Origin of the sequence: Streptomyces sp. NBC_00989 (assembly GCF_045162655.1) — a bacterium.
Taxonomy (GTDB): domain Bacteria; phylum Actinomycetota; class Actinomycetes; order Streptomycetales; family Streptomycetaceae; genus Streptomyces.
Map to the genome: position 1 here is coordinate 6855001 of NZ_CP108728.1, position 230686 is coordinate 7085686.

The 230686-nt window shown below is 69.5% G+C and carries 201 protein-coding genes, 4 tRNA genes, 2 rRNA genes, 1 other RNA gene, 3 pseudogenes and 1 riboswitch (2 of these 212 running past the window's edge); of the genes and pseudogenes, 126 read left to right on the top strand and 85 right to left on the bottom strand.

The window, feature by feature from the left end; translation table 11 throughout:
- Positions 1-1056, top strand: a 23S ribosomal RNA gene (locus OG714_RS30540); it begins 2067 nt to the left of the window's first position.
- A gap of 91 nt (positions 1057-1147) precedes the next feature.
- A 5S ribosomal RNA gene (gene rrf / locus OG714_RS30545) occupies positions 1148-1264 on the top strand.
- A 98-nt stretch (positions 1265-1362) separates the two neighbouring features.
- On the opposite strand, the gene OG714_RS30550 is transcribed toward rrf, so the two are convergent.
- From OG714_RS30550 to OG714_RS30570, 5 genes are read right to left on the bottom strand one after another with little or no spacing between them, the layout of a single operon-like run.
- Positions 1363-2673: a DUF58 domain-containing protein gene (locus OG714_RS30550; RefSeq protein ID WP_406125769.1), complete on the bottom strand. Its 1311-nt coding sequence runs from the start codon at positions 2671-2673 to the stop codon at positions 1363-1365.
- The gene (locus OG714_RS30555) at positions 2673-3662 is read right to left on the bottom strand and encodes an AAA family ATPase (protein WP_406125770.1); all 990 of its coding nucleotides are present in this window, start codon (positions 3660-3662) and stop codon (positions 2673-2675) included. Before OG714_RS30555 ends, OG714_RS30550 begins: the two co-directional genes overlap by 1 nt.
- On the bottom strand, positions 3662-4855 hold the full coding sequence (locus OG714_RS30560) for a DUF4350 domain-containing protein (protein ID WP_406125772.1): 1194 nt from the start codon (positions 4853-4855) through the stop codon (positions 3662-3664). The genes OG714_RS30555 and OG714_RS30560 overlap by 1 nt, the downstream gene beginning before the upstream one ends.
- Positions 4852-5637 carry a DUF4129 domain-containing protein gene (locus tag OG714_RS30565; protein WP_406125774.1) on the bottom strand — a complete coding sequence of 262 codons (786 nt, stop codon included), beginning with the start codon at positions 5635-5637 and terminating at the stop codon, positions 4852-4854. Before OG714_RS30565 ends, OG714_RS30560 begins: the two co-directional genes overlap by 4 nt.
- Before the next feature lie 4 nt (positions 5638-5641).
- Positions 5642-7015: a hypothetical protein gene (locus OG714_RS30570; RefSeq protein WP_406125775.1), complete on the bottom strand. Its 1374-nt coding sequence runs from the start codon at positions 7013-7015 to the stop codon at positions 5642-5644.
- A 140-nt stretch (positions 7016-7155) separates the two neighbouring features.
- On the opposite strand from OG714_RS30570, the gene mtnA reads away from it, so the two are divergent.
- From mtnA to OG714_RS30610, 8 genes and pseudogenes are all read left to right on the top strand, one after another.
- On the top strand, positions 7156-8295 hold the full coding sequence (gene mtnA / locus OG714_RS30575) for an S-methyl-5-thioribose-1-phosphate isomerase (protein ID WP_406125777.1): 1140 nt from the start codon (positions 7156-7158) through the stop codon (positions 8293-8295).
- A gap of 8 nt (positions 8296-8303) precedes the next feature.
- A complete protein-coding gene (gene mtrA, locus OG714_RS30580; protein ID WP_187284748.1) occupies positions 8304-8993 on the top strand; it encodes a two-component system response regulator MtrA in 690 nt (229 codons plus the stop codon).
- A gap of 1 nt (position 8994) precedes the next feature.
- Positions 8995-11079, top strand: a complete 2085-nt coding sequence (gene mtrB / locus OG714_RS30585) for an MtrAB system histidine kinase MtrB (RefSeq protein WP_406125780.1) — start codon at positions 8995-8997, stop codon at positions 11077-11079.
- On the top strand, positions 11069-12901 hold the full coding sequence (locus OG714_RS30590; protein ID WP_406125782.1) for an LpqB family beta-propeller domain-containing protein: 1833 nt from the start codon (positions 11069-11071) through the stop codon (positions 12899-12901). Before mtrB ends, OG714_RS30590 begins: the two co-directional genes overlap by 11 nt.
- Positions 12902-13143: 242 nt before the next feature.
- Positions 13144-13464: pseudogene (locus OG714_RS30595) on the top strand (ComF family protein); the annotation flags it as partial.
- Positions 13465-14220: 756 nt separating this feature from the next.
- Positions 14221-15015: a ComF family protein gene (locus OG714_RS30600; RefSeq protein WP_406132016.1), complete on the top strand. Its 795-nt coding sequence runs from the start codon at positions 14221-14223 to the stop codon at positions 15013-15015.
- 313 nt (positions 15016-15328) lie between these two features.
- A complete protein-coding gene (gene hpf, locus OG714_RS30605; protein ID WP_019056767.1) occupies positions 15329-16021 on the top strand; it encodes a ribosome hibernation-promoting factor, HPF/YfiA family in 693 nt (230 codons plus the stop codon).
- A 205-nt stretch (positions 16022-16226) separates the two neighbouring features.
- On the top strand, positions 16227-16973 hold the full coding sequence (locus OG714_RS30610) for a response regulator transcription factor (protein ID WP_033287181.1): 747 nt from the start codon (positions 16227-16229) through the stop codon (positions 16971-16973).
- 19 nt (positions 16974-16992) lie between these two features.
- Here the strand turns inward: OG714_RS30610 and OG714_RS30615 are convergent, their stop codons facing one another.
- Positions 16993-18168, bottom strand: coding sequence for a winged helix-turn-helix domain-containing protein (locus OG714_RS30615; protein ID WP_406125785.1), 1176 nt, complete (start codon positions 18166-18168; stop codon positions 16993-16995).
- 61 nt (positions 18169-18229) lie between these two features.
- Positions 18230-18829: a GNAT family N-acetyltransferase gene (locus OG714_RS30620; protein ID WP_406125787.1), complete on the bottom strand. Its 600-nt coding sequence runs from the start codon at positions 18827-18829 to the stop codon at positions 18230-18232.
- Between the two features lie 268 nt (positions 18830-19097).
- On the opposite strand from OG714_RS30620, the gene secA reads away from it, so the two are divergent.
- Positions 19098-21911 carry a preprotein translocase subunit SecA gene (secA, locus tag OG714_RS30625; RefSeq protein ID WP_406125789.1) on the top strand — a complete coding sequence of 938 codons (2814 nt, stop codon included), beginning with the start codon at positions 19098-19100 and terminating at the stop codon, positions 21909-21911.
- A 370-nt stretch (positions 21912-22281) separates the two neighbouring features.
- Here the strand turns inward: secA and OG714_RS30630 are convergent, their stop codons facing one another.
- The gene (locus OG714_RS30630) at positions 22282-22659 is read right to left on the bottom strand and encodes an Rv3235 family protein (protein ID WP_406125791.1); all 378 of its coding nucleotides are present in this window, start codon (positions 22657-22659) and stop codon (positions 22282-22284) included.
- A gap of 796 nt (positions 22660-23455) precedes the next feature.
- On the opposite strand from OG714_RS30630, the gene OG714_RS30635 reads away from it, so the two are divergent.
- On the top strand, positions 23456-23971 hold the full coding sequence (locus OG714_RS30635; protein WP_406125793.1) for a DUF6912 family protein: 516 nt from the start codon (positions 23456-23458) through the stop codon (positions 23969-23971).
- An 86-nt stretch (positions 23972-24057) separates the two neighbouring features.
- A complete protein-coding gene (locus tag OG714_RS30640) occupies positions 24058-24723 on the top strand; it encodes an HAD family hydrolase (RefSeq protein ID WP_406125795.1) in 666 nt (221 codons plus the stop codon).
- A gap of 83 nt (positions 24724-24806) precedes the next feature.
- On the opposite strand, the gene OG714_RS30645 is transcribed toward OG714_RS30640, so the two are convergent.
- Positions 24807-25373 carry a DJ-1/PfpI family protein gene (locus OG714_RS30645; RefSeq protein WP_019056759.1) on the bottom strand — a complete coding sequence of 189 codons (567 nt, stop codon included), beginning with the start codon at positions 25371-25373 and terminating at the stop codon, positions 24807-24809.
- Positions 25374-26077: 704 nt separating this feature from the next.
- Between OG714_RS30645 and OG714_RS30650 the strand changes: the two genes are divergently transcribed.
- Complete coding sequence (locus OG714_RS30650) at positions 26078-31009, top strand: NAD-glutamate dehydrogenase (RefSeq protein WP_406125797.1); 4932 nt, start codon at positions 26078-26080, stop codon at positions 31007-31009.
- Between the two features lie 162 nt (positions 31010-31171).
- Complete coding sequence (locus OG714_RS30655; RefSeq protein ID WP_406125798.1) at positions 31172-31651, top strand: GtrA family protein; 480 nt, start codon at positions 31172-31174, stop codon at positions 31649-31651.
- Here OG714_RS30655 and OG714_RS30660 read toward each other — a convergent pair.
- Positions 31648-32517, bottom strand: coding sequence for an ABC transporter ATP-binding protein (locus OG714_RS30660; protein ID WP_406125800.1), 870 nt, complete (start codon positions 32515-32517; stop codon positions 31648-31650). The genes OG714_RS30655 and OG714_RS30660 overlap by 4 nt on opposite strands.
- Entirely contained in the window at positions 32510-33427 is a 918-nt protein-coding gene (locus tag OG714_RS30665; protein WP_406125802.1) for an ABC transporter permease, read from the bottom strand. The genes OG714_RS30660 and OG714_RS30665 overlap by 8 nt, the downstream gene beginning before the upstream one ends.
- A gap of 500 nt (positions 33428-33927) precedes the next feature.
- Between OG714_RS30665 and OG714_RS30670 the strand changes: the two genes are divergently transcribed.
- Positions 33928-34554: a TetR/AcrR family transcriptional regulator gene (locus tag OG714_RS30670; protein WP_328682918.1), complete on the top strand. Its 627-nt coding sequence runs from the start codon at positions 33928-33930 to the stop codon at positions 34552-34554.
- 36 nt (positions 34555-34590) lie between these two features.
- Here the strand turns inward: OG714_RS30670 and OG714_RS30675 are convergent, their stop codons facing one another.
- From OG714_RS30675 to OG714_RS30685, 3 genes are all read right to left on the bottom strand, one after another.
- Positions 34591-35553 carry an ADP-ribosylglycohydrolase family protein gene (locus OG714_RS30675; RefSeq protein ID WP_406125805.1) on the bottom strand — a complete coding sequence of 321 codons (963 nt, stop codon included), beginning with the start codon at positions 35551-35553 and terminating at the stop codon, positions 34591-34593.
- Between the two features lie 17 nt (positions 35554-35570).
- Positions 35571-36551 (bottom strand): UDP-glucose 4-epimerase GalE, encoded by a 981-nt coding sequence (gene galE / locus OG714_RS30680; protein WP_406125807.1) that lies wholly within the window; start codon positions 36549-36551, stop codon positions 35571-35573.
- Between the two features lie 89 nt (positions 36552-36640).
- The gene (locus OG714_RS30685; RefSeq protein ID WP_406125809.1) at positions 36641-37912 is read right to left on the bottom strand and encodes a glycosyltransferase 87 family protein; all 1272 of its coding nucleotides are present in this window, start codon (positions 37910-37912) and stop codon (positions 36641-36643) included.
- 176 nt (positions 37913-38088) lie between these two features.
- Here OG714_RS30685 and OG714_RS30690 point away from each other — a divergent pair, with 176 nt between their 5' ends.
- Complete coding sequence (locus tag OG714_RS30690; protein ID WP_406132018.1) at positions 38089-40248, top strand: hypothetical protein; 2160 nt, start codon at positions 38089-38091, stop codon at positions 40246-40248.
- Here the strand turns inward: OG714_RS30690 and OG714_RS30695 are convergent.
- Positions 40208-40681: a MarR family winged helix-turn-helix transcriptional regulator gene (locus OG714_RS30695; protein WP_406125811.1), complete on the bottom strand. Its 474-nt coding sequence runs from the start codon at positions 40679-40681 to the stop codon at positions 40208-40210. The genes OG714_RS30690 and OG714_RS30695 overlap by 41 nt on opposite strands.
- Before the next feature lie 131 nt (positions 40682-40812).
- On the opposite strand from OG714_RS30695, the gene OG714_RS30700 reads away from it, so the two are divergent.
- On the top strand, positions 40813-41226 hold the full coding sequence (locus tag OG714_RS30700; protein ID WP_019056748.1) for an organic hydroperoxide resistance protein: 414 nt from the start codon (positions 40813-40815) through the stop codon (positions 41224-41226).
- A gap of 123 nt (positions 41227-41349) precedes the next feature.
- Here the strand turns inward: OG714_RS30700 and OG714_RS30705 are convergent, their stop codons facing one another.
- The 8 genes from OG714_RS30705 to OG714_RS30740 form a co-directional block, all read right to left on the bottom strand.
- Positions 41350-42648 carry a hypothetical protein gene (locus OG714_RS30705; protein ID WP_406125814.1) on the bottom strand — a complete coding sequence of 433 codons (1299 nt, stop codon included), beginning with the start codon at positions 42646-42648 and terminating at the stop codon, positions 41350-41352.
- Positions 42645-44870, bottom strand: coding sequence for a CDP-glycerol glycerophosphotransferase family protein (locus OG714_RS30710; protein WP_406125816.1), 2226 nt, complete (start codon positions 44868-44870; stop codon positions 42645-42647). The genes OG714_RS30705 and OG714_RS30710 overlap by 4 nt, the downstream gene beginning before the upstream one ends.
- Before the next feature lie 7 nt (positions 44871-44877).
- Positions 44878-47070 carry a CDP-glycerol glycerophosphotransferase family protein gene (locus tag OG714_RS30715; protein WP_406125818.1) on the bottom strand — a complete coding sequence of 731 codons (2193 nt, stop codon included), beginning with the start codon at positions 47068-47070 and terminating at the stop codon, positions 44878-44880.
- A 149-nt stretch (positions 47071-47219) separates the two neighbouring features.
- Complete coding sequence (locus OG714_RS30720) at positions 47220-49481, bottom strand: CDP-glycerol glycerophosphotransferase family protein (RefSeq protein WP_406125820.1); 2262 nt, start codon at positions 49479-49481, stop codon at positions 47220-47222.
- Positions 49482-49636: 155 nt separating this feature from the next.
- A complete protein-coding gene (locus OG714_RS30725; protein WP_406125822.1) occupies positions 49637-50545 on the bottom strand; it encodes a carbohydrate ABC transporter permease in 909 nt (302 codons plus the stop codon).
- Entirely contained in the window at positions 50542-51882 is a 1341-nt protein-coding gene (locus OG714_RS30730; protein WP_406125824.1) for a carbohydrate ABC transporter permease, read from the bottom strand. Before OG714_RS30730 ends, OG714_RS30725 begins: the two co-directional genes overlap by 4 nt.
- A gap of 7 nt (positions 51883-51889) precedes the next feature.
- Entirely contained in the window at positions 51890-53275 is a 1386-nt protein-coding gene (locus OG714_RS30735; protein ID WP_406125826.1) for an ABC transporter substrate-binding protein, read from the bottom strand.
- A gap of 155 nt (positions 53276-53430) precedes the next feature.
- The gene (locus OG714_RS30740) at positions 53431-57351 is read right to left on the bottom strand and encodes an FHA domain-containing protein (RefSeq protein WP_406132019.1); all 3921 of its coding nucleotides are present in this window, start codon (positions 57349-57351) and stop codon (positions 53431-53433) included.
- Positions 57352-57695: 344 nt separating this feature from the next.
- On the opposite strand from OG714_RS30740, the gene OG714_RS30745 reads away from it, so the two are divergent.
- The 4 genes from OG714_RS30745 to OG714_RS30760 all read left to right on the top strand — a co-directional run bounded on the left by OG714_RS30745 (position 57696) and on the right by OG714_RS30760 (position 63100).
- Positions 57696-59423 carry a serine/threonine-protein kinase gene (locus tag OG714_RS30745; RefSeq protein WP_406125828.1) on the top strand — a complete coding sequence of 576 codons (1728 nt, stop codon included), beginning with the start codon at positions 57696-57698 and terminating at the stop codon, positions 59421-59423.
- A 130-nt stretch (positions 59424-59553) separates the two neighbouring features.
- Positions 59554-60792 (top strand): serine/threonine-protein kinase, encoded by a 1239-nt coding sequence (locus tag OG714_RS30750; RefSeq protein ID WP_406125830.1) that lies wholly within the window; start codon positions 59554-59556, stop codon positions 60790-60792.
- Between the two features lie 240 nt (positions 60793-61032).
- The gene (gene prfB / locus OG714_RS30755) at positions 61033-62139 is read left to right on the top strand and encodes a peptide chain release factor 2 (protein WP_406125832.1); all 1107 of its coding nucleotides are present in this window, start codon (positions 61033-61035) and stop codon (positions 62137-62139) included.
- A 346-nt stretch (positions 62140-62485) separates the two neighbouring features.
- Positions 62486-63100, top strand: coding sequence for a hypothetical protein (locus OG714_RS30760; protein ID WP_406125833.1), 615 nt, complete (start codon positions 62486-62488; stop codon positions 63098-63100).
- A 108-nt stretch (positions 63101-63208) separates the two neighbouring features.
- Here OG714_RS30760 and OG714_RS30765 read toward each other — a convergent pair whose 3' ends face one another.
- Positions 63209-63400: a hypothetical protein gene (locus OG714_RS30765; protein WP_019056429.1), complete on the bottom strand. Its 192-nt coding sequence runs from the start codon at positions 63398-63400 to the stop codon at positions 63209-63211.
- Positions 63401-63651: 251 nt separating this feature from the next.
- Between OG714_RS30765 and ftsE the strand changes: the two genes are divergently transcribed.
- From ftsE to ssrA, 5 genes are all read left to right on the top strand, one after another.
- Positions 63652-64341: a cell division ATP-binding protein FtsE gene (ftsE, locus tag OG714_RS30770; RefSeq protein WP_019065989.1), complete on the top strand. Its 690-nt coding sequence runs from the start codon at positions 63652-63654 to the stop codon at positions 64339-64341.
- Between the two features lie 55 nt (positions 64342-64396).
- A complete protein-coding gene (gene ftsX / locus OG714_RS30775) occupies positions 64397-65314 on the top strand; it encodes a permease-like cell division protein FtsX (RefSeq protein ID WP_406125836.1) in 918 nt (305 codons plus the stop codon).
- A 67-nt stretch (positions 65315-65381) separates the two neighbouring features.
- Complete coding sequence (locus tag OG714_RS30780; RefSeq protein WP_406125839.1) at positions 65382-66566, top strand: S41 family peptidase; 1185 nt, start codon at positions 65382-65384, stop codon at positions 66564-66566.
- Positions 66567-66647: 81 nt separating this feature from the next.
- Entirely contained in the window at positions 66648-67196 is a 549-nt protein-coding gene (gene smpB, locus OG714_RS30785) for an SsrA-binding protein SmpB (RefSeq protein WP_406132021.1), read from the top strand.
- A 113-nt stretch (positions 67197-67309) separates the two neighbouring features.
- Positions 67310-67697: a transfer-messenger RNA gene (gene ssrA / locus OG714_RS30790) on the top strand.
- A 70-nt stretch (positions 67698-67767) separates the two neighbouring features.
- On the opposite strand, the gene OG714_RS30795 is transcribed toward ssrA, so the two are convergent.
- From OG714_RS30795 to OG714_RS30825, 7 genes are all read right to left on the bottom strand, one after another.
- Positions 67768-70692: a glycoside hydrolase family 3 C-terminal domain-containing protein gene (locus tag OG714_RS30795; protein WP_406125841.1), complete on the bottom strand. Its 2925-nt coding sequence runs from the start codon at positions 70690-70692 to the stop codon at positions 67768-67770.
- A gap of 54 nt (positions 70693-70746) precedes the next feature.
- Entirely contained in the window at positions 70747-71757 is a 1011-nt protein-coding gene (locus OG714_RS30800) for a LacI family DNA-binding transcriptional regulator (protein WP_406125843.1), read from the bottom strand.
- Positions 71757-73997 carry an alpha-xylosidase gene (gene yicI, locus OG714_RS30805; RefSeq protein WP_406125845.1) on the bottom strand — a complete coding sequence of 747 codons (2241 nt, stop codon included), beginning with the start codon at positions 73995-73997 and terminating at the stop codon, positions 71757-71759. The genes OG714_RS30800 and yicI overlap by 1 nt, the downstream gene beginning before the upstream one ends.
- A gap of 15 nt (positions 73998-74012) precedes the next feature.
- On the bottom strand, positions 74013-74837 hold the full coding sequence (locus OG714_RS30810) for a carbohydrate ABC transporter permease (protein WP_406125847.1): 825 nt from the start codon (positions 74835-74837) through the stop codon (positions 74013-74015).
- Complete coding sequence (locus tag OG714_RS30815) at positions 74834-75802, bottom strand: carbohydrate ABC transporter permease (RefSeq protein ID WP_406125849.1); 969 nt, start codon at positions 75800-75802, stop codon at positions 74834-74836. Before OG714_RS30815 ends, OG714_RS30810 begins: the two co-directional genes overlap by 4 nt.
- Entirely contained in the window at positions 75799-77091 is a 1293-nt protein-coding gene (locus OG714_RS30820; RefSeq protein WP_406125851.1) for an ABC transporter substrate-binding protein, read from the bottom strand. Before OG714_RS30820 ends, OG714_RS30815 begins: the two co-directional genes overlap by 4 nt.
- 214 nt (positions 77092-77305) lie before the next feature.
- Positions 77306-78517 carry an MFS transporter gene (locus tag OG714_RS30825; RefSeq protein WP_406125852.1) on the bottom strand — a complete coding sequence of 404 codons (1212 nt, stop codon included), beginning with the start codon at positions 78515-78517 and terminating at the stop codon, positions 77306-77308.
- Between the two features lie 83 nt (positions 78518-78600).
- On the opposite strand from OG714_RS30825, the gene OG714_RS30830 reads away from it, so the two are divergent.
- The 5 genes from OG714_RS30830 (at position 78601) to OG714_RS30850 (ending at position 85053) form a co-directional block, all read left to right on the top strand.
- Positions 78601-79602, top strand: coding sequence for a LysR family transcriptional regulator (locus tag OG714_RS30830; RefSeq protein WP_406125854.1), 1002 nt, complete (start codon positions 78601-78603; stop codon positions 79600-79602).
- Between the two features lie 390 nt (positions 79603-79992).
- The gene (locus OG714_RS30835) at positions 79993-80889 is read left to right on the top strand and encodes a hypothetical protein (RefSeq protein ID WP_406125856.1); all 897 of its coding nucleotides are present in this window, start codon (positions 79993-79995) and stop codon (positions 80887-80889) included.
- A 164-nt stretch (positions 80890-81053) separates the two neighbouring features.
- Positions 81054-83192, top strand: coding sequence for a glycosyltransferase (locus OG714_RS30840; RefSeq protein WP_406125858.1), 2139 nt, complete (start codon positions 81054-81056; stop codon positions 83190-83192).
- Positions 83189-84502, top strand: a complete 1314-nt coding sequence (locus tag OG714_RS30845; RefSeq protein ID WP_406125860.1) for an acyltransferase — start codon at positions 83189-83191, stop codon at positions 84500-84502. Before OG714_RS30840 ends, OG714_RS30845 begins: the two co-directional genes overlap by 4 nt.
- Before the next feature lie 296 nt (positions 84503-84798).
- On the top strand, positions 84799-85053 hold the full coding sequence (locus OG714_RS30850) for a hypothetical protein (RefSeq protein ID WP_406125861.1): 255 nt from the start codon (positions 84799-84801) through the stop codon (positions 85051-85053).
- 5 nt (positions 85054-85058) lie between these two features.
- Here the strand turns inward: OG714_RS30850 and OG714_RS30855 are convergent, their stop codons facing one another.
- Entirely contained in the window at positions 85059-85916 is an 858-nt protein-coding gene (locus tag OG714_RS30855) for an alpha/beta fold hydrolase (protein ID WP_406125863.1), read from the bottom strand.
- A gap of 100 nt (positions 85917-86016) precedes the next feature.
- Here OG714_RS30855 and OG714_RS30860 point away from each other — a divergent pair, with 100 nt between their 5' ends.
- The 3 genes from OG714_RS30860 to OG714_RS30870 all read left to right on the top strand — a co-directional run bounded on the left by OG714_RS30860 (position 86017) and on the right by OG714_RS30870 (position 89460).
- Complete coding sequence (locus OG714_RS30860) at positions 86017-86427, top strand: winged helix-turn-helix transcriptional regulator (RefSeq protein ID WP_406125865.1); 411 nt, start codon at positions 86017-86019, stop codon at positions 86425-86427.
- Positions 86428-86770: 343 nt separating this feature from the next.
- Positions 86771-88156 carry a nitrate/nitrite transporter gene (locus tag OG714_RS30865; RefSeq protein ID WP_406125867.1) on the top strand — a complete coding sequence of 462 codons (1386 nt, stop codon included), beginning with the start codon at positions 86771-86773 and terminating at the stop codon, positions 88154-88156.
- A 143-nt stretch (positions 88157-88299) separates the two neighbouring features.
- Complete coding sequence (locus tag OG714_RS30870; RefSeq protein WP_406125869.1) at positions 88300-89460, top strand: uroporphyrinogen-III synthase; 1161 nt, start codon at positions 88300-88302, stop codon at positions 89458-89460.
- Between the two features lie 156 nt (positions 89461-89616).
- On the opposite strand, the gene OG714_RS30875 is transcribed toward OG714_RS30870, so the two are convergent.
- Complete coding sequence (locus OG714_RS30875; RefSeq protein WP_406125871.1) at positions 89617-90147, bottom strand: DUF1772 domain-containing protein; 531 nt, start codon at positions 90145-90147, stop codon at positions 89617-89619.
- A 246-nt stretch (positions 90148-90393) separates the two neighbouring features.
- Here OG714_RS30875 and OG714_RS30880 point away from each other — a divergent pair, with 246 nt between their 5' ends.
- The 6 genes from OG714_RS30880 to OG714_RS30905 all read left to right on the top strand — a co-directional run bounded on the left by OG714_RS30880 (position 90394) and on the right by OG714_RS30905 (position 97579).
- Positions 90394-90987, top strand: coding sequence for a CGNR zinc finger domain-containing protein (locus tag OG714_RS30880; protein WP_406125873.1), 594 nt, complete (start codon positions 90394-90396; stop codon positions 90985-90987).
- 329 nt (positions 90988-91316) lie between these two features.
- Complete coding sequence (locus OG714_RS30885; RefSeq protein WP_019056398.1) at positions 91317-91838, top strand: sigma-70 family RNA polymerase sigma factor; 522 nt, start codon at positions 91317-91319, stop codon at positions 91836-91838.
- A 38-nt stretch (positions 91839-91876) separates the two neighbouring features.
- Positions 91877-92638, top strand: coding sequence for an anti-sigma factor family protein (locus OG714_RS30890; RefSeq protein WP_406125875.1), 762 nt, complete (start codon positions 91877-91879; stop codon positions 92636-92638).
- A gap of 161 nt (positions 92639-92799) precedes the next feature.
- Positions 92800-95112 (top strand): HelD family protein, encoded by a 2313-nt coding sequence (locus OG714_RS30895; protein WP_406125877.1) that lies wholly within the window; start codon positions 92800-92802, stop codon positions 95110-95112.
- A 339-nt stretch (positions 95113-95451) separates the two neighbouring features.
- Positions 95452-96891, top strand: coding sequence for an NAD-dependent malic enzyme (locus OG714_RS30900; protein ID WP_406125879.1), 1440 nt, complete (start codon positions 95452-95454; stop codon positions 96889-96891).
- Between the two features lie 406 nt (positions 96892-97297).
- The gene (locus tag OG714_RS30905; RefSeq protein ID WP_019056394.1) at positions 97298-97579 is read left to right on the top strand and encodes an HU family DNA-binding protein; all 282 of its coding nucleotides are present in this window, start codon (positions 97298-97300) and stop codon (positions 97577-97579) included.
- Between the two features lie 109 nt (positions 97580-97688).
- Here the strand turns inward: OG714_RS30905 and murA are convergent, their stop codons facing one another.
- Positions 97689-99035 carry a UDP-N-acetylglucosamine 1-carboxyvinyltransferase gene (gene murA, locus OG714_RS30910; protein WP_033286008.1) on the bottom strand — a complete coding sequence of 449 codons (1347 nt, stop codon included), beginning with the start codon at positions 99033-99035 and terminating at the stop codon, positions 97689-97691.
- Positions 99036-99287: 252 nt separating this feature from the next.
- Between murA and OG714_RS30915 the strand changes: the two genes are divergently transcribed.
- From OG714_RS30915 to OG714_RS30970, 12 genes are all read left to right on the top strand, one after another.
- Positions 99288-99860 (top strand): YqgE/AlgH family protein, encoded by a 573-nt coding sequence (locus OG714_RS30915; RefSeq protein WP_406125880.1) that lies wholly within the window; start codon positions 99288-99290, stop codon positions 99858-99860.
- Between the two features lie 73 nt (positions 99861-99933).
- Positions 99934-100221 carry a DUF3039 domain-containing protein gene (locus OG714_RS30920; RefSeq protein WP_026178118.1) on the top strand — a complete coding sequence of 96 codons (288 nt, stop codon included), beginning with the start codon at positions 99934-99936 and terminating at the stop codon, positions 100219-100221.
- Between the two features lie 242 nt (positions 100222-100463).
- Positions 100464-101768: an extracellular solute-binding protein gene (locus OG714_RS30925; protein ID WP_406125881.1), complete on the top strand. Its 1305-nt coding sequence runs from the start codon at positions 100464-100466 to the stop codon at positions 101766-101768.
- A 4-nt stretch (positions 101769-101772) separates the two neighbouring features.
- A complete protein-coding gene (locus OG714_RS30930; RefSeq protein ID WP_406125883.1) occupies positions 101773-102654 on the top strand; it encodes a carbohydrate ABC transporter permease in 882 nt (293 codons plus the stop codon).
- The gene (locus OG714_RS30935; RefSeq protein ID WP_043679376.1) at positions 102651-103496 is read left to right on the top strand and encodes a carbohydrate ABC transporter permease; all 846 of its coding nucleotides are present in this window, start codon (positions 102651-102653) and stop codon (positions 103494-103496) included. Before OG714_RS30930 ends, OG714_RS30935 begins: the two co-directional genes overlap by 4 nt.
- Positions 103497-103506: 10 nt before the next feature.
- Positions 103507-105138 (top strand): beta-N-acetylhexosaminidase, encoded by a 1632-nt coding sequence (locus OG714_RS30940; protein ID WP_406125885.1) that lies wholly within the window; start codon positions 103507-103509, stop codon positions 105136-105138.
- A 234-nt stretch (positions 105139-105372) separates the two neighbouring features.
- Positions 105373-106266 carry a xanthine dehydrogenase family protein subunit M gene (locus OG714_RS30945; protein ID WP_019056386.1) on the top strand — a complete coding sequence of 298 codons (894 nt, stop codon included), beginning with the start codon at positions 105373-105375 and terminating at the stop codon, positions 106264-106266.
- Positions 106263-107912 carry a 2Fe-2S iron-sulfur cluster-binding protein gene (locus tag OG714_RS30950; RefSeq protein WP_406125886.1) on the top strand — a complete coding sequence of 550 codons (1650 nt, stop codon included), beginning with the start codon at positions 106263-106265 and terminating at the stop codon, positions 107910-107912. Before OG714_RS30945 ends, OG714_RS30950 begins: the two co-directional genes overlap by 4 nt.
- A complete protein-coding gene (locus tag OG714_RS30955) occupies positions 107909-110239 on the top strand; it encodes a xanthine dehydrogenase family protein molybdopterin-binding subunit (protein WP_406125888.1) in 2331 nt (776 codons plus the stop codon). Before OG714_RS30950 ends, OG714_RS30955 begins: the two co-directional genes overlap by 4 nt.
- Positions 110240-110293: 54 nt before the next feature.
- Positions 110294-110818 carry an AAA family ATPase gene (locus tag OG714_RS30960; RefSeq protein ID WP_406132023.1) on the top strand — a complete coding sequence of 175 codons (525 nt, stop codon included), beginning with the start codon at positions 110294-110296 and terminating at the stop codon, positions 110816-110818.
- 168 nt (positions 110819-110986) lie between these two features.
- The gene (locus OG714_RS30965) at positions 110987-112153 is read left to right on the top strand and encodes an SUKH-4 family immunity protein (protein ID WP_406125890.1); all 1167 of its coding nucleotides are present in this window, start codon (positions 110987-110989) and stop codon (positions 112151-112153) included.
- A gap of 109 nt (positions 112154-112262) precedes the next feature.
- Entirely contained in the window at positions 112263-112985 is a 723-nt protein-coding gene (locus OG714_RS30970) for a DinB family protein (protein WP_406125892.1), read from the top strand.
- 69 nt (positions 112986-113054) lie between these two features.
- On the opposite strand, the gene OG714_RS30975 is transcribed toward OG714_RS30970, so the two are convergent.
- On the bottom strand, positions 113055-113651 hold the full coding sequence (locus tag OG714_RS30975) for a DUF4328 domain-containing protein (protein ID WP_406125894.1): 597 nt from the start codon (positions 113649-113651) through the stop codon (positions 113055-113057).
- A 121-nt stretch (positions 113652-113772) separates the two neighbouring features.
- Positions 113773-114153 (bottom strand): antibiotic biosynthesis monooxygenase family protein, encoded by a 381-nt coding sequence (locus OG714_RS30980; RefSeq protein WP_406125896.1) that lies wholly within the window; start codon positions 114151-114153, stop codon positions 113773-113775.
- 343 nt (positions 114154-114496) lie between these two features.
- Here OG714_RS30980 and OG714_RS30985 point away from each other — a divergent pair, with 343 nt between their 5' ends.
- Complete coding sequence (locus OG714_RS30985) at positions 114497-115981, top strand: hypothetical protein (protein ID WP_406125898.1); 1485 nt, start codon at positions 114497-114499, stop codon at positions 115979-115981.
- 137 nt (positions 115982-116118) lie between these two features.
- Here OG714_RS30985 and OG714_RS30990 read toward each other — a convergent pair.
- Positions 116119-116193: transfer RNA gene (locus tag OG714_RS30990), tRNA-Cys, on the bottom strand.
- Between the two features lie 194 nt (positions 116194-116387).
- On the opposite strand from OG714_RS30990, the gene OG714_RS30995 reads away from it, so the two are divergent.
- From OG714_RS30995 to OG714_RS31020, 6 genes are all read left to right on the top strand, one after another.
- Positions 116388-117854 carry an MFS transporter gene (locus OG714_RS30995; RefSeq protein WP_406125899.1) on the top strand — a complete coding sequence of 489 codons (1467 nt, stop codon included), beginning with the start codon at positions 116388-116390 and terminating at the stop codon, positions 117852-117854.
- A gap of 65 nt (positions 117855-117919) precedes the next feature.
- Entirely contained in the window at positions 117920-118153 is a 234-nt protein-coding gene (locus OG714_RS31000; RefSeq protein WP_406125901.1) for a hypothetical protein, read from the top strand.
- A complete protein-coding gene (locus OG714_RS31005) occupies positions 118150-118569 on the top strand; it encodes a type II toxin-antitoxin system death-on-curing family toxin (RefSeq protein ID WP_406125903.1) in 420 nt (139 codons plus the stop codon). Before OG714_RS31000 ends, OG714_RS31005 begins: the two co-directional genes overlap by 4 nt.
- 190 nt (positions 118570-118759) lie before the next feature.
- A complete protein-coding gene (locus OG714_RS31010) occupies positions 118760-120559 on the top strand; it encodes a DEAD/DEAH box helicase (RefSeq protein WP_406125905.1) in 1800 nt (599 codons plus the stop codon).
- Between the two features lie 422 nt (positions 120560-120981).
- Complete coding sequence (locus OG714_RS31015) at positions 120982-121623, top strand: IclR family transcriptional regulator (protein WP_406125907.1); 642 nt, start codon at positions 120982-120984, stop codon at positions 121621-121623.
- Positions 121624-121687: 64 nt separating this feature from the next.
- Entirely contained in the window at positions 121688-122482 is a 795-nt protein-coding gene (locus OG714_RS31020; RefSeq protein WP_406125909.1) for a S16 family serine protease, read from the top strand.
- Here the strand turns inward: OG714_RS31020 and OG714_RS31025 are convergent.
- The 7 genes from OG714_RS31025 to OG714_RS31055 all read right to left on the bottom strand — a co-directional run bounded on the left by OG714_RS31025 (position 122479) and on the right by OG714_RS31055 (position 127518).
- Positions 122479-122667, bottom strand: coding sequence for a hypothetical protein (locus tag OG714_RS31025; RefSeq protein ID WP_406125911.1), 189 nt, complete (start codon positions 122665-122667; stop codon positions 122479-122481). The two genes, OG714_RS31020 and OG714_RS31025, sit on opposite strands and share 4 nt — an antisense overlap.
- Positions 122668-122678: 11 nt before the next feature.
- Positions 122679-123263, bottom strand: a complete 585-nt coding sequence (locus tag OG714_RS31030) for an ArsR/SmtB family transcription factor (protein ID WP_406125912.1) — start codon at positions 123261-123263, stop codon at positions 122679-122681.
- A 95-nt stretch (positions 123264-123358) separates the two neighbouring features.
- Positions 123359-124315, bottom strand: a complete 957-nt coding sequence (locus OG714_RS31035; protein ID WP_406125914.1) for a glycine betaine ABC transporter substrate-binding protein — start codon at positions 124313-124315, stop codon at positions 123359-123361.
- Complete coding sequence (locus OG714_RS31040; protein WP_406125916.1) at positions 124312-125115, bottom strand: ABC transporter permease; 804 nt, start codon at positions 125113-125115, stop codon at positions 124312-124314. Before OG714_RS31040 ends, OG714_RS31035 begins: the two co-directional genes overlap by 4 nt.
- Entirely contained in the window at positions 125112-126371 is a 1260-nt protein-coding gene (locus OG714_RS31045; protein ID WP_406125918.1) for a betaine/proline/choline family ABC transporter ATP-binding protein, read from the bottom strand. The genes OG714_RS31040 and OG714_RS31045 overlap by 4 nt, the downstream gene beginning before the upstream one ends.
- Positions 126364-127011: an ABC transporter permease gene (locus OG714_RS31050; RefSeq protein ID WP_406125919.1), complete on the bottom strand. Its 648-nt coding sequence runs from the start codon at positions 127009-127011 to the stop codon at positions 126364-126366. Before OG714_RS31050 ends, OG714_RS31045 begins: the two co-directional genes overlap by 8 nt.
- 12 nt (positions 127012-127023) lie before the next feature.
- Complete coding sequence (locus OG714_RS31055; protein ID WP_406125920.1) at positions 127024-127518, bottom strand: Lrp/AsnC family transcriptional regulator; 495 nt, start codon at positions 127516-127518, stop codon at positions 127024-127026.
- Between the two features lie 126 nt (positions 127519-127644).
- Here OG714_RS31055 and hppD point away from each other — a divergent pair, with 126 nt between their 5' ends.
- From hppD to nthA, 5 genes are read left to right on the top strand one after another with little or no spacing between them, the layout of a single operon-like run.
- Positions 127645-128799 (top strand): 4-hydroxyphenylpyruvate dioxygenase, encoded by a 1155-nt coding sequence (gene hppD / locus OG714_RS31060; RefSeq protein ID WP_406125921.1) that lies wholly within the window; start codon positions 127645-127647, stop codon positions 128797-128799.
- Between the two features lie 32 nt (positions 128800-128831).
- Entirely contained in the window at positions 128832-129698 is an 867-nt protein-coding gene (locus OG714_RS31065; protein WP_406125922.1) for a Teichoic acid biosynthesis protein C (Precursor), read from the top strand.
- Positions 129699-129726: 28 nt separating this feature from the next.
- Positions 129727-130017, top strand: a complete 291-nt coding sequence (locus tag OG714_RS31070) for a hypothetical protein (protein WP_406125924.1) — start codon at positions 129727-129729, stop codon at positions 130015-130017.
- On the top strand, positions 130010-130318 hold the full coding sequence (locus OG714_RS31075) for an SH3-like domain-containing protein (RefSeq protein WP_406125926.1): 309 nt from the start codon (positions 130010-130012) through the stop codon (positions 130316-130318). Before OG714_RS31070 ends, OG714_RS31075 begins: the two co-directional genes overlap by 8 nt.
- Positions 130308-130889: a nitrile hydratase subunit alpha gene (gene nthA / locus OG714_RS31080; protein ID WP_406125927.1), complete on the top strand. Its 582-nt coding sequence runs from the start codon at positions 130308-130310 to the stop codon at positions 130887-130889. The genes OG714_RS31075 and nthA overlap by 11 nt, the downstream gene beginning before the upstream one ends.
- Before the next feature lie 12 nt (positions 130890-130901).
- Here nthA and OG714_RS31085 read toward each other — a convergent pair whose 3' ends face one another.
- Positions 130902-132383, bottom strand: a complete 1482-nt coding sequence (locus tag OG714_RS31085) for a tetratricopeptide repeat protein (RefSeq protein WP_406125929.1) — start codon at positions 132381-132383, stop codon at positions 130902-130904.
- A 92-nt stretch (positions 132384-132475) separates the two neighbouring features.
- Between OG714_RS31085 and OG714_RS31090 the strand changes: the two genes are divergently transcribed.
- On the top strand, positions 132476-133882 hold the full coding sequence (locus tag OG714_RS31090; protein WP_406125931.1) for an FAD-binding oxidoreductase: 1407 nt from the start codon (positions 132476-132478) through the stop codon (positions 133880-133882).
- Between the two features lie 25 nt (positions 133883-133907).
- Here OG714_RS31090 and OG714_RS31095 read toward each other — a convergent pair whose 3' ends face one another.
- Complete coding sequence (locus OG714_RS31095) at positions 133908-134381, bottom strand: SsgA family sporulation/cell division regulator (RefSeq protein ID WP_406125932.1); 474 nt, start codon at positions 134379-134381, stop codon at positions 133908-133910.
- A gap of 266 nt (positions 134382-134647) precedes the next feature.
- Between OG714_RS31095 and OG714_RS31100 the strand changes: the two genes are divergently transcribed.
- Both OG714_RS31100 and OG714_RS31105 read left to right on the top strand, forming a co-directional pair.
- Positions 134648-136168, top strand: coding sequence for an RDD family protein (locus OG714_RS31100; RefSeq protein ID WP_406125933.1), 1521 nt, complete (start codon positions 134648-134650; stop codon positions 136166-136168).
- Between the two features lie 89 nt (positions 136169-136257).
- Positions 136258-136908 carry an RDD family protein gene (locus OG714_RS31105; RefSeq protein ID WP_406125935.1) on the top strand — a complete coding sequence of 217 codons (651 nt, stop codon included), beginning with the start codon at positions 136258-136260 and terminating at the stop codon, positions 136906-136908.
- Positions 136909-137014: 106 nt separating this feature from the next.
- Here the strand turns inward: OG714_RS31105 and OG714_RS31110 are convergent, their stop codons facing one another.
- Positions 137015-137323, bottom strand: coding sequence for a hypothetical protein (locus tag OG714_RS31110; protein WP_406125936.1), 309 nt, complete (start codon positions 137321-137323; stop codon positions 137015-137017).
- A gap of 435 nt (positions 137324-137758) precedes the next feature.
- On the opposite strand from OG714_RS31110, the gene OG714_RS31115 reads away from it, so the two are divergent.
- From OG714_RS31115 to OG714_RS31125, 3 genes are all read left to right on the top strand, one after another.
- Positions 137759-140101: an immune inhibitor A domain-containing protein gene (locus OG714_RS31115; RefSeq protein WP_406125938.1), complete on the top strand. Its 2343-nt coding sequence runs from the start codon at positions 137759-137761 to the stop codon at positions 140099-140101.
- 135 nt (positions 140102-140236) lie between these two features.
- Positions 140237-140590, top strand: a complete 354-nt coding sequence (locus OG714_RS31120) for a hypothetical protein (protein WP_406132024.1) — start codon at positions 140237-140239, stop codon at positions 140588-140590.
- A gap of 466 nt (positions 140591-141056) precedes the next feature.
- On the top strand, positions 141057-143297 hold the full coding sequence (locus OG714_RS31125) for an MMPL family transporter (protein WP_406125939.1): 2241 nt from the start codon (positions 141057-141059) through the stop codon (positions 143295-143297).
- Here OG714_RS31125 and OG714_RS31130 read toward each other — a convergent pair.
- Together OG714_RS31130 and OG714_RS31135 are read right to left on the bottom strand one after the other, a co-directional pair.
- Complete coding sequence (locus OG714_RS31130; RefSeq protein WP_406125941.1) at positions 143294-143878, bottom strand: isochorismatase family protein; 585 nt, start codon at positions 143876-143878, stop codon at positions 143294-143296. The genes OG714_RS31125 and OG714_RS31130 overlap by 4 nt on opposite strands.
- Positions 143879-143994: 116 nt before the next feature.
- Positions 143995-145341 carry a nicotinate phosphoribosyltransferase gene (locus OG714_RS31135; RefSeq protein WP_406125942.1) on the bottom strand — a complete coding sequence of 449 codons (1347 nt, stop codon included), beginning with the start codon at positions 145339-145341 and terminating at the stop codon, positions 143995-143997.
- An 80-nt stretch (positions 145342-145421) separates the two neighbouring features.
- Between OG714_RS31135 and clpS the strand changes: the two genes are divergently transcribed.
- The 7 genes from clpS to OG714_RS31170 all read left to right on the top strand — a co-directional run bounded on the left by clpS (position 145422) and on the right by OG714_RS31170 (position 150100).
- Entirely contained in the window at positions 145422-145739 is a 318-nt protein-coding gene (gene clpS / locus OG714_RS31140) for an ATP-dependent Clp protease adapter ClpS (protein WP_406125944.1), read from the top strand.
- A gap of 12 nt (positions 145740-145751) precedes the next feature.
- Positions 145752-146357 carry a DUF2017 domain-containing protein gene (locus tag OG714_RS31145; protein WP_406125946.1) on the top strand — a complete coding sequence of 202 codons (606 nt, stop codon included), beginning with the start codon at positions 145752-145754 and terminating at the stop codon, positions 146355-146357.
- Between the two features lie 277 nt (positions 146358-146634).
- A complete protein-coding gene (locus OG714_RS31150; RefSeq protein ID WP_406125948.1) occupies positions 146635-148059 on the top strand; it encodes an amino acid permease in 1425 nt (474 codons plus the stop codon).
- A 77-nt stretch (positions 148060-148136) separates the two neighbouring features.
- Complete coding sequence (locus OG714_RS31155; RefSeq protein ID WP_406125950.1) at positions 148137-148565, top strand: Mov34/MPN/PAD-1 family protein; 429 nt, start codon at positions 148137-148139, stop codon at positions 148563-148565.
- Positions 148566-148655: 90 nt separating this feature from the next.
- Positions 148656-148751 carry a putative leader peptide gene (locus OG714_RS31160; protein ID WP_019056721.1) on the top strand — a complete coding sequence of 32 codons (96 nt, stop codon included), beginning with the start codon at positions 148656-148658 and terminating at the stop codon, positions 148749-148751.
- 103 nt (positions 148752-148854) lie between these two features.
- Positions 148855-149133: a MoaD/ThiS family protein gene (locus OG714_RS31165; RefSeq protein ID WP_406125952.1), complete on the top strand. Its 279-nt coding sequence runs from the start codon at positions 148855-148857 to the stop codon at positions 149131-149133.
- A 16-nt stretch (positions 149134-149149) separates the two neighbouring features.
- A complete protein-coding gene (locus tag OG714_RS31170; RefSeq protein ID WP_328683011.1) occupies positions 149150-150100 on the top strand; it encodes a cysteine synthase in 951 nt (316 codons plus the stop codon).
- Between the two features lie 109 nt (positions 150101-150209).
- On the opposite strand, the gene OG714_RS31175 is transcribed toward OG714_RS31170, so the two are convergent.
- A complete protein-coding gene (locus tag OG714_RS31175; RefSeq protein ID WP_406125955.1) occupies positions 150210-150629 on the bottom strand; it encodes a type II toxin-antitoxin system PemK/MazF family toxin in 420 nt (139 codons plus the stop codon).
- 215 nt (positions 150630-150844) lie between these two features.
- Here OG714_RS31175 and OG714_RS31180 point away from each other — a divergent pair, with 215 nt between their 5' ends.
- Complete coding sequence (locus tag OG714_RS31180; RefSeq protein WP_328683013.1) at positions 150845-151597, top strand: MBL fold metallo-hydrolase; 753 nt, start codon at positions 150845-150847, stop codon at positions 151595-151597.
- Positions 151598-151677: 80 nt separating this feature from the next.
- Here OG714_RS31180 and OG714_RS31185 read toward each other — a convergent pair whose 3' ends face one another.
- Entirely contained in the window at positions 151678-152928 is a 1251-nt protein-coding gene (locus OG714_RS31185) for a PTS transporter subunit EIIC (RefSeq protein ID WP_406125957.1), read from the bottom strand.
- A gap of 216 nt (positions 152929-153144) precedes the next feature.
- Positions 153145-154437 carry a PTS transporter subunit EIIC gene (locus OG714_RS31190; protein ID WP_406125959.1) on the bottom strand — a complete coding sequence of 431 codons (1293 nt, stop codon included), beginning with the start codon at positions 154435-154437 and terminating at the stop codon, positions 153145-153147.
- 15 nt (positions 154438-154452) lie between these two features.
- Between OG714_RS31190 and OG714_RS31195 the strand changes: the two genes are divergently transcribed.
- The 4 genes from OG714_RS31195 (at position 154453) to rdgB (ending at position 156879) form a co-directional block, all read left to right on the top strand.
- Positions 154453-154812, top strand: coding sequence for a PTS glucose/sucrose transporter subunit IIB (locus OG714_RS31195; protein WP_281169871.1), 360 nt, complete (start codon positions 154453-154455; stop codon positions 154810-154812).
- Between the two features lie 126 nt (positions 154813-154938).
- Positions 154939-155676: a ribonuclease PH gene (gene rph / locus OG714_RS31200; protein WP_406125961.1), complete on the top strand. Its 738-nt coding sequence runs from the start codon at positions 154939-154941 to the stop codon at positions 155674-155676.
- Positions 155677-155831: 155 nt separating this feature from the next.
- Complete coding sequence (locus OG714_RS31205) at positions 155832-156245, top strand: hypothetical protein (RefSeq protein ID WP_406125963.1); 414 nt, start codon at positions 155832-155834, stop codon at positions 156243-156245.
- A gap of 31 nt (positions 156246-156276) precedes the next feature.
- The gene (rdgB, locus tag OG714_RS31210) at positions 156277-156879 is read left to right on the top strand and encodes an RdgB/HAM1 family non-canonical purine NTP pyrophosphatase (protein WP_406125964.1); all 603 of its coding nucleotides are present in this window, start codon (positions 156277-156279) and stop codon (positions 156877-156879) included.
- Positions 156880-156925: 46 nt separating this feature from the next.
- Here the strand turns inward: rdgB and OG714_RS31215 are convergent.
- The 3 genes from OG714_RS31215 to OG714_RS31225 form a co-directional block, all read right to left on the bottom strand.
- Positions 156926-157000: transfer RNA gene (locus tag OG714_RS31215), tRNA-Leu, on the bottom strand.
- Between the two features lie 10 nt (positions 157001-157010).
- Positions 157011-157868, bottom strand: a complete 858-nt coding sequence (locus tag OG714_RS31220; RefSeq protein ID WP_406125965.1) for an HNH endonuclease signature motif containing protein — start codon at positions 157866-157868, stop codon at positions 157011-157013.
- The gene (locus tag OG714_RS31225; protein ID WP_406125967.1) at positions 157865-158491 is read right to left on the bottom strand and encodes an HNH endonuclease signature motif containing protein; all 627 of its coding nucleotides are present in this window, start codon (positions 158489-158491) and stop codon (positions 157865-157867) included. The genes OG714_RS31220 and OG714_RS31225 overlap by 4 nt, the downstream gene beginning before the upstream one ends.
- A 155-nt stretch (positions 158492-158646) precedes the next feature.
- On the opposite strand from OG714_RS31225, the gene OG714_RS31230 reads away from it, so the two are divergent.
- Entirely contained in the window at positions 158647-159183 is a 537-nt protein-coding gene (locus tag OG714_RS31230) for a GNAT family N-acetyltransferase (RefSeq protein WP_406125969.1), read from the top strand.
- Positions 159184-159195: 12 nt separating this feature from the next.
- Here the strand turns inward: OG714_RS31230 and bcp are convergent, their stop codons facing one another.
- Positions 159196-159663: a thioredoxin-dependent thiol peroxidase gene (gene bcp / locus OG714_RS31235; RefSeq protein ID WP_406125971.1), complete on the bottom strand. Its 468-nt coding sequence runs from the start codon at positions 159661-159663 to the stop codon at positions 159196-159198.
- A 94-nt stretch (positions 159664-159757) separates the two neighbouring features.
- Between bcp and OG714_RS31240 the strand changes: the two genes are divergently transcribed.
- The 3 genes from OG714_RS31240 (at position 159758) to OG714_RS31250 (ending at position 160996) form a co-directional block, all read left to right on the top strand.
- The gene (locus OG714_RS31240; RefSeq protein WP_406125973.1) at positions 159758-160105 is read left to right on the top strand and encodes a DUF3618 domain-containing protein; all 348 of its coding nucleotides are present in this window, start codon (positions 159758-159760) and stop codon (positions 160103-160105) included.
- Positions 160106-160161: 56 nt separating this feature from the next.
- A complete protein-coding gene (locus OG714_RS31245; protein WP_026150372.1) occupies positions 160162-160518 on the top strand; it encodes a co-chaperone GroES in 357 nt (118 codons plus the stop codon).
- Positions 160519-160563: 45 nt separating this feature from the next.
- Positions 160564-160641, top strand: a riboswitch (guanidine-III (ykkC-III) riboswitch).
- Between the two features lie 34 nt (positions 160642-160675).
- The gene (locus OG714_RS31250) at positions 160676-160996 is read left to right on the top strand and encodes a DMT family transporter (RefSeq protein WP_405948283.1); all 321 of its coding nucleotides are present in this window, start codon (positions 160676-160678) and stop codon (positions 160994-160996) included.
- Positions 160997-161029: 33 nt separating this feature from the next.
- Here OG714_RS31250 and OG714_RS31255 read toward each other — a convergent pair whose 3' ends face one another.
- Complete coding sequence (locus tag OG714_RS31255) at positions 161030-163462, bottom strand: transglycosylase domain-containing protein (RefSeq protein WP_406125976.1); 2433 nt, start codon at positions 163460-163462, stop codon at positions 161030-161032.
- A gap of 223 nt (positions 163463-163685) precedes the next feature.
- Between OG714_RS31255 and OG714_RS31260 the strand changes: the two genes are divergently transcribed.
- From OG714_RS31260 to OG714_RS31275, 4 genes are all read left to right on the top strand, one after another.
- A complete protein-coding gene (locus OG714_RS31260; RefSeq protein ID WP_406125978.1) occupies positions 163686-164486 on the top strand; it encodes an ABC transporter permease in 801 nt (266 codons plus the stop codon).
- 70 nt (positions 164487-164556) lie between these two features.
- Entirely contained in the window at positions 164557-165333 is a 777-nt protein-coding gene (locus OG714_RS31265) for an ABC transporter permease (protein WP_406132026.1), read from the top strand.
- A gap of 2 nt (positions 165334-165335) precedes the next feature.
- The gene (locus OG714_RS31270) at positions 165336-166313 is read left to right on the top strand and encodes an ATP-binding cassette domain-containing protein (protein WP_406125980.1); all 978 of its coding nucleotides are present in this window, start codon (positions 165336-165338) and stop codon (positions 166311-166313) included.
- A 103-nt stretch (positions 166314-166416) separates the two neighbouring features.
- A complete protein-coding gene (locus tag OG714_RS31275; protein ID WP_406125982.1) occupies positions 166417-167274 on the top strand; it encodes a DUF1707 domain-containing protein in 858 nt (285 codons plus the stop codon).
- Positions 167275-167283: 9 nt separating this feature from the next.
- Here the strand turns inward: OG714_RS31275 and OG714_RS31280 are convergent, their stop codons facing one another.
- Entirely contained in the window at positions 167284-168615 is a 1332-nt protein-coding gene (locus OG714_RS31280) for an SGNH/GDSL hydrolase family protein (RefSeq protein WP_406125983.1), read from the bottom strand.
- 104 nt (positions 168616-168719) lie between these two features.
- Between OG714_RS31280 and OG714_RS31285 the strand changes: the two genes are divergently transcribed.
- The 3 genes from OG714_RS31285 (at position 168720) to OG714_RS31295 (ending at position 172140) form a co-directional block, all read left to right on the top strand.
- Positions 168720-170072 (top strand): DUF445 domain-containing protein, encoded by a 1353-nt coding sequence (locus OG714_RS31285; protein ID WP_406125985.1) that lies wholly within the window; start codon positions 168720-168722, stop codon positions 170070-170072.
- A gap of 65 nt (positions 170073-170137) precedes the next feature.
- On the top strand, positions 170138-171652 hold the full coding sequence (locus OG714_RS31290) for an MFS transporter (RefSeq protein ID WP_406125986.1): 1515 nt from the start codon (positions 170138-170140) through the stop codon (positions 171650-171652).
- A 62-nt stretch (positions 171653-171714) separates the two neighbouring features.
- Positions 171715-172140: a hypothetical protein gene (locus OG714_RS31295; RefSeq protein WP_406125988.1), complete on the top strand. Its 426-nt coding sequence runs from the start codon at positions 171715-171717 to the stop codon at positions 172138-172140.
- Positions 172141-172434: 294 nt separating this feature from the next.
- Here OG714_RS31295 and OG714_RS31300 read toward each other — a convergent pair whose 3' ends face one another.
- Positions 172435-172755, bottom strand: a complete 321-nt coding sequence (locus tag OG714_RS31300; protein WP_406125990.1) for a hypothetical protein — start codon at positions 172753-172755, stop codon at positions 172435-172437.
- A 337-nt stretch (positions 172756-173092) separates the two neighbouring features.
- Here OG714_RS31300 and OG714_RS31305 point away from each other — a divergent pair, with 337 nt between their 5' ends.
- Entirely contained in the window at positions 173093-174358 is a 1266-nt protein-coding gene (locus OG714_RS31305) for a DUF3500 domain-containing protein (protein WP_406125992.1), read from the top strand.
- Between the two features lie 41 nt (positions 174359-174399).
- On the top strand, positions 174400-175716 hold the full coding sequence (locus tag OG714_RS31310; RefSeq protein WP_406125993.1) for a HupE/UreJ family protein: 1317 nt from the start codon (positions 174400-174402) through the stop codon (positions 175714-175716).
- A 109-nt stretch (positions 175717-175825) separates the two neighbouring features.
- Here the strand turns inward: OG714_RS31310 and OG714_RS31315 are convergent.
- A pseudogene (locus OG714_RS31315) lies at positions 175826-176758 on the bottom strand (hydrolase); the annotation flags it as partial.
- 350 nt (positions 176759-177108) lie between these two features.
- Here OG714_RS31315 and OG714_RS31320 point away from each other — a divergent pair.
- From OG714_RS31320 to OG714_RS31330, 3 genes are read left to right on the top strand one after another with little or no spacing between them, the layout of a single operon-like run.
- Positions 177109-177570, top strand: a complete 462-nt coding sequence (locus OG714_RS31320) for a hypothetical protein (RefSeq protein ID WP_406125994.1) — start codon at positions 177109-177111, stop codon at positions 177568-177570.
- Between the two features lie 4 nt (positions 177571-177574).
- Positions 177575-178915 carry a hypothetical protein gene (locus tag OG714_RS31325; protein ID WP_406125995.1) on the top strand — a complete coding sequence of 447 codons (1341 nt, stop codon included), beginning with the start codon at positions 177575-177577 and terminating at the stop codon, positions 178913-178915.
- Positions 178912-179265, top strand: a complete 354-nt coding sequence (locus OG714_RS31330; RefSeq protein WP_406125997.1) for a hypothetical protein — start codon at positions 178912-178914, stop codon at positions 179263-179265. Before OG714_RS31325 ends, OG714_RS31330 begins: the two co-directional genes overlap by 4 nt.
- A gap of 134 nt (positions 179266-179399) precedes the next feature.
- Here the strand turns inward: OG714_RS31330 and OG714_RS31335 are convergent, their stop codons facing one another.
- A complete protein-coding gene (locus OG714_RS31335; RefSeq protein ID WP_406125998.1) occupies positions 179400-180266 on the bottom strand; it encodes a hypothetical protein in 867 nt (288 codons plus the stop codon).
- Positions 180267-180606: 340 nt separating this feature from the next.
- On the opposite strand from OG714_RS31335, the gene OG714_RS31340 reads away from it, so the two are divergent.
- On the top strand, positions 180607-181209 hold the full coding sequence (locus OG714_RS31340; protein WP_406126000.1) for a nitroreductase family protein: 603 nt from the start codon (positions 180607-180609) through the stop codon (positions 181207-181209).
- Positions 181210-181230: 21 nt separating this feature from the next.
- Here the strand turns inward: OG714_RS31340 and OG714_RS31345 are convergent, their stop codons facing one another.
- Both OG714_RS31345 and OG714_RS31350 read right to left on the bottom strand, forming a co-directional pair.
- Complete coding sequence (locus OG714_RS31345; RefSeq protein WP_406126002.1) at positions 181231-181446, bottom strand: DUF397 domain-containing protein; 216 nt, start codon at positions 181444-181446, stop codon at positions 181231-181233.
- On the bottom strand, positions 181447-182292 hold the full coding sequence (locus tag OG714_RS31350) for a helix-turn-helix domain-containing protein (protein WP_406126003.1): 846 nt from the start codon (positions 182290-182292) through the stop codon (positions 181447-181449).
- A 218-nt stretch (positions 182293-182510) separates the two neighbouring features.
- Here OG714_RS31350 and OG714_RS31355 point away from each other — a divergent pair, with 218 nt between their 5' ends.
- Entirely contained in the window at positions 182511-183137 is a 627-nt protein-coding gene (locus OG714_RS31355; RefSeq protein ID WP_406126005.1) for an ATP-binding protein, read from the top strand.
- A gap of 22 nt (positions 183138-183159) precedes the next feature.
- On the opposite strand, the gene OG714_RS31360 is transcribed toward OG714_RS31355, so the two are convergent.
- On the bottom strand, positions 183160-184038 hold the full coding sequence (locus tag OG714_RS31360; RefSeq protein ID WP_406126007.1) for a helix-turn-helix domain-containing protein: 879 nt from the start codon (positions 184036-184038) through the stop codon (positions 183160-183162).
- 240 nt (positions 184039-184278) lie between these two features.
- Between OG714_RS31360 and OG714_RS31365 the strand changes: the two genes are divergently transcribed.
- The 4 genes from OG714_RS31365 (at position 184279) to OG714_RS31380 (ending at position 189729) form a co-directional block, all read left to right on the top strand.
- A complete protein-coding gene (locus tag OG714_RS31365) occupies positions 184279-184977 on the top strand; it encodes a hypothetical protein (protein ID WP_406126009.1) in 699 nt (232 codons plus the stop codon).
- Positions 184978-184996: 19 nt separating this feature from the next.
- Positions 184997-186433, top strand: coding sequence for a hypothetical protein (locus OG714_RS31370; protein WP_406126011.1), 1437 nt, complete (start codon positions 184997-184999; stop codon positions 186431-186433).
- A complete protein-coding gene (locus tag OG714_RS31375; RefSeq protein ID WP_406126013.1) occupies positions 186430-188247 on the top strand; it encodes a DEAD/DEAH box helicase in 1818 nt (605 codons plus the stop codon). The genes OG714_RS31370 and OG714_RS31375 overlap by 4 nt, the downstream gene beginning before the upstream one ends.
- Before the next feature lie 153 nt (positions 188248-188400).
- Entirely contained in the window at positions 188401-189729 is a 1329-nt protein-coding gene (locus OG714_RS31380; protein WP_406126015.1) for a DNA cytosine methyltransferase, read from the top strand.
- Here the strand turns inward: OG714_RS31380 and OG714_RS31385 are convergent.
- From OG714_RS31385 to OG714_RS31400, 4 genes are all read right to left on the bottom strand, one after another.
- Positions 189682-190146 carry a very short patch repair endonuclease gene (locus OG714_RS31385; RefSeq protein WP_406126016.1) on the bottom strand — a complete coding sequence of 155 codons (465 nt, stop codon included), beginning with the start codon at positions 190144-190146 and terminating at the stop codon, positions 189682-189684. The genes OG714_RS31380 and OG714_RS31385 overlap by 48 nt on opposite strands.
- 103 nt (positions 190147-190249) lie before the next feature.
- The gene (locus tag OG714_RS31390) at positions 190250-191260 is read right to left on the bottom strand and encodes an SEC-C domain-containing protein (protein WP_406126018.1); all 1011 of its coding nucleotides are present in this window, start codon (positions 191258-191260) and stop codon (positions 190250-190252) included.
- 153 nt (positions 191261-191413) lie between these two features.
- Positions 191414-192643, bottom strand: coding sequence for an MFS transporter (locus tag OG714_RS31395; RefSeq protein WP_406132027.1), 1230 nt, complete (start codon positions 192641-192643; stop codon positions 191414-191416).
- 41 nt (positions 192644-192684) lie between these two features.
- A complete protein-coding gene (locus OG714_RS31400) occupies positions 192685-194160 on the bottom strand; it encodes a beta-1,6-galactanase (protein WP_406126020.1) in 1476 nt (491 codons plus the stop codon).
- Positions 194161-194387: 227 nt separating this feature from the next.
- Between OG714_RS31400 and OG714_RS31405 the strand changes: the two genes are divergently transcribed.
- From OG714_RS31405 to OG714_RS31415, 3 genes are all read left to right on the top strand, one after another.
- On the top strand, positions 194388-195173 hold the full coding sequence (locus OG714_RS31405; protein ID WP_406126022.1) for a class E sortase: 786 nt from the start codon (positions 194388-194390) through the stop codon (positions 195171-195173).
- Positions 195174-195382: 209 nt separating this feature from the next.
- Positions 195383-196015, top strand: a complete 633-nt coding sequence (locus OG714_RS31410; protein ID WP_406132029.1) for an RNA polymerase sigma factor — start codon at positions 195383-195385, stop codon at positions 196013-196015.
- On the top strand, positions 196012-197115 hold the full coding sequence (locus OG714_RS31415) for a CU044_5270 family protein (RefSeq protein ID WP_406126024.1): 1104 nt from the start codon (positions 196012-196014) through the stop codon (positions 197113-197115). Before OG714_RS31410 ends, OG714_RS31415 begins: the two co-directional genes overlap by 4 nt.
- A 121-nt stretch (positions 197116-197236) precedes the next feature.
- On the opposite strand, the gene OG714_RS31420 is transcribed toward OG714_RS31415, so the two are convergent.
- Complete coding sequence (locus tag OG714_RS31420) at positions 197237-198634, bottom strand: MFS transporter (RefSeq protein ID WP_406126026.1); 1398 nt, start codon at positions 198632-198634, stop codon at positions 197237-197239.
- A 70-nt stretch (positions 198635-198704) separates the two neighbouring features.
- On the opposite strand from OG714_RS31420, the gene OG714_RS31425 reads away from it, so the two are divergent.
- The 4 genes from OG714_RS31425 (at position 198705) to OG714_RS31440 (ending at position 201348) form a co-directional block, all read left to right on the top strand.
- Positions 198705-199232: a winged helix-turn-helix transcriptional regulator gene (locus tag OG714_RS31425; protein ID WP_406126028.1), complete on the top strand. Its 528-nt coding sequence runs from the start codon at positions 198705-198707 to the stop codon at positions 199230-199232.
- 54 nt (positions 199233-199286) lie between these two features.
- Positions 199287-199580 (top strand): DUF6412 domain-containing protein, encoded by a 294-nt coding sequence (locus OG714_RS31430; RefSeq protein ID WP_406126030.1) that lies wholly within the window; start codon positions 199287-199289, stop codon positions 199578-199580.
- A 90-nt stretch (positions 199581-199670) separates the two neighbouring features.
- The gene (locus OG714_RS31435) at positions 199671-200351 is read left to right on the top strand and encodes a YidC/Oxa1 family membrane protein insertase (RefSeq protein ID WP_406126031.1); all 681 of its coding nucleotides are present in this window, start codon (positions 199671-199673) and stop codon (positions 200349-200351) included.
- A gap of 139 nt (positions 200352-200490) precedes the next feature.
- A complete protein-coding gene (locus OG714_RS31440; RefSeq protein ID WP_406126033.1) occupies positions 200491-201348 on the top strand; it encodes a fumarylacetoacetate hydrolase family protein in 858 nt (285 codons plus the stop codon).
- 106 nt (positions 201349-201454) lie between these two features.
- On the opposite strand, the gene OG714_RS31445 is transcribed toward OG714_RS31440, so the two are convergent.
- The 3 genes from OG714_RS31445 to OG714_RS31455 form a co-directional block, all read right to left on the bottom strand.
- Positions 201455-202333 (bottom strand): LLM class F420-dependent oxidoreductase, encoded by an 879-nt coding sequence (locus tag OG714_RS31445; protein WP_406126035.1) that lies wholly within the window; start codon positions 202331-202333, stop codon positions 201455-201457.
- An 87-nt stretch (positions 202334-202420) separates the two neighbouring features.
- The gene (locus OG714_RS31450) at positions 202421-202939 is read right to left on the bottom strand and encodes a heme-degrading domain-containing protein (protein ID WP_406126037.1); all 519 of its coding nucleotides are present in this window, start codon (positions 202937-202939) and stop codon (positions 202421-202423) included.
- Entirely contained in the window at positions 202936-204021 is a 1086-nt protein-coding gene (locus tag OG714_RS31455) for a Gfo/Idh/MocA family oxidoreductase (RefSeq protein WP_406126039.1), read from the bottom strand. Before OG714_RS31455 ends, OG714_RS31450 begins: the two co-directional genes overlap by 4 nt.
- 56 nt (positions 204022-204077) lie before the next feature.
- Between OG714_RS31455 and OG714_RS31460 the strand changes: the two genes are divergently transcribed.
- The 5 genes from OG714_RS31460 (at position 204078) to OG714_RS31480 (ending at position 209141) form a co-directional block, all read left to right on the top strand.
- Positions 204078-205376 carry an ROK family protein gene (locus OG714_RS31460; RefSeq protein WP_406126041.1) on the top strand — a complete coding sequence of 433 codons (1299 nt, stop codon included), beginning with the start codon at positions 204078-204080 and terminating at the stop codon, positions 205374-205376.
- A gap of 166 nt (positions 205377-205542) precedes the next feature.
- Positions 205543-206331, top strand: coding sequence for a hypothetical protein (locus OG714_RS31465; RefSeq protein ID WP_406126042.1), 789 nt, complete (start codon positions 205543-205545; stop codon positions 206329-206331).
- Between the two features lie 78 nt (positions 206332-206409).
- Positions 206410-207165, top strand: coding sequence for a GntR family transcriptional regulator (locus OG714_RS31470; protein WP_406126044.1), 756 nt, complete (start codon positions 206410-206412; stop codon positions 207163-207165).
- A 132-nt stretch (positions 207166-207297) separates the two neighbouring features.
- Positions 207298-208422, top strand: coding sequence for a TIGR03364 family FAD-dependent oxidoreductase (locus tag OG714_RS31475; RefSeq protein ID WP_406126046.1), 1125 nt, complete (start codon positions 207298-207300; stop codon positions 208420-208422).
- Between the two features lie 26 nt (positions 208423-208448).
- Positions 208449-209141 carry a phosphonatase-like hydrolase gene (locus OG714_RS31480; protein ID WP_406126048.1) on the top strand — a complete coding sequence of 231 codons (693 nt, stop codon included), beginning with the start codon at positions 208449-208451 and terminating at the stop codon, positions 209139-209141.
- Between the two features lie 29 nt (positions 209142-209170).
- Here OG714_RS31480 and OG714_RS31485 read toward each other — a convergent pair whose 3' ends face one another.
- Positions 209171-209950, bottom strand: a complete 780-nt coding sequence (locus OG714_RS31485) for an HAD-IIA family hydrolase (protein ID WP_406126050.1) — start codon at positions 209948-209950, stop codon at positions 209171-209173.
- Between the two features lie 146 nt (positions 209951-210096).
- On the opposite strand from OG714_RS31485, the pseudogene OG714_RS31490 reads away from it, so the two are divergent.
- Both OG714_RS31490 and OG714_RS31495 read left to right on the top strand, forming a co-directional pair.
- A pseudogene (locus OG714_RS31490) lies at positions 210097-210633 on the top strand (hypothetical protein); the annotation flags it as partial.
- Between the two features lie 225 nt (positions 210634-210858).
- Entirely contained in the window at positions 210859-211542 is a 684-nt protein-coding gene (locus tag OG714_RS31495; RefSeq protein WP_406126051.1) for a class F sortase, read from the top strand.
- A gap of 249 nt (positions 211543-211791) precedes the next feature.
- Here the strand turns inward: OG714_RS31495 and OG714_RS31500 are convergent, their stop codons facing one another.
- A complete protein-coding gene (locus OG714_RS31500; RefSeq protein WP_406126053.1) occupies positions 211792-212535 on the bottom strand; it encodes an ANTAR domain-containing protein in 744 nt (247 codons plus the stop codon).
- 175 nt (positions 212536-212710) lie between these two features.
- Here OG714_RS31500 and OG714_RS31505 point away from each other — a divergent pair, with 175 nt between their 5' ends.
- Positions 212711-213739, top strand: coding sequence for a glycoside hydrolase family 6 protein (locus OG714_RS31505; RefSeq protein WP_406126055.1), 1029 nt, complete (start codon positions 212711-212713; stop codon positions 213737-213739).
- 105 nt (positions 213740-213844) lie between these two features.
- Here OG714_RS31505 and OG714_RS31510 read toward each other — a convergent pair whose 3' ends face one another.
- The 4 genes from OG714_RS31510 to OG714_RS31525 form a co-directional block, all read right to left on the bottom strand.
- Positions 213845-215779 carry a galactose oxidase-like domain-containing protein gene (locus OG714_RS31510; RefSeq protein WP_406126057.1) on the bottom strand — a complete coding sequence of 645 codons (1935 nt, stop codon included), beginning with the start codon at positions 215777-215779 and terminating at the stop codon, positions 213845-213847.
- Positions 215776-217746: a glycosyltransferase family 2 protein gene (locus tag OG714_RS31515; protein WP_406126059.1), complete on the bottom strand. Its 1971-nt coding sequence runs from the start codon at positions 217744-217746 to the stop codon at positions 215776-215778. The genes OG714_RS31510 and OG714_RS31515 overlap by 4 nt, the downstream gene beginning before the upstream one ends.
- 315 nt (positions 217747-218061) lie before the next feature.
- Complete coding sequence (locus OG714_RS31520; protein WP_406126061.1) at positions 218062-218775, bottom strand: FadR/GntR family transcriptional regulator; 714 nt, start codon at positions 218773-218775, stop codon at positions 218062-218064.
- Between the two features lie 104 nt (positions 218776-218879).
- Positions 218880-218953 (bottom strand) — tRNA-Lys (locus OG714_RS31525).
- 178 nt (positions 218954-219131) lie between these two features.
- Between OG714_RS31525 and OG714_RS31530 the strand changes: the two genes are divergently transcribed.
- From OG714_RS31530 to OG714_RS31550, 5 genes are all read left to right on the top strand, one after another.
- The gene (locus tag OG714_RS31530) at positions 219132-220475 is read left to right on the top strand and encodes a peptidoglycan-binding protein (RefSeq protein ID WP_406126063.1); all 1344 of its coding nucleotides are present in this window, start codon (positions 219132-219134) and stop codon (positions 220473-220475) included.
- 64 nt (positions 220476-220539) lie between these two features.
- A complete protein-coding gene (locus tag OG714_RS31535) occupies positions 220540-221667 on the top strand; it encodes an SPFH domain-containing protein (protein WP_406126064.1) in 1128 nt (375 codons plus the stop codon).
- Positions 221668-221788: 121 nt separating this feature from the next.
- Positions 221789-222394 carry a lytic polysaccharide monooxygenase gene (locus OG714_RS31540; RefSeq protein ID WP_406126066.1) on the top strand — a complete coding sequence of 202 codons (606 nt, stop codon included), beginning with the start codon at positions 221789-221791 and terminating at the stop codon, positions 222392-222394.
- 90 nt (positions 222395-222484) lie between these two features.
- Entirely contained in the window at positions 222485-222940 is a 456-nt protein-coding gene (locus OG714_RS31545; RefSeq protein WP_406126068.1) for a DUF3592 domain-containing protein, read from the top strand.
- Positions 222941-222979: 39 nt separating this feature from the next.
- On the top strand, positions 222980-224602 hold the full coding sequence (locus tag OG714_RS31550) for a long-chain-fatty-acid--CoA ligase (protein ID WP_406126069.1): 1623 nt from the start codon (positions 222980-222982) through the stop codon (positions 224600-224602).
- Positions 224603-224709: 107 nt separating this feature from the next.
- Here the strand turns inward: OG714_RS31550 and OG714_RS31555 are convergent.
- The 6 genes from OG714_RS31555 to ehuB all read right to left on the bottom strand — a co-directional run bounded on the left by OG714_RS31555 (position 224710) and on the right by ehuB (position 228926).
- A tRNA-Lys gene (locus OG714_RS31555) sits at positions 224710-224783 on the bottom strand.
- Between the two features lie 96 nt (positions 224784-224879).
- The gene (locus tag OG714_RS31560) at positions 224880-225638 is read right to left on the bottom strand and encodes an IclR family transcriptional regulator (protein ID WP_406126070.1); all 759 of its coding nucleotides are present in this window, start codon (positions 225636-225638) and stop codon (positions 224880-224882) included.
- A 220-nt stretch (positions 225639-225858) separates the two neighbouring features.
- A complete protein-coding gene (gene ehuA / locus OG714_RS31565; RefSeq protein ID WP_406126072.1) occupies positions 225859-226656 on the bottom strand; it encodes an ectoine/hydroxyectoine ABC transporter ATP-binding protein EhuA in 798 nt (265 codons plus the stop codon).
- Positions 226646-227296 (bottom strand): ectoine/hydroxyectoine ABC transporter permease subunit EhuD, encoded by a 651-nt coding sequence (ehuD, locus tag OG714_RS31570; RefSeq protein WP_406126074.1) that lies wholly within the window; start codon positions 227294-227296, stop codon positions 226646-226648. Before ehuD ends, ehuA begins: the two co-directional genes overlap by 11 nt.
- Complete coding sequence (ehuC, locus tag OG714_RS31575; RefSeq protein ID WP_406126075.1) at positions 227293-228012, bottom strand: ectoine/hydroxyectoine ABC transporter permease subunit EhuC; 720 nt, start codon at positions 228010-228012, stop codon at positions 227293-227295. The genes ehuD and ehuC overlap by 4 nt, the downstream gene beginning before the upstream one ends.
- Positions 228009-228926, bottom strand: coding sequence for an ectoine/hydroxyectoine ABC transporter substrate-binding protein EhuB (gene ehuB / locus OG714_RS31580; protein ID WP_406126077.1), 918 nt, complete (start codon positions 228924-228926; stop codon positions 228009-228011). The genes ehuC and ehuB overlap by 4 nt, the downstream gene beginning before the upstream one ends.
- 47 nt (positions 228927-228973) lie before the next feature.
- Between ehuB and OG714_RS31585 the strand changes: the two genes are divergently transcribed.
- Positions 228974-229468, top strand: coding sequence for a DUF3830 family protein (locus OG714_RS31585; protein ID WP_366091301.1), 495 nt, complete (start codon positions 228974-228976; stop codon positions 229466-229468).
- On the opposite strand, the gene OG714_RS31590 is transcribed toward OG714_RS31585, so the two are convergent.
- Positions 229449-230686 carry the 3' portion of an amidase gene (locus OG714_RS31590; protein ID WP_406126079.1) on the bottom strand. 166 nt of this gene lie beyond the right edge of the window, so the window shows 1238 of its 1404 coding nt (coding positions 167-1404); the start codon falls outside the window, past its right edge — the gene reads right to left on this strand; it ends in the stop codon at positions 229449-229451. The two genes, OG714_RS31585 and OG714_RS31590, sit on opposite strands and share 20 nt — an antisense overlap.

Below are 230686 nucleotides of genomic sequence, written 5' to 3' on the forward strand. Positions count from 1 at the left end.
AGGGGACCGGTTAGTCACTCTTCGGGGTGGCGAAGCTGAGAACTTAAGCGCCAGTAAACGGCGGTGGTAACTATAACCATCCTAAGGTAGCGAAATTCCTTGTCGGGTAAGTTCCGACCTGCACGAATGGCGTAACGACTTCTCGACTGTCTCAACCATAGGCCCGGTGAAATTGCACTACGAGTAAAGATGCTCGTTTCGCGCAGCAGGACGGAAAGACCCCGGGACCTTTACTACAGTTTGATATTGGTGTTCGGTTCGGCTTGTGTAGGATAGCTGGGAGACTGTGAACTCTGGACGCCAGTTCAGGGGGAGTCGTCGTTGAAATACCAGTCTGGTCGTGCTGGATGTCTAACCTGGGTCCGTGATCCGGATCAGGGACAGTGTCTGATGGGTAGTTTAACTGGGGCGGTTGCCTCCTAAAGAGTAACGGAGGCGCCCAAAGGTTCCCTCAGCCTGGTTGGCAATCAGGTGTTGAGTGTAAGTGCACAAGGGAGCTTGACTGTGAGACCGACGGGTCGAGCAGGGACGAAAGTCGGGACTAGTGATCCGGCGGTGGCTTGTGGAAGCGCCGTCGCTCAACGGATAAAAGGTACCCCGGGGATAACAGGCTGATCTTCCCCAAGAGTCCATATCGACGGGATGGTTTGGCACCTCGATGTCGGCTCGTCGCATCCTGGGGCTGGAGTCGGTCCCAAGGGTTGGGCTGTTCGCCCATTAAAGCGGTACGCGAGCTGGGTTTAGAACGTCGTGAGACAGTTCGGTCCCTATCCGCTGCGCGCGCAGGAACATTGAGAAGGGCTGTCCCTAGTACGAGAGGACCGGGACGGACGAACCTCTGGTGTGCCAGTTGTTCTGCCAAGGGCATGGCTGGTTGGCTACGTTCGGGAGGGATAACCGCTGAAAGCATCTAAGCGGGAAGCCTGCTTCGAGATGAGTGTTCCCACCCCCTTGAGGGGTTAAGGCTCCCAGTAGACGACTGGGTTGATAGGCCGGATCTGGAAGGCGGGTAACCGCTGGAGGTGACCGGTACTAATAGGCCGAGGGCTTGTCCTCAGTTGCTCGCGTCCACTGTGTTGGTTCTGAAACCACGAACAACCCCATTGCCATGGTCACGGTGATGGTGCGGTTGTCTGTTTCATAGTGTTTCGGTGGTCATAGCGTGAGGGAAACGCCCGGTTACATTCCGAACCCGGAAGCTAAGCCTTACAGCGCCGATGGTACTGCAGGGGGGACCCTGTGGGAGAGTAGGACGCCGCCGAACAAATATTGCGAAAACCCCTGTACCGTTTATTCGGTACAGGGGTTTTCTGCGTTTAAGGGGTCCTGCAAAGGGCTCTGCTTTTTCAAGCAGGCCCCGTATTACAGGCGTCCCGCACTCTTGAGGGCTAGATACGCGTCCGCCAGTGCCGGCGCGAGATCGTCCGGTGTCGCGTCGACGATGGTGACGCCGGCCCGGCGGAGTTTTTCCGCGGTGCGGTCGCGTTCGGTCTGGGCGCGTGCCGCAGCTGCCGCTTCGTAGACCGCCTCGGTGTTTCCACGGGCCGTGGCCATGCGGGCGATGTGTGGGTCTGCCACGGATGCCACCAGAACCGTATGGCGCTGGGTGAGTTGGGCGAGGACCGGTAGGAGGCCCTCTTCGACCGGGGCCGTGTCGAGGCTTGTCAGCAGGACGATCAGGGAGCGGCGGGGTGCCGTGCGGATCGCGGTGGCTGCCAGGCCTCGGGCGTCTGTTTCGACGAGTTCCGGTTCGAGGGTCGCCATGGCGTTGACCAGTGACGGGAGTACGTCGCGTGCCGTGCGGCCCTGGACGAGGGCGCGGACTCGGCGGTCGTAGGCGAGGAGGTCCACGCGGTCGCCGGCTCGGGATGCCAGGGCTGCCAGGAGCAGGGCTGCGTCCATGGAGGCGTCGAGGCGGGGGGCGTCGCCGACGCGGCCCGCCGAGGTACGGCCGGTGTCGAGGACGAGGAGGATGTGGCGGTCGCGTTCGGGGCGCCAGGTGCGTACCGCGACCGTGGTCTGGCGGGCGGTGGCGCGCCAGTCGATGGAGCGGGTGTCGTCGCCGGGGACGTATTCGCGCAGGCTGTCGAATTCCGTGCCCTCGCCGCGGGTCAGCACGCTGGTGCGGCCGTCGAGTTCGCGCAGGCGGGCGAGCTTCGAGGGGAGGTGCTTGCGGCTGGTGAACGGGGGCAGGACGCGGACCGCCCAGGGGGCCGCGTGGGTGCCTTGGCGGGTGAGGAGGCCGAGGGGGCCGTAGGAACGGATCGTTACTCGGTCTGCTTGGCGGTCGCCGCGGCGGGTGGGGCGTAGGCGGGTGGTGAGGCGGCGGCGTTCGCCGGGCGGGACCGTCAGGTGGTGGCGGGATGCGGCGAATTCCGTGCCGGGGAGCCAGCTGCTGGGGGGCCAGGCGTCGCGGATGCGGGCGCGGAGTGGGCGGCGGGACGGGTTGGTGATCGTCAGGGTGACGTCGGCTGATTCGCCTAGGCGTACGGAGGTGTCGCCCGAGCGGGTCAGGCTCAGACGGCGTACCGGGGCGGCCAGGGCGAAGTCGCAGGCGCAGGCCACCGCCAGGGGGGCGTTGACGGCCAGGATGCCCGTCCAGCTGGGTTCCCAGATGCCTACGGGGAGGGAGCCCAGGGCCGCGAGGAGGGCGGCGCGTCCGGTGAGGGCCATCAGCGGGGGACCGGGACGTGGGCGAGGATCGCGTTGATGACGGAGTCCGCCGTCACGCCCTCCATCTCGGCCTCGGGGCGCAGCTGCACGCGGTGGCGGAGCGTCGGGAGTGCCAGGGCCTTCACGTCGTCCGGGATGACGTAGTCGCGGCCCGTGAGCCAGGCCCACGCGCGCGAGGTGGCCAGGAGGGCTGTGGCGCCGCGCGGGGACACGCCGAGGGTGAGGGACGGCGATTCGCGGGTGGCGCGGCAGATGTCGACTACGTAGGCGGTGATTTCGGGGGAGATCGTCGTCTTGGCGACGGCCGCGCGGGCTGCTTCGAGGTCGGCCGGTCCTGCCACGGGGCGCAGGCCGGCGGCGTGCAGGTCGCGCGGATTGAAGCCCTCGGCGTGGCGGGTGAGGACGTCGATCTCGTCCTGGCGGGAGGGGAGAGGGATCGTCAGTTTGAGGAGAAAGCGGTCGAGTTGGGCCTCGGGGAGGGGGTACGTGCCCTCGTACTCGACGGGGTTCTGCGTCGCGGCGACCAGGAACGGGTCGGGGAGTGGGCGTGCGGTGCCGTCGACCGTGACCTGGCGTTCCTCCATCGCCTCCAGCAGGGACGACTGGGTCTTCGGCGGGGTGCGGTTGATCTCGTCCGCGAGGAGGAGGTTGGTGAAGACGGGACCGGGCTGGAAGCGGAACTCTGCGGAGCGGGTGTCGTAGACCAGGGAGCCGGTGACGTCGCTCGGCATCAGGTCCGGGGTGAACTGGATGCGCTTGGTGTCGAGTTCCAGCGCGGATGCGAGGGCTCGGACGAGCAACGTTTTGGCGACCCCAGGGACTCCTTCTAGGAGAACGTGTCCGCGGCAGAGGAGGGCGACGACGAGGCCGGTCACGGCGGGGTCCTGGCCGACCACGGCTTTGGCGATCTCGGCGCGCAGGGACTCGAGGGAGGCTCGGGCGGTGTCCGGATTCCCCGTGGTCCCGGCGTTGTCAGTGGTCGGGTCCATCATGAACGGCGTACCTCTCTTTCGAGGGCGTCGAGTTGGTCGGCAAGTGCGATGAGGGCCGCGTCGTCGCTGGGCGGCGGGCCGAAGAGGAGGGCGTGCAGGGTCTGTCCGTCGCCGTGGAGGTGGGCGGAGAGCGCGGGGAGCAGGGCTTCGGGCGCGTGCGCCTGGGAGACGGGGACGCCTACGAGGGGGGCCAGGCGGGTGCGGGTGGTGGAGCGCAGGGCGTTGGCCGCGCGGTCGCGGGCGTTGGCCTTGCGGTAGAGGCGGGCGCGGCCTTCGACGGTTTCGGAGGCGCGGATCGCCACGGGGAGTTTTTCGGGCACCAGGGGGCCGAGTCGGCGTGCCCGCCACAGGGCGGCTACGCCTGCTGCGATGAGCAGTTGCAGGGTGCCCCAGAGCCAGCCCGAGGGGAGCAGGTCGAAGAAGCTCTGGCTGCCGGAGTCGGTGGCCGAGGTGTCCGACAGTGAGGGGAGGTACCAGACCAGATGGGGGCGGGAGCCGAGGAGTTGGAGGGCGAGCGAGGCGTTGCCCTGCTTGTCGAGACGCTTGTTGAAGAGGGTGTCGGGCGAGCCGATGACGACGGTGTCGCCGCTCCCGGACGCGTCCGGGAGCCGGAGCAGGGTCGGTCGGCCGTCGCTGGGGTAGCACTCGTCGGCGTCGGTGGCAGTGGTCGAGTACCTGTAGTCACCGGTTTCCGCGTCGCCCGCGCGCTGGGCGGCGGGCAGGGAGCAGTCGGGGGAGAGCGCGGGGTCGTAGCTGACCCCGGCGTCCGCGGTGACCTCGGGGGCGAGCCGGGGCAGGGACGCGGGACCGGGGGCGACGAGGACCGTACGGCTGCCGGAGTTCGCGAACGCCGAGTGCAGACCGGACTGTTGACTGTTGGTCAGCAGGTCGGGGACGGCGACCAGGAGGGTGGTGTCCGGGCCGGCCGCGGCGCGGGCCTGGGCCAGGGTGGTGACCACGCGCGTGGACACGCCCCGGTCGCCGAGGAGTTCGGCGACGGCGCGGCTGCCGTAGGGGTCGGCGGAGCGCGGGTCGAGGTCGCCGTGCCGGGCGTTGGAGCGGATCGCGGCGGTCGCCACGGCGGCCGCGAGGAGGATCACGAGCGCGAGGAGGATGCCCCGCGCGCGGGTCCACACCTGGCGGGCGGTCGGCGAGGCCGAGGTGGCGGGAAGCGTGGCCTCCGCGGTCATTCGGCGGCCCCCTGGCTGGTGTGGTGGGCCGTGCTGTGGGCGCTGCTCGTGAGGACGGGCCTGGTGCGCTCCAGGTCGCGGTCGAGTTCGGCGATGCGGCGGTACGACTGCTCGCTCGCGCCGCGTCCGCCGTACGTCACGTCGTCGAAGTGCCTGGCGGCGGCGCGCAGTTCGGCCGTGTGCGAGGGCAGCGCGCGGCTTGCTTCCGCGACCGCCTCGTCGGCTGTGCGGCCGGGGCGGGCGTCGAGCAGGGCCCGTTCCTCCAGGGCGCGGACGATGGCACGCATGCGTTCCTGCACGGCGGGGTTCCAATGTCCCTGGGCGGCGTGTGCCTCGGCGGCCGAGCGGTGTTCGGCGGCGCTGCGGGGGCCGTCCTCGAACAGGGTCGCGGTGGAGACGGGTTGGCGGCGCGGGGTGCCGAGGCGCCACCACAGGGCGGCTCCGACCGCGAGGACGGCCAGGATGACGACGACCAGGCCGAGTGTGCCGCCGGGCGTCGCCTCCGATGCCCTGCCGAACAGTTTGTCGATCCAGTCCCAGATGGCATCCAGGGCCCGCTGCACCAGGCTGGGGTCGTTCTCGTGGTACATCTGCTTGGACAGTTCACGCCGGGCCGCCTCCCGCGCGGGGTCGCGCGGGATCGTCACCGGCGGCTCGTCGCCCGAGAGGGCTGATGACCGTACGACTGTGCCGTGGGCGCGCAGCAGTGCCCCCGCCGCCGATTCGACGGCGCGCGGCAGTGCCGCTGGTGCCGTTGTGAGAACTCCCCCCGCCAGGCTCACCGCATCAACTCCCCGGAGTGGGGCCGGGGGCGGCGGTGCCGTAGTCCTGGACGCCGGCGGCGCGGGCCAGGTCGAGGTCGAGGGCCTCGCGGCGGATGCGCTGGTCGATGTACAGGAGCACGGTGACGCCCGCCGTGATCGGGAACGCGATCATGCGGCCGATCACCGAGCCGAGGCCGCTGATGATGAGGAACGTCCAGCCGAGGTCGCCGGTGCCGTCCACGAGGCCGCTGAGGCCGTCGCCGCTGAACAGCCCGGCGATGAAGGCGAACGGGATGACGAGGATGGACGACAGGATGCTCGCGATGATCTGGGCGAGCAGCTGGATGCCGAAGATCCGCCACCAGGAGCCGCGCACCAGCTTCGCGGAGCGGGTCATCGACTTCACGATGCCCTGCTTCTCCAGCATCAGCGCGGGCGAGGCCAGGGAGAAGCGGATCGCCAGCCAGAGGGTGACGACACAGCCGGCGAGACCGCCGAGGACGGCGAGGGCGATGCCCGCGTCCTGCGACCCGGTGACGGCCACGACGATGCCGGGCACGGTGGGGACGCCGATCAGGACGACGGCCATGAGGATCAGCAGGCAGATCAGGCCGAACAGCTTGAGCACCTGGGGGCGGGCGTCGCGCCAGGCCTCTCCGGCGGTGACCGGCTTGCCGAGGACGGCGCGGCTGGTGACCGAGGTGAGCAGGGCGGTGGCGACGACGGTGCCGATGAGGACGACCAGGTAGACGACGCCGGTGCTGAGGAAGGCCTCGCTCATGGCGCGGGTCACTTCGGAGGCACTGGCGTTCGGGTCGTCGAGGGCCTGGGTGCTGGCGAGGTCGTTGAAGGCGAAGCCCTGGACGAGGACGACGACGGTCTGCATGACGACGGCGACGGTGAGCGAGATGCCCAGGACCGTGCGCCAGTAGGTGCGCATGGTGGAGACGGCGCCGTCGAGGATCTCGCCCACGCCGAGCGGGCGGAGCGGGATGACACCGGGCTTGGCCGCGGGCGGGGGGCCGCCCCAGCCGGCTCCCCAGCCGCCGGGAGCGCCGTAACCGCCGGGTCCGCCGTAGCCTCCCTGGCCGGCGTAGCCCCCAGGGCCTCCGGGGCCGGCCGGACCGCCGGGGTGGCCGCCGCCCCAGCCCGGGCCCGGCGGTGGGGGCGGAGGTGCCTGGCCCTGGCCGGGGGCGCCGGTGGGCGCGGACCACTGCGCGGGTGGCGGCTGCTCCTTGGACCACTGCGGGCCGGGGCCCGACGGGTCCGTGCCCGGCTGGTCCGCGGGCTGTGCGGGGCCGGTGCCGTCGGTCGGCTCGGCGGGACCGGACGCGCCGGGCTCGGGCCCGTCGGGCGGGGCGGATCCGGGCGAGGCCCAGCCCGGAGTGTCGTTCATCGTCGCTCCTTCACGGTGCCCGTCCGCGGGCGCGGCGGCAGGTTGGCAGCCATCGTGCCATGGGGTGGTCGAGCGGTGACCGGCCGCGGTATGGGCTGCACACCTTCAATTGTCCGCCGGATACGGGGCAGACTGACCGCATGGCTGATCAGTACGCGCAATCCGGCGAGGACGGCCGGCCGACCGAGATACCCGCGATCCGCTGGGACGAGCCCCCCGAAGGCCCTGTGCTGGTCCTTCTCGACCAGACGAGACTGCCGGCCGAGGAGGTCGAGTTGGTGTGCACGGACGCGTCCGCGCTGGTGGACGCGATCCGCTCACTGGCGGTGCGCGGGGCGCCGCTGCTCGGCATCGCGGGGGCGTACGGCGTCGCGCTCGCCGCCGCGCGGGGCTTCGACGTGGACGAGGCCGCGATCGCGCTGGCGGGCGCCCGGCCCACCGCGGTGAACCTCTCCGTGGGTGTGCGCAGGGCTCAGGCCGCGCACCGGGCGGCGCTCGCCGAGGGAGGCGGTGCCGAGCGGGCGGCGGGGGCCGCGTTGGCCGCGGCGCGGCTGCTGCACCGGGAGGACGCCGAGGCCAGCGCGCGGATGGCCGCGCACGGGCTGGCCCTGCTGGACGAGTTGCTGCCCGGCGGTGGGCACCGGATTCTGACCCACTGCAACACCGGGGCGCTGGTGTCGGGCGGCGAGGGCACGGCCTTCGCGGTGGCGCTCGCGGCGCACCGGGACGGGCGGCTGAGGCGGCTGTGGGTGGACGAAACGCGTCCGTTGCTGCAAGGTGCTCGCCTGACGGCGTATGAGGCGGCACGCAACGGAATGGCGTACACCTTGCTCACGGACAACGCGGCGGGCTCTCTGTTCGCGGCCGGGGAGGTGGACGCGGTACTGATCGGGGCGGACCGGATCGCCGCCGACGGTTCGGTGGCGAACAAGGTGGGGAGCTATCCGCTCGCCGTGCTCGCCCGGTACCACCATGTGCCGTTCATCGTGGTGGCGCCGGTGACGACGGTGGATATGGACACGCCGGACGGGGCGTCCATCGAGGTGGAGCAGCGCCCCGGCTTTGAAGTGACGGAGATCACGTCACCCCAAGTGACGGTGTCGGGAGCGGGAGGCGGGATTCCGGTGGCACCGCTGGGGACGCAGGCGTACAACCCGGCGTTCGACGTGACGCCTCCCGAGCTGGTGACGGCGATCGTCACCGAAGAAGGCGCTGTTTCGCCCGTGACGGCGGGGGCGCTGGCAGAGCTGTGTGACAGGTCACGACAGGTAACGATTTAGTTAATGGGATGATGTCGTTTATGAAGGGACGAGTCCTTGTCGTCGATGACGACACCGCACTGGCCGAGATGCTCGGCATTGTGTTGCGTGGTGAAGGTTTTGAGCCGTCTTTCGTAGCCGACGGCGACAAGGCGCTGGCCGCTTTCCGTGAGAGCAAGCCCGACCTGGTGCTCCTGGACCTGATGCTGCCCGGACGGGACGGTATCGAGGTGTGCCGCCTGATCAGGGCGGAGTCCGGGGTGCCGATCGTGATGCTCACGGCGAAGAGCGACACCGTCGATGTCGTGGTGGGCCTGGAGTCGGGCGCTGACGACTACATCGTGAAGCCGTTCAAGCCGAAGGAGCTGGTCGCCCGGATCCGGGCGCGGCTGCGGAGGTCGGAGGAGCCGGCGCCGGAGCAGCTCGCCATAGGCGATCTGGTCATCGACGTGGCCGGTCACTCCGTGAAGCGGGACGGGCAGTCGATCGCGCTGACGCCGCTGGAGTTCGACCTGCTGGTCGCGCTGGCCCGTAAACCGTGGCAGGTGTTCACGCGTGAGGTGCTCCTGGAGCAGGTCTGGGGCTACCGGCACGCGGCCGACACCCGGCTGGTCAACGTGCATGTCCAGCGGCTTCGCTCCAAGGTCGAGAAGGACCCGGAGCGGCCGGAGATCGTGGTGACCGTCCGCGGGGTCGGTTACAAGGCGGGACCGAGCTGACATGTCCAGGGACAGTGCCGCTTCGGCGCCCGGGGGGTCCGGGGCCCGCGCGGGGCGGCCTGTCGGCCGGAAGTCGGCGGGCTCCCGCTGGGGACGCCTGCTGGAGGGCGGGCTGCTGCAGGGCGGAGTCCAGGGCAGCCCGGTCCTCCGCCTGTTCATGCGCTGGGTGCGCCGGCCGCTGCTGCCGGTCATGCGGCTGTGGCGGCGCAACATCCAGCTCAAGGTCGTCGTCACGACCCTGCTGATGTCGCTGGGCGTCGTCCTGCTGCTGGGCTTCGTCGTCATCGGGCAGGTGCGCAACGGCCTGCTGGACGCCAAGGTGAAGGCCTCGCAGAGCCAGGCCACGGGCGGGTTCGCCGTGGCCAAGCAGCGGGCCGACGAGGCGGCCAGCGGAACCGCCGACGACGGTTCCGGGACCGGCGGCAACTCCTCCCAGAACGTCATCCAGTGGATGAGCGACCTCGTGTCGTCGCTGTCCAGCGGCGGCCAGGGCGCCTTCGACGTGGTGACACTGCCCGCGGGCAGTGAGAGCGGCGGCGGACGCAGCCCGCGCGGTTCCGGGTACGTCGACCCGTCCGCGAGCGTGCCCGAGGACCTGAGGGCGCGGGTCAACGACCGTACGACGGCTGCCCAGAGCTACACGCGCATCATCTACAGCAACGGCAAGGACTCCCAGCCGGCGCTGGTCGTCGGCAAGCAGGTCAACGACCCGAACGGTGACCCCTACCAGCTGTACTACCTCTTCCCGCTCACCCAGGAGGAGAAGTCGCTCAGCCTGGTCAAGGGGACCCTGGCCACGGCCGGGCTCTTCGTCGTCGTACTCCTGGGGGCCATCGCCTGGCTTGTCGTACGGCAGGTCGTCACGCCGGTGCGGATGGCCGCCGGGATCGCCGAGCGGCTGTCCGCCGGGCGCCTCCAGGAACGCATGAAGGTCACCGGCGAGGACGACATCGCACGGCTCGGCGAGGCCTTCAACAAGATGGCGCAGAACCTCCAGCTGAAGATCCAGCAGCTGGAGGACCTCTCGCGGATGCAGCGGCGGTTCGTGTCCGACGTGTCGCACGAGCTGCGGACGCCGCTGACGACCGTACGGATGGCGGCCGATGTCATCCACGACGCGCGCGTGGACTTCGATCCGATGACCGCGCGGTCGGCCGAACTGCTGGCCGACCAGCTGGACCGGTTCGAGACGCTGCTCGCGGACCTGCTGGAGATCAGCCGCTTCGACGCGGGCGCGGCTGCCCTGGAGGCCGAGCCGATAGACCTCAGAGAGGTCGTACGGCGGGTCCTCAGCGGCGCTGAGCCGCTCGCCGAGCGCAAGGGCACGCAGATACGGGTCATCGGCGACCAGCAGCCCGTGGTTGCCGAGGCCGACGCCCGGCGGGTGGAGCGGGTGCTGCGCAATCTCGTCGTCAACGCCGTGGAGCACGGCGACGGCAAGGACGTCATAGTCAAGCTCGCCACCGCGGGCGGGGCGGTCGCCATCGCGGTGCGCGACTACGGGGTGGGCCTCAAGCCCGGTGAGGCCACCCGGGTGTTCAGCCGCTTCTGGCGGGCCGACCCAGCACGCGCGCGTACCACCGGTGGTACGGGTCTGGGGCTGTCCATCGCCCTGGAGGACGCGCGGCTGCACGGTGGCTGGCTGCAGGCGTGGGGTGAGCCGGGCGGCGGTTCGCAGTTCCGGCTGACGCTGCCGCGGACCGCGGACGAACCGCTACGGGGGTCGCCGATACCCCTGGAGCCCAAGGACTCACGCCGTAACCGCGGACTCAGCGACGCGGGGCTGCCGAGCGGGGGCGGGGACAAGCGTGCGACGGTCCCGGTGCAGCCGATGGGCGACCAGGTGTCGCCGATACCCGCGCGGAACCCGATCGCGCCGAGGCTGAGCGGCACGACTCCGACAGCGGACCCGACGGCGCTGCCCGGCAACGGCGCGCGCGTGGTGCCCCGGCCGACCGGCGGCACCCGCCGGCAGGAGGACAGGGCGTCCGCGGATCCGGCTCGGAGCGAGGCCGCGGGCAGCACGGACCCGGCCGCCGTGCCGGAGGACTCGAACAAGCAGGGGGAGGCATCTCGTGGGCGCTGACCGCGCGGGGGGCGCCCGGCGCAGGCCGGCACGCGCGGCGGCGTACGTCGCGTGCGGCGTCGTAGTACTGGCGGGTTGTGCCTCGATGCCCGACAGCGGGGATCTCCGGGGGGTCGAGTCGACGCCGCGACAGGACACCCAGGTGCGCGTTTTCGCGATGCCGCCCCGGGAGGACGCGTCGCAGGGGGAGATCGTGCAGGGCTTCCTGGAGGCGCTGACCAGCGACGATCCGAGCTACAAGACGGCGCGCATGTACCTGTCCGCCAAGGCCGCGCGGGGCTGGCATCCGGAGCTGTCCACGACGGTGCTCGCCGACGGGCCGAGCACGGAGGCCGTCCGTCCCCCGGTCGGCCGGGAGGACACCGGCACCTTCACGTACACCCTGGCAGGCGACAGGGTCGCCACGGTGGACTCGCAGCAGGCGTACACGCCGGCGGACGGGAAGTACAGCAAGGCCGTACACCTGACGAAGGACGCGAAGAGCGGCCAGTGGCGCATCGACGATCTGCCGCAGGGCGTCGTCATGGGCGAGTCGGACTTCCAGCGCAACTACATGTCGGTCAATAAGTACTACTTCGCGTCGAACACCTCGGTAGGGGCGAGCTCGCAGCCGATCGCGGTCGCCGACCCCGTGTTCGTACGGCGGCGGGTGGACCCCGTGACGCAGATGGTGAGGTCGCTCCTGAACGGGCCCACCAGTTGGCTCGGGCCCGTGGTCAGGTCGAGCTTCCCCACCGGGACGGCGCTGCGGAAGGGGGTCACCTCGCTGACGCCCGACGACACGAACAAGCTGACGGTTCCGTTGAACCAGAAGGCCTCGCGGGTGGGGCTGGCTCGGTGCGACGAGATGGCCACGCAGATCCTCTACACGCTCCGGACCATGACGCCCACGGTGGACGAGGTCGAGCTGCAGGCCGCCAACGGCGCGCAGTTGTGCGTCTACAAGGAGAGCGACGCGGACACCCTCGCGGCACACGGTGCCGTGAACCGGCCCACGTACCTGTACTTCCTCGACGACAAGCACCGCGTGGTGCGGATGACCGCCGGCGGCTCGCACGCCGATCCGGTGCCGGGCGCGCTGGGCGAGGGCGACAAGCAGCTGCGGTCGGTGGCGGTGTCGCGCGACGAGGAGGCCGGGGCCGGGGTGAGTCTCGACGGGAAGTCGCTCTACGTCGGGTCGATGGTGTCCGGTGCCTCGCTCGGGGACCCCGTGCTGACCAGCCAGGGCGCGACGGAGGCCGACCGGCTGACGGCTCCCAGCTGGGACGCGCAGGGCGACCTCTGGGTGGCCGACCGGGACCCTAAGAAGCCGCGGCTGCTCCTGCTGCAGAAGGGCGCGGGGCAGCCGATAGCGGTGGAGATGCCGGGGCTGGACGGCCGTATCGAGTCGGTACGGGTGGCCGCCGACGGGGTGCGGATCGCGCTCGTCGTGGAGAAGAACGGCAAGCGGTCCCTGCTCGTCGGGCGGATCCAGCGGGTCGGGGCGGTGGGGGAGACCCCGGTGATCTCGGTGCTCGAACTGCGGTCCGTCACCCCGGACCTGGAGGAGATCACGGCCATGTCGTGGGCCGGGGACAGCCGACTTGTGGTGGTGGGGCGCGAGCACGAAGGCGTGCTGCAGATGCGGTACGTCCAGGTCGACGGCTCCACACCGGAGGGTCCGGCGCCCGCGGCGCTGACCGGGGTGAAGGAGATCGCCGCGTCCGAGGACGACAAGCTGCCGCTGGTGGCCTACTCGGAGGACGGGATCGTACGGCTGTCCAGCGGGGCGCAGTGGCAGAAGGTGGTCAAGACGGGGTCGGCGCCGGTCTATCCGGGGTGAGGCGTTGACGCATTGACGCGTTGACGTGTCGAGGCATTGAGGTGGCGGGCTGAAAGCGGCCGTCTCCGGTCGGGCTGAGGCTCGGTGGAGGCGGCCGTTCGTGTGTTCCGGGGTGGCTGGCGGCTGTTCCGGGTGGCTGTGCACTCGTGTGGGTGACGGCTCTTGACGGTTGTGCGGAGTTGTCCACAGGCCGTTGTCCACAGGGGTGGCCGGTCGGGCGGGGCGTTGGCACAGTGGTGGGCATGCGGGGGTGGTGGCGCGACCTTACGGATCTGGTGCTGCCGGCCGAGTGCGGAGGCTGCGGCAGGCCTCGCACGGTGCTCTGCCCGGAGTGCCGTGCGGCTCTGAACGGGGCCGTACCGAGCCGGGTACGACCGACGCCCGAGCCGACCGGGCTGCCGGCGACCTATGCGGCGGCTCCTTACGCGGACGAGGTGCGCGCGGTGCTCCTCGCTCATAAGGAACGGGGGGCGCTGGGCCTTGCGGGGGCGTTGGGTGCGGCGCTGGCGGGGGCTGTGCGGGTGGGGCTTTGGGAGTGCGGGGTGGGGAGTGGTTTGAGGGGGGCGGACGGGGGCCTGGTCCTGGTATCGGGGCTTGGGGTGCGGGGGGAGGAGAGCGACGGCGGTGACGGGGGCTTGGCGTCGGGGTTTGGGGAGCTGGGTGAGGAGTGTGGCGGGGGTGGTGAGAGTGGACGGGGTGAAGGTGTGGCAGCGGGGCTGGGGTGCGGTGGGGGAGATGCCGGGGCCGATGGTGGGCGAGTTGTGTGGTCAGGGGTTGCCGGGGCCGGAGGTGAGGCCGGAGGTGAGGCCGGAGGTGAGGCCGGAGGTGGACAGGGCGGGCGATCGGTCGGCACGGGGCTCGACCGGGTGTGGGCCCGGTCGGCGGAGGAGGGGCCTGATACCGAGCGCGGCATGACGTGGGCGGCTTCGGGGTCTGGTGACGTGGGGTCCGGGCGGTCGACGGGACTCGGTGGGGTGCGGATCGTGCGGTCGGGAGGTGTCGGGCCTGGTGGCGTCCCGGTGGGACAGCAGGCGGTCTTCGGGCTTGGTACGGGACAAGGGGGTCGGTCTCAGGCCGGGGAGGCACAGGCAGATCAGGCTCAGGCGGGCGAGTCGCAGGCACGGCTGGCTCACGCGGGGGATCTGCAGGTGAGGCAGGCTCGGGCGAGGCAGCGTCGGATGCGGCGGGTTCAGATGCGGCGAGTTCAGGTCGGGCGAGTTGAGGCAGGGCAGCAGGCGCAGGGTGGCCGGGATCAGGCGCAGGCCGCGCAGCCGTGGCCAGGTCAGGGTGGCGGCCAGGCTCAAGCAGGGCAGCGGCAGGTGCGGGTCGGGCCGATGGAGGCGGGGCAACCGTCGCAGGGTGGCCGGGATCAGGCGCGGGCAGGGCAAGGGCAGGCTGCTCAGGTCGGCCAGGCTCGGACCGCGCAGCCTCGGGCAGGCCAGGCGCGAGCTAGGCAGGCTCAAGCAGGGCAGCAGCAGGCTCAGGTCGGGCAGCACGTGCAAGGCGGGCAGCGGATGCAGGTCGGGCAGCGTATGCCCGTCCGTCGCGCCCCGTCCCGGAGTCACAGTCAGGCGCCTGTGCTGCTCGTCCCCGTGCCCTCTGCCCGGGGCGCCGTGCGGGCGCGAGGGCATGATCCGGCTCGGCGGATCGCGCTCGCGGCGGCGGGGGAGTTGCGGCGGACCGGGACGCCGGCTCGGGTGGTGGCCGTGTTGCGGCAGCGGCGGCGAGTGGCCGATCAGGCGGGGCTCAACTCGCGGGAGCGGATGGGCAATCTCGCGGGTGCGCTGGAGGTGGTCGCGGGCGGTGCCCGGTTGCTCGCGGGTGGTCCGGTGGTGCTCGTCGACGACGTGATGACGACCGGGGCCTCCTTGAGGGAGGCGGCGCGTGCCGTACGGGAGGCGATCTCGGGCGGCGGAGAAGTTGGCGCAAGTGCCGCTGTGTACATGGGTGTGTCCCGGGAAGGCAGAGGGGAACACAACGAGAGATCAATGGAGAACGGGAGGAACATGGCACTCAGTGCACCGGGAATCACGGGTGTGAACGGACCCGCTGACCTGATCTGCGCGGCGGTGATCGCTGCGTCGCCGGATTCCTTCGAAATAAACCGGAACTGACTGTGAACTTGCGTCGTTGCAGGTAATGACAGGGGCAATTCACCTGAACGGAGGTACGCCGCAGTAGAGGGTGACGACATCCGTCCGGGCGAGATATGTTCGGTTGTGAGAGAAAGGCGCAGGCCGCACCTCTCCTATCCGAATGCCGTGCTGCGGGTTTTCTGCAATCACCCGCGGCCATGGGGTGGAGATCTTGCCCATGGGGGAGGAGGAGGTGGAAGTCACCGAGTCCGAGGGTCCGGGGTGACCGGAGCCTGGTGCGAAAGGGAGACGCTCCGCAGCGAAGCGGAGCGATCCGGGAACGGAGTTCTGCGTGGACATCGTCGTCAAGGGCCGCAAGACCGAGGTGCCCGAGCGGTTCCGCAAGCACGTGGCCGAGAAGCTGAAGCTGGAGAAGATCCAGAAGCTCGACGGCAAGGTGATCAGCCTCGACGTGGAGGTGTCCAAGGAGCCGAACCCCCGACAGGCCGACCGCTGTGACCGAGTGGAGATCACGCTCCGCTCCCGCGGTCCGGTGATCCGGGCGGAGGCATCGGCCAACGATCCGTACGCGGCACTCGACCTCGCGGCGGAGAAGCTGGACGCCCGGCTGCGCAAGCAGCACGACAAGCGCAACACACGCCGCGGTGCCCGTCGGCTCACCGCCGCCGAGGTCCCCGACCATGTCCCGGGCGCCGCGACGCTCAACGGCAACGGCCACGCCGTCCCGGACGAGCAGTCGGACGGTGTGCCCACCAAGAAGATCGGCTCGCTGGAGGTCAAGGGCGAAGGCCCCCTCGTCGTCCGCGAGAAGACCCACGTCGCCTCTCCGATGTCCCTCGACCAGGCGCTCTACGAGATGGAACTGGTCGGACACGACTTCTACCTGTTCGTCGACTCCGAGACCAAGGAACCGAGCGTCGTCTACCGACGGCACGCCTACGACTACGGCGTCATCCACCTCAGCACGGACCCGATGGTCACGCAGGCGCAACCGCCCGCGGCCGGCGGCACGCTGGGCGGCTGACCCACCCGGCAGACAGCTGAGCCGGTGCCCCTGGAGCGCGTGTGCGCCCCCAGGGGCACCGGTGTGCGACCACTTCGCGCCCCGCTCCGTGACCGCACTGTCGTCCGGGCATGGAATCATGGCCGTACAGGCCCAACCGGTGGGCCGCTGCCTTGGGTTGGCGATGGCACAGGACCACAGGCCACAGCCTTCAGGGGGAGGAACGATGGCGGACAGCTTCGGACCGATGCATGTCGGGGATGCCGACGGCGGCGTCGTCGGCATGGGCCCGGAAGCGGGCTCGACACGCAAGGAGCCGATCAGAGTCCTTGTCGTGGACGACCACGCCCTCTTCCGCCGCGGCCTGGAGATCGTGCTGGCGGCCGAGGAGGACATCCAGGTCGTCGGTGAGGCGGGCGACGGCGCCGAGGCCGTGGACAAGGCCGCCGATCTGCTGCCGGACATCGTCCTGATGGACGTACGGATGCCGAAGCGGGGCGGGATCGAGGCGTGCACCTCCATCAAGGAGGTCGCACCCAGCGCGAAGATCATCATGCTCACGATCAGCGACGAAGAGGCCGATCTCTACGACGCGATCAAGGCGGGCGCGACGGGTTATCTCCTCAAGGAGATCTCGACCGACGAAGTGGCCACCGCCATTCGCGCCGTGGCCGACGGGCAGTCGCAGATCAGCCCCTCCATGGCGTCGAAACTCCTCACCGAGTTCAAGTCGATGATCCAGCGCACCGACGAGCGCCGACTGGTGCCCGCACCCCGGCTCACCGACCGTGAGCTGGAGGTTCTCAAACTCGTCGCCACCGGAATGAACAACCGCGATATCGCCAAGCAGTTGTTCATCTCCGAGAACACCGTGAAGAACCATGTGCGCAACATCCTGGAGAAGCTGCAGCTGCACTCCAGGATGGAGGCGGTCGTCTACGCGATGCGGGAGAAGATCCTCGAGATCCGCTGACCCTCGGGCCAGGTGTCCCTCATGCCAGGAGACGGACGAGTTCCCTGGTGAGGGGGGCGCGCAGCTCGGGGGCGTCCACCCGCTCCACGCGTACGTCCGTGCAGTCCACCCAGCTCGCGGCCTCGACCAGCGCCTGGGCCACGGACGGGACGTCCTTCACGCTGTCCAGGGTGACCTGCTTGGCCACCAGGGTGCGGCCCTCGCGTGCGGGGTCGACGCGACCGACCAGCCGGCCTCCGGCGAGCACCGGCATCGCGAAATAGCCGTAGATCCGCTTCGGCTTGGGGACGTAGGCCTCCAGGCGGTGGGTGAAGCCGAAGATGCGCTCCGTGCGGGCCCGCTCCCAGATCAGGGAGTCGAACGGGGACAGGAGTGTGGTGCGGTGGCGGCCGCGCGGGGGTGTCTCCAGGGCCGCCGGGTCGGCCCAGGCGGGTTTGCCCCAGCCCTCGACCGTGACGGGGACCAGGCCCGAGTCGGCGATCACCGCGTCGACCTGCTCGCCCTTGAGGCGGTGGTAGTCGGCGATGTCCGCGCGCGTGCCGACGCCCAAGGACTGGCCCGCCAGGGTGACCAGGCGGCGGAGGCACTCGGTGTCATCCAGCTCGTCGTGCAGCAGCGCCTGCGGGATCGCGCGCTCGGCGAGGTCGTAGACCCGCTTCCAGCCACGGCGCTCCACGCACACCACCTCGCCGTACATGAGCGCGCGCTCGACGGCGACCTTGGCGCCGGACCAGTCCCACCACTCGCTGGTGCGCTTGGCGCCGCCCAACTCCGTTGAGGTGAGCGGGCCTTCGGCGCGGAGCTGCTTGATGACCTGCTCGTAGGTGCCGTCGGGGAGGTCGTGGTTCCAGTGCGGGCGGCTGCGGTAGGCGCGGCGGCGGAACGCGAAGTGGGGCCACTCCTCGACGGGGAGGATGCACGCGGCGTGGGACCAGTACTCGAAGGCATGCGTCTCGGTCCAGTACGAGTCCTCGACCGTCCTGCGGGGGACGGCGCCCAGGCGGGCGTACGGGATCAGTTCGTGGGAGCGGGCGAGGACCGAGATGGTGTCGAGCTGGACCGCGCCGAGATGGCGGAGCACGCCGCGCACGCCCGCGCGGCGGTCGGGGGCGCCGAGGAAACCCTGGGCGCGCAGGGCGATGCGGCGGGCGTCGGCTGCCGACAGGTCGGTCGTGGGGCGCGGGGCACTCGTCATGTCTCCGCACGATAGAGGGTGGCACTGACAACGCGGGCTGAGCTGGGGATTTGTCGCTGCTTCAGCGCTGGGCGGGCAGGTACGGCGCCGTCGACGGCAGGCCCAGGTCCGACGGGAGCAGGGAGCCCACCCAGCAGTCCCGTCGTACGCCCTTGTTGTTGATCGCGGAGCGGAGTGTGCCTTCGAGGGTGAAACCGGCGTGTTCGGCCACCGCGCGGGAGCCCTTGTTGCCGACCTCCGCGCGCCATTCCACGCGGTCGATCGACAGGCGGGTGAAGGCCCAGCGGGAGACGGCGACGGTGGCCTCGGTGATGTAGCCGTTGCCGCGGTGCTCCTTCGTGGCCCAGAAGCCGACCTCGCCGACGCCCAGGGAGCGCATCGTGATGGCGAGCATGCCCACCAACTCCCCTTCGGGGAGTTCGGGGTGTTCGTCGGGGTGTTCGGGGAGAAAGACACCGAAGGTGAACATCGAACTGTTCGCCCAGCCCTCCGGGACCAGTTGTTCGGTGAAACTCTGCGCGTGCTCCAGGAGGTAGGGCGAGGGGATCGTCGTCCAGCGCTGGATCTCGGGGTCCTGGGCGGCGGAATACACGACGTCGGTGTCCTGCGGGCCCACGGAACGCAGGAGGAGACGGTCGGTCGTGAGCGTGACGGGTTCCATCGGCCGATTCTGCTCGGGGGCGCACAAGGACGCCATCCTTTTGCGCTGCGTGAGCGGGTGATCACATTTCGCGCAATTCCTCGGAGGGACGCGGCACCATCGGCTACCCCCGGCCGTTGTCCCCTTTGAAGCAGATTTGAAGGAGTGGACGGTCGGCGTCCCCGGCAGGCTCCCGGCGTGGCGGGGTCCTCGCATACGATGGCCGTTGCTCAGTCATGTCATTGGAAACCGACCGTCCCAGGCCCGACCGGCAAGGAGACCAACCCCCGTGTCCGTCCTCTCGAAGATCATGCGTGCAGGCGAAGGCAAGATCCTGCGCAAGCTGCACCGCATCGCGGACCAGGTCAACTCCATCGAAGAGGACTTCGTCGACCTCTCCGACGCCGAGCTGAAGGCCCTCACCGAGGAGTACAAGCAGCGCTACGCCGATGGTGAGACCCTGGACGACCTGCTGCCCGAGGCGTTCGCCACCGTGCGGGAGGCCGCCAAGCGCGTCCTCGGCCAGCGCCACTACGACGTGCAGATGATGGGCGGCGCGGCCCTGCACCTCGGCTACGTCGCCGAGATGAAGACCGGCGAGGGCAAGACCCTGGTCGGCACCCTCCCCGCGTATCTGAACGCCCTCTCCGGAGACGGCGTCCACATCATCACGGTCAACGACTACCTGGCCGAGCGCGACTCCGAGATGATGGGCCGCATCCACAAGTTTCTGGGCCTGGAGGTCGGCTGCATCCTCGCCAACATGACGCCGACCCAGCGTCGTGAGCAGTACGCGTGCGACATCACCTACGGCACGAACAACGAGTTCGGCTTCGACTACCTGCGCGACAACATGGCGTGGTCGCAGGACGAACTGGTGCAGCGCGGCCACAACTTCGCGATCGTCGACGAGGTCGACTCCATCCTCATCGACGAGGCCCGTACGCCGCTGATCATCTCCGGTCCGGCCGACCAGGCCACCAAGTGGTACGGCGACTTCGCCAAGCTCGTCACCCGCCTGAAGAAGGGCGAGGCCGGTAACTCGCTCAAGGGCCTGGAGGACACGGGCGACTACGACGTCGACGAGAAGAAGCGCACGGTGGCCATCCACGAGGGCGGTGTCACCAAGGTCGAGGACTGGCTGGGCATCGACAACCTCTACGAGTCGGTGAACACCCCGCTGGTGGGCTACCTGAACAACGCCATCAAGGCGAAGGAGCTCTTCAAGAAGGACAAGGACTACGTCGTCATCGACGGCGAGGTCATGATCGTCGACGAGCACACCGGCCGTATCCTCGCCGGCCGCCGCTACAACGAGGGCATGCACCAGGCGATCGAGGCGAAGGAAGGGGTGGACATCAAGGACGAGAACCAGACGCTCGCCACGATCACCCTGCAGAACTTCTTCCGCCTCTACAGCAACCTCTCGGGCATGACCGGTACGGCGATGACCGAGGCCGCCGAGTTCCACCAGATCTACAAGCTCGGCGTCGTCCCGATCCCGACCAACCGGCCGATGGTCCGCAAGGACCAGTCCGACCTGATCTACCGCACCGAGGTCGCGAAGTTCGAGGCGGTCGTCGACGACATCGCCGAGAAGCACGAGAAGGGCCAGCCGATCCTCGTCGGTACGACGTCGGTCGAGAAGTCCGAGTACCTCTCGCAGCAGCTCGCCAAGCGCGGCATCCAGCACGAAGTGCTGAACGCGAAGCAGCACGACCGTGAGGCGCCGATCATCGCCCAGGCCGGCCGCAAGGGTGCCGTGACGGTCGCTACCAACATGGCCGGCCGTGGTACGGACATCAAGCTCGGCGGCAACCCCGACGACCTCGCCGAGGCGGAGCTGCGCCAGCAGGGCCTCGACCCCGAGGAGCACATCGAGGAGTGGGCCCAGGCCCTGCCCAACGCTCTGGAGAGGGCCGAGCAGGCGGTCAAGGACGAGTTCGAGGAGGTCAAGGACCTCGGAGGCCTCTACGTCCTCGGCACCGAGCGGCACGAGTCGCGTCGTATCGACAACCAGCTGCGTGGTCGCTCCGGCCGACAGGGCGACCCGGGCGAGTCCCGCTTCTACCTCTCCCTCGGTGACGACCTGATGCGGCTCTTCAAGGCCCAGATGGTCGAGCGCGTCATGTCGATGGCGAACGTTCCGGACGACGTGCCGATCGAGAACAAGATGGTCACGCGCGCGATCGCGTCCGCCCAGTCGCAGGTCGAGCAGCAGAACTTCGAGACCCGCAAGAACGTCCTCAAGTACGACGAGGTCCTCAACCGCCAGCGCGAGGTCATCTACGGCGAGCGCCGCCGCGTCCTGGAGGGTGAGGACCTGCAGGAGCAGATCGTGCACTTCATGGACGACACGATCGACGCGTACATCACCGCGGAGACCGCCGAGGGCTTCCCGGAGGACTGGGACCTCGACCGGCTGTGGGGCGCGTTCAAGCAGCTCTACCCGGTGAAGGTCACCGTGGAGGAGCTGGAGGAGGCGGCCGGGGACCGGGCCGGTCTGACCGCCGAGTTCATCTCCGAGTCCATCAAGGACGACATCCACGAGCAGTACAAGGAGCGCGAGGAGCAGCTCGGCTCCGAGATCATGCGTGAGCTGGAGCGCCGTGTCGTGCTGTCGGTCCTGGACCGCAAGTGGCGCGAGCACCTCTACGAGATGGACTATCTCCAGGAGGGCATCGGCCTGCGCGCGATGGCCCAGAAGGACCCGCTGGTCGAGTACCAGCGCGAGGGCTTCGACATGTTCACCGCGATGATGGACGGCATCAAGGAGGAGTCCGCCGGCTACCTGTTCAACCTGGAGGTCCAGGTCGAGCAGCAGGTCGAGGAAGTCCTCCTGGAGGACGACAAGCCGTCGCTCGACAAGGAGGACACGGTGCCCGCGCAGGCGAGCGCCCGTCCCGAGATCCGCGCCAAGGGGCTCGACGCCCCGCAGCGGCCGGACCGGCTGCACTTCTCCGCGCCGACCGTGGACGGCGAGGGCGGCATCGTCGAGGGCGACTTCACCAGCGACGACGAGCCGGTGCGCTCCGAGGCGGACGGCCTCACGCGCGCGGAGCGCCGCAAGCAGGGGCGTCGGGGCAGCCGCCGCAAGAAGTGACGGTCGCTCCGCGGGCCGGGCGGTGAGCTGCGGCGGGCGGCCCCTCGAGTGAGGGGTTGAGCTTGTCGGGGCCGCCGCTCTTTCGTGGAGGACCTTGAAGGGCCGGGCATCGTGAAGGTGCCCGGCCCTTTGACGTGCGGGCGGGTTGCACGCGTGCGTGCGGGGTGAGGGCAGGCGCGGGGGCGTGGTGGGGACGGCAGGGGCGTTGACCGGCGTGGACGGGCGCTCCCCGGCGCAGCGGGCGGTTGCCTTGCTCGCCAGCCGCCAGCCGCCAGCCGCCAGCCGCCAGCCGCCAGCCGCCAGCCGCCAGCCGCCAGCCGCCAGCCGCCAGCCCGGTCCGCCGCAGCCCCCGGGCCGCCGTCAGGCCTTCTCAGTCGTCGTCCTGGTGCGGGGCGCGGGGGCCGCCCAGTTCCACCGCCGTGCAGCGCCAGCGGAGGTCCGCGCCGCGTTCCAGGCGGAAGGCCATGGCCCGCACCTGGTCACCCGCGCCGATGCGGGCGAAGGCCTCCACGGCGCCCTCGCGGGCAACGTAGTAGCCGATGTCCCGAACCACCGGGCGCGTGCCGCGGGTGGCGCGCAGGGGGCCGTGTTCGGCGAGGCGGGCCAGTTCGTCGTAGGCGCGGCCGGCGGTGTGCCGGAGCATCCAGTGGACGGGCCGCTGGCCGCTCAGCACGGCGAGGAGGCGGTCCGCGAAGAGGTCGGTGGGCCGGGGCTGCGGGACGCGGCTGCGGGCGGCCTGGGTGGGCACGGTGTGGGGTTCGGCTCGGCCTGCGGCGCGAGCGGGCGTGGCAGGGGTTGAGCCGCGACCTGGCGACGGCGCGAGAGCCGTCGGGGCCGCGCCCCCGCCCGGCGCGGCCGTGGGTGTCGTACGAACTGCGCCTCGGCCCGCCGTGGCCGCAGCGGGCGTACGAGGGCCACGGCCCGGAGCGGCCGGTGGGCGGCCGTCTCCCCGGGCCGGGCGAGCCGCGCCTCGGCCCGGTGTCGCGGAGGAGGCGGCTGCGCGTGAGTCGGCGGTCGCCCCGGTTCCGGGAGTCGTGGGAAGTGAGCCCCCGACCTCGGCCGACGTGTCCGGCAGGGCCTCGCCGGTCGTCGTACGGGACGCACTCTCACCCTGTCCGCGAGGCGCCCCCGTGCCCGGGCGGCGGGGGTCGCGGCGGGTCGGGGGGCGGGTCGGGGTGTGCTGGGCGGTCCTGGTCATGACCTTGTGCATGAGGGTCCCCGTTTGGTCGGCCCGGGATGTACCGGGAAGTAACTTCGTGGTTGGGGATCTTGTACGGGGCCATGGGCGGGGGTTGCAAGGAAGGGGCGGCGCGGGTCGGAGGGGTCGGATTGTTCACTTATCCGGGTGATTTAGGGGCCCCGAGGCCCGTCACTGCAAGGGTGTCCCGGGTGAATTTCAGGCGTGGGGTGGACGCCTCAGAGGGTGCGGGTGGGGACTCGATAGGGGACCCGCGCACGTATCCTGAAGGCCCTCCCGGAGGCGCGGCACCGTCCCCGGAACCGTCCTCCCCGAGGCACTCTCCGAACTACGAAAGCGGTCAGCCATGCGCGTCTACGTCCCTCTGACCCTCTCCGGTCTCGCCGAGGCGTACAAGACGGGCGAGCTGGGGACGGGATCCTTCGTCGCGTACGCCGTGACGCCCGCGCTGCGTGAGTGGTACCTCTCCGACGACATCGAGGAGTTGGAGTACGCGGCGCTGAACCGGGCCGCGCTCGCCTCGCTGCGGCTGCTGGCGGCCGACCCCGACTCCCCCCGGCGCCGGGTCGTGGTCGCCGTCGACGTACCCGACGGCACCGCGCACGCCGACCCCGACCGCGGACTCGACCCGGCGGCGCTCGGCGAGGTGCGGGTGGCCGGAAACGTGGCGCTGGGCAAGGCGGCCGCCGTACATGTGGATCTCGGTGACGCGGAGGGCGATGTGAGCGCCGCCGCCGACGCGCTCCCGGCGGCCGACCGCGGGGACGACGACGCGCAGTTCGTCGTGGACGGGGCCGAGGACCACGAGCTGCTCTGGTACGCGACGCAGGAGATCCCGAACCTCATCGGGCTGGCCGACTGAGTCCGCTCGGCAGCGGTCGGACGGCCGGATATCGCTGTTGACCTGCGATTCTCTTGATTGTCAGTGGCGGCGGGTACTTTTTTGGCATGGGGATGCAAGGAAGCGCGCACATCGTCTGGGACTGGAACGGCACGCTGTTCCACGACAATGACGCGATCATCGGGGCGACGAACGCGGCGTTCGGCGAGTTGGGGCTGACGCCGATCACGATGGAGGAGTACCGGACGCTGTACTGCGTGCCAGTGCCCAAGTTCTACGAGCGGCTGCTGGGGCGGCTGCCCACCGACGCCGAGTGGGAGGTCATGGACGTGACCTTCCATCGGTACTACACCGAGCACCGCGTCGTCTGCGGGCTCACCGAGGGCGCGGCGGACCTGCTCGCGGGATGGCGGACCGCGGGCCGCAGTCAGTCGATCCTCAGCATGTACGGCCATGACGAACTCGTCCCGCTGGTGCGGGAGTTCGGGATAGAACCGCACTTCATACGGGTCGACGGGCGCACCGGTCCCTCCGGCGGCAGCAAGGCCGAGCACATGGTGCGGCACCTCGGGGCGCTGGCCGGTGTGGACCCCGCGCGCACCGTCGTGATCGGGGACGCCGCCGACGACGCGGTGGCCGCCCTGCACGTGGGCGCGCGGGCCGTGCTGTACACCGGCGGTTCGCACAGCCGGGCCAGCCTTGAAGTGGTCGGCGTACCGGTGGTGGACTCGCTGGCGGAGGCCGTCGCGGAGGCGGAGCGGCTGGCGGCGTGACGGTGACCTGTCGGCCGGTGTGACGAGGCGCGGCGCCTCAAGGGATGCCGCGCACCCCCGTCACGTCCCGCCGACCGCCGACGTCACGTCACCGGTGCCTTCGCCCGCAGCACCGTCAGGAACTCCCGCATCCAGCTGGAGTGATCCGGCCACGCGCGAGCGGAGACCAGCGTGCCGTCGACCACCGTCTCGGCGTCCTGGAAGGTCGCGCCGGCGGACTGCATGTCGAGTTCGAGCGCCGGGTACGCCGTGACGCGCCGGCCGCGCAGGCCGTCGATCGCGGCGGTGAGCAGGGGGCCGTGGCAGATCTGGGCCACGGGCTTGTCCGTGTCGAAGAAGGACTTGAGGATCTTGCGGAGTTCGGGATCGTTGCGGAGGTACTCGGGGGCCCGCCCGCCGGGGATGACGAGAGCCGCGTACTGGCCGGGATCGACCTCGGAGAAAGCGAGATCGGCGGGCCAGGTGTAGCCGGGCTTCTCGGTGTAGGTGTCGAAGCCGGGTTCGAAGTCATGGACGACGAACTGGAGCTTCTTGCGCTCGGGGGCCGCGATGTGGACCTCGTAGCCCTCCTCGCGCAGGCGTTGGTAGGGGTAGAGGACCTCCAGCGACTCCGCTGCGTCGCCGGTGACGATGAGGATCTTCGCTGTCATGTCGGTGCGCTCCTCTGTGGCTGTGGCGTGCGTCTCCGCCGGGCGTCATGGGCTCACGGGTCCGTGGGCTCGTGAGCGTCGGGCGTCACGGGCTCAAGGGCCCATGGGTTCGTGGGGTCATGGGCTCGCGGCCTCGTGGGCTCCCGAGTTCATAGGCAACGTGCCTCGCGCCGGGGTGCTTGCCAAGGGGCCTTGCAGTCCGGATCCCGTCACCGTCCCGACTGCCCGTGAATACGACCATTTCATGTGCTGCGCCCCTGTGCATAACGTCAAAGTTCCACCCTCGGTTTTGTACACATCCGGCTCGTGACGAGCCCCCGGTGAGGAGAGATAGCCTTGTGGCGTGATCAGCGCGATATTTCGCGGGGGCATCGTCGCCCCTGCTCCGCGCCCGGCGACCACGGACGACATCCGTGACCGGGCGGCGGTCGCTGGTCCCAGGGTCTGTCCGACAGACCTTCGCGGGCGGGACGGAGCTCCAAGGGCTCCCAGGACGCCGTGCACACCCCGGGTACCGACGCGACAGAGAGCAGCGTCACACCTTACGGGCGTGCCGAAAATGGCTGATAACCCACCGCTCATCTCACCTTGCGGCATAGCGTCTGAGCAGACCGGAGAACCCGGGCCGTGGCGTCGAGCCGCAGGGGAAGACACCGTACTTCCTTCTACGTCACGCAACGGCGCGCGACAGGAGCCAGAGGACAATGCAGACCAAGCTGGACGAAGCAAAGGCCGAGTTGCTCGAGAGGGCTGCCCGGGTAGCTGAGAACAGCCCGGTCGGGGGGCACCTACCGACCGGGACGACGGACGAGAGCACTCCAGACCGGGACACCGTGCTCGCGTTCCTCCAGCGCTACTACCTGCACACCGCCCCGGAGGACCTCGCCGACCGCGACCCGGTCGATGTCTTCGGAGCCGCCTACTCCCACTACCGGCTGGCCGAGACCCGACCCCAGGGCACGGCGAACGTACGGGTGCACACCCCGACGGTCGAGGAGAACGGCTGGACGTGCAGCCACACCGTCGTCGAGGTCGTCACCGACGACGTGCCCTTCCTCGTCGACTCGGTGACCAACGAGCTGACCCGCCAGGGCCGCGGCATCCACGTCGTCATCCACCCGCAGGTCGTCGTCCGCCGCGACCTCACCGGCAAGCTCATCGAGGTACTCACCACCCCGCCCGCCGGCGAGCTGCCGCACGACGCGCACACCGAGTCCTGGATCCACGTACAGATCGACCGCGAGACCGACCGCGCCGACCTGAAGCAGATCACCGCCGACCTGCTGCGTGTCCTGTCCGACGTCCGTGAGGCCGTCGAGGACTGGGAGAAGATGCGGGACCTGGCCCTGCGGATGGCAGATGAGCTGCCCGCCGAGCCGACCGCCTCCGACCTGCCCTCCAGTGAGGTCGGGGAGGCCCGCGAGCTGCTGCGCTGGCTGGCCGCCGACCACTTCACCTTCCTCGGCTACCGCGAGTATCAGCTGCGCGAGGACGACTCGCTGGCCGCCGTCCCCGGTACCGGCCTCGGCATCCTGCGCTCCGACCCGCAGCACGGCGCCGAGGACAGCCACCCGGTGAGCCCGTCCTTCGAGCGGCTCCCGGCCGACGCCCGGGCCAAGGCCCGCGAGCACAAGCTCCTCGTCCTCACGAAGGCCAACAGCCGTTCCACGGTGCACCGTCCGTCGTATCTCGACTACGTGGGTGTGAAGAAGTTCGACGAGAACGGCGAGGTCGTCGGCGAGCGCCGCTTCCTGGGCCTGTTCTCCTCCGCCGCCTACACCGAGTCCGTCCGCCGGGTTCCCGTGATCCGGCGCACGGTCGACGAGGTGCTGGAGGGCGCCGGCTTCTCGCCCAACAGCCACGACGGGCGCGACCTGCTGCAGATCCTGGAGACGTACCCGCGCGACGAGCTGTTCCAGACCCCGGTCGACGAACTCCGGTCCATCGTCACGTCCGTGCTCTACCTCCAAGAGCGCCGGCGGCTGCGCCTGTACCTGCGCCAGGACGAGTACGGCCGCTACTACTCGGCCCTCGTCTACCTCCCGCGCGACCGCTACACCACGGGCGTACGCCTTCGGATCATCGACATCCTTAAAGAAGAGCTCGACGGCACCAGCGTCGACTTCACCGCCTGGAACACCGAGTCGATCCTCTCCAGGCTGCACTTCGTGGTCCGCGTCCCGCAGGGCACCGAACTGCCGGAGCTGTCCGACGCCGACAAGGACCGCATCGAGGCCCGCCTGGTCGAGGCCGCCCGCTCCTGGGCCGACGGTTTCGGCGAGGCGCTGAACGCGGAGTGCGGCGAGGAGCGCGCCGCCGAACTGCTGCGCAGCTACGGCAACGCCTTCCCCGAGGGCTACAAGGCGGACCACTCCCCGCGCGCCGCCGTCGCCGACCTGGTCCACCTCGAACAGCTCACCGAGGAGCAGGCCTTCGCGCTCAGCCTCTACGAGCCGGTGGGTGCCGCCCCCGACGAGCGCCGCTTCAAGATCTACCGCAAGGGCGCCTCGGTCTCCCTCTCCGCCGTGCTGCCGGTCCTCAGCCGCCTCGGTGTCGAGGTCGTCGACGAGCGGCCGTACGAACTGCGCTGCTCGAACCGTACGACGGCGTGGATCTACGACTTCGGGCTGCGGATGCCCAAGTCGCAGAACGGCAGCGGGGACCACCTCGGTGAGGACGGCCGCGAGCGGTTCCAGGAGGCGTTCGCCGCGACCTGGACCGGGCAGGCCGAGAACGACGGCTTCAACGCGCTGGTGCTGAGCGCCGGGCTGAACTGGCGCCAGGCGATGGTGCTGCGGGCGTACGCGAAGTACCTGCGGCAGGCCGGTTCCACCTTCAGCCAGGACTACATGGAGGACACCCTCCGCAACAACGTCCACACCACCCGGCTGCTCGTCTCCCTGTTCGAGGCGCGGATGTCGCCGGACCGGCAGCGCGCCGGGCGCGAGATCGTGGACGCCCTCCTCGAAGAGGTCGACGCGGCGCTCGACCAGGTGGCGAGCCTCGACGAGGACCGCATCCTGCGCTCCTTCCTGACCGTCATCAAGGCGACCCTGCGCACCAACTTCTTCCAGGAAGCGCTCGGCGGGCACGCGCACGCGTACGTCTCGATGAAGTTCGACCCGCAGGCCATCCCGGACCTGCCGGCGCCGCGGCCGGCGTACGAGATCTGGGTGTACTCGCCGCGCGTCGAGGGCGTGCACCTGCGCTTCGGCAAGGTCGCGCGCGGCGGTCTGCGCTGGTCGGACCGGCGGGAGGACTTCCGGACGGAGATCCTCGGCCTGGTCAAGGCGCAGATGGTGAAGAACACCGTCATCGTGCCGGTCGGCGCCAAGGGCGGCTTCGTCGCCAAGCAGCTGCCGGACCCGAGCGTGGACCGCGACGCGTGGCTCGCCGAGGGCATCGCCAGCTACAAGATGTTCATCTCGGCCCTGCTCGACATCACCGACAACCTGGTGGCCGGCGAGGTCGTCCCCCCGGCGGACGTCGTCCGGCACGACGAGGACGACACCTACCTCGTGGTCGCCGCCGACAAGGGCACCGCGACGTTCTCGGACATCGCCAACGGGGTCGCCGAGAGCTACAACTTCTGGCTCGGTGACGCCTTCGCCTCCGGCGGCTCGGCCGGCTACGACCACAAGAAGATGGGCATCACCGCGCGCGGTGCCTGGGAGTCCGTCAAGCGGCACTTCCGGGAGCTGGGCGTCGACACCCAGAGCGAGGACTTCACGGTCGTCGGCGTCGGCGACATGTCCGGTGACGTGTTCGGCAACGGCATGCTGCTCAGCGAGCACATCCGCCTGGTCGCCGCCTTCGACCACCGGCACATCTTCCTCGACCCGACCCCGGACGCGGCCGTCTCGTACGCCGAGCGGCGCCGCATGTTCGAGCTGCCACGCTCCAGTTGGGCCGACTACAACACCGACCTGCTGTCGGCCGGCGGCGGCGTCTTCCCGCGCACCGCGAAGGCGATCCCGGTCAACGCCCACGTCCGCGAGGCCCTCGGCATCGAGGACAAGGTCGCCAAGATGACGCCGGCCGACCTCATGAAGGCGATCCTCAAGTCGCGGGTCGACCTGCTGTGGAACGGCGGCATCGGCACGTATGTCAAGGCCAGCACCGAGTCCCACGCGGACGTCGGCGACAAGGCCAACGACGCGATCCGCGTGGACGGCGCCGACCTGCGCGTCAAGGTCGTCGGCGAGGGCGGCAACCTGGGCCTGACCCAGCTCGGCCGGATCGAGTTCGCCCAGCAGGGCGGCAAGATCAACACGGACGCGATCGACAACAGTGCGGGTGTGGACACCTCCGACCACGAGGTGAACATCAAGATCCTGCTCAACGGCCTGGTCACCGAAGGCGACATGACCGTCAAGCAGCGCAACAAGATCCTCGCCGAGATGACCGACGAGGTCGGCGCGCTCGTCCTGCGCAACAACTACGCGCAGAACACCGCGATCGCCAACGCGCTCGCCCAGTCCAAGGACATGCTCCACGCCCAGCAGCGCTTCCTGCGCACCCTGGTCCGCGAGGGCCACCTCGACCGGGCGCTGGAGTTCCTGCCCACCGACCGCCAGATCCGCGAACGGCTCGCCCAGGGACAGGGGTTGACCAGTCCCGAGACGGCCGTCCTGCTGGCGTACACGAAGATCACGGTCGCCGACGAGCTGCTGCACACCACGCTGCCCGACGACCCCTACCTGCGCACCCTGCTGCACGCCTACTTCCCGACCGCGCTGCGCGAGAAGTTCGCCGAGCAGATCGACACCCACGCGCTGCACCGCGAGATCGTCACCACGGTCCTCGTCAACGACACGGTCAACACGGGCGGTACGAGCTTCCTGCACCGCCTCCGCGAGGAGACCGGGGCCTCCCTGGAGGAGATCGTCCGGGCGCAGACCGCGGCCCGCGCGATCTTCGACGCCGCCGAGGTGTGGGACGGCGTGGAGGCCCTCGACAACACCGTCGAGGCGCCCGTCCAGACCCGTATCCGCCTGCACTCGCGCCGCCTGTGCGAGCGCGGCACTCGCTGGCTGCTCAACAACCGGCCGCAGCCGCTCCAGCTCGCCGAGACCGTCGAGTTCTTCGGCGAGCGCGTCGAGCAGGTCTGGTCCCAGCTGCCCAAGCTGCTGCGCGGCGCGGACCTGGAGTGGTACCAGGAGATCTACGACGAGCTGACCGGCGCCGGCGTCCCGGCCGAACTCGCCACGCGCGTGGCGGGGTTCTCGTCCGCCTTCCCGGCGCTCGACATCGTCTCGGTGGCCGACCGCATGGGCAAGGACCCGATGGACGTCGCCGAGGTCTACTACGACCTCGCCGACCGCCTCCACATCACCCAACTCATGGACCGCATCATCGAGTTGCCCCGCGCGGACCGCTGGCAGTCCATGGCCCGCGCCTCCATCCGCGAGGACCTGTACGCGGCCCACGCGGCCCTCACCGCCGACGTCCTCGCGGCCGGCAACGGCACCTCGACCCCCGAACAGCGCTTCACCGCCTGGGAGGAGAAGAACACCGCGATCCTCGGCCGGGCCCGCACCACCCTGGAGGAGATCCAGGGCTCGGAGATGTTCGACCTGGCCAACCTGTCGGTGGCGATGCGCACGATGCGAACACTGCTGCGGACGCACTCGTAGTCCCTGGGTCGTAGTTCCTACGACCCTTCATTAGAAGTCGCCTATCAGCAGTGGCTACGACGATGAGGGCGCCCCGGCCGGAATGGCTCGGGGCGCCCTTTCATGAAGTGCCTTAGGCGTTTTCGAGGGGAGGACTTACTTGGCCCCGCTAAGCCTGGTGACGTGACTCTGAACCTCACCGGGGAACGCGTGACCGAGCCCGTCCGACCGGTGCGCAAGGTCGTCCTGGAAGTCGTGAAATTCGGCATCGTCGGCGGCAGCGGCGTCCTGGTCAACTTCGCGATCTTCAACGCCCTGCTGCACGGCCTGCGCTGGCCCGCGATGCTCGCGACCGTCCTGGCCAGCTGCGTCGCGATGGGCGCCAACTACCTCGGCTTCCGCTACTACACCTACCGAGACCGCGACGCCCCGAGCACCCGCCGCATCGCCCTGTTCTTCGTCTTCAGCGGCATCGGCGTCCTCATGGAAAGCGGCCTCTTCTACGTCGGCTACCACGGACTGGGCCTCCACGGTCCGCTTGAGGCGAATGCCGTGAAGGCCCTGTCGATCGTGCTCGCGTCCGCGTTCCGCTTCCTGGTCTACCGCACCTGGGTGTTCCAGGACGAGGACCTTTATGCGACGACCTCTAGCGACGACCTCTAGGCAACTTGGCCCGCCTGGGCCGGGGCCGGCTCCTTGGGCTTGTCGGCGCCGCCCGTGAAGGCCTCGTACGCCTCCAGGACGTCCTCCGTCGGTCCGTCCATCAGCAGTTCGCCGCGCTCCAGCCACAGCACGCGGTCGCAGGTGTCGCGGATCGACTTGTTGTTGTGGCTGACCAGGAAGACGGTGCCCGCGTGCTGGCGCAGCTCGCGGATCCGCTCCTCCGAACGGCGCTGGAAGGACCGGTCACCCGTCGCCAGTGCCTCGTCGATCAGGAGGACGTCGTGGTCCTTGGCGGCGGCGATGGAGAACCGCAGCCGGGCGCCCATGCCGGAGGAGTACGTCCGCATCGGCAGCGTGATGAAGTCGCCCTTCTCGTTGATCCCGGAGAACTCGACGATGCCGTCGTAGCGCTCCTTGACCTGTTCCCGGGACATGCCCATGGCCAGGCCGCCGAGATAGACGTTGCGCTCGCCGGTCAGGTCGCCCATCAGGGCGGCGTTGACGCCGAGGAGGGAGGGCTGGCCGTGGGTGTAGATACGGCCGTTCTCGACCGGGAGCAGGCCCGCGACCGCCTTGAGGAGCGTGGACTTGCCGGAACCGTTGGTGCCGATGAGCCCGATCGCCTCGCCCTTGTAGGCGACGAACGACACCTTCTTGACGGCGTGCACCCTGCGCACGCCCGCCGCCTTCTCGGCTTTCTCGCGGCGCAGCATGCGGTTGAGGGCGGCGGTCGCGGAGCCGCGTCCGGCGCCGGTTCCGTTGACCCGGTAGACGATGTCGACGCCGTCGCAGACGACGGTGGGGATCGTGCTGTCGGCGGCCACGCGGGTCCGCTCGGTGTGGTACTCGATGGTCTGCTCAGCCACGGCCGTACGTCTCCTCAGCCTTCCAGAAGTAAATGAAGCCGCCGACTCCGGCGATCAGCGCCCAGGCGGTCGCCGCCGGCCACACGTGCGGGGGAAGCTGGCTCGAGTGGAAACTGTCGATCAGCGAGTAGCGCATGAGGTCGATGTAGACGGCCGCCGGGTTGGTCTCCAGGGCGAGCGTCACGAAGTGCGGCAGGTGGTCCTTGCTGGTCAGCTTGTCGATGCTCCACATGACGCCGGAGACGTACATCCAGGTGCGCAGCACGAACGGCATCAGCTGCGCGATGTCCGGCGTCTTCGCGCCCATCCGGGCCATGATCATCGAGACGCCCGCGTTGAACGTGAACTGCAGGACCAGCACCGGGACCGCCATCAGCCAGGAGAAGCTGATCGGCACACCGAAGCAGAGCAGGATCACGACCAGGGCGGCCATCGAGAACAGCAGCTGCTGGAGCTGCTGCAGCGCGAACGAGATCGGCAGCGCGGCCCGCGGGAAGTGCAGCGCCCGTACGAGGCCGAGGTTGCCGGAGATCGCCCGGGTGCCCGCCATGATCGAGCTCTGCGTGAACGTCCAGATGAACACGCCCGTCACCAGGAACGGGATGTAGTCCGGCACGCCGCGCTTCGTGCCCAGCAGGATGCCGAAGATGAAGTAGTACACCGCCGCGTTCAACAGCGGCGTCATCACCTGCCAGACCTGGCCCAGCTTCGCCTGGCTGTACTGCGCGGTCAGCTTGGCGGTGGCGAACGCGGTGATGAAGTGGCGCCGCTCCCACAGCTGGCGGACGTACTCGCTCAGGGAGGGGCGGGCACCACTGACCGTGAGGCCGTGGCGGGCGGCGAGCGCCGCGAGGTCGTCTTCGTCGGCCGGAGCCGGCGAATGGGGCGGTGTGTGGAGGACCTGGCTCACATCCGCTGCTTTCGCTCAGGGGGAGGGGGTGCGTGCGTCCGGCTGCCGTGCCCCGTCGCCTGACGTTTCCTTACGCTTCTCTTTACGTTCTCTTACGTCGGGACGGGACCGTATCGTCGCAACGTGAGCGTAGGCGGATTCGGCGTCGGAACGCAACCGTTTCGTCGTGACGGGTGTGATGGGGTCGTTAGGTTTTGGGCCGGGGCGGGCCTGTTGCGTCGATACGGTCTGGGCAGGCGGGCTGGGGGTGTGATGGGCGTCGCGTCGCGTCGGGGCGGAACGGGCGCGTCGCGAGGACGGGCCGGTCGCGTCGCGGCGACGGACCGGTTGCGTTCCGACGCGCCGCCCGCCCGCCGCCCACTCGCCGCCCACTCGCCGTCCGCCCCCGGTCGGTCCACCCCTCGACGGTGCGCCGCCCGCGTTACGACGAGCCCGTTTCGTCGCGACGCGCCCCGCGTCGGAACGCAACCGTTTCGTCGCAACGCCCCTATGCTTGGAGCATGACGACGAACGCCGACGAGCCCCAGACACGTCAGCGCCGCCGCACCCCCGCCGGGGCGGCCGTACTCCGCGAGGATGTGACCGAAGCCATTCGGGCGGCGGTCTTCGAGGAGTTGGCGGCGGTCGGGTATGCCCGGATGTCGATCGAGGGGATCGCGCGCCGCGCCGGGGTGGGCAAGACGGCGGTGTACCGCCGCTGGCGTTCGAAGCTGCACCTGGTGCTCGACGTGGTGTCGGCGATCGCGGTGATGGGGCTGCCGACGCCGGACACCGGTTCGCTGGAGGGCGACCTCCGGATGCTGTACGAGGTGACGTCACGGGCGCTGAGGCATCCCGTCGCCTCGCAGATCATCCCGGACCTCCAGGCCGAGGCGGCCCGCAACCCCGAGATCGCCGACGCCATGCAGAAGGCGCTGCGTGAGGGCCAGGAGGGCGTGGCCAGCAAGATCCTGGCGGCGGCGGAACGGCGCGGCGAGATCCGCCCCGGCATGGACGAGGACCTGGCCCTGGACCTCATCTCCGGCCCCCTGTACTGGCGCGCCGTGGTGATCCGCAGCCCGAAGCTGCCGAAGGGCTACCTGGGGGCGCTGGCCCGGGCGACGACGGAGGGGCTCAAGGCGCTGTAGGGCTTCGTCGTACCCGCTGGGTTCCCGGCCGGTGAGTCAGCCGCCCCCGTGGTCCAACCGCCGCGCTAGTTCCCCGAGTTCAGCTGCCCGCAGCACCCGTCCGTCGAACCCCGGCAGTGGTACGTGCAGGGCCTCGGTCCAGCGCTCGGGGATCGCCGTGTTCCCGTACACCGCCCCGGCGAGGCCGCCTGTCACGGCGGCGACAGTGTCCGTGTCGCCGCCGAGGTCGATCGCGGTGCGCAGGGCGTCCTCGTAGGAGGACGTGGTCCGCAGGGCCCAGACTGCGGAGCCGAGGCAGGGCCAGACGGCGCCGTTGAACTCCGTCGCCAGGTCGGGGTGCCAGTCCGGGGCGAGGACGACGCCGTAGCGCTCGCGGTGGTCGGGGTGGACGGACCGGAGGGTCTCCGCGACGGCGTCGAGCGGGTCGCCGCCATCCAGTGCGACGCGCACCAACTCGTGGAAGACGGCGGTGCCTTCCCAGGCCGCGCGGTCTCCGTGGGTGAGTGCGGCGATGCGGCGGGCGGCGTCCATCGTGGCGTCGCGCCCCGCGCGCGCGAAGTGGACCGACGACGGGGCGGCGCGCATCAACGCACCGTTCCCGGCGCCCCGTTGGTTCGTCTGGAAGTGCAGGGCGGCGGCCAGGTTCCAGGGGTCGCCACTGCCCAGCACGGCCTCGGTCTGCAGGCCGATGTCCTTGGGGTCGGCGTTCGCCCAGCGCTGGAACCGCCGGAACATGTCCGGGAGTTGGAGTCCGCCGCACTCCAGCAGCGACTCCGCGACGAGTACGGCCATCTGCGTGTCGTCGGTGGCCTCGCCCGGGTCCCAGCCGCCGCCCCCGCACATCTCACCGCCGTGACCGGGCACCGGAAACCGGGCGGAGAAGGCGCCTTCGGGACCGAACTCGAAGGGCGCGCCGAGAGCGTCGCCGACGGCGGAGCCGAGGATGGCGCCCAGAGCGCGTTCCGACCGGGAACAGCCGTCCACTGGGCCGGAGTTCATCAGACCCCTTGTGCTCATCAAGACCGCGCAGCCCCCGGATGCAACCGCACCCACCCCTCCCAGGCCGACGTGATCATGTCCTGGACGTCGTGCTTGGCCTTCCAGCTCAGTTCGGTGGTGATGCGGTCGGCGGAGGCGACGACGCGGGCCGGGTCGCCGGGGCGGCGGGGGTGGACGGTCGGGGGGCGGTCGTAGCCGGTGATCGTGTTGATGAGGTCGATCATCTCGCGGACCGAAACGCCTTCCCCGCGGCCGATGTTGAGGGTGAGGGAGCGGCCGGGGGAGGCCTGGAGGGCGCGGGCGGCGGCGACGTGGGCCTCGGCCAGGTCCACGACGTGGATGTAGTCGCGGACGGTGGTGCCGTCCGGGGTGTCGTAGTCGGCGCCGAAGATGCGCGGGGGCGCGTTCTCGGTGAGCCTCTCGAAGACCATGGGGACGATGTTGAAGACGCCGACGTCGGCGAGTTCGGGGGCGCCGGCGCCGGCCACGTTGAAGTAGCGCAGGGAGGCCGTGGAAAGGCCGGTCGCCCGGCCCGTCGCGCGGACCAGCCACTCACCTGCCAGTTTGGTCTCGCCGTACGGCGACATCGGGACGCAGGGCGTCTCCTCGGTGACCAGTTCCACGTCAGGCATGCCGTAGACGGCCGCCGAGGACGAGAAGACGAAGGACGGGACGCCGGCCGTGGTCACCGCCTCCAGGAGGACGCGCAGGCCCTCGATGTTCTCCCGGTAGTAGTGGAGCGGCTGGTCCACCGACTCGCCCACCTGCTTCTTCGCCGCCAGGTGGACGACTCCGGTGACGTCCTGGTCGGCGAGGGTGCGGGCGACCAGTTCCGCGTCCAGGGTCGAACCCACCACCAGGGGGACGCCGTCGGGGACGCGTTCGGCGATGCCGGTGGACAGGTCGTCGTAGACGACCGCCTGTTCGCCGGCATCGGTCATCGCCCTCACGACGTGCGCCCCGATGTAACCGGCGCCGCCGGTGATCAGCCAGGTCATGTGCGGCCGTCCCCTCCGTCACTGGATGTCCACTGGATGTCGTTCGACCCGCGCGGGCGCGTCCCCCACGTGATTCGGGCCTCAGTCAATCAGGCGCCGGAGTGTGCCGAGGTCAGCTGCTGGGACTCCCCGTAGGGGCCGGGGGACTGCACGCGCGTGCGTGCTGTCGCCGGGAGTGGTCTCGACGACCGCCACAGGCGGACGAAGGAGAGGACGGCCGCGGCGGCCAGCAGACCGTTGCGTACGACCATCAGGGCGCAGCCCGTCCACGTGCTGTGGATGACGTCGCCGTACAGGACGGGGAACTCGACGGAGCTGACCGCGGTCGCCGCCACGATCAGCGCGGCCACCGCGCGCTGTGTCGTGTGCCGCGAGGTCAGACAGACGGCGGCCAGGCCGAGCAGCCAGATCATGTACTGCGGGCTGATGACCCGGCTGGTCACGGTGAACAGCAGGACGGCGCTCAGCGCGGCGTCGTACGGCGTCGCGTCGGTCCAGCGACGGGCCCGGATCCGCCACCACAGGAGCAGCCCGAAGGCGACCGCCGTGAGCGCGAGGGAGGCGTCGGCGACGGTGGAGACGTACGGTCCCGTGAACTCCATCGCGCCGTACCGGTAGTGCACCTGGCCAGGCCAGCCGGCGTGGGTCGCCAGGCCGAGGGCCGTGCCGCCGAGTGACTCGATCTGTACGCCCCGGCCGCCCTGTTGGCGCAAGAAGGCGAAAGGGTTGTTGAACAGGACCACGAGAGACGCGAGCGACAAGACCCCCGTCCCCACCGCCCACGACCACACCGACCGCGTCGTCCGCCCTCTCGGCATCCCCAGCAGCACCAGCGCCGGCCACACCTTCACCAGCGCGCCCAGTGCCGCGAACGCGCCGCACACACGCGTGGAGCGCGACAACGTCAACAGGGAGATGACGGCGAACGCCGTGACCTGCACGTCGTAGCGGACGAGGGGCATGTGCAGGAGGAGGGGGAGGCAGGCGATCCAGTACGCGGCGCCGCGCAGGCTGTGGCCGGGGCGGGTGCCCGCGCGGGCGAGCGTCACGGTGATCAGCGCGTCCGTCGCGAGGGTGAGGACGACGAACGCCTGGAAGTACGTCAGGTCCGGCAGTAGCGCGGGGGCCAGGAGTACGGGGCCGGCGCCCGGCGGGTACTGCCACAGCGGGTCGTGCGCCGGGAACGCGCCGTGCGACAGGACGCCGTACCAGTGGTGGTACAGGCGCCACACCTCCCGTGCGACCCCGCCCCGGCCGAGCAGGGGCAGGTCGTTGTACGCGAGGAGGAGCAGCATTCCGGCGCGGGTGGCGAGCCAGGCGAGGGTGAGGGCGAGGAGGCGGTGTCTACGGGCGGCGTTCATCACGGCGGATCGTAAGCCGGGTGAATGCCGCAGGAATGCTAATACACCGTCAATCGTCGGTAAGAGCTTGCTAACAGTACAAAATCAGCCAGGTGGACAGCCAAGGTGAGGGTGAGTACAGGCACGGGCGACGGACGCGTGCGGGGGTCGTCGCCGTGGTCGTGCCGGTGGTCGTCATGCTCGCGCTGGGGCTGTGGGGGCTCGACCGCGGCGGGATGTGGGGCGACGAGGGCGTCACCTTCCTGGTCGGGCGGCGCACGGTGCCGCAGATCTGGCACCTGCTGCACGGTGTCGACGCGGTGCACGGCCTGTACTACCTCCTCATGCACGCCGTCCTCGTCGTCCACCCCGGAGAGGTCGCCCTCCGCCTGCCGTCGGTGTGCGGCGCGGCGGCGACGGCGGGCCTGGTCGCGGCCCTAGGCGTCCGCCTGGCCCGCCCCCGCGTCGGCCTCTGGGCCGGCCTCCTCTACGCGATCACCCCCCTGACCGGCCACTACGCCCAGGAGGGCCGCTCGTACGCCCTCGTCGCGGCGGGCGTGGCCGGGGCGACGCTGCTCCTGGTGCGGGCGTTGGAGGGGCGGTCGTGGTGGCCGTACGGCGCTGTCCTCGCCGTGACCTTTCTGCTGCACGAGTTCGCGGTCCTGGTGCTCTGCGCGCACGCGCTGACGCTGGCGGCGGCACGGGTGCCCCGGGCGGCGTGGCTCGGCTGGGCCCGTGCGGTCGGTATGGCGGGGGGCGCCCTGTTGCCCCTGGCCTGGGTCTCCCAACGCCAGTCCGCGCAGGTGGCCTGGCTGAGGATCCCGGACTGGGACACGACCGAACGCCTCGCCCGCGACTTCCTCGCCGTCACCCCGACCGGCATCGTCTTCTGGACCTCGCTCCTCCTGATCCTCCTCGGCCTTGGCTCCGGCCGGCTCACGTCGGTAGCCCTGCCGTTGCTGCTGGTACCGCCGCTGCTCCTGCTGACGGTGTCTCAATTCCGGCCCTTGTTCCACGAGCGGTATGTGCTGTATGCGCTGGCGGGTGCGCCGTTGCTGGTGGCGGCGGGGGCGGATCGGCTGGTGGGGGCGCTGAGATGGCTGTGGCTGGAGGGGCGAGGCGTGCCGAACGGCCGGCGTGCGGACGTTGAGCGGGTGGTGATTGGGCGCGGGAGTCACCGCGAGTTGGTGGGTGCGGTGAGCGGGGTCGGTCACCGGCTGGGGGGCGACCGTAGAGCCGGAGCCGGAGCCGCAGCCGGAATGGGAGTCGGGGGCGGAGTGGGGGCCCGAGCCGACGTCCGAGACAGAGCCGGAAGCGGAGGCGAAGCCGGAGCAGGAGGCGGAAGCCGAACCGCAGCCGCAGCCGCAGCCGCAGCCGCAGCCGCAGCCGCAGCCGCAGCCGCAGCCGCAGCCAGGGCTGGGGCCGGAGCCGGAGTCCGGCCCCAAGCCGACGCCCGGGACGGAGCCGCAATCGAAGCCCTGGACGGAGCCGGGACCCGAGCCGACGTCCGAGCCGGAGCCCGAGCTGACGTCCGAGACAGAGCCGGAAGCGGAGGCGTAGCCGGAGCTGGAGGCGGGAGCCGAGCCGCTGCCGCAGCCACAAGCCGCCCATCCCTCACCGGAGTTGACCGTACGACCCTCCTGCGGCCCGGCGCCCGACGCTCCCCAACCGCCTGCCCCACGCCCACCCGCCGCCCACTCCGCCGCACCCCCTTCGCCAACCTCACCACCCGCGCCAACCTCGTAACCCTCGCCGGCGTCCTGGCCGCAACCGCCCCCTTCCTCCACGGCCTCCCCGCCTACCGGAACGACCGTTCCGCGGACGCCCGCCCCGAGAACCTCGCCGCCGTCTCCGCGCTAGCCGGACGTGAACTGCGGCCCGGTGACCCGGTGTTGTTCCTGCCGTCGTTCTGGCGGGTGACGGCGCTGGCGTATCCGGGGCCGTTCGTCGGGGCCCGGGACCTGGCGTCGGGGGAGTCGGGGGCGAGGTCGGGGACGCTCAGTGGGCGTGAGGTGGGCCCGGGGGAGTTGCGGGCGCGGCTCGCCGCGGTGGACCGGGTCTGGATCGTCGCGCAGTCGAACCTGCTGCCCTCGCGCTGGGTGCCCGGCGACCCGACCGACCGGGTCAAACTCGACGTCGTGGACGGGGAGTTCGCGCGCCGACAGGAGTACGTACGAGGGCGAGTGAAGCTGGCCCTCTACATCCGCCGCATGCCTCCGCAAGCAATGCAGCTGGCGCCCACACCCACGACCGCACGCACACCCACGACCGCCCCTACACCCACGAACACACCCGCACCCGCACCCACACCCACACCTACGCCTCGTCTAACGTCGCCGAGTCCAACGCCCCGGTGAGCTGGTCAAGCCGTTCCCGCAGCGCCCGGATCTCATCGAGGTCGAAGCCCGTCGCCCCAAGGATGCGCCGCGGCACCTCGACCGCCCGCTCGCGCAGCGCGACCCCCTCGTCGGTGGGCCGCACCTCCACCGACCGTTCGTCGCGCGCGCTGCGCTCACGCCGTACCAGACCGGCCGTCTCCAGCCGCTTGAGCAGCGGGGACAGGGTGCCGGAGTCGAGCCGCAGGTGTTCGCCGAGCTTCTTCACGGGCAGTTCGCCGTGTTCCCACAGCACCAGCATCACCAGGTACTGCGGGTAGGTGAGCCCGAGGTCCTTGAGGATCACGCGGTAGACGCCGCCGAAGGCGCGCGACGCGGCGTTCAGGGAGAAGCAGATCTGCTGGTCGAGGCGGAGCCAGTCGGTGCTGGGAGTGGCGGCGGGAGTGGTGGTCATGCCTCCAGGATAGCGCTAGTGGGCCATTTAGTTGTGTGCAATTGAATTGTGTGCTCTACTTATCGCCGTGAGGCGGTCCGGACACCCGGACCGGTCACCCCCACCAAGACTTCCGAGAGGGATGGTTTCCAATGGACGCGATCTACACCGCCGTAGCCACCGCCACCCACGGCCGTGACGGCCGCGCGGTCAGCAACGACGGCAAGATCGACCTTCAGCTCGGCATTCCGGTCGAGATGGGCGGCAACGGCCAGGGCACCAACCCTGAGCAGCTGTTCGCCGCCGGTTACGCCGCCTGTTTCGGCAGCGCCCTCGGCCTCGTCGGCCGGCAGGCGAAGGTCGACGTCACCGACGCGGCCGTGACCGCCGAGGTCGGCATCGGCAAGCAGGGCGAGGGCTTCGGCCTCAAGGTGACCCTGCGCGTCGAGCTCCCCGACACCGTGGACGAGGCGACCGGCCGCAAGCTCGTCGAGACCGCCCACCAGGTCTGCCCCTACTCGAACGCCACCCGCGGCAACATCGAGGTCGACCTCGTCATCGAGTAGTCCCTACGACACTCCCGCGACCCGGCACAGAGGTGGCCGACGGCATACACGCCGTCGGCCACCTAGTTGCACCGCACTCCACCGCACTCCACCGCACCCCACCGCACCTCGCCGCACCCCACCTCACCGCACCGAGTGAGCGTGCTCCCCAACTCCCTGCCCCGGAACCGGAGTCGGCACAGCCACACCCGCGGCCGCCTTCCCCCGCACCACGCTCTCCAGCAGCAACGGCACCCCCACCACCGGCAACAACCACACCAGCACGATCAACCGCCCACCCCACACGCTGACATCGGGATGCGCGGCCTGCGTGAGAATCCCCGTGAACGCGGCTCCGATCAGGAACACCCCGAACGCCGGCCGCTTCGACGCACCCCACAGACCCGCACCCAGTGCCGCCGCGAGCATCGGCTGCCACAGCTGCTGCCGTGTCCACTCCAGCCAGAAGTTCGCTTCCAGGTGCAGGAATTCGGGCCACAGGCGCGTGCGGTCGGGCCGGGCGTAGTGATCGGTGAGCAGGTCCTGAAGGCTGTCGGTCTGGGACGGATAGTGCAGCGCGCTCGCCAGAACCAGCGTTCCCAGCGCGGCAGTTGCGCCGAACGCGGCGATCACCACCAACGCCCGCCCCGGCGCCCGCCCACGCCGCATTCGCCCTACGGCGACCAGCGCGCCCGCACCGGCCAGGCACAGCCCGAGGAACAGGGACTGCGAGTGCTTCACGGTGAAGAGGAGCACCAATGAACCACCCACCAGGGCGAGTCCGACGCGTGTACGTTGCCCCTTCAGCACCAGCCCGCAGCCCCACAGCGCCGCCAGCGTCAGGGCCGTCATCAGCCCCTCGGTCATCGGGCGCATCGAGGTCGTTCCGCACGGCAGCACGTAGTAGAGGGCCTGCCCCATCAGCGCGAACGGCACCGACACGGACAACGTGCGCAGGATCAGGAAAACAAGGATCCCACCCCCGACGGTGAGGACGACACTCGCCGACCACATCCCCCAGACCGGCCCGAGCAGCGTCACGAACGGCACCAGGAACACCGGGTATCCGGGCCGCACTTCGAAGATCCGCATGAACCGCTCGGACGTGAACGGCGTGATGAACCCGCCCGTCTGCCCGGCCCGCAGCCGCGCGTTCACCCCCCGCCACTCCGCGTCCCGGCACTTCTTCGCGACCCGCGCGGCGGGGTCCTTGCCGTGGAAGTCGAGCGGGTTCACGCTCTGGTCGCGCCGTGCCATCTCCCCCTGACTCGCGCAGGAGTAGTCGATGGCGACGGTCGCCGCCTCCCGCTCGCTCGCCCCGCGCAGACTCATCGCGTACGACAGGTAGTTCTTCGTGTCGGGGGTCGCCCGCCCGGTGACATTGGCGAGTTGGAGCACCGCGAACACCGCGGCCAGCACCAGCACCCAGGTACGCGGCCTCATGAGGACGCCAACTGGTCGTGACCGGCGGCAGGAGAGGGAACCCGCGCACCGGACTCGGTCTGCGGCTGCCGGTCGACCTCCCCCAGAAGCAGCGTCCGTACGACCCGCTCGGCGGCCTTCCCGTCGTCGAACTCGCAGTACCGCGACCGGAATTCGGCCCGCAGCCGCGTCGAGTCCTCGTCCCGCCAGGCACCCGACGCGAACACCCACGCCAACTCCCGGTAGGAGCTGGACACATGGCCCGGTGGCGCGGCGGTGACGTCGAAGTAGGTGCCCCGGCTGGCCGCGTACGCCTCCCGGTCGTCGGCGTGCAGCACGATCGGGCGGTCGAGGTTGGCGTAGTCGAACATCAGGGCCGAGTAGTCGGTGACGAGCGCGTCGGACGCCAACATGACGTCCTCCACAGAGGGTTCGTCGGTCGCGTCGACCAGGACTCCGCGCCGGTGCAGGTCCGCGAGGCCCATGCCGCGCGCGGGGCCGGTCGCGAGGGACGGGTGGAGGCGTACGACGAGGGTGTGCTCCGGGCCGAGATCCTCGGCGAACCGGGCCAGGTCCAGCCGGTCGAGATGCCCGCCCCGGACGTACTCGCGGCGGGTCGGCGCGTACAGCACGACGGTGTGCCCGGCGGGGATACCGAGCCGCTCCCGAACTGCCGCCCCCGCTCCCGGTGTTGCGCCGACAAGGACGTCATTGCGCGGACTCCCCGTCCGCACCGAGGCGAAGTGACACGGGTACGCCCGCTCCCACACCAGCTCCGAGTGCCGGTTGGCGACCAGGCTGTGGTCCCAGCGGTCGGCCCGGCGCAGCATCTGCGGGACGTCGACGCCGAAGCGCCCGCCGGGCTTGTCCAGCAGGTCGGCCGCCATGTACTTGAGCGGGGTGCCCTGGTGAGTGTGGATGTGGACGCTGCCGGAGCGCTTGGTGAGGGTGCCGGGCCAGTTGACGTTGTTCACGAAGTACTTGGCCCGCGCGGTGACTTGGCGGTACCGCAGGGTGTTGAGGAGGACGTGCTCGACATCCGGCGGCAGCAGCGCCGCCTGTTCCGCGTCCTGCACGACCCACACGCCCCGGAGGTGCGGGGCGATCTCCCGCGCCTTGTAGTAGACGGCGGCCGGGTCGCCGAGGACCCCGCGGTGCGAAAAGGCCGAGTACACAACGAGGTTGGGGTCGAGGGAGCGGCGAGCGTGCAGTGCGGACAAGCCGCCCTTGACGCGTCCGGCCGCCGACTTACGCGCTTGCAGCGCCCGTCGTTCGAGCTGCCGCCCGGCCCGCCCCGCCTGCCGCCGCACCCGGTACAGCGCGTAACTGCCTTCCAGGGCACGGACTTCGGCGTCCGCCTTCGCGCCGCCCGCTGGCTTGTGCTTGGCGAACAGCTCCGCCGTCCGGCGGAAGAACTCGGCCTTGTCGGACGGGGGCAGCCGGTCCGGCTTGGCGAGGATGTCGAGACAGTGCTCGGCCATCTTGCGGTGCAGGTACGGCAGCCAACTCGCCAGCTCCGGGCGGGAGTCGACGAACGCGAAGACCCGCTCGTACTGGTCGTGGATGTCGAAGTGCTTGCGGCTGGTGGTGGACAGGATGTTGCCCTGGCGCCGCTGCCGGTAGTTCAGGCAGATCCGGTCGAGGGTGGCGATCCGTTCGGCGCTGAGCAGCACCGGGAACGTCCAGGGCGTGTCCTCGTAGTAGCCCGGCGGGAACTCGAAGGCGTGCTTGTCCACGAACTCCCGGCGGTACACCTTGTTCCACACGACCATCAACAGGTCGAGGATCTCCGGGTGTTCGGCGACCGTGAAGGTGTCGTCGACCTCCGTGAGGACGTGCGCGAGGACGTTGCGCCGGGTGCCGCCCCACCAGTAGGTGCGCGCGTAGTCGAAGACGAGGACGTCCGGGTCGCCGCTCGCGTCGAGCCGGTCGGCCATCGCGCGCAGCGCGCCCGGGGTGAGGGTGTCGTCGCTGTCGAGGAAGAACAGGAAGTCCCCGGTGGCCAGGGGCATTCCGGCGTTGCGGGCGCGGCCGAGGCCGACGTTCTCCGGCAGGTGCAGCACCTGGACGCGCGGGTCGCGGGCCGCGTACTCGTCGAGGATCGCGCCGCACCCGTCCGGCGAGCAGTCGTTCACGGCGATCACCTCGATGTCCTGGTACGACTGCTCCAGAACCGAGTCGAGGCACTCGCGCAGAAAGCCCTGCACCTTGAAGACGGGGACGATGACGCTGAAGCGGGGCACTTCGGGTTCAGCTCCTTACGAGGGTGGCGGCGGGGGCCGGGACGCGCTCCGCGAGCGGGATCACGGGCGGCACTGTCTCCGGCGGCTCGCCGAGGAACACCCGGCGTACGACCCGCTCGGCGGCCTTCCCGTCGTCGAACTCGCAGAAACGGGAACGGAATTCGGCCCGCAGGGCGCTGGACTCCGCCCCCGCGTACGAGCCGTCGCGGAACACCTGCGCCAGCTCCTCGGGCGTACGGGCGACCGGTCCCGGCGGCGCCTCCATGAGGTCGAAGTAGACGCCCCGCGTCTCCCGGTAGACCTCCCAGTCGTCGGCGTACACGACGATCGGCCGGTCGAGGTTGGCGTAGTCGAACATGATCGACGAGTAGTCCGTGACCAGCGCGTCTGCGGCCAGGCACACGTCCTCGGAGGAGCGGTGCCCGGTCACGTCGATGATCCGGCCGCTGCTCTTCGCGCGGCCCTGGTCGTAGAAGTAGTGGGCGCGCAGCAGCACGACCACGTCATCGCCGGCCGCCGCGCAGAAGGCCTCCAGGTCGAGGCCGGTGTCGAAGCCGGTCTGGTAGTCGCGGTGGGTGGGCGCGTACAGGACGGCCGTCTTGCCCTCCGGGACACCCAACTCCTTCCGGACACGGGCCACTTCATCCGCCGTCGCCGTGTAGTAGACGTCGTTGCGCGGATAGCCGTACTCCAGCGCCTCGTACGAGCCGGGGAAGGCGCGCTCCCACATCTGGGTGGAGTGGCGGTTGGAGGAGATGTTGTAGTCCCAGCGGTCCACCCGGCCGAGCAACTTGGCGAAGCTGCCGGTCGCGGCGGCCACCACCGGGTACGTCGACTGGTCGACGCCCATCTTCTTCAGCGGGGTCCCGTGCTGCGTCTGGACGTGCACGCTGCCGCGCCGCTTGACGACGCCCTCCGCGAAGTTGGCGTTGTTCACCAGGTACTTGGCCCGCGCCAACACCTCCCAGTACTTCCGGCTGCCGATCACGGCGTGCTCGACGCCCTTCGGTACGGCGTCCACCGCGTCCGGCTCGACCAGGAACACCGACCGGATGTGCGGGGCGAGTTGGCTCGCCTTCGCGTGGATCGCGGCCGGGCTGCACGCGTAGCCCCGGCCCCAATAGGCGCAGTAGACGGCCAGGTTGGGGTCGAGCGGGCGGCGCAGGTCGCGGGCGTAGCGCAGGCGGGTGCGGAGCATCCGGGGGCGCGGGACGCGCTCGGCCGCCCCCGACGCCGACCGGTTGGCGCCGCGCAGCGCCTTGAACGCGGTGTACGCGCCCGAGGCCAGCAGCCGGTGCTGCACCCCCAGACTCCCGCCCGGCGCACGGAAGTCGGCGGGCCGGTGACTCCGGTAGAGCCGTCCGGCCCGGCGGAAGAAGGCGCGGTGCCCGGAGGGAAGCCGCTCGGGCCGGGAGGCGGTCTTCAGCACCACGGCGAAGAGCTGCTCGAACAGCGCGTGCGACCGCTCGGGCGGCAGGCCTTGCGCCGCGCCGAGCACCAACTCGACCTGGTCGAGGAGCTGATGGTGGTGCTCGCCGGGCAGGTTGAGCCGGCTGCCCTGCCGGCGCAGCAGATGCCGTACGACCACCGAGCGCAGCACCGCCACCCGCTCGGCGGCGACGGTGACCAGGCCGCCCCAGCCCAGGTCCGTGAACCGGCCTTCGGGAAAGGCGAGTTGGTGGTCGGTGAGGAAGGCGCGGCGGTAGGCCGCGCTCCACGCCGGGAGCTGTACGCCGGTCAACTGCGGTGCCTGCGCGGGGGAGAAGGCGCCCGCCGGGGTCTTCGCGAGCAGCGGGGCCGCCGGGTTGGTGGACTCGCCCTCCCACCACGGGGTCCGCTCGTGCTCGAAGTACAGGGCGTCGATGTCACCGGTCTCGGCGAGCCGGGCGTCCAGCGCGGCGAGTGCGCCCGGGGCGAGGCTGTCGTCGCCGTCCAGGAACAGGACGTAGGCGCCGGTCGCCGCCCGTAGGCCGGTGTTGCGTGCCCCGCTCAGGCCCGCGGAGGGTGGTGAGTTGACCGGGGCCACCCGCGAGTCCCGTCCGGCGTGGCCGGTGGCGACGTCGGCGGCCGGGGAGCCGGGGGCGTCGCAGACCGGGATCAGCTCGAAGTCGCCGTAGGACTGCGCGAGGACCGAGTCCAGGGCCAGGGACAGCCGGCCGGCGACCCCGTGGGACGGGACGATGATGCTGAAGCGGGGCATTCTGTTCTTTCTCCAGTGGTCCGGAGGGGTCCGGGTCAGTGCGCGCGACAGGCCCTGGGGCGTCCGGTCGGGCGCCAGGTGGTCGGGCGGGTCGGTGTGGGGCGCGAGGGGCTTGACGGCATGCGAACTCCCCGGTGTGGGAACGGCGTTCAGAGTCGGTCGGTGACGGGCAGGGACGTCGCGGGCTGGGGCACGGTGGCGAGCGGGGAGCGCGTGCGGCTCGTGGCGGCCGACGGCACCGGGTGGCGGTCGGCGAGCGGCGCGACCGGCGGGAGGTCGGTTTCGCCCAACACCACGTGGCGTACGACGCGTTCGGCGGCGCGGCCGTCGTCGTAGGGGCAGAAGCGTTCGCGGAACGCGGTGCGCAGCTGGGTCGAGCGGGAGCCGCGCCAGTGGTCGGTCGCGAAGATGTCGATCAGTTCGTCCTCGCTGCGCGCGACCGCGCCCGGCGGGAAGGCCCGCAGGTCGAAGTAGGTGCCGCGGGCCGCCTCGTAGGCCTCCCAGTCGTCGGCGTGGATGACGATCGGGCGGTCGAGGTTGGCGTAGTCGAACATCAGGGACGAGTAGTCGGTGACCAGCGCGTCGGAGGCGAGGCACAGGGACTCGACGCTGGGGTGGTCGGTGACGTCGATGATCCGGCCGGACGCGGAGGCGGCGAGGGGGCCCTCGTGCCAGTAGTGGGCGCGGGCCAGCACGACGAAGCGCGGGCCGAGGCGGCGCAGCACGCGGTCGAGGTCGAGGTGGGCGCGCTGGACGCGGCGGTAGTCGCGGTGAGTTGGGGCGTAGAGCAGGGCGACCGCGTCCTGCGGGATGCCGAGCGACTCGCGCAGGCGGTGCACGTCGGCCGAAGTCGCCTGCTGGAACACGTCGTTGCGGGGATATCCGTAGGCGAGCGTCGTGTAGCTGCCGGGGTAGACGCGCTCCCAGGTCAGGGTGGTGTGGCGGTTGGCGGACAGGACGTGGTCCCACTTGTCGACGCCTTTGAGGAGTTCGGCGAAGTCCATGTCCCGTGCTGCGGCCGGGCGTTCCTGGAGGTCGAGGCCCATGTGCTTGAGGGGGGTGCCGTGTTGGGTCTGGATCATGACCTGGCCGGGGCGCTTGACCAGCCGGCGGTCGAAGTTGACGTTGTTCACCAGGTACTTGGAGCGGGCCAGCGCCGTCCAGTAGGAGGCGGTGTCCGGGCGCAGCCTGCGGGTCGCGGCCGGGATCGTGTGGTGGTGCTCGGGGCGCGCGATCCACGCCGTGCGGATGTGCGGGGCGTGGGTGCGGAACGCGCTCTCCAGCGCGCCCGGGTTGCAGCTGTGGCCGCGGCCCCAGTAGGCGGCGAACACCGCGCGATCCCTGAGCGGGAGCCGGAGTTGGACGCGGTAGTGGAGCTGGAGAGCCGCCGCCCTGAGCGCGCGCAGCGCCTTCGCGGCGAGCTTGACCGCGCTGCGGCGCCAGCTCATCGCCGCCTGGAGGGTGCGGAACGTGCGGTGGACGCCGAAGTGGACGAGCGTGTGGCGCATCCGGGTGCGCAGCGGGACCGGGGTGCCGGGGATGCGGTAACGGCGGTAGTGGGCACGGGCCTTGCGCAGGAACTCGGCGCGGGTGCCGCGCGGGAGGCGGTCGGGCTTGGTGAACACCGTCGCGAGGTGGTCGACCATGCGGCGGAACAACACCGGCCGCCACTGGCCGAGTTCGGGGCGCGCGGCGACGAACGCGAAGACACGGTCGTACTGCTCGAAGACGTCGAAGTGGCAACGGCTGGTCGTGCCGAGGATGTTGCCCTGGCGGCGCTGGCGGTAGTGGACGCAGACCCGGTCGAGGGTCGCGATCGTCTCCGCGGCCATCAGGACCGGGTAGGTCCACGGGGTGTCCTCGTAGTAACCGGGCGGGAAGGCGAAGCCCTCGCGCTCGATGAACTCCCGTCTGTACGCCTTGTTCCAGGCGACCATGATGACTCGGAGGAGTCCGGGGCGGTCCTCCAAGCGGAAGGGCGCGGGGCCCTGTTCGGTGAGTTGGGCGGCGACCTTGTTGCGGCGGGCCTCGCCCGACCAGAAGGTGCGCGCGTAGTCGAAGACGAGGACGTCCGGCTCGCCGGTCTCCTTCAAGCGGTCGGCGATCGCGCGCAACGCGTCGGGCGTGAGCGTGTCGTCGCTGTCGAGAAAGACGAGATAGTCGCCGGTCGCCTGTTCCAGACCGGCGTTGCGGGCGCGGCCGAGGCCCTGGTTCTCGGGGAGATGGACGGCGCGCACCCGCGCGTCGCGGGCCGCGAACTCGTCGATGATCGCGCCGCAGGCGTCCGGCGAGCAGTCGTCGACCGCGATCAACTCAAGATCGGGGTACGACTGGGAGAGCACCGATTCCAGGCATTCGTGCAGGTACGCCTGCACCTTGTACGCGGGGACAATGACACTGAACCTGGGCAAGGGACATCCATGGGTCGGTCGGCGCGGGCGTTCTGCCCGGGAACGGCCGATGGAGTGACTTGGTTACGGCGCGTACGGCATACGGGGGACGCGCGGTGAACGAAAAGGGGCGGGCCGGTGACGGCCCACCCCTTTGAACTATGTGTGTTTTGCGGCTATTTGACCGCTCCTGCCATCACACCGGTCACGAACTGCCGCTGGAACGCGAAGAACACGGCCAGCGGGATCACCATGGAGATGAACGCACCGGGTGCCAGCACGTCGATGTTGTTGCCGAACTGGCGTACCTGCGTCTGGAGTGCGACCGTGATCGGCTGGGTGCTCGACTTGGTGAACACCAGCGCGACCAGCATGTCGTTCCACACCCACAGGAACTGGAAGATGCCCAGGCTCGCGATCGCGGGCCCGCCGAGCGGCATCACGACCCGGGCGAACAGCCGCAGTTCGCCCGCGCCGTCCAGCCGGGCCGCCTCCAGGAGTTCGCGCGGGATCTCCGCGAAGAAGTTCCGCAGCAGGAACACCGCGAACGGCAGCCCGTAGCCGACATGGAACAGGATCACCCCGAAGATGGTCCCGAACAGACCCAGCTTGCCGAAGAGTTCGGCGATCGGGATCAGCGCCACCTGCACCGGCACGACCAACAGGCCGACCACGCCCAGGAACCACCAGTCGCGGCCCGGGAACTCCATCCACGCGAACGCGTAGCCCGCGAGCGAGCCGATCACCACGACGAGGATCGTCGCCGGGACCGTGATCAGGACGGTGTTCCACAGCGAGTTGGTGATGTCGCTGTTCTCCAGCAGCGTCTTGTAGCTGTGGAAGGTGAGTTGGGACGGCTGGCTGAAGACCTTCCACCAGCCGCTCGCGCTCATGTCCTCCGGACTGCGCAGCGAGGACAGCAGCAACCCGAGCGTCGGCACCAGCCAGAACAGGCCGACGACGATCAGGAACACCCGGACCAGACCCCCGCTGGCCGCCGCCGCGAGCCGGGAGCCGAGCGACTCCCGCGCCTTGACGACCTCAACTGGCCCGGTCGTACCGAGACTTCCGGCATCCGTCGTCATCGCCGCACCTCCCGCCGCAGTCGCCGCACATTGAAGAGCATCACCGGGATCACCAGCAGCAGCAGGAACACCGAGATGGCGCTGGCGATGCCCGGCTGGTCCTCCGAGAAGCCCTTCCGGTACAGCTCCAGGGCCAGCACGTTCGCGTCGTCCTGCGAGGACCCGGGGGCGATGATGAAGACCAGGTCGAAGATCTTCAGCACATTGATCATCAGCGTGACGGCGACGACCGCGAGCACCGGCGCCAGCAGCGGCACCGTGACTCTGCGGAACACCTGCCACTCGTTGGCGCCGTCGACCCGCGCCGCCTCCAGCAACTCCCGTGGCACACCCGCGAGTCCGGCCGCGATCAGCACCATCGCGAACCCGGCCCACATCCACACGTACGACCCGATGATGGCCGGCGTCACCAACGACGGGCCCAGCCACTCCACTCCGTTGTACGGCGCCTTGAAGTTGCCTGCCGGGAGCCGGAGTTGGGCCCCGTCGGCCTTGGCGGGCAGCGTGAAGGTGCCGTCGCCCGCGGCCTTGGTCGAGGCGACCACCTTGCCGTCCTTGACGGCCTCGATCCTCATGCCGCCGTAGCCGAGTTCGGACGGGTCGACCCCGCCGAGCTTGCCGACGCCCTTGCCGCGGGTGAAGTCCTGCCAGGTCGTGCCGGTGATCTTCCCCGGCTCGGCCTTCGCGGCCGCGGCCTTCTTCGCGCCGTCGGGCATCTGGTCGGGGGCGACGCCGACCAGCGGGAGGACGACGGTCTGGCCCGTGTGGACCGTCGTACTGGTGATGAAGGCGCCGTGGTCCGCCTTCAGCGGCGACTCGCGGCCCGGGTGGGCGTTCGGGAACGCAGACGACGAGACGAACGTGTCGTGGACGCCGACCCAGACCGCGTTGGCGACCCCCTTGTGCGGGTCCTGGTCGTAGACGAGGCGGAAGATGATGCCGGCCGCCAGCATCGAGATCGCCATCGGCATGAAGACGACCAGCTTGAACGCCGTTCCCCAGCGCACCCGTTCGGTCAGCACCGCGAAGATCAGACCGAGGGCGGTGGCGACCGTCGGCGCGAAGATCACCCAGATGACGTTGTTCTTCAGGGCGGTGCGGATGCCGTCGTCGGTGAACAGGGCCTTGTAGTTGTCGAATCCGGCGAAACCGTCGCCGGCCTGGTTGCCGAAGCTGCGGACCAGCGAGTACCCGATCGGGTAGACCACGAGCGCGCCGAGCAGCACCAGGGCGGGCAGCAGGAACAGCACTGCCACGGTCCTGCGGGTGCCGGTCACGCTCTTGCGATTGCGGGGAGGGACGGAGGCCCCGGGGGCCTCCGCCGCTGCCGATGCCATCTCGGGCTCAGCTCCCGCTCGCGTACGCCGCCGCCGCGTCCTTCTCCAACTGCGCCTGCGTGCCCGCGACATCCGTCGGGTTCTTCAGGAAGTCCTGGAGGTCCTTCCACTCGCCCTTGCCCGGGGTCCCGCCGAAGGACTGCGGGGCCTGGTCGGACATGTCGAAGCGGAAGTCGTCACCGGCCGCGATCAGCGACTTGGCGATCGTCCGCTGCACCGCGTTCGGGTACGCCGAGTCCGGCACGTTCTTGTTGGGGGAGAGATAGCCGCCGAGCTTGGCCTGGATCGTCGCCGCGTCCGGTGAGGCGAGGAAGGTCGCCAGCGCCTGGGCCGCCTTGGAGTCCTTCAGGATGACGGCCGCGTCGCCGCCGGAGACCACGGGCGAGGTGGAGCCCACCGCCGGGAACGGGAACACCTTCGCGTCGGTGCCCACCTTCGCCTTCGTCTCACCGATGTTGACCTGTACGAAGTCGCCCTCGTAGACCATCGCGGACTTCGGCTGGTCGCCGCCGTTGAAGGTCTGGGTGACGGACGCGGGGAACTCCGTCTGGAGCGCGCCGCTCTGACCGCCCGCGATATAGGCCTTCTTGCCCCAGATCTGGGCGAGCGTGGTGAGGGCCTCCTTCACGGAGGGATCCGTCCACTTGATCTTGTGCTGGGCGAGTTCGTCGTACTTCTCCGGGCCCGCCTGCGACAGATACACGTTCTCGAACCAGTCGGTGAGCGGCCAGCCGTCCGCGCCCGCGACCGAGAACGGGGTGACCCCGGAGTCGTAGACCGTCTGCGCGGTGGTCAGCAACTCCTGCCAGGTCTTGGGTTCCTTGGCGCCCGCGTTCTCGAAGACCTTGGCGTTGTACCAGATCAGCGACTTGTTGGCGGCCTTGTAGTAGACGCCGTACTGCTTGCCGTCGACCTTGCCGATGTCCTGCCAGCCCTGCGAGTAGTTCTTCTGCAACTCCGCGAGCGCTTCGGCTCCGAGGGGCTTGGCCCACTTCTTGTCGACGGCCTGTTTGATGGCGCCGGGCTGCGGGAGCATCGCGATGTCCGGCGGCTGGCCGCCCGCGACCTTCGAGCCGAGGAAGTTGATGATCGGGTCCTGGGCGGGCACGAAGGTGACCTTGGCCCCCGTGCGCTTCTCGAACTCCGCCAGGACCGTCTTGAAGTTCTTCTGCTCGGCACCCGTCCACACGGCGGCCACTTCGAGGCTCGCGCCGTTCAGCTTGGGGAGGGTGACCGTGCCCGCGGTCTCCGAGGGACTGCTGGATTTACTGTCGTCGCTCTTGTCGCTGCCGCCTCCACAGGCGGCGAGCGAGAGCGTCAGCGCTCCCGCGGCGACAACTGCCGCTGTACGTACGGTTCTGCGTGTCCGGTGGGTGCTGCTCGTGCTGCGCATCACTGCCCCGTTCTTCGTTCCTCGTCGAACGCTCGAACGCTTCCGTGCGCACTGGTCTACGCCCGGTACTTGAACGCGGCAAGATGGCGTCCGCTGTCAAGTACGCGATCGTGATTGGGTCGTGACGTGGGGTTGTGTGGGCAACCTGTGAACGATCAGAGGAGCGACGGCACCTCCGCCGCGGACACCGAGCGCGTGGCCCGCTCCAGCGCACTGGCCAGGAGCGCCAAGTCCGTTGGCCCGTTGCCCAGTTCGCGGACCGGGCGGCGGGCCGGCGGGTCGCCCATGCGCTGCCACTCCAGGGGCACGACCGTGGGACGGAGCGTCGCCGTGCGCGGGATACGGCCCGTCACACGACCACCCTGGAACGGAGTCGCCCGCCCGTCCGGCAGCGTCAACCGGCCACGCCCCGGGGCGGGTTCCTCCGGCCCCTGGGCCGTCGGATCGAGGCTGACGCGCAGAGTGGTGTGCCGGGCGGGTTCCGTCTCGGCCGTACGCGCCTCTACGGCGGCTGCCGCCACCAGGTGCACACCGAGCCGCTCGCCCTCGCGGGCCACCGCCTCCAGAGCGCGTATCACCGACCCGGCGGCGGGGCGCCCGGGAGAGCCGAGCGGCGGCCTCACCAGGGCGTCCAGGTCGTCGACCACCACGACCAGACGGGGCAACGGCGGTGCCGCCTCCGTCTGTTGACGGGCCGCCGCCGACGGGCGCAGCCGGATCGTCGAACTGGTCGGGGAGTCCAGGTCCCCGGCACCCGACGTGCCGCGCTGGGCGATGATCCGCCCCGACACCTCGTGCCGCGAATGCCACTCGACGAAGCCGATCCGGCCCAGCAACTCGGCCCGCCGCTTCAGCTCCGCGCTCAGCGACTGCGCGAACTCCCGCATCCGGACAGGGTCGTTGGCGGTGAGATGGGTGGTGACATGCGGTACGTCCGTGCAGACCCGCAGGCCCTCGCCGTGCCCACCTCCCCCAGAGGAGGGACCCCCAGCGCCGACGCTGTCCCGCCCGTCCATCAGCACGATGCCGAGCCGGTCGGGGCGCTCGGCCGCGGCGAGGGACGCGACGACCGCCCGCAGCGACTCCGTACGACCACTGCCCGGCGGGCCCTCGATCAGCAGATGCGGTCCCTCGGTGGCCAGGTCCACGCTGACCGGCCCGCGCGGACCGGCCCCGAGCACCGCCCAGGCCCGCCCGCCGATCGCGTCCTTGTCGTCCCCCGCGTCCGCCCAACGCGTCAGCAGGGACGCCGGGGTGGCCCGGGCCAGCCCCAACTCGTCCAGCAGCCGCGCCGACTGAGGCAACGGCGCCGACACGCGCGCGTGCCGCTCGCTCGCGGGCCCGTCCGCCCTGAGCGGCGCGAGCGCCCGCGCGAACCGCTCGGCCCACGCCAGGGAGACCGCGTCCACGGCGGCGATGGTGCCGTTGCCCACGGGGCCCGGGCCGGCGGGGCCGGGGCCGGACGGGTCGGGGTCGGCTCGGCCGAGGCCCGCCTGACCGGGATGTGCGTGGTCGGGGTCGTTCCGGCCAAGGCGCGACGGTTCCGTACGGAGAGGTGACGTCGCTGTGCCGGGCCGGGATGTCTCCGTACCGGACCGTGCCGCTCCGGTACCGGGACGCGACGGCCCCGTACCGCCGTGCGCGACCCGCAACAGCCGCAGCGCCGTGGCGACATCACCGCTCAGCAGCGCGACCGCCCCGCACTCGCGGAACGTCGGCGCCGCCGCGCAGGCCGCCTCGTAGGTCTCCGTCACGGGGGACACCGGCGAGGCCGCTTCCGTCTCGGCGAGGCACACGACGTGGATACCGGCCCGGGGCCCGTCATGGGCCAGCCGCGCCACCGCCTCGCGCACATCGGCCCCACCGGGGTCACCGTCCACCACGAGCACGGTGTACGGCCCCACGAAACCGTCCGCCGATCCGTCACCGTCGTCGGTCCGGGCCCAGGCGGGGCGGTGGGCGGCACCGCGCGGGGAGTCGGCGGAGTCGTCGGCGCCGTGGGGCGCGGTGGCGGCCGGGGTGGTCCGGGCACCCGAGCCGGAGTGTGCGGCGGCGGTGCCGGCGGGCCGGGCGTCGGACGAACGGGGCCGGGTGGCGCCGGAGGCCGGGTCGTCGACGGCGTGCGGTGCGACGGACTCCGCCCCCGGACGGTCGGCGGTGCCGGAGCGGTGGTGGTGGGCGTCGTCGGGGGTGGGATACGCCGTGGAGGCGCTCGACGCGGCGGTCACGCGTCGTGCGGCGGCGCCCAACTGGCCTTCCGCCGAACCGTGTTGTGAGGCGAGCGAACCGTGCGGTGAGGCGAGGCCCGACGGTCCGTCCGCCGAGCCGTACCGCGAGCCCGACCCCAACTGCCCTTCTGCCGAGGCTCGTTGCGCGCCGATACCCGTTGTGCGACGGCTTGCCCCGGACGCGGACGCGGACATGGCGCCTGACGCGAACGTGGACGTGCCCCCGCCGACCACCCGCACCCCGCCCCGCGCATCCATGGCGTGGTCTTCCAGCCGCCGGAGAAGCTCGTCCGTCCGGGCCGTCGCCTGTTCCCGGTCGTAGGCCAGCAGCAGCCGGCAGTCCTGGCCGTGTCCGGGGCGCAGGTGCGGCAGCCAGCCGAGCCAGGACCACTCGGCGGTGCGCTCGGCCACCGTACGCGCGCGGTCCGTGCTGATCAGCACGATCTCCAGGGCGTCGGGGGAGTGCAGCGCCGCGAGTTGGGCCACCACCGCGCGGGCCAGCCCCGAGAGCCGCGCGCGCGGACCGGCCAGGCCCAGCGCGCCGACCTCACGGAGCCCGGAGGTCACCGGCACCGCGGGCAGCAGCGCCGAGCCGTCCGGTGTCGCCCGGTCCGCCGTGCCGAGCCGCACCGTGAGCGCCTCGGGGTGACCGGGGGTGCGCTCCCACAGGCGGGGGCCCGGGCCCAGGGCGGTGAGCAGCAGGGCCGCCGGGTCGGGCCAGGTGTCCGGTTGCTGGAGGACGACGGGCGGGGGCGGCACGCTCTCGTCGGCGCCCTCCTCGTCGTACGAGCCGTCGTACGCCGGCTCGGTGTCCTCGGCCGTCGACTCGCCGCGGCCGCCCGTCAGGCGGCGCGCCCACTTGCCGATGCCGCCGCGCCTGCGCACGCCCGGGGGGACGTCGGTGCCCCGGAGAGGGGTGCCCTTGCGTCCGGAGTGGGCACCGGAGTCGTCGTCGTGCGGAGGGATGCGGGAGGTCGTCGTGGGCGCGGAGAACACGTCCTCGGCGCCCTCGGGTTCCTCGGTGCCGAGAGCCTCGCCGAACACGCCGAAGCGGCCCGCGTGGGTGTCGCCCCCGTCGTGGACGCCGCGGTGCTCGATGCTCGGGGCGCCTGCCTGGCCCGGCACCACGAGGGGTTCGCCGCGCGGGGCGGCCGGGGTGCCGGGGGACACGCGCACGTGGCCCTCGCCGTCGGGGGCCGTCTCGGCGCGCGCTCCCGGGCCGCCGGACGGGGTCAGCCGCAGGGCCGACTCGCCGATGCGCAGCAGCGCGCCCGGGGCGAAGCGCACCGGACGGGTGCCCACGCGCGTGCCCGCCAGGGTCGTGCCGTTCGTCGAGCCCAGGTCGGCGACCGAGACACGGCCCGAGGGGTCGACCGTCACCGCGCAGTGCAGCCGGGAGACGTCCGGGTCGTCCAGCGGGACGTCGGCGTCGGCGGAGCGGCCGATGTGGATCTGGCCGCCATGGAGGAGGTGCACCCCGCCCGCGTCCGGGCCCGCGACCACATGGAGCTGGGTCGGGGCGTCGTCCAGCTCGGGATGCGCCTCGGGCTCGGCGGGGGCGCCCAGGGACACCACCGCGCCGTCCGTCAGCGGCGGCTCGCCGAGGGTGCAGCGCTGGGTGTCGAGGCGCTCCACGCCCGCGTACAGCACGATCGGGCCGCCGGACTCACGGCTCCGCTCGGACTGCGACGCGGCCGCGTCGGCGGAGACCGCCGAGGCCAGCGCGGACGCCACCGCGGCCAGGGCCGTGCCGGCGGGCGCGGTGACCAGCACATCGCAACTCGCGGAGCGGCCCCGCGGCTGCGCGGGCGGCCCCAGCGGGTCTACGACGGTCAGCCGGATCTGCATCGCCGTCAGCGGTCCCTTCTGCCCGGGCACGGAATTTCCCCCACCCCGCGCGAGCACATCGGCCAGTACTGCACGCATCCTCGCACCTGCCACTGACAACTCGCCCGGGGCCCGGCACCAAGTGATCTTGATTGGTCAGCTCTGTCCCCAAAAGTGCCTGACCAGTGCCGCACCGGTGATCGAGTGAGACCGGTCATGTCCGGCTTCGGCGACCATTGGGGCAACCGGGAGACCGGGGAGAGCGTCTTTCCTTCGAACATGTACGGCGATGCTTACGTAGGTAGCCGCAAGAGGGGCGGCACTACAGTGGACCGGAACACAGGCAAGCAGCAGGGAGCGCAGACGTGCGGCCGGTAGGCAGCAAGTACCTCCTGGAGGAGCCACTCGGACGCGGCGCCACGGGCACCGTCTGGCGGGCCCGCCAGCGTGAGACCGCGGGCGCCGAGGCAGCCGTCCAGGGCCAGCCCGGCGAGACCGTCGCGATCAAGGTCCTCAAGGAAGAGCTCGCGAACGATCCCGACATCGTGATGCGGTTCCTGCGCGAGCGGTCGGTGCTGCTGCGCCTGACCCACCCGAACATCGTGCGGGTCCGCGACCTCGTCGTCGAGGGTGACCTCCTGGCGCTCGTCATGGACCTCGTCGAGGGCCCCGACCTGCACCACTACCTGCGCGAGAACGGCCCCTTCAGCCCCGTCGGCGCCGCGCTGCTCACCGCGCAGATCGCCGACGCGCTGGCCGCAAGCCACGCCGACGGCGTCGTCCACCGCGACCTGAAGCCGGCGAACGTTCTCCTCAAGCAGGGCGGCGGCCAGATGTACCCGCTGCTCACCGACTTCGGCATCGCCCGCCTCGCCGACTCCCCGGGGCTGACCCGCACCCAGGAATTCGTCGGCACGCCCGCGTACATCGCGCCGGAGTCCGCCGAGGGCCGCCCGCAGACCTCCGCCGTGGACATCTACGGCGCCGGCATCCTGCTGTACGAGCTGGTCACCGGCCATCCGCCGTTCTCCGGCGGCTCCGCCCTCGAAGTCCTCCACCAGCACCTCAGCGCCGAACCGCGCCGCCCCTCGACGGTCCCCGACCCCCTGTGGACGGTCATCGAGCGTTGCCTGCGCAAGAACCCGGACGAGCGGCCCAGTGCCGAGAACCTCGCCCGCGGCCTGCGCGTCGTCGCCGAGGGCGTCGGCGTGCACGCGAACTCCGCGCAGATCGCCGCCGCCGAGAACGTCGGCAGGCTGCTGGCCCCCGACCCGGCCCCCGCCGCCGTACCGGGCGTGCCCGGCGCCGCCGACCCGACGCAGGTCCTGTCGCACGGAGCGGGCGCCTACGACCCGAACGCGGCGACCAGCGTCCTCCCGCACACCAGCGGCCCGGTGGGCGCCGCCGACCCGACCACCGTGATGCCGAACCGCGGTGCGGCCGACCCGACCACGGTCATGCCGCAGAACCAGGCCGGGCAGTACGGCCAGCAGAACCAACCCGGTCCGTACGGCCAGCAGAACCAGCAGAACCAGTCCGGCGGCGGCCCCGAGGAGCCGCACCCCTGGCAGAACCAGCTGCGCGCCGCCCGCGACCGCAACGAACAGACCCAGTACCAGCCCTACCTCGACCCGGGCGAGGACCCGCTGCGCCGCCGCCCCCAGCGCCAGGTCTCCCGCGCGCAGCAGCCACAGCAGCAACCCCGCCAGGCCGCCCAGCAACGCCCGCAGCAGCGGCCGTCGCAGCGCCAGCAACCGCAGCAGCAGGGCGGCTACGGCCAGCCGCAGCAGCACCAGCCGCAGCAGTACGCCCCGCCGAGCCGGCAGCAGCCCCAGCGGCCGCCGGAGCCGGCCCGCGAGCCCCGCCAGCCGCGGCAGCGCAGCGCCAACCCGATGAAGATCCCCGGACTCGGCTGCCTGAAGGGCTGCCTGTTCACGATCGTCCTGCTGTTCGTCGCGGGCTGGCTGGTGTGGGAACTGACCCCGCTTCAGGGCTGGATCGGCACCGGCAAGAGCTACTGGCAGGAGATCAGCCACGTCGCCGGACAGGTGAGCGGCTGGGTCAAGGATCTGAGTTCAGCAGCAGGCAACTGACCCCGAATCGCCCTTGTCGGACGCTGGGTTGGGGATTTGTCGACACCCAGTGGGTGATTTCCGCCTCCGCGGTGAAGGTTGGCTCATCTGACGCGTAGTTTTAGCGACACACGCGTCGGTAGGAGCAGCCTTGGCACGGAAGATCGGCAGCCGGTACACCGCCAACCAGATCCTGGGGCGGGGCAGTGCCGGCACGGTGTGGCTGGGCGAGGGACCCGAGGGGCCCGTCGCCGTCAAGCTGCTGCGCGAGGACCTCGCGTCCGACCAGGAACTCGTCGGCCGCTTCGTGCAGGAGCGCACGGCCCTGCTCGGCCTGGAGCACCCGAACATCGTGTCCGTACGGGACCTCGTGGTCGACGGCAACGACCTCGCCCTCGTCATGGACCTGGTCAGGGGCACGGATCTGCGCACCCGCCTCGACCGCGAGCGCCGGCTCTCCCCCGAGGCGGCGGTCGCGATCGTCGCCGACATCGCGGACGGACTCGCCGCGGCCCACGCGGCCGGCGTCGTCCACCGGGACGTCAAGCCGGAGAACGTCCTCCTCGACATGCAGGGCCCGCTCGGCCCCGGCGGCGCGCACCCCGCCCTGCTGACCGACTTCGGGGTCGCCAAACTCATCGACTCCCCGCGCCGCACCCGCGCCACGAAGATCATCGGCACACCGGACTACCTCGCCCCCGAGATCGTCGAGGGCCTGCCCCCGCGCGCAGCCGTCGACATCTACGCCCTGGCGACCGTCCTGTACGAACTCCTCGCCGGTTTCACCCCGTTCGGCGGCGGCCACCCCGGTGCGGTCCTACGACGGCACGTCACCGAGACCGTCGTACCGCTGCCCGGGATCCCCGACGAACTGTGGCAGCTGATGGTCCAGTGCCTGGCGAAGGCCCCGGCCTCCCGCCTGCGCGCCTCCGAACTCGCCGCCCGCCTGCGCGAACAACTGCCCCTGCTGGCCGGCATGCCCCCGCTGGACGTGGACGAGCCGGACAGCGAGCAGGAGGAGGCGGAGCAGGAGGAGACCCCGGAGGCCACGCCCGCGCGCAGCGAGCGGGTACGACGGGGCGCCGTCCCGCTGGTGCCCGGCGCCAAGCCCGCCGACTCCAACCGGGACACGCATACGTCGATGCGGGTCCCGGCGCCGGACGAGCTGGCGGGCGGACCCCGCGGCACGGCCCGTGCCCCGCGCCCGGCGGGCGCCCCGCGCCCCGGGTCGGCCCGGCACCGGGCGGCCACGCGGCGCCGGCGGCTGACGCTGGCGGCGGCGGGCGTGGTGCTGGTCGCGGCGGTCGGGGTCGGTACGTGGGCGGCTACGTCGGGCGACTCGGGCGGGGACTCCCCGGACACGAAGAACTCGGCACCGGCTTCGCCGTAAGGGTTTTCGCCCCCGCCGCCCCTACCCGTCCCACCCCAGGGGGCTCCGCCCCCTGGACCTCCGATCGGCCTGAACGGCCTCGTCCTCAGACGCCGGACGGGCCGAGTGATGCCGGCCGGCGCTTGAGAGACCGGGTCGGACGGGCTGGGAGTGGGGCCTGTGCCCGCCCCGGCGCCGGGTGACCAGAGCCCCGTTCCAGCCACGGCACTCCCCGCTTGGCGGAGCCGTTACGCTGGAGGCGTGGCAGTCGTCGATGTATCCGAAGAGCTCAAGTCCCTCTCCTCGACCATGGAGTCGATCGAGGCCGTCCTGGACCTGGACACGCTGAGGGCAGATGTCGTCGTCCTTGAGGAGCAGGCGGCAGCGCCCTCCCTGTGGGACGACCCGGAGGCGGCGCAGAAGGTCACCAGCAAGCTGAGCCACCTCCAGGCCGAGATCCGCAAGACGGAAGCGCTCCGCGGCCGGATCGACGACCTCTCGGTCCTCTTCGAGATGGCCGAGGAGGAGGACGACCCGGACACCCGCGCCGAGGCGGAGAACGAGCTGACCGCCGTGAAGAAGGCGCTGGACGAGATGGAGGTCCGCACCCTCCTCTCCGGCGAGTACGACTCCCGCGAGGCCGTCGTCACCATCCGCGCCGAGGCCGGCGGCGTCGACGCCTCGGACTTCGCGGAGAAGCTCCAGCGCATGTACCTGCGCTGGGCCGAGCGCCACGGCTACAAGACGGAGCTCTACGAGACGTCGTACGCCGAAGAGGCCGGCATCAAGTCGACCACCTTCGCCGTGCACGTGCCGTACGCCTACGGCACCCTCTCCGTCGAGCAGGGCACCCACCGCCTCGTCCGGATCTCGCCGTTCGACAACCAGGGGCGCCGCCAGACCTCGTTCGCCGGTGTCGAGATCCTCCCGGTCGTCGAGCAGACCGATCACATCGAGATCGACGAGTCCGAGCTGCGCGTCGACGTGTACCGGTCCTCCGGCCCCGGTGGCCAGGGCGTCAACACCACCGACTCCGCGGTGCGCCTGACCCACCTCCCCACCGGCATCGTCGTCTCCTGCCAGAACGAGCGCTCGCAGATCCAGAACAAGGCCAGCGCGATGAACGTGCTCCAGGCCAAGCTGCTGGAGCGCCGCCGCCAGGAGGAGCAGGCCCGGATGGACGCCCTCAAGGGCGACGGCGGCAACTCCTGGGGCAACCAGATGCGTTCGTACGTCCTGCACCCGTACCAGATGGTCAAGGACCTGCGCACCGAATACGAAGTCGGCAACCCCGAGGGCGTGTTCAACGGCGAGATCGACGGCTTCCTGGAGGCCGGAATTCGCTGGCGCAAGCAGCAGGAGAAGTAATCCTGCGGGTGGTTCGTGTGTGACTTTGTCGACAAGGCAACTGCCGTCCACCGGGCGGCAGTTGCCTTTTTCGTCCCCCTGCGACCCCGCCCCTGATCCCTGATGTCTGGGTTTTACATCACACTCACAGGTTCCATCCCCCAGCAAAGAACCCGTAGTTGGACATTGCGCTCGCAACGGCCTTGACGTTGCTGTGAAAACTGGGAAGGGTGAAGCGTGGCATGCGTGTCTGCGGGGCGCATGTGAACCGGGGGATCTCAGCTTTCGCCAGCCGCCACCCCCGTCGATCACGGCCCCGGACACCGACGCGCCACCCTGACGACGAGCTACTGGGGGTAGCAACCTAATGACCAAGAAGACGCGGATCCGTGTCGCGCGCATAGCGGCCGGCGCGATCATCGCCGCCGGTGCCTCGCTGACCGCCGCGGGTGCCGCATCGGCGCTCGACTTCGGTGTGACCGCGGACGAGAACGGGGTCAGCGCGGACGTCAACCTGGACGACACCACCCCGCCCACCCCGACCGACACCAATGTCCCGACCGCCCCGAACACGCCGACGAGCGAGCCCCCGAGCTCGGAGCCGCCGTCCTCGGAGCCCCCGTCCTCCGAGCCGCCGACCTCGACGCCGCCGAGCGACGAGCCGACCGAGCCCACCGACAACCCCACCGAGCCGACGGACGAGCCCACCGACGGCCCGACGGACGGCAGCACCAGCGGCTCCAGCGGCGGCAACAACGCCGACCCCGACGGCGGCAACTCCGCCCAGGAGGCGGGCACCTCCGCGCTCACCGACACCGGTTCCGACACGTCGGCCCAGGGCAACGGCGGTGAGCTCGCCGAGACCGGTGCCGGCCAGACCGCGTTCCTGCTGATCGGCGCCGCGACGATGATCGCCGGCGGCATCGCCTTCCGCGTGCTCCCGCGCCTCGCGAGCAGCAACCGCGGCGGCACGATCGCCTGACGGTAGCCGTCCCCGTACGGACCGTACGCACGTCGTACGACGAAGGGCCCGGAGCGTGTGCTCCGGGCCCTTCTGTATGTCTTTTCCGTATGTCCCTGTACAGGCCGCCTACGCGGTCTGGTGCGCCACCAGCGCCAGCGCCGCGATCAGTACCGCGAGCAGGGCGATCAGCGCCATGGGGTTGAGATTGCCCCAGGGGTTCTCCTGCTGGAGCCGCGCGCGGTTCGCGCGGCAGACGGGACAGCGGCCCTCGTTCACGGGCGCCGCGCAGTTCGCGCACACCAACCGGTCGTACGTCATGCGCTCGCCCTCCTTGCACCGGCTTCCACAGACACAACGCCTCGGGAAACTAGAACGTTCCCCCTCCACTGTGCCAGGTTCCGCGGGATTCGGCGCGGCTCGCCTTATCCTGCCCCGACCTTGTGCGTTCCAGCCCTTCAAATCCGCGACAAAACGTGCAAGCGTCGCACAACCCCGGAGGGCGACTGCGCGGGCACACCCGGGTCGCGTATGGTCACGCTCACCTACCCCCGGCTACCCGTGGTGCACCCGTGATCCGATTCGACAGTGTCTCCAAGGTCTACCCCAAGCAGACCCGCCCCGCTCTCAGGGACGTCTCCCTGGAAGTGGAGAAGGGCGAGTTCGTGTTCCTCGTGGGGTCCTCCGGCTCCGGAAAGTCCACCTTCCTGAGGCTGGTCCTCCGCGAGGAGCGGTGCAGTCAGGGCCAGGTGCACGTGCTGGGCAAGGACCTCGCCCGCATCTCCAACTGGAAGGTGCCGCAGATGCGCCGCCAGCTGGGGACCGTCTTCCAGGACTTCCGCCTGCTGCCCAACAAGACGGTCGCCGAGAACGTGGCCTTCGCGCAGGAGGTCATCGGCAAGTCCAAGGGCGAGATCCGCAAGTCCGTGCCCCAGGTGCTCGACCTCGTCGGGCTCGGCGGCAAGGAGGACCGCAGGCCCGGTGAACTGTCCGGTGGTGAGCAGCAGCGCGTGGCCATCGCGAGAGCCTTCGTGAACCGGCCCAAGCTCCTCATCGCGGACGAGCCCACCGGCAACCTCGACCCGCAGACCTCCGTCGGCATCATGAAACTGCTCGACCGGATCAACCGGACGGGCACCACCGTGGTGATGGCGACGCACGACCAGAACATCGTGGACCAGATGCGCAAGCGCGTCATCGAGCTGGAGGGCGGCCGCCTCGTCCGTGACCAGGCACGTGGCGTCTACGGCTACCAGCACTGACAGCCGACCGACCGCCGTCTGATGTCCGTCCACGGAAAGGCCTGAAGAAGCCGCCATGCGCGCCCAGTTCGTACTGTCCGAGATCGGTGTCGGTCTCCGCCGCAACCTGACGATGACCTTCGCGGTCGTCGTCTCCGTAGCCCTGTCCCTGGCCCTCTTCGGAGGCTCGCTCCTGATGAGCGACCAGGTGACCACGATGAAGGGCTACTGGTACGACAAGGTCAACGTCTCGATCTTCCTCTGCAACAAGAGCGACGCCGAGTCGGACCCCAACTGCGCCAAGGGCGCGGTGACCGACGACCAGAAGAAGTCGATCGTCTCCGACCTCGACAAGATGTCGGTCGTCCAGAAGGTCGTGTTCGAGTCCCAGGACGAGGCGTACAAGCACTACAAGGAGCAGTTCGGCGACTCCCCCCTGGCCAGTTCCCTCACACCGGACCAGATGCAGGAGTCGTACCGCATCAAGCTCAAGGACCCGGAGAAGTACCAGGTCATCGCGACCGCCTTCGACGGCCGTGGCGGCGTCCAGTCGGTGCAGGACCAGAAGGGCATCCTGGACAACCTCTTCGGCCTCCTGAACGGCATGAACTGGGCCGCACGCGCGGTCATGGCCCTGATGCTGGTCGTCGCCCTGATGCTGATCGTCAACACCGTGCGCGTCTCGGCGTTCAGCCGCCGCCGCGAGACCGGCATCATGCGCCTGGTCGGCGCCTCCGGCTTCTACATCCAGGCCCCGTTCATCATGGAGGCCGCGGTCGCCGGCCTGATCGGCGGCACGGTCGCCTGCGGATTCCTGGTCGTCGCCCGGTACTTCATCATCGACCACGGCCTGGACCTGTCCCACAAGCTCAACCTGATCAACTTCATCGGCTGGGACGCCGTCCTCACGAAGCTCCCGCTGATCCTCGCAACGAGCCTCCTGATGCCCGCGCTTGCGGCGTTCTTCGCGCTGCGCAAGTACCTGAAGGTGTGACACATGCCAAGAGGGCCGTACGGGCAACCGCCCGTGCGGTCCTTCGCGTTGTCCTAGACTCACCGCCATGTCAGGCCGTGACCTGTTCTGTCAGCCCCGCCGCGTCCGCCGCGGGGCCGCCCTGACATTGGTGTTCGCGAGTGTGCTGGTGGCCGGTGCGGCGGCAGGGGCGTTCGACGAACCCGACCGGTCCGACCGGAAATCGGCGTCCGGTACGGCCCGTTCGGCGCCCGTCGCCCGGACCGAAGAGGTCGCGAAGGCCGCCGCCGAGGCCAAGGCCGACGGCAAGTCGCCCATGGAGGCCGCCGAGCGTGCCGTCAGCCGCAGCGGGGACCGGTGGGGTGCCGTGTACTCCCAAGGGGAGTACGAGGAGTTCGAGGAGGCCCTCGACGGCCAGTACACCGGCGTCGGGCTCTGGGCCCGCCGGGAGCGGGACGGCCGGATCGAGGTGACCAAGGTGCAGTCCGGGTCGCCCGCCGCCACCGCCGGGGTCCGCAAGGGCGACCGCCTGCGCAGCGTGGACGGCGAGAACGTCGACGGACAGCCCGTCACCGAGGTCGTCTCCTTACTGCGGGGCGACGCCCAGGACGCCGCCGCCGGCACCACCGTCACCCTCGGCCTGGAACGCGGCACGCACGCGTGGAGCGAGACCGTACGGCGCGCCCGCCTCTCCACCGACTCCGTGACCGTTCGCAAGCTCGCCGGTGAGGTCACCGTCATCAAGATCGCCGCGTTCACCAAGGGCGTCGGCGACCTCGTCCGCACCGCCGTACGGCAGGCCCCCGCCGACTCCGCGTTCATCCTCGACCTGCGCGGCAACTCCGGCGGACTGGTCACCGAGGCCGTCACCACCGCCTCCGCCTTCCTCGACGGCGGCCTCGTCGCGACGTACGACGTCGACGGTCAACAGCGCGCCCTGCACGCGGCCGCCGGCGGAGACACCATCAGACCCCTGGTCGCGTTGGTCGACGGCGGCACGATGAGCGCGGCCGAGATGCTCACCGGCGCCCTCCAGGACCGCGGCCGCGCGGTCGTCGTGGGCTCCAGGACCTTCGGCAAGGGCTCGGTCCAGATGCCGAGCAAGCTCCCCGACGGCGTCGTCGCCGAACTGACCGTCGGCCACTACCGCACCCCCTCCGGCCACACCGTCGACGGCCGGGGCATCACCCCCGACCTCGACGTCACCGCACAGGGACAGGCCGCCGTGGAGCGGGCCGAGACGGTATTGAGCGGGCTCGGGGACGCGTCGTAGGCGTTTCTGACGCCCGTCTGTAATCGCCTTTCCCTCGGACCCCCCTGTAGTGCGAAAATGGGCAGCACTATGAGCAAGGGAATGTACGTACCCAAGGAGTCCCAGCCCAAGCAGGGCGGTGGGGCCGCCGCAGGCAAGGCCCGGGACGGCGAGAAGGGCGGCAAGCGCAAGATCGTCGCCCAGAACAAGAAGGCCCGGCACGACTACGCGATCATCGACACCTACGAGGCCGGGATCGTCCTCTCCGGCACCGAGGTCAAGTCGCTGCGCGAGGGCCGGACCTCGCTGACCGACGGCTTCGTCCAGATCGACGGGGGCGAGGCGTGGCTGCACAACGCCCACATCCCCGAGTACCACCAGGGCACCTGGACCAACCACTCGGTGCGCCGCAAGCGCAAGCTGCTGCTGCACCGCGAGGAGATCGACAAGCTGGAGTCCAAGACCCAGGAGACGGGCCACACGATCGTGCCCCTCGCCCTGTACTTCAGCAACGGCCGGGCCAAGGCCGAGATCGCCCTCGCCCGAGGCAAGAAGGAGTACGACAAGCGGCAGACCCTGCGCGAGAAGCAGGACCGCCGGGAGTCGGACCGCGCGATCGCGTCGGCGAAGCGGAAGCAGCGCGGCGAGTAGGCCACGGGTCGCCGGGAATACGGTGGCATCTGCGCGCGTTGGTCACGTACGATGGCTACTGCACCCCACAGCGGGTGCGAAACCCTCTTCGGAGGGGCTTGAAAAAACAACATGGGGATGATCGGTTTCGACAGCGGATGTCGAAGCAGGTGAAGCGTGTCGAGGAAGCGGCAATGATCTCGTTAACCATATGTCGCAACCAATAATCGCCAATTCCAAGAGCGATTCCCAGTCCTTCGCCCTCGCTGCCTAATAACAGCGACTGAAGGACCCTAAAAGGGTGTCAGCCCGGGAGTGTTCCCGACCCGGACCCTGGCATAATCTAGGGAACTAAACCATCGAGCCCGGTCACGGGGTTCGATGGGAAATCAAACAGTGGCTGGGCCCGTCGGCGACTTGTTCGCGTGATCACCGGGGCCGAGAAAATCACAGCGAACTGCACACGGAGAAGCCCTGATTCTGCACCGGTGGACGCGGGTTCGATTCCCGCCATCTCCACTCATCCCATGTGGGTAAAGCCCCCGCTGCTTCGGCAGCGGGGGCTTTTTCCTTTCCGTTCGGTTGATTCAGCTCAGTGAAGCGAGAACGTCGACAGCCGCAGGCCGTCGCTCAGGACCAGATACACGTCCGCACGGCCCTTCGTCGCGCCGCTCGACAGGTGGGCGGTCACCGTCTCGTAGTCGTACGACGACGCCGTTCCGCCCGCGTGCGCCGTACCGACGAGTCTCCCGGTCGGAGAGCCCAGCCGGACTTCGACGTGGCCGGCGCCCGTACCCGCCACCCGGGCCGTGAACTTCGTTGACCCTGCGCCCAGTTGCGCGTCCGCGAACTTCAGCCACGCGCCGTCCGCAGCCGCGCCCACCGCCGTACCGCTCGCCTTGGATTCGTCCACGAGGTGAATTGCGGAGTAGTCGTCGAAGTTCTCGGCACGGGTCGTTCGTGAGAGGTTCCGGGGTGGGATGGTCTCGCCGTGGACGCGCCAGGTCGTGCGGGCGCGGATGTCCGTGGACGATGCTCCTGCCATGACGTCGTACGTGCCGCTTTCCACCGCCCATTTCGAGCGGGTGACGTCCCAGTGGGCGAGGTCTTTCCGCTGGAGTTTCAGGCGGACTGTTCTTGTCTCGCCCGGTTTCAACGAGATCCGTTGGAATGCCTTCAGTTGCTTCAGGGGTTCTTTGTCGCGGGATGTGCGCTGGTGGGTGTAGAGCTGTACGACCTCGTCGCCCGTCCGCGTGCCCGTGTTCGTCACCGGGAGCTCGTAGCCGCCGGTGACGGGCTTCAGCTTGCCGTAGCGGAAGGTCGTGTAGGAGAGGCCGTAGCCGAAGGGGTAGAGCGGGGTGCCCTGGAAGTACTCGTACGTGCGGTCGGACTTGATGATGTCGTAGTCGAGGATCGAGGGGAGGTCAGACTCCGACCGGTACCAGGTCTGGGTGAGGCGGCCGGACGGGTTGACGTCGCCGTAGAGGACGTCGGCGAGGGCGTTGCCCGTTTCCTGGCCCGCGTGGGAGGTCCAGAGGAGGGCCGGGACTTCCTTCTGCAACGCACCCAGCGTGGTGGGGTAGCTGTTCTCGACCACCACCACCGTCTTCGGGTTGGCCGCGTGGACCGCCTTGACCAGGGCCTCCTGGGCCGGGGCCAGGGCCATGTCCGTGCGGTCGTGGGCCTCGCGGCCGTTGATGGACGGCATGGAGCCGATGACCACGACCGCCGCGTCCTTGCCCTTCACCGCCGCCACCGCGTCGGCGACTCCGCTGCGGACCACGTCCTTCGCGTAGTGCGCGGCCTGGTCCCTGGTGACCAGGCCCAGGGTGCCGTTCGTGTCGGTCGGGCCGAGGTAGAGGGGGCTCGACCACCAGGACTCCGCCGTCTCGTAGCCCGCGTACTTCAGCAAGTACGTGCCGTCGTCCTGCTGTTCCAGCTTGAACTGCTGCTGGACGTACCAACCGTTGGGCTGTGTCTGGTCGTTGACGAAGTTCGACCAGTTGTAGCCGACGTATTTGCCGTTGGCGGCCGAGCGCAGGGTGACGATGCCCGAGCCCCAGTCGAAGGCGTCGAACTGGGCTGCTGTTGTGGGGGTGTTGGTGGCCTCCTGCAAGGGTGCGCCGGTGTCGCCGGTGCCTGCCGTGACGTACTTGCCGGTTGCCGTGTCGCGCAGGGCGATGCGGTCCACGCCCTCGCTGGTGGCCACTCCGGTGCCTAGCTTCGCGGCGATGCCCTTCGCGGGCGTGACGGCGTAGGGGAGCGTGCCCGAGTACCAGTCGGTGTAGAGGGTGTCGGCGAGGGGCCCGACCACGGCCACGTCCTTCGCTGAACCCGAACCCGAACTCCTCAGTGGCAGCACCCCGTTGTTCTTCAGCAGCACCGTTCCCTCGGCCGCCGCCCTGCGCGCCAACTGCTGATGCGCCGGGCTGTTGATGACGGACGCGTCGATCGAGCCGTACTTGCCGCCGCCCGGGTCGAACTCGCCGAGTCGGACGCGGACGGAGAGGATGTGGGAGACGGCCGTGTCGATGTCCGAGACCTTCAACAGGCCTTGCTGGAGCGCCGAGTTGATGGCCGTCGTCGTCGGGGCGGGGTCGGCGTTGTTGTCCGTGAAGCTGTCGATGCCGGCCTTGAGTGCGGCCGCGTCGCCCTCGGTGATGCTGGGGTAGTACTGCTGCGGGGTGACGAGGTTGCCGGGGGCGAAGGCGTCGGTGACGTTCAGCAGGGACTGGTCGGTCCACTTCCGTACGACGTCGTCCAGGTCCGGATCGACCGTGCTGGGGCGGCCGTTGACCAGGTTGTACGACGTCATCACGCCCGTGGCCGCGTCCGCCTCGATCGCCGGTCTGAACGCGGCCTCGTCGTACTCCTTCGCCACCTGTGGGCGCAGGTCGGAGGAGGTGGTCGCGCGGTCGGCCTCGTTGTTGTAGGCGAGGTAGTGCTTGAGGGTGGGGGCCGTCTTGAGGTGGTTCGGGTCGCCGCCGGTCAGGCCTTCGCCGTAGGCCGTCGAGAGGGCGCCGGTGAGTTCCGGGTCCTCGCTGTAGCCCTCCTCGTTGCGGCCCCAGCGCGGGTCGCGGAGGAGGTTCACCACCGGGGCCCAGAGGTTCAACCCCCAGCCGTCCGGGCGTTGTTGCTGGAAGCCGCGGGCCTCGTCGCCCACCGCCGAGCCGACCTGCTCCATCAGCGCCGGGTCCCAGGTCGAGGCGAGCCCGATGGCCTGCGGGAAGACGGTGGCCTTGCCGAGCCAGGCGACGCCGTGCAGGGCCTCGGTGCCGGTGCGGAAGGACTGGATCCCGAGGCGGGGGATCGCGGGCTCGTACTGGTGGAGGAGGGAGATCTTCTCGTCGAGGGTCAGACGGGCCAGGAGGTCGTCAACGCGCTTGCTCGCAGGGAGAGTCGGGTCGCGGAAGGGGTACGGGGTGTCGGCCGTCGCCGGGACCGTCGCTCCCAGGCCGGCGATCAGGGCGAAGGCGACGACGAGCGTGGTTCTGTGTCTTCTTCTCTTGCCTTTCATGTCACGGCTCCTCAAGTAGGGCCTTGCATGCGGGCATTACGGAAATCGGAGACCTCAGGGCGCGTTGCGCGGTGCCGTGCTCGCGCGTTCCGTCAGTCGGGGGGACAGGAGCGTCGCGTCGGGCACGGTCTTGCCGCCCAGTTTCTGCATCAGCAACTCGACTGCCCTGGCGCCGAGTTCGGCGGTGGGCAGGGCTACCGACGTGACCGGTACCCGTACGGACCCGGCGAGTTCGTCGGGGCAGATCGCGGTGATCGACAGATCGCCGGGGACGCGCAGGCCGAGGTGTTCGAACGCGTCGATGAGGGGTTCCAGGAGGGGTTCGTTGTGGACGACGACTCCGGTCAACGCGGGTTGCTCACGCAGCAGTTGCTCCGCCACGGCCGCCGCCGCGGCGGGTCCTGCCTCGCACGGGTGGACGGAGGAGGCGATCCGGTTGCGGTCGGCGGCGGCCGTGAAACCCTGAACCACCCGCTGGGCGAAGGCGGTTCCGCGGACGTACACCTCGGGCGGTGACCCGACGAGGGCGACGACCCGGTGCCCGAGCCCCGCGAGCCGTTCCACGCACAGCTCGCCGGCCGCCTTGAAGTCGAGGTCGATACAGGTCAGCCCATCCGCCTCGGCCGGGAAGCCGATCAGCACGGACGGCCGGTCCAGGGAACGGAGCAACGGCAGCCGGGGGTCGTCGAGTTGGACGTCCATCACGATCATCGCGTCGACGAGCGCCGAGTCCGCGACCCGCCGCAGTCCCTCCTCGCCCTCCTCCTGGGTGAGCAGCAGGACGTCGTGGTCGTGGCGGCGGGCGGTGGTCACCACGGAGACCGCGAACTGCATGACGACCGGGACGTGGATGCCGGTCCGTAAGGGGATCACCAGCGCCAGCACGTTGGACCGGCTGCTGGCCAGGGCGCGGGCGCCGGCGTGCGGCCGGTAGCCCAGCTCGCGGATGGACGCCTCGACGCGCTGCCGGGTCTCCTCGGAGATCGGCCGCTTGCCGCTCAGCGCGTACGACACGGTGCTGGGGGAGACCCCGGCGTGCCGGGCCACGTCCGTGATCTTCACCATCAGCCCAGCTCCAGGGTCAGGAACCCGCTGCCCGACTTCGACCGCGCCCCTGCGGCCAGCGCCCACGACACGGACGGATCACTGCACGACGCCCGGAGCGTGTCCCCTTCCCGTACGACGGTGAAGGTCACCTCGCCGACCGGCACCGTCACCTGGGTGCCCCGTCCCAGGTCGTACGCCCGCAGGGTGACCCCGTCCGCGTAGTCGTAGTCGGGCCGGTCGGTCACCGCGCCGACCGGGATCACCGCGCCGGGGCGGACCAGCAGGGGCACGCTGTCGAAGCCGTGCTGCTCGCGCACCCAGCGCGGTCCGGTGACCGTACGGCCGGTGAGGTAGTGGGTCCAGGTGCCCTCGGGGACGTAGTACGAGACGTCTCCCTCGTCGGTGAAGACCGGAGCGACCAGGAGGTCCGGGCCGAGCATGTACTGCCGTTCCAGGTGCGCGCATCCGGGGTCGTCCGGGAATTCGAGGACCATCGCGCGCATCATCGGCACGCCTTCGGCGGAGGCGGTGCGCGCGGTCTCGTAGAGGTACGGCATGAGGCTCAGCTTCAGACGGGTGAACTGCCGTAGTACGTCCACGGATTCCTCGTCGAAGAGCCACGGGACGCGGTACGACGAGCTGCCGTGCAGGCGGCTGTGGGAGGACAACAGGCCGAAGGCCAGCCAGCGTTTGAAGAGGGCGGGGGTCGGGGTGCCCTCGAAGCCGCCGATGTCGTGGCTCCAGTAGCCGAAGCCGGACAGGCCGAGCGAGAGCCCGCCGCGCAGCGACTCGGCCATCGACTCGTACGTCGCCTCGCAGTCGCCGCCCCAGTGAACGGGGTACTTCTGGCTGCCTGTTGTGGCCGAGCGCGCGAAGACGACCGCCTCGCCCTCGCCGCGGTGCTTGCGCAGGACGTCGAAGACGGTGCGGTTGTAGAGGTAGGTGTAGTAGTTGTGCATCCGCTCGGGGTCGCCGCCGTCCGCGTAGGCGACGTCCACGGGGACCCGCTCGCCGAAGTCGGTCTTGAAGCAGTCGACGCCCTGAGCGAGGAGCGCCTCCAGCTTTCCGGCGTACCAGTCGCGGGCGGCCGGGCTGGTGAAGTCGACCAGGGCCATGCCCGGTTGCCACAGGTCCCATTGCCACACGCTGCCGTCCGGCCTGCGGAGCAGATGACCGAGTGCCTTGCCCTCGGCGAAGAGCGGGGAGCGCTGCGCGATGTACGGGTTGATCCAGACGCAGATGTGGAGGCCTTTGGCCTTGAGCCGGGTGAGCATGCCCTCCGGGTCGGGGAAGACCCTCGGGTCCCACTGGAAGTCGCACCAGTTGAACTCGCGCATCCAGAAACAGTCGAAGTGGAAGACGGAGAGCGGGAGTTCGCGCTCCCGCATGCCCTCGATGAACGACGTCACCGTCTCCTCGTCGTACGAGGTGGTGAAGGACGTCGACAGCCACAGGCCGAACGACCAGGCCGGCGGGAGGGCCGGGCGGCCGGTGAGGGCGGAGTACTTGCGGAGGATGTCCTTGGGGGTCGGGCCGTAGATGACGTAGTACGTCAACTGCTGGCTCTCCACGCTGAATTGGACTCGGGAGACCGCCTCCGAGCCGACCTCGAAGGAGACCCGGCCGGGGTGGTCGACGAAGACGCCGTAGCCCGCGTCGGTCAGGTAGAAGGGGATGTTCTTGTAGGCCTGTTCGGTGGCGGTGCCGCCGTCGGCGTTCCACATGTCGACGACCTGGCCGTTCTTGACGAGCGGGCCGAAGCGTTCGCCAAGTCCGTAGACGGAGGTGCCCACTTGGAGCCCGAGCTGTTCGCGCAGGTAGTGGGCGCCGGTCGCGTCGCGCATGATGCCCATGCCCTTGGGGCCGCTGCTCGTGAGGGTGCGGCCGTGGGCGAGGAAGTCGACGTGCCAGGGGCCGGTGCGGGCGACCTGGACGGAGAGCGCGCCGGAGGTGAGGGTCGCGTGCTCGTCGTCGTAGGAGGTGTGGACCGCGAACTCCTCCTTCTGGACGTCGAATTGGGGGCCGCGCGGCTGTTCGCCCTCGAAGTGGGTGAAGGTGACGCCGATGATGTCGGGCATCGGGGCGTGGGCGCTGATCGTCACGACCGGTCCCTTCAGCAGGTCGCCGCGGTGGCGGATCGGCATGGTCGGGGCGTGGATCTCCAACGCGCCGTCCGGGGCGGTGACATCGAGGACCTCGACCGGGTGGGCGGCGGTGACGCCCTCGCGCATCAGCCAGTAGCCGTCGGTGAACTTCATGTGGGGGTCCCCTTACTACTTGACGGCGCCCACGGCGATGCCGCGCGTGAGGGTCCGCTGGAAGACGAGGAAGAAGACGATGGCGGGCAACACACCGAGCAGGGCAGCCGCGTTGGTCATCGTGGCGTCCATCAGTCGCTGGCCCTGGAGGACCCCGAGGGCCACCGACACGGTCTGGTTGTCGTTGGAGATCAGCATGACCAGGGGGAGCAGGAACTCGTTCCAGGTCCAGATGAAGAAGAAGACCAGCAGGACGCCGATGGTGGGGCGGCTGACCGGGACCACGATCCGCCACAGCACCTGCCACTTGTTGGCGCCGTCGATGCGCGCCGCTTCGAGGATCTCGCGGGGGAACTGGCCGAGCACGGAGGAGAGGAGATACGTGCCGAACGCCGCCTGGATCACCGTGAAGACGATGATGACGCTCAACCTCGTGTCGTACAGGCCGACTTGCTTGCTCAGGTAGTAGATCGGATAGACCAGCGCCTCCTGCGGCAGCATGTTGGCGAGGACGAAGAAGGCCAGGACCCACGTGCGGCCCTTGATACGGCCGATGCCGATCGCGTACGCGTTGAGGACGGAGAGGGCGGCCGCGAGGAGGGCCACCGAGCCGCTGATCAGGGCCGAGTTGAAGAGCTTCTGGCCGTAGTCGACGCGCTGCCAGAAGTCCTTGAGGCCGTCCAGGTACACGCCCTGGGGGAGGCTCAGGGGGCCGTGTTCCGAGTACTCGGCCGGTGACTTCACGGCGTTGACCACGACGATCAGGAACGGCACGACCATGAAGAGGGCCGCGATGCACAGGGCGATCAGTACCGGGTAGCGGCGCAGGGCGGTCGTCATGCCCGGTCACCTTCCTCCGCGCGGGTCTGGAGTTTCAGGAAGGCGAGGGAGAGCACCAGGATGATCACCGTCAACACCGTTGATATCGCGGCTCCGTAGCCGACCTGGGTCTTCTCGAAGAACGTGGTGAAGGAGAAGTAGGAGGGCACGTCGGTCGCGCCGCCCGGGCCGCCCTTCGTGAGCACGTACACCGCGCCGAACACCTTGAGCGCGGCGATCGTGCACCAGGTGAGGACGACATAGATCTCCGGGCGGATCTGCGGCAGCGTGATGTGCCAGAACCGGCGCCACCAGCCGGCGCCGTCCAGCTCGGCGGCCTCGTACAGCTGGGGGTCCACGCGTTGCAGCCCGGCCATGAACACCACGAGCGGGAAGCCGAGTTGGACCCAGACCATGACGCCCATGACGCTGTAGAGCGCGATGTCCGGGTCGCCCAGCCAGTCCTGCTGCCAGGAGCCCAGCCCGACCGCTTTCAGCAGGGCGTTGAGGGAGCCGTTGTCGGGGGCGAGGATCCAGCTCCAGACGATGCCGGCGACCGCGATCGGGAGCACCTGGGGGAGGTAGAAGCAGGCGCGGAGGACGGCGGCCATGCGGGTGCCGAAGTGTTTGGCTATGTAGTCGAACAGGGCGGCGGCCAGGACGAGTCCGACGATCGTGGGTACGGCTGCCATCGCCACGACCATGAACAGGCTGTGGCGGAAGGACGCCCAGAACTCCGCATCGTCCAGCAGGTCACGGTAGTTGGCGAGGCCGGTCCACTTGGGGTCGCCCACGCCCTGCCAACTCGTGAAGCTGACGGCCGTGTTCATCAGGAAGGGGACGACGATCACGGCGAGGGCGGCGAGAGCGCCGGGGAGGAGGAAGAGGGCGTACGAGTTGCGGGGGTGGAGGCTACGAGGGTTGCGCGGGCCGGGGTGTCGGCTCTTGCGGGTGGCCCGCGCGCCCTTCTCGACGGTGACCGTCATGTCGACGGGACGCCCTTGTCGTACGCCTTCTGAAGGTTGCTGAGATAGGCGTCCGGTTTCTCGCTGTTCGTGATCAGCTTCTGGGTCTCGGAGACGAGGACGTCGTAGAAGCCGGGGACCGGCCAGTCCGGGTAGAAGGCGAGGCCGTCGCGGGCGGAGACGGTGTTGAAGTTGGCGATGAGTTCCTTGGACTTGGGGTCGGTGATCGCGGAGGTGTCGGCCGCGACCGGGATGCCGCCCTTGTTGCCCATCAGGTTCTGGATCTTCTTCGACAGGGTGATGTCGATGAAGTCGTAGGCGAGTTGCTTGTTCTTGGCGCCCTTGGGGACGACCCAGATGTTGCCGCCGGAGCCGAGGGTGAGGTTCGAGCCGGGCCAGAGACTCGTGTCCCAGTCGAACTTGGCCTCCGTCTGGAAGCGGCCGTACCACCAGCTGCCGGAGAAGAGGATCGGCGCCTTGCCCTGGATCCAGGAGACACCGGCGTCCTCGGCCTTCGTGCCGCTGGAGGTCTTGGCGATGTAGCCCTTCTTCACCCAGTCGGCGAAGGTGGTCGCGGCGTAGGTCCAGGCCGGGTCGTGGAAGTCCGTCTTGCCCTTGTACAGCTCGTACTTGTCGACCCAGGCGCGGTCGGCCTTCGAGAGGGCCAGTTGGTAGAGGTACTGCTGGGCCACGTACTCGGCGCCGGCGTTGGCGAGCGGGGTGATGCCCTTCGCCTTGAACTCGCCCAGTGCGGTGGTCAGTTCGTCGAACGTCGTCGGTTCGGCGATCTTGTACTTCTTGAAGAGGGCCTTGTTGTAGTAGACCATCGTGTACTCGCCGTAGTCCGTGACGCCGTACCACTTGCCGGAGCCCATCACTCCGTTGGTGTCGTAGACGTCCGTCGTGCCCACGCTGGCGGGGATCTTCTTGTCCCAGCCGCGTGTCTTCGCTTCGGCGGTCAGGTCGGTGAACAGGCCTTGTTTCGAGAGCAGGCCTGCCGTCGCGTTGCCCTTGTTGTACTCCATGATGTCCGGGGCGTCGGATGAGTTGAGGACCATGGGCGCTGTCTTCTGGATCTGCTCGAAGCCCTTCTCCTCGAACTTCACCTTGACGCCCGGGTGTTGGGCTTCGAACTCCTTGATGGCCGCGTTCCAGGCCACGCCCATCGCGCTGTCCGGGCCCTCGTAGTGCCAGAGCTTCAGGGTTTTGCCGTCCGAGGAGTTGCTGTCGGAGCCGCCGCATGAGGTGAGGAGCAGGGATCCGGTGAGGATCAGTGCGGCTGTCGTTGCTCGCCGTTGTGTCGTCAGCATCCAGTGCCTCCAGGAGAGTCGGAGGGGGTCGAATCGATTCGACGGGAGGTGTCGAAGCGCTTCGATGGAGGAAGGTATGTAGGGGGTGCTGGTGCGTCAATGGGTTAGGCGGAGATTGGCGCAAGCGATTCGATGGGTTGAGTGTCGGGTGCGGGTGGGTGGGGGCTGGTCGCGCCCACGCGGCGGAGCCGCACATCGATACAGCCCCGCGCCCCTAGAGAGCTGCCCCTTGAGGTGTTTCTCTGCTCAGGGCGCCTATCAGCAGCGCTGCTGCCGCTGCCGCTATCGGTACTGCGAAGCCCCCCGTTGGGGATGCGTGGTCTGCTGTCCAGCCGCCTGCCGCCGAGCCGCAGGCGATGCCCATCAGCAGGCCCGTCACCGCCAGGCTCATGCCCTCGTTCAACCTGCCCTCGGGAGTGCGGTGTTGGAGCAAGGTCATCGCGGTGATCATCGTGGGGGCCGTTGCCATGCCTGCCAGGAGCAAGGCGATTGCCAGTGCTGGGAGGGAGTTGAGCGTGTGGGCCGCCAGTAGTGGCAAGGGCATCAGGGTCGTCATCGCCAACAGGCACCAGCGCAGGCGGTGTTCTGGTGGGCCCGTCGGTTTCGACGTGCCGTGGAGCAGGCCCGCCGCGCAGGAGCCGGCCGCCTGGAGGGCCAGCACCGCGCCGCCCGCCGCGCGGTGGCCCGCCGTGTCCGCGTAGGCGAGTGTCGCGACCTCCATCGCGCCGAACACCGCACCGGTTGCGATGAAACCGGCGATCAGGGGTGGGATGCCGGGGGTACGGAGAGGTGAACTGCCCTTTGGGGCTGGGCCTGGTGGTGGTTCCGTGGCGCGCTGGGCCGTGAAGATCAGAATTCCGGTCATCAGCAGCACGGCCCCCACCAGCGTGCCCGCCTCCGGGAAGAACGTGCCGCAGAGGAAGGCCGCCAGTGCCGGGCCCAGCATGAAGCAGAGTTCGTCGGCAGCCTGCTCGAAGGAGTTCGCCGTGTGCAGGGCCTCGGGGTCGTCGGCGAGGAGGTGGGCCCAGCGGGCGCGGGACATGCCGCCGGTGTTGGGGGTCGTCGCGGTGGCCGCGTAGGCGGCGAACAGGGTCCAGTCGGGGGCGTCGTAGTGGACGCAGAGGAGGATGGAGAGGGAGCCCAGTGCTGCAACTGCCGTTGCTGGTACGGCCATTCGGGACTGGCCGTGTCTGTCGATGAGTCGGGCGATCCAGGGGGCGGTCACCGCGGTCGCCGCCAACCCCGTTGCCGTCACCGCGCCGGCCAGGGCGTACGAACCCCGTGAACCGGCGATCATCACGACCGCGCTCACGCTGAACATGCCGGCGGGGAGGCGGGCGATGAGGTTCCCGGCGGTGAAGGCTCGGGTGCCGGGGATGGTGAACAGGCGGCGGTAGGTGCGGTGTTGGGGCGTGCGACGTGGCATACGGCAAGCGTCGCCCGGAGTGGATCACGGGGTCCAACACCTGGTCAGGGGTGATTCACGCACTCTCGTTGTAGGTTCGCCGGATGTCATGGACGCCCCGGACGACGCCCCGGATATCGACCCACCTGGACCCCCGGCTCCTGCGTGCCTTCGTCGCCGTAGCCGAAGAACTGCACTTCACCCGCGCCGCCGCCCGCCTGTACGTCGCCCAGCAGGCGCTCAGTCGTGATGTGCGGCGGCTGGAGCGGGAGTTGGGGGCGGAGTTGTTCGTGCGGACTACCCGGCAGGTGACGCTGACGGCGGACGGTGAGCGGCTGGTGCCGTATGCGCGGCGGGTGCTCGGGGCGCAGGAGGAGTTGCTTGCCGCGTTTCGGGAGGCCCGGCCTCGGCCTCTGCTCGTCGATCTGAACTCTCCGGGGTTGGGCACCGGGCGCCGCGTGCTGCTCCGGGCCCGTGAACTCGCCCCGGAGCAGGAGCTGATGGCCCGCTATGAGAGTGGACTGGCGGGCGCTGCGCGGGAGTTGCTGGCGGGGCGGCTCGATGTGTCGTTCGGGCGGTTCGCCGGGCTGGATCCCGGGGTGCGGGCCGGGCTCGATCATCAACTCGTGCGGTACGAGCCGATGGCGGTCCTGTTGCCCGAGGGGCATCGGCTTGTGTCCCTCGACGAGGTGCCGGTGGACGCCCTCGCGGGGGAGGCCGTGTACGCCGGGGACGGCAATCCGCGTACCTCCGAGTGGACGGATCTCGCGCGTCGTCTGTTCGCGGGGCGTGACATCGAGGTTGCCGCGCCCGCGCCCATGGCCGTAGGCGAAGAGGAGTTCGAAAGGGTCATGGCGAGGACCCGGACGCCGATTCTCGCCGTGGTGGATTTTCCGGCCACGCCCCGGACGGTGTTGCGGCCACTGGTGGACCCGGTGCCGTTGTCCGCCGTGTCGCTCGTGTGGCGAAAGGGGCTGGTGCACCCCGGATTCGATGCGCTTCGACGTGCTGCGGTGGAGATCGGCACCGCCGACGGATGGCTGCGTCGGCCGGTGAACGGATGGATTCCAGCCATCGACGTGGACATGCTAAAAAGGAGGAAATGACGCATCCCGCCACATGAGACGCCCCCCGTGCGCTACCTTCAGGGCCTGAGCACGGTGTGGTAAGGGGGGCGCGAGGACCGGGTGGGGGCCCGGTTCGGCGGCGTGTGCTCAGGGTCGTTTGCGCACCCGGAACAGTCCTGTGGGGGGATGTGCGTGCGCATGGAAAAGTGGCGAGAAGACGCCCAACCAGAATGGCCCCAAGCTGCATCCGCGACCAGAGAAGTACCGGTCATAGGCGGAGAGGCCGAGGCGGCGTTCTCGGACACCGAAGCGACCGGAGCAGCCGGAGAGAACAGAGGACCAGAGATCCTGGAGGGCGGCAGGCATGCCGCCAAGGTCGGTCGAAATATCGGCACGGACGGTCGGCACGGCGGCACGGATGGCCGGCATGTGGGCAAGGACAGCCGTCGTACGACCAAGGACGGTCGCCGTATACGGACCGGGTGGCCCGAGCCGCCCGCCGGCAAGGATGTGTCCGCCGTCGGCGCGGGAATCCTCGCCGATCCCTGGGGCGCGTCGCCGGAGACGGGGACCGGGGCCGGAGCGGGAGCGGCCGATCCCGACGAGGTGACCGTCCAGCTCGACGGGCCCGCCCAGCACGCGGAGGCCGGAGGCAAGAGCGGCACCGGCGCCGGTGGCGACGGGTCCGACCGGCCCGTCTTCGTCGACGAGTCCGGCCGTCGTAGCCGTAGGTACCGCAGGATCGGTATGGCCATCGGCATCGCGTGCGCGGTCTACGCCGTCGTCATCGTCATCACGCTGCTGTCCGGCAGTTCGGACGCGCCGTGGCTGCCGGTGCCGGGGCAGAAGGACGACGCGCCCGCGAGCAAGGTCGACACCTCGCCGTCGGCCGCCGAGTCGGGCCAGCCGTCCGCCGGCAGCGGCAGTGTGGCGCCGGGGAACATTCCGACGGCGAGCGACGGTACGACGCCGTCGCCGGGCGCCAGTGCGAGCGGCGCGACCGGCGCGTCCGCGTCGCCCGGCAGCAAGGCGAGCGCGTCCGCGTCGCCCGGGGCGTCGGCGAGCAAGAGCGCCTCGGCGCCGACGGGCGGCGGCGCGAGCAACCCGGTCGTACAGCCCTCGCGGTCGTCGGCCGCGCCGTCGACCGACCCGACCCCGTCCACCAGCGTGAGCGCGCCGGTCGACCCGACACCGACCCCGAGCGCGACGACGGGCACCGGCACGGTGGCCGACGCCCCGAGCACCCCGTCGCCCGTGGCGCAGGGGCCGGCCGCTCCGTCGGACCCGGCGCCGGCCCCGTCCAAGACCCCGGAGCACATTCTCTGATGGCATCGCACAACCGCCGCCCCAAGGCCACGAAGCCGGCCCCGGGCGGCCGTCACGGAGCAACTCCGGTCACAGCAGGTGGAGTTGGGAACAGTGCTCGGAACGGAGCTCGGCCCGGCGCCGCACCTCGCGCGGCACGTGATCCCCGGCGCCGCCGGCTGTCCATGCGGTTCCTGCTGCCGATGCTGCTCCTCGTCGCGCTGCTCGCGATGCTGATGCTGCGCGGCTATGTGCACAGCGAGATCCTCGCCGACCACCGCATCCGCCCCGAGGCGGCGACCAACAAGGTGCCGGACAAGATCCTCGACGGCGGCCCGGTCATCGACACCCGCAGCGGCCGTACGACCAGCCTGGACGTACCGGACCGCGACATCGTCCTGACCTTCGACGACGGCCCCGACCCGACCTGGACGCCCAAGGTCCTGGACGTGCTCAAGAAGCACCACGCGCACGCCGTCTTCTTCGTCACCGGCACGATGACCTCGCGCTACCCGGAGCTGGTCAAACGCATCGTGGACGAGGGCAACGAGGTCGGCGTGCACACCTTCAGCCACCCCGACCTGTCCTTCCAGTCGAAGAAGCGCATCGACTGGGAGCTGTCCCAGACGCAGTTGGCGATCACCGGCGCGGCGGGCATCCGGACGTCGCTGTTCCGGCCGCCGTACTCGTCGTCCGCCGACGCGATGGACAACCTGTCCTGGCCGGTGACCGAGTACATCGGCACCCGCGGCTACATCACCGTCGTCAACAACACGGACAGCGAGGACTGGCAGAAGCCCGGCGTCGCGAAGATCATCAGCAACGCGACCCCGCGCGGCGGCAAGGGCGCGATCGTCCTGATGCACGACTCGGGCGGCGACCGCCACGAGACCGTGCAGGCGCTGGACAAGTTTCTGCCGGAGATGCAGGCCAAGGGCTACAGGTTCGACAACCTCACCCAGGCACTCGGCGCGCGCAGCGCGCTCACCCCGGTGACCGGCGTCAACCTGTGGAAGGGCAAGGCGTGGATCTTCCTGGTCCAGGCCTCGGACAGGATCATGGACGTCCTGGTGGTGGGCCTGGCGATCACCGGCTCCCTCGTCATCGCCCGCTTCGCGCTGATGCTCCTGCTCTCCGTCATCCACGCCCGCCGGGTGCGCCGCAAGGACTTCGCCTGGGGCCCACCGGTGACGGAACCGGTGACGGTCCTCGTCCCGGCGTACAACGAGGCCAAGTGCATTGAGAACACGGTCCGTTCACTCATGGCGAGCGAGCATCCCGTCGAGGTGATCGTCGTCGACGACGGCTCGGCCGACGGTACGGCGAGAATCGTGGAGGCGATGTTCCTGCCGAACGTCCGGGTCGTACGCCAGGTCAACGCGGGCAAACCGGCCGCCCTCAACCGCGGCCTGGCGAACGCCAGTCACGACCTCATCGTCATGATGGACGGCGACACGGTCTTCGAACCCGCCACCGTACGGGAGTTGGTCCAGCCCTTCGGCGACCCGCGCGTGGGCGCGGTGGCGGGCAACGCGAAGGTCGGCAACCGGGACTCCCTCATCGGCGCCTGGCAGCACATCGAGTACGTGATGGGCTTCAACCTCGACCGCCGTATGTACGACGTCCTCCGCTGCATGCCGACGATCCCGGGCGCCGTGGGGGCCTTCAGGAGAAGCGCGCTGGAGCGGGTCGGCGGCATGAGCGACGACACGCTCGCCGAGGACACCGACATCACGATGGCGATGCACCGGGACGGCTGGCGCGTCGTCTACGCCGAGAAGGCCCGCGCCTGGACCGAGGCACCGGAGACGGTCCAGCAACTCTGGTCCCAGCGCTACCGCTGGTCCTACGGCACGATGCAGGCGATCTGGAAGCACCGGGGCGCGCTGCTGGACCGGGGCCCGTCCGGCCGCTTCGGACGCGTCGGCCTCCCGCTGGTGGCCCTGTTCATGGTGATCGCCCCGATCCTGGCCCCGCTGATCGACGTGTTCCTGCTCTACGGCCTGGTGTTCGGCCCGACGGAGAAGACGTTCCTGGCCTGGCTGGGCGTCCTGGCGATCCAGGCGTTCTGCGCGGCCTACGCCTTCCGCCTCGACCGCGAACGCATGACCCACCTCGTCTCCCTGCCCCTGCAACAGATCCTCTACCGCCAACTCATGTACGTCGTGCTGCTCCAGTCCTGGATCACCGCGCTCACCGGAGGCCGCCTGCGCTGGCAGAAGCTGCGGCGGACGGGGGTCGTGGGGACGCCGGGGGGCGCGGTGCCGAGTGCGCGCAGCGGTGCCGGTAGCGGCAGTGGGAGCGATCGGAGGACTGTGGCATGACGCACGGATACACGACCGGGGCGGGTACGAGTCCGGAGCGGGGGCCGGGGCTGGGGGCGGATCCCGAGTCGACGCCGGCGTACGGGATTCCGCAACAGCGCGGTCAGGAAACGGTAGTCGAGCCTGCGGCTGACGCCGCGCCCGCGCCGAAGAAGGGCGGCGGCCGGGACCGCTACCTCGACCTCCTCCGCTCGATCGCCCTCGTCCGGGTGGTCGTCTACCACCTCTTCGGCTGGGCGTGGCTGTCGGTCCTGTTCCCTTCCATGGGCGTGATGTTCGCGCTGGCGGGTTCGCTGATGGCCCGCTCGTTGAACCGTCCCGCGCTGGGTGTGATCAGGGGTCGGCTCCGGCGACTGCTGCCCCCGCTGTGGGCGTTCGGCGCGGTGGTGCTGGTGATGATGTTCGGGATGGGCTGGAACCCGATCAAGGACCCTGACCTGGGCGGCACTTGGTGGGGCGCGGCGAAGATCTTCGACTACATCGTGCCGTTCGGCGCGCCGCCGTATCCCGAGCATCTGGGTTCGGAATCGGGCCTGTTGGAGAGCACGTGGGCGGACCAGGCGGCGGGCCCGTTGTGGTACTTGCGGGCGTATCTGTGGTTCGTGATCGCGTCGCCGTTGCTGCTGTGGGCGTTCCGCAGGGTCCCGTGGGCGACGCTGCTGGCTCCCTTGGCGCTGACGGCGGTCGTGGGCACGGGCCTGGTGACCATCCCCGGCGAGACGGGCAACGCGGTCTCCGACTTCGCGGTGTACGGGGGCTGTTGGGTCCTGGGCTTCGCGCATCACGAGGGCGTACTGAAGAAGGTCCCGCGCTACCTCGCGGTGTCGGGCGCGACCGTGATCATGGGCTTCGGGCTGTGGTGGGCGTCGGGTCATCTGGGCCCGGACGGCTGGGACTTGAACGACATCCCGTTGGCACAGGCGACCTGGTCCTTCGGCATCGTGGTGATCCTGCTCCAATACGCCCCGTCCTGGCAGCAGTTGCCGGGCAGGCTGGCGAAGTGGGACAAGCTGGTGACCCTGTCCAACAACCGCGCCGTCACGATCTATCTGTGGCACAACCTCCTCATCATGGCCACGGTCCCGATCATCGACCAGCTGTACAACCTGCCGTTCATGGAGAGCGACGGGGCGACCGCCTTCCTCGACAAGGCGGACACGTTCCTGATGTTCGTGCTGATCTGGCCGCTCATCGCGGTGGCGATCCTCGCGTTCGGGTGGATCGAGGACATTGCCGCCAAGCGGAGTCCGAGGCTGTGGCCCAACGGGGTTGTGCGGGGCCGGAGTCGGCGGAAGGGGGCGTCTTCTTAGACCGTGCGCGGTGACGGCCGTGTCCTGGAAGCCGTACTTGTGCGGCATCGCCGCTCCGGACCCGATGCCTCCGGCGCGGGCCCGCACCCCCCGTGCGTCAAGTTCGGTGCGGACGCGTGGTTTCACGGATGACTCGGGGCCGTACGGCTGGGACGCTGAGGGCAGGGGGCTCGGCCTCGACGAGGGCTACGGTGGTTCCGGCCTCCGATGGTCTCCACTCCGTACGGTCTGTCGGTTCAGGAAGGTGCGACTTGTCCACGCGAACGGGCTTTTCCCTTCAGGGGCGTCATAACCCGATGCAGTTCTTTCTCTATTTCACGGCCCTGACGGTCGAGGTCGACGGCGAGGCCCAGAAGGGTGCGTGGAGCAGCCGCTTCGTACCGCTGACTCCCGGCTCGCATCGGGTCGATGTCTCTTTCCGCTACCTGTTCAAGACCCGCTGCTGTGCGGCCGGCACGACCGTCGAACTCCGCGAGGGACAGGTGGTCGAACTGGAGTACCGGGCCCCGCAGCTCATGACATCTCCTGGTCGGCTCACGGCCGTCGGCTGATCCGGTCACTTCGTCGGATCGGCGGCGAGGAAGGGATCAAGGAGCGTCAACAATGTGTCGGGGCGGTCCAGGGGGATGATGTGGCCGCAGTCCTGGAGGTGATGTCCGACCAGGTCATCGGCGATGGGACGGAGTTGGCGTTCGAGCCCGGTGCCGACGGGGTGAGAGCCGACGGCCATGGTGGGCATGGTCAGCCGAGCCGTCGCGGCGGCGTCCTGAATCTGCCGCGCGCTGGTGGGCAGGGCCCGGTAGTAGGAGAACGCGCAGCGCAGGGCCTCGCTCCCGGTGTACGCGTGGACGAAGGCCGCGCGGATGTCGTCGGGTACTCCTCGCCCGAGCGTCCCCGAGTCGAGGAACCAATCGACGTACGGGGCCTCGTTGCCGGCCAGGACGGTCTCGGCGAGGCCGGGGACGGCGTGGAATCCGAACCACCACGGGGCACCACCCGCGATGACGTGCTCTGCTCCGGGCAGGCCGCCGAGCAGCGCCTCCATCAGGACCAGGCGCCGGACCAGGCCGGGTCTGCGCAGCGCGAGAAGGGCGGCGGGGGCGGCGCCCGCGTCGATGCCCACCACCGCTGCCGAGGGCTCGCCCAGTGCTTCGAGCAGCCCTTCGGCGTCGGCGGCGAGGGTGCCCGCGTCGTACCCCTCGATGGCACGTGCACTGGCACCGAGGCCCCGGAGGTCCGGGGCGATGACCCGGTACTGCCCGGCCAGTCGGCCCATGACGCCGCTCCAGAGCTGCCAGGTGTGCGGGAAGCCGTGCAGCAGGAGAACCGCAGGTCCGTCCCCGGCGATCGCGACGTTGAGCTGGACGCCGTTGGTCGCGATGCGGCGCAGGTGGTGTGCGGTGGTGACGGGCATGTGGCGTCCTCCGGCTGGTTACCATTGGTGACTACAGAACGATAGGTAACTGTCCGGCCGCTTCCTAGACGGCACTTTCAGGGAAGGTGGTGAGCCACAGGTGACCACCCGAGGAGCCCCGGCCGCCGGTCGCGGGGTACGTGGCGATCTGTTCGATCCCCTGTGCCCGACGCGGCAGTTGCTGGACCGCATCGGTACGAAGTGGACGTCCATGGCCGTCAAGACGCTCGCCGACGCCGCGCCGGACGAGGTGCGTTTCGCGGAGCTGAGACGCCGGATGCCCGGCGTCTCGCAGAAGATGCTGTCCGTGACGCTGCGCAGCCTGTCCCGCGACGGGCTGGTGTCGCGCCGGGTCGAACCGACCGTGCCGCCGCGGGTCTTCTACCGGCTCACCGGACTCGGACTGTCCCTGGAGACCGCGCTTGCGGGGCTGCGGACCTGGGCGGAGGAGCACATGACCGAGATCAACCGCGCCATCGAGGCGAATGATCAGGCGGTCGATGGGGGATAGGCAGTCCGGTGCCGCGTCGAGAACTCGATGCGGCGGTGACTGGTGGCCGCCGGCCGTGAAGCCCACGAAGCCACGCTTTGCGATCCCCGCCTTTTCGCTCCGTACGTCGAAGACCTCATCTGGGCGGAGAGCCTCCTACGAGTCCTGCTCGAACACCGAGGGACGGGCCGCTGCCTGACGTTCGCACCTCACCGCGCCCACCCCCCGCCCGTGAGAGCAACGTTCCCTTCCGGTCACCCACAGCCACAGCGCGGAAACGCGTCCTCCCTACCTTCGGGACTCAGCACCGCTCGTTGTCCCGTCGTAGGGGCAGCCCCGAGCCCCGGACCATCGTGGAGGCGTCATGACAGCCCCAGTCCCAGCGCCCGTCCCAACTCCCGCTCCCGGCAAGTGGATCGAGCACTGGGATCCGGAGGACGAGACGTTCTGGCGGGAGACCGGTGAGAAGGTCGCCCGGCGCAATCTCGTCTTCTCCGTGCTCTCCGAGCACATCGGCTTCTCGATATGGACCCTGTGGTCCGTGCTGGTGCTCTTCATGGGCCCGGAGTACGGGCTCACCCCGGCCGACAAGTTCCTGCTGACCTCGATGGTCACCCTCGTCGGCGCGGTCGTCCGGGTGCCGTACACCTTCGCGGTCGCCGTCTTCGGCGGGCGGAACTGGACGATCGTCTCCGCGAGCCTGCTCCTCGTCCCGACCATCGCCGCCTTCGTCGTGATGAAGCCGGGGACGTCGTTCGACACCTTCCTCTGGATCGGCCTGCTGGCCGGTATCGGCGGCGGCAACTTCGCATCCTCCATGACCAACATCAACGCCTTCTTCCCGTTGAGGAAGAAGGGGTGGGCGCTCGGGCTGAACGCCGGGGGCGGCAACATCGGCGTCCCCGTCATCCAGCTCGTCGCCCTCGCGATCATCGGCGCCAGTGGCGGACCGCGCGTGCTGCTCGGGATCTACATCCCGCTCATCCTCGTCGCCGCGGTCCTCGCCGCCCTCTTCATGGACAACCTCACCTCCGTGAAGAACGACACCGGCGCCGCCAAGGACGCCGCGCGGGACTGGCACACCTGGATCATGGCGTTCCTGTACATCGGCACGTTCGGGTCGTTCATCGGGTACGCGTTCGCGTTCGGGCAGGTGCTTCAGGTCCAGTTCGGCCGTACGCCGTTGCAGGCCGCGTATCTCACCTTCATCGGCCCGCTGCTCGGCTCGCTCATCCGTCCCGTCGGCGGCTGGCTCGCCGACCGGTACGGCGGCGCGAAGATCACCCTGTGGAACTTCGTCGCCATGGCCGCCGCGACCGCCATCCTGATCGTCGCCAGCATGCAGAAGTCGCTGCCGCTGTTCGTCACCGTGTTCATCGTGCTGTTCGTGCTCAGCGGGCTCGGCAACGGGTCGACGTACAAGATGATCCCCGGCATCTTCCAGACCAAGGCCCTCGCGAAGGGGCTTGAGGGGGACGAGGCCGCTGCCTACGGTCGGCGGCTCTCCGGGGCCTCCATGGGGCTCATCGGGGCCGTCGGCGCGCTCGGCGGGGTCGGCATCAACCTCGCCTTCCGCCAGTCGTTCCTGTCCTCCGGCTCCGGGACCGGCGCCTTCGTCGCCTTCCTCGTCTTCTACGGCCTCTGCTTCGGGGCGACTTGGGCCGTATACCTTCGTCGCCCGACCGCCCAGGCCCAGGCCAAAGCTTCCGCATCGGAGACGAAGCCGCAGCTCAGCTATGCCGAGGTGTGACGTAACACCGGCGACATAAAGCCGAACCGAGCCTGTCACGCACCGTTGACAGGCTCGATCGGCATGTAGGTCAGTAGGTATCGGCATGCGGGTATCGCACCACCGCATGTGCGACATGTACGACGACGTTCGGGACGAGAGCCATGCACGAGGAACAGCAGCTACCGGATCGCACGCAACACGGCCCCCTCTCCGGGTTCACCGTGGGCGTCACCGCCGCACGCCGCGCCGACGAGCTGGGGGCACTGCTCCAGCGGCGCGGCGCGGTGGTCGTGCACGCGCCCGCGCTGCGCATCGTGCCCCTCGCCGACGACAGCGAACTGCTCGCCGCGACCAAGGAGTTGATCGACCAGGCGCCGGACGTGGTGGTGGCCACGACGGCGATCGGGTTCCGGGGGTGGATCGAGGCCGCCGACGGGTGGGGGCTCGGGGAGGCGCTCCTCGACCGGCTCCGCGGGGTGGAACTGCTCGCGCGCGGGCCCAAGGTCAAAGGAGCGGTGCGCGCCGCCGGGCTGACCGAGGAGTGGTCGCCGTCGTCCGAGTCCATGGCGGAGGTGCTCGACCGGTTGCTGGAGGAGGGCGTCGAGGGGCGCCGGGTCGGCCTTCAACTGCACGGCGAACCGTTGCCCGGGTTCGTGGAGTCGCTGCGGGCCGGGGGAGCGGAGGTCGTCGTCGTCCCCGTGTACCGGTGGATGCCGCCCGAGGACATCGCCCCGCTGGACCGGCTCCTGGACGCCACGGTCTCGCGCGGCGTGGACGCGCTGACGTTCACCAGCGCACCGGCCGCCGCGTCGCTCCTCTCCCGCGCCGAGACCCGGGGTCTGCTGCCCGAGCTCCTCGCGGCCCTGCACCACGACGTCCTCCCGGCCTGCGTCGGCCCCGTCACCGCGCTCCCGCTCCAGAACCACGGCATCGGCACGGTCCAGCCCGAGCGCTTCCGGCTCGGCCCCCTAGTCCAGCTCCTCTGCCAGGAACTCCCCGGCCGCGCCCGCACGTTGCCCATCGCGGGGCACCGGGTGGAGATCCGCGGCCACGCGGTCCTCGTCGACGGCGCGCTACGGCCCGTGCCGCCGGCCGGTATGTCCTTGCTCAGGGCCCTGTCCCGCCGCCCCGGCTGGGTCGTGGCCCGCGCGGAACTCCTCCGCGCCCTCCCCGGCGCCGGCCGCGACGAGCACGCCGTGGAAACGGCAATGGCCCGCCTCCGCACGGCACTTGGTTCTCCGAAGCTGATCCAGACGGTGGTGAAGCGGGGGTACCGGCTGGCGTTGGACCCGGCGGCCGACACGAAGTACTCCGTGGGCTGAGCGGGAGCTGGTCAGTGCGGGGTGTTGCTGCCGACACCCCTGGGGGCTGCGCCCCCAGACCCCCATCGGCCCTGAAGGGGCCTCGTCCTCAAACGCCGGACGGGCTGAATTTTGCGGGCCTGCGCCGAGAGGGAAGCCGGTGCTGAAAGGCTCCGCTCAAACGCCGGACGGGCTGGATTGTGCCGCCCTGCGCCGAGAGGGAAGCCGGTGCTGAAAGGCTCCGTACAACACCAGCCCCCGCACCAGACACCCCACCGCCACCGTCGACGACACCGCCCGCACCACGTTCCACCCCACCCACGCCCTCTCGAAGTGATCCCGTGCCGCAGCCGCATCGCCGGTGTCCGCCAGGCCGTCGTTCAGGGGGATGTTGAAGGCAACCGTCACCAGGAACGCCAGCGCGTACGCCCCCAACCCCGCCCAGACCCACCCCCGGTACGGCCGCCCGCGTGCCTGCCACGCAGATACTCCCGTCAGCACCAACGCCCCCATGAAGCTGAGGAAGAACACCGGGTTCTGGATGACGTCGTTGATGTTCCGCATCACCTCCACGAACACCCGGTCGTCGCTGCGTGCCAGCGCCGGCATGATCGCGCAGGCGAAGATGTAGAAGACCCCGGCGATCAACCCCATCGCGACGGTGGCCGCACCCAGTACCCAACCCGTGCCAGTCCTGTTCTCTGTCATGCCCTCCAGTCAACGGACGTGACGCCGACGCCGACATCGCCAAGACGCGCGTCCGCATACGCGGCCGTCCACGCGCGCCCCGCACAAGGGGTTACGGCCGCGCGAGCGGGCAGGCACTGTAGGGAGAACGGTTTCCCGCGCCCCACGTCTCCCCTTCCCTCCTCACCTCACCTCACCTCACCTCTCCCCTTCCCACCCCACCGACCGACCCGACGACCGGGGTAATCCCTAGGCGGTGACAGGCACATGGCACTGGGTTCGACCATGGCCCCGTACGAGCTGCGTTTCGATGCCGGGCGGGTCTGTCTGGATCTCCTCGCGACCACGCATCCCGACGAACGGCTCGACGCACCGGAGCCGTTGCGGGCGTGGATCGTCCGTTCAGGGCTCGTCCCCGCGGCCACCCCGCTCGCGCACGTCGATTCCGGCTGGCTCGTCGGGTTTCGTGAACTGCGGGGTCAGATCGGGCAGTTGGTACGGAGAAGTACCGGTTCCGACGTACGGGTCTACGACCTCGCCCTCGCCCGCGTCAATGAACTCGCCCGCGCCGCGCCCCCGGCACCCCGTGCCGTACGCGACGAAGAGGGCGTGCTCGTGCGGCAGTTGGACGGGCCGCCGGAGTGCGATGCGTTGCTCGCGGTGATCGCCAGGGATGTCGTGGAACTGCTCACCGATCCTGTCGCGCGGGCCTCGCTGAGGGAGTGCGAGGGGGACAACTGCCCGATCGTTTATCTCGATACGTCCCGGGGGCGACGGCGGCGCTGGTGCTCCAGTGAGGTCTGCGGGAACCGCGAAAGAGTGGCCCGGCATCGTCGGCGCGCGGCGCTCGCCCGAGCCTGAGAATCCCTTATGCGGCTTCTGTGACGTGACGGGACGTCAATTGTCGAAGTGATTTCGACAACAGTGCGTTTCACTCCGGCGCGGCACGGGCAGCCCGCGTGATCTTGCTCGTGTGGTGGAAATGTAAAGATCGTACGGTGGGAATGTGCCCTCATGTCCCGCTCGTCACGTCACTTCAAAGAAAACTGTCGCCTCACGTTGAACACCCGACCACCCGCCCGCGTACCTCTCCCTGAGCGACCGACTGGGGGAACCCCCGGACACCGGAGGTGGGCGTGCGCAAGGATTCCGTCGTGGCCAATGAACACGCACCGAGGGCCCGACATCGCATGTCCCAGTCCTCGGAACCTGATGAGGAGCTGATGCGTGCCCTGTACCGAGAGCACGCCGGACCCTTGCTCGCCTATGTGTTGCGGCTCGTCGCCGGGGACCGGCAGCGTGCCGAGGACGTGGTGCAGGAGACGCTCATCCGGGCCTGGAAGAACGCCGGTCAGCTCAATCGAGCGACCGGATCGGTACGACCCTGGCTTGTGACGGTGGCACGGCGCATCGTCATCGACGGTCACCGCAGCCGGCAGGCCCGGCCGCAGGAGGTGGACCCGTCGCCGCTGGAGGTCATCCCCGCGGAGGACGAGATCGACAAGGCGTTGTGGCTGATGACACTGTCGGACGCGCTGGACGACCTGACCCCGGCCCACCGGGAGGTGCTCGTCGAGACGTACTTCAAGGGGCGTACCGTCAATGAGGCGGCCGAGACGCTTGGCATCCCCAGTGGCACGGTGCGCTCAAGGGTGTTCTATGCCCTTCGATCGATGAAGCTTGCTCTGGAGGAGCGGGGGGTGACGGCATGAGCATTTACGGGGGATACGGAACGGGTAGTCCTGGTTCCATGCAGGGATCTCAGGGCTCGAACGAACACGAGACCGTCGGCGCCTACGCCCTCGGGATTCTCGACGACGCCGAAGCAACCGCTTTCGAGGCCCATCTCGCCACCTGTGAATGGTGCGCCCAGCAGCTCGACGAGCTGGCCGGGATGGAACCGATGCTGGCGGCGCTCGCGGATCTGCCGGGCTCCGGCACCCCCGCGATCGGCGAGTCCCTGTCCGCGAAACCCAGTCCACGCCTGGTGGAGCGGTTGGTCGACGACGTCGGTGACCGTCGAGCCCTGAAGCGTCGGCGCAGTTTCTACATGATCGCCGCCGCGGCGGCCCTGATCATCGCGGGACCGCTGGCCGTCATCGCGGCCAACGGCGGCAACGACTCGGGCGGCAGCGGCAACTTGGCCGTGTCCACCGCGAAGACCACCTTCGACACTTTGTCCGACAAGGTCTCCGCGACGGACAAGACCACCAAGGTCAGCGCGACCGTGGCGATGTCCAAGAAGGACTGGGGCACCCTCGGGGTCGTCGAGCTCAAGAACGTCAAGGGCCCGCTGAAGTGCTCCCTGATCGCCGTCGGCAAGAACGGCGAGCGCGAGACCATGAGCTCCTGGTCGGTCCCGGCCTGGGGTTACGGCATCGCGAACGCCACGAAGGCGGAGGCCAAGAGCCCGCTCTACGCCCAGGGCGGAGCGGCCCTCACGCCGAACGAGATCGACCACTTCGAGGTCATGACGTTCGACGGCAAGAAGCTCGTGGAAGTGGACGCGTAAGCAGGTAGCAACTGGCCGATGTGGTCTGTGGGGTCCGGAACGCGGCAGGTGCGCGTGCCGGGCCCCGCGTCTTTGTCAAGATCCACTCGGCAGGCCCCTCGCTACGGAGGCTTTCTTTCGCGTACGGTTGACGGCTGCCCAGCACGTCAGAAGGGGGCCCGGTGGCCGCACAGGCTCAACAGGAGACCGCGCTCGACACGGTGTCCGACAAATCCGCCCAGGATTCGCTACGGGACCGGGAGATCAGCGTCGAACAGGCACACCTGGACCGGGTGTACCGGCGGCTTGAGGAGAAGATCCACGAGGCCGAGTTCCTCATGAACGACGCGGCCAAGCGCGGCCAGGTCGGCACGCCCGGCGCGCTCGCCGAACGGGACGCACAGGTGTTCCGTGCCGGTATCCACCTCAACCGGCTCAACAACGAGTTCGAGGACTTTCTCTTCGGCAGGATCGACCTCCTGCTAGGCAAGGACGGCAAGAAGGGGCCCGACGGCGCCTACACCGCCGTAGAACCGGCCGAAGGCGCTGTCCGGGACGACCGGACCGCCGATATCGCCGAGACGCTGCACATCGGGCGGATCGGGGTCCTGGACTCCGAGTACGCGCCGCTGGTCATCGACTGGCGGGCACCCGCCGCCGCGCCCTTCTACCGGTCGACGCCGGTCGATCCCGGGCGTGTCGTACGGCGCCGGGTCATCCGCTCGAAGGGGCGTCGGGTGCTCGGGGTCGAGGACGACCTGATGCGCCCGGAGCTGACCGCCTTCCTCGACGGCGAGCAACTCGCCGTCATCGGCGACGGCGCCCTCATGGCTGCGCTCGGTCAGGCCCGCAGCCACACCATGCGCGACATCGTGGCGTCGATCCAGGCCGAGCAGGACCTGGTGATCCGCGCCCCCGCCGCCTCGGTGACGTACGTCGAGGGCGGCCCGGGGACCGGCAAGACGGCCGTCGCCCTGCACCGCGCCGCCTACCTGCTCTACCAGGACCGGCGCCGCTACGCGGGCGGCATCCTCATCGTCTCGCCGACCCCGCTGCTGGTCGCGTACACGGAGGGCGTCCTGCCGTCCCTCGGCGAGGAGGGCCAGGTCGCCATCCGCGCCATCGGCTCGCTCGTCGACGGCGCCGAGGCCACCCTGTACGACTCCCCGGCCGTGGCCCGCGCCAAGGGCTCGTACCGCATGCTCCGCGTGCTGCGGAAGGCCGCGCGCGGCGCCCTGGAGGTGAACGACTCGCCGACCCGGCTCAGAGTGGTGGCGTTCGGCCGCCGCCTCGAACTGGAGGCCGCCGACCTGGAGCGCGTCCGGCAGAACGCGCTCAGCGGTACGGCCCCGGTCAACATGCTGCGGCCGCGCGCCCGCAAGCTGCTGCTGGACGCCCTGTGGGAGCGCTCCGGTTCGGCCGGCCGGCACACGGACCCCGAACTGGCCGCCGAACTGCGCTCGTCCTTCGACGAGGACATCGCGAGCGAGGACGACTTCATCGCCTTCCTCGACGCCTGGTGGCCCGAACTCACCCCGCGCGCCGTCCTGGAGTCGATGTCCGACGAACGGAAGCTCGGCCGCTGGGCCCGGCGCATCCTCAACCCCGGCGAGGTCCGCAGGGTCGCCCGCGCGCTGAAGCGGGACGGACTCTCGGTCCACGACGTCGCGATCCTCGACGAACTCCAGGCGACCCTCGGCACCCCGGCCCGCCCCCGCAAGCGGCGCGACCTGGACCCGCTGGACCAGCTCACCGGTCTGGAGGAGCTGATGCCCGTACGCGAGGAGTCGCAGCGCGAACGGGCCGAGCGGCTCGCCCAGGAGCGCGTCGAGTACGCGCACGTCATCGTGGACGAGGCCCAGGACCTCACCCCGATGCAGTGGCGCATGGTCGGCCGCCGCGGCCGGCACGCCACCTGGACGGTCGTCGGCGACCCGGCCCAGTCCTCCTGGTCCGACCCCGACGAGGCCGCCGAGGCCCGCGACGAGGCCCTCGGCTCCCGCCCCCGCCGCCGCTTCACCCTCACGGTCAACTACCGCAACCCGGCGGAGATCGCGGAGCTGGCGGCGAAGGTCCTGGCCCTCGCGATGCCCGGCTCCGAGTCCCCGTCCGCGGTCCGTTCGACCGGGGTGAAGCCCCACTTCGCCGTCGTACGGAACTCGCTTTCGGAGTCGGTCCGCGCGGAGGCCGCCCGGCTGCTCGACCGGGTCGACGGCACCGTCGGCGTGGTCGTCGCCATGAACCGCCGCGAGGAGGCCCGCCGTTGGCTCACCGGCCTCGGGGATCGGGTCGTAGCCCTCGGCAGCCTGGAGGCCAAGGGTCTGGAGTACGACGCGACAGTGGTCGTCTCGCCCGCGGAGATCGCCGACGAGTCGCCCGCCGGGCTCCGTGTCCTGTACGTCGCCCTCACCCGCGCGACCCAGCAGCTCACGGTCGTCTCGGCCGAGCGGGACGAGCCGGACGCGAACGGGGTGCCGGATCTGCTCCGCGACTGAGGGGATCGATCGCGGGTCCGACCGAGAGGTGCTTTCGATGAACTCTCGGGATGGGAATGGTCTTACGGGATCTGTTTGTTAGCCTGGATGTGACACCGGCCCGATCCAAGCCCCCGGGCCCAACCTTCGTCGCTTAGAGCGACCACTTGCCGCGAGGCGAGCATGGCGGGTCGGTGTCATTGCTTGTCAGAGAGGTCCCCGTCACGGGAAAAGTGGCGGGGACCTCTTTTTCTTGCGAACAAAACGTTCGCAATCGGGGGCGGCTAACGCCTACCCGGTAGTAGGTGCGACCATCGGAACGCGTACTCAGCTCAACGGTGAAAGCAGAGGAAGTCGGCCATGGCTACGGCGCCCAGCGTCTCCTACTCGATCACGGTCCGTCTGGAGGTGCCCGCCAGCGGAACGGCGGTCTCCCAGATCACCACGGCCGTGGAGTCCCACGGAGGCTCGGTGACCGGCCTCGACGTGACCGCCTCCGGCCACGAGAAGCTCCGGATCGACGTCACCATCGCGGCGACGTCCACGGCGCACGCCGACGAGATCGTCCAGCAGCTGCGCGGCATCGAGGGCGTCACCCTGGGCAAGGTCTCGGACCGTACGTTCCTCATGCACCTCGGCGGCAAGATCGAGATGCAGTCCAAGCACCCGATCCGCAACCGTGACGACCTCTCCATGATCTACACCCCGGGCGTCGCCCGCGTGTGCATGGCGATCGCGGAGAACCCCGAGGACGCGCGCCGCCTCACCATCAAGCGCAACACCGTCGCGGTCGTGACGGACGGCTCGGCGGTACTGGGTCTGGGCAACATCGGCCCGATGGCCGCCATGCCGGTCATGGAGGGCAAGGCGGCCCTCTTCAAGCGCTTCGCCGACATCGACGCCTGGCCGCTCTGCCTGGACACCCAGGACACCGACGAGATCGTCGCGATCGTCAAGGCGATCGCCCCGGGCTTCGCCGGCATCAACCTGGAGGACATCTCCGCGCCGCGCTGCTTCGAGATCGAGGCCCGGCTGCGCGAGGCCCTCGACATCCCCGTCTTCCACGACGACCAGCACGGCACCGCGATCGTCGTCCTCGCCGCGTTGACGAACGCGCTGCGGGTCGCCGGCAAGGGCATCGGTGACATCCGGGTCGTCATGTCCGGCGCGGGCGCGGCCGGTACGGCCATCCTCAAGCTGCTGATCGCCGCCGGCGTCAAGAACGCGGTCGTCGCCGACATCCACGGTGTCGTGCACGCCGGCCGCGAGGACCTGGTCGACGCCAAGCCCGACTCGCCGCTGCGCTGGATCGCCGACAACACCAACCCCGACGGCCTCACCGGCACGCTGAAGGAGGCCGTGCGCGGCGCCGACGTCTTCGTGGGCGTCTCCGCCCCGAACGTCCTCGACGGCGACGACGTGGCCGCGATGGCCGAGGGCGCGATCGTGTTCGCGCTCGCGAACCCCGACCCCGAGGTCGACCCGACGATCGCCCGTCAGACGGCCGCGGTTGTGGCCACCGGCCGCTCGGACTTCCCGAACCAGATCAACAACGTGCTGGTCTTCCCGGGTGTCTTCCGCGGTCTGCTCGACGCGCAGTCCCGCACCGTCAACACCGAGATGATGCTCGCCGCGGCGACCGCACTCGCGAACGTGGTGACCGAGGACGAGCTGAACGCGAACTACATCATCCCCAGCGTCTTCAACGACAAGGTCGCCGGCGCGGTCGCGGGCGCGGTGCGCGACGCGGCGAAGGCGGCGGGAGCGGCGGCGGCCTCGGCGGCGCCCTCCGCGTCGTAGAACCCCTCGAACGGCGGGTGTGCGGCGGTTGTGAGGATCGCCACGGCCGCTCGTACACCGGCGCGTCGCGGAACCCGGGGCCTTCGGCGGCCGTTTATCGTGGCGGCCAGGTTTCGGGCCTTCCAGGCCCGGCCCTCGCTGCCGGGAGCCGACGGAGCGTCACCACGCAGAGGGCGTGGCGCTCTTCGTGTGACTCCCACGGGTGTTCTCGCGACTCCTACGGGTGCCGGATTGGCTTTCCCGCCGCAGGTAGGGGCAGGATGCGTCTTCGGGCGCGAGGGTCTGGACGACGGACCCGGGTCCGGGGACTCACCGAGGACCCTGGCAGCATCGGCTTCACCGTGCCCGATATGCGGCTCCGCCGCGTGGCACGCCTCAACGGCAAGAAGAACACGGGAGTAACAACATGAACCGCAGTGAGCTGGTGGCCGCGCTGGCCGACCGTGCCGAGGTGACTCGCAAGGACGCCGACGCCGTTCTGGCCGCGTTCGCCGAGACCGTCGGCGAGATCGTCTCCAAGGGCGACGAGAAGGTCACCATCCCCGGCTTCCTGACCTTCGAGCGCACCCACCGTGCCGCTCGCACCGCGCGCAACCCGCAGACCGGCGACCCGATCAACATCCCCGCCGGTTACAGCGTCAAGGTGTCCGCGGGCTCGAAGCTCAAGGAAGCCGCCAAGGGCAAGTAAGGCTTCGCGTACGCGACGGGATTGCGTACGAGGCTCAAGTAACGCGAATGGGGCGGCCACCCGGTCAGGGTGGCCGCCCCATCGTCGTAGGAGCGCTTCTTCGTTACGGCTATCCGAGCGCCTTGCCCGGGAGTTCGACCTTCGCGCCCAGCTCCACGAGCTTCTCCATGAAGTTCTCGTAGCCGCGGTTGATGAGGTCGATGCCGTGGACGCGGGACGTGCCCTGGGCCGCCAGCGCGGCGATGAGGTACGAGAAGCCGCCGCGGAGGTCGGGGATGACCAGGTCGGCGCCCTGGAGGCGGGTCGGGCCCGAGACGACCGCCGAGTGGAGGAAGTTGCGCTGGCCGAAGCGGCAGTGGGAGCCGCCGAGGCACTCGCGGTAGAGCTGGATGTGCGCGCCCATCTGGTTGAGCGCGGAGGTGAAGCCCAGCCGGGACTCGTAGACCGTCTCGTGCACGATGGAGAGGCCCGTCGCCTGCGTGAGGGCGACGACCAGCGGCTGCTGCCAGTCCGTCTGGAAGCCGGGGTGCACGTCCGTTTCGAGCGCGATGGACTTCAACTGGCCGCCGGGGTGCCAGAAGCGGATGCCCTCGTCGTCGATCGCGAAGGCACCGCCCACCTTCCGGTAGGTGTTGAGGAACGTCATCATCGAGCGCTGCTGCGCGCCCTTGACGTAGATGTTGCCCTCGGTCGCCAGCGCCGCGGACGCCCAGGACGCGGCCTCCAGACGGTCCGGGAGGGCCGCGTGGGTGTAGCCGCCGAGCGAGTCCACACCGGTGATGCGGATCGTGCGGTCGGTGTCCATGGCGATGATCGCGCCCATCTTCTGCAGTACGCAGATGAGGTCCTCGATCTCCGGTTCCACGGCCGCGTTGGCGAGTTCGGTGACACCCTCCGCCAACACCGCCGTCAGCAGCACCTGTTCGGTCGCGCCGACGGACGGGTACGGCAGCTGGATCTTCGTGCCGCGCAGCCGCTGCGGCGCCTCCAGGTACTGGCCGTCCGCGCGCTTCTCGATCTTCGCGCCGAACTGCCGCAGCACCTCGAAGTGGAAGTCGATCGGCCGGCCGCCGATGTCACAGCCGCCGAGTCCCGGGATGAACGCGTGCCCGAGCCGGTGAAGCAGCGGACCGCAGAACAGGATCGGGATGCGCGACGAGCCCGCGTGGGCATCGATGTCGGCGACGTTGGCGCTCTCGACGTGCGACGGATCGAGCACCAGCTCGCCCGGCTCCTCACCCGGACGGACCGTCACCCCGTGCAGTTGCAGGAGTCCGCGTACGACACGAACGTCACGGATGTCCGGAACGTTGCGCAGTCGACTTGGCTCACTGCCCAGCAGGGCGGCGACCATGGCCTTGGGTACGAGGTTCTTCGCACCGCGGACACGGATCTCGCCCTCGAGCGGGGTTCCGCCGTGGACAAGCAGTACGTCGTCTGAGCCGTTGACGGTCATGAATCTCGCGTTCCGTGGAGTTGGGCAGGGGCCGAAGAGACAGAGTAATCGCCGCCCACCCCCCTCCTGTAAGCCCAAGGACCACCCAGCTACGTCATAGCTGTGTCACAACACGAACCGTTCCCAATCGGGCACATGGGGTCACAGGGCGGGGGTGTGCGCTTCGGACGCTTCGGTGCGCCCTGAGCTGCGTGCACTCTGGTACCCGCATTGCGTCCCCCATCACGGGGAAGATGCGGGATCATGTCAGGCATGACCGAGGTGTCCTCGCTCACAGGGCGGTTGCTCGTGGCAACACCCGCCCTGGCGGACCCGAACTTCGACCGTGCGGTGGTGCTCCTTCTCGACCACGACGAGGAGGGCTCCCTCGGTGTCGTCCTCAACCGACCGACCCCCGTGGACGTCGGCGACATCCTGGAGGGCTGGGCGGATCTCGCCGGCGCCCCGGGCGTCGTCTTCCAGGGCGGCCCGGTCCAGCTGGACTCGGCCCTCGGCGTCGCCGTCATCCCGGGCGGCGCGGCCGGCGAGCGCGCCCCGCTCGGCTGGCGGCGCGTGCACGGCGCGATCGGACTCGTCGACCTGGAGGCCCCGCCGGAGCTGCTGGCCTCGGCGCTCGGCTCGCTGCGGATCTTCGCCGGTTACGCCGGCTGGGGCCCCGGGCAGCTGGAGGACGAACTGGTGGACGGCGCCTGGTACGTCGTCGAGTCGGAGCCCGGTGACGTCTCCTCGCCGTCCCCGGAGAGACTCTGGCGCGAGGTGCTGCGCCGCCAGCGCAGTGAGCTGGCGATGGTGGCGACGTATCCGGACGACCCTTCGCTGAACTGATCCCCGAACCGATCCCTGAAGTGAGGGACCCTTCGCGGAACTGATGCCGGTGAGCTTCAGTACCCTTGGCCGTATGAGCACTCTTGAGCCCGAGCGCGGGACTGGTACGGGGACCCTCGTAGAGCCGACGCCCCAGGTGTCGCACGGCGACGGGGACCATGAGCGCTTCGCCCATTACGTCCAGAAGGACAAGATCATGGCGAGCGCCCTCGACGGCACTCCCGTGGTGGCGTTGTGCGGCAAGGTCTGGGTGCCGGGGCGCGACCCGAAGAAGTACCCGGTGTGTCCCATGTGCAAGGAGATCTACGAGTCCATGGGCTCGGGCGGGGACGGCGACAAGGGCAAGGGCGGCGACAAGTAGCCGCTTTGCCCGTCCGGTTCTCTGAGGTTCTCGGTTTCTGAGGCCCTCGGGGCGTACTTCGGTGCGCCCCGAGGGCCTTTTGCATGTTTCGACGGTTTTTCGGCGGTCTTTCGCGTGTCACGAAGTGGTTGAGACCTCTTGTGGGCGCGTTCATCTACTCCTTAATCTCCGTGGTGTTGTGCAGAGCGAAACGCCCATTGCATATGTTGCAACGCACGCCCGGATTCCCGGAGGAACGCTCCATGAAGCTCGCCCCCAGATTCGCCGTACTCGTGGCGGCCGCCGCTGTCGTCGCCGGCTGCGCACCCCAGACCTCCGACAACTCGTCCTCCGACAAGGACGACCAGAGCGGCACCCTGCGGGTGTGGCTCTTCCAGGAGGTCGGCAACGACCCGAAGGCGAAGGTCGTCGACTCCGTGGTCGCCGCCTTCGAGAAGGCGCACAAGGACACCAAGGTCGACGTGGAGTACATCCCGATCGACACCCGCGCCCAGCGCGTCAAGGCCGCCTTCAACGACCCGAAGTCCGCGCCCGACGTCATGGAGTACGGCAACACCGACACGGCCGGCTATGTGAAGGACGGCGGACTCCTCGACGTCACCAAGGACTTCGGCGCCTGGAGCGAGGCCAAGGACACCGACCCGACCGCGAAGCAGTCCGTCACGGTCGACGGCAAGATGTACGGCTCCCCGTTCTACGTCGGCGTCCGCGCCCTGTACTACCGCACCGACGTCTTCAAGGACCTGGGCCTCCAACCCCCCAAGACCATGGCCGAGTTGGCAGCCACCGCCCGCAAGATCCACAAGGCGAAGTCCGACCTCTACGGCCTTGTCGTCGGCGGCGCCTACACGTACGGCGCGATGCCCTTCGTCTGGGCCAACGGCGGCGAACTCGCCACGGCCAAGGGGGGTTCGGGGGGCTCGTACACCTCCGCGATCGACAGTGCCGCCGCGCAGAAGGGCATCAAGGCCTACACCTCGCTCTTCACGAGCGACAACTGTCCCGCCGCCAAGTGCGCGGTGATGGGCGGCAACGACACGATCACCGCCTTCGCGGCCGGCAAGGCGGGGATGGCGATCGGCGGCGACTTCAGCCACACGGCTGTCGAGGCGGGCAAGGTCAAGGGCAAGTACGCGGTCGTGCCGTTGCCGGGTGTCGCGTCCGGGTCGGTGGCTCCCGCGTTCGCCGGGGGCAACAACATCGGCGTTCTGAAGAGCACGTCGCACCGCACGCTCGCGGTCGACCTCATGGAGCAGCTCACCTCGAAGGCGACGCAGGCGTCCATGTTCGACGCGATGGGGTTCCTGCCCACGTTCACCGATGTGCGGGACGCGGCCGCGGCGAAGGTGCCGTTCGAGAAGCCGTTCGTGGAGACGTTGGCTGCGGGGACGAAGTTCGTTCCCGCGTCGCCCGGTTGGTCGGAGATCGACTCTTCGCTGGTGCTGCCGACGATGCTCCAGGAGGTCATCAGCGGGAAGAAGAGTGTGGCTGCGGCTTCTGGGGATGCGGCGAAGAAGATGAACGCGGCCTTCAGCTCCGCGGGTTGAGCAGATGCGTACGCGAACGGCCTGGACTCCCTGGCTCTACCTGACCCCCGCCCTCGTCGTCCTCGGCGGACTGCTCGTCTACCCCATCTACCAACTCGGCCTGATCTCCTTCTTCCAGTACACGCAGGCCCAGGTCAGTGGTGGGGAACCGACGACCTTCAAAGGGTTCGGGAACTACTCGGAGCTGTTCTCCGACAGTCAGTTCTGGCAAGTGCTGCTGGCCACCGTGCTGTTCGCGGCGGCCTGTGTGGTGTCGACGCTCGCCGTCGGCTGTGCGCTCGCCGTGCTGCTCACGCGCGTGCGTGCCGTGCCCCGACTCGTGCTGATGCTGGCCGCGTTGGGGGCGTGGGCGACGCCGGCGGTGACCGGTTCGACGGTCTGGCTGCTGCTCTTCGACCCGGACTTCGGCCCGGTGAACCGCATCCTGGGCCTCGGTGACCACTCCTGGACGTACGGGCGCCTCAGCGCGTTCTTCCTCGTGCTGCTCGAAGTGGTGTGGTGCTCCTTCCCGTTCGTGATGGTGACGGTCTACGCCGGGATCCGCGCCGTGCCCTCCGAGGTGCTGGAGGCCGCCGCTCTGGACGGTGCCTCGCAGTGGCGGATCTGGCGGTCGGTCCTCACGCCGATGCTGCGGCCGATCCTGACCGTCGTCACCATCCAGTCCGTCATCTGGGACTTCAAGGTCTTCACCCAGATCTACGTCATGACCAACGGCGGCGGCATCGCGGGCCAGAACCTCGTCCTGAACGTGTACGCCTACCAACAGGCGTTCGCGTCCTCGAAGTACAGCCTCGGCTCGGCGATCGGTGTCGTCATGCTGCTGATGCTGCTCGCCGTCACGCTGGTCTATCTGCGCCTGCTGCGCAGGCAGGGGGAGGAGCTGTGAGTCTGCTTCGCGGTCTTGTACGACGGCCCTGGCGGCTCGCTGCCGAGGCCTCGGCGCTGCTGATCGCGGTCGTCGTCGCCTTCCCCCTCTATTGGATGGTGCTCAGCGCCTTCAAACCGGCCGGGGAGATCGAGTCGAGCGAGCCCCGGCCGTGGACGCTCGCGCCCTCTCTGGACTCGTTCCGGCGCGTGTTCGGGCAACAGGAATTCGGCCGTTACTTCGTCAACAGCCTTGTCGTGGCGGGCTCGGTGGTCATCGTCTCGGCGCTGATCGCCTTTCTCGCCGCGACCGCGGTGACCCGATTCCGGTTCCGCTTCCGGACCACCCTCCTGATCATGTTCCTGGTGGCCCAGATGGTGCCCGTGGAAGCGCTGACGATCCCGCTGTTCTTCACCATGCGGGGGCTCGGGCTGCTGAACACCCTGGGGTCGCTGATCCTGCCCCAGATCGCGTTCTCGCTGCCGTTCGCGATCTGGATGCTGCGGGGGTTCGTGAAAGCCGTACCGGACGCGCTGGAGGAGGCCGCGTACATCGACGGGGCGAGCCGGACGCGATTCCTGTGGCAGATCCTTTTCCCGCTCGTCTTCCCGGGGTTGGTGGCGACGAGCGTGTTTTCCTTCATCTCGGCCTGGAACGACTTCCTCTTCGCCAAGTCCTTCATCATCAGCGACACTTCCCAGTCGACCCTGCCGATGGCCCTGTTGGTCTTCTACAAGCCCGACGACCCTGACTGGGGCGGGGTCATGGCGGCCTCCACGGTGATGACGATTCCGGTGCTGGTGTTCTTCGTACTCGTACAGCGACGTCTGGTCTCGGGGCTGGGCGGAGCGGTTAAGGACTGACGTGACCGACGTGACTTCAGAGACGGAACTGATTCCGGCGCCCACCGCCGTCACCGACCCGGGCCGCTGCGGTTTCCCGTTCGAGACGGACACCGCCCTGTGGGGCGAGCCCGGTACCGAGGGCACGCGACGCTGGCTGCGGTCCACGCTCGGCGCCGCCCTCGGACTGCCGCTGCCGCCGGGCGAGGAGGGTGCCCGCAACACGGTCGCACTGCGCCTCGACGCCGGCCTGCCACCGGAGGCGTACCGCCTGGAGGTGGTCGCCACCTGGGGTGTCGTGATCACGGGCGGCAGCCCGGCCGGCGTGTTCTGGGGCGCTCAGACGCTCCGTCAACTCCTCGGCCCCGCCGCCTTCCGGCGCGCTCCCGTCCACCCGGACATGACCTACGGCGTGCCGCACCAGACCATCCACGACGCACCCCGCTTCGGCTGGCGCGGCCTCATGCTCGACGTGGCCCGGCACTTCATGCCCAAGGAAGGCGTCCTGCGCTACCTGGATCTGATGGCGGCGCACAAACTCAACGTCTTCCACTTCCACTTGACGGACGACCAGGGCTGGCGGGTGGAGATCGAGCGGTACCCGAAGCTCACCGAGATCGGGTCCTGGCGGGCGCGCACGAAATTCGGCCACCGTGCCTCACCGCTCTGGGACGACAAGCCCCACGGCGGCTACTACACCCAGGACGACATCCGGGAGATCGTCGCCTACGCCGCCGAGCGGCATATCACCGTGGTCCCGGAAATCGACGTACCGGGACACTCGCAGGCCGCCATCGCCGCGTATCCGGAACTGGGCAACACCGACGTCATCGACACCAACTCCCTCTCCGTCTGGGACACCTGGGGCATCAACCCGAACGTACTCGCCCCCACTGACAACACCCTGCGCTTCTACGAGGGGGTGTTCGAGGAACTCCTGGAGCTGTTCCCCTCGGAGTTCATTCACGTCGGCGGTGACGAATGCCTCAAGGACCAGTGGAAGCAGTCGGCGACCGCGCAGGCGCGCATCGAGGAACTCGGGCTCGCGGACGAGGACGAGTTGCAGTCGTGGTTCATCGGACACTTCGACAAGTGGCTCTCCGCGCGAGGGAGAAGGCTCGTCGGCTGGGACGAGATCCTGGAGGGCGGTCTCGCGGACGGGGCGGTCGTGTCGTCCTGGCGTGGGTACGAGGGCGGGATCACCGCAGCCCGCGCGGGGCACGATGTCGTCATGTGCCCTGAACAGCACGTGTACTTGGACTGGCGGCAGGCCCCCGGCGAGGACGAGCCGGTGCCGATCGCCCATGTGCGCACCCTGGAGGACGTCTACCGCTTCGAGCCGGTTCCGGAGCAGCTCGGCGAGGACGAGGCGCGTCATGTGCTGGGCGCGCAGGCCAACGTGTGGACCGAGGTGATGGAGGACCACGCACGCGTGGACTACCAGACGTTCCCCCGGCTCGCCGCGTTCGCCGAGGTCGCCTGGAGCGCTCTTCCGGCGCCCGCGGAACGGGACTTCGCCGACTTCGAGCGCCGGATGGCCGCCCACTATCCGCGCCTCGACGCCCTGGGGGTCGCCTACCGTCCGCCCACCGGACCACTGCCGTGGCAGCGGCGCCCCGGAGTGCTCGGCCGACCCAAGGACGGCCCGCCCCCGAACGCGTAGAACCCGTAAGGGAAAAAGCCCCCAGGAGTCACCGTTGAGTGGCAATTCGCGCGTACCGGTGATGCCGTACGAAAACGGACCATCTCCCGGATGAGACGGGCGAATGCCTCCTAGCGGACCCCCGCGCTCGGGTCTTGCGAAGATGTGCCAGAGTTGCCACGTCCGCCCTGTCAGCACGTACCGTACGGCAGCAACAGGTGGGACCAGGTGGGGCAGCGGGAAGGGGCAGCCGGTTTGACCACGCACGCACCGCAGGCGGGGCAGTCCGTCACGCTGCCCACGACGCTGGACGAGGCCGTGGCGGCGCTCACGGCCCTGCCCACGGCCGTTCCCGTGGCCGGCGGCACCGACCTCATGGCGGCCGTCAACTCGGGGCAGCTGAGGCCCAGCGCGCTGGTCGGTCTCGGGCGGATCAGCGAGATCCGCGGCTGGCAGTACCAGGACGGGCACGCGCTGCTCGGCGCGGGGCTCACGCACGCCCGTATGGGCCGCCCGGACTTCGCCGCCCTCATCCCGGCGCTCGCCGCCTCCGCGCGTGCCGCGGGCCCGCCGCAGATCCGCAACGCGGGCACCCTGGGCGGCAACATCGCCTCGGCCGCGCCCACCGGGGACGCGCTGCCCGTACTGGCCGCCCTGGAGGCGACGCTGATCATCGCGGGCCAGGACGGAGCCCGCCGGGAGATCCCGGTGTCGCACCTCCTGGCCGGCGTGGAGATGCTGCGCGGCGGCGAACTCATCGGCTTCGTGCGCGTGCCGCTGCTGCACGCCCCGCAGGTCTTCCTGAAGGCCACCGGCCGGACCGGCCCCGGGCGCTCGGTCGCGTCCGTCGCGGTCGTCCTCGACCCCGCCCGCCGCGGGGTCAGGTGCGCCGTCGGAGCCATAGCGCCGATGCCGCTCAGACCGCTGGACGCCGAACAGTGGGTGGCCCGGCTGATCGACTGGGACAACAGCCGCACGATCGTCCCCGAGGCGCTGAGCGCCTTCGGGGAGTACGTCGCCGCGGCCTGCATCCCCGACCCGGTACCGGCCGAGGACGGCTCCGTGGAACAGCTTCCGCCCGCGGTACTGCACCTGCGGCGCACCGTCGCCGCACTGGCCCGACGAGCACTCGGGAGGGCGCTGTCGTGACCGACGACCAGCACGGAGAGGGAACCCCTCAGGGCGGCGGACGCTGGGACCCGCTGCCCCAGGGCGACTACGACGACGGCGCCACGGCCTTCGTGAAACTCCCCGAAGGGGGTATCGACGCCCTCCTGGCCGCCCCGGGGCACGGCTATGTGCCGCCGCCCATAACGGCCACCCCCGCCCCGGACGCCGACCCCTCGGGCACCGGCTCCTGGGCGGTGCCCGCCGAGGGTGTCCAGTGGCCCGACCCGAACGCCGTACCGCAGCAGGGGACGGCCGGGGGCGACCAGTTCTCGTACCGCCCCGGGTCCACCGGCCAGTGGACCTTCCAGGACACCAACGCGCCGGACGCGGGCGCCGCTCCCGGTCGCGACGTGACCGGGGAGTGGTCGATCCCCGTCGCCGGTGGTGATCTCCCGGACGAATCGGGCGAGTTCACCACGTCGGCCCTGGTCGAGCAGTGGGGTGGCACCCCGCCGGCCACCCTGCCCGGCGGCGCTCCCGCGCCCTGGGCGACGGACGGCGCGGGCCAGAACTGGGCGCAGCAGGCGTCGGACACCGGAGTGGTGGAGCGGCCCGGCGAGCACACCGACGGACGCGGCCTGGAACACCCGGCCGACCGGTCCGGTACGCACCCGACCGGCGAGGTGTCGGCGCGGGCCGCCACCCGGCCGCCCGCCGAGGCGACCCGGCAGCCGTACGGCGAACCCGGCGACCCGTACGCGCACACCCGGACCGACGCCGCCGGCGACCCCTACGGCGACGCGCGCGCCGACCGCCACGACGACACCGCCGCCGAACTCGCCGCGGACGACGCACAGTCGGCTCATGGGAGCGGTACGGCGGGCGACGACGGCGAAGGGGTCACGGAGAGCGCTGAGGGGCCCGCAGAGGCGTCCGCGGCGGCCGACGCGGCCGAGGGTGCCGACGACGCCCCGGAGGCCGCTGAGGCGCCCGTGACGGCCGTCGAACCCGACGCGCCGGACGAGGCCGCCGAGCCCGCCCCGAAGATCCCCGGCGAGGAACACCCGCTCGCCTCCTACGTGTTGCGCGTCAACGGCGCCGACCGGCCCGTCACCGACGCCTGGATCGGCGAGTCACTGCTCTACGTGCTGCGCGAACGCCTCGGCCTCGCGGGCGCCAAGGACGGCTGCTCGCAGGGCGAGTGCGGAGCCTGCAACGTCCAGGTCGACGGACGGCTCGTCGCCTCCTGCCTGGTGCCCGCGGTGACCGCCGCCGGCTCCGAGGTCCGTACGGTCGAGGGTCTCGCCGTCGAGGGGCAGCCCTCGGACGTGCAGCGGGCGCTCGCCAAGTGCGGTGCCGTGCAGTGCGGTTTCTGCGTGCCCGGCATGGCGATGACCGTGCACGACCTCCTGGAGGGCAACCCCGCGCCCACCGAACTGGAGGCGCGCCAGGCCCTGTGCGGCAACCTGTGCCGCTGCTCCGGCTACCGGGGTGTCCTGGACGCCGTACAGGAAGTCGTCGCCGAGCGCGAGGCGCACGCTGCCGCAGCCGAACCTGAGTCGGACGGCGACGAGGCGCGTATTCCCCACCAGGCGGGTCCCGGGGGCGGTGGCGTCCATCAGTCGGCGTTCGAGTCCCCGCGCACACAGGACCAGGTGTACGGCCAGGACGGAGGTCAGGCGTGAGCAACGAAGCCGCCACCGCGACCACGGAGGCCGCGCCCGCCCCGGAGCTGCCGGGCCACGGCCTGGGCGCCTCGCTCCCGGCCGCCGACGCCCGCGCGAAGACCGAGGGCACCTTCCCGTACGCGGCCGACCTGTGGGCCGAGGGCCTGCTGTGGGCGGCCGTCCTGCGCTCGCCGCACCCGCACGCGCGCATCGTGTCCGTCGACACGTCCCACGCGCGGGACATGCCCGGTGTACGTGCCGTCATCACCCACGAGGACGTGCCGGGCCGGGACCGCTACGGCCGGGGCACGGCCGACCGCCCGGTGTTCGCCTCCGAGGTCGTACGCCACCACGGGGAGCCCATCGCCGCGGTCGCCGCCGACCACCCCGACACCGCGCGGATGGCCGCCGCGGCCATCATGGTCGAGTACGAAGTACTCGACCCGGTGACCGACCCCGAGCAGGCCTTCGAGGCCGAGCCGCTGCACCCCGACGGCAACCTGATCCGGCACATCCCGCTGCGCCACGGCGACCCGGACGCGACCGCCGACATCGTGGTCGAGGGCCTGTACCGCATCGGCCGCCAGGACCCCGCCCCCATCGGCGCCGAGGCCGGTCTCGCCGTGCCCCGCCCCGACGGCGGCGTCGAGCTGTACATCGCCTCCACGGACCCGCACAACGACCGCGACACGGCCGCCGCCTGCTTCGGCCTGGAGTCCGACCGCGTGAAGGTCGTCGTCACCGGCGTCCCCGGGGCCACCGCCGACCGCGAGGACCAGGGCTTCCAACTCCCGCTCGGCCTGCTCGCGTTGAAGACCGGCTGCCCGGTCAAACTCACCGCCACGCGCGAGGAGTCCTTCCTCGGTCACACCCACCGCCACCCCACGCTCCTGCGCTACCGCCACCACGCCGACGAGGACGGCAGGCTGGTCAAGGTCGAGGCCCAGGTGCTGCTCGACGCGGGCGCCTACGCCGACACCTCCTCGGAGGCCCTGGCCGCCGCCGTCTCCTTCGCCTGCGGCCCCTACGTCGTCCCGAACGCCTTCATCGAGGGCTGGGCCGTCCGCACCAACAACCCACCCTCGGGACACGTCCGGGGCGAGGGTGCCATGCAGGTCTGCGCCGCCTACGAGGCGCAGATGGACAAGCTCGCCAAGAAGCTCGCCATGGACCCGGCCGAGCTGCGCCTGCGCAACGCCATGGCCACCGGGGACGTCCTCCCGACCGGCCAGACGGTGACCTGCCCGGCACCGGTCGCCGAACTCCTCCAGGCCGTACGGGACTTCCCGCTGCCGCAGCTCCCCAAGGACACCCCCGAGGACGAGTGGCTGCTGCCCGGCGGCCCCGAGGGCGCGGGCGAACCGGGCGCGGTGCGCCGGGGCGTCGGCTACGGCGTCGGCATGGTGCACATGCTCGGCGCCGAGGGCGCGGACGAGGTCTCCACGGCCACCGTGAAGGTCCACGACGGCATCGCCACGGTGCTCTGCGCGGCCGTGGAAACCGGCCAGGGCTTCACCACGCTGGCCCGGCAGATCGTCCAGGAGACCCTCGGCATCGACGAGGTGCACGTCGCCCCCGTGGACACCGATCAGCCCCCCGCCGGCCCTGGTTGCCGAGGCCGTCATACCTGGGTATCAGGCGGCGCGGTCGAACGCGCAGCGAAAATGGTCCGCACCCAGCTCCTCCAGCCCCTGGCGCACAAGTTCGGGATGTCGACCGAGCTGCTCCAGATCACCGACGGCAAGATCACCTCCTACGACGGCGTCCTCTCGACGACCGTCACCGAGGCCCTGGACGGCAAGGAACTGTGGGCCACCGCCCAGTGCCGCCCGCACCCGACCGAGCCCCTGGACGAGGCGGGTCAGGGCGACGCCTTCGTAGGGCTCGCCTTCTGCGCGATCCGCGCGGTCGTCGACGTGGACATTGAGTTGGGCTCGGTCCGGGTCGTCGAGTTGGCCCTCGCCCAGGACGTCGGCCGCATCCTGAACCCGACCCAGCTGGTCGCCCGTATCGAGGGCGGTGTCACCCAGGGCGTCGGCATCGCGCTGACGGAGAACCTGCGCACCGCGCGCGGGTTGATCCGCCACCCCGACCTCACGGGCTACGCCCTGCCCACCGCCCTGGACACCCCCGACATCAAGATCGTGAAACTCGTCGAGGAACGTGACGTGGTCGCCCCCTTCGGGGCGAAGGCGGTCAGCGCGGTGCCCGTGGTCACGTCCCCGGCGGCGATCGCGTCCGCCGTGCGTGCCGCGACGGGCCGTCCCGTGAACCGGCTGCCGATCCGCCCGCAGGCGGCGGTGGTGACGGCGACGACCGACCAGTACGGGCAGTACGGCCACTGAGCGGCTGGTGCGGTGCAGCGGGTCCTTGAGGGCGTCGTCCTGATCACCGGCGTGATGGCCGCCGGCAAGTCGACGGTCGCGCAGGCACTGGCGGAGCGGTTGCCGAGGGCGGCGCATGTCCGGGGGGACGTGTTCCGGCGGATGATCGTTTCGGGGCGCGAGGAGTACGTTCCCGGTGCGGGCGGCGAGGGTAATGCCGTCGGCGCGGCCCGCGAGGGTGAGGCCCAACTCCGGTTGCGGTACCGGCTGTCGGCGGCGACGGCGGACGCGTATGCGGAGGCAGGGTTCACGGCGGTCGTCCAGGACGTGGTGCTGGGCACGGAGTTGCCGGCGTACGTCGACCTGATCCGCACCCGCCCGCTGCACGTGATCGTCCTCGCCCCGACGGCGGCGACCGTGACGGCACGGGAGGCGGGCCGGGTGAAGAACGGCTACGGCGCGTGGACGGTCGAGGAGTTGGACCGCGGGCTGCGGGCAGGGACCCCGCGCATCGGCCTGTGGCTGGACAACTCCGGGCTGACGGTGGGGGAGACGGTGGACGCGATCATCGAGGGGCGGGAACGTTCGCGGGTGGTTTGAGCGTCTGATGAGGTGAGGACGTTTCGGACGTTTCGCGTCCTCCAGGGTTCTGTGAGGCGTTTTCGCTGGTCAGGGCCATTGTCGGTGGTGCCGCGTAGTGTTCTGGGCAGTGGGGACGGCAGCAGGACACTGATGTTGCACGGGGGAAGTTTCATGCACGGGGGAACAATGAGCAGGACCGACGCCGGTTCTACGGCGACCATGATCACCTTGACCGAGGACGACCTCGATCCGTACATCACGCACGCGTCGACGCGCCGCTGGCTGACGGGTCCCGGACTGCCGGGCGACAGCGGCCTGTTGACGTTCGAGGAGCTGCGCAGGGAGGGCCTGCGGACGGTGGCGGACTCCTTGGGCGACCCCGCCCCGCTGGCGGAGGAGCTCCGGGACCAGCTGGTGATAGGCGCGCTCTGGGGACCCGACGGCGGTGAGGCGGAGTCGATCCTGCTGGACGGCGAGACGGGCGAGATCGCGACGACGTACTTCTTCCACGACCGCCCGGACCTGATGGAGACAGGCCCGCTGGCCCCGTCGATCGAAACGCTGACGCGCTTCACCACGACGACGGACGAACTGGCGGGCCTGCGCGGCCAGTTCGCGTCCTACGAGGGCCGTCACGGCACGAAGACGGCGGCGGAGGCATCGCGCCAACTCCTCGCGGTGTTCGAGTCGGAGACGGACGGCGAGGTGCCCCCGTTCTGGAAGGCGGCGGCCCTGATCCGCCCACTGGCGTTGGTCGCCGGACCGGGCACGACGTCGGGGCTGACCCTCGACATCCCGGCCCGCCTCCTGGACCAGGAGTTCGGTCAGGGCGCGGTCGCCCGCTTCGAGGAGGTCGACTTCCCCGCCACCCTCACCCACGAACCGACCCGCCGCTTCCTGCGCGAGACGGGCCTGCCCGAGGACGCGTTCCTCTTCCACCTGGACACGGACGTCCAGCTCCCCACCCTGGCCGAGTTCTACGAGGACGAGCCCGCCGAGGAACTCCCGTCCCGAGCCGACCAGTTGATCCGCCTCGGCTACCTCATCGAGGACAACAGCCTGGTGGTGGACGGCGCGACGGGCGAGATCCTGACCTGGAGCGAGCCGGAGGCGACACTGGCTCCCCTCAACACGGACGTCTCGACCCTGGCCTTCACCCTCTGGCTGCTCCACCGCGAGAAGGCGATCGACGCGGACCTGTCGGGCGAGCTGACGGCGGAGGCGTACGACCAGTTGGCGACGACCATGCTCCAGACGCTGTCGGCGGTGGACCCGACGGGGGTGGGTGCCCGGAAGGCCGGCCCGCACTACTGGACCGAGGCGTTCCAGGACGAGGCGGGCGGGGTGCTGTGACGCGCGCGTAGGCGGCCGAGGAATTCGTTCGCGCCGGGGGAGCCGAGCCGTTACCGTCCGCCTAGCTGAGGTGGGGCGCGATACGGCGCACGGGCGAGGGGACCTGGACATGGAGACCGAGGGCGGCGTACGGACCGACCGACTGGGCCTGCTGCTGGAGCAGTTCGACAAGGCCCGGGAGATGGCTCAGGTACGGCTGACGGGGCTCGGCGACGAGGAGTACCTCTGGGAACCGGCGCCCGACTGCTGGTCGCTCCGGCGTCGGAGCGAGGCGGTGACACCCAGGGCGTTCGGGCCGGGGGAGTGGGTGCTCGACCTGGGCGCGGCGGACATCCCGGCGAGCGAGTACGCGGAGGTGGCCCGCCAGGCCGCCGACGGCATGACCGTCGCGAAGATCGCCGACGACTGGAGCGTGACCGTCGAACGCGTCGAGCAGATCCTCGCCCACGAGGGCGAGCCGGAACCGGACACAACCCCGATCACGACCATCGCGTGGCGACTGGGGCACCTGCACTTCCAGTTCGCGGGCGCGTGGGAGTGGACCTTCGGTGAGCGGCGCCAGGACCCGAAGCGGATGGTCGACTTCAGTCCCTCCGCAGCCCTGACCCTGGACCGGTTCTGGCCGGTGATCGACCGCTGGCGAGCGGCCGTGGCCACGGTCACGGAGGACCAGTTGGAGTTGGTCGGCTTCTCCCAGTACCCGTACGGCTCCGACCCCGACGACCCGTATGTCTCTGTGGTGGCGGGGGCGAACCTGGAGTTCATCCACCACATGGCGGAGATCGCGTTGCTGCGGGATCTGTGGCGGGCGCGGGGTGTGAGCGAGGGCTGAGTCCGAGGCGCCTTCAGGGAGTTCAGGCGCCTTGGGGGAGTTCAGCCGAGGGTAGGGGAGGGAAGCACCTCAGGACTGGGCGAGGGGCTTGGCGGGAACGGCGGCATCGAGTGCGGCGTCCTGCAGTGCCGTGATGCGCTCGATCACGAGCCCCGCCAGTACGGCCGCCGCGATCATGAGTGCCTCCTCCACCACCAGGAAGGCCATCGAGCCCGGGGCCACCCGGATCGCGACCGTGAGCACCAGCGCGTGCCCGACCCAGGCGGCCCACCACGCGTTCACCAGGGTTGTGTCCCGCTTCTCCTCCCAGGACGCGGAGCTCGCGCGTCCGATCGCGAGGACGATCCCGCGCGGGACAACGAGGTTGACCAGCGGAATGAACCACATGCCGATCGTCCGGCCCCGACTCGGCACCGAGGCCTCGGGCGCCAACTCCTGGGCGTTGCGCCGGGATTGGGCGAGCCACACGAGGAACAGCACGATCGTGAGAGTCGTCAGATAGACGAAGACCATGGAGATGAGACCCGACTCGGACGCATCCGAGTGGTCCACGTATTGATCCCGGACCGCCGCCGCACGGAACACGTCCGCCACCGCGGACACGGCTATCGCCACCTGCGCGGAACGGACAAGGATCCGGGGAGCTCTGCGGGCGGTACTCGTCATCGACTTCGGCCTGTCTCGGAGGCGTGCGCGGCCGCGGCGGACGCCGGGGCGCAGTGATCATAGGGTCTGATCGCCGTACGCGCGTACGATTTCCGGGCCCTTGGTCCAGGACCTCGGCCGGTCAGCCCGCCGTAGGGCTCTGCGGGCCCTCTGCCCGCACGAACCCGTGGCTCCGCTCCACCTTCGCCACATGCAGCGTGTAACTCTCGTACCACTGGGCTTGCCCGCGTTTCTGCGCCACGCGGTGCTCGGCATTGGTCCGCCACTCCGTGAGGGCATCGGCGTCGCGGAAGTACCCGACGGTGATGCCCAGCCCGCCCGGAGTCTGCGCGTGGTCCATCCCCAGGTACCCGGGGATGTCCTTCACCAGGTCCTCCATCCGCGCGTTGGTCTCGCCGTAGCCGCTCTGCTCCTGGGTTCGCACCGTGGTGAACACGGCGACGTAGTACGGGGGTTCATAGGCCTCGACGGGGGTGACAGGCGCTGCGGGGTGATCGCTCATGGCGCCACGGTAGGGCACGGTGGCGTCCCCGGATCCTCGGTGTGGTCCGTCTCCTGCGGCTCGCCGGGAAGCCGCGCGTCGGGATGAGAACGCCGCGTGCGGTGTCCTCGCTACCCTGTCCCGCCACCAGCGCGGCCACCGCCCGCACGCGAAGCGCCTCCTGCGCCGACGGTGACAACTGCCGCGCATCCCCCACCAGTTCACTCACGCGAGGACCAACGACTCGGAACATCCACTGTCTCGCATCAGTAAGTCCGGCCGGTGCCGGCTGCCGTGCGGCGGCAGCGGCCGCGCGGCTGGGGCCGGGGTGATGGCCATCGACGCCCGCTGGCATAGTGCCCGCATGCTTCGTCGGGTACTGATCGCCAGACGCCTCTCCGCCCTGACGGCCTGCCTCGTCGCCGTTCTCGCCTCGGTGGCGACGCCCGCGATCCCCGCGGCGGCCGACGGCTCCGGCCGGGTCTCCCTGCGGGTCGAAGCCCCGGCGGCCTTCCGGATGTACAGCGCCGACGAGGGTGCCAAGGCCGCGAACAGCGACTTCGGCGTCCCTGTCGCCGTGGAACGCAGTGACGCGGGCCCGGCCCGCAACGTCAGGGTCACCGTGGACACCTCCGGGTTGGACGGCGTCGCCCGGGCGGGCAAGGGCGGCGGTGGGAACTGCACCCAGGACGGCCCGGTGTTCACCTGCGTCTACGGCGACGTGCAGAACGGTGACGGCGAGTCCAACAACCCTTTCACCCTCAACGGCGTGGACGGCGTCGAGCCGGGCGACAGCGGGACGCTGACGTACACCGTCGTCGCGGACAACGCGGCACCGGTGACCGGGACCACCCGGATGACCGTGGGCGGACCTTCGCTCCACACCCCGGCGGACGACGAGTCGGTGAAGGCGTTGGCACCGGGCACGACCCGGAAAACGACGCCCCGGTTCGCGAACCACAGCCGTTTCGCGGCGGAACAGGGTGTCGCGCTCCGTATCTCCGCGGACGACGGGCTGCTGCTGACCTCGCGCCCCGACAACTGCTACTTCGACACCTCCTCCACCTCGGCGTGGTGCGAGTTCTCCACCAAGGCCGCACCTCACACGGCCTACCGCACCAGTTCCCCGGTCCGCTACACGGCCGCCGCCGGAGAGCTGCTGGGCACCCTCTCCTACACCTGGTCGTCCGACCCCGAGCGCCCCGCCGAACTCACGGTGCGCGGCACCGAACCCCCGCTGACCCTGACCAGGACGGCGGACCGCGGCCTCACCGGCGACACCGGGTACGTCAAGGCCACGACCACCGTGCAGGTCGACTACCAGCCGGTGACCGCGACCGTCCGGGGCCGGGTCGGCCAGACAGTGACGGTCCAGCTCGGGGTGCGCGACAACGGACCCGGACGGCCATCGAGCGCGGAGACACTGGGCCGCTTCGAGGTGGTGCCGCCGGAAGGCACCACGGTGACCTCCATCCCGTACACCTTCGAGGACGACGGCGGCGACTGGGCGTGCACACGGCCGAAGAAGCAAGGCGGGGCGTTCGTCTGCGAGATCGGCTACGACGGGTTCTCCGAGGTATGTCACGAAGGAGGGACGACCGTCATCGGGTTCAAGATCCGCATCGACCGCCAGGTCCCCGGCGCGAAGGGCACCATACGCACGTCCAACCCGTTCGACCGGACCCCCCGCAACGACAAGGCGTTCATCCCGCTCGCCGCGTCCCCCGCGCTGTACGACAGCACGGCGATCCGGACCGCCGCGTCCGCCGCGGGGATCGCCGCGATCGTCACCCTGGCGATCGTCCACCGGCGCCGCCGCAACAGGGCTGCCGTCGGCACGAACTCCTGACAGCGCTGCGCACCGACCGCGCCGACCTGCGCTACACCCTCGAACAGAACCCTTTGAGTTTCGGATCAACAGGCGCGAGAAGGGCGGCAACCCCTTCGGGGCGCCGCCCTTTCGCTCTGCTTGGTCAGACGTACTACTGGAGGCCGTGGCGGGAATCGAACCCGCGTAACTCGCTTTGCAGGCGAGTCCCTGAACCACTCGGGCACACGGCCGTGTTTGGTGAGTTGACCGTAGGGCCGGGGGAGGGGCCCGGACAAGGGGGCCCGGGGCGGCGCAACGGGACTGCCATACGCCGTTCATGAATGGGGAGTGGCCGGTGGTGTCGCTGGTCGTACGACCAAGGTCTCAGTAGCGGACCATCCTCCGACAGGGGTCAACCCGGTCTGTGGACCTTACGCTGGCCTGCATGACCGTCCTCGAACCCCGTGACGCCGGCGTCACGGACACCGCCTCTGACCTGGCCGACGAGTGTGACGACACCGTGTTGGGGCGGTCGCATCGGGCGCTCAGTGTCGGGATCGTGTCCGTTGTTCTGCTGATCGCCTTTGAGGCGACGGCAGTTGGGACTGCGATGCCTGTTGCGGCTCGGGAGCTGGGCGGGGTGTCGTTGTACGCGTTCGCGTTCTCCGGCTACTTCACCACCAGCCTGTTCGGGATGGTGTTCGCCGGGCAGTGGTCGGACCGGCGGGGGCCGCTCGGGGCGTTGACCAGTGGGATCGGGGCCTTTGCCGTCGGGCTCGTGGTGGCGGGGACCGCTCAGGTCATGTGGGTGTTCATTCTGGGGCGGGCCGTGCAGGGGCTCGGGGGCGGGCTGGTCATCGTCGCTCTGTATGTCGTCGTCGGGCGGGCTTATCCGGAGCGGTTGCGGCCCGCCATCATGGCCGCGTTCGCCGCGAGTTGGGTCGTGCCGTCCGTCGTCGGGCCGCTTGCCTCCGGGGCGGTGACCGAGCATCTCGGGTGGCGGTGGGTGTTCCTCGGGATTCCCGTGCTCGTGGTGTTTCCGCTTGCCCTCGCCCTTCCTCAGATACGGCGGCGGGCGGCCGGGCCCGTATCAGGACAGGATCAGCAGTCGTCCGGCTCCTTCGATCGGCGCCGTATTCGGCTTGCCCTCGGGATCTCGATCGGTGCCGGGCTCTTTCAGTACGCCGCTCAGGATCTGACCTGGTTCTCCCTTCTCCCCGCTGCCGTCGGCGTCGCCCTGCTCGTGCCCGCCGTGCTCGGGTTGTTGCCGCGGGGGACGTATCGGGCGGCGCGTGGGTTGCCCTCGGTGGTGTTGTTGCGCGGGGTCGCCGCGGGGTCGTTCATCTCGGCCGAGTCCTTCGTGCCGTTGATGCTCGTCACGCAGCGGGGGTTGTCGCCGACCCTGGCCGGGTTCTCGCTCGCGGCGGGCGGTGGGACGTGGGCGCTGGGGTCGTGGGTGCAGGCCCGGGCGCGGGTCGAGCCGTATCGGGAGCGGTTGATGGCGGTCGGGATGGTGTTGGTGGCCGCCGCCATCGCCGCCGCGCCGAGCGTCCTCATCCATGCCGTGCCCGTGTGGATCGTCGCCGTCGCGTGGGCGTTCGGGTGTTTCGGGATGGGGCTGGTGATCTCCTCCACGAGCGTGCTGCTGCTTCAGCTGTCCGCTCCGTCGGAGGCCGGCTCCAACTCGGCCGCGCTGCAGATTTCCGATGGGCTGTCCAATGTCGTGCTGCTCTCCGTCGGCGGGGCCGCGTTCGGGGCGTTGGGCGGTGGCACGGTGGGACATGTGGTCGGTTCGGCGAGTGGCGGGGCGCATCCGGGGGCGTTCGCCGCGGTGTTCCTGCCGATGGCGGGGGTGGCGTTGGTGGGGGCGTGGGTGAGCACGCGGGTGCGGGGGAACACCGAGGAGCGGTGAGCCGTAGAGCGGGACTCCGGCGATATCCCGTCGCCTGCCGGTGACCATCGCCCTACCCTCGCCCCATGCACCAGCCGACCTCCCACCCCCACCCCGACCACCCCCACCTCTGCCTCCGTCTCGACCCCGACCTCCAGCAGGCCCTCGACGACCTCGCCGACGCCACCGGCCGGGAGCCGGAGGACCTCGTGCGGGGCGCCGTAGGCAGATATCTGGACGAGGAGGGTGTGCTGGTGCGGGTGGCGGCCGAGCGCCTTGCCGTCGAGCATGCCGATCTGTTGAGGAGGCTCGGCGAATGACGTACGACTCCAGCGTCTCCGGCCGTCGGCACCTCACCGTCGGCGAAGCGACCGCCGTCGCCCGGATCGCCTTCGGCGGCCGGTCTCCCGAGGTGCGTGAGCCGGGGCTGTTCGCCTCGGCCGTGCACCGGCCGCGCGCTCGTATGTTCGGGACGGATGCCTATACCGACCTGTACGAGCAGGCCGCCGCTCTTCTCCACGCCCTCGCCACGAACCACCCCCTCGTCGACGGCAACAAGCGCACCGCGTGGCTCGCCGCCGCGACCTTCCTCGCCGTGAACGGGGTCGATCTCGCCGGCGTGGACCAGGACACGGCCTACGACCTGGTCATCGACGTGGCCTCAGGGGCGGAAGAGGACATCGGAGTGATCGCGCGGCGGCTGAGGGCGCTGGAACCCCGGCCTCCTCACCTGTGACGTCAGTCCCACCCCCGCCACCCCGGCGTCGTCCGCACGTTGACACCACCACCCCGCCGGTAGGGTGGCCCGGTTGTCATACGTAGCCGATCCCAGACGTAGCCGACGCCAGACGAAGCCACACGTAGCCGACGCCACACGTCGCAGATCCCACCCGTAGCCGAGCCGCCCTACCCCCGAACCGGAGACCGTGACTACCACCGCCGCCTCCTCCACCAGCTCCCACCACCTCTCTCCCGCCTTCCCCGGCCGCGCCCCCTGGGGCACCGCCGGCAAGCTGCGTGCCTGGCAGCAAGGTGCGATGGAGAGGTATGTCCAGGAGCAGCCGCGGGACTTCCTCGCGGTCGCGACCCCCGGTGCCGGCAAGACGACCTTCGCGCTCACCCTCGCCTCCTGGCTGCTGCACCACCATGTCGTGCAGCAGGTGACCGTGGTCGCGCCGACCGAGCACCTGAAGAAGCAGTGGGCGGAAGCCGCCGCGCGTATAGGGATCAAACTCGACCCGGAGTACAGCGCCGGGCCGCTCGGCAAGGACTACGACGGTGTCGCCGTCACCTACGCCGGCGTCGGCGTACGGCCGATGCTGCACCGCAACCGTGTCGAGCAGCGCAAGACCCTCGTCATCCTCGACGAGATCCACCACGCGGGTGACAGCAAGTCGTGGGGTGAGGCCTGCCTCGAAGCCTTCGAGCCGGCCACTCGCCGCCTCGCGCTGACCGGTACGCCGTTCCGGTCCGACACCAATCCCATTCCCTTCGTGACGTACGAGGAAGGGAACGACGGGATCCGGCGGTCCTCCGCCGACTACACCTACGGTTACGGCTCCGCGCTCAGCGACGGCGTCGTCCGGCCCGTCATCTTCCTCTCCTACAGCGGCAACATGCGCTGGCGGACCAAGGCGGGCGACGAGATCGCCGCGCGGCTCGGCGAGCCGATGACGAAGGACGCGATCAGCCAGGCCTGGCGTACGGCGCTGGACGCGCGCGGTGAGTGGATGCCGAGCGTGCTGCGCGCCGCCGACCAGCGGCTGACCGAGGTCAGGAAGGGCATCCCGGACGCGGGCGCCCTCGTCATCGCCACCGACCAGGACTCCGCGCGCGCCTACGCCAAGCTGATCCGCGAGATCACCGGCTCCAAGGCGACCGTCGTGCTGTCGGACGACACCGGTGCCTCCAAGCGCATCGACGACTTCGCGGCGAGCAACGACCGGTGGATGGTCGCGGTGCGGATGGTGTCGGAGGGCGTCGACGTGCCTCGGCTCGCCGTCGGGGTGTACGCCACCACCATCTCCACCCCCCTCTTCTTCGCCCAGGCCGTCGGCCGCTTCGTGCGGTCCCGGCGGCGCGGTGAGACCGCCTCCGTCTTCCTCCCGACCGTCCCCGACCTCCTCACCTTCGCCAACGAGATGGAGGTCGAGCGCGACCACGCCCTCGACAAGCCCAAGAAGGAGGGCGAGGAGGACCCGTACGCCGAGTCCGAGAAGGAGATGGACGAGGCGAACAAGGAGCAGGACGAGGACACCGGCGAGCAGGAGCAGTTCGCCTTCGAGGCCCTGGAGTCCGAGGCCGTCTTCGACCGGGTGCTCTACGACGGCGCCGAGTTCGGCATGCAGGCGCACCCGGGGAGCGAGGAGGAGCAGGACTACCTCGGCATCCCCGGACTCCTCGAACCCGACCAGGTGCAGATGCTGCTCCAGAAGCGGCAGGCCCGGCAGATCGCGCACAGCCGCAAGAAGCCGGACGACCAGGCCGACCTGCTGGAACTGCCCGCCGAGCGGCGGCCCGTCGTCTCCCACAAGGAGATGATGGAACTGCGGAAACAGCTCAACACCATGGTTTCCGCGTACGTCCACCAGACCGGCAAACCGCACGGCGTCATCCACACCGAGCTGCGCCGCACCTGCGGTGGCCCGCCGAGCGCCGAGGCCACGGCCGGACAGCTGCGGCAGCGCATCGCGAAGGTCCAGGAGTGGGCCACGCGCATGCACTGACCCACCGGTCGCCATGTGCAACGGACGGGCCCCTGCCGCACCAGTCGCCCCGTGCAACGGAAACGCCCCTGACCCACCGGTTGACCCGTGTAACCGATGCGCCGCAGACCCGCACATCTGTGCGGAAGCTGCGCAGGGGCAATCCACAGGTCAGGACATATCGACATGTAGTGAACCGGTCCGTACCAGCCGGTGCCCGGATTCTGGACGGAGACTTCCGCTCAGCGAACCTGCTTCGCTAGTGTCCCGCTACGCACACGCCCCGTGGCAGCGCCGCCGCGGAGCGCAGCCGTGAAGCGACTGGGCCCGGACACGCCGGGCCGCCTCGCCGATCGGCGGCCTCTGTAGCGCGTCACTGACGGGACTCGGTGACGCATCCGCCGCGAGGAGGCCGCCGCCTCACCACCTAAGGAGTGGGCGTCGTGACCGCGGAGACCTCCCAGACGCTCGACCGGGGACTGCGCGTCCTCAAACTGCTGGCCGATACGGACCACGGGCTGACCGTCACCGAACTGTCCAACAAACTGGGCGTCAACCGGACCGTCGTGTACCGGTTGCTGGCCACCCTCGAACAGCACGCACTGGTACGCCGGGATCTGGGCGGCCGGGCCCGCGTCGGGCTCGGCGTGCTGCGGCTCGGCCGCCAGGTGCACCCCCTCGTACGCGAGGCGGCGCTCCCCGCGCTGCGCTCGCTCGCCGAGGACATCGGGGCGACCGCTCACCTCACCCTGGTCGACGGGGCGGACGCCCTCGCCGTAGCCGTGGTCGAGCCGACCTGGACCGACTACCACGTGGCCTACCGGGCCGGCTTCCGCCACCCGCTGGACCGGGGAGCCGCCGGCCGCGCGATCCTCGCCGCCCGGCGCCAGGCCGCGGACGAACCCGGATACACCTTGACGCACGGCGAGTTGGAGGCCGGGGCGAGTGGAGCCGCGGCTCCGCTGCTGGGCGTCACGGGGGTCGAGGGCAGCGTCGGCGTGGTGATGCTGGCCGACGCGGTGCCCGAGCGGGTGGGGCCGCGGGTCGTCGACGCGGCGCGTGAGGTCGCCGAAGCGCTGCGCTGAGGCCGTCGGGGGTGGGGGGTGACCGGCGCCCGGCCGGAAGTCGCCGTCGCGTTAGATTGATCCCGTGCTCCTCTCTCGCCTCACGCGCCCCCAGGCCGTAGCCGTCTGCGCCCTGCCTGTCGTGGCACTGCTCGCCACGGCGGGCTTCGCGCCGTTGCCCTTCTCGCTGGCGCAGCCCGGTCTGACCGCGAACGTGCTCGGCGAGAACAAGGGCACCCCGGTGATCACGATCTCCGGGGCGCCGGTGCGCACGACGAGCGGTCAGTTGCGCATGACGACGATCGAAGCGACCGGACCCGATCAGCGTGTCTCGCTGAGCGATGTGATCGACAGCTGGTTCCGTACCGATCGAGCGGTCATGCCGCGTGACTCGGTCTACCCGAGCGGCAACAGCGTCAAGGAGATCGAGCAGCACAACACGCAGCAGATGCAGGAGTCGCAGGACGACGCGACCACGGCCGCGCTCGACTACCTGAACCTCAGCGACAAGAACGTCAAGGTCACGCTCAAGCTGGCCGATGTCGGCGGCCCCAGCGCGGGTCTGCTGTTCACCCTGGGGATCATCGACAAGCTGAAGGGCGACGGCGACGGCGGCGATCTGACGGGCGGTCGCACCATCGCCGGTACGGGCACGATCGGCACCGACGGCACGGTGGGCGCGGTCGGGGGAGTGGCCCTGAAGACCCAGGCCGCGCGACGTGACGGTGCGACGGTGTTCCTGGTCCCGAAGGCCGAGTGCTCGGACGCCAAGTCCGAACTGCCCAAGGGACTACGACTGGTAGCGGTGACCTCGCTGAAGGGCGCGGTGTCTGCCCTGGAGGCGCTGGAGACGGGTAAGGGGTCCGTGCCGGGCTGTTAGGCGAGCGCCGGCTTCGTGCCGTTCGGGGTGGCGGCGAGGCGCAGACCCAGTTCTACGAGGGTCCAGCCGAGGCGTGCACGGAGTTCGCGCGGAGGCTTGGCCGCGAGGGCGATCCGGTGGGCGTCGGCCTGGGCGTGGAGGTCGGTGATCCGGTAGGCGGCGAGCTGCGCGGTGTTGGCGTTCATGGTGGTGCCTCTCAATCCGTCTCGATGGGGAACAGGTGGGTGTGGATGCGCACTTGCTCGGACTTCGGGGTGTCCTTGTCGGGGACGCGGCCCCGGTAGTCGTCGATCAGGGCGTGCATCTTGCCGATGAGCTCGGCGGCCAGATCGGGCGTGAGGCGTACCGTCGCGTCGCTCATGTCGGAGGCGCTCGACCAGGTCTGGGACCACCGGTCGCGGGTGGCGAGCCAGGCGGCCAGCTCACGGCCGTGACGTGCGGCGCCCTCCTGCATGAACACCTCTGTCAGTCCGCGCACCTCGGGACTTGCGTCCTCGAAGTCCGTGCTGTCGTAGCGGATGCTCTGGTCCACCGCCTGCCACCATCGCTCCCGGCCCTTGCCGCGCTCCGGGGCATCCTCGACGAAGCCGTGTTCGGCGAGCTGGCGCAGGTGGTAGCTCGTCGCGCCACTGGACTCGCCCAGCCGCTCGGCCAGTTGGGACGCGGTGGCGGGACCGTGGTGCCGTAGCGCGTCCAGCAGCTGCATGCGCAGCGGGTGCGCCAGGCCGCGCAGCGAGCGGGCGTCGAGGCGGCGTTGTTTCCGTTCTTCGTGCTCCTGCATGAGTACAAAGGTAGCGTTGCAAAGAAGTCGTTGCAAGGGGTTCTTTGCAACCTCTTCTTTGTAACCTCAGCCCTGCAAGTCGCCGCTCCTCAGGCCTACTTGACCAACCCCTCCGCCTTCATCCAGTCCAACGCCACCTGATGCGGATCCTCCCCGTCGACATCCACCTTCGCGTTCAGCGTCCGCGCCACCGTGTTGTTCAGCTTCTTCGTGACCGGGTCCAGGACCCTCGCGATCGCCGGCCACTTCTTCAACGCCTTCGTGTTGATCTCGGGCGCCGCGTTGTAGTTGGGGAAGAACTTCTTGTCGTCGGCCATCACCGCGAGGTTCATCGACTTGATGCGCCCGTCGGTGGTGAAGACCTCGCCGTACGTGCAACTCCCCTTCTTCACCTGGGTGTAGATGATCCCGGTGTCCATCTGCGTGATGTTCTTCGCGGGGAGGTTCATGCCGTACGCCTTCTCCATGCCCGGCAACCCGTCCGCGCGGTTGGCGAACTCGCTCTCCACGCACACCGTCACCGCGCCCGGGTCCTTCTTCGCCAGCGCGGCCACCTCGGACAGCGTCTTCGTGCCGTACTTCTTGAAGTTGGCCTGGTTCATCGCGAGCGCGTACGTGTTGTTGAGGGCGGAGGGAGCCAGCCAGGTGATGCCGTTCTTGAGGTCCGCGTCCCGTACCGCCTGCCACTGCTTCATCGGGTCGGTGATCGGCTTGCTGTTGCCGAGGTAGGTGATCCACGCGGTGCCCGTGTACTCGTACATCCCGTCCGCGTCACCGGACTTGACGGCTTCCCGCGCTCCGATCGAACCCTGGATGCCGGTCCGGTCAAGGACGTCCGCGCCGGCCGCCTCGAAGGCGATGCCCATCATCGCGCCGAGGATCAGCTGCTCGGTGAACTCCTTCGATGTGACGGTGAGATGGGCGCCCTTGAGCGGCTCGCCCCGCCCGATCGTGCCGGGGCTGACGTCGTCGACCATGGGGGAGCCGCTGGTCAGTCCGCAGCCGGAGACGACGATCAGCGCACCGACCGTCACCAGACAGGTGCGTTTCATGCGCCCGCCTCCAATCCCCTTGGCCGCAGCAGGAGTTCGGCCAGGGAGGCCAGCCAGTCCACGAGCAGGGCGAGGCTGACCGTGAGGATCGAGCCGAGCACCAGGACGGGCATCCGCTGGGTGGTGATGCCGGTGGTGATCAGGACACCCAGGCCGCCGCCCCCGCCGAAGGTCGCCAGGGTGGCCGTACCGACGTTGAGGACCAGGGCGGTTCGGACACCGGCCAGGATCAGCGGGACCGCAAGGGGGAGCTCCACCTTTGCCAGGACGCCGAGTTGGGACATGCCGATGCCTCGGGCCGCCTCCAAGAGCGTGGGGTCGTTGGCCTTCAGGCCCGCGATGGTGTTGGACAGGACCGGCAGAACGGCGTAGATGATGATGCCGATCAGGGCTGCCTTCTCGCCGGTGCCGAGCCAGATCACCAGCAGGGCCAACAGGCCGATCGCCGGGGTGGCTTGACCCATGTTGGCGAACGTCATCGCCACCGGGGCGGCCTTGCGGAACGCCCCGCGGGTCAGCAGGATGCCCAGCGGGATCGCGATGATCAGCACGAAGAACGTGGAGATCACGGTCAGTTGGACGTGCTGCCAAAGGGCCTTGGACACCTGGCCGTTGGAGAGCGCGTTCTCCGAAATGGCGTCCAGGTGGGCCTGGTTGAACCACAGCCAGGTCGCCAGCAGGATCGCCACCAGCGCGGCGGGCAGGAACGTCAGCTTCTGCCAGGTGATCCGGCGTTTCGGGGGAGTCGTGGTCGGCGGCGCCTCGACTTCCGTCTCCTCGTCCAGCTCGGGAGTGGTCACGCCTTCGCCTCCCCGCCGGCGCCTTCCTGCTCGGCGTGCGTCTGGAGGGCGCGGGCCTCCTCCAGCTCGTGCCGGCCCTCCATCGCCTCCAGCCGGTCGGCCTCCAGGAGTTCGTGCACGGAGTTCATCAGCGTCTCCATGTCGACGACGCCGGTGTACTCGCCGCGCCGCCCGGTGACCGCGACCCGCCCCGCGTTGTCCGTGAGCACCGCCTCCAGCGCGTCCCGGAGCGTCGCGTCCCGGGTCACCGTGTCGCTGACCAGCGTGCCCGCCCGGGCCAGCGAACCCTTGGCGCGCATCATGTCGCCGCGCCGCAGCCACTTGTAGGGCCGGCCGCGCTTGTCGAGGAGGAGGATCTCGTTGGTGCCGCTGTCCCGGAGCTTGTCGAAGATGTTCTGGAGCGGGTCGTCGACGGTCACCGTCGGATAGTCGGTGATCTCCACGTCCCGTACGCGGGTCAGGTTCAGCCGCTTCAGGGCCGCCCCGGCGCCCACGAACCCGGACACGAAGTCGTCCGCCGGGTTGGTGAGGATCGCCTCCGGGGTGTCGAACTGCGCGATGTGCGAGCGTTCGCGCAACACCGCGATCCGGTCGCCCAGTTTGATCGCCTCGTCGAAGTCGTGGGTGACGAAGACGATCGTCTTGTGCAGTTCGTGCTGGAGCCTGATCAGCTCGTCCTGGAGGTGATCGCGGGTGATCGGGTCGACCGCGCCGAACGGCTCGTCCATCAGCAGCACCGGCGGATCCGCCGCCAACGCCCGTGCCACGCCCACGCGTTGCTGCTGTCCGCCGGAGAGCTGGCGCGGATAGCGGCCCTGGAACTCACCGGCGTCAAGACCGACCAGGTCGAGCATCTCCTCCACCCGGTTCCTGATCCGCGACTTCGACCAGCCGATCATCTTCGGGACGAGCGCGATGTTCTGGGCGACGGTCATGTGCGGGAAGAGACCGCTCGACTGGATCGCGTAGCCGACCTTGCGGCGCAGCTTCACCGGGTCGATGTCGGTGACGTCCTCGCCGCCGATGCGGATCCGGCCGCCGGTCGGTTCGATCAGCCGGTTGATCATCTTGAGCGTGGTCGACTTGCCGCAGCCGGACGGCCCGACGAAGACGACGAGTTCGCCCGCCTTGATCTCCATGTTGACGCTCTCGACGGCCGGGTCGGCGCTGCCCGGATACCGCTTGGTCAGGTTCTCCAGCTCGATGGAGGCACCGGAGGTCGCGGCAGCCGGTTCGGACTCGGATCGCTCAGGCACGGATCCCCCTGGGAATGGTCAGCCGTCCGAGAAGGACGTACGCGGCGTCGAACAGCAGCGCCAGGACGATGATCCCGAGCGTGCCCGCGAGCACCTGGTTGAGGGCGTTCTTGCTGCCCAGCGACCCGATCCCGCGGAAGATCTCGTTGCCGAGACCGGGCCCGGAGGCGTACGCCGCGATGGCCGCGATGCCCATCAGCATCTGGGTGGAGACCCTGATCCCGGTCAGGATCGGCGGCCAGGCCAGCGGCAGTTCGACCCGCGCGAGCCGCGCCAGCCGGGACATCCCGATGCCCTTCGCCGCGTCCACCAGGGACGGGTCGACCCCGCGCAGGCCCACGATCGAGTTACGGACGATCGGCAGCAGGCCGTAGAGAGTCAGGGCGATCACCGTGGGCGGAACGCCGAGACCGACGATCGGAATGAGCAGACCGATCATGGCGAGCGACGGAATGGTCAGAATGGTCGACGTGGCCGTGGTGGCGAGGTTCCCCGCCCACTCGCTCCGGTACGTGACGACCCCGATCACCACGCCGATCAGCGTGGCCACGACCATGCACTGGAAGACCGCGCTGGCGTGCTGGTAGGCGTCGGTGAGCAGCTGCTGGTGCCGGTTGCCCAAGTACTCCCAGAAGCTCACATGCCCACACCCCTACGTCGGCCAGGTCGTCGTCTCTTCCGGGTCTTCCGCCGCCTGTTTCACCAGCGGGATGATCCGCAGCGGAACGGGGTTCTCCATGACGATGGCGGTGGCGGCCCGGACAATGCCATCAAAACCGACAACCCGGTCGATGACCCGCTGGAGATCGGCGTTCGACCGGGCCACGAGCCGGCACAGCATGTCCCCGCTGCCGGTCGTGGTGTGCAGTTCGAGGACCTCCGGGACGGTCGCCAAGTGCGCCCGGACGTCCGGGCCTTGCCCCTGCCGGATCTCCAGCGTCGCGAACGCCGTGACCGGATAGCCGAGCGCCGCCGGATCGACCTGCGGGCCGAATCCCCGGATGACTCCATTCGACTGAAGCCGGTCCAGCCGCGCCTGCACCGTCCCCCGGGCCACCCCCAGCCGCCGGGACATCTCCAGCACCCCGATCCGCGGCTCCTCCGCCAGCAGCACGATGATCCGGCCGTCCAGACGATCGATGCCCATGGTGTCCGCCTCCGAGGATGGTCATCCTGTACAGAAAGCCCGCCGAAACAGTCGTGCCACTGAACAAACTGCCCAGCAGATACGCAAACTATTGCGCACCTTGCGAAGGAGCGGGAGCCTGCGGCCATGGCTGTCATCTCTGCGAACACTCACCCCACCCCCGACACCGCCCGGCAGGCCGACCCATTCCCGGTGAAGGGAATGGACGCGGTCGTCTTCGCCGTGGGCAACGCCAAGCAGGCGGCGCACTACTACTCCACGGCCTTCGGCATGACGCTGGTCGCCTACTCCGGACCGGAGAACGGCAGCCGCGAGACCGCCTCGTACGTGCTCACCAACGGCTCGGCCCGCTTCGTCTTCACCTCCGTCATCAAGCCCGCCACCGCCTGGGGCGAGTTCCTCACCCGGCACGTGGCCGAGCACGGCGACGGTGTCGTCGACCTCGCCATCGAGGTGCCGGACGCGCGCGCCGCGTACGCCTACGCCGTCGAGCACGGCGCCCGCCCGCTCGCCGAGCCGTACGAGCTGAAGGACGAGCACGGCTCGGTCGTCCTCGCCGCGATCGCCACCTACGGCGAGACCCGGCACACCCTCGTCGAGCGCACCGGCTACGACGGCCCGTACCTCCCCGGCTTCGCCGCCGCCGACCCCCTGGTCGCGGCCCCCGCCCACCGCACCTTCCAGGCCATCGACCACTGCGTCGGCAACGTCGAACTCGGCCACATGAACGAGTGGGTCGGCTTCTACAACAAGGTCATGGGCTTCACGAACATGAAGGAGTTCGTGGGCGACGACATCGCGACCGAGTACAGCGCGCTGATGTCGAAGGTCGTGGCCGACGGCACGCTCAAGGTCAAGTTCCCGATCAACGAGCCCGCCATCGCCAAGAAGAAGTCCCAGATCGACGAGTACCTGGAGTTCTACGGCGGCGCGGGCGTCCAGCACATCGCGCTCAACACCAACGACATCGTGCAGACCGTACGGACGATGCGCGCGGCCGGAGTGAAGTTCCTCGACACCCCCGACTCCTACTACGACACCCTCGGCGAATGGGTCGGCGACACCCGCGTCCCCGTCGACACCCTGCGCGAGCTGAAGATCCTCGCCGACCGCGACGAGGACGGATACCTTCTCCAGATCTTCACCAAGCCGGTCCAGGACCGGCCTACGGTGTTCTTCGAACTCATCGAGCGACACGGCTCGATGGGCTTCGGCAAGGGCAACTTCAAGGCGCTGTTCGAGGCGATCGAGCGGGAGCAGGAGAAGCGGGGCAACCTGTAACGCACGGGTCCCGCAAGGGACTTGGGAGGACCGTGGCCGACGTGCCGATCGACCTGGCCGCACCGGCCGTACGCTGGCTGTGGCAGAAGGGCACCCTGCACGAGCCCACGGTCCTCCAGTCGTTCGCCCTCGACGAGGTCCATCAGCGTCTGTACGTCCTCCAGTTGAGAACGGGCGGCGCCGACGCCGGCAACCTCTGCCTCAACCAGCTCGACTACACGGGCAGTTCGCTCGGCCACATGCACCTCCAGGGCTTCGGCCACGGCGTCAGCATGGGCGTGCAGAACACCTCCGACGGCGATGTGTGGATCTGGACCGAGGCCGCCGCGAAGGGCGGTTCCGGAGGCGCCTACGGCCAGGCCGTCACCCGCTTCCACTTTTCCGACGGCGCCACCCGCACGTCCGCCGACGTCGCGATCCGCAAGCCGATCGCGAACTCCACCAACAACCAGCCCACGGTCTGCATGACCTCGAAGCGCATCGCGATCCGCTACCGCATCGCCAACCAACCCCGGTACCGGGTCTGGGACTTGGACGCCTTCGTCGCCCGCGACTACGCCACGCCCCTCGCCGACATCGCCCAGACCGGCGCCCACCCGAACCCGGCGATCCCGTTCCAGGGCTACGCGCTCGACGGCGACCACCTCTACCAACTCGCGGGAACCGCCTACGACTCCACCACCAACCCGCCCGCGAAACACGGCAACGCCTATGTCTCCTGCCTCGACATCCGCACCGGTGAACTCGTCCAGCAGTCCCGCACGGAGGCCGGCTCCACTCTCACCTACCGCGAACCGGAGGGCCTCGCCATCCGCACGAAGCCCCGCACCCGCCTGTGCGTCGGCTTCGCGTCCGGGGAGGCGGGGGAACGGCGGTTCTCGCTCTGCCTCAAGCCGTAGGCACGGTCGCCGCCGCTACGCTGCACCCATGGCCAGGATCAACGACGTGGGCGGCACCCAGGGCTTCGGTGCCATCGACACCACCGACGACCCCGAGCCCTTCCACGCCGACTGGGAGGCGCGCGTCGTCGGGCTGTTCAACGCCCTGCGCGCGCAGGGGATCTTCAACACCAACGAGTTCCGGGACGCGATCGAGTCGATCCCGCCCGCCGCGTACCTCTCGATGTCGTACTACGAGCGCTGGTTCACCGCGATCACCACGCTGCTGGAACGCAAGGGCGTGATCGCACCAGGTGAGACGGGGGAGCCGGATGCCTGACCGCTTCCCGCCCGGCACCCGCGTCCGGACCTTCCTCCACGACCCGCCGCACCACACCCGCCTGCCCCGCTACGCACGCGGCAAGTCCGGTGTCGTCGTGGAGCCGGAGGGCCGCGCGGAGCTGGCCGACGTCAGCGCGCGGGGGAGCGGGGACGCACCGGTGGAGCAGGTGTACGCGGTGCGGTTCGCGGCCCGGGACCTGTGGGGCGAGGGCGACCACCACGTCGTACTGGACCTGTGGGAAAGCTACTTGGAAGCGTGCGAAGAGGAACACGAAAAGGGTGCGGCCGATGAGCGGTGACCACGAGGACGCCTCGATCTCCCGGCGGGTGCGGCGACTTGAGACCCTGCTGGAGGAGAAGGGGGTCGTGACGGCCGGAGCGGTCGACGAGGTGCTCGACGCGTTCCTCGCGGGCGCGTCACCGGCGAACGGGGCACGGGTGGTGGCCCGCGCCTGGACCGACGACGCCTACCGGGCAAGGCTGTTGACGGACGGCACGGCGGCCGTGCAGGAACTCGGCTTCATGGACGGCTCGTTCCAGCGGCTGCGGGTCGTCGCGAACACGGACGCGACGCACAACGTCGTCGTCTGCACCCTCTGCTCCTGCTACCCGCTCGGGCTCCTCGGCCCGTCCCCTGGCTGGTACAAGTCCGAGGCCTACCGCTCCCGCGTGGTCCGCGAACCCCGGTCCGTCCTGGCCGAGTTCGGCCTCCGGCTGCCCACGGACACGGACATCACCGTGTGGGACTCCAGCGCGGAGACCCGCTACATGGTGCTCCCGCGCAGGCCCGACGGCACGGAGTCGTTGTCGGAGGACGAACTGGCCGCACTCGTCACCCGCAACGCGCTCATCGGCACGGCAGCGGTCTGACGGCCGGAAGGCTCAACCCGCCTTCTCCTGCGGCTCGTTGTCCTGAACCTCCTTGTCCGTGGGCAGCCCCTCCTCGGGCGGCTCGCCCAGCGCCGCCAACGCCGCCTGCGCCAGCGGCACCCGCAGCGGCGAGAAGTACGGGTTGATCTGCAACGCCTCCTGGAGATGCCGTCGCGCGGACGCGGACTTCTCCAACTCCCGCTCGATCATGCCCCGGTGGAACGCGTACAGCGCGTCCCGCACCCCGCCCCCGTGCACCTTGTCCGTCGCCACCGACGCGAACTTCAGCGCCTCCTCGTCCTGCCCCGCCCGGTGCAGCGCCCACCCCAGCGCGTCGGCCACCGGGATCCCCGGCTGCCGCGTCCACTCACCGCGCAGCCGCCGTACGGCGTCCCGCGCGTCGCCGTGGTCCGCCTCGAAGACGCCGAGGACCAACTCGTCGTCGACCCCGGCCGCCGCGTCCTTGGCGGCGAGGGCGCGCAGCGTGTCGTACTGCACGCGGGCCGCCTGGCCGAGGCCGAGCGCCTCGTACAACTCGCCCAGTTCCAGGGCGTATTGCGGGGTCGGCTGTTTGGCGAGGGCGACCTGGTACGCGTTCAGGGCCTCCGAGGTGCGGCCCAGCGCCGCGAGCGCGCGCCCCTCACCGGCGAGCGCCTCCCGCTGGTCGGGATCGAGCCGTACGGCCGCCTCGAAATGCCGTAGCGCGACCTCGCGGTCCCCGCGTTCCCAGGCCAGCTCGCCGGCGCGCTGGAGCCAGGCGGCCTGTTCGGCGGGGGCGGTGGCCTTCGCCGCCGCGTCGGCGAGCTGGGCGGCGGCGTCCTCACGCCAGCCCCGGTCGCGGTAGACGGCGGCGGCCCGCGCCATCACGGCGGGCCCGGTGCGCAGCTCCAGCAGCTTGTCGAGGGTGCGCTTGGTCGCCTTGTAGTCGCCGAGGCCGGTGTACGCGTCGATCAGCAGCGGATACGTCGTCCACCGCCTCGGCGCCAGCTTCACCGCGGCCTCGCCCCAGGTGCGCGCCGCGCGGAAATCCCGCCGTTCGTTCGCGAGGGCCGCCAGACCGTCCATCGCCACGGCGTTCGCGTCGTTGCCCTTCGCGCGCACCTTCAGCGCGGTCCGCAGGGCCTCCTCGGCCTTCGGGTAGTACAGGGTGTCCCCGGTCCGCCGCCCCTGCTCCACATAGGCCGAGCCGAGCACCGCCCACGACCGGGCGTCCCGCGGATGGACCCGCACCCGCGTCTCACGGTCGCCGATCAGCGCGGCCAGGTCCGGCAGCGCGGCCGGCACCCCCGCGGTCACCGCGGTCAGCGCCTGCGCCTTGGGTCCCGGCGCGGGCGGCGGCACCGGCCGCGGCTCCTCGGGCAGCAGCCACAGCAGCCCGCCGACCACGGCACATCCGGCGACCGAGGCGATCAGCACCCGGCGCAGAACGGGGGAGCGGCGCCTGGGCGCCTCCGCCACCAGGGACGTACCGGGGCTCCGCTGTTCGTTCTCCATGGCGCTCACTGTGCGTCAGTACGACGACCACATCCCGGCACCCAAAGCCGCGCGCGGACGGGGTTCACACCGATGGCCGCGAGTGCGACGCTGTGATCATGAGCCGTATCGAAGCGCCTCGCGACCAGGACACCGGGACCCTCGTCGACCGGCTGCTGGCCGGGCTGCCCGCCGAGGCCGTCCTGACCGACCCGGACGTCACGGACTCGTACGCCAACGACATGGCGAGCTTCTGCCCGTCCGGCACCCCCGCCGTCGTCGTGCTGCCGCGCACGGTCGAACAGGTCCAGCACGTCATGCGCGTCGCCACCGAACTGCGCCTCCCGGTCGTCCCGCAGGGCGCCCGCACCGGCCTGTCCGGCGCGGCGAACGCGTCCGAGGGCTGCATCGTGCTGTCCCTCGTCAAGATGGACCGCATCCTGGAGATCAGCCCGGTCGACCGCATCGCGGTCGTCGAGCCGGGCGTCATCAACGCGACCCTCTCCCGTGCGGTCAACGAACACGGCCTCTGCTACCCGCCGGATCCCTCCAGTTGGGAGATGTGCACGATCGGCGGCAACATCGGCACCGCGTCCGGCGGGCTGTGCTGCGTGAAGTACGGGGTGACGGCCGAGTACGTCCTCGGCCTGGACGTCGTCCTCGCCGACGGGCGGCTGATGAGCACCGGGCGGCGTACGGCCAAGGGTGTCGCCGGGTACGACCTGACCCGGCTGTTCGTCGGGTCGGAGGGCTCGCTCGGGATCGTCGTCAAGGCGATCCTGGCGCTGAAGCCGCAGCCGCCCCAACAGCTCGTCCTGGCGGCCGAGTTCGCGTCCGCGGCGGCCGCCTGCGACGCCGTGTGCCGGATCATGGCGGAAGGGCACGTGCCGTCCCTCCTCGAACTGATGGACCGTACGACCGTCAAGGCCGTCAACGACCTGGCGCACATGGGACTGCCGGAGAGCACCGAGGCGCTGCTGCTGGCGGCCTTCGACACGACGGACCCGGCCGCCGACCTGGCCGCCGTAGGAGCCCTCTGCGAGGCCGCCGGAGCCACGCAGGTGGTGCCCGCCGAGGACGCGGCCGAGTCCGAACTGCTGCTCCAGGCGCGGCGGTTGTCGCTCACGGCGCTGGAGGCGGTCAAGGGCACGACGATGATCGACGACGTGTGCGTGCCCCGGTCGCGGCTCGGCGAGATGCTCGAAGGGGTGGAGCGGATCGGCGAGAAGTACCGGCTGACGATCGGCGTCTGCGCGCACGCCGGTGATGGCAACACGCACCCCACCGTCTGCTTCGACGCGCAGGACGCCGACGAGTCCCGGCGCGCCCGCGAGTCCTTCGACGAGATCATGGCCCTCGGCCTGGAGCTCGGCGGCACCATCACCGGCGAACACGGTGTCGGTGTCCTGAAGAAGGAGTGGCTGGCCCGCGAGATCGGCCCGGTGGGCGTGGAGATGCAGCGGGCGGTCAAGGCGACCTTCGACCCGCTGGGGATCCTCAATCCCGGCAAGCTGTTCTGACCCCGCGGTTCGACTTCCCTACGGCTCACTCCCCGTCCCGCGACTCGTCCGACGGCCACGGGTCGCGCAGCCACAGATCGTCGGCCGGGGTCGGTGCGAGCAGCTCGGCCAGGCCGGCGTCGATGCCGAGCTGCTCGGCCTCAGAGCCCGGGGGTACCACCCGCAGGGTGCGCTCCAGCCACGCCGACACCTGGGCGGCCGGGGCCTCCAGGAGGGCGTCCCCGTCGGGTGAACTCAGCGCCATCAGGACGACACTGCGCCGCTCCACCTTCGTCGGCCACACCCGCACGTCCCCGTGCCCGCACGGCCGGAACACCCCCTCGACGAGCAGTTCGCGGGCGAACGTCCAGTTCACGGGGTGCTCGGAGTTGATGTGGAAGGAGATGTGGACGGCGTACGGATCGTCGGTGCGGTAGCTCAGCCGGGCCGGTACCGGAATGCTCCGCTCCGGCGACAGGATGAGTTTGAGCTCCAACTCCCGCTCTACGACTGTGTGCATGACGTGTGTCTCCTCTCGCTGACCGGGCCCTGCGGTGGGCCCGTACGAGTGGAGAGGGCGTGCGGGCGGAAGCATTACGCGAGTTCGGGAATCTTTTTTTTCCGCGCCGCGTCACGAAGGCTTCGCGGGGCTTCGGAGCGTGTGGACTCCGTGCACGAGGTTGCCCGGAAAGGGGTGGGTCCGGCGGGACGGGCAGTGGCGGTCGCACGGGTCTGATAGATGTGGACACCCCCATTTGACCTCCGAGCAGATACGGGACGACGGACATGAGCGCCCCAACGCCGGCACCCGGTGACGACAGGCCCCGCGAGGGGTACTACCCGGACCCGTCCATTCCTGGCTATGTCCGGTACTGGAACGGCGCGGCCTGGGTGCCCGGCACCAGCCGCCCGGCGCCGTCGGACGGCCTGCCGCTCGGCGGTCCGGGCCAGTCGGGTCAGTCGGTCGAGGAGACCGGGCCGCACTTCTTCGACGAGGACCCGGCGCCGGACAACCGGGTGAACCCGGCGGAGGCGCAGCACGGCAGCCGCCCCGAACCGGCGGCCGCGTGGGGCGCGGACCGGGCCCACCAGAGCGGTTTCGGCGGCGACCAGGACCGCCGTGTCTCCTGGGGCTCCCCGGACCCGAGGGCGGGCGCGGACCCGAGGGTGCCCGCCGCCAACCCCGCCCACCCGGACGGCCGCGTCCCCGGCACGGACGGCTCGGCGCCGATCCCCCCGGAGGAACCGCCCAACCCCGGCACCTTCGTCCTCCGCCGCCCGACGACCCCGGGTGCGGACACCCCGGACGAGGGCACGACGACTTTCCGCCGCCCGACCCCGCGCACGCCTCAACAGGGCGGGGCGCCGGGGGCGCAGGGCGGGGGCGCGGGGGGCTTCGGCCCGCAGGGTCCGGTGGGAACCGGCTCCGCCGCCGCCGGCGGCTTCGGCCCCGGCAACCCCGTCGGCAACACCCCCTCCAGCGACCCCTCCGGCCCCGGCTTCGGCGCCGGAAAGGCGGCCGCCGCCCGCGCCGCACAGGCCCAGGCGGGCCAAGCGGGCACCGCCACCGGGGCACCCGCCTCCTCCGCTGCCTCCACGGCCCTCTCCGGGCCCCAGCAGCCCGCCCCCGGCGTCCCCCAGCAGTCCGGCCCGCCGCAGCCGCAGAGCGCCGCCGTATCCACTCCCATGGCCGCCGGTGTCGGCGGCGGGCAGCCCTCCTGGGCGCAGCAGGTGCATCGGCTGGCCGGGGAGGAGGACGGGCCCGTGGCGCCCTGGAAGCCGCCCGTCGAGGACGTGTTCCAGGCGGCGGCCCGGCGGCAGTCGGCGGCGCGGCCCGCGGGGCTCGGCAAGCGGCTGGTCGCGCGCCTGATCGACACCGTGGTGCTCGGCGCGGTCACCGCCGCGGCCGCCGTACCGCTGGGCACCAAGGCGATCGACCACGTCAACGAGAAGATCGACGCGGCCAAGCTCTCCGGCCGGGCCGAAACGGTCTGGCTGCTGGACGGCACCACGGCCGTCTACCTGGGCATCGTCCTCGCCGTGCTCCTCCTCTTCGGTGTCCTCTACGAGGCGCTGCCCACCGCCAGGTGGGGCCGCACCCTCGGCAAGAAGCTCTGCGGTCTGGAGGTCCGGGGCATCGAGAGCCACGAGCCGCCCGCCTTCGGCGGGGCCCTGCGCCGCTGGCTGGTGTACAGCGTCCCGGGGCTGCTGGGCATCGGCGTCGTCGGTGTCGCCTGGTGCCTGTTCGACCGGCCCTGGCGCCAGTGCTGGCACGACAAGGCAGCACATACGTTCGTAGCGGGATAGGGGCCTACGGCGTCCGGGGTAGCTGATTCCGTACCCCGGACGGCCGCTCGCCGGATGCGGAGCCGGGCGGTTCGCGGTCGACTCGGGCCATGAGCACCGAACCGCCTCCGGGCTCCGGCCAGCAGCCGCCGGAAGACGACCCGTTCAGGAAGCAGCCCCCTCCTGGCCAGGGATCGGGCTCACCGTACGACCAGTCCTACGGGAACCAGCCTCCGCAGCCTCCTCCATACGGCGGCGGTGGCGGTGGTGACCCCTACGGCGGCGGCTCCTACCCCACCGATCCGCTCTCCGGCATGCCCCCGCTCGCCGACAGCGGCCGGCGCACGCTCGCCCGGATCATCGACCTGATCCTCGTCGGCATCGTCGTCTGGCTGGTCACCTGGGCCTTCGGCGTGCACGAGTACGACGTCGGCTCCAACGGCGCGTCGTACGCCAAGTCGCTCGGGCAGTCGCTCATCGCGGCCGTGCTCTACATCGGCTACGACACCGTGATGACGGCCAAGGCGGGCCAGACACTCGGCAAGAAGTGGCTGGGCCTGCGCGTGGCCAACCTCGACAACGGGTCGACGCCGTCCGTGCAGACCAATCTGATCCGCGCGGCGGTGCTGTGGATCCCGTTCGCGTTCTGCTGCGCCTGCATCTGGACGGCGATCTGCGGCGGTTGGAGCTTCTTCGACAAGCCGTACAAGCAGGGGCTGCACGACAAGGCGGCCAAGACCGTGGTGGTCAGCACGCGTTGACGTGACCGGGGGACAACACCCGGGGCGCACACAGTGATCGGCGGGTCCGTGGTCAACGGACCCGCCGATTCGCGTGACTGGGGCGGCACTTGGCCTTGGGCTTGGTCTAGGGAGTGCTCCGCTCCCGTACCGGCTGCGCGGACGACATGGCGGCGGCGGAGACGGTCTCCCGCCGTACGGACACCGGCACCCGCTGGTGCGGCGGAACGGCCGGAGCCGCGGCCTGGGCTGCTGCGGCGCGGGTCCTCGGCTGCGGCACCGTCAGGGAGACGAGCAGCCCGAGGGCGAGCGCCGCGCATGCGATGACCGCGATCCCCAGACCCGAGTTCGTCTGTGACAGCAGCAGCATGGCGAGCGTCGAGAAGATCACCGTGAACGAACCGTAGGCGAGCTGTGCGGCGGTCGGACGAGGCATGGCAATCGAGTCCTCGTTAGGCGATGGAGGGGAGGCTGTGAAAGGGGGGTGCGACAAGGATGTCGGCCTGGTTTTCCGCCGGTTCCTGGCGTTCCGCCAAGCGACTCTATTCGGCTGCATGCCCGAGTGGAACGTGCAGTAAGCATGACCTAACACACAGCTCCGGTGCATGGGGGGCGCACGGAGTCATACCGTCCACCAAGTGGACGGATGCACGCGCCTGTTGAGCGATACACGAGTCGGCCGTGCGTGTCCGCAAAGCGGACCCCGGCTTCGTATAGTGCACTTGTCCTGTTCAAGTCAAGGTCTGTCTTTTCCCGTAAACCTCTAGTCAAATAACGTCACTTGACTATCACGCGTTCACCGCGCGCGGACCTCCATGACTCCAGGACCCCCCCTTCCGCGCGGTCGAGTGTGCGCAGGGGAGGACCTCAAGTGACCAGCAGACCCTGGACGTTCAGAGCGGCCGCGGTGGGCGTCGCCCTCGCGGCGGCCACCGCCACGTTCTCGACGTTCGCCGTGGCGGAGGCCGGTACCACGGCCAACTCCGCCAGTGTGGACCGGCACGACCCGGCACCGGTCGCACAGAAGGAGCACGACCTCGACGGCCCGCTGAGCAAGACGCAGGACGCGCAGCGCCAAGAGGCCCTGAACCAGGTCATATCCGGCAAGGCCTCGGTCAAGGACCGCAACGGCTCGCAGGTCGTCCAGCTCAAGAGCAAGGGCGGCAAGAGCAAGTACGTCGAACTGGGCCGCGAGCAGACCGACAAGATCTTCACGATCCTGGTCGAGTTCGGCGACCAGGTCGACAGCCGCTACGGCGGCACCGTCGGCCCGCTGCACAACCAGATAGCCGCGCCGGACCGCACGAAGGACAACTCCACGGCCTGGCAGGCGGATTACAACCAGGCGCACTTCCAGGACCTGTACTTCGGCACCGGCAAGAAAACCGAGTCCCTCAAGAAGTACTACGAGAAGCAGTCCTCGGGCCGCTACTCGGTCGAAGGCGAGGTCACCGACTGGGTCAAGGTCCCCTACAACGAGGCCCGTTACGGCTCCAACAACGCCTCCACCGGCGCCTGGTACGCGGTGCAGGACGGCGTCAACGCCTGGGTCGCCCAGCGCGAGGCCGCGGGTGACACGGCCGCCGAGATCAAGACGGAGCTGGCCCAGTTCGACCAGTGGGACCGCTACGACTACGACGGCGACGGCAACTTCAACGAGCCCGACGGCTACATCGACCACTTCCAGATCGTGCACGCCGGTGAGGACGAGTCGGCCGGCGGCGGCGCGCAGGGCGAGGACGCGATCTGGGCCCACCGCTGGTACGCCTTCGGCACCGACGCCGGCGCCACCGGCCCGGACACCAACCTGCTCGGCGGCACGCAGATCGGCGACACCGGCATCTGGGTCGGCGACTACACCATCCAGCCGGAGAACGGCGGACTCGGCGTCTACGCCCACGAGTACGGCCACGACCTCGGCCTGCCCGACGAGTACGACACCGCGGGCGGCGAGAACTCCACCGGCTTCTGGACGCTGATGTCGTCCGGCTCCTGGCTCGGCACCGGCAAGCAGGCGATCGGCGACCTGCCCGGCGACATGAACGCCTGGGACAAGCTCCAACTGGGCTGGCTGGACTACGACATCGCCAAGGCCGGCACCAAGTCCAAGCACACGCTGGGCGTCGCGGAGTACAACACCAAGAACCCGCAGGCGCTGGTGGTGCAGTTGCCCGAGAAGGAGGTCACCACCGAGGTGGTCACCCCGGCGCAGGGTGCCACGCAGTGGTGGAGCGGCAGCGGCAACAGCCTGAGCAACACCCTGTCCCGGACAGTGGACTTGACCGGGAAGTCGGCCGCGTCCCTCACGCTGGACGGCTACTACGACATCGAGGCCGACTACGACTACCTCTACACCGAGGTGTCGAAGGACGGCGGCACGACCTGGACCCCGATCGACGGCACGCTGGCCGACGGCTCCGCCATCCCGCGTGACGGCAGCGGCAACCCCGCGCTCACCGGCACGGCGGCGGCGTACCAGAAGCTGACGTACCCGCTGGACGCCTACGCGGGCCAGAAGATCGACGTCCGCTTCCGCTACTCGACGGACAGCGGGGTGGCGCAGAAGGGCTTCGCGGCCGACGAGATCACGGTGACCGCCGACGGCGCGACCCTCTTCTCCGACAACGCCGAGTCCGCCGACGCCGCCTGGACGGCGAAGGGCTTCTCGCGCATCGGCGCGTCCTTCACGGACGACTACGCGCAGTACTACATCGCCGAGAACCGTCAATACGTGTCGTACGACAAGGTGTTGAAGGTCGGTCCGTACAACTTCGGCTTCTCGACGACCCGTCCGGACTGGGTGGAGCACTACGCCTACCAGAACGGCCTGTTGATCTGGAAGTGGGACACCTCGCAGGCGGACGACAACACCAGCGAGCACGCCGGTGAGGGTCTGATCCTGCCGATCGACTCCCACCCGACGCAGCTGAAGTGGTCCAACGGCACGCTGATGCGCAACCGCGTCCAGGCCTACGACTCGCCGTTCAGCCTGTACCGGACGGACTCGATGACGCTGCACAACGCGGACGTCGCGACCAAGGTGAAGTCGCAGCCCGGCGTCCCGGTCTTCGACGACGGGAAGTCGACCTACTACGACACGTCGAACCCGACGGCCGGTGTCAAGATCACTGACACCAACACCCGGATCAAGATCGTCAAGGAGCCGCGTGACGGCTCGACGGTGAGCGTCCAGGTCGGCCCTTCGGCTAAGTAGTCGGTAAAAGCGCAGGTCAGAAACGTATCGGCGGTGACCCCCTGGCGGGTCGCCGCCGATCCGTGTTTAGGTGCGTCCTGTGCTTCGCTTATTGACACCGACCTCGATACCGACCCGCCAGGGGGTGTGACCGCATTGTCCGCAGGAGGTTTCTGCAGGCTGCCGACCGGCAGCGTGGTGGTGGCGTTGAACCTGCCCAGACCCGCCGCCCAGGGTGACGGCTGCGTCCGCGTTCTCGTCCACGCCCGCAACCGCGCCCGGGCCCTGACCAGGCTCCGCAACCTCGGTATGCGGGCCGTCTACCTGCGCGGCAACGCGGCCCCGCCGACCCCGGACGAGATCACCGCGGTCCTGCACCATCCCGACGGCCTGATATGGCGTACGGCCCCGGCCCCTGACAACGCTGTCGTGATCCCCGGGCCGGAGCTCCCGCAGGAGCTGTGGCATCCGATCCGTGCCTTGATCCGGAGGCCTCCGGCAGCGGCGTGAGGGGTTGTGTGTCGTCTGCGGCCCTGTGGGGGCTGGTCGCGCAGTTCCCCGCGCCCCTTCAGGGCGCGGCTGGCGCCGCGACGCGCCCCTCCACTCAGAGCCGGAAACATCCGCGCGCCCCTCAGGGGCGCGAGGAACTGCGCGACAAGCCCCCACCGGCCCGCAGACAACGGACCAGCCCCCACCGGCCCGCAGACAAGGCACTACCCCTCAAGGGGCGCGGGGAACTGCGCGACAAGCCCCCACCGGGCCCGCAGGCAACGGACGAGCCCCCACCGCCCCGCAGACAAGGCACTACCCCTCAAGGGGCGCGAGGAACTGCGCGACAAGCCCCCACCGGCCCGCAGGCGACGGACGAGCCCCCACCGGTCAACAGACACCGCACCGGCCCCGACAGGCGGACCACGGCGATCGACCCCATCCTGGGATGGCTCGGGGCAGCCTAGACCGCAGCGGAGGCCCCTTCGTGGCTACCGTCCTCTACCGCCTGGGGCGTCTGGCCTTTCGCCGGCGCTGGTACGTGACCGTCCTCTGGGTCGTGATCCTCGCGGGCCTCGGCTTCGCCTCCGCCAGGGCTGCCGACGCGCCCGCCACCACCTTCTCCACCCCGGGCGTCGAGTCCCAGCGGGCCTTCGACCTGATCCAGCAGCGCTTCCCCGGAGCGCAGGCGGACGGCGCCGTGGCCCGTGTGGTGTTCGTCACTCCCGACGGGCGGGAGATCACCACCGGCACGGACCGGGCGGCCGTCGTCCGGCTGGTCGACGAAGTCTCCGGCGGACCGCAGGTCGCGAGCGCGGTCAACCCCTTCCAGGCGGGCGCGGTCAGCAAGGACGCGACGACCGCGTACTCGACGATCACGTACACGGTGCAGGCCAGCGACCTCACCGACACCGCCAAGGACAACCTGGAGAACGCGGCCCGGCAGGCCCGTGACGCCGGCCTCACCGTCGAGATCGGCGGCACCGCGCTGGCCGCCGAGCCCGCGGCGGGCGGAGTGGGCGAGATCCTCGGCGTCGCCATCGCCGCCGTAGTGCTGCTGATCACCTTCGGATCGCTCGCCGCCGCCGGACTCCCGCTGCTGACCGCGATCCTCGGCGTCGGCATCTCGATGACCGCGATCACCACCCTGGCGAGCCCCCTCGGCCTCTCCGACACGACCGGCACCCTCGCCACGATGCTCGGCCTGGCCTGCGGCATCGACTACGCGGTGTTCGTCGTCTTCCGCTACCGCGAGGAACGCGCCAACGGCCACACCACCGAGGAGGCGGCGGGCCTGGCCGTGGGGACCGCCGGTTCGGCGGTCGTGTTCGCCGGTCTCACCGTCGTCATCGCACTCGCCGGGCTCTCCGTCGTAGGCATCCCGCTCCTCACCAAGATGGGCCTGTGCGCGGCCGGCGCGGTCGTCATCGCCGTCCTCATCGCGCTGACCCTCGTGCCCGCCCTGCTCGGCTTCTGGCCCCGTGCCGTCCTCTCCCGCCGCTACAAGACCACCGGCCGCCGCATCCAGGGCGTGGCCGGCAACATGGGCAGCCGCTGGGCGGGCTTCGTGCTGCGCCACCCCTGGCCGGTCCTGCTCGGCACGGTCGTCGGCCTGGTGGTCCTCGCGCTCCCCGTGCTCGGCCTGCAACTGGGCCAGTCCGGCGACGAGGCCAAGTCCACCGCGACCACCGAACGCCGCGCCTACGACGACCTCGCCAAGGCGTTCGGTCCCGGCTTCAACGGCCCGCTGACGGTCGTGGTGGACGTAACCGATTCCGCCCACCCGAAGGCTGCCGCGGCCACGGTCGCGCGCCGGATCGCGGCGGTACCGGGCGTGGTGTCGGTGACCCCGGTCCGCTTCAACTCCACCGGAAACACCGCCCTGTTCACCGCCGTACCCGCCGAGGCGCCCACCAGCCAGAAGACCGTCGACCTCGTCCACACCATCCGCGACGACCGCCCCGCGATCGAGACGGCGGCCCCCGGCGCGACCTTCGAGGTCACCGGCACCACCGCCCTCAACATCGACGTGGCCCAGAAGGTCAGCAGCGCCCTGGTCCCGTACCTGATCGTGGTCGTAGGCCTGGCGGTTCTCCTGCTTCTGCTGGTGTTCCGCTCGATAGTGATCCCGATCAAGGCGGCCGTCGGCTTCCTGCTCTCGGTGCTGGCCGCCCTCGGCTGCGTCGTCGCGGTCTTCCAATGGGGCTGGGGCGCAAGCCTGTTGGGCGTGGAGAGCACCGGCCCGATCATGAGCCTGATGCCGATCTTCCTGGTGGGCATCGTGTTCGGCCTGGCCATGGACTACGAGGTCTTCCTCGTCTCCCGCATCCGCGAGGCCTACGTCCACGGCAGCGCGGCCCACGCCTCGATCGCGACCGGGTTCCGCTACAGCGCCCGCGTCGTGACGGCCGCGGCCCTCATCATGATCTCGGTCTTCGCGGGCTTCATCACGGCCGGCGACTCGATGATCAAGATGATCGGCTTCGGCCTCGCGATCGCCGTCCTCTTCGACGCCTTCATCGTCCGCATGGCCTTCGTACCGGCCGTCCTCGCCATCCTGGACGACCGCATCTCCTGGCTACCGGGTTGGCTGGACCGCCTGCTCCCGAACGTAGACATCGAGGGCGAGACCCTGAGCCGCCAACACCCGGCGAGCGAGAGCGCCCCTTCAGGGGCGCGGGGAACTGCGCGACCAGCCCCCACCGGCTCGCGGACAAAAAGCGGCTAGACGACTGGCTTCCCGGTCAACTCCACGCCCGCCGCGCGCAGTTCCTCCAACGCCCGGTCGGTCGTCTCCTTCGCCACCCCAGCCGTCAGATCCAGCAACACCTGCGTACGGAACCCCTCCCGCACAGAGTCCAACGCGGTCGCCTTCACGCAGTGGTCCGTCGCGATCCCGACGACATCCACCTCGTCGATCTCCCGCGCCCGCAACCAGTCCCCGAGCGACACCCCGTTCTCGTCCCGCCCCTCGAACCCGCTGTACGCCGCCGCGTACGCCCCCTTGTCGAAAACCGCGTCGATCGCCCCGGAGGCGACCGCGGGCGCGAAGTTCGGGTGGAAGCCGACGCCCTCCGTACCCGCGACACAGTGCGCGGGCCAGGAACGGGCGTAGTCGGGGTTGTCGGCGAAGTGGCCGCCGGGCGCGATGTGGTGGTCGCGGGTGGCCACGACGTGCCGGTAGCCGGCGGGCGCCTGCCCGATCAGCTCGGTGACGGCGGCGGCCACATCCGCACCGCCGGCCACCGCGAGACTGCCTCCCTCGCAGAAGTCGTTCTGCACGTCAACGACGATCAAGGCGCGGCGCATGGTGGTGTCCTTCGACGAAGAGTGAGATTCGAGCCTAGAGACTTCGGCGGCACTACGGGAGGGCGTACCCCTGATTTTCGTACGGGTCTTAACCAGCGGGTCTTCATCGACGGTTCTTAACTACCCGACCGCAGATGCACGTACTCCGTCGGAAGAACAGCCTCCCCGCGCGACAACTGGGTCGCCGACAACGGCAGGTTGGCCCGCGCGACCGCGTGCCGGTCCCGTACGACGTCCAGCGGCTCGCGCGCGACGACCTCGCCGCCCTTGACCAGCTCGACCAGGAGTTGCCGGTCGGCCAGCTCTGCCGGGACCGGTCCGGTGCCGATGACCTCGGCTTCCGCGATCCCGTCGCCGTCCAGTCGCCGCGCGGCCCACTTGCGCCCGCCGATCGACGTCTTGCCGCCGCTGGACTTCTTCGCGACCGGCACCAGCGGAGCCTTCGGATCGGCGGACTCGGCACGCGCGACCAGCTTGTAGACCATCGAGCAGGTGGGGTGCCCGGACCCGGTCACCAGCTGGGTGCCGACGCCGTACGCGTCCACCGGCGCCGCCGCCAGCGAGGCGATGGCGTACTCGTCCAGGTCGGAGGTCACCACGATCTTCGTGTTGACGGCGCCCAGCTCGTCCAACTGCTGCCGCACCCGGTGCGCGACGAGCAGCAGGTCGCCCGAGTCGATGCGGACGGCGCCCAGTTCGGGCCCGGCGACCTCAACTGCCGTACGGACGGCCTCGGTCACGTCGTACGTGTCGACGAGCAGCGTGGTGTTGCGGCCCAGCGAGTCCACCTGGGCCTGGAACGCGTCGCGTTCGTTGTCGTGCAGCAGGGTGAAGGCGTGCGCGGAGGTGCCGACGGTCGGGATGCCGTAGCGGAAACCGGCCGCGAGGTCGGAGGTGGTGGCGAAGCCGCCGACGTAGGCGGCGCGGGAGGCGGCGACGGCGGCCAGCTCGTGGGTGCGGCGGGCGCCCATCTCGATCAGCGGGCGGTCCCCGGCGGCGGAGGCCATGCGGGAGGCGGCGGCCGCGATCGCGGAGTCGTGGTTGAGGATGGAGAGGATCACCGTCTCCAGGAGCACGCACTCGGCGAACGACCCCTCGACCCGGATGATCGGCGAGCCCGGGAAGTACACCTCGCCCTCCGGGTAGCCCCAGACGTCACCGCTGAAGCGGTAGGCGGCGAGCCACTCCAGGGTCTCCTCGTTGACGACGTTCCGCTCGCGCAGGAAGCCGAGGACGTCCGCGTCGAACCGGAAGTTCTCCACTGCGTCCAGGACGCGCCCGGTGCCGGCGACGACGCCGTAGCGCCGCCCCTCGGGCAGCCTCCGGGTGAAGACCTCGAAGACCGAACGCCGGTCGGCCGTACCCGCTTTGAGGGCGGCCTGCAGCATCGTCAGCTCGTAGTGGTCGGTGAAGAGCGCCGTCGAGGGAACGTCCACCGGCAGCCCAAGGTCCGCTGTGTTCATGGCAACGGATGGTACTCCCATCTCGTCACTCTGACGATTTGTGGGGTCCATTTGTGCGGAGGCCCCCTTGTGGTGGCAGCATGGCCCGTGTGACGTCACCCGCACCCCTGGAGATCGAACGCACCGAGTCGGCGGAGGAGGCCTTCGCCGTACCCGAGCCCGATGTCCCCTGGGTCACGATCGTCCACAACGACCCGGTCAACCTCATGAGCTACGTCGCGTACGTCTTCCAGACGTACTTCGGCTACTCCAAGGACAAGGCCCACAAGCTCATGCTCGACGTCCACCACAAGGGCCGCGCGGTCGTCTCCAGCGGAAGCCGCGAGGAGATGGAACGCGACGTGCAGGCGATGCACGGCTACGGTCTGTGGGCCACCCTCCAGCAGGACCGGAAGTAGCGACCCATCCCGATGCCAGGACATTTCGAACCGCTCCGCGACGGCGGCGCCGCCGTCGCCCTCGACGACGTCGAGATCTCGATCATCCGCTCGCTCGCCGTCCAGCTCCTTGAGCTGATCGGCCCCGGCCCGGGCGAGGACGCCTCCGACGACCCGCTCGCCGAACTCTTCGCCGAGGGCCCGAGCGAGCCGCCCGCCGACCCGGTGCTCCGGCGTCTGTTCCCGGACGCCTACACCGACCCGGAGCAGGCCCCCGACTCCCCGCAGGACGCGGAGGAACGGATGGCGCACTCCGCCGAGTTCCGCCGCTTCACCGAGAACGACCTCCGGGCCGGCAAGCGCGAGAACGCCCTCGCGGTGGTCCGCACCCTGGACTCGCTGACCCCGGGCGGCGACGGCGGCGCGATCCTCAAGCTCACCGCCGAGGAGTCCCGGCAGTGGCTCGGCTCGCTCAACGACCTGCGCCTGGCGATCGGTTCACGCCTCGACATCGCCGACGAGGACGACACCGACGACCTCTACCGGCTCCCGGACGAGGACCCGCGCAAGCCGATGGTGATGGCGTACCTCTGGCTGGGCGGTCTCCAGGAGACGCTGGTCAACACCCTGATGCGCTGACCGGAGCAGCCGTTCCGTTCGCTCAGCGGACCCTCAAATCCGGATAACGATCACGTCACCGCGACGGCCAGGAATGCTGGCCGTCGCTCCTTTTTGTCCACTTCTCCCTGTGGTGTGCGCCACAAATGTCCCCGCCGATCGCGATTCTGACCGTGATAGATCTTCACGACCGCCCGGCGGACGCCACCCATGTCCCGCTGGGTTCGCCATGCGGCCGACGGACCTCGGCCGGGCAGCTCCAAGTCCATGGGGGGATTCGGAGAAAGGCGCACCACACATGACCTCCGCTCAGGTCGAGACGGACAAGACCCCCGAGGAGGGGTACGAGCGCGGGCTCGGCAGCCGTCAGGTCCAGATGATCGCGATCGGCGGCGCCGTCGGCGTCGGACTGTTCCTGGGAGCCGGGGCGAACATCGCCAAGGCCGGCCCCAGCCTCATCTTCATGTACGCCCTCGCGGGCGTGATCATCTTCTTCATCATGCGGGCACTGGGCGAACTGCTCCTGTACCGCCCGGTGTCGGGCTCCTTCGCGGAGTACTCCCGCGAGTTCCTCGGCCCGTTCTTCGGCTACTTCACCGCCTGGACGTACTGGCTGATGTGGGTGGTCACCGGCATGGCCGAACTCACGGCCGCCGCCATCTACGTCAACTACTGGTTCCCCGCCGTCTCCCAGTGGGTGACCGCGCTCGCCTTCCTGGTGATCCTCTTCGTCGCCAACCTCATCTCGGTGAAGCTGTTCGGCGAGATCGAGTTCTGGTTCTCGATGGTCAAGGTCACCGCCCTCATCGGCATGATCGTGATCGGCCTCGGAGTCCTCACCTTCGGCTTCAGCAGCGCCGGTGACACCGCCTCGGTCGCCAACCTCTGGCAGTTCGACGGCTTCTTCCCCAAGGGCATCGGCTCCTCCCTGATGACCCTCCAGGGCGTGATGTTCGCCTACCTCGCCGTCGAGCTGGTCGGCGTCACCGCGGGCGAGTCCGAGAACCCGGAGAAGACCCTCCCCAAGGCGATCAACACCCTCCCGTGGCGCATCGCCCTCTTCTACGTCGGCGCCCTCACCGTCATCCTCTGCGTCGTCAAGTGGACCGAATTCGCGCCCGGTGTCAGCCCGTTCGTCGAGGCGTTCGCGAAGATCGGTATCCCGGCAGGCGCCGGAATCGTCAACTTCGTGGTCCTCACGGCCGCCCTCTCCTCCTGCAACTCGGGCATGTACTCCACGGGCCGCATGCTCCGCACCCTCGCGGACAACGGCGAGGCCCCGAAGGTCTTCAGCAAGCTGTCCGCCTCGAAGACCCCGGCGACCGGCATCACGATCTCCGTGGCCTTCATGGGCATCGGCGTGGTCCTCAACTACGTCGTCCCGGAGAAGGCGTTCGGCTACGTCACCTCGGTCGCCACCGCCGCCGGCATCTGGACCTGGCTGATGATCCTGATCAGCCACGTCCTCTACCGCCGCGCGGTCGACGCGGGCCGCCTCCCGGCCTCGTCCTTCCCGGCCCCGGGCGGCGCGAAGTTCTCCTACGTGGCCATCGCGTTCCTGCTCTTCGTCACCGGCCTCATCGCCTACGACCCCGACTCCCGCGTCTGCCTCTACGTGATGGTCGGCTGGACCCTCGCCCTGGGCGCCGGCTGGTTCCTCCTCAAGTCCCGCAACCCGCAGGTCACCGAGCGCCGCGACCCGGAGTTCGAGAAGGTCGGCTGACCCGCCCGATCCCGCCATATGGGCCGTCCCGTACCACCACTCGGTACGGGACGGCCCTTCTGCTTATCCTGACGACCATGCCGACCCTGACCATCACCCAGGCCCTCTTCGACCAGATCGTCGCCCACGCGCGCGCGGACCACCCCGACGAGGCGTGCGGGGTCGTCGCGGGCCCGGAGGGCGAGGGCCGCCCCGAGCGCTTCATTCCGATGCTGAACGCGGCCCGCTCACCCACGTTCTACGAGTTCGACTCGCAGGACCTGCTGAAGCTCTACCGCGAGATGAACGACCGCGACGAGGAGCCGGTGATCATCTACCACTCCCACACCGCGACCGAGGCCTACCCCTCCCGCACCGACATCTCCTACGCCAACGAACCCGGCGCCCACTACGTCCTCGTCTCCACCGCCGACTCCGACGAGGCAGGACCCTTCCAGTTCCGCTCGTACCGGATCCTGGAAGGCGAGGTCACGGAGGAGGAGGTCAAGGTGGTGGAGTCGTACTGATCCGGTCCTGATCTCGTACTCCGGATGAAATCCGTCCGAAGCGTGAGATCCCCTACCGAGGACCGGACAGGGAATCGATACGATGAGCCCATGGTTCTTCTCGACGTGAGCGACAAGGCGCCGGGCACGCTGCTCGTGGCGCGGCTGCACGTCGACCTGTGCCGGCTCAGCAGCGCCATCTGTTGACCCTCGCGCAGTCGCCGTAGGCCGTGCGCCCCGGCGCGCCCATGATCGTGCCGCGCGCCCACCGAGACCAGACCCCTTCCGCTTCCGACAGGAGCCCCTTGCCATGGCCATCGAGGTCCGCATCCCCACCATCCTCCGCACCTACACCGGCGGCGAGAAGGCCGTCGAGGGTGCCGGTGAGAACCTCGCCGCGCTCTTCGCCGACCTCGAGACCCGGCACACGGGCATCCAGGCCCGCATCGTGGACGGCGGCGAACTGCGCCGCTTCGTCAACGTGTACCTGAACGACGAGGACGTCCGCTTCCTCGACGGCATCAACACCAAGCTGTCGGACGGCGACAACGTCACGATCCTGCCGGCTGTCGCCGGCGGCATGCGCTAAGGCCCGCTGACCGCTGATGCGTTACGACTCCCCGCTGGCCGCGGTGGGCAACACCCCTCTGGTGCGCCTGCCGCGGCTCTCGCCGTCCACCGACGTCCGCATCTGGGCCAAGCTGGAGGACCGCAACCCGACCGGCTCGGTCAAGGACCGCCCGGCCCTCCACATGATCGAACAGGCGGAGAAGGACGGCCGCCTCACGCCCGGCTGCACCATCCTGGAGCCGACCTCCGGCAACACCGGCATCTCGCTGGCCATGGCCGCCAAGCTCAAGGGCTACCGCATGGTCTGCGTGATGCCCGAGAACACCTCGCAGGAACGCCGCGACCTGCTCAACATGTGGGGCGCGGAGATCATCCCCAGCCCCGCGGCGGGCGGCTCCAACACGGCGGTCCGCGTGGCGAAGGAACTCTCCGCCGAACACCCGGACTGGGTGATGCTCTACCAGTACGGCAACCCCGACAACGCGGGCGCCCACTACGCGACGACCGGCCCGGAGATCCTCACCGACCTCCCGTCGATCACCCACTTCGTGGCCGGCCTCGGCACCACGGGCACGCTCATGGGCGTAGGCCGCTACCTCCGCGAACACAAGCCGGACGTCAAGATCGTCGCCGCGGAACCCCGCTACGACGACCTCGTCTACGGCCTCCGCAACCTCGACGAGGGCTTCGTCCCCGAGCTCTACGACGCCTCCGTCCTGACGACCCGCTTCTCGGTCGGCTCGGCCGACGCGGTCACCCGAACCCGAGAACTCCTCCAGCAGGAGGGCATCTTCGCCGGCGTCTCCACGGGCGCGGCCCTCCACGCGGCGATCGGCGTCGGCAAGAAGGCCGTAGCGGCGGGGGAGTCCGCGGACATCGCCTTCGTGGTGGCGGACGGCGGCTGGAAGTACCTGTCGACGGGCGTGTACACGGCGGCAACGACAGAAGAGGCGATCGCAACGCTTCAGGGCCAACTCTGGGCGTGATGAAAAGGGCCTGGGGGCTATGCCTTCAGGGGCGCGGGGCTGCATCGATGTGCGGCTCCGCCGCGTGGGCGCGACCAGCCGCAACGGGCCCGCCCCCGACGCACAACCGTCAGCTGGTGAGGTGACGGACCTGATCCCACAGGACCGGGTCCACCACCCCCACCCGCCGCCGAAAGTCGGACACCGCCACTTTCCTCAACTCGTCGGTCTCCAGATAGCTGGCCCGCCCCCGCGCATCCCCAACGGCCCCCGGCGGCAAGGGAATTACCCCGCCCCGCTCCTCGTGATACTTGCTGGTGATCTTCGCGACGGTGACTTTCCGCCCGCGCACGGCAAGCACCAGACAAGGCCGATCCTTCGCAGCCCCGGGTTGATCCTCATAGGGCACGTTCGCCCACCAGATCTCCGCGGGCCGAGGCCGATCCCCCCGAACCCGTCGGGACGACCCCCGCCCCCACCCGTCGACCAGCGTGGCGACGAGCGCCAGCAACACCACCGCCGCGAGCGCGAGCCACCAGTACGTGTTCATACGAACGACCGTACCGGCGCGCAATCCAAGCCGCGCGCCCTCTTACAGACCCCACGCGCCCCGGTTCCAGCCGAACCGGTGACACCACAGGTGAGTTCCCCCACAACAGCCCTTGGCGGAGGAGCGACCGGCCCTTTTGCGCCTTACGCTCGACGGACCGCACGACCCCCGTCACCCAACTCCAGAAGTTACCCGCCAGCGGAGGTTTCTGCTTTATGAAGCTCACCGTCGTCGGCTGCTCGGGGTCGTTCCCGTCCGCGGAATCGGCCTGTTCGAGCTACCTCGTAGAGGCCGACGGCTTCCGGCTGCTCCTCGACATGGGCAACGGCGCCCTTGGCGAGCTGCAGCGCCACTGCGGTCTCTACGACCTCGACGCGATCTTCCTCAGCCATCTGCACGCCGACCACTGCATCGACATGTGCGCGTACTTCGTCGCGCGCTACTACCGCCACGACGGCGGCCGCTGCGACCCCATCCCGGTCTACGGCCCCGAGGGCACCGAGCACCGTCTGACCACGGCCTACGCCGACACCCCCACCGCCTCCTCCATGAGCGAGGTCTTCGACTTCCACACGGTGAAGCCGTCCACGTTCGACGTCGGCCCCTTCACCGTGCACACCGAGCGGGTCCGCCACCCCGTCGAGGCGTACGGCATCCGCGTCGAGCACGGCGGGCGGTCCCTGACGTACTCCGGCGACACGGGTGTCAGCGAGTCCCTCGACGAACTCGCCCGGGACACCGACCTGTTCCTGTGCGAGGCCGCGTTCACGCACGGCAAGGAGAACATCCCGGACCTCCACCTCAACGGCCGCGAGGCCGGCGAGACGGCCACCCGCGCCGGCGTCCGCCGCCTGGTCCTCACCCACATCCCCCCGTGGACCGACCCCCAGGCCAACCTGGCCGACGCGCGCGAGGCCTACGCCGGGCCGGTGGAACTGGCGGCGCCGAGAGCGTCGTACGAGATCTAGCACTGCCTGATTCAGCACCGCGCACACGAAGGCCCCGGCACCAACTCGGTGCCGGGGCCTTCGTCATGGCCGTACGGGGATCACGCCTTGGTGAGGTCCTCGAGCTCCTCCTCGGGCTCGCGGCCCGGGGTGGGGAGGTTCCACTTGGTGATCGCGAAGCGGAAGACGAAGTAGTAGACCGCGCCGAAGACCAGACCGATCGGGATGATCAGCCAGGGCTTGGTGGCGAGGTTCCAGTTGAGGGCGTAGTCGATGAAGCCCGCGGAGAAGGTGAAGCCCGCGTGGACGCCGAGCGCCCAGGTGATCGCCATGGACAGGGCGGTCAGCACCGCGTGGATCGCGTACAGCACCGGGGCGATGAACATGAACGAGAACTCGATCGGCTCGGTCACACCGGTCACGAAGGAGGTCAGCGCGAGCGAGATCATCATGCCCGTGACGGCCTTGCGGCGCTCGGGGCGGGCGGTGTGCGCGATGGCGAGCGCGGCGGCCGGCAGGCCGAACATCATGATGGGGAAGAAGCCCGACATGAACTGTCCGGCGGTCGGGTCACCGGCGAAGAAGCGGGTGAGGTCACCGTGGACGACCGCGCCGCTGGAGTCCTTGTAGTCGCCGATCTGGAACCAGGCCACCGAGTTGACGAACTGGTGCATGCCGACCGGGATCAGACCGCGGTTGATCAGACCGAACAGACCGGCACCGAACGCGCCGAGACCGGTGATCCACTCGCCGAAGTTCGAGATGCCCTCGCCGATCGGCTTCCAGATCAGGCCGAAGAAGACACCCATGATCGTGCCGACGAACGCCATGATGATCGGGACGAGACGGCGGCCGTTGAAGAAGCCGAGCCAGTCGACCAGCTTGGTCCGGTGGAACTTCTGCCACAGCACCGCGGAGAGCAGACCCATGATGATGCCGCCGAGGACACCGGGGTTGTTGTAAGTCGCGGGTACGTCCGCGCCCTTGAGGATCTGCGCGTCGGTGACGGGGAAGGCCTTGAGCACATTGCTGTAGACGAGGAAGCCGACGAGCGCCGCCAGCGCGGTGGAGCCGTCGGACTTCTTGGCGAAGCCGATCGCGACACCTATACAGAACAGCAGCGGCAGGTTGTCGAAGATCGCGCCACCGGCGGTGGCGAAGACGGCCGTCACCTTGTCCGGCAGATGCAGCTTGTCGTGGATGTCGGCCTGACCGAACCGGAGCAGAATGCCCGCCGCCGGAAGCACGGCGATCGGCAGCTGTAGGCTGCGACCGATCTTCTGCAGGCCCTGGAACAGGCCGGATCCCCACTTCTTCGCGGGTGCCGCCGTTGGCGCGGTGGCAGTGCTCATGGACTTCCTCCATCGGGTGGTGGTCTACACCACTCAGTGGTGTAGACCTGTTGTAGCAGATGAAGTCCGCATAAAGGAACCCGCGAATCCTGCGACCGAATCGCTACGCGACGTACATGACGGCGTGCATGACGGCGTGCATGACGGCGTGCATGAAGAAGGCCCCCCGACCGATGGTCCGGGGGCCCAACTCGCTTGTTCCGCTTGCCTGTTCCGTCAGGCCTTGGTGACGTCCTCGCGTTCGTCCTCCGGCTCGCGCCCCGGAGTCTTCAGGTCGAACTTCGTGATCGCGAAACGGAAGACGACGTAGTACACCGCCGCGAAGCACAGCCCGATCGGGATGATCGCCCACGGTTTCGTCGCCAGGTTCCAGTTGATCGCGTAGTCGATCAGGCCCGCCGAGAAGCTGAACCCGTCGTGCACCCCGAGCCCCCAGGTCACCGCCATCGACACCCCGGTCAGCACCGCGTGGACCGCGTAGAGGACCGGCGCGATGAACAGGAACGAGTACTCGATGGGCTCGGTGATGCCGGTCACGAACGAGGTCAGCGCGACCGACAGCATCAGACCGCCCACCTCCTTGCGACGGCTCGGCTTCGCGCAGTGTGCGATCGCGAGCGCCGCAGCGGGCAGCGCGAACATCATGATCGGGAAGAACCCGGAGGTGAACTGCCCCGCGTTCGGGTCACCCGCCAGGAACATGTTGATGTCACCGTGCACCACCGTCCCGTCCGGCTTCGTGTAGCTGCCGAACTGGAACCAGATGGGCACGTTCAGGAACTGATGCAGCCCTACGACCAGCAGCGCCCGGTTGGCGAGACCGAACACCCCGGCGCCCAGCGCACCCCGCGCGCTCAGCCAGTCGCTGAAGTGCTCAAGACCGCTGCCGATCGGCGGCCAGACCCACAGCGCCACCGCCGCCACCGCGATCGCCACGAACGACATGATGATCGGCACCAGACGGCGGCCGTTGAAGAAGCCCAGCCAGTCCACCAGCTTCGTACGGTGGAACCGCACCCAGAAGAACGCGGTCAGCAGCCCCAGCACGATCCCGCCGAACACCCCGGGATTCTGGTACGTGAACACCGAGACCGAGTGATCGGCGGCCTGGCACCCGATGCCGGGCACCACGTTCGTGCCGCCCGTGCAGTCCTTCGGGAACTGGCGCAACACGTTGTAGTAGACGAGGAAACCGACGAGCCCGGCCAACGCCGTCGACCCGTCCGACTTCTTCGCCATGCCGATCGAGACACCCACACAGAACAGCAGCGGCAGCCCGAGCTGCCCGTCGAGCAGCGCCCCGCCCGCACCCGCCATCACCTTCGAGACGTTGGTCCACCCCAGCCCGTCGTCCCCGAACACGTCCGGCTGCCCGAGCCGGTTGAGGATGCCGGCCGCCGGCAGCACGGCGATGGGGAGTTGGAGACTGCGGCCCATCTTCTGAAGCCCCTGGAACAGGTTGTTCCAAAAGGTGCGCCCAGGACGGGCGGCGGCACTGTCGGCACTCATGGACGCCCCTCGGTAATGTGGTGTAGACCAGTTGGCGACGTGATCGTCACCATCATTCGGCACGCACGACATGACCGCTCGCGAAGCTGGGCCAACTGTGGGTTACTGCGACAAAGCGGTTCGGATCAGGGAGAGAACAACATGGCCACCAAGGCTGAGAAGATCGTTGCCGGGCTGGGCGGCATCGACAACATCGAAGAGGTCGAGGGCTGCATCACCCGCCTGCGCACCGAGGTGAAGGACCCCGCCTTGGTCGACGAGGCCGCCCTGAAGGCCGCCGGAGCCCATGGCGTCGTCAAGATGGGCACGGCGATCCAGGTCGTCATCGGCACCGACGCGGACCCGATCGCGGCGGACATCGAAGACCTGATGTGAAGCGCGGGGATCATCCCCGGCTTTGACCCGAGCGTCGACCCCGACTTCACCCGCGGTGTCACACGCTGAGGGGCTCTTCCCACCGCGGGAGGAGCCCCTTCCTCATGTACCACTAGGCTCTTCGCCATGTCTCGAATCGACGGCCGCACCCCCGAACAGCTCCGCCCCGTCACCATCGAACGTGGCTGGAGCAAGCACGCCGAGGGCTCCGTCCTCGTCTCCTTCGGCGACACGAAGGTCTTCTGCACCGCCTCGGTCACCGAGGGCGTCCCCCGCTGGCGCAAGGGCAGCGGCGAGGGCTGGGTCACCGCGGAGTACTCCATGCTGCCCCGCGCCACCAACACCCGCGGCGACCGCGAGTCCGTCCGCGGCAAGATCGGCGGCCGCACCCACGAGATCAGCCGCCTCATCGGCCGCTCGCTCCGCGCGGTCATCGACTACAAGGCCCTCGGCGAGAACACCATCGTCCTCGACTGCGACGTCCTCCAGGCCGACGGCGGCACCCGTACGGCGGCCATCACCGGCGCGTACGTGGCGCTGGCGGACGCCGTGACCTGGGCCCAGGGCAAGAAGCTGATCAAGGCCGGCCGCCAGCCGCTCACCGGCACGGTCAGCGCCGTATCGGTCGGCATCGTCGGCGGAGTCCCGCTCCTGGACCTCTGCTACGAGGAGGACGTCCGCGCCGAGACCGACATGAACGTCGTCTGCACCGGCGACGGCCGCTTCGTCGAGGTCCAGGGCACCGCCGAGGCCGAGCCCTTCGCGCGCGACGAACTCAACGCCCTCCTCGACCTCGCCGTCGCCGGCTGCGACGAGCTGACCGCCGTACAGCAAAAGGCACTTGAGGCCGCGCTGGAGAAGTAAGAGGCTTGGGCGGTCAGGTAAAGGGCGCACCAAGGTCGTACCAAGAGAGGCGGGCTGCGGGGGCAACCCGGCGGCCCGCCCCCGCGTCCCTACGCATACGGAACGGAAACGGGGAGTGGCCGCCGAGGCCCGCCCCACGGGGAGGAAACCGAACCATGGCCGCCGCAAGCCGACGAAGCCACAGCAGTCGCCGCCGTATCGCCATAGCCGCCACCGTCGCGGCGATCAGCCTGACCGCCGGCCTTGCCACCGGCTGCGACGCCGTCGACAAGGCCATCGACTGCGTCCAGACCGCCGACACCATCGCCGACAGCGTCACCGGCCTCCAACAGGCGGTGGAGAACGCGGCCGACGACCCCACCCAGACCGACCAGTCCCTCAACTCCATCGAGAAGGACCTCGACAAGATCGGCGACAAGACCGACAACGCGGACGTCAACAAGGCGGTCGACGACCTGAGCGAGGCGGTCGACAACGTCCGTACGGCGGTCAAGAACGGCGACGACACACCTGACATCAGCCCGGTCACGGACGCGGCGGGCGAACTGACGAAGGTCTGCACGTCGTAGTCGTCCGGCGAGGATTGGAATACTGAACGCCATGACACGCCTGATCCTCGCCACCCGCAACGCCGGCAAAATCACCGAACTGAGGTCGATCCTCACCGCCGCGGCCCTGCCCCACGACCTCGTCGGCGCGGAGTCCTACCCGGAAATCCCCGACGTCAAGGAAACGGGCATCACGTTCGCGGAGAACGCCTTGCTCAAGGCCCACGCCCTGGCCCAGGCAACAGGCCTCCCTGCGGTGGCCGACGACTCGGGCCTGTGCGTGGACGTCCTGAACGGCGCCCCCGGCATCTTCTCGGCCCGCTGGTCCGGCCAACACGGCGACGACCAGGCCAACTTGAACCTGCTCCTGGCCCAACTCTCGGACATCGCGGACGAACACAGGGGCGCCCACTTCGCCTGCGCGGCGGCCCTGGCTCTGCCGGACGGCACGGAGCGGGTGGTCGAGGGCCAGTTGAGGGGACGGCTGCGCCACACCCCGACCGGCACGAACGGCTTCGGCTACGACCCGATCCTCCAGCCGGAGGGGGACACGCGGACCTGCGCGGAACTCACGGCCGACGAGAAGAACGCGATCAGCCATCGGGGGAAGGCGTTCCGGGCGTTGGTGCCGGTGGTTCGGGAGTTGTTGGGCTGAGTGCGGAAGGGCGCGCTCCGGAGTCGGCGGCGCGCCCTTCACGAAATGGGCCCGGTGGGACTCGAACCCACGACACACCGGACCTAAACCGGCGCCCTCTAGCCAGCTGGGGTACGGGCCCACAGCGCGGCCTACTCTACTGTGCGCTCCTGCGAGGGCGTACGCGGAGATCGATTCGCGAAGGTCTTCGTCTGGCTGTGACAGGACGGGCACAGGTACCGCAGGTTCTCCTTCCGGTTGTCCAGCCGGTCCCCGTTGATGTGGTCGATCTCCAGAACGAGCCGCTTTCCCTGCCACACGTCACCGACACCGCAGGCTTCACAGATGTGCGGGACGCCCACGTCGTCGAGTGCCCGTCTCAGTTGCACCGTCTTGGTACGGGACGAACCCGATTCCAGCCGGACCAGAATCTGGGCGGCGGACTTACGGTCCTTGCCGGGAACGCCACGGCGGTGTCCCTGGCCGACGAAATGACTGATCGACAGGTTGTGGGCGGCCACGCTCCTCTTGAGGCGCTCACGCGCTGCCCCGTTGTCGACGATGCCGAGCAGCTTCAGGACACCCGCAAGACTCCGGGACGAAGCCACAGCAGGAGCGAGTCGTTCGTACGACAGGATTCCCGGGCTGTACCTGCGCCCGCTGACGAAGTGCGAGGTGTCGATCCCGAACTGGTCGAGTTTCCTGCGGATGTGGCCGTACGGGCTGTCGCGCGGATCGAAGCCCATGTACTCCAACATCTCCCGGATGCTGGCCGAACAGGCCGCGGCCTCCTGCAGAAGCGTCTTCGAGTAGCTTCGCCGCTCTCGTTCGGGCATCGGCTCGTCGATGAAATGCGAGGTGTCGATCCCGTAGTGCTCAAGCCTTCCGCGCAGGTAGTTGCGTGGCGTGCTGCCCATCGGAGCGTTCAGTCTGCGCATCAGATCGACGAGGCTCGCGGAGGTGGCTGCGGTACGGGCGAGCCGGTCGCGCGTGTATTTCGCGGAACTCATCCCCGGGCCCTCCGCTTGCGGCCTCGGTAAGTGTCCGTCACTGCATGGCAGTTGGGGCACAGCAACTGGAGGTTCTCCTGGCGGTTGTCCCACCAGTCGCCGTTGATGTGGTCCACCTCAAGCCTCAGCGGCAGACCGTTCCGCTCCGGCCCCGTGCAGCACATGGCGCAGCGTTCCTCGACGCCGGTCTGGAGCAGTGCGCGGCGCAGGCGGTCACCCGGCACTCTTCCGTCCTCTGCGGAGCGGAGACAGAGAGCGCCCCCGAGCGAACCTTTGGGACGCCCTCGTCGTACGGCCACGAAGTGGCTCGTGTCGATTTCGAGAGCGGCAATACGGCGACTGATGTGGGTCTGATTACCACCGACCTGGCTGATCCCGAGGTGTCGTACGACGTCCTTGACGCTGGTCGACGTCGCCACGGCCGCCCGAAGCCGCTCCTCGGTATGGCGAACCTGGTTCGTCGCGAAGTGGGAGATGTCGATGTCAGCTTCGGCCATCTTCTGGCGCAGATAGCGCCTGCTGCCAGGTGTGGGACTGCCCCCGCACCATCGGACCGCGTCATCGATGTGCCTCGTGCGGCTAGCTGCCTCTTCCAGTAACTGGCGGGTGTACCTGGCTGCCACGTTCCCCTCCGATCTCGACCACACGTTCGCGGCCTCGAACGGAGTAACGAGAGGCTTATCGGACAGTCACGCCCGAAACGTAAAGCGGTTGGTAGACTGCAAGTCGCTGAAGCCTTCCAGGAACGGACCCTTGTCCACCCCGGGAGGCTTTTTTCATGACCTCTTTCGCGGCAGCAGCGCACATACACGTACGACCAGCCACCCCCGCCGACCGTCCCACCGTCGAGCGGCTCTGGCTGATGTTCCGGCATGACATGTCCGAGTTCGGGACGGGCGAGCAGCTTCAACTGCCCAACCCGGACGGCACGTTCCGCAGCGAGCGGGTGGATGCGGCGTTCGGCGGCACGGATGGTGACTGGGCGCCGTATCTCTTCGTGAGCGGTGAGCGGCCCGTCGGGTTCGCCTTCGTGCGGGGGCTCAGTTCGGCTACCCGCGTCCTCAACAGCTTCTTCGTCGTGCGCGGGGCCCGGCGGGCCGGGGTCGGGATGGGGGCCGTGCGGGATGTCGTCGCTCGGCATCCGGGGAGTTGGGAGGTCGCTTTTCAGGACGCCAATCCGGGGGCCGTGGCGTTCTGGCGGCGGGTTGGCGACGAGCTCGCCCCGGGGGAGTGGGGCGAGGAGCGCAGGCCGGTGCCGGGGCCGGCCGACCTGCCTCCCGATGTGTGGATCTCGTTCAGGTACGGAGGTGCATAGAGACCTGGTCGGCTAGATGTCCAGGTCCTTGATGATCTTCGCCACGTGGCCCGTCGCGCGGACGTTGTACAGCGCGTGTTCGACCTTGCCGGACTCGTCCACGATGATCGTGGAGCGGATCACGCCCATGTAGGTCTTGCCGTAGTTCTTCTTCTCGCCGAAGGCCGCGTAGGCGTCGAGGGCCTTCTTGTCGGGGTCCGCGAGGAGGGTGATCCTGAGGTTCTCCTTCTCGCGGAACTTGGCGAGCTTCTCCGGCTTGTCGGGGGAGATGCCGATGACGTCGTAGCCGGCGCCCGTCAGCAGTTCCAGGTTGTCCGTGAAGTCGCAGGCCTGCTTGGTGCAGCCGGGGGTCAGGGCCGCCGGGTAGAAGTAGACGATGACCTTGCGGCCCTTGTGGTCGGCGAGGGAGACCTCGTTGCCGTCGGCGTCGGGGAGCGTGAAGGCGGGGGCAACGTCCCCGGGCTGGAGTCGTTCACTCATCGCGCTAGCGTAACCGGGGGTGCTGACAGTGCACTCCGCGCGAGAGCTGACAGACTGTCCGGCACAAGTACCAGCAGACTTCGGAGGCCGTACGGTGACGGACACGTCGAACACGCCGGACACCAGAACCCCGGCGCAGATCGAGGCGGACATCAAGCGTCGCCGCGATGTCCTCGCCGACACCCTCGACGAGATCGGGGTGCGGGTGCACCCGAAGACCATCGTGGGCGACGCGAAGGCCAAGGTCGCGTCGAGCATCGATCACACCCTCGGCAGGGCGTACGTCGGCGTCAACCGGGTCGTGAGTGACGTCAAGGGTCGGTTCGTGGACGAAGAGGGTGCGCCGCGCGTCGAGCGGATCGTTCCTGTAGCCCTGGTCGCCGTCGGCGTCGTGGGCCTGTTCGTCCTCGGGTCCCGGCGTCGCAGTGGCCGTAAGGGCTGAAACCGTGGGTGACCCGCCCGCGTACGGACGGGTCCTGGGCAGGTAGGTTCGTGGGCGTGAGCGCCAAGAGAGACGAGCAGAGCACCCAGCACGACAAGCTGCCCATCCGGATGCTGCACGACCGTGTGCTCGTGCGGCAGGACAAGAGCGAGGGCGAGCGGCGTTCGGGTGGCGGGATCCTGATTCCCGCGACGGCCGCGGTGGGGCGGCGGCTGGCCTGGGCCGACGTCGTCGCGGTGGGTCAGAACGTGCGGACCGTGGAGCCCGGCGACCGGGTCCTGTACGACCCCGAGGACCGCGCCGAGGTCGAGGTGCGCGGGGTCGCCTACGTCCTCATGCGTGAGCGGGATCTGCACGCCGTGGCCGCCGACCGGTTCGAGGGGTCCGAGGACTCGACCGGCCTGTATCTGTAACCCCGTACCTTGAGGGGCTGGTGACCATCGTCACCAGCCCCTTTTGCCGTCCCTTTGCTACGTTGGAGGGGAACCCGACGAGACGCGCCGTACCGGGACAGCGACACGGAAAGACGACGCACCCCCGTTCAGTACGTACGTCTCGGAGGTGCCTGTCATGGCCTGGGTTCTGCTCGTCGTCGCCGGTCTGCTCGAAGTCGGCTGGTCGATCGGGATGAAGTACACGGACGGCTTCACGCGGCTTGTCCCCAGCGTGTTCACCGGCGCCGGGATCGTCGCCAGCATGCTGCTGCTGTCGTACGCCGCGAAGTCCCTGCCCATCGGTACCGCCTACGGCGTGTGGGTCGGGATCGGTGCCGCGGGGGCGGCGGTGCTCGGCATGGTGGTGCTGGGGGAGCCGGTCACCGCCGCCCGGATCTTCTTCGTGTCTCTGCTGCTGGTCGCCGTGGTGGGGCTGAAGGCGACCTCCGGTCACTGAGACCGGCGGTCACCCCCCCCGTAAAACCGGCTGTCACTCTTTCTTGCGACCCGTGCTCTGTGGGCCCGCCGTCGTCCCGCTGGTCGACGTGCCCTCGGTGGTGCCGTCCGTCGTGGTGCCCGTGGTGCCACCCGTCGTCGTGGTCCCGCCGTCCGTGGTCGTGCCCGTCGTGCCGCCGTCGGTGGTGGTCGTGCCGCCGTCCGTCGTCGTGCCGCCCGTGGTCGTGGTGCCCGTCGTGCCGCCGGTCGTCGTGGTGTCGCCGCCGGTGGTCGTCGTACCCCCGTCGGTCGTGCCGCCCTGCGTCTGGCCCTGGGTGTCCGGGCCGCCGGTGGTGGTCGTGCCGCCGTTGTCCTGGTTGCCCGTCGTCGCCGACTGGGTGGGCTGGAGGCTCGGGGGTGCGACCGTCTCGGCGCCGTCCTGGAGCTGGAGGTCGAAGTCGCTCGCCTCGGTGCCCTTGAGGGCGGACTTGGTGAACTGGGCCCAGATCTCGGCGGGCGCCCCGCCGCCGTTGACGCGGGGGAGGCCCATCGCGCCGTAGAGCGACTTGTGGGCGGCGGTGGTCGGGTCCTGGCCCATCACCGAGACGACCGTCGCCAGGTCCGGGGTGTAGCCCGCGAACCAGGCCGCCGTGTCCTCCTCCGCCGTGCCGGTCTTGCCGGCCGCCGGGCGGTCGGCGCCCTGGGCCGCGGTCGCCGTGCCGTTGTCGACGACGCTCTGCAGGACCGAGGTCGTGGTGTCGGCGGACTCGCGGCTCACCGCGCGGGTCGTCTTGTCGGCCGGCAGCTTGATGTCGCTCGTGCCGTCCTTGGTGATCTTCGAGATCATCGTGTAGGTGTGCCGCTCACCGTGGTTGGCGAGGGTGGCGTACGCCTCCGCCATGTCGAGGACGCTCGCGGTGGACGGGCCGAGCGCGATGGACGGGGTGGCGGTCAGGTCCGGGGTGTCGGACGGGATGCCGAGGTCGATCGCCGTCCGCTTCACCTTGTCGGGGCCCACGTCGACCGCCATCTGCGCGTACACCGAGTTGACGGACTTGTCCGTCGCCGTACGGACGGTGATGTCGCCGTACGAGGCCTCGTCCTCGTTCTCGGGGGCGTACGAGCCGCCGTTCCAGCCTTCCACGGGGCGCTTGTTGGTGCCGTCGTAGTAGGTGTTCGGCGTGATCGTCTGGCCGTCCTGGGTCTGCGAGTCGTTCTGGATGGCCGAGGCGAGGACGAACGGCTTGAAGGTGGAGCCCACTTGGAAGTCGCCGCGGGTCGCGCCGTTCGTGTACTGCTTCACGTAGTCGATGCCGCCGTACATCGCGACGATCTTGCCGGTCTTGGGGTCGACCGAAGCCCCGCCCGCGCGCACGTAGTTGTCGACCTTGCGGCTCTTCTTGTCGAGCTTGGACATGACTTGGTCGTTGACGGCCTTCACGAAGGCGTCCTGCTTGCTCTTCTGGAGCGTGGTGGTGATGCGGTAGCCGCCCGCTTCGAGGGTGTCCGCGTCGACGATCTTGTTGGTGGTGAGGTAGTCCTTGATCGCGCCGACGATGTAACCCCGCTGCCCGGACATGCTCGTCGAGGCCGTGGCCTCCTTCGGCATGGGGAACTTCATGCCGGCGCGCGCGGACTCGGTGAGCCAGCCCTTCTTGACCATGCCGTCGAGCACGTAGTTCCAACGGGCCACCGCCGCGGCCTTGTTCTCGGGATGCGCCACGACGTCGTACTCGCTCGGCGCGTTCAGCAGTGCGGCGAGGTAGGCGCCGCGGCCGGCGTCGAGTTCGGTGGCGTCCTTGCCGTAGTAGGCCTGGGCGGCGGCCTGGATGCCGTAGGCGTTGCGGCCGAAGTAGCTGGTGTTGAGGTAGCCCTCCAGGATCTCGGCCTTGGACTCCGTGCGGTCCAGCTTGATCGAGATGAAGAACTCCTTCACCTTGCGGGTGACGGTCTGTTCCTGGCCCAGGTAGTAGTTCTTGACGTACTGCTGGGTGATCGTCGAGCCGGACTGGGTGCCCTTGCCGGTCGCGGTGTTCCACGCGGCGCGGACCATCGCCTTGGGGTCGACGGCGGACTCGGTGAAGAAGTCCCGGTCCTCGGCGGCCAGTACGGCGTGCTGGGCGTTCGCGGAGATCTGGGCGAGGCCGACGTTCTCCCGGTTGACCTCGCCGTCGCGGGCCAGTTGGGAGCCGTCCGCGTACAGGTACACGTTGGACTGCTTGGTGGCGAGCGCGTTGGCCGGCGGGATCTTGACCATCGAGTAGCCGAGGTAGAACGCGCCGATCAGCAGCGCGACGAGCGCGATGAACCCGGCGAGCGTCATGCGCCAGGTCGGGATGATCCGGCGCCATCCGGTGCGCTTGGGCCGCTTCGGCTTCTTGGGCTTCCCGCCCCCGGGCGCCCCGGGCGCCTCGGGTGCGGCGGCCGCTTCCGGCTCTCTCGGTGCCCAGCCCTGGTTCGGCTGCTGCGGCTGCGGCTGGTCGCTCATGTCGTGCACGGACTCCTGTTTCGCGTCGTACGGTCCCCTACGCCCTCGCGTACGTTCCTGTACGGCCTTGTGCGCTTCTGCGCCCCCAGACGAAGACTCTCGCACCATGCGTTCCGTTCCCGCCGATCGGCACGCACTTGCCCGGAAAATGCGTGGCGTGCGTCACCACCTGCGGACTAGGCTCCTGCGCTTCGGTGTCAAGAGGCGGTGGAGGGTGGTTTCTGTGGGCGCTGGGCGGTTGTACGCGGCCGTCGCGGCGGGGGGTTTCAGGCGGTACGCGACGTACCGGGCGGCGACGCTCGCCGGGGTGTTCACCAACACGGTCTTCGGTGTCGTCCTCGTCTACACGTATCTGGCGCTGTGGGACGAGCGGCCGCATCTCGGGGGGTACGACCAGGCGCAGGCGGTGACGTACGTGTGGCTCGGGCAGTGCCTGTACGCGACGCTGGCGATCCAGGGCGGCGGGTTCGAGAAGGACCTGATGGAGCGGATCCGTACCGGTGACATCGCCGTCGACCTGTACCGGCCGGCCGACCTCCAACTGTGGTGGCTGGCAAGCGACTTCGGGCGGGCGCTGTTCCAGCTGCTGGGCCGGGGCGTGATCCCGTTCGTGTTCGGCTCGCTGTTCTTCCCGATGGCGCTGCCCACGGACGTGACGTCCTGGGCGGCTCTCCTGGTGTCGCTGCTGCTGGCGATCCTCGTCAGTTTCGGCATCCGCTATCTCGCGGCGCTGAGTGTGTTCTGGCTGATGGACGGCACGGGCATCAACCAGGCCATGATGATCCTGGGGATCTTCTGCTCGGGCATGGTGCTCCCGCTGAACGCCTTCCCGGGCGTGCTCGGCGATGTCGTCCGGGCACTGCCGTGGGCGGCGCAGATCCAGATGCCCGCGGACGTGCTGATGGGGAAGACCGATCCGCTCCACGCGTACGCCTTCCAGGCGACCTGGGCGGTGGTGCTGCTCACGGCGGGGCGGCTGATGCAGTCGGCGGCTACGCGGAGGGTGGTGGTGCAGGGTGGTTGAGACGACCCACCGGAGCGAGTACCGGACGGAGGAACTCCCGCGCTGGCGCGAGGGGTTGCGCGCCTACGGGATGATCGCCGGGATGTGGATCCGGTCGAGCATGGCCTACCGCGCGTCCTTCGTCATCACCGTGATCGGCAACCTGCTGGTGACCGGCCTGGACTTCGTCACGATCCTGCTGATGTTCTCGCAGGTCCACTCGCTGGGCGGCTGGTCCCTGCCCGAAGTCGCCTTCCTCTACGGCCTGTCGGCGACCGCGTTCGGCATCTCCGACCTGGTCCTCGGCTCGATGGACGTGCTCGGCGCCCGCATCCGCGACGGCTCCTTCGACACGCTGCTGGTGCGTCCGGCACCGGTGCTGGCGCAGATCGGCGCGGACCGGTTCGCGCTGCGCCGCCTGGGCCGGATCACCCAGGGCGGCCTGGTGCTGGGGTGGGCGCTGTTCCACATCGACGTCAACTGGACTGTCGGGAAGCTGCTGTTGGTGCCGATGATGCTGGTCTGCGGCGCGGCGATCTTCGGGGCGCTGTTCGTGGCGGGCGCGGCCTTCCAGATCCTGGCGCAGGACGCGGCCGAGGTGCAGAACGCGTTCACGTACGGCGGCAACACCCTGCTGTCGTATCCGCCGGCCGTGTTCGGCAAGGACTTCGTGCGGGGCGTGACCTTCATGCTGCCGCTCGCCTTCGTCAACTGGGTGCCCGCCTCCTATGTGTTGGGGCGGCCGTACCCGCTGGATCTGCCGGCGGGGGCCGCGTTCGCGTCGCCGCTGGTGGCACTCGCCTTCTGCGCGCTGGCCGGGCTGGCCTGGCGGGCGGGGCTCAAGTCGTACCGAAGCACGGGGAGTTGAGGGTGACAGAGCAGGCGTTCATCGAGCTGGACCGCGTCGAGAAGGTCTTCGACGTGCGCAAGAAGACCGGGTTCATGAAGCGGGAACGGCGGCAGGTGCGGGCCGTCGACTCGATCTCCTTCGGCGTCGCCCGCGGTGAGATGGTCGGCTACATCGGTCCGAACGGCGCCGGGAAGTCGACCACCATCAAGATGCTGACCGGCATCCTCACCCCGTCCGGCGGCCGGCTGCGGGTCGCCGGCATCGACCCGTCGCGCGAACGCACCCGCCTCGCGCACCGCATCGGCGTGGTCTTCGGCCAGCGGACCACCCTCTGGTGGGACCTCCCGCTGATCGACTCGTACAACCTGATGCACCGCATGTACCGCATCCCCGACGCCCGTTACGCCGAGAACCTCGACCGCTGTGTCGAACTCCTCGAACTGGGCGCCCTGTTGGACGTCCCCGTACGACAGCTCTCCCTCGGCCAGCGGATGCGCGGCGACATCGCGGCGGCCCTGCTGCACGACCCCGAGGTGCTCTACCTCGACGAACCGACCATCGGCCTCGACGTCATCTCCAAGGCCAAAGTCCGTGAGTTCCTCCGGGACTTGAACGCCGAGCAGGGCACCACGGTCCTCCTCACCACCCACGACCTCCAGGACATCGAGCAGCTGTGCTCGCGCGTGATGGTCATCGACCACGGGCGCCTGATGTACGACGGCCCTCTCGCCGGGCTGCACGAGGCGGGGGAGAGCGAGCGGACCCTGGTGGTGGACCTGGAACGGGAGTTGCCCCCGATCGAGGTGCCGGACGCGCGGGTCGTGAAGGTGGAGGGCCCGAGGCAGTGGCTGGCGTTCCCGGCGTCGGAGTCGGCGGCTCCACTGGTCGCGCGGATCGCGGCGGAGTACCCGATGGTGGACCTGTCGGTACGCGAGCCGGACATCGAGGCGGTCATCGCCAAGATGTACGCGGAACAGGCGGAGAAAGCGGTGTCGTGAGAGACGGGGGCGGCGGTCTCGTGACCCCGCGTGAAGCGACCCGGTAGCCCTTCGTGAAATGAGCTCATAGCCCTGCGCGGAGTGACCTCGTAGGCTGCTCTGTATGACCGACGACGCAGTCCCGGAGCTCCGCGCATCCGACGCCGACCGTGAGCGAGTCGCCGAGGTACTGCGCGACGCCGTCGCGGAGGGCCGCCTCGACATGGAGGAGTTCGAGGAGCGCCTGGAAGCGACCTACAAGGCGCGGACGTACGGCGAACTCGCCCCCATCACCCGGGACCTGCCGGTCGCCGGGGTCACCCCGCCGCCGGTGAACATGGTCAAGGAGCCGGTGGACAGCGGGAGTTGGGCCGGGCGGATCGTCGGCGGCGAGGGGTCCTCGACCGGCGCCGTGGCCATCCTGTCGGGATTCCAGCGCAAGGGCCGTTGGACGGTCCCGAAGCGGTTCACCTGCTTCTCCTTCTTCGGCGGCGGCGACATCGACCTGCGCGAGGCGGACTTCGCGGACCGCGAGGTCGAGATCAACTGCATCGCGATCATGGGCGGAGTCCAGGTCACCGTGCCGCCGGGCGTCGAGGTCGTCGTCCGCGGCATCGGCATCATGGGCGCCTTCGACCAGAGCCAGGAGGGCGTGCGCGGCGACCCGGGCGCCCCGCGCGTGATCCTCACGGGCTTCGCCTTCTGGGGCGGCGTCGGCGTGGAACGCAAGGTGACCCGGGCGGAACGCCAGCGGCTCAAGGAGGAGCGGCGCCAGGAGAAGCTGGAACGCGGCTCGTCCGCCAAGCAGCTCTACGGCTCCCACCGCGACGCCCTGTCGGGCCTGCACGACGCCCACCGCGAGGCCATGGACGAGCACCGCGACGCGCTGCGACGCCGGCACGAGGAGCGCAGGGAACGGCACGAGGAGCGACGTGAGCGGCACCGGGAGCGGCGGGAGCGCAGGCACCGGGACTGGGACTGACTCGCCGGGTCACAGCTGGGCGGGGACCGCGCCCTTGAGGTCCGCCAGGTCGATCGTGCGGCCCATTTTCCGGTAGCCCCGGTCGCTGGGGTGGAGATGGTCGCCCGAGTCGTACTCCGAGGCGAACCTGCGCGGGGCGTACGGGTCGCGGAGCGCCTTGTCGAAGTCGACGACGGCGTCGTAGACCGTGCCCTTCCTGATCGCCGCGTTGACCTGCTGGCGTACGGCCTCGCGGGCCGCCGTGTACCGGAAGTAGTCGCCGAAGGGCATCAGGGTCGCGCCGATGACCTTGATGCCGCGGGCGTGGGCCTGGCGGACCAGGGTGCGCAGGCCGGTGAGGACATGGTCGGCCTCGGCGCCGTGCAGGACGTCGTTGACGCCGAGGTCGACGACGACGACCTTGACGTTCGGGCGGCCCAGGACGTCACGGGTGAAGCGTGCGAGGCCGCTCTGGTTCATGGCGGGGCGGCCGGTGAGGCTCGTGAGTATCTGGTTGCCGCTGATGCCCTCGTTGACGACGCTGTAGCGCGGCACGTCCTGCCCGGCGGCGACGGCCGCGCGCAGCCGCTGCGAAAAGGCGTCCGGCCAGCGGCGGTTGGCGCTCTCCGTCGAGGTGGACCCGTCGGTGATCGAGTCGCCGAACGCGACGACCGTGCCGTCCGCCTGGTCGCTCAGCACGTCCACCGCGGTCAAGTAGCGCCAGACCGCGGTGCGTTCGCGGTACGGCGTGCCGGTCGCGTCCTCGGCGTGGTCGCCCTCGGCGAGGAAGGAGATCTGTCGCGCGTACGGGTGGTAGGTGGCCGGTCCCGACGCGGTGGGGGAGTAGGTGGTGACCAACAGGTCGGCGCCCGAGGGGACTTGGAGGCGCACGGCGTCGCTGAGGGTCTGCCGCCCGGCCGGGACGGTGACCGAGGTCGCGCCGCCGAAGGTGAGCCGTCGCATGGTGCCCTCGGCCGCGGCGGAGCTGTTGTGGGCGACGGCGACGGCGATCGAGGCGTGCGTGACGGTGAGCGGGGACCGGCCGTAGAGGTTGGAGAGGGTGATCCGGGCGCCCGTACCGCCGGCGCTCGTGTGGACGAGGTTGCGCACCGAGCGGCCCGCCATGCCGGTCCGCTCCGTGCCGGTCTCGCCGCCGACCGGGGCGGCGGCCCAGGCGCCCACCCAGGTGCCGGCCGAGGCGGGGGCGGCGGAGTTGCCGCCGGAGCGTGAGCCGGCGGAGTTCTTCCCGTCGTCGCCCCGGCTTCCGTCGCCGGCGGAGGCCCCGACGTATATGCAGACGGAAAGGACCGCGATCAAGGTGATGATCGCGGACAGTAGGGCATAACCACGAGGCTTGGTCACGCGGTGGGTCTCCTCGGGTGAGTGGCAGGGCCCTGCCATTTTGCCCGATCGGGTGACTGCGGGAACTCCTGTTCCGTTCCGGGAGTCGGTCAGGAAGGGACAATATGTACGGTACCGGCGAACGGGTGGAGCGGATGGAACGTACCGAAGCGGGGGCGGTGGCGGGCACCGAGAGTGACGGGTCCCGCCGCACGATGACCACGTTCAGCGCGGCCGACCAGGAGCGACAGCGCGGCGTCCGCCGGATGAAACTGACGGCACTCGCCCTGTTGCTCTTCGTGGCCGTCGTCTACGTGCTCGCGAAGTGGGCGTCGAACTCGGGCGCCGGTCCCTGGGCGGGCTATGTCGCCGCGGCGGCCGAGGCGGGCATGGTCGGCGCGATGGCCGACTGGTTCGCGGTCACGGCCCTCTTCCGCCGCCCGCTGGGCCTGCCCATCCCGCACACCGCGATCATCCCCACCAAGAAGGACCAACTGGGCGTCTCCCTGGGCGAGTTCGTCGGAGAGAACTTCCTCTCCGAGGAGGTCGTACGACAGCGCCTGCGCGCGGTCGGCATCGGCAGCCGCCTCGGCGCCTGGCTGGCCGTACCGGACCACGCGGACCGGGTGACGGCCGAGCTGTCGGCGGCCCTGCGCGGCGCGCTCACCGTCCTGCGGGACTCCGACGTCCAGGCGATCGTCGGCGAGGCCATCACCCGCCGCGCCGACGCCCAGGAGATCGCGCCCGGGATAGGGAAGACGCTGGAGAAGATCGTCGCCGACGGCGGTCACAAACGGGTCGTGGACCTGGTCGTCTCGCGTGCGCACGACTGGCTCGTCCTGCACGACGAGCAGGTCATGGACGCGGTCGAGGGCGGGGCGCCCGGCTGGACCCCGAGGTTCGTCGACAAGCGGATCGGTGAGCGCGTCTACAAGGAACTGCTGCGCTTCGTCACCGAGATGCGCGACATGCCCTCCCACCCGGCCCGCGGCGCCCTGGACCGCTTCCTCGGCGACTTCGCCGCCGACCTCCAGTCCGACACGGAGACCCGCGCGCGCGTGGAGCGCCTCAAGGGCGAGGTCCTCGGCCGCGGCGAGGTCCAGGACCTGATCGCCAGCGCCTGGACGTCCGTACGCTCGATGATCGTGTCCGCCGCCGAGGACGAGCGCAGTGAGCTACGGCTGCGGGTGCGGGCCTCGCTGCTGTCGCTGGGCGCGCGGATGGCCGTGGAACCGAAGCTCCAGGCGAAGGTCGACGGCTGGGTCGAGGGCGCGGCGGTGTACGTCGTGACGACCTACCGCAAGGAGATCACCTCCCTGATCACGGACACGGTGGCCGGCTGGGACGCCGAGCACACCACCCGGAAGATCGAGGCGAACATCGGCCGTGACCTGCAGTTCATCCGGATCAACGGCACGGTGGTGGGGTCGTTGGTGGGGTTGTTGATCTATACGGTGACGCGGCTGGTAGGCGTGTAGGCGGGGTGTAGGGGGCGATTCCCGGGGGCACCCGGAGGGGGTTCGCTCGACGAGGAGGAACCCCGATGGCCAGTGCGAGTGCGAGTGAGGGCGCGAGTGCCGGGACCCCGGCAGGGAGTGGTGGTGGCCGGACGATCACCTCGTCCATCCCCGCCCGCCTGGACCGCCTTCCGTGGTCCCGCTGGCACTGGACGATCGTCATCGGGCTCGGCACCGTATGGATCCTCGACGGCCTGGAGGTCACGGTCGTCGGCAACATCGCGGGCCGCCTCTCCGAGCCCGGCAGCGGACTGCCGATCAGCTCCGGCCAGATCACCGGCATCGCGGCGGCGCTGTATGTGGCGGGCGCCTGCGTGGGCGCCCTGTTCTGGGGCCGGCTCACCGACCTCTACGGCCGTAAAAAGCTCTTCATGATCACGCTGGTGGTGTATTTGGCGGCGACGGCCCTCACCGCGGCCTCCTTCTCCACCTGGTGGTTCTTCACGTTCCGCTTCCTCACCGGCTTCGGCATCGGCGGCGAGTACGCGGCGATCAACTCCGCGATCGACGAACTGATCCCGGCGTACTGCCGAGGCCGCGTCGACCTCATCATCAACGGCAGCTTCTGGGTGGGCGCGGTGGGCGGTTCGCTGCTGTCGATCCTCGCGCTGAACACGAGCATCTTCGCGGCGGACGTGGGCTGGCGGCTGACCTTCGCGCTGGGCGCCGTACTCGCCCTGGTGATCCTTCTCGTACGACGCCACGTCCCGGAGAGCCCGCGCTGGCTGCTGATCCACGGGCGGGACCGCGAGGCGGACGAGGTGGTGACGTCCATCGAGCGCCGGATCGAAGCCGAGCAGGGGCGTCAACTGCCGCCCGCCGAGGGCGAGATCACCATCCACCAGCGCAGGAGTGTCTCGTTCGCGGAGATCGCCCGCACGATCTTCCGCGACTACCCGAAGCGCGCCACGTTGGGTTTCTCCCTCTTCATCGGACAGGCGTTCCTCTACAACGCGATCACCTTCGGCTTCGGCGCGATCCTGACGAAGTTCTTCAACGTGCCGACGGGCAACACCGGTTACTACTTCGCGGTCATCGCCGTCGGCAACTTCCTGGGCCCGCTGCTGCTGGGCAGGCTCTTCGACACGGTCGGCCGCCGGGTGATGATCTCGTCGACGTACCTGCTCTCGGGGTTGTTGTTGTTCGGTACGGCCTGGCTGTTCGACCGGGGTTCGCTGAGCGCGACCACGATGACGGCGTGCTGGTGCGCGGTCCTGTTCTTCGCGTCGGCGGGCGCGTCCAGCGCGTACCTGACGGTCTCGGAGATCTTCCCGATGGAGACCCGGGCGATGTCGATCGCCTTCTTCTACGCCCTGGGTACGGCGGCCGGTGGCATCAGCGGGCCGCTGCTCTTCGCGGACCTCACGGGGACGGGGAAGGTCGGCGACACGGTCCTCGCGTTCCAGATCGGGGCGGTGCTGATGTGTGCGGCGGGGCTGGTGGCGGCGGTGCTGGCGGTGCGGGCGGAGGGGCGGTCGCTGGAGGACGTGGCCCGGCCGTTGACGGCGGTCGACGCGAAACCGGCTTCGGCATCCCCGTGACCCCGGGGATCTGAGTACTCGTACTCTGTCGCGGTTCCGGCCGCGGAGGAACCCTCGTACACATGACCGAGAAGCTGCTGAGCCCCCTGCGGACGCGCCCCTGGCCGGAACGCTGGCTGACCCGGACGCTCGGGGCGGGGGTCGCGGCGGCGGCGTACGCCGGGTGCGTTCCGTCGGGATCGGTGCCGGTGTCGGTGTCGGGCGAGGTGTCCGGTGGTGGTGGGGTGCTGCTCGCGGTGATCCTGGTGTGTCTGGCGGGCTACTTCGGTCACCGGGACGATCTGGCCTGGCCGTTGCTGCTGGTGGCGGTGCCGCCGACGGTGCAGATGTACGTGTCGTTCGAGTCGGAACAGCCGCTGGCGTGGGCGTTCGCGACGCTGGTGATCGCGGCGGGGGTGCTGATCGCGGCGACGGTGGGACGTTGTTTCCGGCCGCGCGAGGAGGACCCGACGGACGGTCTGCTGTGCGCCGCGGCCCATCGGCCGTGAGGAGGGGCGGGTTGTCGTCTGCGGGTGCGTGGGGGCTGGTCGCGCCCACGCGGCGGAGCCGCACATTGATACAGCCTCGCGCCCCTGGGTGGGTGGGGGTGCGGCTTCGTTCTGGGTGCGGGTGCGTTGTGGTTCGCCTGCGGTTTGTTGGGGGGCGGCGCCGCGCCGGGGGGTCTCCGTCCTCGGATTGGCGCGGGGGCTGTTGGTCATCGGCTCGGGCGTGCTTGACGCGCCAACCGCTGCGGGCGGACACCCCCCGACACGTCGCCTTGCCGCCGTACGCGGCCGACGGAGTCACGCCTGCCGGTCGGCGACCGCCCAGGATGCGAGGGCTACGGCGCCGGCGACCCCGAAGACGGCGGGCCAGGCGCCGATCTTCTTGGCCAGCGGGTGGGAACCGGCGAACGCGGCGACGTAGGCGACGGTGAGTGCCCCCGCCGCCTTGCCGCCGGCCCGCGCCCGCCACTGCTGGGCGGCGGTGGCGCCGGCCACGGCCAGGACGACCCCGCCGAGCTGTCGCTTCCTGGTCCAGCGGGCCACGCCGTACCCACCGATCAGTCCGCTCGCGGCGACCACCGCGCTGGGAACACCGCGGACGCTGGGGACCTTGGTCATGACGTGCCTCCTGGGGCGGCGGATCGGTTGATAGCAGGGAATCCTATCTGGTCGATAAGAGGCGCCTGTCATCGGCATAAGTGAATTATCTGAATTCAATTCGCATTGCTGTGGAACCTGAAATTATTGTGTCCACGTGACGATCCATTGAGATTCCGGTAAGAAACTCGATAATCTTGTCAACAATCGCGCCAACGGGCGGCCGGCTGCCCGCTGCGTGTTTCTCACCCCTGCCACCCCTGCTTGCGACCGCTGACGAGCGGGCGATCCATGCTGCCCACGTGGCGGGGACGTCGTTCTGGAATTGCCAGAACCGCTGGAATCGAAGGAGTCGTTCGTGAGTAGAGAAAGAACCCGCCTGGTGCGTACGAGACGGACCTGGCGCGGAATAGCCGGAGCCGTCACGGCAGTCGTGCTGGTCGGCGGCGGTTTTGCCGTGGCGAATGCCTCCACGGATACGCAAACGGGTAAATCGGCCGCGGGCGCCAAGCACCCGGTCGACAAGAAGGCCACCGGCACCGGTGCCGTGGTCAGCGCGGCCAACGAGTTCCTGAACACCCTGGACGCCGACCAGCAGGCGGAGGTGCTGCTGGACTTCTCGCAGGCCAACGCGACCGCGTGGTCGAACCTCCCGTGCGGCTCGACCTGCCGTCCCGGCATCCAGCTGGGCTCCCTGACGGACACTCAACTCGCCGCCGCCATGAAGGTGGTGAAGCTCGCCACGGGCACCGGCAAGGGCACCGGGTACGACCAGATCACCCAGATCCTCAAGGCCGACGACGTGCTCAACGCCGCACAGGCCACCAGTTCCGCCGGTCCGGCCCCGTCGGACACCGCGTCGAGCACGGCCTCCGCCGACCCGTCCGCGAGCGCGACGGCCACCGACGCCCCGACCGACGTCCCGACCGGCACCCCGCCGTCCGGTGGCGCCGGCGGTGGAATGGGCGGCTACGGCAGCGGCGTCTACTTCCTCGCGTTCCTCGGCACCCCCTCGGTGACCGGCACCTGGCAGCTGCACTTCGGCGGCCACCACCTCGCCGTGAACCAGACCTACAAGAAGGGCAAGGTGGCGGGCGCCAGCCCGTTCTTCGTCGGTGTCGAGCCCAGCAGCTGGACCGACGACGACGGCACCACTTACTCGCCCCTGGACGCGCAGCGCAACGGCATGCTCGCCCTGACCGGCAGCCTGAGCACGGAACAGCTGGCCACCGCCAAGCTGACCGAGTCGTTCAGCGACGTGCTCCTCGGCCCGGGTGAGGACGGCCAGTTCCCGGCGACCAAGGAAGGCATCAAGGTCAGCTCGCTGTCACCCAAGCAGCAGCAGCTGGTCCTGAAGGCCATCCACCCCTGGATCGCCAACGTGGACGACGCCACCGCCAAGAAGCTCATGAAGACGTACGCGCATGAGCTGAACGAGACCTACGTCGGCTACTCCGGCGGCACCGCGCTCGACACCCAGGGCGACTACGTGCGCATCGACGGCCCGGGTGTGTGGATCGAGTTCGTCTGCCAGAACGGTCTCGTCTTCCAGGGCAAGGTCCACTACCACACCGTGTACCGCGACCACACCCGCGACTACGGCAGCGAGTTCACCTTCTCATGACCCGACCGCGAACTTGGCTGACCACAGCGCTACTTCGCCTGGTGGCCGGGATCGCGATCGCGGTACCGGCGGCGCTCCTGCTCGGAGCGTCGCCGGCCGCCGCGCACCCGATGCCGCACTCGGTGGTCCAACTCGACGTGTACCAGGCCTCGGTGACCGCGCGGCTGGCGCTGCCGGTCGACGACTTCTCCCGGGCGAGCGGCATCGACCTGAACACGATCGAGTCAACCGCCCTGCCTACGAGGGCCGTTGCGATCCGCACCTACCTCGCCAGGCACATCCACCCGACCACCCTCAAGGGCAAGGCGTGGCAGGTCACCATCGGCACGCTGAGCCTCAGCCGCACCGAACAGACCTCCACCGGCCCGTACCGCGAGCTGATCGCGAAGGCCGTACTCACCCCGCCGGCGGGCGCCGACGTACGGCACTTCACCCTCGACTACGACGTGATCGTGCACCAAGTAGTCACGCATGTAACGCTGGTGTCGGTTCGTCAGGACTGGGCCGCGGGTCGGGTCGAGGGCGACGGCGCCACGCAGGTCGGCACCATCCGCCTCGACGTCCGGCACATGAAGGTTCCGCCGCTGGTCGTCGACCTCGGTGAGGGCAGCGTCTGGCGTGGCTTCGTCGCGATGCTCGAACTGGGCGGCAACCACATCCTCACCGGCACCGACCACCTGCTGTTCCTGCTCATCCTGCTGCTCCCCGCACCGCTGTTGGCGGCCGGCGGGCGCTGGAACGGCCTGGCCGGCCCCCGCGCGGCCCTGTCCCGCATAGGCCTCATCACGCTGGCCTTCACCATCGGCCACTCCGTCGCGCTGGCCGCGACCGCCCTCACCCGCTTCGAGATTCCCGGCCGGCCGGTCGAGGCGTTCATCGCGGCCAGCATCCTCGTCGGCGCGGTCCACGCGATCCGTCCGTTGTTCCCCGGCAGGGAAGCGATCGTGGCGGGCGTCTTCGGCCTGGGCCACGGCATGGCCTTCTCGTTCGTACTCGCCGAAATGCACCTGTCCACAGCCCAGTTGGCGACCAGCCTCCTGGCCTTCAACCTGGGCATCGAACTGGTCCAACTCCTGCTGGTCTGCCTGGCGTTGCCGTCGCTGCTGGTCCTCGCGAGGTTGCGTGTGCAGCCCGCGCTGCGGGTGGGCGGCGCGCTGATCACGGCCACGGCGGCCGTCGGCTGGCTGGCGGATCGGTTGGGGCTGTCCAACCCCGTCGCGCGGGTGGCCGACAGTGCCGGATCGCATACGACGGGGATGCTGGTGGGGCTTGCGGTGGTGGCGGTGGCGGCGGGCGTATGGACGGTGGTCATGCGCCAGCGCCAGCGCGGGCTGGGGGAATTGGGGACGGCGACGTAGGGGACGTAGGAGACAAGGACGTAGGAGACGCGGATGCGGGCCGGGGTGTGTGATTCCCGGCCCGTACCCGTGCTCAATGGCTCCCGTACCCGTGCTCAGTGGCTCAAGAGGAGAGCCACTCCGTGGCGTTGAGGGCGAGGGCGGCGTTGGTGGCGCCGGTGTCGTTCCAGCCGTCGTAGAGCGTGTTGCCGGACTGGCCGGTGCCGTCGTCGATCGGTGAACTGTCGCCCCAGAACGCGACCTTGCCGCTGCCGAAGGTGCTGGTGGCGAAGAAGGCCCCGGTGTTGCCGGAGTAACCGCTGCGGTACAGAAGTCCCTTGGCGTTCGCGTTGTCGGCGGGCTTGAGGGTGGCCGTGGTGCCGTTGGCGATGAGGCTCTTGGTGACGGTGCCGAAGGAGCCGTGCAGCACGGCGTTGCCGCTGTCGCTGATCGCGGCCGGGTAGCCGGAGCTGATGTTCAGCGAGTCGATGGAGAGGCCGAACGGGTCGGTCGAGTCGACGCTGTTGTTGGTCATCAGGTCGTTGAGGATCTCGACCGCGTCGTAGCCGTCGTTGTTGCGGTCGGACCCGGTGTGGTCGGAGATCATGAACAGCCCGCCGCCGGCTTTCACGAAGTTCATGATGGCGGTCTTCTCGGCGGTCGTGAACTTGATGTTCGGCTCGGGCAGCACGAGCGTGTCGAAGTTCGACAGGTCGGTCGCCGACGAACCCCCGTAAGTGAGCGCGCTGGTGGCCGTCTTGAGGCTGTAGTCGCCGGTCTTCTGCAAGGCGATGCCCCACGAGGAGAGCGCTCCGGTCCAGTCCTTGTCGGAGGAGGGGGAGGAGTCCTGCGACAACGGGTCGGGCTTGCTTGTCGAGATGATCCAGTCCGCGTTGCCCGCCTCCTCGGCGTGGCCGTCGTCGAACAGGACGCGGTGTGTGGTGGCCGCGTGCGCGGGGGTGACGGTGGCCGCCTGCACGGCGGCTCCCGTGGCGAGCATGCCGAGGACGGTGAGAGCGGTGGTGAACCTACGAGGGGACGTGAAGGTGCGTGCGCGTGTCATGGACTTGCCAAGGCTGAGCATCCGGTGAACCTCCGTGGAGTGGGGGATTCCATCAGTGGGGGGTGGAATGGAGAGGGGGTGCGGGTGCTGCGGATGTCGCTGAATGTGGTGAATCTTCGCGCGTAGAACGGTAGTTGAGTGATCACCGATCGACACAAGGGAGGACGGTACACAGGAGATCGGGGGCGTCGGGAGGGGGTCTTGGCGGTTCACGTAGATCTCTTACTTGGCGACCTGGAGCCGACCTTTCTTGGTCAACTCTTGATCGTCCTTGACCTGTTCGTGGCAGACTTGGACGCGCGGGGTGTGTGTGCTCGCGCGATGTCACGGCTGAACGGGGGACGGGAATCGTGTCGTGGGACGAGGAATGGGCACAGCTCAAAGCGGACGCGCTGGCACGGCAACAGCCGTCGGCGCAGATGCGGTTGAACCAGTTGCCGGCCGATCAGGGCGGCTCGGCCGGCGGTCCGGCCGGTGGTGGCGCGGACGGGTTCTCCGTCAACGCGGGCTCGGTCGACGGTAGTTCGCATCTGCTCATCGAGATCGCGGGAGTCCTGTACGAGGGACGCATGGACGGGGAGAACGCCACGATGACCCGGGTGCCCCGATCGCACCCGGACGTGGCCTCGAACGTCGAGGCGTTCGCCCGGTTCGCCCAGGACCAGTACACGGACGCGGTCGTCCTGCTGGCCGCGCTGTCGGGCAAGCTGAAGTCGGCGAACAACGCGTACACGCAGTACGACGGTGACGTACGAGGGCAGCTGAACTCCGTTCTGGTGGCGGGCCGTTACACCGAACCAGGGAACCGGTGATCCCGTGGCCCACCGTGAGGACGTCGAGTTCCTGGAGGACGCGAACCCGGCGCTCATCGGCCGTAGTGCCGCGGAGTTCACGCGTTTGCACAAGCTGATCGACACCACCGACGACGCCTTCCGTAAGGCGGTGAAGGTGGACTGGCGGAGCGACGCCCGCGAGTTGTACGCGAAGCGGCTGAGCGAGGCCAAGGATCTCACCGACGCCCTGTCGGAAGCCTTCCGCAGAGTGGGGAACGCCCTCACGGCGTACGCGGACGCGGTCACCACGGCCAAGAGCCACTACAAGAGCGGCAAAGCCAGCGAAGGCAAACTGTCCGAGGTGATGTCGCGGGAGGCCACCGCCGTCACCCCGACCGCCCGCGCCGCGGAGCCCATGAGGCAGTGGGAGGACCTCCGGGCCACCACGGGCGTCATGGATTGGTTCGCGGAACTGACGGTCGACATCGACGCGATCCGCGAGGACGCCGAGCGCTACTACAACCAGACCAGTGGCCACTACGGCGACGCCCTGCGCGTGGAGTCCGAGGCGCGCGAGACGTGCGTCGCGGACATCAAGGCCGCCAACCGTTCCCTTCCCGACTTCCAGAGCCCCATCGCGGACCCGGGTCAGTTCCTCAGGAACCTCGGCCCGTTGCAGGCCGAGGCCCGTCAGGCGAGCGACAACCCGTACGCCCAACTCCCGGGCGCCGGGCCGAAGGTGGACTCGATCCCCACCATGGGCGGGAACGTCGTGGTCAACGAGACGCTGTCCCGCATCCAGACCCGCATAGACGGATTGCCGGGCGGCGCCGAGGGCAACAACTACTGGCTGCCGTCCAACTCCGACGAGAGCCGCCGCCAGTACATCTCGGCCAACAGCGCCGTCATCAAGGCCGCCGCCCAGGACGCGGGCCTGCCGCCCGAGATGGTCGCCGGCATCGCCTGGCAGGAGGTCGAGGGCGATCCGGGCGTCCTCGACGACCTGGCCTACGAGGGCCGCAAGGTCCTCCCCTTCAGCGAGGATTCCGACCGCACCTCGATGGGACCCATGTCCATCCAGGTCCGCCGCGCCGCCGAGGTCCTCGGCTACGACCCGAACCACCTCACCGACATGCAGCGGGACGTCGTGGTGGACTCGATCAAGGACCCGGCCAAGAACATCTTCATCTCCTCGGAGTACCTGGCCCAGCTCAAGGCGGAGAGCGGCTTCGCGGATGTCCCCCCGGATCAGATGACCCGAGCCCAGCTACAGGAGCTGGCCGCTCGCTACAACGGCGGTCCCTACTATGAGGACCCCGCCGCCCAGGCTTACGGTCGCGGCTTCGACCGCAAGCTGGACGACGCCAAGGAGGCCCTGAAGTGACCAGCCCTGTCCGCCCCCCGACCCCCCACGCGGACGTACGGGCGCCCCGCCCCCCGCGCACCCGCGTCGCGTCCGCGCTCTGCGCCCTCGTCCTCACCCTGGGCCACCTGGTGACGGCCTACCTGACGCTTCTGGCCTACGCGGCCGACCCTGCGGGCCCCTGGGACAGCGAGACGGTCGCCCACTCGAACTTCGCGGCGGGCACCGCCCTGGCGCTCACGGCGGTTGCGGCGGGGCTGAGTTGGGCGTTCGTCAAGGCCGGATGGGTGCGCCGGTGGTGGTACGCGGTTCCGGCGGGGCTGGCGGTCGCGGCGGTGCTTCGGCTCACGTTGCTGGCTCCGGAGCTCTGACCGGTCGGTTCGGGGAAGAGGGGGGTGCCGGGCGCCGTGATGGAGGCGACCCGGCACCGGAGCACTGACGTGCGGTACTGACATGTGGTGCTGACGTGTGGTGCTGATGTGTTGTGGTGCTGCCGAACCGCCGCTTACCGGACGTCGACGAAGTCGCCGGGCGCTGTCGCCGCGGCGGTGGTGGCGGTGCCCGCGAAGACGTAGCGGTAGTAACCGTCGACCGTGGCCTTCGTGGTGGTCTTCAGGACGCCGGTGCTGTTGGTCTTGACCGTCTTGAGGGTGGTGTAAGTGCTGCTGCTCTTCTTACGGAACTGGAGCTTCACGGGCTGGGACACGTACCCCGCGTACTTGCCCGTCGACCAGTTCGCGCGGGCCAGCTTGCCCGTGACCGTGATGGTCTTGCCCTTCTTGACCGGCTCCGGCGTGGCGTTGGCGGTCAGCGTGGAGGCCTTCTTGATCGCGGCGGTGGCGACGTCGTCGTTGTAACTGGCGTTCGCGTACAGGTCCCAGGCCCCCAGGAACAGCTTCCAGGTCCCGGCCGCGCCGTTGTCCTTCATGTCGGTGGCGGGGTGGATGTTGAAGACGGCCTTGCAGGTGTACGTGCCCTGGGTCGCCGTCTCCGTGCAGTTGGGGTCGTCGTCCGTCCCCAGCCCGCCGGTGATGCCGTCCGTGGTCGAACTGTCGGTGCCCTGCCACAGGAAGGCCTCGGTGAGGGCGACGCCGCTCGCGTTCGTGGCGGTGTACGTGACGGTCACGGACTTCGTGCCGGTGGTACCGAGGACGATGTCCTTGCCCCCGTTGATGACAGCGTGCGAGAACTTGGTGTTGCCCAACGAGTCCCTGGGCTGAACGGACTCCGAGCGAACGGACTTCGAGGCGAAGGAGCTGAGCCCCGCCTCCACACCCGGACGCTCCGCCGCCTGGGCGGCCACCGGAAGAGCGAGCGCGGACAGAACGACGGCACCGGAGACAACGGCGGCGGCTGCAACGCGTATACGCATGAATCCCCCCACGGAAACCTGAGAGGCCCGCCCAAGTCTCCCCTTGGCCGGGCCTGTTGATCTCCGCATCATATGGACCCAGGTCGGAAATGGTGAAGATCTCTTGTGCAATAAGTGCGTAACGGGCTAGTAGGGCTTGGGGAGTTGGCGGCGCCCAGGCTCACGGTCGCGGCTTCGAACACCGGACACTCCTGGCTCCGGGGCTCTGACCTCCGGTCGGAAACGGGCGGTGGGAAGCGGCCGACGTCCTCAAATCTGCTCGGCAGCGCACGTCGTCCGCGGCTGGGCAGTGGCCCAACAGCACCAGACGCTCCGGCAGTTGGTGGCAGGATCTGCCGACATGGAATTCTCCGAGGTGGTCCGCCGGCGACGCATGATCCGTCACTACTCCGACAAGCCGCTGACCCCGGAGGTGACCGAACGCATCCTCGCCTCCGCACTACGAGCCCCCTCGGCCGGCTTCTCCCAGGGCTGGGCCTTCCTCGCCCTGACCGACCCGGCCGACCGCGCCCGCTTCTGGCCGTTCGTGCCGACTCGGGTGGAGAACACCCCGACGATGCAGTACGCCCCACTGGTCGTGGTACCCCTGGCGCACAAGGCCGCCTACCTGGCGCGCTACGCCGAACCCGACAAGGGCTGGGAGGACCGCGCCGAAGCCCGCTGGCCCGCGCCGTACTGGTACATCGACACGGGCATGGCCTCCCTGCTGATGCTCCTGACCGCGGTCGACGAAGGCCTCGACGCCTGCTTCTTCGGCATCATGCCGGAGCATCTGGGGCCGTTCCGGGCGGAGTTCGGGGTGCCGGAGGAGTACGACCCGATCGGCGGGATCACGGTCGGGTACCGGGCGGAGGATGCTCCCGAGCAGAGCGGGCGGGTCGAGGAACGGCGACGGGGCGTGGGGGATGTTGTTCATCGGGGGCAGTGGGGGCGGCAGGCCTGAGAGTGAATCGCTAGTCCGCCATCAGTGCTCTCTCAAGCCTCCTCGCCCCAACTCGCCTATCAGGCAATGCCAGGCTCCGGCTCGGACTGCGACGACAGGACCGTTTGCCTGCTTGGAGTCCCGCACGAGCACCCCAGCCGGGGTGAAGGCTGCCTCAACGCACTCGGTCGTATTGGCGCCGCTGTACGACGACTTGAACCAGGCGGGTTCGGACACAGCCTGTGGGCCGACAGACATTCACAGCTCCTTGCGGGCGCGATGGATCATCGTGGAGGAAGCCTCCATGTCCAACGCTTGTGCACGCAGATACTCGAACGCAAGTCTGTATCGGCTCAGTTCCTCCTCCTTCTCCAGAAAGAGGGAGCCCGTATGGAAGTCGACGTAGACCACGTCGAGGGTCGGCTCGGTGCCGCCGATGATGACGAAGCTGCCGAGCGCGGCACCGTGGGCGCCTTGAGAGAAGGGCAGCACCTGAAGCGTGATGTGAGGCGACTCGTTGGCTTCGAGGAGCCTGTCGAGCTGCTCTCTCATGGTCTGCGGCGATCCGACGACGCGGCGGATCACTGACTCATCGAGGATCGCCCAGAGCCGCGGGGGCTTCGGGCGAGTGAGGATCTCCTGCCGTTGCATGCGGATGTCGACCAGCCGCTCGATCTCGGTGGTCTCCAGGGGCACTTCGTTGGCCTTCTGCAGTGCGGTGCTGTAGGCGCGCGTCTGCAAGAGGCCGGGAACATAGACACAGGCGAAGTGATTCTCATGCACGGCCTCGTCTTCGAGCGTGAGCAGCAGGTTCATGCTCTCCGGGATGGAGTCGGCGAACGAGTTCCACCAGCCCTGCTGCTTGGCGTCCTTCGCCAGCCCGACAACGGCCTTGCGCTCGGACTCAGTTGCTCCGTACTCGCGGCACAGTGCATCAATGACGAGCCACTTGACCGGCCCGGCCTGGGTCTCGTACCTGCTGACCGTCGCCTTGGATACGCCAACGAGCCCACCTGCCTCTTCAAGGGTCATCCCCTTTCGGGCGCGCAACTTTCGCATCATCGCGCCTAGTTGGCGGCGGCGGGTTGTGGTCCGTTCGGACATTGGGCTCCTTCGCCATACACCGGGCGGCAGGCCCGGGGATCCTCATCAGGCTAGGCAGCGGATCAGCAGGCCCACCATCAGATTCACCCGATAGGTTCTCATGAGAAGTTACACAGTGAGAGTTCTCTATGTCATGCTCGCTCATAGACCGCTACGCAGTGCAGCCGTACAGACACGGCAGACGCAGCATGAGCGTGGCTAGGGAGGGAGGAATGGTCATGTCTGGCTACGAAGTCAGCGAACCTCGACTCCGGTGTGTGCTGCCATTTGAGGCGGCGCCGGCGGAAGTGCGCCTGCTTCGCAAGGCGGTAGTCAAGCAGTTGAGCCGCTGGGGCGCGCCCGTTGCTGTCGACGAGGCGGAACTGCTCGTCACGGAGCTGGCGACAAACGTCGTCAAGCATGTCGGCGAGGGCTCATCGGCGACCCTGATCCTTGAGTGGAGGGGTGGGCGGCTCCGCCTTGAAGTTCACGACAAGAGCCAGGCGATGCCCTCTCTCAAGTCTGCGGACTGCGACGAGGAGTGCGGACGCGGCCTCCACCTGCTTGCGGCGCTTGCCGCGGACTGGGGGACGGTCCTGACCGCAGTGGGTAAGGCGGTCTGGTGCGAGATCTCGATCGGCGCGGGGCGCGCATGTCGGCGAATTGAGCGGGCTGTTGAGGTACTTGAGAAGTACCAGGAGGCCGGCAGCGGTCTTGCCCTGCGCCGAACGGGACGGGTGGCAGGTCTCGGCGAGTCGGCCGTCGAGCTGATCGCGGATCTCCTTCACTGGACCGCCGCCCAGGGGCATGACCCGGACGACATCCTTGACCGCGCCCAGATGCACTACGAAGCGGAGGCTGCCTGATTCGCCATTGCGGCGCCGGCGGCTATCTGAGTGCTGCCCGCAATACCGCGCCGGCATCGTCCGAGGCGCCCCGCTCGTGGAGTTCCAGGGCCACCTGCATGACGTCTTGATCGCCTTGGTCCCGGCCATAGATGTGGATCAAGTTGTCAGCCAGGTGATGCAGTTGCTGTTGCCGGAGAGTGAGAAGGACCAGTGTGGTCTCGGCTGGACTGAGGACTTCCGTTGTCTGACGGAGCAGGGTCAGCGCCGCGTCCTGTCGGCCACCGTCATCCAGCTCCCCTGCCTGTGCCGCCACCTGCCGTGCCGCCGCCATATCCTTCTGGCTCCGCTGCCGGTCCCTTCTCCGGCGAGGGACCGGCAGCGGAGCCTGGAGTGGCTGAACTGTAAGACGTGCCTGCAGGCCGGCTTTGGCCGCGTCCAGTTCCGCGACGTCCGCCCGAAGCGCCGCGGCTTCGCGTCTTAAGGCGTCCGCTTCCGCAGCGGATTGACGTGTGAGCGAATCGATTCGCTTGCTCAGGTCGGTACATGTACTGCAGTGCTTGCGCTCCGCCGCTGCCACTGCGCGACGGGCCATAAGGTCCTCCAGAGCTACGCCGCCGACATCTTCGTTGCTCGCGGCGTCTGAGCATGCGGCCTTGTACAGCGTCTCGATGAACTCCGGGCCGGGGACGGTCTGGCCGCTTAGGAATCGGGACAGTGAACTGGGGTTGCTGTGCAGGCGTTTTGCCGCCTCTGCCTGTGTAAGTTCCTTATTTCCTGATTCGGTCGAAACTTCCGGCTTCAGTCGACAACACAGACTGCGGAGTTCGATGGCGAGAGCCCGCTTGCCAGGGGGAACGTCACTGCGGAACTCCTTCTCTATCCAACCGCGTTCACCTCTGGTGCCCCCGCCTGGTGTCATGCCCCTCTGCCTCCCCGTTCCAAGACCCCGCACTGCTCCGGCAATTGTGCCTTACCGGTCACGCGGGGCATGTTCTTGCTCTTTAGCGAGCAAGCGTTCCGGCACTGGACTTTCATTCGGTCTGTGGTGTCAAACTGAATGTGCCGCCCGAGAAGCGGGGGACGCGGAACCATGTATGCGCTGCTGGTTGCATCAGTCATGCAACGCGGTGTGCTGCATGCGACTTGACCGGAGGCGCTGATGGCATTGCCGTCCTATCAGGACACGAAGATCGGAAGTATGGCGCGGGGAGCGCTGTGGCTGATCGCGGTGGTGGGGGAGGGGAACATCTTCACCAAGGCCCAGTTGCGTGAGGCGTTCCCGGATGTCGCGCAGATCGACAGGCGGTTGAGGGACCTCCGTGATCACGACTGGCGTATTGATACGAGCCGTGACGACCCCTCGTTGCTCCAGCAGGAACAGCGGTTCGTGACCCGAGGAGCCGACGTCTGGATTCCGGGCAAGTCGAAGGCTCCGAAGCACAAGAACAGCCTCACCGCCGCACAGCGCGCGAAGGTCCTGCACGATGACAACAACTTGTGCCGGTCGTGCGGCGTCGGGGCCGGCGAGGGCTACGAAGACGGTGGCGGCGTCGAACTCGCGAAGCTGAACGTGTCGCGCCGCAAGGTGCTTCACGCCGATGGAACCGAGGAGTACCAGCTCGTCACCGAGTGCAAGAGGTGTGGGGTTGGCGGCGGCACGGACCGTGAGGTCGACCTTGGAGCACTGCTGGACCTCGTGGAGGATCTTGCTCCCCTGGAGCAGAAGCTCTTCGCCAAGTGGATCGCCGCTGATCAGCGGACCTTCAGCCCGATTGAGAAAGTGTGGGGCATCTACCGGACCCTGCCCCAGGAGTCCCGTGCCGCCGTGGCCCAGGCCATCGACGACATGATCGGTTAGACGAGAGGACAGGAAAGTCATGCTGCGGGAATTCCCGCCGCCGCCGCGGGCGGCTGAGTTCAGCGAGCTCATCAAGAAGAGGCTGGAGGAGGTGAGGGCCACGGGAGGCACTCGGGAGACCGTTTCGGTCGACTGGAATGGGCAGCAGGCGTATGTCGATGTGATCGACCTTCCGCTCAACGGCCTCTACCTCAATCCCGGCACGCACCGTATCCGTGCGCAGAGGACCCACAACCCTCTCCGGGACCAGACTCTGGAAAAGGATCCCTTTGGTGAGGACGGCCAGGACTACCTGCGTTCCCTGTTGCAGGCCCGCCCCACCAATCCAGACCTGCGTGATCCTGACTTCGACAAGCTGAAGGAAGACCTGCTCAAGTTCGGCCAGAACGACCCCGGACTGGTCACTCACCACGGTGTTCTGGTGAACGGCAACACACGAGCCGTCGCACTGAGGGAACTTGGTGTGCAGTTCATGCGCGTGGGTGTGTTGCCGCCGTCTTTCACTCAGGCGGACATTGATGCCGTTGAACTGGCTCTCCAGCTCCGTCTCGACCAGCGGCGTGACTACACGTACGTCAACCGGCTGATTGCGATGGAGGAGCAGGCGTCGCTGGGGCGGACGCCTGAGCAGATCGCCAAGGAGTTCCGGATCAGGACGTCGACGTACCACCAGGAACGGTGGATCCTCAGCACGATCAAGGAGCTGAACGACCGCAGTAAAGGTGGCGGGGGCGTGGCTCTCCGGCTGGTTGACTGGGAAGGAGCCCAGGAAAGCCTCAAGGAACTGCAGCGCTTGTACGTGAAGCTGGAGACCCTTGACCGGGACCAGGCGGAGATCCTGAAGGAGTGGCGGCTGGCCGCGATTCTTCTGGATTTCTCGAAGACGGATGTGCGCCATATCGACGAGGAGTTCCTGAAGCACGGGTATCTGAGCGAGTCCCTGCCCGTGGACCTGCGGGAAGACGGAAGTGCAGGCCCGCAGCCGGCGGCCGTGTCCGTTCCCGGTCTTGATCTGGAGGTGCCTGCGGCTTCGTCGGCTGTGTCGACTGCCCGGGCGTTGAATGACCGGATCCTTCGTGCGGCGGCAGTTGTCCGCACGGGGCAGACGGAACTCCCGGACAGTGAGAAGGCCAAGGCGCAGGCTCTGCTCGACGAGGTGAAGGACGCCTTCGACAAGGCCATCGACAGTCACGGCCGGGATGCCCGGGTCCGCAAGCGTAAGCAGTTGGCTCCAGCTCGCCTCGCTGACGCCTGCGCCAACATCGATCAGTGCGTTACTGACCTCGTTCAGGCCCGTACGTCGCAGAGCCTTGATGAGGAAGCCTTCGACGAGGCTGTGGTCAAGCTTCGCGGCAGTCTCCGGAAGCTTGCCCAGCAGGCCGGCCGTGGTATCCCGAACCCTGGTGACGGTGTCTCCTGGCTCCTTGCGGCCGTCGCTGCGGAGGGACTTCAGTGACGGAGAGCGCAACGGAAACGTCCCTGCACTTGGGGTTCGACGCGACGCGTACGCGTGTGGTACTGAAGACCACCGATCAGTACAGGCAGGATCTCGTCCAGCTGGCCGCCCGGTTCCGTACCGGCGGCCAGCTTGGCCCGCTGACGGCTTCGGTCGCCCTTGACGAACTCCTCGCGGATCTTGGTGTCCTCAGCAGCTGGCCCCACCACGTGGGTGTCGAATGGGCGCCAGAGCTTCGGAGTCTTGTGGCTGGCGTGGTCCAGGACGCCAACACAGTCAAGGGTCGGTTGGCAGGGACTGGGGCGTATCCAGAAATCGCCTCTGCTGATGTTTTGAGCCTGCTCGGTGATACCTGGGAAGCAGAACTCAATTCCTTCCAGCGTCGGGATATCGCGAAGCTGCTTTCACTGGGCCACGGAGCCAACTTCAGCGTTCCTGGGGCGGGAAAGACTCGCGTGGCGCTCGCTGTTTACGCCGCGCAGAAAGCTCAGCAGAAGGTCAGCAGGGTCCTCGTCGTATGTCCCAAGTCGGCCTATGAATCCTGGCGTTACGAGACTGCGGTGTGCTTCAGCTATCCGCTGCGGACCCATGTACTTGACGGTTCCCTTGACCAGTGGGCCGAGGTGCTCATCGTCAACTATGAGAGGCTCGACCGGTCGCTCTCGCTTCTGGCGGGCTGGTTGAAGTCGGCCCCTTCGATGATCATTCTCGATGAAGCGCACAGGATGAAGCTCGGGGCGCGCGGCACATACGGTGCCGCATGCATGGCGCTCGGCCCTCTGGCGGAGCGCAGGCTGATTCTGACCGGAACACCGGCTCCGAACGGATCCAAGGATCTTGAGAACCTGCTGGGCTTCGTCTGGCCAGGTCACGGGCAGCGTGCGGTGGTACAGGCCGTAGCCGGCGGAAATCTCTCCCAGGCGAGCGCGGTACTCAGGCCACTGTTCACCAGGACGACCAAACAGGAACTCGGCTTGCCGCCGATGAGACTTCGTACGCGGTACGTCGACATGCCGGACCTGCACGCCGAGATCTATAGCTCCTTGGTGGGAGGTATGAGCAGCGGTGCGGCTCGCGAGGATCTCAGCTCTCTGGGTAAGTCCGCTCTGCGGCTTCTCATGGCGGCGACGAGCCCGGCGTTGCTGCTGGAGGGAGCCACTCGCTATGAGCCGCTTGCCTACCAACTGCCCCCGCTGGAGATCCCTCTGGGTAGTTCGCTGTACTCCCTGATGCAGGATCTCCCTGACTACGAACTGTCGCCCAAGTACAAGGAAGTAGTGGCGATCGTCGCGGAGAACGCCAGACAGGGCCGTAAGACGCTGGTCTGGACGACGTTCGTACGGAGCTTGACGACCTTGGCGCAGATGATGGATAAGTACAGTCCGGCAGTGGTGTATGGCGGCACGCCGGACCGGGATGAGCAGTTGCGACGCTTCCGCGAGGATCCGAGTTGCACGGTGCTGATCTCCAACCCCGCGACGCTGGGCGAAGGTATCAGCCTCCACCACATCTGCCACGATGCTGTTTACGTCGACCGCGACTTCATGGCCGGGCGCTTTCTGCAGAGCCTTGACCGGATCCACCGCCTTGGACTGGCTCCTGATACCGAGACACGGGTCACGGTGCTCGCGGCGCGTAACACCATTGATGAGGTAGTCGAGGTGCGGCTGGAACAGAAGCTTGAGTTCATGGGCAAGATCCTTGATGACCCTACGGTGCAGCAGCTTGCAGACCTGGAAGAAGAGCCCTCGGTAGCGGCCGGTCTTGCAACGAGTGACATGGAGGCGCTGCTGCGGCACATGGGGAGCCGGTAGCTCTGAGAGACTTACCTTGTCGCCCCGGCCCCGAACACCTTCGGAGGTCTGGGGCAATGGGAGACTCGTGTGTCAAGTGTCCAAGAGTCGGCACGCGATCATGGCGTCTGGGACACTTGGGATCGGATTTGAGTCACTCCCGGAAGGAGCGCCATGCGTGCCAGCGGCCGTCAGCGTCCGCAGTTCGCCCAGCCGTTGACCTCTTTGGAGATCTGTGCTGGAGCAGGCGGGCAAGCCGTTGGGCTGCATAACGCCGGGTTTGACCACTTGGGTCTCGTTGAGTGGGATCCGCATGCTGTGCGGACGCTCAGGGCGAACGTTGGCGCTTGGCCGGGATGGGGCGGAAAGCGTACCGAAACGCTCGAATCCATGGATGTGAAGGAATTCCTTGGTTCCAAGGTGCATAAAAGCCTCGGTCTCAAGGAGGGGCAGCTCGATTTGTTTGCCGGCGGCGTGCCGTGCCCTCCCTTTTCTCTGGCAGGAAAAAGATTGGGGAAGGATGACGAGCGTGATCTTTTCCCGGATGCTTTGAGGATCGTCAGGGCCCTGATGCCTAAGGCGGTAATGATTGAGAATGTCCGGGGGATTTTGGAGCCTCCAGAGGTTTTCATTGACTATCGCAGAGATATTTTGAATGAACTCCGTGAACTCGGCTATGCGATTCCTGGAATCGACAAGCACCTTTCTGCCGAAGAGCAGGACCGGGTCATGCGCAAAGTCTGGCGCCGGATGGATGCGAATAATTTTGGCGTTCCCCAACTCCGCCCCAGGGCCATCCTTGTTGCGATTCGCGAAGATATTCTAAAATCTACGGATGTTCAATTTGTGTGGCCTGTCCGGCTCGATGGGAAACAGGCAACGGTAGTTGATGAGCTAGCCGAGAGTATGGAGCTGCGCTGCCGGGACTATTGGAACAAGAATCAGGACGGGCACCGGGCGAAGGCTGGTGATCGTACGGGGCGGCTCGTGTACGGGGACTGGCTACGCAAGGCTACTGAGGCTGCGGAGGCGGGCAAGGGAATCGCCCCGACCCTGGTGGGAGGATCAAAAAAGCATGGTGGCGCTGACCTGGGGCCCACTAGGGCTAAGCGTGCCTGGGAAGCGCTAGGTGTCGACGCCATGGGTGTCGCGAATGACCCTGAGGAGTGCGACCCCGAGCGCGACCTCTTCCGTCCAGTTGGTCCCATGCTGACTGTTCAGCAGACAGCCGTGATCCAGGGATTCCCGCTCGATTGGAAATTCCAGGGGAAGAAAACGGCTAGGTACCGGCAGGTAGGAAACGCCTTCCCTCCGCCTGTGGCTGAGGCTGTAGGGCGGGCCATTGGTGCTGTTCTGCGTCCAGAGCAGCGGGATGACCTACTTCACGGATACGAGTTGGAAACCGGTGGGGCTGCATCCAGCGTGTCAGACTCGGAGCAGATGGCGCTGCCGGTTTCAGGGGTGTCGAGAGTTCGTCGCCCGGCGCGCAGCAACCGCAGCTGAGATCGTGGTGGCGCAGACGTCTGACGGCTCGTGCTCCCAGAAACGGAGCACGAGCCAGCCGGCTTCCTTGAGTCGTTCGTCAGTATCACGGTCTCGCTCTACGTTGCGAACAACTTTTTCCGACCAGTAGCCTGAGTTCGTTTTCGGCGGAACGTAGTGTTCGGGGCAGCCGTGCCAGTAACAGCCGTCGATGAATACGGCAACTTTGACCGGGCGGAATACCAGGTCTGCTGTGCGGCGAAGGTCCGGTAGGGGGCGAGCGGAGACGCGGTATCGCAATCCTTGGGCATGAACCAGCCGACGGACCAGCTTTTCTGGCTTCGTGTCACGGCTCCGAATCGCCTGCATGTTACGGCGACGGGCTGCGGACGAAGCCCAGGAACCTTCTGGCGCTTCCCACTTGGGATCTTCGGACACACCGCAGAGCGTAGTCCGACGGGAGAGTGGATGGGGACGGGGGATATGGCTCGGGCTTGCGGCCCTTCTGTGCCCAACCGTCCCCTGCCGCCGCCATCACCCCTCAGGCCCCGTGACACTCCCCATAAGCCCGCCCCGACCCACACCAACAAGAAGCCCCCCGCTGAGGCGGCCAAACCACAGCCCGCCCCCGCGCAGCGAGCGTCGTCGCATACTGCGGCAACAAGTCGGCATCCCCAGGCGAAGCCCCCTCGGACGCAGCGAACGCCTCGTAGGAAGGCACCGTCCCGGTAACGATCCCAAGGTTCGGCGTCCCGCTGGCCGCCAGCTCCCGAAGCGACCCCTCTATCGTCGCGAGGTGCTCCTCGTGCGACGGATACTCCACCGCGAGGGACTCGTACGCCCCCACCAGCTCAGCCAACTCCCCCTCCGGCCAGTGCAACACAGCCACCGGGAACGGCCGCGACAACGCCTCCCGGAACGCCCCCAACTCCGCCCGCAGCCGCGAGATCTCGGCCTCAAGCTCCGCCGGGTTGTCGGACCCCAGTGACCACACCCTCTTCGGATCGTGCAGCTCGTCCAGCGATACCGACGACGAGTGCAACGTGTCCGCCAGCGTGTCCCACTCGTCGTGCGACACGCCCAGCATGCGTCGTACCCGGTGTCGGCCGAACAGCAACGGGTGGGTGGAGTAAGGGGGTTCGGGGACGTCGGTCAGGAGCAGCGTCACGCCCTCCGTGAACGTCTCCTGCGCCGCCTCCAACTCGTCGTGGGACTCCAGGGACTCCGCGACGATCACCCAGGGGGCGGCATCGCGAGGGGCTCCTGTCCGCACCCCGTCGATGATGGCCCTGGCCTCGGCCTCGTGGCCGTACTCCCAGAGGTTCGAGGCCTTGAGGGCCCGTACCAGATGCGGGGTTTCCAGGGCGTCCGCCGATGACAGCAGGCGGTCGTAGAGCGCGGTGGCGGCGGGGCGGTCGCCGGCCAGTTCCAGGTGGGCCGCGGCCTGGAGGAGCAGAGCTTCGGCGTCCTCGGGGTAGCGGGCGGCGGTCCGCTCCAGGCGGGCCGCTTCGGCGGAGTGGTCGACGTTCTCGGCGGGCGTGTCGGGGCGCATGAACGACACGGTACTGCCGATGCCGACGCAGATGGCGGCAAGGGCAGAGATATGCCCAGGTCGGCCGGTGAGAGTGGAGTGGGGGAGCGGTGAGGGACCCGCCGGGGGGCGTCCCGCGGGGAACGCCGGGTGGCTTCCCGGTTTCCGCCAGTTCTACGGCCCCTTCGTTTCTACGATCTCTCCATCTCCCGTTGCTTCACCCGACGCCCTATCCGACGCCCCATCCACCCCCACCCCACTCCCGCCACCCACAACCCCTCCCACCCACACCGCAACCCCCATGACCCCCAACCCCACCCCCACGATCCCCGCCCCCACATACAACGGAGCCGCGTACCCCCACCCCGCACTGATCACCAGGCCCCCCGCCCACGCCCCCACCGCGTTCCCCACATTCGACGCGGACACGTTCGCGCTGGCCGCCAGCGGTACGCCCCCCGCCGCGTCCGTGACCCGCGTGATCATCCCGGGCACCGTCGCGAACCCGAACACGCCCAGGAGGAAGACCAGGATCACCGAGGCGGGGCGGCTGCTCGCCAGCAGTCCGAAGACGGTCAGCGTCGTCATCAGGCCAGCCAGGGACACGATCAGGGTCAGGTCCCTGTCGCGATCCGCGCCCCGCCCGCCCGCGATGTTGCCGACGACCAGCCCCGTGCCGTAGACCATCAACAGCCACGCCACATCCGTCGTCGAGAAACCCGCGACCCGTGTGAAGGTGTACGCGAGGTAGCTGAACGCGCCGAACATGCCGCCGTAGCCGAGGGCTGTGGCCGTCAACGTCAGCCATACCTGGGTGGACCGGAAGGAGCGGAGTTGAGTGCGGAGGTCCGCCCCTCCACCCTTCGCTCCCGCCCATGCCGGAACCAGTACGGCTATCGCCACCAGCGCGACCGCCCCGATCGCCGTGATCGCCCAGAACGTCGCCCGCCAGCCCCACCGTTCGCCGACGAGCGCGCCGAACGGTACGCCCAGCACGTTCGCCACCGTCAGGCCGGCGAACATCGTGGCGACCGCGCGGGAGGCCCGTTCGGGAGGGACAAGGCGGCGGGCGACGAGGGAGCCGATGCCGAAGAACGAGCCGTGGCAGAGGGCCGCCACCACGCGGCCGAGCATCATCACGCCGTAGTCGGGGGCGAGCGCCGACAGCAGGTTTCCTGCGACGAACAGGGCCACCAGGCCTACCAGGACCGGCTTTTGGGGTAGTCCGGCTGTTGCCGCCGTCACCGCGATCGCGCCCACCGCGACCGTCAGGGCGTAGCCGGAGATCAGCCAGCCCGCGGCGGCGGTGGACACGTGCAGGCTGCGGCCGACCTGCGGGAGCAGCCCGGCGATCACGAACTCGGTCAGACCGATTCCGAAACCGCCGAGCGCCAGCGCCGGCAGGCCGAACCGCCCGCCGCCGTAACGGAGTTGGGGCGCCGGGGTCAGATCACCACCCCGTCGATCTGCAACGTCTGCACCGCCCCCGCCGCGAACGTCGCGCTCACCGTCTTCCCGCTCACATACGTGTCCGAGTGGGAGGCGTACAGATCGCCGCCGCCACCCGTCACCGTGTTCCAGCGCGGGACCAGGCCGCCCGAACCGCCCGCCACCGTCGTGAACTTGGATAGGTCGAAGGTCAACTTCGTCGACGACGAGCCCGTGTTGGCGGCGACGATCACCAGCCGCTTCGCCGACGCGTCGTAACCCGCCGCCGCGTAGCTCACGCCCGTGTCCAGGATGGTCATGCCGGGGCGGATGTGGCGGCTGAACTGGGCCATCACGTAGTACTTCGTCTGCACGGCGCCGGCCGCGAGCGTGCTCTGGTCGTACGCGATCATCGCCCAGCCCGAACTCGGGTCCATGACCTGCCAGTACGTCCACGCCGTGGGGTGCAGCCAGCGGAAGTCGTAGAGCAGGTTGCTCGCCATCGTCAGGCCCGTGGAGTCGCTGTCGCCGGTCTCGGAGTTCCAGAGGGCCTTGCCCGCCGTCGTCACCACGTCCGTGTAGAGCAGGTCCCTACGGCCGCCCGAGCCCTGGTAGCCGTGGACGTTGACGCGGTTGACGTACCCCTTCGTCGTCGAGCTGAAGGCGCTCCAGGTCGTGCGCGCGAGGTCGTAGCTCGTCTCGTCGGACGCCGAGATCTTCGTGCTCGTCAGGCCTCGGCTGTTCAACTCGCTGCGGACGTAGGGGAGTACGGCCGCCTGGACCGTCGAGTCCATGTGGCAGCCCTCCTGCGTGCCGGTCGCCGTCCACCAGCTCGACGAGGGCTCGTTGAAGGCCTCGACCGTCGCGAAGTTCACTCCCCAGTTGTTCTTCGCGTAGAGGGCGACGGACGCCAGGTGGGAGGCGTGCTGGCGGTAGTTCCAGGTCTGGAGGTTGTTGCCGCCGCCGGAGGCGCCCGACGGGTTGTGGTTCGAACACATCCACCACATGGGGGAGTTGGCGAACAGTTCGGTGGTGGCCCCGCGTGACGTCGCCTTCACCAGCATCGCCCGCTGGGTCGCGTCCGCGGTCCAGTCCCAGGCCGAGGACGTGGGGTCCTCGTTGTTCCAGTCCTGCCAGTAGCCCTCGATCTGCTTGAACGCGGGGATGTTCGCGGAGGCGACCATCGACTCGCCGCTCACCGAGTTCCAGCTGCACGCGCCGAGGTTGTAGCGGGCGATGTTCAGGCCGAGGCCCGGCAGCGAAGTACCGTTGTACGTCGTCGACTTGGTGGTGAAGAAGATGTCGGCGAAGTCGTCCCGGGCGCCGAAGACGTTCGCCCACCAGGCGAGCGAGGTGCCCCAGCCCTCCCAAGTGCCGTATTTCGTCGCCGGGTTGACCGCGATCGTCGCGTCGGCGCGTGCGGTACCGGTCGCCAGGGCGGTGCCGAGGAGCCCACCGCCCGCTGCGGCCAGCAGGGTTCTGCGTCGGATCATCTCTACTCCCGATTCGCTCAACCGCCGGTCGTCCCACCGGCGTCGGCCATCCCCCCGGCTCGTGCCAACAGGAAGCATCGGGTGTGGTAGGTGAGGTTGTCGAGGGTTGTGTCACCCCTTTCTAAAACCCGTGTACGAACGTGTGCGGAGGCTCGAACGGGCGCCTCTACGGCCAACCAGGGCCACGGGTCTGGTGAGTTCGGGAACCGGCCCTTATCGTGCGGCGCATGCGGGTCCCCGTCGTGCAGCACCACAGCCGTCGGCGCCGTGCGCTGCGCCGCCGCGCCCTGTGGACCGGCGGCGAGTTCCTCGTCACCGCCGGGGTCGTCCTGCTGCTCCTCGTCGTCCACCAGCTGTGGTGGACCAACCGCGAGGCCCGCCGCGACGCCGACCACCAAGTACAGGCCCTGGAACGGCAATGGGCGACACCCGGTGCGGTGAGCGGCGGCTCCCCTTCGTCCAGCACCGGCCTGGCAGGCGGCAGTTCACCGCGCCCGAGTACCGCAGCCGGTGGCTCAACCACGCACACCGGTTCCGCAGGTTCCACCACCCCCCGCCGCTCCCAGGCCTACGCCGTCCTCACCATCCCCCGCCTCCACCTCCGCGTCCCGATCGCGGAGGGCGTCAGCAAGCAGAACGTGCTCAACAAGGGGTACGTCGGCCACTACCCCGGCACCCAACAGCCAGGACAGGCAGGGAACTTCGCGCTCGCCGGGCACCGCAACACCCACGGCGAACCCTTCCGGTACCTCCCGCGACTGCGCGTGAAGGACACCGTCCAGGTCGAGACGAGCGCGGCCACCTTCACCTACACGGTCGACAAGATCCTGCCGCAGACCTCCGCCGCCGACTCCGGCGTCATCCGGCCGATCCCGCGCTCGATCGTCAAGCCGTCCTACGGCTACAGCCGCCCCGGGTACTACATCACCCTCACCACCTGCACCCCGGAGTTCACCTCCCGGTACCGCATGGTCGTGTGGGGCACGCTCACCTCGATGCGACCCCGCACGTGACACTGGGGGTCCGTGAACCCGATCCGTGAACCCGATTCCGGTCAGCAGGCAAGTACTGGGTGAACGCTGTCCCTTTCCTCTGACCACACGGACCGCCGATGACCGATTCCGACCCACTGTGCCGCCCCTCCTGGGGGAGCAGCACCACGAGACCGGACGCCACGAGACCGGACGCCACGAGCCCGGACTCCAAGAGACCGGACACCGCGATCGCGGACACCGCGCAGCCGGACGCCGTGCTGGTCGCGGCGTCGCTCGACGAACCCGAGCGCTTCGCCGTGCTGTTCGACCGTCACGCGCCCACCATCCATCAGTACGTCGCCCGGCGCCTCGGCCGTGACGCGGCCGACGACGTCACCGCCGAGACCTTCCTGACGGCCTTCCGGATAAGGGCCCGCTACGACAGCGGGCGGGCCGGTGTCCGCCCCTGGCTGCACGGCATCGCGGCCAAGCTGATCAGCCGGCACCGCCGTGAGGAGGTCAGGGCGCTGAAGCTGCTCGCCCGCACCGGCCGCGACCCGGTGGCCGAGACGTGGACCGACTCCGCCGACGACCGCGTCACCGCGCAGGCCGCGTCCCGGCCCCTGGCCAAGGCGCTGGCCGCCCTCTCCGAGGGGGACCGGCACGCCCTTCTGCTGTTCGCCTGGGCCGACTTCACCTACCAGGAGATCGCCGAGGCCCTCGACATCCCGGTCGGCACCGTCCGCTCCCGGCTCAACCGGGCCCGCAGGAAACTGCGCGTCACGGCGGGGCCGTACAGCCCGCTCGGCGAGTCCGGCGAGATCGCCGGTGCCGCCGTCCCACCGCTCGAACCGCACGTATCAGAAGGTGATCCCGCATGAACGAGTCGGCCGATGCACGCGCCCTGCGCACCGACGTCCCCTTGCGTGCGGACGTCCCCCTGCCCGACAGCGACCGGCTCGCGCCCCAACGCGCCCTGCTCACCGAGGCGTTCCGGCAGGAGGCCGCCGCCCGGAACCGTCCGCGTCCCACCATGGCCGTGCTGCCCAGCCGCAGGTTCGTCCTGCTGACCGCGGCGGCGGCCACGGGCCTCGTCGTCACCGGCGGGGCCGTGGTCTCCCTCACCCAAGACACCCCGTCCGCCGCCCCCACGCCGTCCGCCACCTCCGGCGGCCGTCAGCTGCTGTCCGCGCAGGCCTCGGCCGACACCCTCGAACTGGCCGCCGCCACCGTAGAGAAGATCGGCGCCACCGAGCCCGGCCCCAAGCAGTGGGTCTACGAGAAGACCACCTCCTTCGACCAGGGGACCCCCCAGAGCGCGGAGCAGTGGACCCGCTGGGACGGCACGGGCTCCGCGAGCCTGCCCGGTTTCCCACGCGCGGGAGACACATCGACCTTCGACCCGAACAGACTCCAGGTCTGGTACGGCCCCAACCAGGAGGAGAAGTGGAAGAAGGAGGGCTACGACGACCGGTCCCAGCGCCAGTTCTACCGCTTCCTCGCGACGCTCCCGAGCGACCCGGACCGCATGATGGCCGCGATCCGCAAGGAGCACGCCATCGGCGACATCAAGGGGGAGACCGCGGCCCAGCGCGACTGGCGGGAGATCGACGTCCTCTACCGTTCCGTCCTGATCCCGCCGAACGCGCAGGCCGGCCTGTTCCGGGCGCTCGCCAAGATTCCCGGCGCCCGGGTGGAGAAGGGCATCAAGGATCCCATCGGGCGAACGGCCATCGGCGTCACCGTGACCTACGCGACGCGCACCGCCTCGGGCTCGCAGGGCAAGCAGGAACTGTTCTTCGACCCGAAGACGTACGCGTACCTGGGGGAGACCAACCACGCTGCGCCGGCCAAGATCCCCAAGGGAGCCGACGGCCGCCCGTACGCGGTGGCGTCGCCCGCGCCGGGCACGGACCCCGACGAGATGACCACGGCCCGCGCCGCCTGGGGCGTCGTGAACAAGCCGGGGGAGCGGCCCTGAGATACACCCGGGGAGCGCCCCTGAGACACACCGGGGGCGCCCCTGAGACGCGCCGGGACGGGTGCGGGCGCGGACGGCCCACCCCCACCCCCGCACACCCGGCCGGGTACGGGCAGACACCTCACGCCCGCTCCCGCAACACCCCCACACTCACCGCGGCCACCACCGCGAGCCCCGCCGACACCACCATCGCGATGTCCGCACCGCGCGCGAGTCCGCCGCCCGCCGACGTGGCGATCGCGATGGTCAGCGCGACCCCGGCGCATGAGCCGATGTACCGGAACGTCTGCTGCGCGCCGGAGCCCATCGCGGCCCGCGCCGCCGGTACCGACTCGACGGACAGCAGCGGCAGCGCGGCGTTCAGCAGGCCGCTGCCCACGCCCGCGATCACCAGTCCCGGCAGCAGTCGTGTCCAGGAACCGGAGTCCAGGGCGCCCAGCATCGTCAGGACGCCGGCCGCGTGGAGGACGAAACCCAGGGCGAGTTGGTGCCTGGAGGAGATACGGCCGGCGAGGCGGCGGGCCTGGAGGGCGACCGCGAAGGACAGGCCCGACCAGAGGAGGAACAGCCACGCCGTGTCCATCGCGGACAGGCCCAGCGTCTGCTGCAACAGCGCCGGCAGGAAGCTGAACAGGCCGATCACCGCGAAGCCCGTGAACAGGCCGCCCGCCGACGAGGCGAGGAAGGGGCGGTGGCGCAGCAGGCTCAGGTCGATCATCGGGGTGGCGCCCCGGCGCTCGACCAGCGCGAAGACGCCGACGAGCACCACGGCCGCCAGCAACAGCAGGCCCACCTGCGCCCGCAGCCAGCCGTCGCGGCCCAGCGTGAGGGCGGCGACGAGGGCGACCAGGGCCAGCCCGAAGGTGACCGCTCCGGCGAGGTCGGGGCGTCCGCCGCGCGGCGCGCGGGACTCGGACAGGGTGCGGATGCCGAGGGCCGCCACGACGATCGCCGCCGCGCCGAGCACGGCGTAGATCAGTCGCCAGTCCGGCATCGCGCCCGCTACCAGCGGGCCGACGGCTATGCCGCCGCTGACGAACGCGCCCCACACGCCGGTCGCGTGCAGGCGGCCGCGCGGGGTCGGGAAGGCGTGCACGATCAGGCCCAGGCCGCTGGCGAGCAGCGCCGCGCTGGACGCGCCCTGTGCGATACGGGTCAGCGTGAACAGCCAGGTCGAGGAGGTGAGTGCGGACAGCGCCGTGGTGATGCCGAGCGCGAAGGTGCCGGCGAGGAAGATCCGGCGCCGGCCGTAGTCGTCGGCGAGGCTGCCCGCGACCAGGAGCAGCGCGGCAAGGCCGAGCGGGGTGCCGTTCAGGAGCCAGGCCTGGGCGGAGAGCGGGGTGTGCAGGGCGGCGGCGATGTCGGGGAGCGTGACCATCGGCGCGGTGTACGTCATCAGTGCCACGGCGGTGGCCGCGCTGGTCAGGGCGAGGGTGGCGCGGGGGTGCGGCACGCTCACCTCGGTGACCTCGTGCTTTTCGGGAACCTCGGCGAGGGTTCGTTCACTGAACCTAGTCATGTGGAGTACCGTAGCACTGAAGGTTCGTTCATTGAACCTACTTCTCGAAAACGTGGCTAAGGTGGGTGGCATGTCACTGGGCAAGGACTACGCGGGACAGCAGTGCTCGATGGCCGGCGCGCTGGAGGTGGTCGGCGAGCGCTGGACGCTGCTCGTCATCCGCGACGCCCTCTACGGCGTACGGCGCTACAACGACTTCCTGGCCCACCTCGGCATCCCGCGCGCGGTCCTCGCCAGCCGCCTCCAGGCACTCACCGCCGAGGGCATCCTCGAAAAGCGCCGCTACCAGGAGTCCCCGCCGCGCGACGAGTACGTCATCACCGAGCGCGGGATCGCCCTGTGGCCGGTGCTGCGCTCGCTCGGCCGGTGGAAGCGCGAGCAGTACGAGGAGACGCAGCTGCGCTACTTCCGGCACGCGGACTGCGGCACCGAACTCGGCTCCTACGGCGAGTGCCCCACCTGCGCCGTCGTCGTCCCCGTCGCGGATGTCGTCGTGGACCCGGGCCCCGGACTCGATCCGGACCCGGCGGACCCGGTCAGCCGGGCGCTCCTCAAGCCGAGGCGACTGCTTCAGCCGATCGAGAGCGACCCGGTATAAGCGATCCGGTATAACGGACAGCACGAGAACGGCGTTCGGGAGAGGGGGCGGACCATGAATCACCAGCATCGGGCGAGTGCCCTGCTGCTCTTCTTCCTGCTCCCGATGGTGCTGCTGGACACCGGCAGCCTCCCGGCCGCCGTCGCGCTCGCCGCGACCGGCACCGCCCTCGCCGTCTGCGCCCTCCTCACCGCGCGCAGCGCACCCGCCGTACCGCCCACCCGGGTCCGTACGGCCATCCGCGACCGCGCCCGGCGCACGGCGTTCCTGCCCCAGCGCGACCCCGACGCCTCGGGCCGCCCCCGCCCCCGAGCCCCCGGACACACCCTCCGGACGACCACCGCGTAGGCATTCCCAGAAGCCCTTTCCGCCTCCGCGCGGGGTCGTCCCGTCGCCATGCCCACTCCCGGCACGACGAGACCCACGGAGGGCTCACCCATGTCCGTCTTCGCTGCCCTGGTCGACCAACTCGCCGACCTGCTCCACCCGTTGTTCGGCCCGGCCGCGGCCGCCGCCGCGATCGTCCTGTTCACCGCTCTCGTACGACTCCTCGTGCATCCCCTGTCGCGGGCCGCGGCGCGCGGGCAGCGGGCGCGGGCCCAACTCCAGCCGCGGATCGCCGAGTTGCGGAAGCGGTACGCGAAGCAGCCCGAGAAGCTGCGGAAGGCCGTACTCGACCTGCACACCGAGGAGAAGGTGTCCCCGCTGTCCGGGATCCTGCCGAGCCTGCTCCAACTCCCGGCGTTCTTCCTCCTCTACCGCCTGTTCTCCGGCGGCGGCGACGGCCTCCTCTCCCACCGGCTCTTCGCCGCGCCGCTCGGCGGACGCTGGACCGACGCGCTCGCCGGGGACGGGATGTTCGGGCCGGCCGGACTCGTCTACGTCGGGCTGTTCCTCGTCGTCGCCGCGGTCGCGACCTTCACCTACGTCCGCACCCGCCGCACGGCCGCGGACACAAGTACAGGTACGGGCACGGGCACCGGCGCCCTCGGCAAGGTGCTGCCGCTCCTGTCCTACGGCACGCTGATCACCGTGGCCGTCGTGCCGCTCGCCGTCGCGCTGTACGTGGTGACCAGCGCGGCCTGGAGCGCCGTGGAACGGGCGGTTCTCTACATGTGACGACAGCCTGACGGCCCGTGGTTACGGTCCAGTCCGTGAACCAGGTATTGCGGACTGGACCGTGAGCTTGGAGGATCGACCAGTCCTCCGATGGCTGCACCCATCGGTCGACCGCCCGCGATCGATGGAGATGGTGAACATGAAGCTGCTGCGAGTCGGTACGGCGGGGGCGGAGCGGCCCGCGCTGCTCGACGCCGAGGGAACCCTGCGGGACCTGTCCGGCATCGTCCCGGACATCGACGGGCCGCTGCTCGCCGACACCGCCGCGCTGGGCCGGATCCGGGCCGCGGCCGACGCCGGGGAGCTGCCCGCGCTGGACGCCGACGGGCTGCGGGTCGGGCCGCCGCTGGCACGGATCGGCAAGGTCGTGTGCATCGGGCTGAACTACCACGACCACGCCCGCGAGACCGGCGCCGAGCCGCCCGCCGAGCCGGTCATCTTCTTCAAGGCCGCGGACACGGTCGTCGGACCGTACGACACGGTGCTCGTCCCCCGCGGGTCGGTGAAGACCGACTGGGAGGTCGAACTCGCCGTCGTCATCGGGCGTACGGCGCGTTATCTGGAGTCCCACGAGGAGGCGCTCGCGCATGTCGCGGGGTACGCGGTCGCGCATGACGTGTCCGAGCGGGAGTTCCAGATCGAGCGGGGCGGGACGTGGGACAAGGGGAAGAACTGCGAGACGTTCAACCCGCTGGGGCCGTGGCTGGTGACGGCGGACGAGGTCGACGATCCGCAGGGGTTGTCGCTGCGGCTGTGGGTGAACGGGGAGTTGAAGCAGGACGGGACGACGGCCGAGCAGATCTTCCCGGTGGCCGAAGTGGTGCGGTATGTCAGCCAGTTCATGACGTTGTACCCCGGGGATGTCATCAACACCGGTACGCCGGCGGGGGTTGCTCTCGGGCAGCCTGAGCCCAAGCCGTTCTTGCGGGCCGGGGATGTTGTGGAGCTGGAGATCTCGGGGTTGGGCAAGCAGCGGCAGGAGTTCAAGGACGCCTAAGGGGTGGGGGCTGCGTGTTGTCTTGCGGGTGCGCGGCCGTTGCGGCTGGTCGCGCCCACGCGGCGGAGCCGCATATGAACACGGCCCCGCGCCCCTAAAAGAGGACTCACGTCAGCAGAGAGGCGAGCCTGCGCCATGCCTCGCGGGGGAGGTCTTCGCGGGAGCTGCCGTCCACCACCTGTAGCGCCACATGGTCCGCGCCCGCCGCCACGAAGTCGTCGATGTGGGCGCGGATCTGGGCGTCCTCACCCCATGCGAACACCGCGTCCACCAAGCGGTCGCTGCCGCCGTTGGCGATGTCGGACTCGGTGAAGCCGTTGCGGAGGAAGTTGTTGGTGTAGTTGGGGAGGGTCAGGTACATGGCCAGGTAGTCGCGGGCCAGGGTGCGGGCCCGGGTCGGGTCGGTCTCCAGGACGACCTTCAACTCCGGTGCCAGCAGCGGGGTTTCGCCGAGGATGGCGCGGGCCTTGGCCGTGTGCTCGGGCGTGACCAGGTACGGGATCGAGCCGGCCGAGCGGTCGCGGGCCAGCTCCAGGGTCTTCGGGCCCAGGGCGGCCAGGAGGCGGCGGTCGGCGGGGACTCCGGCGGTGTCCAGGGCGTCCAGGTAGCTCACGAGAGCCGAGTACGGGCGGCGGTACTGGTCCGCCAGCTTGGCGTGGCTCACCCCGAGGCCGAGCAGGAAGCGGCCGGGGTGGGCCGCCTCCAACTCCGCGAAGCCCGCGGCGCTTTCGGCCGCGTCGTACTGCCAGATGCTCTGGATGCTGGTGCCCACGGCGAGTGTCGAGGTCGCCTCGACCAGCGGTACGGCGTGCCGGGCGGCGCTGCTGCCGCCCAACCACACCGCGCCGTAACCGAGTCGCTCCAACTCGGCCGCCGCGTCGGCGAGTTCACCGCGCCGGGCCGGGTCCTCGGAGCGCAGGCCCGCGCTCCAGATGCCGTACCGCCCGACCGTCTCCCTCAGCTTCTTCGGCGTATCGCTGCTCATCGCTGCTGTTCCCTCCACTGTCGGACCTGGCCCTGTGAGCCCTGTGGACAGTGCCAACCGGAGTCGGGTCCCGCTTAATCCCGTCGTTCAATCCCGTCGTTCGTCGCCCAGGAACTGCTCCAGCGCCGCCACCACGAACCGGTGGTCCTGCAACTGCGGCAACCCGCTCACCGTCACCGCGCCGATCACGCCGACGCCCTCGACCCTGATCGGGAACGAGCCGCCGTGGGCCGCGTACTCGTCGGGGTCGAGGCGGGAGGAGTCCTCGAAGGTGGTGCCCTTGGCGCGGTAGCGGGTGCCGACCAGGTAGGAGGCGGCGCCGAAGCGTTCGACCACCTTGCGCTTGCGGTCGATCCACGCGTCGTTGTCGGGAGCCGAGCCCGGCAGTGCCGCGTGGAAGAGCTGCTGGCCGCCGCGCCGGATGTCGATGGCGACCGGGGCCTGGCTCTCGCGGGCCAGTTCCACGAGGAGCGAACCCAGTGCCCACGCGTCGTCGTAGGTGAAGCGCTGGAACACCAAGTGCCGTTCCTGCGCTTCGAGTTCCTCGACCGTCGGGGTGATCTCGGGGGCGATCCGCTGGGTGATCGCGGGCTTGTGCTGGGTCACAGGGTCACCGTCACTCCGTCGCGGGCGCTGCGGCGCGCGGCTTCCAGTACGTCGAGGGTGGCGGCCGCCTCCAGGGCGGTCACCGGGTTGGGGGCGCCGTCACGGAGGGCGGCGGCGACGGCCGCGTAGTACGCGGGGTAGTCGCCGGGGAGGGTCGGCTCGGGGTGGCCGCCACCGGTGAGCGGGGACTCGCCGGAACCGACACGGCCGTAGAGCGACTCGGGTTCCTGGCCCCAGTTCTTCTCGACGTCCGGCCGCTTGCCGTCGCGCAGGTCCGCCTCCTGGGGGTCGAGGCCGTACTTCACGTAGCCCGCCTTGGAGCCCAGCACCCGGAAGCGCGGGCCCAGTTGGGCGGTGGTCGCGGAAACGTACAGGTGTGAGCGGACGCCGTTCGTGTGGGTCAGCGCGAAGAAGGTGTCGTCGTCCGTCTCCGCGCCCGGGCGGCGGATGTCCGACTCGGCGTACACGGAGGCGACGGGGCCGAAGAGGGTCAGCGCCTGGTCCACGACGTGGCTGCCGAGGTCGTAGAGGAGACCTCCGATCTCTGCCGGGTCGCCGGACTCGCGCCAGCCGCCCTTGGACTGCGGGCGCCAGCGCTCGAACCGGGACTCGAAGCGCCACACGTCACCCAGCTCGCCCTCGGCGAGGAGCTTGCGGAGGGTCAGGAAGTCGTTGTCCCAGCGGCGGTTCTGGAAGACGGAGAGGAGCAGGTCGTGCTGGTCCGCGAGGGCCGCCAGCTCGCGGGCCTCGGCCGCCGTGCCGGCGATCGGCTTGTCCACGACGACCGGGAGGCCGGCCTTCAGGGCGGTGGTCGCGAGCGCGACGTGCGTCTTGTTCGGGGACGCGATGACGATCAGGTCCAGGTCGTCGGCGCGGGCGAACAGTTCCTCGGGGGTCGCGGCCGTGCGGACGTCCGGGAACTCCGCGCGGGCCTGTTCCTGCCGCTCCGGGTTCGAGGTGACGACCGTGTCGAGGGCGAGGCCCTCGGTGGCGGCGATCAGCGGGGCGTGGAAGACGGAGCCCGCGAGGCCGTAGCCGACGAGCCCGACGCGGAGGGGTGTGCGAGTCGTGCGTCCAGTCATGCCCTCCACTTTCGCAACGCTGTTGCCAAAGTGCAAGTGGTGGGGACAATGGGGGTGTGAACAACAGCGCGCGGGGCGGGACCGGGAGCGGAACCCGAACGGCTACGGGGGCGGGTACGGGTACGGGCGTGGTGGGCGCGAATCTGCTCGCCGTGCGCAGCCACAACACCGCGCTGGTCCTCGACCTGCTGCGGACGGCCGGCACGGCCGGGATCAGCCGCCTCGAACTCGCCGACCGCACCGGGCTCACCCCGCAGGCCGTCAGCAAGATCACCGCCAGGCTCCGCGACTCCGGCCTCGTCGCGGAGGCGGGCCGGCGTGCGTCCACTGGCGGGAAACCGCGCACGGTCCTGCGGTTGGTGCCGGAGGCCGGGCATGCGGTGGGGGTGCATCTGGACCGGGACGAGCTGCGGGTGGTGCTCGTGGATCTCATGGGCGCGGTGGTGGGGGAGCGGGGCGCTTCGCTGGATCTGGGGGCGGGGGCCGGGGTGGTCGTGGAGGCGGTGGCTCGGGAGGTCGAGCAGCTGGTCGGGGGCGCGGCGGTGCAAGGCGCGGCGGTGCAAGGGGTGGAGGGGCTGGTCGGGGACGCGGTCGGGGTCGTGTCCGTCCAGGAGACGGAGCGGCCGGCCGGGGAGGCCGTCGGGGACGTTGCCGGCCCGGGGGTGCGGGTGCCGGCCGGGGAAACGGTCGGGAGTCTGCTCGGCGTGGGCGTGGCCCTCCCCGGCCCCCTCGATCACGCCCACGGCATCCTGCACCGCGTCACCGGATTCCCCGAGTGGGACGGGTTTCCGCTGCGGGACGCGCTCGCCCGGCGGCTCGGGGTGCCTGTCGTGGTCGACAAGGACACGAACGCCGCCGCGCTGGGACTGGCCGTGGCCGGGGAAGGCGGGTCCTTCGCCTATCTGCATCTCGGGACCGGGCTCGGTGCCGGGCTGGTGATCGGCGGGGGTGTGCACCGGGGCGCGCGGACCGGGGCCGGGGAGTTCGGGCACCAGGTGATCCAGCTGGACGGGCCGCCCTGCGACTGCGGGAACCGGGGCTGTATCGAGGCCCTGTGCCTGGCCGCCGTAGCGCGCGGCGACGCGGATGAGGCGGCGCGGGTGCTCGGTGCCGGCGCCGCGAACCTCGTGGGCCTGCTCGACATCGACCTCGTGCTGCTGGGCGGCCGTACCGTCGCCGCCGACCCGGAGCCCTTCGTGCGCGGAGTCGCCGCCGTCCTCGGCGAACGCGCCCGGCGGGAGGGCGCGCGCGAGGCCGCCGTACCCGTACGGGTCGCCCCGGGCGGGGCGAGGGGCGTAGCGGAGGGGGCGGCGCAGTTGCTGCTGGGGCCGCTGTTCGGACGGGCGGACGGGTAGGACGGCAGGGGTGGGCGGCAGGTGGTCCGGAAGGTGTGGCACTCGCGCCGGATCTGTGACACGTCCGCCGAACAGGGGTTCCGCCGCGCCCGTTCGAGGCATTCGCGGCCCGCGACCGGCACGGCACCCCCGATCGGCGGCACCCGTCCGGCACGCTCATGTGCTTATGCGACTGCCCCTGAGACCGCGCACCCCACGGCGCACACCTCTGTCCCGGTCCCTGGCCCTCTGCCTCGCCGCAGCCGCCCCCCTCCTCACCACCGCACCACCGGCCCACGCGGCCGCCGCGGCTCCCGCCTGCGCCGCCCCCGACGCCCACGCCTTCCCCCTCACCACCCGTATCCACGACGGCCCCGACACCTACACGGCCGGCGGCGGCTACGGCACCTGGTACCTCGACCTCACCAACACCACCGCCCGCCGCTGCACCGCGATCCACCCGGTCGTCGTCCTCGTCGACCGGCAACGCGCCCTGAAACCGTCCCAGCCCAGACTCGAGTTCTACGACGGCACCCGCTCGCGCCCCTATCCGGTCCACTTCGAGAAGACCGACGAGGCCGAACTCGTCGGCGCCTTCGACGACGGCTTCCCGGGCTTCACCGTCGACCCCGGCAAGACCCTCACGGTGAAGGTCCGCCTCGCGCTCGCCCCGGACACCGTGGCGAACGAGATCACCGCCGACGCGGCCGTCGTACAACGCCATGCCGACGACGGGGACTGGATCGGTCAGTCGAACGACTACCGCTTCGACGTCGAGGCCGCCGCCCCGGGATCCACCGCCCCCGCCACCTCCACGACGACTCCCGCGCCCACCGCCACCGGGCCTGTCGAGGACCTCTCGTTCACCGACGAACTCGCCCGCACCGGCATCGGCACCGGACACCTCGTCCTCGCCGCCGTATCCGTCCTCCTCGTCACCACCGGCACCCTGCTGCTGGCCCGGAGGCGCCGCTAGGGCCTGTCCGGCACGCGGGGCGTGGTGATCCGCCGGACAGGTCCTGGCGCGGCCCGTCGCTTCTGCGACGATCTCCCCGTGGACTACCCGAACGACCAGGCCCCCGGCGCCCCCGTCCGCTCCGGCATCCCGGAGCACGGCCGCATCCCCAAGTACTACGCGGTCAAGGCCCAAATCGCCGTGCTCGTCGACGAGTTGGGGGAGGGCGGTCTGATCCCCACCGAGCGCGACCTGTCCGAGCGGTTCGAGGTCGCCCGCGAGACCGTGCGGCAGGCGCTGCGGGAACTCGTGCTGGAGGGCAGGCTGCGCCGGCAGGGCCGCGGCACGGTCGTCGCGGGTCCCAAACTGGAGCAGCCGCTGTCCCTGGCCAGCTACACCGAGGGCGTACGGCGGCAGGGGCGCACCCCCGGCCGCAGCCTCGTCACGCTCGACCGCTTCCCCTGCACCGACGCGCTCGCCGCCGAGACCGGCCTGACCCGCGGCGAACCCGTCTGGCACCTGGAGCGCGTCCTGCTCGCCGACGAGGAGCGGGTCGGCCTCGAGAGCACCTATGTCTCCGTCGCCCGAGTCCCGCACCTGGACAGGGACTTCGAGCCCGACTCCTCCTTCTACGGCTACCTGAGCGCCCGTGGCATCCACTTCGGCGACGCCGACGAACGCATCGAGACCGTGCTCGCCACCCCGCGCGAGGCCCTCCTCATCGGCACCCCGCCGGCCCTCCCGATGCTCCTGATCCACCGCGTGTCACGGGACACGGCGGGCCGCCCGCTGGAACGGGTGCGGGGCCTGTACCGGGGCGACCGCTTCTCCTTCACCACGCACCACCGCGGCTGAGAAACACGGACGCTCTACGGCCTCCGATCATCACAGATTGATAACGGGTCTAGCCCAAACGTGATGGGTCGTTCACGCTTTCGTCGGGAGCCGGACCTTTCCGGTTCCCGGATCGCGAGGAGCGTGGCCGTCGTGAGAGTGACAGTCGTCGGAGGCGGCGTGGTGGGCACCATGCACGCCTGGCAAGCGGTGGAACGCGGCCATGAGGTCGTACAGATCGAGCGCGAGGCGGAGGCTCGCGGCGCTTCGCTGCGCAACTTCGGGCAGATCTGGGTGAGCGGCCGCGCGGGCGGTGAGGAACTCGAAACCGCCCTGCGGGCAAGGGAGTTGTGGGAAGAGATCGGGGCCCGCGTGCCCGGGCTCGGCTTCCGGGCCAACGGCTCGCTGACCCCCGTCCGGGGCGACCGTGAACTCGCCGTCGCCGAGGCCGCCGTGGCCCGCGAGGACTCCGCCGCCCGCGGCTACGAACTCCTCACCCCGGCCGAGGCCCGCGCCGTGAACCCCGCCCTGCGCGGCGACTTCACCGCCGCCCTGTACTGCGAGCGCGACGCGGCCGTCGAACCCCGCACCGCCCAACTCGCCCTGCGCGCCGAGCTGTCGAAGTCCCCGAACTACACCTTCCTGCCGGGCCGCGAGGTCCGCGAGGTCGTCGGCGGGCACGCGGTACGCGACGACCACGGGGACGTGCACGCCTCCGACACGGTCGTGCTGTGCACGGGCGCCTGGCTCGGCGGACTCGTCCGCGAACTCGCCGGACCCGAACTCCCCGTCCGCCGCGTCCGGTTGCAGATGATGCAGACCGACCCGCTCGGCGAACCGCTCACCACGTCGGTGGCCGACGCGGACAGCTTCCGCTACTACCCGGCCTACCGCGGCCAGGCCCTGGACCAGCTCAACGCCGGGCAGCCGCAGTTGCCGACACCGGCCGCGCACGCCATGCAACTCCTCATGGTGCAGCGCGCCGACGGCGGCCTGACCGTCGGCGACACCCACGAGTACGAGCACCCCTTCGCCTTCGACACCACCGAGGACCCCTACGACCACCTCGCCGAGGTCGTCGAGTCCTTCCTCGGCCGCCCCCTCCCGAAGATCCGCCGCCGCTGGGCCGGCGTGTACGCGCAGTGCACCGACCCCACCCGCGTCGTCCACCGCCAACAGGTGCGCGACGGCGTCTGGTTGGTCACCGGACCGGGCGGACGCGGCATGACCTGCTCCCCGGCGATCGCCGAGACCACCGCGAACGAACTGGACTGGTGAGACCCCTCATGACCTCCATAACCCCCATGACCTCCATAACCCCCGTGACCCCCACGACGCACGACATCCGTCTCGTCGTCCTCGACATGGCCGGCACCACCGTCGCCGACGGCGGTCTCGTCGAGGAGGCGTTCGCCGCTGCCGCCCGGCACATGGGCGCGGAACCCGACTCGATGCTCGACTACGTCCGCGCCACCATGGGCGAGTCCAAGATCTCCGTCTTCCGCCACCTGTTCGGCGAGGAGACCAAGGCCCAGGACGCCAACAAGGCCTTCGAAGCGGCGTACGCCGACCTCGTCGACGGCGGCCGGGTCGCCGCCCTGCCCGGCGCCCGCGAGACCATCGACACCCTCAAGTCCCAAGGCCGCACGGTCGTGTTGACGACCGGCTTCGCGCGCACCACCCAGGACGCGATCCTGGCCGCGCTCGGCTGGCGGGACCTCGCCCACCTCACGCTGTGCCCCGCCGACGCGGGCGGCCGGGGACGCCCGTACCCGGACATGGTGCTGACCGCCTTCCTGCGTACGGCGGTTGCCGACGACGTACGGCAGATCGCCGTCGTCGGCGACACCTCGTACGACATGCTCAGCGGGGTCCGCGCGGGGGCGGGCCTGGTCGCCGGGGTCCTGACCGGCGCCCACGACGCGGACGCGCTGCGGGCGGCCGGGGCGACCCAAGTCCTCGACGGCATCGGACAGTTGCCCGGAGTCCTCGCATAGCGACAAACAGCTGATCGCCCCCGGTCCGGTCAGATCAGGTCGACCAGGTCCGCGATGGACTCCACGACCTTCGTCGGCCGGTACGGGTAGCGCTCCACATCGCCCCTGGTCGTCAGCCCGGTGAGGACGAGGAAGGTCTCCATCCCGGCCTCCAGCCCGGCGAGGACGTCCGTGTCCATGCGGTCGCCGATCATGGCGCTGCTCTCCGAGTGCGCGCCGATGGTGTTCAGCGCCGACCGCATCATCAGCGGGTTCGGCTTTCCGACGAAGTAGGGCTCCTTGCCGGTCGCCTTGGTGATCAGCGCGGCCACGGAACCGGTGGCCGGCAGGGCGCCCTCGGGCGAGGGCCCGGTGTTGTCGGGGTTGGTGGCGATGAACCGGGCGCCGGAGTTGATCAGCCGGATCGCCTTGGTGAGGGCCTCGAAGGAGTAGGTCCGGGTCTCACCGAGGATCACGAAGTCGGGGTCGGAGTCGGTCAGCACGTACCCCGCGTCGTGCAGGGCCGTCGTCAGCCCGGCCTCGCCGATCACATAGGCGGTGCCGCCGGGGTGCTGGTTGTCCAGGAACGCGGCGGTGGCCAGCGCCGAGGTCCAGATGTTCTCCACCGGCACGTCGAGACCGATCCGGTTCAGCCGGGCGTGCAGGTCACGCGCGGTGTAGATCGAGTTGTTGGTGAGGACCAGGAACGGACGTCCCTTCTCACGCAGCGTCTTGATGAACGCGTCCGCGCCGGGCACCGGGACGCCCTCGTGCATCAGCACCCCGTCCATGTCGGTGAGCCACGATTCGATGGGCTTGCGCTCTGTCATGGGTGGGCACTCCTGCGGTACGCGGGCATGTGAGGTGACCATGCTATGCACCTTCCGGCGCCGTCCCCCATACGGAGCAGCGGGGCGTGGCTGAGGATGCGGCCGTCCGCTGTGAGGAGGAGTCTCCAGATATCTGGAGGTTCACGATGGGTTCACTGAAGGTCACACTCTGTGCGGGTGCCGCGGTGGTCCTCGCGGCGCTCACCCCGACGGCGTACGCGGCGGACGGCGGCGGTGTCTCGGTGACCCCCGCCTCCCCGGCCCCCGGCGCCGACGTCGCGCTCAGGATCAGCGGCTGTACCGGTACGACGGGCACGGCGGCCTCGGCCGCGTTCGTCGCCGACGCCAGACTGGTCGGCGCGGCCGGCACCCTCGCCGGCGAGACCAAGGTCCGCACCTCGCTGGAACCGGGCAGCTACGACGTGAAGATCACCTGCGGGAGCGTGACGGTCAAGGGCGCGATCAAGGTCGTGGCGGATGCGTCGCGGTCACCGTCGACGGCCCCCTCCACCCCCGCCTCGCCCATCGCCCCCGTCCACGCGGGCGGCGGTGGTACGGCGCACCTCGCGGCCGTGGACGCGCGGGCTGCCGGTCCCGGTACCGCGCACGCGGTGGTGGGTCTGCTGCTGGCCGGTGTCGCCGCGGCGGCCGTGGCGCTGCGCAGCGCCCGCCGGAGCCTCAGGCCCTGTCGCCAAATTTCCGTCTGCCCGGCGACGCCCGGCACGCTCCCCCACAGCCTTGAGGGCGTGGGAGGTGCCCCCACTCGCCGCACCGGGCCCAGACCCAAGTACGTCCAGTACGAGGCTCCGGGCCCGGCACGCCGAGAGCACGCACCGGACGCCGCCGGGCCCGCCCTCCGGGCGGACGACGGGAATTTGACGACAGGGCCCAGGACGGGCTGACCGGCCATGTTCGATCACGACCGACCCGCCGAGCACGAGCGTTCCTCCGGCACCGGGCGGCTGCTGACCGGGGTCGCCTGGGCCGTGCTGCTGCTCGGGCTGTGGCTGTGGGGGCAGGACCTGACCGACATCCGGCTGGGCATATCCGCGCCTACGACCGGCGACGTGGCGGCGGTCGGACGCCCTCCGGAGGCCGAACTCCCGCCCGCGGCAAAGCCGTTGGGGAACGCGCTGCCGCAACGCATCGACATCCCCCAACTCGCCGTACAGGCACCGGTGGTGGCCCGCGGCCTGGACACGCAGGGCGCGATCGACCCGCCGCCGTTCGACCAGGCGGGCGTGGTCGGCTGGTACGGCAGCGGAGTGCGGCCCGGGGCCGTGGGCACCGCCCTGATGGTCGGGCACGTCGACACCGAGACCCGCCCCGCCGTCTTCTACAAGCTCAGCACGCTCCGCCCGGGCGGGACGATCCGCGTGATCCGCGACGACGGCAAGGTCGCCGAGTTCACCGTCGACGACGTACGCGTCCTGACCCGCGCCCACTTCGACGCCCAACAGGCCTACGGCACACGGCAGTCGGGCCGCGCCGAACTCCGCCTCATCACCTGCGGCGGCACCTTCGACCGCGCCGGCCGCAGCTACACGGCGAACGTGATCGTGTCCGCCTATCTCACCGGCACCGGACTGTGACAACCGGGCCCGGCCGGCGACCTGCTCCCCCCTGAAGCCGCCGACCGGGCTGGTCCTCAACCGCACGCGCACGGGCTGCGGGAGTAACCCGGCGAACGGCGCGGGAGGTCTGGAAAACCAGTGGTGGAAGGTGTGGACGTGGCCAGGGGCTGGGGCCGTTGGGGATGACTCTAGAACGAATGTGTGTCCGGGCCTAGAGGGCAAATAACGCCATGTCCCAGAGCAGTTGCTCGCTGTCATATGCACTGGTCACAGTCGATCCACAAGTCCCCCCTCGATCACCGCCCGCGCGACCCGGTCCAACGGCAGCCGGCGCCGCCGCGCGTGCCCGCGCAGCGCGATGAACGCCTCGTCGGTACCGATGTGCCAGCGCTCGGCGAGCATCCCCTTGGCCTGCTCGATCCGCACCCGGCTCGACAGCGCCTCCTGCAACTGCCCGGCCAGGGAACGGGATTGTGCGTACGCGCGCTGGTTCTCCAGCCCCAGAGCGGCGGCGTCGGCGAGACCCTGCGCCACCGACACCTCCGAACCGCCGCCGTCCGAAGCGCGGTCGGGCAGCGCCGGCACGAACACGTTGAGCGCGCCGAGCGGCGTCTCGTGCCGCCGTACCGGCACCGCGAAGGTCGCCACGACGCCGTGCCGCAGGGCCCGTTCGGTGAACTCCGGCCAACGGGCGGCGGTGTGGGCCGCGTTGATCGACACCGGCGGTACGGGCCGCCCGGATCCGTAACTCTCCAGACAGGGACCGGAGTTGTGCTGGGCAGCCAGCAGATCGAGAGCCACCTCCTCCCGGCCGCCGCGCCTGCTCCCGGCCAGCGCCACCGCCTCACCGCCGTCGATCAGCACGATCCCGGCAGCCCAGGCGGACAGCAGCTCCACACAGTGATCGGCCAGCCGCCGCAGGTACTCCTCGGTGTCGAAGTCCTCGGTCAGGGTGTCGGCGGCCTCCACCAGCGCCGCGGCGAGCCGACCCTCCCGGGTCGTGTGGTGCATGACGGCCACCTCCCCCTGCCCCGCGACCGAGCCCGCCGGACAGCCCCTAGGTCGCCCACCTACCCCGAGGGGCGGAGGTGTAACAGCCGGACGACAACACCCGGGCGTTCTCGTGGGCGGCACGCCACGTATGTCACGATTGAGCCTTGGATCGGTACAGCCAAGGGGGAGTTGGATGTACGGCAGCCAGGGGACCCCGGTCTCCTTCGGCACACGGACGTCGGCACTGGTCCTGGGGGCGGCACTACTAATGACGGGGTGTTCCTCCTCGGGGGACGGAGACAGGAAACCCGACGCGAGCGCGGAGATCAGCCAGCGACCCGAGGGAGCCGACCCGATCTGGGTCAACCCGGACACCAACGCGGCCCGGCAGCTGGCCACTTACGTCAAGGCGGGCAGGACGGCCGACGCCGAACAGATCCGGAAGATCGCCGAGCAGCCGACCGGCGAGTGGATCGGCGCGGAGAACCCGAAGGCGGAGGCCCAGGGCTTCACCGAGGCCGCCGACCGGGCCGGCCGCACCGCACTCCTGGTCCTCTACAACATCCCGCACCGCGACTGCGGCCAGTACTCCCAGGGCGGCGCGGGCGACGGCGACGCGTACCGCGCGTGGATCGACGCGGTGGCCGAGGGCATCGCGACCCGCGCGGCGACGGTGATCCTGGAACCGGACGCGCTCCTGCACCTGGTGGACGGCTGCACCCCGGCGCAGTACCAGGCGGAGCGCTACGACCTGCTCGCCTACGCGATCACCAAGCTCAAGTCCCTCAAGAACACAAAGGTCTACCTGGACGCCGGAAACGCGGGCTGGGGCCACCCCGACGAGATCTACCAGCCCCTCCAGCGAGCCGGCATCACCAAGGCCGACGGCTTCGCGGTGAACGTCTCCAACTTCTACTCCACCCAGGACTCCATCGCCTACGGCAAACAACTCTCGGCCAAGACCGCCGACAAACACTTCGTCATCGACACCAGCCGCAACGGCAACGGACCGTATACGGACGGCGACACAGACGAGAACTGGTGCAACCCACCAGGCAGGGCCTTGGGAGAAACCCCCACGACGAAGACCGCAGACCCCCTGGTGGACGCCTACTTGTGGATCAAACGCCCGGGGGAGTCGGACGGCGAGTGCAAGGGCGGCCCCAAGGCGGGCCAGTGGTGGCCGAGTTACGCACTGAAGTTGGCCAAGTCTTCCAACTAGCACACAGCCCCACGCTCTGTTTTAGGGGCGCGGGGCTGTATCGATTCGCGGCTCCGCCGCGTGCGCGCGACCAGCCCCCACGAACCCGAACCCAAAAAACAACCCCTACGGCACCTTCACCCACACCGCCTTACTCGGCGTCCCCTGATCGTCGTCCACAAACAGCATGTACCACCCCGACTGCACCAGATTCCGATCCTTCGGCACAGTCACCGTGATCTTGTTCCCAGCCGTCTTGAAGTCCAGTGCAACAGACCGCTGATCAACATCCGTGACATGCGTGGACGCGCTCGGCCGAATCAACCGCACCTTCTTGATCGAAGAAGCGTGCGCCGAGCTGAACGTCCCCGACGAGCCCCGAGCAATGGACTCCGGCCCCCCGGAAATATCCGGCCGAGAATCCCGGTAGAGATACGGCGGCGTATAGATCTCGATCCGCTGCTCGAAAACCCCCGGCTTCGTGTTCGCCTTGTCCGCGTACAACGGATTGGACCCGAAGAACATCACCCGCCCGTTCGGCAACAGAATCGACCCGGAGTGGTAGTTCCGCCCCACCAGCGGATCGGCGACCTCCTCGAAACTCCTCGTGTCCGGGTGGTACAGCCGAGCCTGAAGGATGTCGGACTCACTGCGCCCCCGATAATCCTCGGACCCACCGGAAACCAGCACGGTGTCATCAGGCAGGATCGAGGTCTGCGGATACCGGGTCCCCTTCTCCAGCGAAGGCCCGTCCACGAACGTGGGACTCGCGTCCTTCAGATCGACGAGCCGCGTCTTGTTGGTGGACAACCTCGACTCACCAACACCCCCACCCCCGATGACCATGTACTTCTCGTCCTGAGCCGGAGGCAACAGCACGGTCGCCGAGGTCTCCAGCATGTTCGGGTCACTGAGCCCCGGCACCTTGGTGAACGAGTTGGTGCCGACGTCCCAGATCCCGGGATCACGCCCCACGTTGTCCGGCCCGTACCCCGCATTGGACCCCGAGTAGAACAACTTCCCGTTCTCCGTCAGGAACAGCGCCGGATACGTGGGGAACTGCCGCTTCGTCTTCGTGTACGTCCACCTCTTGGTCGCCGGATCGAAGATCTCATTCTTCCCCGGCACCAACTGCCCGATGTCATCCAGCCCGGAAACGCTGAGCACCTTCCCGTCGCTCAACGTCGTCAACGTCGGATACCACCGGGCCTCCTTCATCGGATCGACCTTGATGTACTTCTCGGCGACCGGATCGAACTCGTACGCGTTCTTGATCCCCTCGAAGTCCCGCTTGTCGAGCCCGAACTTGTTCCCGATGCCATACGTGTTGCGCTCGTCGGCGCCGGTAAGGCCCTGGATCCGGTAGTTGTCCTGGGTCCCGGTCTCGTACTTGGTGCCCTCTTTCGGCGCCTCGACGACGACCCGGGCGTAACCGGGGTTGTTCCGCAGGAACCTGCCAGTGCTCTTGTCGAACACCTTGGTCGCGCGCGGGATCAGCGCCGAGTCCGTGGACAAGAACGACTTGCCGTTCGCCTTGCCGGTGAACTTCGTGCCCCGGGGCAAGGTCATCGGCTTGTCGGGATTCTCGTTGTAGAGAATCATGACCCCGCCGGCCTTCTTGACGTCACCCTTCAGTTTCTCGTACTTCTGGGTACCGCCCGCGATGAGGATGTTGCCGTTGGCGAGTTGGGTGTGCCCCGTGCAGAACAGGTCGGCCGGAGTCGGGACCTTCTTGATGGTCCCCTTCACGGGATCCCAGATCCGCGACTCGAACTTCTTCGCGTTGAAGTTGTCCTGGTTGTTGCCCGAGCCCGCGACGAGCAGCACCTTCCCGGTGTGCAGGAGCACCGCGTGAATGGTGTCCTGCCGGTACTCCTCGGGGAACTGGACGATGTCCCAATGCCCGTTGTCTGCTTTGTACTCGGGCTTGTTGATGACGTACTGGTGGTATCTCTCGGTCCCGAATCTGTACAGCCAGGGCCCGTTCATCCCGGCCAGGGCGAGTACGACCACCGTGCTGATCGCGAGTCGACGGGCACGGCGCCGGCCGGCTTCCTTCATTCCTTACGACCCCCCGGTCCACCGAGCGCGATCTGCATGGTCTGCTCGCCACCGCTGTTCGTGCCCGTGCCCGACGCCACCCAACTGGGCCTCTGCTGAGGGGCATGCGAGACCGGCACCGGCTTTGGCGGCGGAACGGCGTCCTGCGGCTCGACCGGGACGACGGGCGACGGCCGCTTCCTCTCCTGCCGCAGCATGTACCGCCACGCCAGGATCGGCGACGCGGTGATCAGCAGGGCGACCGTGGCCCAGGTGATCATCGCCGGGTGGGAGTGCCCGTTCCCGAACCCGGCCATCAGCGACCCGCCGAAGACCAGGATGAAGAACCAGTGCACCCGGAACGTCCCGAACAGCGTGTCGGGGCTGGCCGAATCACCCTTCGGCGTGACCACGAACCTGCTCTTGCGCCGCAGCACGGCGTCCAGCAGCGAGCGGGCGTATATCGGCGCCGACAGCGCCGACATCACCATGCCCGCGACCCCGCCCGACCCCTCCGGCTCGTGCGGCGAGACGTTGTGCCGCCGGTTCCAGATGTACAGGCCGATCTGCAGCGCGGACGCGTTGCCGTAGAGCATCAGCCACATCGTCGGGTCGATGTTCACGCCCGAGGCGCCCAGTCCCAGGAACAGGGCGCAACTCAGCGCCGCCAGTATCCAGTTGAGGGCCGACATCGGGTAGAAGATGATCATCATCGTGTAGTTGAAGAGCTTGCCCGGAGGCATCGAGAAGAAGCCCTTCCAGTACTGCTTGAGGATTGTCTCGTACGTCCCTCTGGACCACCGGAGCTGCTGGGTGAAGAAGTCCGTCCAGGCGCTGGGCCCTTCGCCGACCGCGAGCACGTCCGGCGTGTAGACCGACTTCCACTTCTTCCCGGTCGCCGGGTTCTTGGCCCGGTGCATCTCGAATCCCGTGGCCATGTCCTCGGTGATCGAGTCGTACAGCCCGCCGATCTGCTGAAGTGCCTTGATCCGTACGGCATTCGACGTGCCGACGAACATCGGCGAGCCGTAGCGGTTGCCGGCGCGCTGGATCAGGGCGTGGAAGAGGAACTGCTGCGACTCGGCGGCCTTGGTGACCGGGCCCTCGTAATTGCCGTACACCTGGGGGCCGATGACGAATCCGACGTCCGGGTCGCGGAAGAAACCCAGCATCCGCTCCAGGTAGTTGGGCAGCGGCACGTGGTCGGTGTCGACGGAGGCGAAGTAGTCGTACTCGTCGCCGTGCGCCTCCAGCCAGGCGTTGTAGTTGCCGTGCTTGGTCCTCGCGCGGTGGGCGCCCTTGGGCCGGTTCCACTTCTCGACTCCCTTGCGGGTGAAGTGGTGTACGCCGAGCCGTCCGCAGACGGCCTTGACCTCGGGGTCGTCGCCCTCGTCCAGCAGCCACACGTGCAACAGGCCCCGGTGGCGCAGCCGTACGGCCGCCTCCAGGGTCCTGGTGACCATGTCCAGGGGTTCCTTGCCGGGCACGAACGTCGTGATGAACGCGACGCGTGTGCCGGTCTCGGGCACCACCGGGACCGGGTCGCGGGCGACCAGCGTGGCGTGCGCGTTGGACAGCACGTTCATGCAGCGGAAGAACTCGATCAGACCGATCGCGACCAGCATCACGATGTCCAGCGCGGGCAGGAAGTCGTAGGCGGGATAGTCGCGTTGGGTCCAGTGCTTGGGCTGCATCAGCCAGCCCAGCAGGATCAGGGACAACAGCGGCGCCGCGCTCAGCATGAGCGCGGCGCGCATACGGTGTGTCTCCTGCGACAGCAGCGACCGGTACTGGACCTTGTACGGCCGGCCCGGTGCGGGTTGCGTGAGGGGTCCCGCCAGGCGGCTGTAGTGCTCGTAGTCGTATCTCGGAAGCGTGCTCTTGATCCGGCGGAAACCGCCGGTCCGGTGTCCCGGGACTCTGAGTTCGGTGGTTTGTGTTGGTGACGGGTCGAGGTTGTGCCGGGCGCCCGTCGGCGTCGACGTCATGAGTCATCCCCCCACACGCGAAAACGCGCGTGTCTGCTTGTCTCGGCCGCCCGCCGGCGTCCCCCTCGACCCGCGACGGGCGTGTCAGTGGTGCCACAGTCACCACACAGTCCGCTCACAGAGATGTGCGACTGCGACCGTCCGGTTGCGAGATGCCCCCTCCGACATCTGTTCCCTGGGCGGGGCCCCTCCTCCCCGCGAAACCGTGCAACCGGTTCCGTACCCCCTCAACTGCCGTGTACCGGCAGTATCTTCAAAACCAGGGTTCTACGGTGCTCATCTTGATCGCAAGACACGAAACGCGGTGTTTACCGGTCATACGCGTTCATTGGGGTGCGTGTGGGGATCATGTGGAGCGGTTGTGGACAGCCTTGTGCGCACGTTGTCGAAGTGTTCTCTTATGGCGCTCTCGGCGCGTTTCGCGTCCCCGGAGCGGACCGCGTCGAGGATCTCCCGGTGCTGGCGGCAGGTGACCCCGGGGTCCTGCGGGCCGGCCGCGAGATCGGTGTGGACGCGGTGGAAGGCGTCCCAGAACGCCTCCAGGACCTCGCTCAGCAGTGCGTTGTCCAGCCCCCGGTACAGGGTCGCGTGAAAGGCGCGGTCGGTGGCCGCGAGCCCGACCCCCTCGGCGGCCTCCCGCTCCATCTGCCGTACCAGCGCGTCCAGTTCGACGAGATCCTGCTCGGGCAGCCGCCCCGCGAGCCGGGCGACGAGCCCCGACTCCACCGCCTCCCGCAGCTCCAGCAACTGGAGCAGGCTGTCCTCGCCGCGGTAGTGCCCGACGGCGGTGCGGAACGCGAGCCCCTCGACCATCGGCGCGAGCGACATCGGGCCGACGTACGTCCCGAAGCCGTGCCGGATCTCGACGATCCCCATCGCCTGTAGCGCCTTGAGCGCCTCGCGCACCGAGTTCCGGCTCGCACCGAGAAACACCATCAGCTCGGGCTCGGTCGGCAGCGGGGCCCCGGAGGACAGCCGACGGTCGAGGATGAGCTTCTTGATCCGCTCCTGAAGGTCACGGGCTGTCATGGCGAGAGGGTATCCGGCCAAACGGGGGGCGAGCTGTGTTCCGCCCGCACGGATGTTCCGCCCACGCAAAAGGCCCCCCGCGCCGCGGAGGGCCTTGCTGTCTGTGCGCCGCCAGGGACTCGAACCCCGGACCCGCTGATTAAGAGTCAGCTGCTCTAACCAACTGAGCTAGCGGCGCGTGTTGACCTGCACAACTCTACCGGATGGCCGGGGGTGCTCCCGACCACCCCCGGGCGGGTCCCGGCCGGCCCCTGTACATCATTCGGACCGTCAACATGCGAGTCCGGAAGACAGTTGAGAAACTGACGGATGTGCACGAGCGCGGATATTTCCACCTGGAGTGTGAGGGGCATCGCATGGAGACTCCGGTATTCGAGGAATTCGATCCCGCGAGCGATTGCGACTGCCCCGGATGCGTTCAGCGGCGGCGCGTCCTGGCGCATTCCCCGACCGGTCCGACCGTAGGCGGGCCCGCCGCCCAGCGGGTCCTCTTCGTGGCCGCCGCCGCGTCCGCCGCCCTCGCCGCGGGGCACGCCGTACCGGCCGCGGCCGCTCCCCACGCCCCGGCCCGGCCCGGCGTTCCCGCAGCTGACACGGGTGACGAGCCCGCCACCCCGCAGGGGAGCAAGGCCCCGCTGCACGGCCCGAGCGGGAAACCGGCGAAGCCGGCCGGCGTCGTCAAGGCGCCCACGACCACCCGCGCGGAGATCATCAACCGGGCCAAGACCTGGATCGCGGCGCAGGTGCCGTACAGCATGAGCGCGTACTGGTCGGACGGTTACCGGCAGGACTGCTCGGGGTTCGTCTCGATGGCCTGGGGGCTGCCGGGGAACGAATGGACCGGAAGTCTCGACCAGTACGGGGTGCGTATTCCCAAGGACGAACTGGAGCCCGGCGACATTCTCCTGTTCCACAATCTCGCGAACCCCGAGAAAGGCTCGCACGTCGTCATTTTCGGCGGCTGGACCGACTACACGCACACCTACTACATCGCCCTGGAGGAGACCCCCTCGCACGCCCGCCGCCAGTCCACCCCGTACGCGTACTGGAGCCACTCGGACAGCTATGTGCCCTACCGCTACAAGGGCGTGACGGGCGGTACGGAAGGGGTGACCCCGGTCGCTCCGGTGACGCCGGTGGACGCGGGCAGGACGAACACGCCCTATCCGGGAGCGTCGTCTTTCGGCCCCGGCGCCAACAACAAGTACGTCACCCAGCTCGGCACGATGCTCGTCGCCCGGGGCGCCGGCTCGTACTACACCGCGGGTCCGGGGCCGCGCTGGTCGGACGCGGACCGGCGGGCCACCCAGGCGTTCCAGCTGGCCCAGGGCTGGACCGGCGCGGACGCCGACGGCCTGCCCGGCCCGCAGACCTGGCACCTGCTCGTCACCGGCAAGGGCAAGAACATCGGCGGCACGGCGCCCGTGGGAGCGGCGGGCCCACCCGCCGCCTCGCACGGCGTACCCGGCTACCCGGGCCGGGCGATGTTCCGCCCCGGCGCGACCAACAAGTACGTCACCGAACTGGGAAAGCAGCTGGTCAAGAAGGGCTTCGGCAAGTACTACACGACCGGCCCGGGACCGCGCTGGGGCGAGCCGGACCGGCGCAACGTCGAGGCCTTCCAGCGCGCCCAGGGCTGGCGGGGCGGCGCGGCGGACGGCTACCCGGGCCCGGAGACCTGGCGCCGCCTCTTCTCGTAATCGCTCATCACCCCACTCATCCCCACCCGTTGTGACGCATCTGGCGCGGAGGCTGGAGGCACCTATGAGTACGACGACCACTTCACAGACGCCCGAGAACGAGGGGCCGCCCGAGGGACAGACCCGTCCCGCGCGGCTCATCCAGAACGAGGCGACCACCGAGATCCCCGTCCACCTGCTGTTCCGCGACGACCCCGACCCGGTCTCGGTACCGCTCAGGCCCGCCGTCGTCGCGCGCCGGCAGGGCACCGGCGAGCAGCCCCGCTTCCGCCGCCCGGTCCCGGCCAAGCCGCGCCCGGCCCCGGAGGTCGACCCCGACCTGGTGGAACGCCCCGCCAGGGTGCTGCCGGGGACGGCGGGCGTGCTCGCCGGTTCCTGCGGCCTGGCCGGCTGCCTCGCCACCTCGTGGTGGGCGGGCGTCCTGCCCCCGCTCGCGACCGAGGCGCTACGACTGCCGTTCTACGCCGGTGCCGGACTCGGTCCCGCGCAGTGGGCCGCCTACGCCGGGGCGGGCGCGCTCGGGCTGTTCGGGTTCGGGGGTCTGGCCCGGGGCCGTACCGGACGGGCCTGGGTGCTCGGCCTGTTCGGGCGCTACCGGGGGACCGTCCGGCGCACCGGGCTGATGTGGGTCAACCCGTTGCTGCTGCGCCGCCGCGTCGACGTACGGCTGCGGCACTGGCGCAGTGAGCCGATGCCGGGGGCCGACGCGAACGGGGTCGCGTTGCGGGTCGTGACGCTCGTGGTGTGGCGGGTGCGGGACACCGCGCGGGCCACGCTCGGGGTCGAGGACCACGAGACGTATCTGCGCGAGTGCGTGGAGGCGGCGCTGGCCCGGGTGCCGGTGGAGCCGCCGGGCGGGGGCGGGAAGGGCGCGGCCGACCTGGCCGTCGACGCGCTGACCCGGCTGGTCGCGGCGGACTCGGCGCCGGTCGGCATCGAGGTGTTCTCGGTGCGGCCGGTCCGCGTGGAGTACGCCCCGGAGGTCGCCGCGGCGATGACCCGTCGCCGTATCGCCACGCTGGACGCGCAGCAGCGGGCGACGATGCTCACGTCGGTGGTCGACTCCGTGGAGGACACGGTGACGCGGCTGACCATGCGGGGGCTGGTGGAGCTGGACGACTACGAACGCAAGGTGCTGGTGAAGGACTTGACGGTCGCGTTCTGCTCGGGACGGGGAGAAGCGGCGCCGTGACGGAGCCGGAGACGGACACGGCTTTTGGTATGGACACAGTCAAGTAGGGGCAATAATCTGGGACTTGGTCTAGACCTGCACGGCTCACGGAACTCCCCACACGTTCTCCAGGAGCGGCAGCATGCGCAAAAAGACCAAGTGGTACGCGGGCGTGCTCGGGCTCACCACGGCCGGGGCCATCGTGCTCTCGTCCGGGGCCGCGAGCAGCCACGGCTACACCGACCTCCCCATCAGCAGGCAGAAGCTCTGTGCCAACGGCACGGTGACGAACTGCGGTGACATCCAGTACGAGCCGCAGAGCGTCGAGGGCCTCAAGGGCTTCCCGGCGGCCGGCCCCGCCGACGGCCAGATCTGCAACGGCGGGCTCAGCCGCTTCAGCCAGCTCAGCGCACCGAAGACCCCGTCCGGCGCCGCGTGGCCCACGACGAAGGTGACGGGTGGTCAGTCGTACACGTTCCGCTGGCAGTTCACGGCCATGCACGCGACGACGGACTTCAAGTACTACGCCACGAAGCAGGGCTGGAACCAGAACCACGCCCTGTCCCGCTCGGACCTCAACACCACCCCGTTCCTCACCGTCCCCTACAACAACCAGCGCCCCCCGTCCACCATCTCCCACAGCGGCACGCTCCCGTCCGGTCTCTCCGGTCACCATGTGATCGTCGCGGTGTGGACGGTCGCGGACACGACCAACGCGTTCTACGCCTGCTCGGACGTCACGTTCTGACCCTGAGGTTCTGAGCATTGCTTGAGACAGTCCGGCATCCCCCGGGGGTAGGTTCCCTCCACCAAGCGGTACTTGACCTCGGGGGACACCATGGAAGCACTGTTCTACATCGCGCCGCTGCTCATCATCGCCATCGTGGTGCTCGGCGCGACCGGCGTGATCCGCCGCTCGCGCCAGGTCGACAGTGCCTGGAGCAGCGGGCTCACGGCCGAGGCCCGCTGTCTGCGGACGTACACGACGACCAGCGGCGGCGCCGGGGACACCATGGTGTCGACGACGCTGCACCACGTCTACGAGTTCACGACGCGCGAGGGCCGCACGGTCAGGTTCGAGGAGGGGAACGGGCCGGGGACGACCCTGGAGGGCGACATCGTCACCGTGTACTACGCGGCCGACCACCCCGAGCAGGCCACCGCCCACGCCCCGTCCCGGGGGAGGCTCGCGGCGGGCACGGGCTGCGCGCTGGTGTTCTTCGGCGTGATCGTCGTCTTCTGCGTCGTCTTCATGCTCGTGACCCACGAGATCTTCGACTTCATGGGCTCGTAGTCTCCATATCTGACGGTACGTCAACTACCCTGCGCCCCCATGGAGTCCAGGAGGCGTACCGTCGCGGAACTCGTGCAGGCACGGTGGGACGACCACCGCCCGGGCCTGTGGTGCGGGCAACAAGTGCTCACCCATCACGAGACGGCGGCCGGTGCCGCGGCCAGGGCGGCACTCCTCACGGACCTGCTGCCGCCCGGCGCCGCACCCCATGTGGGCGTGCTGCTCGACAACACCCCTGAATATCCCCTGTGGTTGAGCGCGGCGGCCCTCGCGGGCGCGGCCGTCGCCGGTATCAACCCCACCCGCCGCGGCCCCGAACTGGCCCGCGACATCCTGCACACCGAGTGCCGCGTCCTCATCACCGAGCGCACCCACCTCCCCCTCCTCGACAACCTCCAACTCCCCGGCATCCGCGTCCTGGTGACGGACACTCAGGCCTACGGCGACCTGCTCGCCCCGTACATGGACGCGCGCCCTTCCGCCTTCTCCCGCGCGACCCCGGACGACCGCATCCTGCTCTACTTCACCTCCGGTTCCACCGGCGCCCCGAAGGCCGCGATCTGCACCCAGGGCCGACTGGCCGCCGCCGGGCGCTCGTTGGCCGACAGCTTCGGGGTCCGCCCGTCCGACGTGCACTACATCTGCATGCCGATGTTCCACGGCAACGCGGTGATCGCCGACTGGGCACCGGCGTTGGCGGCCGGGGCGGGGGTGGCGCTGCGGCGGCGCTTCTCGGCGTCACGCTTCCTGGACGACGTACGGAGGTACGGGGCCACGTACTTCACCTATGTCGGCCGTGCCGTGCAGTACGTCCTGGCCACCGAGGAACGCCCCGACGACCGGGACAACCCGCTGCGCATGGGCTTCGGCACGGAGGCGGGGGCGGTGGACGCGGCGGCGTTCGAGCGGCGGTTCGGGGTGCGACTGGTGGAGGGATACGGGTCCTCGGAGGGCGGGGCGGCGGTGCAGTGGTCGCCGGGGACGCCGACCGGAGCGGTCGGTCGGGCGGCGCCCGGGCTCGCCGTACTCGATCCGCAGACGCACGCCGAATGCCCGCCCGCCGCCTTCGACTCGGCCGGTCGGCTGCTCAACGGGGAAGAGGCGATAGGGGAGTTGGTGAACCGCGGCGCCAACCCCTTCGAGGGGTACTGGCGCAACCCGGAGGCGGACGCCGAGCGGCGCCGGGAGGGCTGGTACTGGACCGGCGACCTCTTCTACCGCGACACCGACGGCTACCTCTACTTCGCCGGCCGCACCGACGACCGCCTCCGCGTCGACAGCGAGAACCTCGCCGCCGCGATGATCGAGAACATCCTCGCCCGGTACGAGGGCGCCGACGCGGTCGCGGTCTACGCGGTACCGGACCCGGTGACCGGCGACCAGGTCATGGCGACGATCGCCGGACACTTCGACCCGCTCGACTTCGCGGAGTTCCTGCTGGCCCAGCCGGACCTGGGCACGAAGATGGCACCCCGGTTCGTGCGGGTGGTGGAGCGGATGCCGGTGACGGCCACGAACAAGATCCATCGGGCGGGGTTGCGGAGGGAAGGGGTCCAGTGCGCCGATCCGGTGTGGTGGCGGCCGCCCGGTGAGGCCTCCTACCGACGACTGACCCCCGAGGACGCCGAAGGGCCCCTCGTCGGAACGAGGAGCCCGGCTTGAGGGGGTGTGGGTGGCGAAGCCCCCACTGCGCGCGGCGAAGCCGTGCAAAAACAGCGATGGCGAGGCAAGTTCGCGCTTTCTGCGAACTTGCCTCGCCATCGTCATCGTGCGCCGCCAGGGACTCGAACCCCGGACCCGCTGATTAAGAGTCAGCTGCTCTAACCAACTGAGCTAGCGGCGCGTGACTCACGCCTTCCGCTGGATCAGAGTCTCGCGGAGGGCGACGAGAAAAATACTACCTGGTCCGGAGGGGTGCTCTGAACCAGGTTTACGCGCGCTAGATCGCGAGGGACAGCAGTACCGGTCCCGCCTCGCGGTTCAGCGTGTCCGCCGCCTGCCGGAGGCGGTGGGCGTGCTCGACCGGGAGGGAGAGGGCCAGGCAGCCGACCGAGGCGCCGGCCGTGATCGGGACGGCGGCGCAGACCGTGCCCACCGCGTACTCCTGGAGGTCGAGGTGGGGGACGGTCGGCGGCTGGGTCTCCAGGCGGGAGAGCAGCAGCCGGTCGCTGGTGATCGTGCGCGAGGTGAGGCGGGCCATCTTGTGCCGGGAGAGATGGTCCCGCCGGCCGTTGTGGTCGAGCTGGCCCAGCAGGCTCTTGCCGAGCGCGGTCGCGTGCGCGGAGACACGGAAGTCGACCCACTCGTTGACCGCCGGGGTGGTGGGCCCGGCCGCGTACTGGGTGATCGTGACCTCGCCGTCGACGTACCGGCTGACGTAGACCGCCGCGCCCAGACAGTCGCGCAGCCGGTCCAGGGTCCGCTGGATCTGCTCGCGTACCGCCTGCTCCCGGCCGGACGCCGAGCCGAGCCGGCCCAGGGCCTCGCCGGTGATGTAGGCGCCGTCGGTGAGCTGCTCGACGTAGCCCTCACGGCGCAGGGTCCGCAGCAGTATGGTCAGGCGCTCGGTGCCGAGGCCGGTGAGGCGGGCGAGTTCGGTGTCCGTGACACCGGTGGAGTGCCCGGCGACTGTCTCCAGGATGCGCAGTGCGTCCTGTACCGAGTGGTAGGGAGCGGTCGGCTCGTGCATCAGCGCCACGGTGTTTCTCCCTGCGCTCGCTTTATGGGCCGTGATACCGGACAGCGAATCCCCTCCACGATAGCTGTCAAACGGCCGATGTGGAGCGGCTGTTGGCGAGAATGTGGCCCTCCTTACGCCCTCCGAACTGCGGCGCGAATCCTTTGGCATATGCCTTGGTCATGCCCCGTGACGTGGACCTTGGGTGTTCGATTGCTCACGTGTCGTAATTGAATAATTGTCAAAGAATGGCGCCGAGGAATTCCCGGGTCCGTTCTTGTTCCGGATCGCCGAAGATCTGCTCCGGCGGGCCCGATTCGATGACCCTGCCCGAGTCGAACATCAGGACTTGGTCTGAAATATCCCGGGCGAAATTCATCTCGTGGGTCACGCAGAGCATGGTGATGTCGGTGGTGCGGGCGATGTCCCGCAGCACGTCGAGCACGCCCGCGACCAGCTCCGGGTCGAGCGCGGAGGTCACCTCGTCCAGGAGCAGTACCTGCGGCCGCATCGCCAGCGCCCGCGCGATCGCGACGCGCTGCTGCTGGCCGCCGGAGAGCTGGGTCGGGCGGGCGCCGGCCTTGTCGGCGAGGCCCACCAGGTCGAGCAGCTCCAGCGCGCGCGCCTCCGCCTCGTCCTTGGGCATGCCGAGGACGGTGACCGGCGCCTCGGTGACATTGCGCAGCACGGTCATGTTCGGGAACAGGTTGAACTGCTGGAACACCATCCCGATCTTCTTGCGGATCTCCCGGACCTGCTTCTCGGGCGCGGGGAAGAGCTGCTCCCCGTCGACGGTGATCGTGCCCTCGTCCGGCTTGGTCAGGGTCATCAGCAGCCGCAGGATCGTGGTCTTGCCCGACCCGGAGGGACCGATCAGCGTGACGTGCTTGCCGGACTCGACGGAGAAGTCGAGGTCGTCGAGCACGGTGTTGGACCCGAAGCGCTTCGTCACATGGTCCAGGCGGATCAACTCGCTGCCGTCCACCGGGGGGTTGGCGTTGGCGTCGGATTCCTTCGTCAGGGGCGTGTCAGCGGACAAGGCGTCGCTCCAGGGCTCGGATCAGCAGGGAGGCGGGATAGGAGATGAGGATGAAGGCCACACCGATCACCGTGATGGGCTCGGTGAACTGGTAGTGCTCCTGGGAGAACAGCCGGGCCTGGCCCATCAGTTCGAGCACGGTGATCACCATCAGGATCGGGGTGTCCTTGAGCATCGCGATCACGTAGTTGCCCAGCGCCGGGATCACCCGGCGGATCGCCTGCGGCAGGATCACGGCCGTCCAGGTCCGGCGCACCGGGAGGTTCAGCGCGGTCGCCGCCTCCCACTGGCCGACGGGCACCGCCTCGATGCCGGCGCGGTAGACCTGCATCGTGTACGTCGAGTAGTGCAGCCCGATCGCGAAGACACCGGTGGTCAGCGCGGAGAAGGTCAGGCCCCACTCGGGCAACACGTAGAACAGGAAGAACAGTTGCACCAGCAGCGGGGTGTCCCGCACGAACTCGGTGACGACCCCGACCGGCCAGCGCACCCAACGAGTCGGCGCCCGCATCAGCAGCGCCCACACCAGTCCCAGCACGAAGGACATCAGCGACCCCAGGAGCAGGATCTGAAGGGTGACTTTCAGGCCGTCCCAGAAGTACGGCATGAAGTCGCTCACGGCGTTCCAGTCCCACTTCATGCGACCTTCCCTCCCACCCCGGTGGTCTGGGCGCGCTTCAGCTCACGTGCCGCCTTCTCGTTCCCGGGCGCCTTGCCGATCCCGGCCTTCAGCTTCTTCTCCAGTCCGCGCATCAGCCGGGTGAGGGCGAAGGCGATCACGAAGTAGATGAGCAGGATGTACGTGTAGATCTCCGCGCTCTGCTGGAGCGCGAGCCGCACCAGGTTGGCGCTGAAGGTGAGATCGCCCATGCCCATGACCGAGACCAGGGCGGTGCCCTTGAGCAGCTCGATCAGCAGGTTGCAGAAGGACGGGATCATCTCCGGTACCGCCTGCGGCAGCAGGATCAGCCGCATCCGCTGCCAGGGCGTGAAGCTCAGCGCGACCCCGCCCTCCTGCTGCGCCGGGTCCACCGCGTTCAGCGCGCCGCGCACGATCTCCGTGCCGTACGCGCCGTAGGTCAGGCCGAGGGCGAGGGTGCCCGCCCACAGAGGGACCAGCTGCCAGCCGAAGGCGACCGGCAGGACGAAGAACACCCAGAAGATCATGACGAGGGCGGAGGTGCCGCGGAACACCTCGGTGTAGAAACCGGCGAGGAAGCGCACGATCCACAGCCGGTGGGTGCGCGCGATGCCGACGACGAAGGCCACGGCGGTCGCCAACAGCGCGCTGAGGACGAGGAGTTGGACGGTGGTCCAGACTCCCTTGAGGACGAGTTCCCAAAGGCCTGAGGTCATCCGCCGCAGAGCTCCTTCGCGGTGAGGTCCGTCATCTCGGCCCTGGTGAACCCGAAGGGCCGCAGGATGCGGAACAGCTCCCCGCTCTTCTTGAGCTTGTGCAGTTCGACGTTGAAGGCGTCGCGCAGCTTCGTCTCGGTCGGCCGGAACGCGAAGGCGCCCCCGTCGATCCGCGGTTTCCCGTCGACGAGCGGTGCGAAGGGCGTGGTCGACTCGGCCTTGCCGGACTTCGTCACGACCGCGCGCGTGGTGAGCGCCGTACCGGCGAAGACGTCGACACGCCCCGCCTCCACGGCGTTCAGCCCGGCGACCTGGTCCGGGACGATCAGGATGTCGCTCTGCTTGTACCCGGCGTCGACGGCGTGCTGGATCTGGGCGTACCCGGTGCCGGTGGCGAACCTCGCCTTCTTCGCGACGACGTCCTTGTAGGTGTGCAGCCCCTTGGGGTTGCCCTTGCGGACGACGAACGCGTCGAGCACCTGGTAGTCCGGGTCGGCGAAGATGACCTGCGCACAGCGTTCCGGGGTCACGTACATCCCGGCGGCCACGACGTCGAACTGCTGCGAGTTCAGTCCCGGGATGAGGGAGCCGAACTCGGTGGGCACGGGCTGCACCTTGTCGACGCCGAGCCGCTTGAAGATCGCTTCCGCCAACTTCGGTGCCTCACCGGTCAGTTGACCGTCCTTGTCGATGTACCCGAACGGGATCTCACCCGCGATCCCCAGCCGTACGACGCCCTGCGCCTTCAGCCGGTCGAGCAGATCACCGCCGCTCGTGGTCGACGCGGTGGCCACACGACTGCAGCCGGCCGCGCCCAGCGCACCTGCCGCCGCCACCCCGGCGAGCAGTGCCCGACGGGTGTGACCCGGCGTGTGACCGGATGTGTGTCTGTCGTTCCCAATTGGTGGAGCCATGGGCGCGCAGCTACCCGACCGCTCCCGGGTTATGCACCCTGGAAGACATGACGGATCACTTCATCGAGGTCTCACTCGCAAAGCGGAACGTCCACTGCCGGGCAAAACTGCTGGTAGAACGTGCGCCGCTGACCTGCGCGGCCATCTGGGACGCACTCCCGCTAATCGGCGACGTCTACCACGCCAAGTACGCCCGCAACGAGATCTACGCCCTTTTCCCGCCATTCGCAGAAACGGAACCCCCGCTGGAGAACCCCACAGTCACCCCCATACCGGGCGATCTCTGCTATTTCGCCTTCGCCGGCACGGAACTCGGCACGAAGGCCTACGGCTACGACCGCGAGGTCCGCGCCGGCACGACGGTCGTCGACCTGGCCCTGTTCTACGAACGCAACAACCTGCTCCTCAACGGCGATGTGGGGTGGGTCCCCGGGATCGTCTGGGGTGAGGTGGTCGAGGGGCTGCCGGAGATGGCGGAGGCCTGCAACGACCTGTGGCGCTCGGGGGCGGCGGGGGAGAGCCTCAGCTTCCGGCGGGCCTGACCCCGGAAACCCCGGCGCCGAACAGCGCGTGCGCCGCCCGCAGCACCAGATCGTCCCGGTGCCGCGCCCCCACGATCTGCAACCCGACCGGCAGCCCGTCGCCGTCGTTCCCCACCGGGACGGTGGCGGCGGGCTGCTGCGTCAGGTTGAAGGGGTACGTGAACGGGGTCCAGCCCGTCCAGCGGCGGTGCCCGGAACCCTTCGGGACCTCAACTCCCGCCTCGAACGCGGTGATCGGGAGCGTCGGCGTGACGAGGAGGTCGTAGCGCTCGTGGAACTGGCCCATCCTGCGGCCGAGTTCCATCCGGGCGTCCACCGCCGCGAGATAGTCCAGCGCCGAGAAGCCCGCTCCCGTCGCGCAGATCTCCCGCAGCCCCCGGTCGAGCAACTCCCGCTGCCGCGGCGCGAGTTTCTGCGTCACCCGGGCCGCGCCGCTGAACCACAGGGTGTGGAAGGCGTCCACCGGGTCGCTGAAGTCGGGGTCGGTCTCCTCGACGTACGCGCCGAGCGCGGCCAGCCGCTCCACGCCCCGCCGTACCGCCGCCGCGACCGCCGGACGCACCGCGACCTGGCCGCCGAGGGACGGGGAGTACGCGATCCGCAGGCCCTGTATGCCGCGTGCGAGCCCCTCGGTGAACGAGCCCGGCGCGCGGTCGAGCCCTGACCAGTCGCGGGCGTCCGGTACGCCGATCACGTCCAGCAGCAGCGCCGCGTCCGCCGCGTCCCGGGTCATCGGGCCGACGTGCGACAGGGTGCCGAACGCGCTCGCCGGGTACAGCGGCACCCTGCCGTACGTCGGCTTCAGTCCGAAGATCCCGCAGAAGGAGGCGGGGATACGGACGCTGCCGCCGCCGTCCGTGCCCAGCGACAGCGGACCCGCGCCCAGGGCAACGGCCGCCGCGCTCCCGCCACTTGAACCACCCGCCGTGCGCGAGGGGTCGTGCGGGTTGCGGGTGATCCCGGACAGCGGTGAGTCCGTGACGCCCTTCCAGCCGAACTCCGGGGTCGTCGTCTTGCCGATGAACACCGCGCCGTGCTCGCGGAGTCGGGCCACCGAGGGCGCGTCCTCGTCCCAACTGCCCTGCTCGGCAATGGTCTTGGAGCCGCGCAGGGTCGGTGTGCCGCGCTGGAGCAGGATGTCTTTGACCGTGACCGGCACGCCGTCCAGCAGCCCAGTCGGCTCCCCGCGCCGCCAGCGTTCCGCCGATGCGGCCGCCG

Bases quoted from the DNA above. Each gene is read 5' to 3' on its own strand.
- OG714_RS30870 (WP_406125869.1), top strand. From the start codon at position 88,300: ATGCACGAGGAACAGCAGCTACCGGATCGCACGCAACACGGCCCCCTC.
- OG714_RS31365 (WP_406126009.1), top strand. From the start codon at position 184,279: ATGGCATTGCCGTCCTATCAGGACACGAAGATCGGAAGTATGGCGCGG.
- OG714_RS30815 (WP_406125849.1), bottom strand. From the start codon at position 75,802: ATGACGGTCACCGTCGAGAAGGGCGCGCGGGCCACCCGCAAGAGCCGA.
- OG714_RS31445 (WP_406126035.1), bottom strand. From the start codon at position 202,333: ATGAGCAGCGATACGCCGAAGAAGCTGAGGGAGACGGTCGGGCGGTAC.
- OG714_RS30610 (WP_033287181.1), top strand. From the start codon at position 16,227: ATGGCGGACAGCTTCGGACCGATGCATGTCGGGGATGCCGACGGCGGC.
- yicI (WP_406125845.1), bottom strand. From the start codon at position 73,997: ATGAAGTTCACCGACGGCTACTGGCTGATGCGCGAGGGCGTCACCGCC.
- OG714_RS30845 (WP_406125860.1), top strand. From the start codon at position 83,189: ATGACGCACGGATACACGACCGGGGCGGGTACGAGTCCGGAGCGGGGG.
- OG714_RS31585 (WP_366091301.1), top strand. From the start codon at position 228,974: ATGACGGATCACTTCATCGAGGTCTCACTCGCAAAGCGGAACGTCCAC.
- OG714_RS30880 (WP_406125873.1), top strand. From the start codon at position 90,394: ATGGCACTGGGTTCGACCATGGCCCCGTACGAGCTGCGTTTCGATGCC.
- rdgB (WP_406125964.1), top strand. From the start codon at position 156,277: ATGACACGCCTGATCCTCGCCACCCGCAACGCCGGCAAAATCACCGAA.
- OG714_RS30640 (WP_406125795.1), top strand. From the start codon at position 24,058: ATGGGGATGCAAGGAAGCGCGCACATCGTCTGGGACTGGAACGGCACG.
- OG714_RS31195 (WP_281169871.1), top strand. From the start codon at position 154,453: ATGTGGTGTAGACCAGTTGGCGACGTGATCGTCACCATCATTCGGCAC.
- OG714_RS31530 (WP_406126063.1), top strand. From the start codon at position 219,132: ATGGAGACTCCGGTATTCGAGGAATTCGATCCCGCGAGCGATTGCGAC.
- mtnA (WP_406125777.1), top strand. From the start codon at position 7,156: ATGGCTGATCAGTACGCGCAATCCGGCGAGGACGGCCGGCCGACCGAG.
- OG714_RS31370 (WP_406126011.1), top strand. From the start codon at position 184,997: ATGCTGCGGGAATTCCCGCCGCCGCCGCGGGCGGCTGAGTTCAGCGAG.
- OG714_RS31405 (WP_406126022.1), top strand. From the start codon at position 194,388: ATGCGGGTCCCCGTCGTGCAGCACCACAGCCGTCGGCGCCGTGCGCTG.
- hppD (WP_406125921.1), top strand. From the start codon at position 127,645: ATGGCTGTCATCTCTGCGAACACTCACCCCACCCCCGACACCGCCCGG.
- OG714_RS30550 (WP_406125769.1), bottom strand. From the start codon at position 2,673: ATGGCCCTCACCGGACGCGCCGCCCTCCTCGCGGCCCTGGGCTCCCTC.
- OG714_RS31155 (WP_406125950.1), top strand. From the start codon at position 148,137: ATGCCGACCCTGACCATCACCCAGGCCCTCTTCGACCAGATCGTCGCC.
- OG714_RS31070 (WP_406125924.1), top strand. From the start codon at position 129,727: ATGGCCAGGATCAACGACGTGGGCGGCACCCAGGGCTTCGGTGCCATC.
- OG714_RS30765 (WP_019056429.1), bottom strand. From the start codon at position 63,400: ATGACGTACGACCGGTTGGTGTGCGCGAACTGCGCGGCGCCCGTGAAC.
- OG714_RS31180 (WP_328683013.1), top strand. From the start codon at position 150,845: ATGAAGCTCACCGTCGTCGGCTGCTCGGGGTCGTTCCCGTCCGCGGAA.
- OG714_RS30620 (WP_406125787.1), bottom strand. From the start codon at position 18,829: ATGGAACCCGTCACGCTCACGACCGACCGTCTCCTCCTGCGTTCCGTG.
- OG714_RS30730 (WP_406125824.1), bottom strand. From the start codon at position 51,882: ATGGCATCGGCAGCGGCGGAGGCCCCCGGGGCCTCCGTCCCTCCCCGC.
- OG714_RS31535 (WP_406126064.1), top strand. From the start codon at position 220,540: ATGAGTACGACGACCACTTCACAGACGCCCGAGAACGAGGGGCCGCCC.
- OG714_RS30920 (WP_026178118.1), top strand. From the start codon at position 99,934: ATGAGCACTCTTGAGCCCGAGCGCGGGACTGGTACGGGGACCCTCGTA.
- OG714_RS31110 (WP_406125936.1), bottom strand. From the start codon at position 137,323: ATGCCTCGTCCGACCGCCGCACAGCTCGCCTACGGTTCGTTCACGGTG.
- OG714_RS31150 (WP_406125948.1), top strand. From the start codon at position 146,635: ATGACCTCCGCTCAGGTCGAGACGGACAAGACCCCCGAGGAGGGGTAC.
- OG714_RS30980 (WP_406125896.1), bottom strand. From the start codon at position 114,153: ATGAGCGATCACCCCGCAGCGCCTGTCACCCCCGTCGAGGCCTATGAA.
- OG714_RS30855 (WP_406125863.1), bottom strand. From the start codon at position 85,916: ATGCCCGTCACCACCGCACACCACCTGCGCCGCATCGCGACCAACGGC.
- OG714_RS31345 (WP_406126002.1), bottom strand. From the start codon at position 181,446: ATGTCTGTCGGCCCACAGGCTGTGTCCGAACCCGCCTGGTTCAAGTCG.
- ehuB (WP_406126077.1), bottom strand. From the start codon at position 228,926: ATGGCTCCACCAATTGGGAACGACAGACACACATCCGGTCACACGCCG.
- OG714_RS31250 (WP_405948283.1), top strand. From the start codon at position 160,676: ATGGCCTGGGTTCTGCTCGTCGTCGCCGGTCTGCTCGAAGTCGGCTGG.
- OG714_RS31300 (WP_406125990.1), bottom strand. From the start codon at position 172,755: ATGACCAAGGTCCCCAGCGTCCGCGGTGTTCCCAGCGCGGTGGTCGCC.
- OG714_RS30900 (WP_406125879.1), top strand. From the start codon at position 95,452: ATGGCTACGGCGCCCAGCGTCTCCTACTCGATCACGGTCCGTCTGGAG.
- OG714_RS31135 (WP_406125942.1), bottom strand. From the start codon at position 145,341: ATGAACACAGCGGACCTTGGGCTGCCGGTGGACGTTCCCTCGACGGCG.
- OG714_RS30825 (WP_406125852.1), bottom strand. From the start codon at position 78,517: ATGCCACGTCGCACGCCCCAACACCGCACCTACCGCCGCCTGTTCACC.
- OG714_RS31495 (WP_406126051.1), top strand. From the start codon at position 210,859: ATGTTCGATCACGACCGACCCGCCGAGCACGAGCGTTCCTCCGGCACC.
- murA (WP_033286008.1), bottom strand. From the start codon at position 99,035: ATGACCGTCAACGGCTCAGACGACGTACTGCTTGTCCACGGCGGAACC.
- OG714_RS31000 (WP_406125901.1), top strand. From the start codon at position 117,920: ATGCACCAGCCGACCTCCCACCCCCACCCCGACCACCCCCACCTCTGC.
- OG714_RS31095 (WP_406125932.1), bottom strand. From the start codon at position 134,381: ATGCACACAGTCGTAGAGCGGGAGTTGGAGCTCAAACTCATCCTGTCG.
- OG714_RS31550 (WP_406126069.1), top strand. From the start codon at position 222,980: ATGGAGTCCAGGAGGCGTACCGTCGCGGAACTCGTGCAGGCACGGTGG.
- OG714_RS30635 (WP_406125793.1), top strand. From the start codon at position 23,456: ATGCGCGTCTACGTCCCTCTGACCCTCTCCGGTCTCGCCGAGGCGTAC.
- OG714_RS31335 (WP_406125998.1), bottom strand. From the start codon at position 180,266: ATGCGTATACGCGTTGCAGCCGCCGCCGTTGTCTCCGGTGCCGTCGTT.
- OG714_RS30890 (WP_406125875.1), top strand. From the start codon at position 91,877: ATGCAGGGATCTCAGGGCTCGAACGAACACGAGACCGTCGGCGCCTAC.
- OG714_RS31185 (WP_406125957.1), bottom strand. From the start codon at position 152,928: ATGAGCACTGCCACCGCGCCAACGGCGGCACCCGCGAAGAAGTGGGGA.
- OG714_RS30570 (WP_406125775.1), bottom strand. From the start codon at position 7,015: ATGAACGACACTCCGGGCTGGGCCTCGCCCGGATCCGCCCCGCCCGAC.
- OG714_RS31415 (WP_406126024.1), top strand. From the start codon at position 196,012: ATGAACGAGTCGGCCGATGCACGCGCCCTGCGCACCGACGTCCCCTTG.
- OG714_RS30705 (WP_406125814.1), bottom strand. From the start codon at position 42,648: ATGAGGCCGCGTACCTGGGTGCTGGTGCTGGCCGCGGTGTTCGCGGTG.
- OG714_RS31130 (WP_406125941.1), bottom strand. From the start codon at position 143,878: ATGCGCCGCGCCTTGATCGTCGTTGACGTGCAGAACGACTTCTGCGAG.
- OG714_RS31190 (WP_406125959.1), bottom strand. From the start codon at position 154,437: ATGAGTGCCGACAGTGCCGCCGCCCGTCCTGGGCGCACCTTTTGGAAC.
- OG714_RS30960 (WP_406132023.1), top strand. From the start codon at position 110,294: ATGGCCGCCGGCAAGTCGACGGTCGCGCAGGCACTGGCGGAGCGGTTG.
- OG714_RS30925 (WP_406125881.1), top strand. From the start codon at position 100,464: ATGAAGCTCGCCCCCAGATTCGCCGTACTCGTGGCGGCCGCCGCTGTC.
- OG714_RS30975 (WP_406125894.1), bottom strand. From the start codon at position 113,651: ATGACGAGTACCGCCCGCAGAGCTCCCCGGATCCTTGTCCGTTCCGCG.
- OG714_RS31205 (WP_406125963.1), top strand. From the start codon at position 155,832: ATGGCCGCCGCAAGCCGACGAAGCCACAGCAGTCGCCGCCGTATCGCC.
- OG714_RS30675 (WP_406125805.1), bottom strand. From the start codon at position 35,553: ATGAACTCCGGCCCAGTGGACGGCTGTTCCCGGTCGGAACGCGCTCTG.
- OG714_RS30795 (WP_406125841.1), bottom strand. From the start codon at position 70,692: ATGAAAGGCAAGAGAAGAAGACACAGAACCACGCTCGTCGTCGCCTTC.
- OG714_RS30875 (WP_406125871.1), bottom strand. From the start codon at position 90,147: ATGACAGAGAACAGGACTGGCACGGGTTGGGTACTGGGTGCGGCCACC.
- OG714_RS30780 (WP_406125839.1), top strand. From the start codon at position 65,382: ATGTCAGGCCGTGACCTGTTCTGTCAGCCCCGCCGCGTCCGCCGCGGG.
- OG714_RS30905 (WP_019056394.1), top strand. From the start codon at position 97,298: ATGAACCGCAGTGAGCTGGTGGCCGCGCTGGCCGACCGTGCCGAGGTG.
- ehuC (WP_406126075.1), bottom strand. From the start codon at position 228,012: ATGACCTCAGGCCTTTGGGAACTCGTCCTCAAGGGAGTCTGGACCACC.
- OG714_RS31285 (WP_406125985.1), top strand. From the start codon at position 168,720: ATGTACGGTACCGGCGAACGGGTGGAGCGGATGGAACGTACCGAAGCG.
- OG714_RS30740 (WP_406132019.1), bottom strand. From the start codon at position 57,351: ATGCAGATCCGGCTGACCGTCGTAGACCCGCTGGGGCCGCCCGCGCAG.
- OG714_RS31465 (WP_406126042.1), top strand. From the start codon at position 205,543: ATGCGACTGCCCCTGAGACCGCGCACCCCACGGCGCACACCTCTGTCC.
- OG714_RS30850 (WP_406125861.1), top strand. From the start codon at position 84,799: ATGCAGTTCTTTCTCTATTTCACGGCCCTGACGGTCGAGGTCGACGGC.
- OG714_RS31290 (WP_406125986.1), top strand. From the start codon at position 170,138: ATGGCCAGTGCGAGTGCGAGTGAGGGCGCGAGTGCCGGGACCCCGGCA.
- OG714_RS30965 (WP_406125890.1), top strand. From the start codon at position 110,987: ATGAGCAGGACCGACGCCGGTTCTACGGCGACCATGATCACCTTGACC.
- OG714_RS31500 (WP_406126053.1), bottom strand. From the start codon at position 212,535: ATGCACCACACGACCCGGGAGGGTCGGCTCGCCGCGGCGCTGGTGGAG.
- nthA (WP_406125927.1), top strand. From the start codon at position 130,308: ATGAGCGGTGACCACGAGGACGCCTCGATCTCCCGGCGGGTGCGGCGA.
- OG714_RS30735 (WP_406125826.1), bottom strand. From the start codon at position 53,275: ATGCGCAGCACGAGCAGCACCCACCGGACACGCAGAACCGTACGTACA.
- OG714_RS31355 (WP_406126005.1), top strand. From the start codon at position 182,511: ATGTCTGGCTACGAAGTCAGCGAACCTCGACTCCGGTGTGTGCTGCCA.
- OG714_RS30725 (WP_406125822.1), bottom strand. From the start codon at position 50,545: ATGACGACGGATGCCGGAAGTCTCGGTACGACCGGGCCAGTTGAGGTC.
- mtrB (WP_406125780.1), top strand. From the start codon at position 8,995: ATGTCCAGGGACAGTGCCGCTTCGGCGCCCGGGGGGTCCGGGGCCCGC.
- OG714_RS31035 (WP_406125914.1), bottom strand. From the start codon at position 124,315: ATGAAACGCACCTGTCTGGTGACGGTCGGTGCGCTGATCGTCGTCTCC.
- OG714_RS31265 (WP_406132026.1), top strand. From the start codon at position 164,557: ATGATCGCCGGGATGTGGATCCGGTCGAGCATGGCCTACCGCGCGTCC.
- OG714_RS30645 (WP_019056759.1), bottom strand. From the start codon at position 25,373: ATGACAGCGAAGATCCTCATCGTCACCGGCGACGCAGCGGAGTCGCTG.
- OG714_RS31435 (WP_406126031.1), top strand. From the start codon at position 199,671: ATGTCCGTCTTCGCTGCCCTGGTCGACCAACTCGCCGACCTGCTCCAC.
- OG714_RS30820 (WP_406125851.1), bottom strand. From the start codon at position 77,091: ATGCTGACGACACAACGGCGAGCAACGACAGCCGCACTGATCCTCACC.
- OG714_RS31105 (WP_406125935.1), top strand. From the start codon at position 136,258: ATGAGCACCGAACCGCCTCCGGGCTCCGGCCAGCAGCCGCCGGAAGAC.
- OG714_RS31455 (WP_406126039.1), bottom strand. From the start codon at position 204,021: ATGACTGGACGCACGACTCGCACACCCCTCCGCGTCGGGCTCGTCGGC.
- OG714_RS30615 (WP_406125785.1), bottom strand. From the start codon at position 18,168: ATGACGAGTGCCCCGCGCCCCACGACCGACCTGTCGGCAGCCGACGCC.
- OG714_RS31145 (WP_406125946.1), top strand. From the start codon at position 145,752: ATGCCAGGACATTTCGAACCGCTCCGCGACGGCGGCGCCGCCGTCGCC.
- OG714_RS31220 (WP_406125965.1), bottom strand. From the start codon at position 157,868: ATGAGTTCCGCGAAATACACGCGCGACCGGCTCGCCCGTACCGCAGCC.
- mtrA (WP_187284748.1), top strand. From the start codon at position 8,304: ATGATGTCGTTTATGAAGGGACGAGTCCTTGTCGTCGATGACGACACC.
- OG714_RS30555 (WP_406125770.1), bottom strand. From the start codon at position 3,662: ATGGACCCGACCACTGACAACGCCGGGACCACGGGGAATCCGGACACC.
- OG714_RS31275 (WP_406125982.1), top strand. From the start codon at position 166,417: ATGACCGACGACGCAGTCCCGGAGCTCCGCGCATCCGACGCCGACCGT.
- OG714_RS31380 (WP_406126015.1), top strand. From the start codon at position 188,401: ATGCGTGCCAGCGGCCGTCAGCGTCCGCAGTTCGCCCAGCCGTTGACC.
- OG714_RS31425 (WP_406126028.1), top strand. From the start codon at position 198,705: ATGTCACTGGGCAAGGACTACGCGGGACAGCAGTGCTCGATGGCCGGC.
- OG714_RS30700 (WP_019056748.1), top strand. From the start codon at position 40,813: ATGGACGCGATCTACACCGCCGTAGCCACCGCCACCCACGGCCGTGAC.
- OG714_RS31025 (WP_406125911.1), bottom strand. From the start codon at position 122,667: ATGAACGCCAACACCGCGCAGCTCGCCGCCTACCGGATCACCGACCTC.
- OG714_RS30650 (WP_406125797.1), top strand. From the start codon at position 26,078: ATGCAGACCAAGCTGGACGAAGCAAAGGCCGAGTTGCTCGAGAGGGCT.
- OG714_RS31420 (WP_406126026.1), bottom strand. From the start codon at position 198,634: ATGACTAGGTTCAGTGAACGAACCCTCGCCGAGGTTCCCGAAAAGCAC.
- OG714_RS31350 (WP_406126003.1), bottom strand. From the start codon at position 182,292: ATGTCCGAACGGACCACAACCCGCCGCCGCCAACTAGGCGCGATGATG.
- OG714_RS31055 (WP_406125920.1), bottom strand. From the start codon at position 127,518: ATGGGCATCGATCGTCTGGACGGCCGGATCATCGTGCTGCTGGCGGAG.
- OG714_RS31520 (WP_406126061.1), bottom strand. From the start codon at position 218,775: ATGACAGCCCGTGACCTTCAGGAGCGGATCAAGAAGCTCATCCTCGAC.
- OG714_RS31505 (WP_406126055.1), top strand. From the start codon at position 212,711: ATGTACGGCAGCCAGGGGACCCCGGTCTCCTTCGGCACACGGACGTCG.
- OG714_RS31160 (WP_019056721.1), top strand. From the start codon at position 148,656: ATGGTTCTTCTCGACGTGAGCGACAAGGCGCCGGGCACGCTGCTCGTG.
- OG714_RS31030 (WP_406125912.1), bottom strand. From the start codon at position 123,263: ATGCAGGAGCACGAAGAACGGAAACAACGCCGCCTCGACGCCCGCTCG.
- OG714_RS31340 (WP_406126000.1), top strand. From the start codon at position 180,607: ATGGAATTCTCCGAGGTGGTCCGCCGGCGACGCATGATCCGTCACTAC.
- OG714_RS30560 (WP_406125772.1), bottom strand. From the start codon at position 4,855: ATGACCGCGGAGGCCACGCTTCCCGCCACCTCGGCCTCGCCGACCGCC.
- OG714_RS31175 (WP_406125955.1), bottom strand. From the start codon at position 150,629: ATGAACACGTACTGGTGGCTCGCGCTCGCGGCGGTGGTGTTGCTGGCG.
- OG714_RS30670 (WP_328682918.1), top strand. From the start codon at position 33,928: ATGACGACGAACGCCGACGAGCCCCAGACACGTCAGCGCCGCCGCACC.
- clpS (WP_406125944.1), top strand. From the start codon at position 145,422: ATGGCCCGTGTGACGTCACCCGCACCCCTGGAGATCGAACGCACCGAG.
- OG714_RS30885 (WP_019056398.1), top strand. From the start codon at position 91,317: ATGTCCCAGTCCTCGGAACCTGATGAGGAGCTGATGCGTGCCCTGTAC.
- OG714_RS30995 (WP_406125899.1), top strand. From the start codon at position 116,388: ATGACCGTCCTCGAACCCCGTGACGCCGGCGTCACGGACACCGCCTCT.
- OG714_RS30760 (WP_406125833.1), top strand. From the start codon at position 62,486: ATGACCAAGAAGACGCGGATCCGTGTCGCGCGCATAGCGGCCGGCGCG.
- OG714_RS31075 (WP_406125926.1), top strand. From the start codon at position 130,010: ATGCCTGACCGCTTCCCGCCCGGCACCCGCGTCCGGACCTTCCTCCAC.
- OG714_RS30695 (WP_406125811.1), bottom strand. From the start codon at position 40,681: ATGACCACCACTCCCGCCGCCACTCCCAGCACCGACTGGCTCCGCCTC.
- smpB (WP_406132021.1), top strand. From the start codon at position 66,648: ATGTACGTACCCAAGGAGTCCCAGCCCAAGCAGGGCGGTGGGGCCGCC.
- OG714_RS31085 (WP_406125929.1), bottom strand. From the start codon at position 132,383: ATGGAGAACGAACAGCGGAGCCCCGGTACGTCCCTGGTGGCGGAGGCG.
- OG714_RS31005 (WP_406125903.1), top strand. From the start codon at position 118,150: ATGACGTACGACTCCAGCGTCTCCGGCCGTCGGCACCTCACCGTCGGC.
- OG714_RS31480 (WP_406126048.1), top strand. From the start codon at position 208,449: ATGACCTCCATAACCCCCGTGACCCCCACGACGCACGACATCCGTCTC.
- OG714_RS30865 (WP_406125867.1), top strand. From the start codon at position 86,771: ATGACAGCCCCAGTCCCAGCGCCCGTCCCAACTCCCGCTCCCGGCAAG.
- OG714_RS31360 (WP_406126007.1), bottom strand. From the start codon at position 184,038: ATGACACCAGGCGGGGGCACCAGAGGTGAACGCGGTTGGATAGAGAAG.
- OG714_RS30915 (WP_406125880.1), top strand. From the start codon at position 99,288: ATGACCGAGGTGTCCTCGCTCACAGGGCGGTTGCTCGTGGCAACACCC.
- OG714_RS31430 (WP_406126030.1), top strand. From the start codon at position 199,287: ATGAATCACCAGCATCGGGCGAGTGCCCTGCTGCTCTTCTTCCTGCTC.
- OG714_RS31165 (WP_406125952.1), top strand. From the start codon at position 148,855: ATGGCCATCGAGGTCCGCATCCCCACCATCCTCCGCACCTACACCGGC.
- OG714_RS31540 (WP_406126066.1), top strand. From the start codon at position 221,789: ATGCGCAAAAAGACCAAGTGGTACGCGGGCGTGCTCGGGCTCACCACG.
- rph (WP_406125961.1), top strand. From the start codon at position 154,939: ATGTCTCGAATCGACGGCCGCACCCCCGAACAGCTCCGCCCCGTCACC.
- OG714_RS30810 (WP_406125847.1), bottom strand. From the start codon at position 74,837: ATGACGACCGCCCTGCGCCGCTACCCGGTACTGATCGCCCTGTGCATC.
- OG714_RS31100 (WP_406125933.1), top strand. From the start codon at position 134,648: ATGAGCGCCCCAACGCCGGCACCCGGTGACGACAGGCCCCGCGAGGGG.
- OG714_RS31255 (WP_406125976.1), bottom strand. From the start codon at position 163,462: ATGAGCGACCAGCCGCAGCCGCAGCAGCCGAACCAGGGCTGGGCACCG.
- OG714_RS31170 (WP_328683011.1), top strand. From the start codon at position 149,150: ATGCGTTACGACTCCCCGCTGGCCGCGGTGGGCAACACCCCTCTGGTG.
- OG714_RS30985 (WP_406125898.1), top strand. From the start codon at position 114,497: ATGCTTCGTCGGGTACTGATCGCCAGACGCCTCTCCGCCCTGACGGCC.
- OG714_RS31510 (WP_406126057.1), bottom strand. From the start codon at position 215,779: ATGAAGGAAGCCGGCCGGCGCCGTGCCCGTCGACTCGCGATCAGCACG.
- OG714_RS31295 (WP_406125988.1), top strand. From the start codon at position 171,715: ATGACCGAGAAGCTGCTGAGCCCCCTGCGGACGCGCCCCTGGCCGGAA.
- galE (WP_406125807.1), bottom strand. From the start codon at position 36,551: ATGACCTGGCTGATCACCGGCGGCGCCGGTTACATCGGGGCGCACGTC.
- OG714_RS31390 (WP_406126018.1), bottom strand. From the start codon at position 191,260: ATGCGCCCCGACACGCCCGCCGAGAACGTCGACCACTCCGCCGAAGCG.
- OG714_RS30970 (WP_406125892.1), top strand. From the start codon at position 112,263: ATGGAGACCGAGGGCGGCGTACGGACCGACCGACTGGGCCTGCTGCTG.
- ehuD (WP_406126074.1), bottom strand. From the start codon at position 227,296: ATGAAGTGGGACTGGAACGCCGTGAGCGACTTCATGCCGTACTTCTGG.
- OG714_RS30690 (WP_406132018.1), top strand. From the start codon at position 38,089: ATGCTCGCGCTGGGGCTGTGGGGGCTCGACCGCGGCGGGATGTGGGGC.
- OG714_RS31440 (WP_406126033.1), top strand. From the start codon at position 200,491: ATGAAGCTGCTGCGAGTCGGTACGGCGGGGGCGGAGCGGCCCGCGCTG.
- ftsX (WP_406125836.1), top strand. From the start codon at position 64,397: ATGCGCGCCCAGTTCGTACTGTCCGAGATCGGTGTCGGTCTCCGCCGC.
- OG714_RS31485 (WP_406126050.1), bottom strand. From the start codon at position 209,950: ATGACAGAGCGCAAGCCCATCGAATCGTGGCTCACCGACATGGACGGG.
- OG714_RS30830 (WP_406125854.1), top strand. From the start codon at position 78,601: ATGTCATGGACGCCCCGGACGACGCCCCGGATATCGACCCACCTGGAC.
- OG714_RS31230 (WP_406125969.1), top strand. From the start codon at position 158,647: ATGACCTCTTTCGCGGCAGCAGCGCACATACACGTACGACCAGCCACC.
- OG714_RS31545 (WP_406126068.1), top strand. From the start codon at position 222,485: ATGGAAGCACTGTTCTACATCGCGCCGCTGCTCATCATCGCCATCGTG.
- OG714_RS30715 (WP_406125818.1), bottom strand. From the start codon at position 47,070: ATGCCCCGCTTCAGCATCATCGTCCCGTCCCACGGGGTCGCCGGCCGG.
- bcp (WP_406125971.1), bottom strand. From the start codon at position 159,663: ATGAGTGAACGACTCCAGCCCGGGGACGTTGCCCCCGCCTTCACGCTC.
- OG714_RS31400 (WP_406126020.1), bottom strand. From the start codon at position 194,160: ATGATCCGACGCAGAACCCTGCTGGCCGCAGCGGGCGGTGGGCTCCTC.
- OG714_RS31515 (WP_406126059.1), bottom strand. From the start codon at position 217,746: ATGACGTCGACGCCGACGGGCGCCCGGCACAACCTCGACCCGTCACCA.
- OG714_RS30930 (WP_406125883.1), top strand. From the start codon at position 101,773: ATGCGTACGCGAACGGCCTGGACTCCCTGGCTCTACCTGACCCCCGCC.
- OG714_RS30685 (WP_406125809.1), bottom strand. From the start codon at position 37,912: ATGAACGCCGCCCGTAGACACCGCCTCCTCGCCCTCACCCTCGCCTGG.
- OG714_RS30840 (WP_406125858.1), top strand. From the start codon at position 81,054: ATGCGGTTCCTGCTGCCGATGCTGCTCCTCGTCGCGCTGCTCGCGATG.
- OG714_RS30800 (WP_406125843.1), bottom strand. From the start codon at position 71,757: ATGGTGAAGATCACGGACGTGGCCCGGCACGCCGGGGTCTCCCCCAGC.